This window comes from Sphingomonas aurantiaca (assembly GCF_003050705.1).
GTDB lineage: Bacteria > Pseudomonadota > Alphaproteobacteria > Sphingomonadales > Sphingomonadaceae > Sphingomonas > Sphingomonas aurantiaca.
The window spans coordinates 472362-698365 of record NZ_QAOG01000001.1; the positions used below are offsets into that span (position 1 = coordinate 472362).

Annotated in this window: 210 protein-coding genes and 1 tRNA gene (2 of these 211 cut by a window edge); 124 read left to right on the plus strand and 87 right to left on the minus strand. The window is 66.7% G+C overall.

Annotation, left to right across the window (positions count from 1 at the left end; all coding sequences use genetic code 11):
- The 9 genes from C8J26_RS02270 to coxB all read right to left on the minus strand — a co-directional run.
- Positions 1 to 228, minus strand: the beginning of a protein-coding gene (locus C8J26_RS02270) for an SURF1 family cytochrome oxidase biogenesis protein (RefSeq protein ID WP_341871488.1). The gene continues 408 nt to the left of window position 1, outside the view; the window shows 228 of its 636 coding nt (coding positions 1-228); its start codon is at positions 226 to 228; its stop codon lies beyond the left edge, outside the window.
- Entirely contained in the window at positions 225 to 608 is a 384-nt protein-coding gene (locus tag C8J26_RS02275) for a DUF983 domain-containing protein (protein WP_107956543.1), read from the minus strand. The genes C8J26_RS02270 and C8J26_RS02275 overlap by 4 nt, the downstream gene beginning before the upstream one ends.
- Positions 609 to 867: 259 nt before the next feature.
- Positions 868 to 1794, minus strand: a complete 927-nt coding sequence (locus C8J26_RS02280) for a cytochrome c oxidase subunit 3 (protein WP_107956544.1) — start codon at positions 1792 to 1794, stop codon at positions 868 to 870.
- Positions 1795 to 1823: 29 nt separating this feature from the next.
- Positions 1824 to 2375: a cytochrome c oxidase assembly protein gene (locus C8J26_RS02285; RefSeq protein ID WP_056412810.1), complete on the minus strand. Its 552-nt coding sequence runs from the start codon at positions 2373 to 2375 to the stop codon at positions 1824 to 1826.
- The gene (locus C8J26_RS20355; RefSeq protein ID WP_165391695.1) at positions 2375 to 2521 is read right to left on the minus strand and encodes a hypothetical protein; all 147 of its coding nucleotides are present in this window, start codon (positions 2519 to 2521) and stop codon (positions 2375 to 2377) included. Before C8J26_RS20355 ends, C8J26_RS02285 begins: the two co-directional genes overlap by 1 nt.
- Positions 2518 to 3417 carry a heme o synthase gene (locus C8J26_RS02290; RefSeq protein ID WP_107956545.1) on the minus strand — a complete coding sequence of 300 codons (900 nt, stop codon included), beginning with the start codon at positions 3415 to 3417 and terminating at the stop codon, positions 2518 to 2520. The genes C8J26_RS20355 and C8J26_RS02290 overlap by 4 nt, the downstream gene beginning before the upstream one ends.
- A 60-nt stretch (positions 3418 to 3477) precedes the next feature.
- The gene (locus C8J26_RS02295) at positions 3478 to 4884 is read right to left on the minus strand and encodes a hypothetical protein (protein ID WP_107956546.1); all 1407 of its coding nucleotides are present in this window, start codon (positions 4882 to 4884) and stop codon (positions 3478 to 3480) included.
- A 381-nt stretch (positions 4885 to 5265) separates the two neighbouring features.
- A complete protein-coding gene (ctaD, locus tag C8J26_RS02300) occupies positions 5266 to 6930 on the minus strand; it encodes a cytochrome c oxidase subunit I (RefSeq protein ID WP_107956547.1) in 1665 nt (554 codons plus the stop codon).
- A 1-nt stretch (position 6931) separates the two neighbouring features.
- Positions 6932 to 8083 carry a cytochrome c oxidase subunit II gene (gene coxB, locus C8J26_RS02305; protein ID WP_235516758.1) on the minus strand — a complete coding sequence of 384 codons (1152 nt, stop codon included), beginning with the start codon at positions 8081 to 8083 and terminating at the stop codon, positions 6932 to 6934.
- A 231-nt stretch (positions 8084 to 8314) separates the two neighbouring features.
- On the opposite strand from coxB, the gene pyrE reads away from it, so the two are divergent.
- The 5 genes from pyrE to C8J26_RS02330 all read left to right on the plus strand — a co-directional run bounded on the left by pyrE (position 8315) and on the right by C8J26_RS02330 (position 12240).
- Positions 8315 to 8899 carry an orotate phosphoribosyltransferase gene (pyrE, locus tag C8J26_RS02310; protein WP_107956548.1) on the plus strand — a complete coding sequence of 195 codons (585 nt, stop codon included), beginning with the start codon at positions 8315 to 8317 and terminating at the stop codon, positions 8897 to 8899.
- Positions 8896 to 9636, plus strand: coding sequence for a pyridoxine 5'-phosphate synthase (locus C8J26_RS02315; protein WP_107956549.1), 741 nt, complete (start codon positions 8896 to 8898; stop codon positions 9634 to 9636). Before pyrE ends, C8J26_RS02315 begins: the two co-directional genes overlap by 4 nt.
- A 135-nt stretch (positions 9637 to 9771) precedes the next feature.
- Positions 9772 to 10197, plus strand: a complete 426-nt coding sequence (gene acpS, locus C8J26_RS02320) for a holo-ACP synthase (protein ID WP_107956550.1) — start codon at positions 9772 to 9774, stop codon at positions 10195 to 10197.
- The gene (gene lepB / locus C8J26_RS02325; RefSeq protein WP_107956551.1) at positions 10194 to 11177 is read left to right on the plus strand and encodes a signal peptidase I; all 984 of its coding nucleotides are present in this window, start codon (positions 10194 to 10196) and stop codon (positions 11175 to 11177) included. The genes acpS and lepB overlap by 4 nt, the downstream gene beginning before the upstream one ends.
- 1 nt (position 11178) lies before the next feature.
- Positions 11179 to 12240 carry an AI-2E family transporter gene (locus C8J26_RS02330; protein ID WP_107956552.1) on the plus strand — a complete coding sequence of 354 codons (1062 nt, stop codon included), beginning with the start codon at positions 11179 to 11181 and terminating at the stop codon, positions 12238 to 12240.
- Here C8J26_RS02330 and C8J26_RS02335 read toward each other — a convergent pair.
- The gene (locus C8J26_RS02335; RefSeq protein WP_107956553.1) at positions 12230 to 13294 is read right to left on the minus strand and encodes a glycosyltransferase; all 1065 of its coding nucleotides are present in this window, start codon (positions 13292 to 13294) and stop codon (positions 12230 to 12232) included. The genes C8J26_RS02330 and C8J26_RS02335 overlap by 11 nt on opposite strands.
- Before the next feature lie 159 nt (positions 13295 to 13453).
- On the opposite strand from C8J26_RS02335, the gene C8J26_RS02340 reads away from it, so the two are divergent.
- The 3 genes from C8J26_RS02340 to C8J26_RS02350 are packed head-to-tail and all read left to right on the plus strand — an operon-like array spanning position 13454 to position 16088.
- Entirely contained in the window at positions 13454 to 14377 is a 924-nt protein-coding gene (locus tag C8J26_RS02340; protein WP_107956554.1) for a hypothetical protein, read from the plus strand.
- Positions 14374 to 14904, plus strand: a complete 531-nt coding sequence (locus C8J26_RS02345) for a DUF2141 domain-containing protein (protein WP_107956555.1) — start codon at positions 14374 to 14376, stop codon at positions 14902 to 14904. Before C8J26_RS02340 ends, C8J26_RS02345 begins: the two co-directional genes overlap by 4 nt.
- Complete coding sequence (locus tag C8J26_RS02350) at positions 14904 to 16088, plus strand: glycosyltransferase (protein ID WP_056412771.1); 1185 nt, start codon at positions 14904 to 14906, stop codon at positions 16086 to 16088. The genes C8J26_RS02345 and C8J26_RS02350 overlap by 1 nt, the downstream gene beginning before the upstream one ends.
- Here the strand turns inward: C8J26_RS02350 and C8J26_RS02355 are convergent.
- Both C8J26_RS02355 and ubiG read right to left on the minus strand, forming a co-directional pair.
- Positions 16030 to 17463 (minus strand): glycosyltransferase family 39 protein, encoded by a 1434-nt coding sequence (locus C8J26_RS02355; RefSeq protein WP_107956556.1) that lies wholly within the window; start codon positions 17461 to 17463, stop codon positions 16030 to 16032. The two genes, C8J26_RS02350 and C8J26_RS02355, sit on opposite strands and share 59 nt — an antisense overlap.
- Positions 17464 to 17690: 227 nt before the next feature.
- Positions 17691 to 18431 (minus strand): bifunctional 2-polyprenyl-6-hydroxyphenol methylase/3-demethylubiquinol 3-O-methyltransferase UbiG, encoded by a 741-nt coding sequence (gene ubiG / locus C8J26_RS02360; RefSeq protein WP_107956557.1) that lies wholly within the window; start codon positions 18429 to 18431, stop codon positions 17691 to 17693.
- A gap of 52 nt (positions 18432 to 18483) precedes the next feature.
- On the opposite strand from ubiG, the gene C8J26_RS02365 reads away from it, so the two are divergent.
- The 9 genes from C8J26_RS02365 to pal all read left to right on the plus strand — a co-directional run bounded on the left by C8J26_RS02365 (position 18484) and on the right by pal (position 26995).
- Positions 18484 to 19737, plus strand: coding sequence for an aspartate kinase (locus C8J26_RS02365; protein ID WP_107957024.1), 1254 nt, complete (start codon positions 18484 to 18486; stop codon positions 19735 to 19737).
- 136 nt (positions 19738 to 19873) lie between these two features.
- Positions 19874 to 20860: an NAD(P)H-dependent flavin oxidoreductase gene (locus tag C8J26_RS02370; RefSeq protein WP_107956558.1), complete on the plus strand. Its 987-nt coding sequence runs from the start codon at positions 19874 to 19876 to the stop codon at positions 20858 to 20860.
- Between the two features lie 288 nt (positions 20861 to 21148).
- Positions 21149 to 21907: a hypothetical protein gene (locus C8J26_RS02375; RefSeq protein ID WP_107956559.1), complete on the plus strand. Its 759-nt coding sequence runs from the start codon at positions 21149 to 21151 to the stop codon at positions 21905 to 21907.
- A gap of 111 nt (positions 21908 to 22018) precedes the next feature.
- Positions 22019 to 22477, plus strand: a complete 459-nt coding sequence (locus C8J26_RS02380) for a YbgC/FadM family acyl-CoA thioesterase (protein ID WP_107956560.1) — start codon at positions 22019 to 22021, stop codon at positions 22475 to 22477.
- On the plus strand, positions 22474 to 23166 hold the full coding sequence (gene tolQ / locus C8J26_RS02385; protein WP_056412755.1) for a protein TolQ: 693 nt from the start codon (positions 22474 to 22476) through the stop codon (positions 23164 to 23166). Before C8J26_RS02380 ends, tolQ begins: the two co-directional genes overlap by 4 nt.
- A 126-nt stretch (positions 23167 to 23292) precedes the next feature.
- Positions 23293 to 23730, plus strand: coding sequence for a protein TolR (gene tolR, locus C8J26_RS02390; protein WP_107956561.1), 438 nt, complete (start codon positions 23293 to 23295; stop codon positions 23728 to 23730).
- Between the two features lie 13 nt (positions 23731 to 23743).
- Positions 23744 to 24817, plus strand: a complete 1074-nt coding sequence (locus C8J26_RS02395) for a cell envelope biogenesis protein TolA (RefSeq protein WP_107956562.1) — start codon at positions 23744 to 23746, stop codon at positions 24815 to 24817.
- Between the two features lie 224 nt (positions 24818 to 25041).
- Complete coding sequence (gene tolB, locus C8J26_RS02400) at positions 25042 to 26415, plus strand: Tol-Pal system beta propeller repeat protein TolB (protein WP_416354504.1); 1374 nt, start codon at positions 25042 to 25044, stop codon at positions 26413 to 26415.
- Between the two features lie 52 nt (positions 26416 to 26467).
- On the plus strand, positions 26468 to 26995 hold the full coding sequence (gene pal, locus C8J26_RS02405) for a peptidoglycan-associated lipoprotein Pal (RefSeq protein ID WP_056412750.1): 528 nt from the start codon (positions 26468 to 26470) through the stop codon (positions 26993 to 26995).
- A 158-nt stretch (positions 26996 to 27153) separates the two neighbouring features.
- On the opposite strand, the gene C8J26_RS02410 is transcribed toward pal, so the two are convergent.
- From C8J26_RS02410 to C8J26_RS02425, 4 genes are all read right to left on the minus strand, one after another.
- Entirely contained in the window at positions 27154 to 28017 is an 864-nt protein-coding gene (locus tag C8J26_RS02410) for a S1/P1 nuclease (RefSeq protein ID WP_107956563.1), read from the minus strand.
- Positions 28014 to 28934: an isoaspartyl peptidase/L-asparaginase family protein gene (locus C8J26_RS02415; protein WP_107956564.1), complete on the minus strand. Its 921-nt coding sequence runs from the start codon at positions 28932 to 28934 to the stop codon at positions 28014 to 28016. Before C8J26_RS02415 ends, C8J26_RS02410 begins: the two co-directional genes overlap by 4 nt.
- Positions 28931 to 30070 carry an acyltransferase family protein gene (locus C8J26_RS02420; protein ID WP_107956565.1) on the minus strand — a complete coding sequence of 380 codons (1140 nt, stop codon included), beginning with the start codon at positions 30068 to 30070 and terminating at the stop codon, positions 28931 to 28933. Before C8J26_RS02420 ends, C8J26_RS02415 begins: the two co-directional genes overlap by 4 nt.
- Before the next feature lie 211 nt (positions 30071 to 30281).
- The gene (locus tag C8J26_RS02425; RefSeq protein ID WP_056412735.1) at positions 30282 to 30803 is read right to left on the minus strand and encodes a DUF1993 domain-containing protein; all 522 of its coding nucleotides are present in this window, start codon (positions 30801 to 30803) and stop codon (positions 30282 to 30284) included.
- Positions 30804 to 30932: 129 nt separating this feature from the next.
- Between C8J26_RS02425 and ispG the strand changes: the two genes are divergently transcribed.
- The 5 genes from ispG to C8J26_RS02450 are packed head-to-tail and all read left to right on the plus strand — an operon-like array spanning position 30933 to position 34139.
- A complete protein-coding gene (gene ispG / locus C8J26_RS02430; RefSeq protein WP_056412731.1) occupies positions 30933 to 32069 on the plus strand; it encodes a flavodoxin-dependent (E)-4-hydroxy-3-methylbut-2-enyl-diphosphate synthase in 1137 nt (378 codons plus the stop codon).
- Positions 32070 to 32105: 36 nt separating this feature from the next.
- On the plus strand, positions 32106 to 32393 hold the full coding sequence (locus C8J26_RS02435; RefSeq protein ID WP_056412728.1) for an AbrB/MazE/SpoVT family DNA-binding domain-containing protein: 288 nt from the start codon (positions 32106 to 32108) through the stop codon (positions 32391 to 32393).
- On the plus strand, positions 32390 to 32770 hold the full coding sequence (locus tag C8J26_RS02440) for a type II toxin-antitoxin system VapC family toxin (RefSeq protein WP_107956566.1): 381 nt from the start codon (positions 32390 to 32392) through the stop codon (positions 32768 to 32770). Before C8J26_RS02435 ends, C8J26_RS02440 begins: the two co-directional genes overlap by 4 nt.
- Positions 32767 to 33666, plus strand: a complete 900-nt coding sequence (locus C8J26_RS02445; protein ID WP_107956567.1) for a DMT family transporter — start codon at positions 32767 to 32769, stop codon at positions 33664 to 33666. Before C8J26_RS02440 ends, C8J26_RS02445 begins: the two co-directional genes overlap by 4 nt.
- Entirely contained in the window at positions 33663 to 34139 is a 477-nt protein-coding gene (locus tag C8J26_RS02450) for a GNAT family N-acetyltransferase (protein ID WP_056412720.1), read from the plus strand. Before C8J26_RS02445 ends, C8J26_RS02450 begins: the two co-directional genes overlap by 4 nt.
- Positions 34140 to 34233: 94 nt before the next feature.
- On the opposite strand, the gene ppa is transcribed toward C8J26_RS02450, so the two are convergent.
- From ppa to C8J26_RS02465, 3 genes are all read right to left on the minus strand, one after another.
- Positions 34234 to 34812, minus strand: coding sequence for an inorganic diphosphatase (gene ppa, locus C8J26_RS02455; RefSeq protein ID WP_055875064.1), 579 nt, complete (start codon positions 34810 to 34812; stop codon positions 34234 to 34236).
- Between the two features lie 75 nt (positions 34813 to 34887).
- Positions 34888 to 36801 carry a M61 family metallopeptidase gene (locus C8J26_RS02460; RefSeq protein WP_107956568.1) on the minus strand — a complete coding sequence of 638 codons (1914 nt, stop codon included), beginning with the start codon at positions 36799 to 36801 and terminating at the stop codon, positions 34888 to 34890.
- Between the two features lie 121 nt (positions 36802 to 36922).
- On the minus strand, positions 36923 to 37858 hold the full coding sequence (locus C8J26_RS02465) for a DUF808 domain-containing protein (RefSeq protein WP_107956569.1): 936 nt from the start codon (positions 37856 to 37858) through the stop codon (positions 36923 to 36925).
- A gap of 133 nt (positions 37859 to 37991) precedes the next feature.
- Between C8J26_RS02465 and C8J26_RS02470 the strand changes: the two genes are divergently transcribed.
- The 5 genes from C8J26_RS02470 to C8J26_RS02490 all read left to right on the plus strand — a co-directional run bounded on the left by C8J26_RS02470 (position 37992) and on the right by C8J26_RS02490 (position 44744).
- On the plus strand, positions 37992 to 39017 hold the full coding sequence (locus tag C8J26_RS02470) for an adenosine deaminase (RefSeq protein WP_244185121.1): 1026 nt from the start codon (positions 37992 to 37994) through the stop codon (positions 39015 to 39017).
- Positions 39014 to 39994, plus strand: coding sequence for a bile acid:sodium symporter family protein (locus C8J26_RS02475; RefSeq protein ID WP_107956571.1), 981 nt, complete (start codon positions 39014 to 39016; stop codon positions 39992 to 39994). Before C8J26_RS02470 ends, C8J26_RS02475 begins: the two co-directional genes overlap by 4 nt.
- 46 nt (positions 39995 to 40040) lie before the next feature.
- Positions 40041 to 42230, plus strand: coding sequence for a histidine kinase dimerization/phosphoacceptor domain -containing protein (locus C8J26_RS02480; protein ID WP_244185122.1), 2190 nt, complete (start codon positions 40041 to 40043; stop codon positions 42228 to 42230).
- Positions 42231 to 42345: 115 nt separating this feature from the next.
- The gene (locus C8J26_RS02485; protein WP_244185123.1) at positions 42346 to 43461 is read left to right on the plus strand and encodes an alpha/beta hydrolase; all 1116 of its coding nucleotides are present in this window, start codon (positions 42346 to 42348) and stop codon (positions 43459 to 43461) included.
- Between the two features lie 104 nt (positions 43462 to 43565).
- On the plus strand, positions 43566 to 44744 hold the full coding sequence (locus C8J26_RS02490; protein ID WP_107956572.1) for an MFS transporter: 1179 nt from the start codon (positions 43566 to 43568) through the stop codon (positions 44742 to 44744).
- A gap of 206 nt (positions 44745 to 44950) precedes the next feature.
- Here the strand turns inward: C8J26_RS02490 and C8J26_RS02495 are convergent, their stop codons facing one another.
- Positions 44951 to 46282: an MFS transporter gene (locus C8J26_RS02495; protein ID WP_056412707.1), complete on the minus strand. Its 1332-nt coding sequence runs from the start codon at positions 46280 to 46282 to the stop codon at positions 44951 to 44953.
- Between the two features lie 174 nt (positions 46283 to 46456).
- Here C8J26_RS02495 and C8J26_RS02500 point away from each other — a divergent pair, with 174 nt between their 5' ends.
- From C8J26_RS02500 to C8J26_RS02550, 11 genes are all read left to right on the plus strand, one after another.
- Positions 46457 to 47698, plus strand: a complete 1242-nt coding sequence (locus tag C8J26_RS02500; protein WP_107956573.1) for a ubiquinol oxidase subunit II — start codon at positions 46457 to 46459, stop codon at positions 47696 to 47698.
- 9 nt (positions 47699 to 47707) lie between these two features.
- A complete protein-coding gene (cyoB, locus tag C8J26_RS02505; protein WP_107956574.1) occupies positions 47708 to 49708 on the plus strand; it encodes a cytochrome o ubiquinol oxidase subunit I in 2001 nt (666 codons plus the stop codon).
- A gap of 4 nt (positions 49709 to 49712) precedes the next feature.
- Positions 49713 to 50351 (plus strand): cytochrome o ubiquinol oxidase subunit III, encoded by a 639-nt coding sequence (cyoC, locus tag C8J26_RS02510; protein WP_244185124.1) that lies wholly within the window; start codon positions 49713 to 49715, stop codon positions 50349 to 50351.
- The gene (gene cyoD, locus C8J26_RS02515; protein ID WP_107956576.1) at positions 50348 to 50740 is read left to right on the plus strand and encodes a cytochrome o ubiquinol oxidase subunit IV; all 393 of its coding nucleotides are present in this window, start codon (positions 50348 to 50350) and stop codon (positions 50738 to 50740) included. Before cyoC ends, cyoD begins: the two co-directional genes overlap by 4 nt.
- A complete protein-coding gene (locus C8J26_RS02520) occupies positions 50740 to 51462 on the plus strand; it encodes an SURF1 family protein (protein WP_107956577.1) in 723 nt (240 codons plus the stop codon). The genes cyoD and C8J26_RS02520 overlap by 1 nt, the downstream gene beginning before the upstream one ends.
- A complete protein-coding gene (locus C8J26_RS02525; protein WP_107956578.1) occupies positions 51459 to 52772 on the plus strand; it encodes an ATP-binding protein in 1314 nt (437 codons plus the stop codon). The genes C8J26_RS02520 and C8J26_RS02525 overlap by 4 nt, the downstream gene beginning before the upstream one ends.
- Positions 52769 to 53302: a response regulator transcription factor gene (locus tag C8J26_RS02530; protein WP_107956579.1), complete on the plus strand. Its 534-nt coding sequence runs from the start codon at positions 52769 to 52771 to the stop codon at positions 53300 to 53302. The genes C8J26_RS02525 and C8J26_RS02530 overlap by 4 nt, the downstream gene beginning before the upstream one ends.
- Before the next feature lie 36 nt (positions 53303 to 53338).
- Positions 53339 to 54397: a spore photoproduct lyase family protein gene (locus C8J26_RS02535; protein ID WP_107956580.1), complete on the plus strand. Its 1059-nt coding sequence runs from the start codon at positions 53339 to 53341 to the stop codon at positions 54395 to 54397.
- A 76-nt stretch (positions 54398 to 54473) separates the two neighbouring features.
- Positions 54474 to 55268, plus strand: a complete 795-nt coding sequence (locus tag C8J26_RS02540; protein WP_107956581.1) for a DODA-type extradiol aromatic ring-opening family dioxygenase — start codon at positions 54474 to 54476, stop codon at positions 55266 to 55268.
- Positions 55269 to 55277: 9 nt separating this feature from the next.
- A complete protein-coding gene (locus C8J26_RS02545) occupies positions 55278 to 55850 on the plus strand; it encodes an NADPH-dependent FMN reductase (RefSeq protein WP_107956582.1) in 573 nt (190 codons plus the stop codon).
- Between the two features lies 1 nt (position 55851).
- Positions 55852 to 56706, plus strand: coding sequence for a pirin family protein (locus C8J26_RS02550; RefSeq protein ID WP_107956583.1), 855 nt, complete (start codon positions 55852 to 55854; stop codon positions 56704 to 56706).
- Here C8J26_RS02550 and C8J26_RS02555 read toward each other — a convergent pair.
- Positions 56703 to 57569, minus strand: coding sequence for a peptidylprolyl isomerase (locus C8J26_RS02555; protein ID WP_107956584.1), 867 nt, complete (start codon positions 57567 to 57569; stop codon positions 56703 to 56705). The two genes, C8J26_RS02550 and C8J26_RS02555, sit on opposite strands and share 4 nt — an antisense overlap.
- A gap of 88 nt (positions 57570 to 57657) precedes the next feature.
- Here C8J26_RS02555 and C8J26_RS02560 point away from each other — a divergent pair.
- From C8J26_RS02560 to C8J26_RS20010, 4 genes are all read left to right on the plus strand, one after another.
- Positions 57658 to 57748 (plus strand) — tRNA-Ser (locus tag C8J26_RS02560).
- Between the two features lie 131 nt (positions 57749 to 57879).
- The gene (locus C8J26_RS21150; RefSeq protein WP_425275388.1) at positions 57880 to 58974 is read left to right on the plus strand and encodes a tyrosine-type recombinase/integrase; all 1095 of its coding nucleotides are present in this window, start codon (positions 57880 to 57882) and stop codon (positions 58972 to 58974) included.
- Between the two features lie 486 nt (positions 58975 to 59460).
- A complete protein-coding gene (locus C8J26_RS02570; RefSeq protein ID WP_244185125.1) occupies positions 59461 to 59721 on the plus strand; it encodes a hypothetical protein in 261 nt (86 codons plus the stop codon).
- A gap of 50 nt (positions 59722 to 59771) precedes the next feature.
- Positions 59772 to 60041, plus strand: coding sequence for a hypothetical protein (locus C8J26_RS20010; RefSeq protein ID WP_146168758.1), 270 nt, complete (start codon positions 59772 to 59774; stop codon positions 60039 to 60041).
- A 158-nt stretch (positions 60042 to 60199) separates the two neighbouring features.
- Here the strand turns inward: C8J26_RS20010 and C8J26_RS02575 are convergent, their stop codons facing one another.
- The 6 genes from C8J26_RS02575 to C8J26_RS02600 form a co-directional block, all read right to left on the minus strand.
- Positions 60200 to 60379 (minus strand): hypothetical protein, encoded by a 180-nt coding sequence (locus C8J26_RS02575; RefSeq protein WP_107956585.1) that lies wholly within the window; start codon positions 60377 to 60379, stop codon positions 60200 to 60202.
- A 99-nt stretch (positions 60380 to 60478) separates the two neighbouring features.
- A complete protein-coding gene (locus C8J26_RS20015; protein WP_146168759.1) occupies positions 60479 to 60925 on the minus strand; it encodes a hypothetical protein in 447 nt (148 codons plus the stop codon).
- A 19-nt stretch (positions 60926 to 60944) separates the two neighbouring features.
- Positions 60945 to 62065, minus strand: a protein-coding gene (locus tag C8J26_RS02585) for an IS3 family transposase (RefSeq protein WP_107956587.1) whose coding sequence is annotated in 2 segments (ribosomal slippage) — positions 60945 to 61816 and positions 61816 to 62065 — 1122 coding nt in all. Because the reading frame shifts where the segments join, the coding sequence is not laid out codon by codon here.
- Positions 62066 to 63035: 970 nt separating this feature from the next.
- A complete protein-coding gene (rtcA, locus tag C8J26_RS02590; protein ID WP_107956588.1) occupies positions 63036 to 64049 on the minus strand; it encodes an RNA 3'-terminal phosphate cyclase in 1014 nt (337 codons plus the stop codon).
- Positions 64050 to 64082: 33 nt separating this feature from the next.
- Positions 64083 to 65309, minus strand: a complete 1227-nt coding sequence (locus C8J26_RS02595) for an RtcB family protein (protein ID WP_107956589.1) — start codon at positions 65307 to 65309, stop codon at positions 64083 to 64085.
- Between the two features lie 441 nt (positions 65310 to 65750).
- On the minus strand, positions 65751 to 67295 hold the full coding sequence (locus tag C8J26_RS02600) for a vWA domain-containing protein (protein ID WP_107956590.1): 1545 nt from the start codon (positions 67293 to 67295) through the stop codon (positions 65751 to 65753).
- A gap of 215 nt (positions 67296 to 67510) precedes the next feature.
- Between C8J26_RS02600 and rtcR the strand changes: the two genes are divergently transcribed.
- Positions 67511 to 69145 carry an RNA repair transcriptional activator RtcR gene (gene rtcR / locus C8J26_RS02605; RefSeq protein WP_279628929.1) on the plus strand — a complete coding sequence of 545 codons (1635 nt, stop codon included), beginning with the start codon at positions 67511 to 67513 and terminating at the stop codon, positions 69143 to 69145.
- A 143-nt stretch (positions 69146 to 69288) separates the two neighbouring features.
- Here rtcR and C8J26_RS02610 read toward each other — a convergent pair whose 3' ends face one another.
- Positions 69289 to 70638 (minus strand): sigma-54-dependent transcriptional regulator, encoded by a 1350-nt coding sequence (locus tag C8J26_RS02610; RefSeq protein WP_107956592.1) that lies wholly within the window; start codon positions 70636 to 70638, stop codon positions 69289 to 69291.
- Positions 70638 to 72383: a sensor histidine kinase gene (locus C8J26_RS02615; protein ID WP_244185126.1), complete on the minus strand. Its 1746-nt coding sequence runs from the start codon at positions 72381 to 72383 to the stop codon at positions 70638 to 70640. The genes C8J26_RS02610 and C8J26_RS02615 overlap by 1 nt, the downstream gene beginning before the upstream one ends.
- A gap of 162 nt (positions 72384 to 72545) precedes the next feature.
- Here C8J26_RS02615 and C8J26_RS02620 point away from each other — a divergent pair, with 162 nt between their 5' ends.
- The 5 genes from C8J26_RS02620 to C8J26_RS02640 are packed head-to-tail and all read left to right on the plus strand — an operon-like array spanning position 72546 to position 75541.
- The gene (locus C8J26_RS02620; protein ID WP_056413453.1) at positions 72546 to 72869 is read left to right on the plus strand and encodes a hypothetical protein; all 324 of its coding nucleotides are present in this window, start codon (positions 72546 to 72548) and stop codon (positions 72867 to 72869) included.
- A complete protein-coding gene (locus C8J26_RS02625; protein ID WP_244185127.1) occupies positions 72856 to 74157 on the plus strand; it encodes an SDR family oxidoreductase in 1302 nt (433 codons plus the stop codon). Before C8J26_RS02620 ends, C8J26_RS02625 begins: the two co-directional genes overlap by 14 nt.
- Positions 74150 to 74623 carry a DUF2269 family protein gene (locus C8J26_RS02630; protein ID WP_107956594.1) on the plus strand — a complete coding sequence of 158 codons (474 nt, stop codon included), beginning with the start codon at positions 74150 to 74152 and terminating at the stop codon, positions 74621 to 74623. Before C8J26_RS02625 ends, C8J26_RS02630 begins: the two co-directional genes overlap by 8 nt.
- Positions 74620 to 75150 (plus strand): DUF4166 domain-containing protein, encoded by a 531-nt coding sequence (locus tag C8J26_RS02635; protein ID WP_244185128.1) that lies wholly within the window; start codon positions 74620 to 74622, stop codon positions 75148 to 75150. The genes C8J26_RS02630 and C8J26_RS02635 overlap by 4 nt, the downstream gene beginning before the upstream one ends.
- A complete protein-coding gene (locus tag C8J26_RS02640; RefSeq protein ID WP_107956596.1) occupies positions 75143 to 75541 on the plus strand; it encodes a thiol-disulfide oxidoreductase DCC family protein in 399 nt (132 codons plus the stop codon). Before C8J26_RS02635 ends, C8J26_RS02640 begins: the two co-directional genes overlap by 8 nt.
- A 151-nt stretch (positions 75542 to 75692) precedes the next feature.
- On the opposite strand, the gene C8J26_RS02645 is transcribed toward C8J26_RS02640, so the two are convergent.
- A complete protein-coding gene (locus C8J26_RS02645; protein WP_107956597.1) occupies positions 75693 to 76505 on the minus strand; it encodes a hypothetical protein in 813 nt (270 codons plus the stop codon).
- 70 nt (positions 76506 to 76575) lie between these two features.
- Between C8J26_RS02645 and C8J26_RS02650 the strand changes: the two genes are divergently transcribed.
- The 6 genes from C8J26_RS02650 to C8J26_RS02675 are packed head-to-tail and all read left to right on the plus strand — an operon-like array spanning position 76576 to position 82698.
- Positions 76576 to 77364: a DUF4129 domain-containing protein gene (locus C8J26_RS02650; protein ID WP_244185129.1), complete on the plus strand. Its 789-nt coding sequence runs from the start codon at positions 76576 to 76578 to the stop codon at positions 77362 to 77364.
- Positions 77361 to 78575, plus strand: a complete 1215-nt coding sequence (locus C8J26_RS02655; RefSeq protein WP_208631307.1) for a hypothetical protein — start codon at positions 77361 to 77363, stop codon at positions 78573 to 78575. The genes C8J26_RS02650 and C8J26_RS02655 overlap by 4 nt, the downstream gene beginning before the upstream one ends.
- The gene (locus C8J26_RS02660; protein WP_107956598.1) at positions 78572 to 79528 is read left to right on the plus strand and encodes an AAA family ATPase; all 957 of its coding nucleotides are present in this window, start codon (positions 78572 to 78574) and stop codon (positions 79526 to 79528) included. Before C8J26_RS02655 ends, C8J26_RS02660 begins: the two co-directional genes overlap by 4 nt.
- A complete protein-coding gene (locus tag C8J26_RS02665) occupies positions 79525 to 80835 on the plus strand; it encodes a DUF58 domain-containing protein (RefSeq protein ID WP_107956599.1) in 1311 nt (436 codons plus the stop codon). The genes C8J26_RS02660 and C8J26_RS02665 overlap by 4 nt, the downstream gene beginning before the upstream one ends.
- On the plus strand, positions 80832 to 81854 hold the full coding sequence (locus tag C8J26_RS02670; protein ID WP_107956600.1) for a stage II sporulation protein M: 1023 nt from the start codon (positions 80832 to 80834) through the stop codon (positions 81852 to 81854). Before C8J26_RS02665 ends, C8J26_RS02670 begins: the two co-directional genes overlap by 4 nt.
- Positions 81832 to 82698: an RDD family protein gene (locus C8J26_RS02675; RefSeq protein ID WP_107956601.1), complete on the plus strand. Its 867-nt coding sequence runs from the start codon at positions 81832 to 81834 to the stop codon at positions 82696 to 82698. The genes C8J26_RS02670 and C8J26_RS02675 overlap by 23 nt, the downstream gene beginning before the upstream one ends.
- Positions 82699 to 82754: 56 nt before the next feature.
- Here C8J26_RS02675 and C8J26_RS02680 read toward each other — a convergent pair whose 3' ends face one another.
- Positions 82755 to 83192 carry a DUF3291 domain-containing protein gene (locus C8J26_RS02680; protein ID WP_107956602.1) on the minus strand — a complete coding sequence of 146 codons (438 nt, stop codon included), beginning with the start codon at positions 83190 to 83192 and terminating at the stop codon, positions 82755 to 82757.
- A gap of 1030 nt (positions 83193 to 84222) precedes the next feature.
- Here C8J26_RS02680 and C8J26_RS02685 point away from each other — a divergent pair.
- Complete coding sequence (locus C8J26_RS02685; protein ID WP_107956603.1) at positions 84223 to 85053, plus strand: 23S rRNA (adenine(2030)-N(6))-methyltransferase RlmJ; 831 nt, start codon at positions 84223 to 84225, stop codon at positions 85051 to 85053.
- A gap of 1188 nt (positions 85054 to 86241) precedes the next feature.
- On the opposite strand, the gene katG is transcribed toward C8J26_RS02685, so the two are convergent.
- The 10 genes from katG to C8J26_RS02735 form a co-directional block, all read right to left on the minus strand.
- A complete protein-coding gene (gene katG, locus C8J26_RS02690) occupies positions 86242 to 88467 on the minus strand; it encodes a catalase/peroxidase HPI (RefSeq protein WP_107956604.1) in 2226 nt (741 codons plus the stop codon).
- A 246-nt stretch (positions 88468 to 88713) separates the two neighbouring features.
- Positions 88714 to 88992 (minus strand): hypothetical protein, encoded by a 279-nt coding sequence (locus C8J26_RS02695; RefSeq protein WP_107956605.1) that lies wholly within the window; start codon positions 88990 to 88992, stop codon positions 88714 to 88716.
- A gap of 70 nt (positions 88993 to 89062) precedes the next feature.
- Positions 89063 to 89566, minus strand: coding sequence for a ferritin-like domain-containing protein (locus C8J26_RS02700; protein WP_107956606.1), 504 nt, complete (start codon positions 89564 to 89566; stop codon positions 89063 to 89065).
- 84 nt (positions 89567 to 89650) lie between these two features.
- The gene (locus tag C8J26_RS02705; RefSeq protein WP_146168760.1) at positions 89651 to 90115 is read right to left on the minus strand and encodes a hypothetical protein; all 465 of its coding nucleotides are present in this window, start codon (positions 90113 to 90115) and stop codon (positions 89651 to 89653) included.
- An 81-nt stretch (positions 90116 to 90196) separates the two neighbouring features.
- Positions 90197 to 91369 carry a zinc-dependent alcohol dehydrogenase gene (locus C8J26_RS02710; protein WP_056412523.1) on the minus strand — a complete coding sequence of 391 codons (1173 nt, stop codon included), beginning with the start codon at positions 91367 to 91369 and terminating at the stop codon, positions 90197 to 90199.
- Between the two features lie 546 nt (positions 91370 to 91915).
- Positions 91916 to 92146 carry a DUF3253 domain-containing protein gene (locus tag C8J26_RS02715; RefSeq protein ID WP_107956608.1) on the minus strand — a complete coding sequence of 77 codons (231 nt, stop codon included), beginning with the start codon at positions 92144 to 92146 and terminating at the stop codon, positions 91916 to 91918.
- Positions 92147 to 92215: 69 nt separating this feature from the next.
- On the minus strand, positions 92216 to 93205 hold the full coding sequence (locus tag C8J26_RS02720) for a phospholipase C/P1 nuclease family protein (protein WP_107956609.1): 990 nt from the start codon (positions 93203 to 93205) through the stop codon (positions 92216 to 92218).
- A 17-nt stretch (positions 93206 to 93222) separates the two neighbouring features.
- Entirely contained in the window at positions 93223 to 94404 is a 1182-nt protein-coding gene (locus C8J26_RS02725; RefSeq protein ID WP_107956610.1) for a YdcF family protein, read from the minus strand.
- Positions 94401 to 96920, minus strand: a complete 2520-nt coding sequence (locus tag C8J26_RS02730) for a TonB-dependent receptor (RefSeq protein ID WP_107956611.1) — start codon at positions 96918 to 96920, stop codon at positions 94401 to 94403. Before C8J26_RS02730 ends, C8J26_RS02725 begins: the two co-directional genes overlap by 4 nt.
- A gap of 152 nt (positions 96921 to 97072) precedes the next feature.
- A complete protein-coding gene (locus tag C8J26_RS02735) occupies positions 97073 to 98068 on the minus strand; it encodes a glycosylasparaginase (RefSeq protein WP_208631308.1) in 996 nt (331 codons plus the stop codon).
- A 217-nt stretch (positions 98069 to 98285) separates the two neighbouring features.
- On the opposite strand from C8J26_RS02735, the gene C8J26_RS02740 reads away from it, so the two are divergent.
- Together C8J26_RS02740 and C8J26_RS02745 are read left to right on the plus strand one after the other, a co-directional pair.
- On the plus strand, positions 98286 to 101375 hold the full coding sequence (locus C8J26_RS02740) for a TonB-dependent receptor plug domain-containing protein (protein WP_107956613.1): 3090 nt from the start codon (positions 98286 to 98288) through the stop codon (positions 101373 to 101375).
- A 137-nt stretch (positions 101376 to 101512) separates the two neighbouring features.
- Positions 101513 to 101722, plus strand: a complete 210-nt coding sequence (locus C8J26_RS02745; protein ID WP_107956614.1) for a hypothetical protein — start codon at positions 101513 to 101515, stop codon at positions 101720 to 101722.
- 120 nt (positions 101723 to 101842) lie between these two features.
- Here C8J26_RS02745 and C8J26_RS02750 read toward each other — a convergent pair whose 3' ends face one another.
- Positions 101843 to 102112, minus strand: a complete 270-nt coding sequence (locus C8J26_RS02750) for a hypothetical protein (protein ID WP_056412501.1) — start codon at positions 102110 to 102112, stop codon at positions 101843 to 101845.
- 193 nt (positions 102113 to 102305) lie between these two features.
- Here C8J26_RS02750 and C8J26_RS02755 point away from each other — a divergent pair, with 193 nt between their 5' ends.
- The 3 genes from C8J26_RS02755 (at position 102306) to C8J26_RS02760 (ending at position 105277) form a co-directional block, all read left to right on the plus strand.
- Positions 102306 to 103538 carry a hypothetical protein gene (locus tag C8J26_RS02755; protein WP_146168761.1) on the plus strand — a complete coding sequence of 411 codons (1233 nt, stop codon included), beginning with the start codon at positions 102306 to 102308 and terminating at the stop codon, positions 103536 to 103538.
- A 216-nt stretch (positions 103539 to 103754) separates the two neighbouring features.
- Positions 103755 to 104111, plus strand: a complete 357-nt coding sequence (locus C8J26_RS20020; RefSeq protein WP_146168762.1) for a hypothetical protein — start codon at positions 103755 to 103757, stop codon at positions 104109 to 104111.
- A gap of 308 nt (positions 104112 to 104419) precedes the next feature.
- Positions 104420 to 105277 carry a serine hydrolase gene (locus C8J26_RS02760; protein ID WP_082445063.1) on the plus strand — a complete coding sequence of 286 codons (858 nt, stop codon included), beginning with the start codon at positions 104420 to 104422 and terminating at the stop codon, positions 105275 to 105277.
- 146 nt (positions 105278 to 105423) lie between these two features.
- Here the strand turns inward: C8J26_RS02760 and C8J26_RS02765 are convergent, their stop codons facing one another.
- From C8J26_RS02765 to C8J26_RS02785, 5 genes are all read right to left on the minus strand, one after another.
- A complete protein-coding gene (locus C8J26_RS02765) occupies positions 105424 to 106917 on the minus strand; it encodes a tryptophan halogenase family protein (RefSeq protein WP_107956616.1) in 1494 nt (497 codons plus the stop codon).
- 9 nt (positions 106918 to 106926) lie between these two features.
- A complete protein-coding gene (locus C8J26_RS02770) occupies positions 106927 to 107958 on the minus strand; it encodes a cupin-like domain-containing protein (RefSeq protein WP_107957031.1) in 1032 nt (343 codons plus the stop codon).
- Between the two features lie 5 nt (positions 107959 to 107963).
- Positions 107964 to 108683, minus strand: a complete 720-nt coding sequence (locus tag C8J26_RS02775) for a SapC family protein (protein ID WP_107956617.1) — start codon at positions 108681 to 108683, stop codon at positions 107964 to 107966.
- A 130-nt stretch (positions 108684 to 108813) separates the two neighbouring features.
- Complete coding sequence (locus C8J26_RS02780) at positions 108814 to 112008, minus strand: TonB-dependent receptor (RefSeq protein WP_107956618.1); 3195 nt, start codon at positions 112006 to 112008, stop codon at positions 108814 to 108816.
- Between the two features lie 548 nt (positions 112009 to 112556).
- Positions 112557 to 113981, minus strand: coding sequence for a coniferyl aldehyde dehydrogenase (locus C8J26_RS02785; RefSeq protein WP_107956619.1), 1425 nt, complete (start codon positions 113979 to 113981; stop codon positions 112557 to 112559).
- Between the two features lie 170 nt (positions 113982 to 114151).
- On the opposite strand from C8J26_RS02785, the gene C8J26_RS02790 reads away from it, so the two are divergent.
- The 8 genes from C8J26_RS02790 (at position 114152) to C8J26_RS02825 (ending at position 122616) form a co-directional block, all read left to right on the plus strand.
- A complete protein-coding gene (locus C8J26_RS02790) occupies positions 114152 to 115387 on the plus strand; it encodes an amino acid deaminase/aldolase (RefSeq protein ID WP_107957032.1) in 1236 nt (411 codons plus the stop codon).
- 66 nt (positions 115388 to 115453) lie between these two features.
- Complete coding sequence (locus tag C8J26_RS02795; protein WP_107956620.1) at positions 115454 to 117709, plus strand: TonB-dependent receptor; 2256 nt, start codon at positions 115454 to 115456, stop codon at positions 117707 to 117709.
- Entirely contained in the window at positions 117706 to 118872 is a 1167-nt protein-coding gene (locus C8J26_RS02800) for an MFS transporter (RefSeq protein WP_107956621.1), read from the plus strand. Before C8J26_RS02795 ends, C8J26_RS02800 begins: the two co-directional genes overlap by 4 nt.
- Entirely contained in the window at positions 118869 to 120140 is a 1272-nt protein-coding gene (locus tag C8J26_RS02805; protein ID WP_107956622.1) for a D-arabinono-1,4-lactone oxidase, read from the plus strand. The genes C8J26_RS02800 and C8J26_RS02805 overlap by 4 nt, the downstream gene beginning before the upstream one ends.
- A gap of 101 nt (positions 120141 to 120241) precedes the next feature.
- Positions 120242 to 120829 carry a TetR/AcrR family transcriptional regulator gene (locus tag C8J26_RS02810; protein ID WP_162236992.1) on the plus strand — a complete coding sequence of 196 codons (588 nt, stop codon included), beginning with the start codon at positions 120242 to 120244 and terminating at the stop codon, positions 120827 to 120829.
- Positions 120830 to 120991: 162 nt separating this feature from the next.
- Positions 120992 to 121327 carry a hypothetical protein gene (locus tag C8J26_RS02815; protein ID WP_107956624.1) on the plus strand — a complete coding sequence of 112 codons (336 nt, stop codon included), beginning with the start codon at positions 120992 to 120994 and terminating at the stop codon, positions 121325 to 121327.
- A gap of 3 nt (positions 121328 to 121330) precedes the next feature.
- Positions 121331 to 121987 (plus strand): SOS response-associated peptidase, encoded by a 657-nt coding sequence (locus C8J26_RS02820; RefSeq protein ID WP_107956625.1) that lies wholly within the window; start codon positions 121331 to 121333, stop codon positions 121985 to 121987.
- Positions 121988 to 122094: 107 nt separating this feature from the next.
- A complete protein-coding gene (locus C8J26_RS02825; RefSeq protein ID WP_107956626.1) occupies positions 122095 to 122616 on the plus strand; it encodes a hypothetical protein in 522 nt (173 codons plus the stop codon).
- 102 nt (positions 122617 to 122718) lie between these two features.
- Here C8J26_RS02825 and C8J26_RS02830 read toward each other — a convergent pair whose 3' ends face one another.
- From C8J26_RS02830 to C8J26_RS02855, 6 genes are all read right to left on the minus strand, one after another.
- Complete coding sequence (locus tag C8J26_RS02830; RefSeq protein ID WP_107956627.1) at positions 122719 to 124902, minus strand: penicillin acylase family protein; 2184 nt, start codon at positions 124900 to 124902, stop codon at positions 122719 to 122721.
- Between the two features lie 60 nt (positions 124903 to 124962).
- The gene (locus tag C8J26_RS02835; protein ID WP_107956628.1) at positions 124963 to 126351 is read right to left on the minus strand and encodes an HWE histidine kinase domain-containing protein; all 1389 of its coding nucleotides are present in this window, start codon (positions 126349 to 126351) and stop codon (positions 124963 to 124965) included.
- Between the two features lie 126 nt (positions 126352 to 126477).
- Positions 126478 to 127182: a dihydrofolate reductase family protein gene (locus tag C8J26_RS02840; protein WP_107956629.1), complete on the minus strand. Its 705-nt coding sequence runs from the start codon at positions 127180 to 127182 to the stop codon at positions 126478 to 126480.
- 177 nt (positions 127183 to 127359) lie between these two features.
- Entirely contained in the window at positions 127360 to 127698 is a 339-nt protein-coding gene (locus C8J26_RS02845) for a hypothetical protein (protein ID WP_107956630.1), read from the minus strand.
- Between the two features lie 80 nt (positions 127699 to 127778).
- A complete protein-coding gene (gene glpK / locus C8J26_RS02850) occupies positions 127779 to 129266 on the minus strand; it encodes a glycerol kinase GlpK (RefSeq protein WP_107956631.1) in 1488 nt (495 codons plus the stop codon).
- 15 nt (positions 129267 to 129281) lie between these two features.
- Positions 129282 to 130148 carry an MIP/aquaporin family protein gene (locus C8J26_RS02855; RefSeq protein ID WP_235516746.1) on the minus strand — a complete coding sequence of 289 codons (867 nt, stop codon included), beginning with the start codon at positions 130146 to 130148 and terminating at the stop codon, positions 129282 to 129284.
- Between the two features lie 172 nt (positions 130149 to 130320).
- Here C8J26_RS02855 and C8J26_RS02860 point away from each other — a divergent pair, with 172 nt between their 5' ends.
- From C8J26_RS02860 to C8J26_RS02880, 5 genes are all read left to right on the plus strand, one after another.
- Positions 130321 to 131373, plus strand: a complete 1053-nt coding sequence (locus tag C8J26_RS02860) for an AraC family transcriptional regulator (protein WP_208631309.1) — start codon at positions 130321 to 130323, stop codon at positions 131371 to 131373.
- 112 nt (positions 131374 to 131485) lie between these two features.
- Positions 131486 to 132577 (plus strand): efflux RND transporter periplasmic adaptor subunit, encoded by a 1092-nt coding sequence (locus tag C8J26_RS02865; RefSeq protein WP_107956633.1) that lies wholly within the window; start codon positions 131486 to 131488, stop codon positions 132575 to 132577.
- 3 nt (positions 132578 to 132580) lie between these two features.
- Complete coding sequence (locus tag C8J26_RS02870; RefSeq protein ID WP_107956634.1) at positions 132581 to 135631, plus strand: efflux RND transporter permease subunit; 3051 nt, start codon at positions 132581 to 132583, stop codon at positions 135629 to 135631.
- Positions 135624 to 137045, plus strand: coding sequence for an efflux transporter outer membrane subunit (locus C8J26_RS02875; RefSeq protein ID WP_107956635.1), 1422 nt, complete (start codon positions 135624 to 135626; stop codon positions 137043 to 137045). The genes C8J26_RS02870 and C8J26_RS02875 overlap by 8 nt, the downstream gene beginning before the upstream one ends.
- A 43-nt stretch (positions 137046 to 137088) precedes the next feature.
- Positions 137089 to 137940, plus strand: coding sequence for a MipA/OmpV family protein (locus C8J26_RS02880; protein ID WP_107956636.1), 852 nt, complete (start codon positions 137089 to 137091; stop codon positions 137938 to 137940).
- A gap of 73 nt (positions 137941 to 138013) precedes the next feature.
- Here C8J26_RS02880 and C8J26_RS02885 read toward each other — a convergent pair whose 3' ends face one another.
- On the minus strand, positions 138014 to 138970 hold the full coding sequence (locus C8J26_RS02885; protein ID WP_107956637.1) for a bifunctional methionine sulfoxide reductase B/A protein: 957 nt from the start codon (positions 138968 to 138970) through the stop codon (positions 138014 to 138016).
- Here C8J26_RS02885 and C8J26_RS20360 point away from each other — a divergent pair.
- From C8J26_RS20360 to C8J26_RS02895, 3 genes are all read left to right on the plus strand, one after another.
- Entirely contained in the window at positions 138969 to 139127 is a 159-nt protein-coding gene (locus tag C8J26_RS20360) for a hypothetical protein (protein WP_167398762.1), read from the plus strand. The genes C8J26_RS02885 and C8J26_RS20360 overlap by 2 nt on opposite strands.
- The gene (locus tag C8J26_RS02890; protein ID WP_244185130.1) at positions 139118 to 140296 is read left to right on the plus strand and encodes an aspartyl/asparaginyl beta-hydroxylase domain-containing protein; all 1179 of its coding nucleotides are present in this window, start codon (positions 139118 to 139120) and stop codon (positions 140294 to 140296) included. The genes C8J26_RS20360 and C8J26_RS02890 overlap by 10 nt, the downstream gene beginning before the upstream one ends.
- Before the next feature lie 196 nt (positions 140297 to 140492).
- Complete coding sequence (locus tag C8J26_RS02895) at positions 140493 to 140834, plus strand: hypothetical protein (protein WP_056412430.1); 342 nt, start codon at positions 140493 to 140495, stop codon at positions 140832 to 140834.
- A gap of 95 nt (positions 140835 to 140929) precedes the next feature.
- Here C8J26_RS02895 and C8J26_RS02900 read toward each other — a convergent pair whose 3' ends face one another.
- Positions 140930 to 142222: an aspartyl/asparaginyl beta-hydroxylase domain-containing protein gene (locus C8J26_RS02900; protein ID WP_107956639.1), complete on the minus strand. Its 1293-nt coding sequence runs from the start codon at positions 142220 to 142222 to the stop codon at positions 140930 to 140932.
- Between the two features lie 9 nt (positions 142223 to 142231).
- Here C8J26_RS02900 and C8J26_RS02910 point away from each other — a divergent pair, with 9 nt between their 5' ends.
- Positions 142232 to 143689 (plus strand): hypothetical protein, encoded by a 1458-nt coding sequence (locus C8J26_RS02910; protein WP_341871489.1) that lies wholly within the window; start codon positions 142232 to 142234, stop codon positions 143687 to 143689.
- A 359-nt stretch (positions 143690 to 144048) separates the two neighbouring features.
- On the opposite strand, the gene C8J26_RS02915 is transcribed toward C8J26_RS02910, so the two are convergent.
- The gene (locus C8J26_RS02915; protein ID WP_107956641.1) at positions 144049 to 147132 is read right to left on the minus strand and encodes a TonB-dependent receptor domain-containing protein; all 3084 of its coding nucleotides are present in this window, start codon (positions 147130 to 147132) and stop codon (positions 144049 to 144051) included.
- A gap of 330 nt (positions 147133 to 147462) precedes the next feature.
- Here C8J26_RS02915 and C8J26_RS02920 point away from each other — a divergent pair, with 330 nt between their 5' ends.
- From C8J26_RS02920 to C8J26_RS02935, 4 genes are all read left to right on the plus strand, one after another.
- Positions 147463 to 147894 (plus strand): hypothetical protein, encoded by a 432-nt coding sequence (locus C8J26_RS02920; RefSeq protein WP_146168763.1) that lies wholly within the window; start codon positions 147463 to 147465, stop codon positions 147892 to 147894.
- Positions 147895 to 148026: 132 nt separating this feature from the next.
- Positions 148027 to 148701 (plus strand): cell wall hydrolase, encoded by a 675-nt coding sequence (locus C8J26_RS02925; protein ID WP_107956643.1) that lies wholly within the window; start codon positions 148027 to 148029, stop codon positions 148699 to 148701.
- Between the two features lie 49 nt (positions 148702 to 148750).
- On the plus strand, positions 148751 to 149314 hold the full coding sequence (locus tag C8J26_RS02930; protein ID WP_107956644.1) for a septal ring lytic transglycosylase RlpA family protein: 564 nt from the start codon (positions 148751 to 148753) through the stop codon (positions 149312 to 149314).
- A gap of 356 nt (positions 149315 to 149670) precedes the next feature.
- Positions 149671 to 150657, plus strand: coding sequence for an AraC family transcriptional regulator (locus tag C8J26_RS02935; protein ID WP_130323079.1), 987 nt, complete (start codon positions 149671 to 149673; stop codon positions 150655 to 150657).
- A gap of 27 nt (positions 150658 to 150684) precedes the next feature.
- Here the strand turns inward: C8J26_RS02935 and C8J26_RS02940 are convergent, their stop codons facing one another.
- The 8 genes from C8J26_RS02940 to C8J26_RS02975 all read right to left on the minus strand — a co-directional run bounded on the left by C8J26_RS02940 (position 150685) and on the right by C8J26_RS02975 (position 156918).
- On the minus strand, positions 150685 to 151434 hold the full coding sequence (locus tag C8J26_RS02940; protein WP_107956646.1) for a FliA/WhiG family RNA polymerase sigma factor: 750 nt from the start codon (positions 151432 to 151434) through the stop codon (positions 150685 to 150687).
- Positions 151431 to 153491 (minus strand): flagellar biosynthesis protein FlhA, encoded by a 2061-nt coding sequence (gene flhA / locus C8J26_RS02945; protein WP_107956647.1) that lies wholly within the window; start codon positions 153489 to 153491, stop codon positions 151431 to 151433. Before flhA ends, C8J26_RS02940 begins: the two co-directional genes overlap by 4 nt.
- A 3-nt stretch (positions 153492 to 153494) precedes the next feature.
- A complete protein-coding gene (locus C8J26_RS02950) occupies positions 153495 to 154340 on the minus strand; it encodes a flagellar biosynthesis protein FlgJ (protein WP_107956648.1) in 846 nt (281 codons plus the stop codon).
- A 175-nt stretch (positions 154341 to 154515) separates the two neighbouring features.
- The gene (locus tag C8J26_RS02955; RefSeq protein WP_056412401.1) at positions 154516 to 154833 is read right to left on the minus strand and encodes a hypothetical protein; all 318 of its coding nucleotides are present in this window, start codon (positions 154831 to 154833) and stop codon (positions 154516 to 154518) included.
- Positions 154820 to 155134, minus strand: a complete 315-nt coding sequence (gene flgM, locus C8J26_RS02960) for a flagellar biosynthesis anti-sigma factor FlgM (RefSeq protein WP_107956649.1) — start codon at positions 155132 to 155134, stop codon at positions 154820 to 154822. Before flgM ends, C8J26_RS02955 begins: the two co-directional genes overlap by 14 nt.
- Positions 155135 to 155219: 85 nt before the next feature.
- Positions 155220 to 155714: a flagella basal body P-ring formation protein FlgA gene (locus C8J26_RS02965; protein ID WP_056412395.1), complete on the minus strand. Its 495-nt coding sequence runs from the start codon at positions 155712 to 155714 to the stop codon at positions 155220 to 155222.
- Entirely contained in the window at positions 155711 to 156247 is a 537-nt protein-coding gene (locus tag C8J26_RS02970; RefSeq protein ID WP_107956650.1) for a hypothetical protein, read from the minus strand. The genes C8J26_RS02965 and C8J26_RS02970 overlap by 4 nt, the downstream gene beginning before the upstream one ends.
- The gene (locus tag C8J26_RS02975) at positions 156244 to 156918 is read right to left on the minus strand and encodes a motility protein A (RefSeq protein ID WP_107956651.1); all 675 of its coding nucleotides are present in this window, start codon (positions 156916 to 156918) and stop codon (positions 156244 to 156246) included. Before C8J26_RS02975 ends, C8J26_RS02970 begins: the two co-directional genes overlap by 4 nt.
- Positions 156919 to 157353: 435 nt before the next feature.
- Between C8J26_RS02975 and C8J26_RS02980 the strand changes: the two genes are divergently transcribed.
- The 13 genes from C8J26_RS02980 (at position 157354) to C8J26_RS03040 (ending at position 168047) form a co-directional block, all read left to right on the plus strand.
- Complete coding sequence (locus tag C8J26_RS02980) at positions 157354 to 157692, plus strand: flagellar basal body rod protein FlgB (protein ID WP_107956652.1); 339 nt, start codon at positions 157354 to 157356, stop codon at positions 157690 to 157692.
- A 1-nt stretch (position 157693) separates the two neighbouring features.
- Positions 157694 to 158104, plus strand: coding sequence for a flagellar basal body rod protein FlgC (gene flgC, locus C8J26_RS02985; RefSeq protein ID WP_107956653.1), 411 nt, complete (start codon positions 157694 to 157696; stop codon positions 158102 to 158104).
- A 2-nt stretch (positions 158105 to 158106) separates the two neighbouring features.
- Positions 158107 to 158790, plus strand: a complete 684-nt coding sequence (locus C8J26_RS02990) for a flagellar hook assembly protein FlgD (RefSeq protein WP_107956654.1) — start codon at positions 158107 to 158109, stop codon at positions 158788 to 158790.
- A 31-nt stretch (positions 158791 to 158821) separates the two neighbouring features.
- Positions 158822 to 160114, plus strand: a complete 1293-nt coding sequence (locus C8J26_RS02995; protein WP_056412382.1) for a flagellar hook protein FlgE — start codon at positions 158822 to 158824, stop codon at positions 160112 to 160114.
- A gap of 26 nt (positions 160115 to 160140) precedes the next feature.
- Positions 160141 to 160893: a flagellar basal-body rod protein FlgF gene (flgF, locus tag C8J26_RS03000; protein WP_107956655.1), complete on the plus strand. Its 753-nt coding sequence runs from the start codon at positions 160141 to 160143 to the stop codon at positions 160891 to 160893.
- A gap of 13 nt (positions 160894 to 160906) precedes the next feature.
- Entirely contained in the window at positions 160907 to 161695 is a 789-nt protein-coding gene (gene flgG, locus C8J26_RS03005; RefSeq protein WP_056412379.1) for a flagellar basal-body rod protein FlgG, read from the plus strand.
- An 8-nt stretch (positions 161696 to 161703) separates the two neighbouring features.
- A complete protein-coding gene (locus tag C8J26_RS03010; protein WP_056412376.1) occupies positions 161704 to 162450 on the plus strand; it encodes a flagellar basal body L-ring protein FlgH in 747 nt (248 codons plus the stop codon).
- A 10-nt stretch (positions 162451 to 162460) separates the two neighbouring features.
- A complete protein-coding gene (locus C8J26_RS03015; protein ID WP_056412373.1) occupies positions 162461 to 163552 on the plus strand; it encodes a flagellar basal body P-ring protein FlgI in 1092 nt (363 codons plus the stop codon).
- On the plus strand, positions 163549 to 163872 hold the full coding sequence (locus C8J26_RS20790) for a rod-binding protein (RefSeq protein ID WP_234422803.1): 324 nt from the start codon (positions 163549 to 163551) through the stop codon (positions 163870 to 163872). The genes C8J26_RS03015 and C8J26_RS20790 overlap by 4 nt, the downstream gene beginning before the upstream one ends.
- On the plus strand, positions 163869 to 165215 hold the full coding sequence (gene flgK, locus C8J26_RS03025) for a flagellar hook-associated protein FlgK (protein ID WP_107956657.1): 1347 nt from the start codon (positions 163869 to 163871) through the stop codon (positions 165213 to 165215). The genes C8J26_RS20790 and flgK overlap by 4 nt, the downstream gene beginning before the upstream one ends.
- 5 nt (positions 165216 to 165220) lie before the next feature.
- A complete protein-coding gene (locus tag C8J26_RS03030) occupies positions 165221 to 166141 on the plus strand; it encodes a flagellin N-terminal helical domain-containing protein (protein ID WP_107956658.1) in 921 nt (306 codons plus the stop codon).
- 122 nt (positions 166142 to 166263) lie between these two features.
- Positions 166264 to 167127: a flagellar motor stator protein MotA gene (gene motA, locus C8J26_RS03035; protein ID WP_107956659.1), complete on the plus strand. Its 864-nt coding sequence runs from the start codon at positions 166264 to 166266 to the stop codon at positions 167125 to 167127.
- A 17-nt stretch (positions 167128 to 167144) separates the two neighbouring features.
- Positions 167145 to 168047, plus strand: coding sequence for a flagellar motor protein MotB (locus tag C8J26_RS03040; protein WP_056412358.1), 903 nt, complete (start codon positions 167145 to 167147; stop codon positions 168045 to 168047).
- A 78-nt stretch (positions 168048 to 168125) separates the two neighbouring features.
- On the opposite strand, the gene C8J26_RS03045 is transcribed toward C8J26_RS03040, so the two are convergent.
- Positions 168126 to 168626, minus strand: coding sequence for a Ros/MucR family transcriptional regulator (locus C8J26_RS03045; RefSeq protein WP_056413410.1), 501 nt, complete (start codon positions 168624 to 168626; stop codon positions 168126 to 168128).
- Positions 168627 to 168896: 270 nt separating this feature from the next.
- Between C8J26_RS03045 and C8J26_RS03050 the strand changes: the two genes are divergently transcribed.
- Positions 168897 to 171209, plus strand: coding sequence for a glycoside hydrolase family 3 C-terminal domain-containing protein (locus tag C8J26_RS03050; protein ID WP_107956660.1), 2313 nt, complete (start codon positions 168897 to 168899; stop codon positions 171207 to 171209).
- Between the two features lie 158 nt (positions 171210 to 171367).
- On the opposite strand, the gene C8J26_RS03055 is transcribed toward C8J26_RS03050, so the two are convergent.
- Positions 171368 to 173182: a DUF885 domain-containing protein gene (locus C8J26_RS03055; protein ID WP_107956661.1), complete on the minus strand. Its 1815-nt coding sequence runs from the start codon at positions 173180 to 173182 to the stop codon at positions 171368 to 171370.
- Positions 173183 to 173395: 213 nt separating this feature from the next.
- On the opposite strand from C8J26_RS03055, the gene C8J26_RS20365 reads away from it, so the two are divergent.
- Complete coding sequence (locus C8J26_RS20365; RefSeq protein ID WP_156359509.1) at positions 173396 to 173563, plus strand: hypothetical protein; 168 nt, start codon at positions 173396 to 173398, stop codon at positions 173561 to 173563.
- Positions 173564 to 173604: 41 nt separating this feature from the next.
- Here C8J26_RS20365 and C8J26_RS03060 read toward each other — a convergent pair whose 3' ends face one another.
- On the minus strand, positions 173605 to 174696 hold the full coding sequence (locus C8J26_RS03060) for a mannose-1-phosphate guanylyltransferase/mannose-6-phosphate isomerase (protein ID WP_107956662.1): 1092 nt from the start codon (positions 174694 to 174696) through the stop codon (positions 173605 to 173607).
- 159 nt (positions 174697 to 174855) lie between these two features.
- Here C8J26_RS03060 and C8J26_RS03065 point away from each other — a divergent pair, with 159 nt between their 5' ends.
- Genes C8J26_RS03065 through C8J26_RS03085 form a run of 5 tightly spaced genes read left to right on the plus strand, consistent with a single transcriptional unit; the run spans position 174856 to position 182496 of the window.
- On the plus strand, positions 174856 to 176244 hold the full coding sequence (locus tag C8J26_RS03065) for a TIGR03013 family XrtA/PEP-CTERM system glycosyltransferase (protein ID WP_107956663.1): 1389 nt from the start codon (positions 174856 to 174858) through the stop codon (positions 176242 to 176244).
- A gap of 7 nt (positions 176245 to 176251) precedes the next feature.
- Positions 176252 to 178306: an XrtA/PEP-CTERM system histidine kinase PrsK gene (prsK, locus tag C8J26_RS03070; RefSeq protein ID WP_107956664.1), complete on the plus strand. Its 2055-nt coding sequence runs from the start codon at positions 176252 to 176254 to the stop codon at positions 178304 to 178306.
- Positions 178303 to 179661 carry a PEP-CTERM-box response regulator transcription factor gene (gene prsR, locus C8J26_RS03075; RefSeq protein WP_107956665.1) on the plus strand — a complete coding sequence of 453 codons (1359 nt, stop codon included), beginning with the start codon at positions 178303 to 178305 and terminating at the stop codon, positions 179659 to 179661. The genes prsK and prsR overlap by 4 nt, the downstream gene beginning before the upstream one ends.
- Positions 179654 to 181654: a tetratricopeptide repeat protein gene (locus C8J26_RS03080; protein WP_107956666.1), complete on the plus strand. Its 2001-nt coding sequence runs from the start codon at positions 179654 to 179656 to the stop codon at positions 181652 to 181654. The genes prsR and C8J26_RS03080 overlap by 8 nt, the downstream gene beginning before the upstream one ends.
- A gap of 38 nt (positions 181655 to 181692) precedes the next feature.
- A complete protein-coding gene (locus tag C8J26_RS03085) occupies positions 181693 to 182496 on the plus strand; it encodes an ATP-binding protein (RefSeq protein ID WP_107956667.1) in 804 nt (267 codons plus the stop codon).
- Positions 182497 to 182564: 68 nt separating this feature from the next.
- Here the strand turns inward: C8J26_RS03085 and C8J26_RS03090 are convergent, their stop codons facing one another.
- A complete protein-coding gene (locus C8J26_RS03090) occupies positions 182565 to 182822 on the minus strand; it encodes a hypothetical protein (RefSeq protein WP_056412332.1) in 258 nt (85 codons plus the stop codon).
- Positions 182823 to 182922: 100 nt separating this feature from the next.
- Positions 182923 to 184701, minus strand: a complete 1779-nt coding sequence (locus C8J26_RS03095; RefSeq protein ID WP_107956668.1) for an ABC-F family ATP-binding cassette domain-containing protein — start codon at positions 184699 to 184701, stop codon at positions 182923 to 182925.
- A gap of 127 nt (positions 184702 to 184828) precedes the next feature.
- On the opposite strand from C8J26_RS03095, the gene C8J26_RS03100 reads away from it, so the two are divergent.
- From C8J26_RS03100 to C8J26_RS03110, 3 genes are all read left to right on the plus strand, one after another.
- Positions 184829 to 185137 carry a hypothetical protein gene (locus C8J26_RS03100; RefSeq protein WP_407818095.1) on the plus strand — a complete coding sequence of 103 codons (309 nt, stop codon included), beginning with the start codon at positions 184829 to 184831 and terminating at the stop codon, positions 185135 to 185137.
- A gap of 23 nt (positions 185138 to 185160) precedes the next feature.
- Positions 185161 to 185826 carry a response regulator transcription factor gene (locus tag C8J26_RS03105; RefSeq protein ID WP_055881618.1) on the plus strand — a complete coding sequence of 222 codons (666 nt, stop codon included), beginning with the start codon at positions 185161 to 185163 and terminating at the stop codon, positions 185824 to 185826.
- A gap of 83 nt (positions 185827 to 185909) precedes the next feature.
- Positions 185910 to 187220, plus strand: a complete 1311-nt coding sequence (locus tag C8J26_RS03110) for a sensor histidine kinase (RefSeq protein ID WP_056413403.1) — start codon at positions 185910 to 185912, stop codon at positions 187218 to 187220.
- Between the two features lie 44 nt (positions 187221 to 187264).
- Here the strand turns inward: C8J26_RS03110 and C8J26_RS03115 are convergent, their stop codons facing one another.
- The gene (locus tag C8J26_RS03115; RefSeq protein WP_107956669.1) at positions 187265 to 188167 is read right to left on the minus strand and encodes a prephenate dehydratase; all 903 of its coding nucleotides are present in this window, start codon (positions 188165 to 188167) and stop codon (positions 187265 to 187267) included.
- Positions 188168 to 188283: 116 nt separating this feature from the next.
- On the opposite strand from C8J26_RS03115, the gene C8J26_RS03120 reads away from it, so the two are divergent.
- The gene (locus C8J26_RS03120) at positions 188284 to 188985 is read left to right on the plus strand and encodes a c-type cytochrome (protein ID WP_107957035.1); all 702 of its coding nucleotides are present in this window, start codon (positions 188284 to 188286) and stop codon (positions 188983 to 188985) included.
- Between the two features lie 123 nt (positions 188986 to 189108).
- Here the strand turns inward: C8J26_RS03120 and C8J26_RS03125 are convergent, their stop codons facing one another.
- Both C8J26_RS03125 and C8J26_RS03130 read right to left on the minus strand, forming a co-directional pair.
- Positions 189109 to 189993 carry an LOG family protein gene (locus C8J26_RS03125; protein WP_056412318.1) on the minus strand — a complete coding sequence of 295 codons (885 nt, stop codon included), beginning with the start codon at positions 189991 to 189993 and terminating at the stop codon, positions 189109 to 189111.
- A 46-nt stretch (positions 189994 to 190039) separates the two neighbouring features.
- Positions 190040 to 190711, minus strand: coding sequence for an extensin family protein (locus C8J26_RS03130; protein ID WP_107956670.1), 672 nt, complete (start codon positions 190709 to 190711; stop codon positions 190040 to 190042).
- Between the two features lie 185 nt (positions 190712 to 190896).
- Between C8J26_RS03130 and C8J26_RS03135 the strand changes: the two genes are divergently transcribed.
- From C8J26_RS03135 to C8J26_RS03155, 5 genes are all read left to right on the plus strand, one after another.
- Positions 190897 to 192051 carry a phosphoserine transaminase gene (locus tag C8J26_RS03135; RefSeq protein ID WP_107956671.1) on the plus strand — a complete coding sequence of 385 codons (1155 nt, stop codon included), beginning with the start codon at positions 190897 to 190899 and terminating at the stop codon, positions 192049 to 192051.
- A gap of 126 nt (positions 192052 to 192177) precedes the next feature.
- On the plus strand, positions 192178 to 193755 hold the full coding sequence (gene serA, locus C8J26_RS03140; RefSeq protein ID WP_107956672.1) for a phosphoglycerate dehydrogenase: 1578 nt from the start codon (positions 192178 to 192180) through the stop codon (positions 193753 to 193755).
- Positions 193756 to 193866: 111 nt separating this feature from the next.
- Positions 193867 to 194229, plus strand: coding sequence for an endonuclease domain-containing protein (locus C8J26_RS03145; protein ID WP_425275389.1), 363 nt, complete (start codon positions 193867 to 193869; stop codon positions 194227 to 194229).
- Positions 194226 to 195326, plus strand: a complete 1101-nt coding sequence (locus C8J26_RS03150) for an ATP phosphoribosyltransferase regulatory subunit (protein ID WP_107956674.1) — start codon at positions 194226 to 194228, stop codon at positions 195324 to 195326. Before C8J26_RS03145 ends, C8J26_RS03150 begins: the two co-directional genes overlap by 4 nt.
- A gap of 30 nt (positions 195327 to 195356) precedes the next feature.
- Positions 195357 to 196646 (plus strand): adenylosuccinate synthase, encoded by a 1290-nt coding sequence (locus C8J26_RS03155; RefSeq protein ID WP_107956675.1) that lies wholly within the window; start codon positions 195357 to 195359, stop codon positions 196644 to 196646.
- 58 nt (positions 196647 to 196704) lie between these two features.
- Here C8J26_RS03155 and C8J26_RS03160 read toward each other — a convergent pair whose 3' ends face one another.
- The 6 genes from C8J26_RS03160 to C8J26_RS03185 form a co-directional block, all read right to left on the minus strand.
- On the minus strand, positions 196705 to 197160 hold the full coding sequence (locus C8J26_RS03160; protein ID WP_082445051.1) for a hypothetical protein: 456 nt from the start codon (positions 197158 to 197160) through the stop codon (positions 196705 to 196707).
- A 57-nt stretch (positions 197161 to 197217) separates the two neighbouring features.
- Entirely contained in the window at positions 197218 to 198285 is a 1068-nt protein-coding gene (gene aroC / locus C8J26_RS03165; protein WP_107956676.1) for a chorismate synthase, read from the minus strand.
- The gene (locus C8J26_RS03170; protein WP_107956677.1) at positions 198282 to 198695 is read right to left on the minus strand and encodes an endonuclease domain-containing protein; all 414 of its coding nucleotides are present in this window, start codon (positions 198693 to 198695) and stop codon (positions 198282 to 198284) included. The genes aroC and C8J26_RS03170 overlap by 4 nt, the downstream gene beginning before the upstream one ends.
- A gap of 61 nt (positions 198696 to 198756) precedes the next feature.
- Positions 198757 to 199560 carry an enoyl-ACP reductase FabI gene (gene fabI / locus C8J26_RS03175; RefSeq protein ID WP_107956678.1) on the minus strand — a complete coding sequence of 268 codons (804 nt, stop codon included), beginning with the start codon at positions 199558 to 199560 and terminating at the stop codon, positions 198757 to 198759.
- Positions 199557 to 200447, minus strand: coding sequence for a YihY/virulence factor BrkB family protein (locus C8J26_RS03180; RefSeq protein WP_234422879.1), 891 nt, complete (start codon positions 200445 to 200447; stop codon positions 199557 to 199559). Before C8J26_RS03180 ends, fabI begins: the two co-directional genes overlap by 4 nt.
- Positions 200448 to 200529: 82 nt before the next feature.
- Positions 200530 to 201465, minus strand: a complete 936-nt coding sequence (locus C8J26_RS03185; protein ID WP_082445049.1) for a DnaJ C-terminal domain-containing protein — start codon at positions 201463 to 201465, stop codon at positions 200530 to 200532.
- A 91-nt stretch (positions 201466 to 201556) separates the two neighbouring features.
- On the opposite strand from C8J26_RS03185, the gene C8J26_RS20370 reads away from it, so the two are divergent.
- Positions 201557 to 201703 (plus strand): hypothetical protein, encoded by a 147-nt coding sequence (locus C8J26_RS20370; protein ID WP_167398763.1) that lies wholly within the window; start codon positions 201557 to 201559, stop codon positions 201701 to 201703.
- Positions 201704 to 201833: 130 nt separating this feature from the next.
- Here the strand turns inward: C8J26_RS20370 and C8J26_RS03190 are convergent, their stop codons facing one another.
- From C8J26_RS03190 to ku, 4 genes are all read right to left on the minus strand, one after another.
- Complete coding sequence (locus C8J26_RS03190) at positions 201834 to 202724, minus strand: transglutaminase family protein (RefSeq protein ID WP_107956679.1); 891 nt, start codon at positions 202722 to 202724, stop codon at positions 201834 to 201836.
- 175 nt (positions 202725 to 202899) lie between these two features.
- Positions 202900 to 205407: a circularly permuted type 2 ATP-grasp protein gene (locus tag C8J26_RS03195; RefSeq protein WP_107956680.1), complete on the minus strand. Its 2508-nt coding sequence runs from the start codon at positions 205405 to 205407 to the stop codon at positions 202900 to 202902.
- A gap of 268 nt (positions 205408 to 205675) precedes the next feature.
- On the minus strand, positions 205676 to 208207 hold the full coding sequence (ligD, locus tag C8J26_RS03200) for a DNA ligase D (protein ID WP_107956681.1): 2532 nt from the start codon (positions 208205 to 208207) through the stop codon (positions 205676 to 205678).
- 116 nt (positions 208208 to 208323) lie between these two features.
- Complete coding sequence (gene ku / locus C8J26_RS03205; RefSeq protein ID WP_107956682.1) at positions 208324 to 209211, minus strand: non-homologous end joining protein Ku; 888 nt, start codon at positions 209209 to 209211, stop codon at positions 208324 to 208326.
- A gap of 112 nt (positions 209212 to 209323) precedes the next feature.
- Between ku and pdxH the strand changes: the two genes are divergently transcribed.
- From pdxH to C8J26_RS03220, 3 genes are read left to right on the plus strand one after another with little or no spacing between them, the layout of a single operon-like run.
- On the plus strand, positions 209324 to 209902 hold the full coding sequence (gene pdxH, locus C8J26_RS03210) for a pyridoxamine 5'-phosphate oxidase (protein ID WP_107956683.1): 579 nt from the start codon (positions 209324 to 209326) through the stop codon (positions 209900 to 209902).
- Positions 209899 to 210846, plus strand: a complete 948-nt coding sequence (locus tag C8J26_RS03215) for a cation diffusion facilitator family transporter (RefSeq protein WP_055881558.1) — start codon at positions 209899 to 209901, stop codon at positions 210844 to 210846. Before pdxH ends, C8J26_RS03215 begins: the two co-directional genes overlap by 4 nt.
- A complete protein-coding gene (locus C8J26_RS03220) occupies positions 210843 to 211634 on the plus strand; it encodes a PhzF family phenazine biosynthesis protein (protein WP_107956684.1) in 792 nt (263 codons plus the stop codon). Before C8J26_RS03215 ends, C8J26_RS03220 begins: the two co-directional genes overlap by 4 nt.
- 151 nt (positions 211635 to 211785) lie before the next feature.
- On the opposite strand, the gene C8J26_RS03225 is transcribed toward C8J26_RS03220, so the two are convergent.
- Together C8J26_RS03225 and mnmA are read right to left on the minus strand one after the other, a co-directional pair.
- A complete protein-coding gene (locus tag C8J26_RS03225; RefSeq protein WP_056412271.1) occupies positions 211786 to 212034 on the minus strand; it encodes a UvrB/UvrC motif-containing protein in 249 nt (82 codons plus the stop codon).
- Between the two features lie 14 nt (positions 212035 to 212048).
- Entirely contained in the window at positions 212049 to 213158 is a 1110-nt protein-coding gene (gene mnmA / locus C8J26_RS03230) for a tRNA 2-thiouridine(34) synthase MnmA (RefSeq protein WP_107956685.1), read from the minus strand.
- Positions 213159 to 213353: 195 nt separating this feature from the next.
- Between mnmA and C8J26_RS03235 the strand changes: the two genes are divergently transcribed.
- From C8J26_RS03235 to C8J26_RS03245, 3 genes are all read left to right on the plus strand, one after another.
- Positions 213354 to 213581: a hypothetical protein gene (locus C8J26_RS03235; protein ID WP_056412264.1), complete on the plus strand. Its 228-nt coding sequence runs from the start codon at positions 213354 to 213356 to the stop codon at positions 213579 to 213581.
- Between the two features lie 103 nt (positions 213582 to 213684).
- On the plus strand, positions 213685 to 213984 hold the full coding sequence (sciP, locus tag C8J26_RS03240) for a CtrA inhibitor SciP (RefSeq protein WP_056412261.1): 300 nt from the start codon (positions 213685 to 213687) through the stop codon (positions 213982 to 213984).
- A gap of 93 nt (positions 213985 to 214077) precedes the next feature.
- Complete coding sequence (locus C8J26_RS03245) at positions 214078 to 214335, plus strand: GlsB/YeaQ/YmgE family stress response membrane protein (protein WP_056412258.1); 258 nt, start codon at positions 214078 to 214080, stop codon at positions 214333 to 214335.
- 112 nt (positions 214336 to 214447) lie between these two features.
- Here the strand turns inward: C8J26_RS03245 and C8J26_RS03250 are convergent, their stop codons facing one another.
- Positions 214448 to 215185 (minus strand): SIMPL domain-containing protein, encoded by a 738-nt coding sequence (locus C8J26_RS03250; RefSeq protein ID WP_107956686.1) that lies wholly within the window; start codon positions 215183 to 215185, stop codon positions 214448 to 214450.
- Between the two features lie 229 nt (positions 215186 to 215414).
- On the opposite strand from C8J26_RS03250, the gene C8J26_RS03255 reads away from it, so the two are divergent.
- From C8J26_RS03255 to C8J26_RS03270, 4 genes are all read left to right on the plus strand, one after another.
- A complete protein-coding gene (locus C8J26_RS03255; protein WP_056412252.1) occupies positions 215415 to 216593 on the plus strand; it encodes an efflux RND transporter periplasmic adaptor subunit in 1179 nt (392 codons plus the stop codon).
- A gap of 5 nt (positions 216594 to 216598) precedes the next feature.
- The gene (locus C8J26_RS03260; protein ID WP_107956687.1) at positions 216599 to 219829 is read left to right on the plus strand and encodes an efflux RND transporter permease subunit; all 3231 of its coding nucleotides are present in this window, start codon (positions 216599 to 216601) and stop codon (positions 219827 to 219829) included.
- An 87-nt stretch (positions 219830 to 219916) separates the two neighbouring features.
- A complete protein-coding gene (locus tag C8J26_RS03265; RefSeq protein WP_208631310.1) occupies positions 219917 to 221185 on the plus strand; it encodes a DUF445 domain-containing protein in 1269 nt (422 codons plus the stop codon).
- A gap of 165 nt (positions 221186 to 221350) precedes the next feature.
- Positions 221351 to 221845 (plus strand): SgcJ/EcaC family oxidoreductase, encoded by a 495-nt coding sequence (locus C8J26_RS03270; protein ID WP_107956688.1) that lies wholly within the window; start codon positions 221351 to 221353, stop codon positions 221843 to 221845.
- Between the two features lie 124 nt (positions 221846 to 221969).
- Here the strand turns inward: C8J26_RS03270 and C8J26_RS03275 are convergent, their stop codons facing one another.
- The gene (locus tag C8J26_RS03275; protein WP_244185131.1) at positions 221970 to 222563 is read right to left on the minus strand and encodes a cupin domain-containing protein; all 594 of its coding nucleotides are present in this window, start codon (positions 222561 to 222563) and stop codon (positions 221970 to 221972) included.
- Between the two features lie 218 nt (positions 222564 to 222781).
- A complete protein-coding gene (locus C8J26_RS03280) occupies positions 222782 to 223501 on the minus strand; it encodes an HAD family hydrolase (RefSeq protein WP_244185132.1) in 720 nt (239 codons plus the stop codon).
- Positions 223502 to 223560: 59 nt separating this feature from the next.
- On the opposite strand from C8J26_RS03280, the gene C8J26_RS03285 reads away from it, so the two are divergent.
- The 3 genes in view from C8J26_RS03285 to C8J26_RS03295 are tightly spaced (each overlapping or abutting the next) and all read left to right on the plus strand, a layout consistent with a single transcriptional unit that may run on beyond the window.
- On the plus strand, positions 223561 to 224670 hold the full coding sequence (locus tag C8J26_RS03285) for an ABC transporter permease (protein WP_056412237.1): 1110 nt from the start codon (positions 223561 to 223563) through the stop codon (positions 224668 to 224670).
- Positions 224670 to 225566, plus strand: coding sequence for an ABC transporter ATP-binding protein (locus C8J26_RS03290; protein WP_056412234.1), 897 nt, complete (start codon positions 224670 to 224672; stop codon positions 225564 to 225566). The genes C8J26_RS03285 and C8J26_RS03290 overlap by 1 nt, the downstream gene beginning before the upstream one ends.
- On the plus strand, positions 225566 to 226004 hold the beginning of the coding sequence (locus C8J26_RS03295; RefSeq protein WP_107956689.1) for an MlaD family protein. The gene runs 524 nt beyond the window's last position; 439 of the gene's 963 nt are visible here — the first part of the coding sequence; it begins with the start codon at positions 225566 to 225568; its stop codon lies off the right edge, out of view. The genes C8J26_RS03290 and C8J26_RS03295 overlap by 1 nt, the downstream gene beginning before the upstream one ends.

The window sequence follows — 226004 nt, forward strand, 5'->3', positions numbered from 1 at the left end:
CGGTTGGAGGCAAAGGCCCGAGGCGCGGCGGAACAGGAGCGTCTCGTCGGGGAGGCGCGGGAACGCCATCGGCGGCTTGGCGGGGTTGGCGGCAAGCTGCGCGAGGAACGCCTCCTTTTTCGGGAGCCGGTCGAGGAGTTGCCACAGGCCGAGCCCGATCATCGCCGCGATCGCGAGCGTGACGAGGATCGTCGGGATGACGGGAATGCGCGGCGAGGGACGTGTCACGGTTCGATTTTGCCCTCGCGCGCTGCGTTGCGATATTCGGCGGACATCAGCGCACCCTTCGCGGCGCGCAGCGACAGGACCACGCCGCCCGCGGTGAAGGGGATCCAGATCAGCATGTGCAGCCAGAGCGGGGGGTGAACCTTGAGCTCCAGCGTGATCGCGAGCGCGACGACGACCGCGCCGAGAATCAGCGTCAGGAACGCGGCGGGGCCGTCGCCGACGTTGAACTTGCTAAAGTCCAGGCCGCAGTTCGGGCAGCGGTCGGCGAAGTTGGACCATTTCGCGAAGAGGGTGGGCTTGCCGCAGCGCGGGCACAGCCCTTTGAGTGCGACCTGCGCGATCGTGGGGGCGGTGGCGAGCGGGTAGGGGTCTTGCGTCATGCTGTCAGATCTCCCTTCGCTTGTATCCCCGCGAAGGCGGGGACCCAGACTGGGCTCTCGCCTTCGCGGGAGAACAGGAGGCGGGCGCTACATTTGGCTCGCGGCAGTGGCTTACCAGCAAAGGCCGCCACCCCGGCGAAGGCCGGGGCCCAGTTGGGCGACGTTGCTAACGGAGGACAGCGCTTCGTTACTGCGACCTCGCCAACTGGGCCCCGGCCTGCGCCGGGGTGGTGGCTTGAGATTGTGGAACCGTAAAAGCTCAACCGCCGTGAACAGGGGCGCCCCAGCCGCCCCAGACATAGACGGTGACGAACAGGAACAGCCACACGACGTCGACGAAATGCCAGTACCAAGCCGCCGCCTCGAAGCCGAAATGCTGGCGCGGGGTGAAGTCGCCGCGATAGGCGCGGACGAGGCAGACGATCAGGAAGATCGTGCCGATCAGAACATGGAAGCCGTGGAAGCCGGTCGCCATGAAGAACGCCGCGCCATAGTTGATTCCCTTGAACGGGAACGGCGCGTGGACATACTCATACGCCTGGATCGAGCTGAACAGCACGCCAAGGATTACCGTCAGCCACAGCCCCTTGAGAACGCCATCGCGGTTGCCGACGCCGATCATCCCCCAGAGCCCGGTCTTCTCGCCGCCGCGCTGGTTGTGGATCAGCGCATGGTGCGCCCAGGTCACGGTGGTGCCCGAGGTGAGCAGGATCAGCGTGTTGAGCAGCGGCAGCTCGAACGGGTTGATGACCGTCAGGCCCTTGGGTGGCCACTGCGCGATCATCGCCGCACCGCCTTCGACCGCGCGCGTGACGCTGCCATCGGCATAGGTCATCGCGGTCGGGAACAGCGAGAAGTCGAAGAACGCCCAGAACCAGCCGACGAAGAACATCACCTCGGAGGCGATGAACAGGATCATGCCGTAGCGGAAATGCAGCTGGACAACGGGGGTATGATCGCCCGCATGCGCTTCCTTGATGACCTGCGCCCACCAGCTGTAGAACGTGAACAGCAGCCCGGCGAGGCCGATGAAGAAGATCCAGCCGCCGCCATTGGGCTTGTCGATATGGCCGCCGTGCATCCACATGATGCCGCCGACCGCCATGATCAGCGCGGACATCGATCCGACCAGCGGCCAGACGCTGGGTGGCAGGATGTGATAATCGTGGTTCTTAGCGCCGGCCATGGAACTCCCCTATTCTCTTTGCGCCCGTCCTAGCTTGCGTTTTTCGCGGAATCCACCGGGTAAAACGTATAGCTGAGCGTGATCGTCTGGATGTCTGCCGCGTCCGGATCGCTCAGGATCTTCGGATCGACGAAAAAGATCACCGGCATCCGCGCGGTCTCGCCGGGCTTGAGCGTCTGCTGCGTGAAGCAGAAACACTGGATCTTGGTGAAATACTTGCCCGCCTGCGCAGGCTGGACGTTGAACGTCGCGGTGCCGGTGAGCGGTTTGGTCGAGGTGTTCGTGGCGGTGAAGAACGCCATGTCGCGCGCACCGATCGCGATCGTGTCCGAGCGATTCTCGGGGGTGAACTTCCAAGGCAGCTTGGGGCTGACATTGGTGTCGAAATCTACCCGGATCTGGTGATCGACCGCGCCGGGGGCGACCAGTCCGCGCTGCGTGGTGCCGTTGAGACCGGTGACCGAACAGAACAGGCGGTAGAGCGGCACGCTCGCCCAGGCGAGCCCGGTCATGAAACAGATGAAGAGCACCGCGAGCGCCGCGGTGCGATTGGTGCGCGACATGGCCTTCCAGCCGGCCATCAGTGCGGCATGCCCGCGCGGATCTTGGCGATCGAGACGGCGAAGATCAGGATGACGAACGCGCCGAGCAACAGCGCCATCACGCGCGCACGCCCACGTTGGCGGCTGCGGATCAGGTCGGCCTGGTTGGGCTCCAGGGGCGTCATGCGAACCACCGGTCGACGACCAGAGCGCCGAACATCACGAACAGATACAGGATCGAGTATTTGAACAAGGCCTTCTCCGGTTTCATCGCATCGTCGGCATGCGTGGTACGTTTGGCGACACGGACGGCGAGCAGCGCGAACCAGCCGGTCAGCAGCACCGCTGCGATGCCGTAGATCGGCCCCGTCAGCCCGAGCGGCCAGGGCAGGATCGCGACCGCGGCCATTGGGATCGTGTAAAGCCCGATCTGCGTCCGCGTGGTGCGCTCTCCCGAGACGACCGGGAGCATCGGCACGCCAGCGGCGGCGTAATCGCTCTTCATGAACAGCGCGAGCGCCCAGAAATGCGGGGGCGTCCACAGGAACACGAACAGGAACAGCAGCACGGGTAGCAGCGCGACGTCGCCGGTCGCCGCGGCCCAGCCGATCAGCGGCGGGAACGCGCCCGCGGCACCGCCGATGACGATGTTCTGCGGCGTGCGGCGCTTGAGCCAGACGGTGTACACCAGCACGTAGAACAGGATCGAGACGGTCAGGATCGCGGCCGCGACGAGGTTCACCGCGACGCCCATGAACAGCACCGAGAACGCGCCGAGCCCGACGCCGAAATGGAGTGCAGCCTGGCGGTCCATACGGCCATCGGGAAGCGGACGCTTCGCGGTGCGACGCATCACGGCGTCGATATCCGATTCATACCACTGGTTGAGCGCGCCGGCGGCGCCTGCGCCGAGCGCAATGCACAGGATCGCGGTGAAGCCGATCACCGGATGTACGCCGACAGGCGCGGCGAGCATGCCGCACAGACCGGTGAAGACGACGAGCGTCATCACGCGCGGCTTCGTCAACGCAAGGAAATCGCGCCAATGCGCCGGTGGAAGAAGGGGGGTGGCAGGAGTCATGGTTCGGGTACGCTATACGCGTTTGCGGCGTGGTGCGCAAAGCTTCCGCATGTCCGGCGGTTAGCGCGCCGACTTGACGCGGTGGATCACCGCGACGTTGTCGGCATAGATGCGCTGCCACGCAGGATCGCGGTCGAGCATGCGGACCAGCGGCGAGCGTGGCGGCAGGATCGTCCAGCCGAAATGCCAGCGCGCGTTCGCCGCGCGCCAGCGCGTCGTGTCGCCGCCGGCTATCGCGAAATAGTCGAGCGTGAACGGGTCGCCGTACATGTCCGAGCGGCCGTCGATATAGGGGCGGATGCCGGCGAGGATCAGCGAGCCGCCGAAGCTGTATTCGTTGAACACGCGCTGGCTGCGCAGCGAGGGCGGCAGATGCCGGAGTGCGGTGGCGGGGACGCCGGCGCTGTCGGTGCGGACCACGGGCACGGCGATCCGGTAGCCGGCAAGGCCGACCGCGAGAATCAGGATGAGGATCCCGATTGATCGGCTCGCGGGGCGGGGCGTTGCCGAGGGAGCGGTCTTCGCGGTCCAGGCTTTGCCGAGCGGTTCTGCCAGGACGAGAATGCCGACGACCACGAGGACGATCTCCTGACGGGTATGCTGCAAAGCGAGGTGCAGGACGCCGAGCATCAGGAGCAGGCGGATCGGCGGGATGCGTACCGGTCGCAGGAGCAGGACAGCGAGCGTGGCGAGGAGGATCGCCTCGAACCCGGAGAAGGTCGCGAAGTCGGCGGGTTGCCACTCGTTGAGATGCGCGAGCAGTTTGAGGCGGTCGACGTAGAACGGGAAGGCGAGGCCATCGACGCCGGCAGGGGTGACGGTCGCGGCGACGGCGCAAGCCACGCCGAACGCGCCCCAGCCGAGGACGACGCGGCGACGGTCGGACGGGGCCGCGGCGATGAGCGCTTCGAGCGCGAACACGCCGACGAGCGCGAGGCCGAAAACGAAGCTGCCATGCGCGTTCGCCCAGACCAGCATCAGCAGCGCGAAACCGAACGGCGGTGCTTTGCCGCGCTCGCGGGCGTGCAACAGGACGATCAGCCACGCGGCGAGGATCGGCAGCGCGAGGATGTGCGGGCGGGCCAGCAGCGATGGGAGCAGGCCGGTGACGAGCATCAGCAGCGCGGCGACACTCGCACGCGGGCTTAGCCAGCGGCGGATCTCGTGCGCCACGACCGCGAATAGCGCCGCCATTGCGGTGCCGATGAGGATAATAAGACCGCTCCAGCCGGCGACGCGATAGCTCGCATACATCGCCAGTTCGGAGAGCCATTCGTGCGCGACCCAAGGCCGGCCGGGGGCGGTGAACGAGAAGGGGTCGCTCGTTGGGACGCGCGCGTGTGCGACGATCCACGCGCTGGTCGCCAGGTGCCAGCCGGTGTCGCCGTCGCGAAGCGCAGTGGGCACGATGATCGTGAACGCGAATGCGGCGAAACCGGCGAGGAGCGCGAAGGTCGCGCGCGGCATGCCAGGACGGATTTGGGGTGGCGCGCTCGGCATGAGGCGGGGGTAGCGCGATTGTCCTTTGGAATGGTGAATGGCTGATGGTCTCAGACGTACACCGTCACCCTAGCAAACGCTGGGGTCTCCCGTTTGACGCGCGGCGGGAGTTCCAGGGGGGAGATCCCAGCGTTCGCTGGGATGACGGACTTTGGGGGGGGGGGGGGGGGGGCGCCTGCTTCCATGTTCTCCCGCGAAGGCGGGAGCCCAGTCTGGGTCCCCGCCTTCGCGGGGAAACAGGGGGGGCGGGTGACGGTCGTTCAACGAAAAACGCCCCGGGTTTCCCCGAGGCGTCTTCTCGTTTGGCTGGCCCCCGGGGGGGGGGGGGCTGAAGGCCCTGGTCCGCCTTCAGTCGATCTTCGGCAGCGTCTCGAACTGGTGGTACGGCGGCGGCGAGGAGATCGTCCACTCGAGCGTCGTCGCGCCGTCGCCCCATGGGTTGTCGCCCGCCGGCTTGCCCGCGATCATCGACCAGATCAGGTTGACGAAGAACACCACCATGCCCGCGGCCATGATCATGTAGCCGACCGAGGCGACCGTGTTCCAATGCTCATACTGCGGCGTGTAGTCCGGAATACGGCGCGGCATGCCCTGGAGGCCGAGGAAGTGCATCGGGAAGAACATCACGTTCACGCCGATGAAGAACACCCAGAAGTGCAGCTGGCCGAGGAACTCGTTGTACATCTTGCCCGACATTTTCGGGAACCAGTAATAGAAGCCCGCAAACAGCGAGAAGACTGCGCCCAGCGACAGCACATAGTGGAAATGCGCCACCACGTAGTACGTGTCCTGCATGTAGTCGTCGATGCCGCCATTGGCGAGCACGACGCCGGTCACGCCGCCGACGGTGAACATGAAGATGAAGCCGATCGACCACACCATCGGCGTCTTGAAGGTGAGCGAGCCGCCCCACATCGTCGCGATCCACGAGAAGATCTTGATGCCGGTCGGCACCGCGATGACCATCGTCGCGGCGGTGAAGTACATCTTGGTGTTCACCGACAGGCCGGTGGTGAACATGTGGTGCGCCCACACGACGAACCCGACCACGCCGATCGCGACCATGGCATAGGCCATGCCGAGATAGCCGAAGACGGGCTTGCGGCTGAACGTCGAGATGATCTGGCTGACGATACCGAAGCCCGGCAGGATCATGATGTAGACTTCGGGATGGCCGAAGAACCAGAACAGATGCTGGTAGAGGACGGGGTCGCCGCCGCCGGCCGGATCGAAGAAGGTCGTGCCGAAGTTTCGATCAGTGAGCAGCATCGTGATCGCGGCGGCGAGCACCGGGAGCGCGAGCAGCAGCAGGAACGCGGTGACGAGCATCGACCACACGAACAGCGGCATCTTGTGCAGCGTCATGCCGGGCGCGCGCATGTTGAAGATCGTGGTGATGAAGTTGATCGCGCCGAGGATCGACGAGGCACCCGCGAGATGGAGCGCGAGGATCGCCATGTCGGTCGATGGCCCAGGCTCGCCGTACGTCGAGAGCGGTGCGTAGAGTGTCCAGCCATTGCCGGCGCCACCAAAGAACGGTGAGGCGAGCAGCAGCGTGAAGGCGGGGATCAGCAGCCAGAACGACACGTTGTTCATGCGCGGGAACGCCATGTCGGGCGCACCGATCATGATCGGCACGAACCAGTTGCCGAACCCACCGACCATCGCCGGCATGACCATGAAGAACACCATGATCAGCCCATGCGCGGTGATGAGCACGTTCCAGAGGTGGAGCGACTCATCGAGGCTGGCAGGGCCGCCATGGAGCATCGACGCCCAGCCCTGGAGGTACTGGATGCCGGGATGCGCTAGCTCGGCGCGCATGAGCCCCGAGACCGAGCCGCCGATGATCCCCGCGACGATCGCGAAGATCAGGTAGAGCGTGCCGATGTCCTTGTGGTTGGTCGACATGAACCACCGCGCGAAGAAGCCCGGCTTGTGATCGGTATCGTGATGATGGTCGTGCGCGTCGTGCGAGACGAACGCCGACGGGTTGAGAGCAGTGTCGGTCATCTTACTGTCCCGCGTTGCCGGCGCCGGCCGGGTTTGAGGTGGCGCCCTGCGTCGTCGCGGGGGCTGCGGTGGTGACGTTCTCGACAGGGCCGGTGGCGTTGGCGGTTTCCGCCGCCTCTTCGACCTTGGCCGCGGAGCCGTCTGCGCCGGGCTGCGGGATCACCTTGTCGGAGGCCTTGCCGGGTGTCGGCATCGTGCCGCCCTTGGCGCGGACCCAGGCCGCGTATTCAGCGGGCGGAACGGCCTCGACCGCGATCGGCATATAGCCATGGCGGGCGCCGCACAGTTCCGAACACTGGCCGAAATACAGGCCGGGCTTGTCGATCGTGAAGCTCGTCTCGTTCAGGCGGCCGGGGATCGCGTCGAGCTTGATCCAGAACGCCGGGACCGCCCAGCTGTGGATCACGTCGTTCGACGTCGTGATCAGGCGGATCGGCACGCCGACGGGGAGGACGATGCGGTTGTCGGTGGCGAGCAGCTTGGGGCCGTCGGCATCGGTGCGCGGACGCTCGCCGGCGGCGACGTCAGCCTTTTCCTTCAGCATGTTGGCGGTGATCTCGAACCCGCCATTGTCCGGATACTGGTAGGTCCAATACCATTGGTTGCCGATCGCCTTGAGCGTGACGGCACCCGACGGCGCGGGCTTGAACTGCGCCTGGAGCAGCCCGATCGAGGGGACTGCGATCAGGACGAGGATCACGACCGGCGCGAGCGTCCAGAGAATCTCGATCGCGGTGTTGTGGCTGGTCTTCGACGCGACCGGGTTGCGCGCCTTGCGATAGCGGAACGACACCCAGAACAGCAGTGCGAGGACGAACAGCGAGATGATCGTGATCGTCGGCACCAGGATCGAATTGTGCATCCAATGCGCGAACTGGCCGTTCTTGGTGACCTGAGGCTGGAGCCCGTACAGACCGTTGGTCGGCTGACCGATCATTGGCTTGACCGTCATTGCCGGCGCACCATCCATCGCCAGCTCGGGGCTGGACGGGTTGGCGGTGGGCGTTGCGGCGGCGGTCGTCGGTGCGATGTTCGAGACACCGCCAGGTGCCGCGGCGGCCTGAGGTGCTGGTGTCGCTGTCGGTGTGCTTGCAGGCTGGGCCGCATGCCCGGCGACACCACCGAGACTCGCCAGTGCGAGCCCCGCTGCCATCGCAAATCCTCTCATCCCCATCTTGCGCATCGTTTTTCTTGACCCCGGTTTATAGCGAACCCGATATCCCGGACGCGCGGATGTCTGCTTATCATTTGGGAAGAGCTATACCCAGCGGGGGGGCTTGCCTCAAGCCTTGTCTAAGCGGTTCAATAATGAACGGGTTCTCGTTGCGTGGTCTCGCGCGCGCTCGTATCAGCGCGCGCAGGCCTTTTGGAGCGATGACCCGCGATGACCGAAGACGACGTGCTCGCCGAATTCCGCGCTGCCGAAGCGTTGCTGGAAGGGCATTTCATCCTGTCCTCGGGGCTGCGCAGTTCGCGCTACCTGCAATGCGCGCGGGTATTGATGGACCCCGCGCGGGGCGCGCGGCTGTCCGAGGCACTGGTCGCGTCGATCCCGGACGCGCTGCGATCGCAGATCGGCGCGGTGGTGTCGCCGGCGATGGGCGGCGTGATCGCGGGGCACGAAATGGCGCGTGCGCTGGGCGTCGAGGCGATGTTCCTCGAGCGGCCCGACGGCGTGTTCGAGCTGCGCCGTGGGTTCCGCCTGGCGCCGGGGCAGAAGGTGCTGATGATGGAGGACGTCGTTACCACCGGGCTCTCGTCGCGCGAGGCGATCGCCGCGATCGGACGCGCTTGCGGCGTGACGGTCGCGGCGGCGGCGTTGGTCGATCGCTCGAACGGCACGGCGGATCTGGGCGTGCCGTTCTTCCCGCTGATCCGGCTCGACGTGCCGACCTATCCCGCGGATGCCTTGCCCGCCGAGCTCGCGGCGATCCCGGCGATCAAGCCGGGCAGCAGGGCGGCGGCATGAGCCCCCTCGGCACCGAGCATCTCCGCCTGGGCGTGAACATCGATCACGTCGCGACCGTGCGCAATGCGCGCGGGGCGGGGTATCCCGACCCGGTCCGCGCGGCGCTGGTCGCGGCGGCGGCGGGCGCGGACGGGATTACCGCGCATCTGCGCGAGGATCGCCGGCACATCACCGATGACGACATTGCGCGGTTGTCGGCTGAGCTGGCGATCCCCCTCAACCTCGAGATGGCGGCGACCGACGAGATGCTCGGCATTGCGTTGCGGCACAAGCCGCACGCGGCGTGCATCGTGCCCGAGAAGCGCGAGGAGCTGACGACCGAGGGCGGGCTCGACGTCGCCGGGCATTACGACCGGATGGCGCGGCTAGTCGATGCGCTCGCCGGGGCCGGTATCCGCGTGTCGCTTTTCATCGAGCCCGATGCGCGTCAGATCGAGGCGGCGGTGCGGCTCAAGGTGCCGGTGGTCGAACTGCACACCGGCTTATACGCCGAACTGTCGGGCGAGGCGCGGACGGTGGAGCTGCGGCGGCTGACCGATGCGGCGGCGCTGGCGGCCAAGAACGGCATCGAGGTGCATGCGGGGCACGGGCTCACCTACGACAATGTCGCGCCGATCGCCGCGATCCGGCAGGTTCGGGAGCTGAATATCGGGCATTTCCTGGTGGGCGAGGCGCTGTTCGTCGGGCTTGGCGAGGCGGTTCGGCTGATGCGCGAGGCGATGGATGCGGCGCGCTAATCCTCCCCGGCACGGGGAGGGGGACCATGCGCAGCATGGGGGAGGGGGCCCGCCGCGGGCGTATCGTTCGTGGAGCCCCCCCTCCACCCCGCCGCTTCGCGTCGCGGTCCCCCTCCCCGTACCGGGGAGGATCTCGTGATCATCGGGCTCGGTTCCGACCTGTGTAATATCCAGCGGATCACGGCGTCGCTGGAGCGGTTCGGCGAGCGGTTCGAGGCGCGGGTGTTTACCGATGTCGAGCGCGCCAAGGCGGCGCGGCGGCCGTTCACCAAGGCGGGGACGCTCGCCAAGCGGTTCGCGGCGAAGGAAGCGTTTTCGAAGGCGGTTGGGACGGGGTTTCGCGCGGGCGTGTTCATGCGTGACATCGGCGTCGTCAACGCAGCGAGCGGCGCGCCGACGCTGGCGTTGACCGGGGGCGCCAAAGCGAGGCTTGACGCGCTGACGCCCGAAGGCCACGCCGCACGCGTGCATCTGACGATGACGGATGATGACCCCTGGGCGCAGGCCTTTGTGATCATCGAAGCTATACCTCTGATATCTCAAGTAGATATGAATCGATGAAGGACGCGGCGTTGGACGGCAACGAGTTCCCAGACAAGCCCCTCGCCCAGCAGGCGGCGACGGGCGATACCGTCGCTCCGACGGCCACCGCACCGGACACACCCCGCCGCCGCGGCACCGACTGGTGGGGCGAGGTGAAGGGGATCTTCTGGCTGATCCTGGTCGTGCTCGGCTTCCACAGCTTCATTGCCAAGCCCTTCTATATCCCCAGCGAATCGATGCTGCCGGGGCTTCGGATCGGCGACCGGCTGGTGGTAACCAAGTTCGCCTATGGCTGGTCGTTCGTGTCGCCGACGATCCCCAACCCGGTCGCGATCTTCAAGGGCGTCGTGCTGCGCCAGCAGGAAGACAGCTGGAGCGTGTCGCTGCCGTTCATGCATGGCCGCCTGTTCGGATCGCTGCCGACGCGCGGCGACGTGGTGATCGTGACGCCGCCGGGGACGCATAACGACTATATCAAGCGCGTCATCGGCCTGCCTGGCGACAAGCTCGCGGTGCGTGGCGGGATCGTGTTCCTCAACGGCGTCGCGGTGAAGCGTGGTCCCCTCCACGACACGCTGATCCCGGTCGACACGAACAGCCCGTGCAGCGAGATCGACTATCCCGGTGCGCGCGAGACGCTGCCCGATGGCCGCCAGATGTGCCGCCTGCCGACCTATACCGAGACGCTGCCCAATGGCCGTCGCTACGAGACGATCGATCTCGAATCCGACAGCCAGGGCGACAATTTCGCGGAAGTGACGATCCCTGCCAACCACGTCTTCCTGATGGGCGACAATCGCGATCGCTCGGCCGACAGTCGGTTCGCACTGAGCCAGCTTGGGCTCGGCGGGCCGGTGCCGTACGAGAATCTCGGTGGGCGCGCGGAGTTCATCACCTTCAGCCTCGATGGCGACGCGACCTTCAACCCGCTGACCTGGTGGGGGTCGCTGCGCTCGGACCGCGCCGGCACGTCGCTGCATCCCGCTAAGGCGAACTGAGATGGCCGATACCAAGACCGTCGATGAACTCAGCCCGGTCGAGATGCGCGATCCGTTCCTGCGCAAGGAACTGAAGCGCGCGATGATCTGGCTCGGGCTCGCCTGCGGAATCGCGCTGCTGATCGTGCTGGTCCAGCCGTTGCTGATCATCTTTGCGGGCGTCGTGTTCGCGGCCCTGCTCGATGGCGGTGTGCGGCTGCTCGGGCGGGTGCTGCCGATCGGACGCGGGTGGCGGTTGCTGATCGTCGTGGTGCTGACGTTCGCGTTCCTGGTGGGCACGTTCATCCTGACCGGCGTGCAGGTGACCGAACAGGTGACGCAGCTGCGCTCGACGCTGGAGATGCAGGCGAACCGCTTCACGGGCTATCTGACGTCGCAGGGGCTGATGCCGGGCGCGTCGGACGTCAACGGGATCGTCAAGGAGGCGCTGGGCTCGGTCGGGCGCGTGACGTCATGGGTCGGCACCGCGATCGGCGCGATCACGAGCATGTTCATGATCCTCATCCTCGGGCTGTTCATCGCGATGGATCCGGGCACCTATTCGCGCGGGCTGCAGTGGATGGTGCCGGTCGACCTGCGCGCCGAATTCGCCAGGACGCTGGTCAAGATGGGCGAGACGTTGCGGCGTCTGCTCGCCGGACGTCTGCTCGGCATGGCGGTCGAGGGTGTCGCGAGCGGGATCGCGCTCGCAATCGGCGGCGTGCCGATGGCGATGCTGCTCGGCATCATTGCCGGTATCCTGGCGTTCATTCCTAATGTCGGCGCGATCGTGACGGGCGTGCTGATGGTCGCGGTTGGGTTCAGCGCGGGCGTCGATACGGGATACTGGGCGATCGGCACGTATCTGATCGTCCAGACGATCGACGGCTATGTGATCGTGCCGATGGTGGCCAAGCGCACCGTCGATTTGCCGCCGGCCCTGACGCTGGGCGCGCAAATCCTGGCGAGCGCACTGTTCGGGATATTGGGGCTGGCGCTGGCCGACCCAATGACCGCGATGATCAAGACTGCGCTCGAGCGCCGATCGGAGCGGGAGGAAGAGAAGGCCGAGGCTACCGCCTGACGAGCTGATCGAACAGCGCGAGGTAGCGATCTGCGGAATCCGCACCCGGTTGCTGGACCGGGGCTGGTCGCTGTGCGGTAGGGCCGAGCCAGGCATCCAATGCCGCGACCAGCGCGGCCGCATCGTCCCGCGCGACGATCATGCCGTGATCGGGGCGGTCGATGATTTCCGCCACCGCGGTGCTGGAGTCGGTCGAGACGACGGGCGTTCCGACCGACAGCGCCTCGCGCAGCACCCCGGGCACACCTTCATACTCCGACGTCAGCGCCAGCACGTGCGCGCGCGCCATGACGGGCAGCGGATCGCCGCTGTGACCGAGCAGCAGGACGCGGTCGGCCAGACCGAGCGTGCGGATCTGCGCCTCGATTGCGCCGCGCATCCCCCCTTCGCCGAGGATGACGAGCGGCACAGTCGGGTCCGCCAGCAGCGGCAGCGCGGCGATCAGCCGATCCCAGCGCTTCTGCGGTTCGAGCCGGCCGACGCCGAGAATATAGCGCGGCGGGAGATCGGGCAGCGCGGCGGGGACCGGCACCGCCGGCGGGTTCGGGATGACGCTGGTCCGCCCGACCATGTGCGTCGCGCGCGCGGCCTCGTCCGCCGTGGCCGGGGTCATCGCGACGAGGTGATCGAGAAAGCGCCCGTGACCCGCGAGCCAGAGCTGGTGCGCGGCGTGCATCGCGCGGCTGTGATCGGCGCGGGCGGGCGCGTTGGACATCTTGGCGACGATCGGCGGGCAATGCCGGCCGAGCCGCAGCCGGGTCCATGCGGCGATCCCGGTATAGAAATTGCCGGGGCAGAAGATGATGTCGGGCGCGAGACGCCGCACGACACCGGGAAGCGCAAGCAACCGCGAGGGCGCGACGATCTCAAGCCCGTCGGGGAGTTCGGCCGCCAGGGGCCCGTCGATCGTCTCGATCGCCAGCGTCACGCGACGCCCCGCCGCCAGCCAGCCGCGCGCGAGGCGCAGTTGCGCGCGTTCGACGCCGCCACCGCGCAGATCCTCCGCATAGGTCATGATGTGCCGTGCGGTCGGCGATCCGATCAGGGCTGACATATCGCGGTCATCATAATGCGCGATGGATAAAGCGGAGATCGCGACCGATTGAAACCGACTTTGCGTGCACCTGTGTTGCCGGGCGGCTATTATGTCCGACCGCCAGCGTCGAAACGGCTTTAAGGGCAATGGCTTGAGGAACGACGAGTGAGTTCGCGCATGGCGAAGACAAGCGAGCCCGAGGGCTATGCGGAGATCGCGCGCGTCGGGCTCGAGCCGCTCAAGACGCTGGGCAGCCGCTGGCCCGCGATCATCGGTGCGGTGCTGACGGTGGCGATGATCGTCGGGCTGGGCCGCGAACTGCTCGGCCATGGCCTGGCCGGTCTGTCGCGCTCGGTCCCGCAGGATCCGCGTTTCTATCTGTGCTTCGGGTTGCTCTACATGTCGCCGCCGACCGGCGACTATGTGATCTTTCGCCGGTTGTGGGGCATCCCGCTTGGCGGCCTGGTCGCGCTGATCAAGAAGCGGATCGCGAACGAAGTCGTGTTCGGCTATTCGGGTGACGCGTATTTCTATGCCTGGGCGCGGGCCAAGGCGCGGATGGTGGCATCGCCGTTCGGCGCGGTGAAGGACGTCACGATCCTGTCGGCGATCGCCGGAAACGCGATCACGCTGCTGCTGGTGGCGATCGCGCTGCCGCTCGGCCGGCATCTGCTGACGCACGACCAGTTCCGGACGGTGCTCGGATCGGCGGCAGTGACGCTGGCGATCTCGCTGCCGTTCCTGATCTTCTCGCGCCGCGTGTTCTCACTGCCGCGCGCCAAGCTGTGGTGGGTGTTCGGGATCCACTGCATCCGGCTGTTGTGCGGATCGGTGCTGATCGCGTTCGCATGGCACTTTGCGCTGCCGGGCGTGCCGGTGGGGATGTGGCTGTTCCTCGCTGCCGGGCGGTTGCTCGTGTCGCGGCTGCCGCTGGTGCCGAACAAGGACCTGCTGTTCGCCAACGCTGCGATCCTGCTGATCGGGCAGGATCAGGCGTTGTCGGAGCTGATCGCGTTCACCGCCGCGCTAACGTTGGTGGTGCACGTCGCGCTGATCATCCTGTTCGGCATCCATGCCGCGCTGACGCGGTTGCGCGCATGATCCGCGGGTGTGTTGCGCTGGCCGCGATCGTCGGGCTGGCGGGATCGGTTGGGGCGCAGGTGCTCGGCAGCGATGCGGCCGCGTGCCGGCCCGGCGCCGCCATGGACGGGGGGCCGGCGATCGCGGTCGAGATTACCGGGCTGAAGGACCGCACCGGCGAACTGAAGCTCGAGCTCTATCCCGGCACCGAAGCGGATTTCCTGAAGGGCGACCGCGTGCTGCTCGCGGCGGGCAAGACGTTTCGCCGGGTGGTCGTGCCGACGCCAGCGACAGGGCCGATGACGATGTGCATCAGGGCACCGCGGCCGGGCCGCTATGCGCTGTTGCTGACGCATAATCGCGACGGGAAGAACAAGTTCAGTTTCTGGACCGACGGCGTCGGGTTTGCGAGCAACGTGAAGCTCGGCCGGTCGCGGCCCAAGGTGGAGCAGGCGCTGGTCGAGGTCGGCACGGGGGTGACGACGGTGCGGATCACTGCGCAGTATCTGCGCGGGCTAGGCGGCTTCGGACCGATCGGACCGCACTGATGCGGATCGTCGACGTCAACGAGTTCTACTCGCCGACCGGGGGCGGCGTGCGGACCTATGTCGACCGGAAGATGGGGATCATGGCGGACATGGGCCATGAACTGATCGTCGTCGCGCCGGGCAGGGAAGACCGCGTCGAGGAGCGGCCGGGCGGCGGGCGGATCCTGTATCTGAAATCGCCGGGAATGCCGTTCGATCGCAATTACGGTCTGTTCTGGGACGAGCGCGCGATCCACCGCGTGCTCGACGATCTCGATCCCGACGTGGTCGAGTGCTGCTCGCCGTGGCGGCCGGCGTGGTTCGTCGGCGACTGGCAGGGGCGCGCGGTAAAGTCCTTCTTCATGCACAACGACAATATCGCGGCCTATGCGCAGCGCTGGTTCGCGGGTGTGGCGAGCCACGACCAGATCGAGCGCGGGTTCGGCTGGTACAGCCGGTACATGAGCCGCTTCCTCGAGAAATATGATGTCGTCGTGACCAACGGCCCGGCGCTCGAGAAGCGATTGCGCGCGCGCGGCGTCCGGATCGACGCGGCGATGCCGCTGGGGATCGAGCGCGGGCATTTCTCGCCCGAGCTGCGCGATCCGCGGTTGCGCGCGGCATTGCTGCGGCAATGCGGCTTGCCCGAGGAGGGGATGCTGTTGCTTGGGCTCGGGCGGCATCACGGCGAGAAGCGCTGGCCGCTGGTTGTCGATGCGGTGGCGCGGGCGGGGGCGACCCTGCCGGTCGGGCTGGTGCTGATCGGGACCGGCGCGCAGAGCAAGGCGATCGCGCGGCGGATCGGCGGATCGCCGCATATCCGGATGTTCGCGCCGGTCTATGATCGCGAGCGGCTCGCACGGATCATGGCGAGTTGCGATGCGCTGATCCATGGATCGGAGGCCGAGCCGTTCGGACTGGTCGCGTCAGAGGCGATGGCGTCGGGGTTGCCGCTGATCGTGCCCGATACGGGCGGGTGCGCGGAGGTGGCGGACCGTCATGCCAGCGAGCTGTACGCGGCGCGCGATGCGGAGAGCGCGGCGGCGGCGATCGGCCGTTTGTTCGCGCGCGACCGCATTTTGCTGCAGCGCGCGGCGGCGGTGGCGGCGCGACATGTCCGCAGCGACCGCGAGCATGCGGTCGAGCTCATGGACTATTATGCGGGACTGGTCGCGGCGAAGCAGGGCGTGCGACGTACAGCGTGAAGCGGGTGCCGGGTACCGGTAGCGCTTGGTATCCGCGGCGGATGGCATAGGCGGCGAGCAACGCGTCGATCCGGTCGTCGCCGCTGCTCCACGCGCCTTCGCCGCCGGTCAGGATCGCGCGCGGATCGCCGAGAAGACCGATTCGCGCGTGCGAGACGAGGTGGAGTTGGCGTTCCTGCCGGGCATCGAGCAGCGCCGTACTGCGAAAATAAAAGGGGCCGGGGGCAAAGCGCGGGTCGATCGCCGTGCCGGGGAGGAATTGCGGGGAGAGCGTCGCGACCGGGCCGGTGACGTGCGCGCGGTCCAGCGTCTCCCGCACCGCGGTGGCGGTCCGCAGCGCGTCGCGCATCGGGATGCCGCCGTTCGCCACGGCCTCGACGGTCGGCGCAAGACCGGCGCAGGCAAAGACGACAGCGGCGATCCGCATCGCCTTGCCGGGCGGGTGCGCGTGCCAGACCAGCGCCAGGCGCACGAACAAGGCGGGCAACATCGGGAGCAGATATTGGCGCCATGTCGGCACCGGTGCGAGCGCTGCGATCAGACCGGCGAGGATCAGCAGGTCGAGGATCAGGTGCCAGCGGTGGCGCCTGCCCGTGGTGGCGACGATCGCCAGCAGCGCCGGGCCGAGCGCGAGGAACTTGAGCGTGTCGACGAGCTTCGCCGCGGTCGACAGTTTCCAGGGGCGCGCCTGATACCATTCGGTCGGCGCCTGGCCCGGAAAGCCGAGCACGCCGAACAGGAAGGCTTCGGGGGCCTGGAGGAACAATGCACCTATGAGTGTCGCGAAGGGGAGCGCGCCGAGCAGCGTCCACCAGGGGCGGCGGTCGGCGCGGAACAGAGCCCAGAGGCCGTAGGCGAGCGCGGGCAGCGCATAGGAGATCTTGGCGGCGGCGGCGGCAGCGAGCAGTGCGCCGATCCGCAGCGCGTCACGGCGGCTGGCTTGCTCGCGTGCGGTTCTGACGATGGCGGGGAGCGCGAGCGCGAGGCAGGCGGCGGGGAGCGCGTCGTTGCGCGCGGTGCCGATGCTGAAGAGCAGGATGTCGCAGGTGGCGAACAGCGCGGCGGCGATGGCGGCGGCGCGGGGGCCGGCGCCCCCGATTCGCGCGGCGCGGTGGACCGCGGCGATCGTGGCGAGCCCCAGCAGCGCGTTGGCGATGCGGAGCACCGGCCAGGTCCACGCGCCGGCGAGCAGCGCGAGCGGGGCGAAGAGGTAAGGCTGGAGCGGCGTCTGGAGGTAGGCGAAGTCGCGATAGGGGATGAAGCCGTGCGCGGTCAGCAGCGTGGCGGCGACATATTGGCTCTCGTCGTGATCGACGGGGCGGAGGAGCGCGAGGGCGACGAACAGGATCGCCAGCGCTGCGAGCGCCAGAACCATGTTCACACGCGAAGGCGGGTGCCCAGTCTGGGCACCCGCCTTCGCGTGTGAACATGGTTGGGGAGGGGGGCGCTGCATCACTCAGCCCCACCCCGGCGGAGGCCGGGGCCCAGTTGGGGGACGATCATGGTCAGGGATCTCGCTCCGTTACCACGGCCTTCCCAATTGGGCCCCTGCCTCCGCCGGGGTGGTGGCGAAAGTCGGGGTGGCGGCGTGTGGGGCACGAGTCAGGCTTTTAACGCGGTCAGGAAGTAATCGAGGCTGGTCGAATCGCTCAGCGTGAAGCCGGTCGCCGGCGAGAAGCTCAGCCCCCGCGTGTCCGTCACGCGGAGCCCGGCGTCCTTCAGCAACGCGGTCAGTTCCTCGGGCGTGAGGAACTTGTTCCAGTCGTGCGTGCCCTTGGGGATCGTGCCGGTGCCCTCCGCCAGCGTGATCATCGCGAGCCGCGACAACGGCGTGCGGTTGGGCGTCGACAGGATCAACAACCCGCCGTCCGCCAGCACCCGGGCGAGGCCGCGAACGTAGCCCGCAGGATCGCTGACATGCTCGATCACCTCGAGGCTGGTGACGAGATCAAACTGGCCGACGAGCCCCTCGACGCCGCCCGCACGGTAATCGATCGCCAGACCGCTCTGCGCCGCGTGGATTTCCGCCACCGCGATATTCTCGGGCGCGGCGTCGATCCCCGTCACCGCCGCGCCGAGCCGGGCGAGCGGTTCGCACAGCAACCCCGCGCCGCAGCCGACGTCGAGCGCGGTCTTGCCCGCCAGCGGCGTAAAGGTCGCACCGTCGCCACCCCAATGCGCGTCGACCTGCTCGCGGATATAGCGCAGCCGCGGCGGGTTGAGCTTGTGGAGCGGCGCGGACGAGCCCTTGGGGTCCCACCAGTCCTTTGCCATCGTGCCGAAATGCGCGGCCTCGCGCGGATCGATTGTTGCGCCTTTTACGGTGTCACTTGCCAGTATCATGCGCGCTACCTATCAGGGCCGCCGCTTCGACCCAAAGGGATTTGCGCAGTTCATGGCCCGTATCGTGATGAAATTCGGCGGCACGTCGATGGCCGGGATCGAGCGGATCCGCAACGTCGCCGCGCGCGTGAAGCGCGAAGTCGATGCGGGCAACCAGGTCGCGGTCGTCGTCTCGGCGATGGCGGGCGAGACCGACCGGCTGGTCGGCTTCTGCCGCGAGGCGTCGTCGCTGTACGATGCGAAGGAATATGACGTCGTCGTCTCGGCCGGCGAGCAGATCACGAGCGGGCTGCTCGCGATCGCTTTGCAGGCCGCGGGTTGCAAGGCGCGATCGTGGCTCGGCTGGCAGCTGCCGATCAACACGTCCGACGCGCATGGCTCGGCGCGGATCGGCGAGATCGATACGGCGGCGCTCGACGCGAGCCTTGCCGATGGTGTCGTCGCGGTCATTCCGGGGTTCCAGGGCGTGGCGGACGGCCAGCGTGTCACCACGCTCGGGCGTGGCGGGTCGGATACGTCCGCGGTCGCGATGGCGGCTGCGATGAAGGCCGATCGCTGCGACATCTATACCGATGTCGACGGCGTCTACACGACGGATCCGCGGATCGTCCCTCGCGCGCGCAAACTCGGCAAGGTGACGTATGAGGAGATGCTGGAACTCGCCAGCGTCGGTGCCAAGGTGCTGCAGACCCGGTCTGTCGGCCTGGCGATGAAAGAGAATGTGCGCGTGCGCGTGCTGTCTTCCTTCGAAGACGGCGACACCAATGACGGTCACCGCGGCACGTTGATCGTGGGCGAAGAGGAAATCGACGATATGGAACGCCAGCTCATCACCGGGATCGCGCACGACAAGAACGAGGCGAAGATCACGTTGACGCAGGTCAGCGATCGCCCCGGCTCGGTCGCGGCGATCTTCGCGCCGCTCGCGGACGGCGGGATCAACGTCGACATGATCGTGCAGAACGTCGCGCATTCGACCGGGTCGACCGACGTCACCTTCACCGTGCCCGCCGCGGACCTCGCGCGCTCGCTCGATATCCTCGACAAGGCGAAGGACGCGATCGGCTATGCGACGATCGTCCACGACACGCGCGTCGCCAAGGTTTCGGTGGTCGGCGTCGGCATGCGCAGCCATGCGGGCGTCGCCTCGACGATGTTCACGACGCTCGGCGAACGCGGGATCAACATCCAGGCGATCGCGACGTCGGAGATCAAGGTCAGCGTGCTGATCGAGGAGGATTACACCGAACTGGCGGTGCGCGTGCTGCACACCGCGTACGGTCTCGATGCGGAGGACGCGGCGTAAATCTCTCCCCTCCCGCTTGCGGGAGGGGTCGGGGGAGGGCTAGGCGGGTCGGATGACCGATATGTCCGTGCTTCAGGCCACCCCCTCCCCCGACCCCTCCCGCACGGCGGGAGGGGAGCAGCGGCTCGCACGCCGCATGGCGCGCGGCGCGGAGTTCCTCGGATCGCAGGTCGCCATCCTCGGCGGCGCGATGTCGTGGGTGTCCGAGCGGCATCTCGTCTCGGCCATCTCGAACGCCGGCGGGTTCGGCGTGATCGCGTGCGGCGCGATGACGCCCGCGCTGCTCGATACCGAGATCGCCGCGACCAAGGCGCTGACCGACAAGCCGTTCGGCGTGAACCTGATCACGATGCACCCCGATCTGTTCGAGCTGATCGCGGTGTGCGCCAAGCACAAGGTGGGGCATGTCGTGCTCGCGGGTGGCCTGCCGCCCAAGGGCAGCATCGAGGCGATCAAGGAGACGGGCGCGAAACTGATCGCGTTCTCGCCCGCGCTGGCGCTCGCCAAGAAGCTGATCCGCAGCGGCGTCGACGCGCTGGTGATCGAGGGCATGGAAGCCGGCGGCCATATCGGCCCGGTCTCGACCAGCGTGCTCGCGCAGGAAATGCTGCCCGAGATCGCCGAGCAGGTGCCGGTGTTCGTCGCAGGCGGAATCGGCCGCGGCGAGGCGATCGCGGGCTATCTCGACATGGGCGCGGCGGGTGTCCAGCTCGGCACGCTGTTCGTGTGCGCGACCGAATCGATCGCGCATGCCAATTTCAAGAAGGCGTTCATCCGCGCCTCGGCACGCGATGCGATCGCCAGCGTGCAGATCGATGCGCGGCTTCCGGTGATCCCGGTCCGCGCGCTGAAGAACGCGTCGAGCGAGCTGTTCACCGCCAAGCAGCGCGAGGTTGCCGGGCATCTCGACGAGGGCCGCGTGGAAATGGCCGAGGCGCAGTTGCAGATCGAGCATTACTGGGCGGGCGCGCTGCGCCGCGCGGTGATCGACGGCGATGTCGAGCATGGCTCGGTGATGGCGGGCCAGTCGGTCGGCATGGTCAAGCGCGAGGAGCCGGTCGCCAACATCATCGCCGGGCTGATGGCGCAAGCCTCGGCGGCGCTGGAGGCGCGCGCGGCCTGACAACTCATCCTCCCCCGGCGGGGAGAATCGAGGAATGCGTTCGTTAAGCGGTCACTACCACCCCGGCGAAGGCCGGGGCCAAGTTGGGGCGCGTCGCTGACTGAGGTTGCGAGCCGTTACTGCGACCTTGCCAGCTGGGCCCCGGCCTCCGCCGGGGTAGGGCTGGTTGAGTGGCGCATCTCCGACCCCGCCCGCTCTCCACTCGCCGCAAACCGCGTACGGCTTACGCCTCGTTAACCTTATGCGTGGCAAAGAGTGTCCGGTCGGTGGACGTTACGAGGTGTTGCGATGAGTCGTCGGTTTGCGTTGCTGTCCGTTACCGCGCTTGGCCTGCTGGCCGGTTGCGCCCAGAAGCCTCGGACCGTGGCGGCGGTCGCGCCGCCCGTCATCATGGTGCCCGTGCCCGCGCCGGTGATGCCCAAGGGCGCGTCGCCCACCATCGTCATTCCGGTCGCGCTCGCCGACGGCACCTATCCGACGCCGAATCGCAACCTGACGACCGCCGCCAAGGTCTGGCATCTGCGCGCGGCGCTCAACGTCGCCGCGCTCGCGTGTCGCGGGCCGCAGGAAGTGGTGATCGTCGCCGGCTATAACGCGCTGCTGTCGGCGCAGAAGCCGGTGCTCGCCAAGGCCGAGGCGACCTATGCCAGCGAATATAAGTCGGGCGGCGGCGACTGGCAGGATCGCTACGACGATTCGATGACGCGGCTGTACAACTTCTTCTCGCAATCGCCCGCGCGCGACGATTTCTGCACGGCGGCGAACACGGTTCTCGCGCAGAGCGCAGGCGTTTCGGCCGAGGCGCTGCCCGCCTTCGCCGCGCAGAACCTGCCCGTCCTCGAGCGGCCGTTCACCGATTTCTACCGTGCGGTCGATGCGTGGCGCGGTCGCGCTGTGCCGCGGCCGGTCCAGCCCGTGATGGCCTCGCGCCAATATGCGTCGAACACGCCGGTCCAGACGATCACGCAGGCGCGCCTCCAACCGGTCTCGCAGCCGGTGCCGCCCGCGCAGCCCCGGCTGAAGCTCGACGCCAGCGTCTTCCAGTAAGTCGTCGGAAATCCTCCCCCCGCTTTCCGGGGAGGATAGTATCGCCCCGTATCGCGACCATGTGCAGCAAAGCTTGGCTTCCCTGCAAAGACTGGGTTAACAGCCGCGGGAATGGCTGAGGTTTCAGATCGTCCGGCGGAAGGCCGCTTCGAAGGGCGCGAGCACCGGTTTCCGGTGCGCGTCTATTTCGAGGATACCGATCTGTCGGGCGCGGTCTATCACGCCAATTACCTGCGCTACATGGAGCGTGCGCGCTCGGACATGCTGCGGCTCGGCGGGATCGACCAGCGCGCGGCGTTCGAGGCGGGCGAAGGATCCTATGCGATCGCGAATCTGGCGATCCGCTATGCCGCGCCGGCCCGGCTCGACGACGCGTTGATCGTCGTCTCGCGGATGACGCAGGTGCGTGCAGCCGGTGTCGCCATTCATCAAAGAGTCATGCGCGACGGGCTTGTCTTGGCCGAGGCGGACGTTGTGGCGGCATTGGTCGCCCCCAATGGCCGCCCGCGCCGCCAGCCGCGCGCCTGGATCGATATCTACGAACGCCTTGTCTGGCAGGGGGAAGCATGAATCCGGTGTTGACTATGGATAGCGCGACGCTGTCGCCGATCCACTTGTTCCTCCAGGCCGACTGGGTGGTAAAGGGCGTGATGATCGGGCTGCTGCTCGCCAGCATCTGGACCTGGGCGCTGATCGTCGCGTTCTGGCGGCGGATCGGCAAGACGCGCAAAGGCATGACCCGGTTCGAGCGCGATTTCTGGAAGGCCGAGGATATCGACGTCTTCTACAAGGCCGAGGGCGAGAGCGAGCTGCCGTCCGCGCGCGTGTTCGCGGCGGGCGTGACCGAATGGCGGCGCTCGACCGCGGGCGGCACGATCGACAAGAGCGGCACGCGCGAGCGGCTGGCGACCACGATGGGCGCCGCGGTCGCAGGCGAGATCGACAAGCTGTCGGACCGGCTGAACGTGCTCGCGACGGTCGGCTCGGTCGCGCCGTTCGTCGGGTTGTTCGGCACGGTATGGGGCATCATGCGCAGCTTCACCAGCATCGCCGCGGCGCAGAACACGTCGCTGGCGGTGGTGGCGCCGGGCATCGCGGAGGCGCTGTTCGCGACCGCGATCGGGCTGTTCGCGGCGATCCCCGCGGTGATCGCGTACAACCGGTTCAGCCACGGCATCAACCGGATCGAGGCCAGTCTCAACCGGTTCGCCGACGGCTTCCACACGACGCTGAGCCGCCAGCTGGACGGGTCGCGATGAGCGCCCGTCTTATTCCCCTTCCGCTTGCGGGAGGGGCTAGGGGAGGGGCTTCTGCTTCTTCCTCAGCGCGTGGCAATTGCGGCACTGCCCTCCCCCGACCCCTCCCGCGAGCGGGAGGGGAGTAGGATGGCGATGAACCTTCCTTCGTCGCGCGGGCATGGGCGGCGCGCGCCGATGGCGGATATCAACGTCACGCCGCTGGTCGACGTGATGCTGGTGCTGCTGATCATCTTCATGGTGACCGCGCCGCTGATGACCGCGGGCGTGCCGGTGAACCTGCCCGACGCGCGCGCCAAGGCGCTCGACCAGGAGCAGAAGCCCGTCGAGATCTCGATGGACGAGACCGGCGCGCTGTTCATCGACAAGGACCAGGTGACCGACGACGCGCTGCCGATCCGGCTCGCATCGATCGCCGCCAGCCGCGCGGTCGGTGACGAGCCGCAGGTGCTGCTGCGCGCGGATCGGAAGCTCGATTACGGCCGCGTGATGCGCGTGATGGGTGAACTCAACCGCGCCGGGCTGAACCGGGTCGCGCTGGTGACCGTCGAGGGTAATCAGAACTGATGGCGCTCGGCTGATGGATCGCTCGGAGAAGATCGGCCTGGGCGTCGCGCTGGTGGGGCATGTCGTGCTGTTCGGCCTGTTGTCGGTCGGGTTTCTCGATGCGCCCGAACCGCCGAAGATCCAGCAGCAGCCGATCGACGTGAGTCTCGTCCCCGACGTCGCGCTCGAGGCGACCGCGCCGCAATCGACCGAAGCGCCCGCGCAGTCGATCGCGCCGGACGAGGGGGCGCCCGAGGATGCTGCGCCGCCGGCGCCGCAGGAGGCCGAGCCCGAGCCGAAACCCGATCCTGTGCCACCTGCGCCGCAGCCGAAGCCCGCGCCACCCAAGCCTGCACCCAAGCCGCAGCCGGCCCCGGAACCCGCGCCGAAACCGCAGCCCAAACCCAAGCCTGCGCCACCGAAGCCCGCTGCGAAGCCGGCGCCGGTCGCCAAGCCTGTCGTGAAGCCGCAGCCCAAGCCTACGAAAGCGCCGCCCACCAAGTCCGCGCCTGCAAAGGCTGCACCGGCGAAGGCTGCGCCGACCAAGTCCGCGGCCAAGCCGAGTGCCGCGCCGGCCAAGACGTCCGCCACGTCGGGCAAGACGGCGTCCGCATCGTCGGCCAAGCCCGCCAAGCCGTCCGCGACCAAGGGCAGCGGCTCGACCGCGGAGGCCAAGACGTCGCGGCCGCGCGGCTCGCGGCTCGGCGACAATTTCCTGAAGGGGCTGTCCGCCGATCCGTCGCCGAGCAAGTCGGAGGCGCCCAAGGCCGCCAAGCTCGGCGCGCAGGCGGCGGCCAATATCGGCTCGGCGATCCTGCGCCAGGTGCAGCCGTGCGCCAACCGCCAGGTCACGCCGGGGCCGGGCGCCGAGCGGATCCGCGTCACGATCAACCTGAAGCTCAACCGCGACGGCACGCTCAAGTCGCGGCCGACGATCAGCGGCCATGCCGGCGTCGACGACGACAACCGACGCTATGTCGACCGCGTCGACGATCTGGCGATCGCGACCTTTGTCGGGTGCTCGCCGCTGCGCGGTTTGCCCGACGACCTGTATGACGTGCAGAATGGCTGGAGCAATTTCAGCCTGCGCTACAAACTTCCCGGCTGAGGATGTCCGTTATGACTCGATTCGATCTGGGTTTTCGCCCTTCACGCACGGCGCTTCCCGTTGAGAAACCCCACCCCGGCGAAGGCCGGGGCCCAAACGGGAAGGCCGATGTAATGATGCGCAACGCGCCCTCAGCGGCGTCCCCCAATTGGGCCCCGGCCTTCGCCGGGGTGGGGGCTGTATTGGGCAGACGTAAGGCTCGATCGATCCTCGCCTCGGTCGGCTTGCTCGCGTTCGTGTCCGGCAGCGCCGCCTCCGCACAGGACGCACCCGCGCCGGCACCCCAGCAAGCCCCCGCTGACCCAGCCGCACCAGCCCCAGCCGGCGACCAGTCCGGCGGCCTCGTGGTCGACGTCACCGGCGGCATCTCCGCGCCGATGCCGATCGCGATTCCCGTGATGCCGACCGCCGCGGTCGTCTCGACGCCGGCGGGATCGACCGACGTGCTCGGCCGACAGCTCGCCGATATCGTCACCAACGATCTGCGCAATTCTGGCCTGTTCACACCGTTGTCGCCCGGCCAGCTGCGCCCGATCACCTTCCCCGAAGTGACCGCGCCGGGGTTCGACTATTGGGGCAGCACGGGTGCGCAGGCGCTGGTGCAGGGCTTCATCCGCGCGAACGGCGACGGCAATCTGACGGTCGGCTGCTATCTGTACGACGTGTCGTCCAAGGCGGAGCTGACGCGCACCGGGTTCGTCGTGCCGCCGTCGGACTGGCGGCGCGCAGGCCATAAATGCGCCGACATGGTCTATACCCGCCTCACGGGCGAGGGCGCGTATTTCGACAGCCGCGTCGTCTATGTGTCCGAGACGGGCCCCAAGGGACGCCGGATCAAGCGGCTCGCGATCATGGATCAGGACGGCGCCAACCACCGCTTCCTGACCAACGGCCAGTCGATCGTGCTGACGCCGCGGTTCGCGCCGAACCAGCAGTCGATCGTCTATATGAGCTATCTCAACAATCGCCCGGCGATCTATGTCTACGATATCGGCTCGGGCAAGCAGCGGCTGGTCGTCGCGAACGCCAACCTCACCTTCGCGCCGCGCTTCTCGCCCGACGGCCGCAACATCCTGTTCTCGATGGCGCAGGGCGGCAACACCGACGTGTACCGCGTGTCGTCGCAAGGGGGCACGCCGCAGCGGCTGACGAATTCGCCGGGGATCGATACCGGGGGCAGCTATTCGCCCGACGGCTCGAAAATCGTGTTCGAGAGCGATCGCTCGGGCGGGCAGCAGATCTACGTGATGAACGCCGACGGGTCGAACCAGCAGCGGATCAGCTTTGGCGGCGGGCGTTACGCAACGCCGGTGTGGAGCCCGCGCGGCGACCTCATCGCCTTCACCAAGCTCGGCGGCGGGTTCCGGATCGGGATCATGAGCCCCAGCGGCGGCGGCGAGAAGCTGCTGACCAACGACTGGCAGGACGAGGGGCCGAGCTGGTCTCCGAACGGGCGCGTGATCAACTTCTATCGCTCGGGGCGCGGCAGCGGCGGCAAGGCGGATCTCTGGTCGGTCGACCTGACGGGCGTCAACGAGCGCAAGATCCCGACGCCGCTCGACGGCTCGGATCCGGCTTGGGGCCCGCTGCGGCCCTAAACCTGCTATGGGGGCATAACGGGGAAACGTGATTTTCTACGGGAGACTATCTATGTCGAAGCTTTCCAACATCTTGCTCGCGTGCACCGCGCTGATCGCCGTGTCCGGCTGTGCCAAGAAGCGCCCCGCGGTGCTGCCGCCCGCACCGGTCGACAATAGCGGCTCGGTCGATCCCAATGCGGGGATGAACAATGGCAATGTCGGCGGTGCGATCGTGCCGGGGTCGGATGCCGACTTCCAGCGCTCGGTCAGCTCGAACACGGTGAACTTCGCGCTCGACATGTACGACATCGATCCGACCGCGCGCGCGATCCTCGACAGCCAGGCGCAGTGGCTGGCCAAGTTCCCGAACCAGCGCATCACGATCGAAGGCCATGCCGACGAACGCGGCACGCGCGAATACAACCTCGCGCTCGGCGATCGTCGTGCGAACGCGACGAAGAACTATCTCGCGGCGCGCGGCGTGTCGTCGTCGCGGATGACGACGATCAGCTACGGCAAGGAACGCCCGGTGGCGATGGGCTCGGACGACCAGAGCTGGGCGGCGAACCGTCGCGCGGTTACGGTGGTGTTGAACTGACGTTGCGTGTCCCTCTCCCCTCCGGGGAGAGGGAAGGAGGCGCCGAAGGCGACGGGAGGGTGAGGGGAGTTGGGACTCGCGCCCCGAGCCTCACGCCCCTCACCCTCCCACGTGCAAGTGCACGCGGGCCCCTCCCTCTCCCCGGCGGGGAGAGGGGTTTAGCCGAGCGCCTTGTCGAGCAGTTTCGCTAGGCGGATCCCCCCGCGGCGGATCTCCTCGCGCGAGACGGGCACCATCTTCGCGATCGTCGCGTCATCCATTTCTACGCGCGCCGGCACCGTACCGCACGCGTCCCCGCCGAGCGCCGCCGCATAGGCGGTATGCGAGGCCGCCCAGCTCTCCCGGCTCCAGTCGACCACCGTCCCCGCGCCGATCTTCGCGCGCTCGGCCGCCGGATAGCGCCGCACCAGCGACGGCGGCGTCGAGATCGCGCGCTCGGCCAGCGGGCCGTCCCAGACCGAATGCAGGTTGAACCGCGCCGGGCCATAGATGCCGTAGTCCGCCTTCACGTCGTTCCCGCCCTTGTCGTGGCGGTCGCCCGCGTGGAGCGGCTGGTGGAGATCGCCGACGAAGTGGATCAGGAACGCGAGCGCCTGGACGCGGTCCTTCGGCGCAGTGGCGCGATCGTGCAGCAGCGTCACGTCGCGGTCGATCTGCGCCGAGACGCAGTCGCCGTCCTTGCACGCGGGCGTGAGGTCGAACGGCGCACAGACGTCGGCGTTCTGGTAGTGCCAGCTATAGGCGAACCCGAAGCGCGACTTGCCGTCGGCGGTCTTGAGCGGCTTGATGCAGTCCGCCCAGACGCTCGCCTGCTCGATCGTGCCCGCGGGGCATTCGGGCGTGTCGAGCAACGCCTGTTGCGCGAGCAGCCGGCGGATCGCGGCCTTGGTCTTCGGCGTGACGTTGGCATAGGCGATCTGCGCGACGGTCTGGTGGCCGTACTCCCAGAACGCGGTGGCGGGGGAGGCGAGGCCGATAACGGCCAGCGCGGACGATGCCGCGGCGAGGATAAAGCGCTTCATGCCGGCTCGTTAGCGTAGATCGCGACGATCCGGCTACCCGCGGACGATGCCGTGCCGCGATACATGCCGACGGTGTTGAAGCCCCATGCCATGGCGCCGTCCGGCCCCGCGACGATCACCCCGCCGGTGCCGCCGAGCGCCTTCACTTCGGCCAGCACGGCGTCGGCGGCGACCTGCAGTGATTCGCCCGACAGGCGGACGCGTGCGGCGATCTCATGCCCGACGCCGATGCGGAGGAAGAACTCGCCCGAGCCGGTGCACGATACTGCGCAGGCGCGATCGTCGGCGAAGGTGCCCGCGCCAATGACGGGCGAATCGCCGATCCGGCCCCAGCGCTTGCCGGTGACGCCGCCGGTCGAGGTGGCGGCGGCGACATGGCCGTGCGCGTCGCATGCGACCGCGCCGACGGTGCCGTATTTCATGTCGACGTCGAACCCGCCGCCATCGGACTGGAACTCGGCAAACTGGCGGCGGCGTTCGTCGGTGGCGAACCAGTCGGCGTCTGCCTGGGGCAAGTCACGATCACGCGAAAACACATCCGCGCCCTTGCCGGCGAGGAAGACGTGGCGGCCGTCGTCGAGGATCGCACGGGCGAGGCCAACCGGATTGCGCGTGGCGGTCGCCGCCGCGACGGCCCCGGCGGCACGCGTGCGCCCGTCCATGATCGCGGCGTCGAGCTCGAGCGTGCCGTCATGCGTGAACACCGCGCCGCGCCCCGAGTTGAAGTGCGGATCGTCCTCCAGCACGCGGACCGCGGCCTCGACCGCGTCGAGCGCGCTGCCGCCGTCCGCCAGCACCGCCGACCCCGCGTCGAGCGCGTTCGACAGGCCCGCGCGCGCGCCCGCATCCTGGTCGGGTGAGACCATCTCGCTGTCGAGTTTGCCGGCGCCGCCGTGAATGACGAGAGTCCAGGTCATGCTGAGTCTTTCGAGGGGAGGGCGCGCAGGCCGATGAGCGGACGGAGCGGCGCGATGCCGCGGCCGATCCGGTAGAAGGCAATGCAGCCGACGATCGTCGCGGCGAGCAGGCAGGCGAACTCCGCCCAGCCGGGCAATCCGGCGGGGAGCAGCGCGTACATGACGAGCACGATGATCGTCTGGTGGATCAGGTAGAACGGGAATACCGCCTCGGTCAGCACCGGGCGCCAGCGATGGTCGCGGTTCCAGTGGCGTTCGGCGATCCCGATCAGCGCGATGATCGCGCCCCATTGCTCGAGCGCGTGCGCGATGCCGTAGGGCGTGTAGACCCAGCGCGGCGTGACGACATCCGCCGGCCAGCGGAGCTCGACGCCGATGACGCAGAGATAGCCGATCACCGCGGCGATCGCGCCCGTCTTCCACCAGCGCCCGATCGCCGCCATCGCTGGCTCGGACCGCGCGAGGCCGAACCCGAACAGGAAGGCGGGGAAATAGGTGACATGCGCGATCCAGTCGCCCCACAGCGCCTGCGTCTCGCCGACCATGCGCAACCACCAGGCATGGACGAACACGAGCCAGGCGATCGGCACGACGAGCACCGCCCAGCCGCCGAAGATCCGGTCGAACGCGCGTTGCAGCGCATCGCCCCGCACGACCAGCACTGCGACCGTCAGCAGCGTCGTGTAGACCCAGAGATAGACGACGAACCACAGATGGTTCCAGGTCGGCAGCGACAGCCCGGCGAGCTTGCCGAAGCGGAAATAGTCGTGGGCCCAGAACGTCCAGTAACTGCCGGCATAGCCATGCTTGGTGACGAGCTCGACCCAGGGTTGCGGCGGCACGATCACCGCGATGCCGAACAGCAAGGGCACGAGCAGCCGGTAGCAGCGATTGGCGAAGAACGCGCCCGCGCCACGCGACCGGTTCAGCAACGCGCGGCTGGCATAGCCCGAGACGACGAACAGCAGCATAAGCCGCCAGGCGTTGCTCGCCAGCATCGGCAGCCGCACCCAGTCCTCGACATGGAGCGACTTCACATGGAAGTTCCACGGCACGAAGACCATGCCGATATGGTAGAGGATCAACAGCGCGAACGCGCCGATCCGCAGCCAGTCCATGCCGTAGTGCCGGGTCATCGCAGCGCCCTAGGGGGCGGGGGACAGTGTCGCAAGCGTGGGGACGGGTGAGGGGGTCTTTCTCCAATCCTCCCCTGCCAGGGGGAGGTGGCACCGAAGGTGACGGAGGGGGAGGACACGGAACATCCGTCATCGCTTACCTCCCCCTCCGTCTGGCAAGTGCCAGCCACCTCCCCCTGGCGGGGGAGGATCGTTTACGGGATTCGGCCGCTCACCCCTTCATGCGCGGCATGCCCATGAAGTCGCGCTTGCCGAGCGGTACGCCCTGCGCGCGCAGGATCGCGTACGCCGTCGTGGCGTGGAAATAGAAATTGGGCTGCGAGAACGACAGCAGGAAGTTCGCGCCGGTGAACGGCATCACGAAGGTGCCGAATTCGAACTTCGTGTCGTTCTCCGCGAGCACGTCGAACGTCTCGCGGTCGATCGCCTCCAGCGTCGTGATCGCACCGCGCAGGAGCGTGTGGAGCCCGGCGAAATCGGTCGGCCAGGGGGACGTATCGGGCGAGAAGGTCCCGCAGCGGACGCCCTCGATCCCGCCGACCGAGTGGACCGCGCACGATTTCACCTGATAGCCGAACGGCAGCATGTCGTCGGCAAGCTTGGCGTTGATCAGCGCGTCGGGGGCGATGCCGCGCTCGGCGGCGAACGCCTCGGCCTTGTCGAGCAGCGCGTCGACCGCGCGAAGGATCTGCAGGTTCGACGGGATCGTCGCATCGTAGAGGGACAGTGTCATCGACGGAACTCCTGGCAGGACAAGGGTGGGCGTGCGCAACTTATGGCTTACGTTCGCGATCGCCGCCAGCGATGTTCCGTTCCGCGGCGCGGGACGCTATATACCGATGCGAACCCACGAGGAATCTTCATGTCCCTTCGTCCCTGGCGCGATATCACCCGCCGCACGAGCCGCCAGATCATGGTCGGCAACGTCCCCGTCGGCGGCGACGCGCCCGTCACCGTGCAGACGATGACCAACACGCCGACCGACGACGTCAAGGCGACCGTCGACCAGATCCGCCGCTGCGAAGAGGCGGGCGTCGACATCATCCGCGTCAGCTGCCCCGACGTCGAATCGACCACCGCGCTGAAGCAGATCGTCCGCGCGAGCCGCGTGCCGATCGTCGCGGACATCCATTTCCACTACAAGCGCGCGCTGGAAGCGGCGGACGCGGGCGCGGCGTGCCTGCGGATCAACCCGGGCAACATCGGCTCGGCAAGCCGCGTGAAGGAAGTCGTCGACGCGGCCAAGTCGAATGGCTGCGCGATCCGCATCGGCGTCAACGGCGGCAGCCTCGAGCGCCATCTGCTCGAGAAATATGGCGAGCCGTGCCCCGATGCGCTCGTCGAGTCGGCTATGGATCACATCAAGCTGCTCCAGGACCATGATTTTCACGAGTTCAAGGTCGCGGTGAAGGCGTCCGACCTGTTTCTCGCAGTGGCGGCGTATCAGCAGCTTGCCGAACAGGTCGATTGCCCGCTGCATCTCGGCATCACCGAGGCGGGCGGGTTCGTCGGCGGCACGGTGAAGTCGGCGATCGGGATGGGCAGCCTGCTCTGGTACGGCATCGGCGACACGATCCGCGTCTCGCTCTCCGCCGAGCCCGAGGAGGAAGTGCGCGTCGGGTTCGAGATCCTCAAGGCGCTCGGCATCCGCAACCGCGGCGTCCGCGTCGTCTCGTGCCCAAGCTGCGCGCGGCAGGGCTTCGACGTGATCCGCACCGTCCAGGCGCTCGAGGAGCGGTTGCAGCATATCCGCACGCCGATGTCGCTGTCGGTGCTCGGCTGCGTCGTCAACGGTCCGGGCGAAGCGCGCGAGACCGATATCGGCATCACCGGCGGCGGCAACGGCAAGCACATGGTGTATCTGTCGGGCGTCACCGACCACCATGTCCAGGACGCCGACATGGTCGATCACATCGTCAAGCTGGTCGAGGCCAAGGCGGCGGAGATCGAGGCGGCGGACGAGGCGATGGCAGCATTGGTGCCGGTGGCGGCGGAATAGGCGGCGTGGTAGGGTGCCCCCTCGCTGGAGGTGATCATGACCTATCACGCTAAAGTCGTCAGTGGGCAGATCGTCCTGCCCCTCGAACTGCGCCGCGACGCGGGGATCGAAGATGGCGATTCGCTGGTTATCGAGATTAATCCGGATGGCGGACTGTCGATGAAGACCTACGCGCAGGTCGTACGCGAGGTGCAGTCCGAGTTCAGATCGATGGCAAAGCCAGCCGATCGTAATCTGGTCGATGAACTGTTGGCGGAACGTCGCGCCGCAGCGGCCCGCGAGAACACCGAGATCGAGGACTGGCGGACGCGGCACACCGCGTGACCGTCGTTTTCGACGCGTCGACTATATTGGCGATCCTGAAGAACGAGACCGGCGCGGACGTCGTGATCGAGCATGCGCGAGGCGCGATGCTGTCCAGCGTCAATCTGGTCGAGGTCCGCAGCAAGCTGTTCGAGATTGTGTCGGACGTCGATGCGGTGATCGCGAACCTCGACCGACTCGAGATCGTCATCATGCCCTTCACCGCGAGCCAGGCCAAGATCGCGGCAGACCTTTGGCCTGTCGTCAAAGGCAAGAACGTGTCGATCGCCGACCGGGTCTGCCTGGCGCTGGCAATAGATCAGGCGGCGACCTTATGGACCGGTGACACGGATTGGGTGACGCTCGGGCTTGATCTGGATATCCGCCTTTTCCGATGACCTCTCGCACTGTTTCCCCCGCCTTGGCCTTCGCCGTGGCCGCGCTCGGCATCGGGCTGTTCTCGATGATGGACGCGGTGATGAAGTCGCTCGTGCTCGCGATCGGGGTCTATAATGCGCTGCTGTGGCGGCAGATGGTGAGCGTCGGGCTGGGGGCGGTGGCTTGGAGGCTGGGGAAGAGCGGGCGGCCGTCGGCGCGGGCGCTAAAGCTGCACTGCGCGCGCGGGCTGGTGACGACGGCGATGGCGGTGCTGTTCTTCTGGGGGCTCGCGCGCGTGCCGATGGCGCAAGCGATATCGTTGACCTACATCGCGCCGATCCTCGCGCTGCTGCTCGCGGCGGTGACGCTGGGCGAGCGGGTCGGGTGGAAGACGGTCGTCGCGTCGATCGTCGCGCTGGGCGGCGTAGTGGTCGTGATGATCGGGCAGGGACGCGAGGTGCCCGGGCCCGAGACGTTGCTCGGCACGCTCTCGATCCTCGGCTCGGCGGTGCTGTATGCGGTGAACCTGGTGATCGCGCGGTTGCAGAGCCAGGCGGCACGGCCGGGCGAAATCGCGTTCTTCCAAGCGCTCGTCATCGCCGCGACGCTCGCGCTGGCGGCATCATGGCTCGCGGTGGTGCCCGAGGCTGCGTCATGGCCCAAGCTGGTGCTCGCCGCGGGGCTGGCGACCGCGTCGTTGTGGCTGCTCGGCTGGGCCTATGCGCACGGTGACACGGGGTTTCTGGCGACCACCGAATACACCTCGTTCGTCTATGCCGCGGGCCTGGGTTTCCTGGTGTTCGGCGAGCGGGTATCGGCCTTTACGCTGGCGGGCGCGGCGGTCATCGTCGTCGCGTGCCTGTACGCGGCGCGGCGGCGTGACATCGCGCAAACATCGATCGAGGCTACCGTATGACGCTTATCCGTTCCGCCACCCGCGCCGATGTCGGCACGATCCTGCGTTTCGTGCGCGAACTCGCCGCGTTCGAGCGCGAGCCGGATGCGGTCGAGGCGACCGAGCCGATGCTGGCGGAGGCGCTGTTCGGCGAGCGGCCGGCGGCGGAGGCGCTGATCGCGGAGAGCGCGGACGGCCCGCTCGGGTTCGCGTTGTTCTTCCACAATTTCTCGACCTGGACGGGCAAGCGCGGGCTGTATCTCGAGGATCTGTACGTGACGCCCGATGCGCGCGGGCAGGGGGTCGGGGGTGCGCTACTGGCGCATCTTGCCGGCATCGCGCTCGATCGCGGCTGCGCGCGGTTCGAATGGTCGGTGCTCGACTGGAATGCCGACGCCATCGCCTTTTATCGCAAGGTCGGCGCGGTCGGGATGGAGGACTGGACGATCCAGCGGATGTCCGGGGAGGCTCTGGTACGGCTGGCGGGGCGGTAGGTGCGGGCACGCGACGTCACCGTGCCCTCACCCTTCCCACGGCAAGTGCCGCGGGCTGCTTCCCTCTCCCCTTCAGGGAGAGGGAGACAGGCGATCAGCGCCCTGCGGTTTCGTCCGCGTCCATCGGCTCTTCGCCCTTGGCCTTTTCCGCTTCGTAGCGCTCGATCGCCTCGATCGTGACGCGCTTGGCCTCGTCGGCGTCGCCCCACTTGCCGACCCGGACCCACTTCTTCTTCTCGAGGTCCTTATAGTGAGTGAAGAAATGCTCGATCTGCTCGAACACGATCTCGGGCATGTCGGCACGCTCGCCGATATTGGCGTAATAGGGGAACACCGAATCGACGGGGACGCAGACGAGCTTTTCGTCGCCGCCGGCCTCGTCCTCGAGGTTGAGCACCGCGATCGGGCGCGCGCGGACGACGCAGCCCGGGATGAACGGCGAGCGCGCGATCACGAGCGCGTCGAGCGGATCGCCATCGGGGCTCAGCGTGTGCGGCACGAAGCCATAGTTCGCGGGATAGCGCATCGGCGTGTGCAGGATGCGGTCGACGAACAGCGCGCCCGAAGCCTTGTCGAACTCGTACTTCACGGGCTCGCCGCCGGTCGGCACTTCGATGATGACGTTCAGGTCTTCGGGCGGGTTCTTGCCGGTCGGGATGAGATCGATACGCATGGCGGTCCTTTCGATATGACGATGCCGGCGCTCCACGATGTGGGGAGCGACCGGCACCGGTAAACTTGTTGCTGGTCAGCGCGGCATCAGCAGCCTGTCCAGCCCGCCGTCACCATTACCCACCTTCTGCAGGCGCGGATAGCGCGGGCCGTCATGGTAATCGAGCGTGATATCGCGAAAACGGTCGTTGTTCTTCACAGTAAGCCGGATCGGCTCCCTGGTGCCCTTGGCCGCCAGGATCGCCGCCTTGATGCGGTCGGACGAATAGGCCTCGGCGTTGACCGCCTCGATCTCGGTACCGACGTCGAGGCCGGCCTTGAACGCGGGGCTGTCCCAGATCGACGACGTCACGACACCGTCCTTGTTGATCACCATGCCCAGCGAATAGCTGACATCGGTGCCGCGCGTCTTTTCCGCCTGCTTGAGATACGGGCTCTGCTCGGGGCCGTAGACCAGCTTGTAGCCGTTCATCGCAAAGCCGTTGATCGGCGCGGGCTTGCCCGTCTCGGTCAGGCGCGTGTTGAGGAACGTCGCCCAGTCATACGGCACGATGCCGTCGAGCGTCTTGGCGACGTCGGCGAAGGTGTAGGTGAGCTCGCCATAATCGCCGTCGCGAACGCCGAAGAAGGCTCGCGCGAAATCGTCGATCGACTTGGTCCCGCCCGACTTCTGGCGGAGCATCGCGTCGACCTCCATCCAGACCATCAGCCCCTCGTTGTAGTAATCCTCCGAGCGCTGCCAGCTAGTCCAGCCCTTGGGCTTGCGCGCCGAGATCACCGGATCGTTGGTCGTGTCGATCAGCGGGCGCCATTCGCGACCCTTCGCGCTGTCATAGATGCCGAGGATCGAGGCATAGCCGTCGAGCGTGTCCTGCTTGCTGACCAGCCCCGAGCGCGCCTGGAGGACATAGCCCCAGAACTGCGTCTGCCCCTCATACACCCACAAGAGCGAATCGCGCATCGGCGTGCGGAAATCGGGGGTCCACAGGTCCGCGCCGCGGCGGAACTTGCCGTCCCAGCTATGAGTGTATTCGTGCGGCAGCAGGTTGCGCGCGGCCGACGTCGTATCCCAGTCGGTGAAATAGCCGGGGCGGACGCCGTTCTCCGAGCTGCGATGATGCTCGAGGCCGATGCCGCCGAGCTGATCGGTGATCGACAGCAGGAACTCGTAGCGATCATAATGCTGCGCGCCGAACGTCTTGACCGCCTGATCGACGAGCCGCTTGTGCGCGTCGATCTGCTCGGGCTTGGCGGCGAGCTGGTCGGGGCTGTCGGCGAAGACGTTGAGATCGACGCGGGGGCTGAGCGGCCAGACCTTGCCATATTTGCCCGCGAGCGTCGGCGAATCGACCAGGATCTCATAGTTGGTCGTGTCGTAGCTGTAGGTCGAGCCCGATACCTTGGCGGGCACCGCGCCCGCGGCGGTCCAGCCCGCCGGATAGGTCGCGGTCATCTTGATCGGGATCTGGCGCGTGTAATAGCCGGCCGGATACAGGCTGACGAGGTTCGGTTCGAGGCTGACCATCGTCGGCGTCATCACGATGCGGCCCTGGTCGCCCTTGGTCGCGGAGATGAACTGGAATTCGGCGACCAGCGTCCTGGCGCCCGCGGGGACATCGATGTGGAACGCGAAGACGTCGACCGGATCGCGCGTCCAGGGGAGGATCTTGCCGTTCGCGCGGATCACGAGGCCGGCGAGCTTCTCGATCTCGCCGCGGGGGCTGTGCGCGCCGGGGAGCCATTTCGGATAGAGCAACGCCATCGGCCCGGACTTGGCGACCGGGATCGTCTCCTTCACGCGGAAGATGCCGCGCTCGGTATCGGTCGCATCGACGTCGAGCAGCAGCGTGCCGGGATAGGGGGTGTCGACCGCGTCGGGGATCGTGTCGACGAACGGGATCGGCTGCGGTGCGGTATTGCCGGCGGGGACCTGCGCCACCGCAGGAAGTGCAGACGCGAGCAGGGATGCGACGAGAAGCTTGCGGATCAAGGAAGGGCCTTCCGGCTGAGAGACGATGTCACAAGGTGTAATCGTCAGAAAGGCCAGCCGTCCAGTCCTTTACCGGGGTCGTGCGGCTAGGCCCGACCCGCGGTCTTCACGGTCCTGCATTTCAGTGCGCCTTGGGCTTTTTCACCGCATGCAGGCCCAGCGCGATCGCGCCGCCGAGAATCAGCCCGACGATGCCGGAGAAGAACGCGTTCAACGCCCAGTTCACGGCGCCCTGCGCGAACGGCACCGCGTGCGAAGCGGCCTGCGCGGTATCGTGGATCCAGTGCGGAATCGTCGTGAAGCCGAACTCCTCGATTCCGTGCACAATGATCTGCCCGCCGACCCAGACCATCGCGGCGGTGCCGATCACCGACAGCGCGGACATGACGAGCGGCATGCCCTTCACGAGACCACGCCCGAGCGCCTGCACCGGCGCGCTGCTGCGCTGTGCGAGGTGGAGCCCGATATCATCCATCTTTACGATCAGCGCGACCACGCCATACACCGCGATCGTGATGACGATGCCGACGAGCGCGAGCACGATCGCCTGCTCCCAGATCGGCTTGGTCGCGACGTCCGACAGCGCGATCACCATGATCTCGGCCGACAGGATGAAATCGGTGCGGATCGCGCCCGAGACCTTCTGGTCCTCCAGCGCCTTTGCGTCGGTCGGGACGTCAACCTCTTCCTCGGCATGACCGCCACCGACGGCCTCTAGGATCTTCTCGGCGCCCTCGAAGCAGAGGTAGGTGCCGCCGAGCATCAGCAACGGCGTCAGCAACCACGGCGCGAACGCGCTCAGCGCAAGTGCCGCGGGGAGGATGAAGACCAGCTTGTTGCGGAACGAGCCCAGCGCGATCTTCCAGATCATCGGCAGTTCGCGCTTGGGTTCGAAACCGACCATGTAGCGCGGGGTCACCGCCGCATCGTCGACCACCACGCCGATCGCCTTGCTGCCCGCCTTGCCGGTGGCCGCTGCGACATCGTCGAGGCTCGCGGCGGCGAGCTTCGTGATCCCGGCAATGTCGTCGAGCAGTGCGACCAGTCCTGTGGGCATCGAGGGTGTCCTTAGCGTGGGGTTGCGCGCTCGGTAACGTGACAGGATTGTCATGCAACGGCTTTCGCACTTGCGGTAGTGCATGGCACGCGGAATGGTTGCAGCCGACGCGACCCAAGCGACAGGACGGATCATGACCCCACCCTTTATGAACGGCGACTTCATCACGAACCTGCCCAAGGCCGAACTCCACCTTCATATCGAGGGCAGCCTCGAGCCCGAACTGATGTTCGCGCTGGCCGAGCGCAACAAGGTGGCGATCCCGTTCAAGAGCGTCGAGGATGTCCGCGCGGCGTACAGCTTCACCAATCTTCAGACTTTTCTCGACATCTATTATGCCGGCGCCGCGGTGCTGCAGACCGAGGAGGATTTCCGCGATCTCGCGGTCGCCTATTTCGACCGGGTCGCAGAGGATGGTGTCGTCCATGCCGAGATCTTCTTCGATCCGCAGACTCACACGCATCGCGGCATTCCGTTCGACGTGGTCGCGCGCGGGCTGTTCGCAGGCATCGACGAGGCGCAGGCCAAGCACGGCATGAGCGTCGGGCTGATCATGAGCTTCCTGCGGCATCTCGATGAGGAGGATGCATTCAAGACGTTCGCGCAGGCCGAGCCGTGGCTCGACCAGTTCATCGGCGTCGGGCTCGATTCGTCCGAGGTCGGGCATCCGCCGTCGAAGTTCGCCCGCGTGTTCGCGGCGGCTGGCGATGCCGGGCTGATGCTGTGCGCGCATGCCGGCGAGGAGGGGCCGCCCGCCTATATCCACGAGGCGCTCGACATCCTGCAGGTGGACCGGATCGACCATGGCAATCGCGCGCTGGAGGATCCGACGCTGGTCGCCCGGCTGGCGCGCGACGCGATGACTTTGACGGTGTGCCCGTTGTCCAACGTCGCGCTGCGCAACGTCGACCGGCTGGAGAACCATCCGATCGACCGGATGCTCGATCTCGGCCTGCGCGCGACGATCCATTCGGACGATCCGGCCTATTTCGGCGGCTATATCGGCGAGAATTTCCGGCAGACCGCGCGCGCCCGCAATCTCTCGCGCGACCAGGTCGTCATGCTTGCGCGGAACAGTTTTCTCGGCAGCTTTCTCGACGACGATTCGCTCAGCGGCCATCTCGCGACATTGGATGCGTACGTCAAAGCGCACGCATGATCGCCCGCTTCCTGGCGGTCTTCGAGCCGTTCATCCTGATGCTGCTCGGTACCGTGGTGCTGGCGAGCCTGGTGCCTGCGCGCGGCGAGATGGCGATGATCGTCGGCTATGCGGCGGATGTCGGCATCGTCCTGCTGTTCTTCCTGCACGGCGCCAAATTGTCGCGCGATGCGATCCTGTCGGGCTTGCGCAACTGGAAGCTGCATCTGGCGGTGCTGGCGGTGACGTTCGTCGCGTTTCCGCTGTTCGGGCTCGGGCTCTCCGCGCTGCCGTTCGTCACCGGGCCGCTCGCGGCGGGGCTGTTGTTCCTGACCCTGCTGCCGTCGACCGTGCAGTCGTCGATCGCGTTCACTGCGATCGCGCGCGGCAACGTCGCGGCGGCGGTGTGCAGCGCGTCCTTCTCCAACCTGCTCGGCATCCTGGTCACGCCTGCGCTGGTCGCGTTGCTGATGCGCACCGCTGGCAGCGCCGGGATCTCGGTCGAGGGCGTCGAGAAAATCGTCGTGCAACTGCTCGTACCGTTCGTCGCCGGGCACCTGCTGCGGCCGTGGATCGGCGCTTGGGTCACGCGGCGCAAGGCGATGCTCACCATCGTCGATCGCGGATCGATCCTGCTGGTGGTCTACAGCGCGTTCGGTGCCGCGGTGGTCGAGGGGCTGTGGAGCAGATTGTCGCTCGGCGACCTGATCCTGATCGGGCTACTGTGCGTCGCGCTGCTCGCCTTCGTGCTGGCGCTGACCTTCGCGGTGGCCCGCCTGATGAAGCTGCCGCGCGAGGATGCGATCGTGCTGCAATTCTGCGGGTCGAAGAAGAGCCTGGCGTCGGGCGTGCCGATGGCCGGCGTGCTGTTCCCGCCCGCGCAGGTCGGCGTGATCCTGCTCCCGCTGATGCTGTTCCACCAACTGCAATTGGTCGCCTGCGCGGTGATCGCACGCCGCTATGCCGAGTCCGCCCCAAGCGATCTTGCCGCAGATTAATGCCGTAAGCGGTTGCAGGTATTTGCTTTGTTCCGCCGGGGGCGGCATGGTCGGCGCTCTTGAGGAGAGTTTCACCTACATGAGCGCGTCGAGCGATACTGCCAGTTCTGCCGGGGACGTGGGGCTGGACCTGACCGCGTGCGACCGCGAGCCGATCCATATTCCCGGTGCGATCCAGCCGCACGGCCTGTTGCTCGTCGCCGACGCCGCGACTCTCGCGATCGTCGCGGGCGCGGGCGATCTCGAAACGCGGCTGGCCCCCGACTGGCTGGGCCGCGATCTGTCGGCGCTGCTGGCGCAGGACGTCGCCGCGACTTTGTCGGCCGATGAACCGATCGCCGGTGTCGCGATCGCCGGGGTGCCGGTGGTGGGGCGGACCGAGCGGTTCGACGTCACGATCCACCGCGGCGCGGTGCATGTGATCGTCGAGCTCGAACCCGTCGAGGCCGAGCCGATGACCGCGGCCGGCATGCTCGGCCGGCTCAACGCGATGGCGATGACGTTCGAGCGCGCGAGCAACCTGCAAACGCTGTGCGAGCGTGCGGCGACCGCGTTCCGGCAACTGACCGGCTTCGACCGGGTGATGGTCTATCGCTTCCTCGACGACGAGGCGGGCCGCGTGATGGCGGAGGACAAGGTCGCGGGCCTCGGCACGTTCCTCAACCATCATTTCCCCGCGTCGGACATCCCCCGGCAGGCACGGGCGCTGTACGTGCGCAATCGGACACGGACGATCCCGACGATCGCCTATGCGCCCGCGGTGCTGCGGCCGGCCGGGTTCGAGACGCTCGATCTGAGCGACGTGGCGCTGCGCAGCGTCTCGCCGATCCATCTGCGCTATCTCGCCAACATGGGGGTCGCGGCGTCGGCGTCGATCTCGATCGTCAAGGACGGGCTGCTCTGGGGCATGATCGCGTGCCACCACGGCACGCCGCGCGCGCTGACCCCCGATATCCGCGCGGCATCCGCGACACTGGCCGGCGGTCTCGCGCGGCAGATCCGTGCGAAGGAAGAGGCCGAGACGTATCGCGAGCGGTTGCGGCTGCGTGCGGCGGAGGATGCGATCCTGCCCAAGCTGGCGACCGACCCGGCACCGCGGACGATCGTCACGACTCTGCGCGACGAGCTGCGCATGCTGATGGACGGTGATGGCTTTGCCTTCGTCCAGGGCCATTTTGTCGATACCGACGGCGCCTGCCCCCCTGACGACGATATTCGTGATCTTGCGGAATGGGCACGGACGCGCGGCGGGATCGAGCCGTTCGCGACGCATGAACTCGAATCGCTCTATCCGCGTGCCCGTGCCTATCGCGCGTGCGCGAGTGGCGTGCTCGCGCTGGCGCTGGTCGACGAGGGCGCGATGCTGTTGTGGTTTCGCGCCGAGCAGATCGAGGAGGTCGAATGGGCCGGCAACCCGCACAAGGCGGTGTCGGTCGATCCGAACGCAGTGCTGACGCCCCGGACCTCGTTCGAATCCTGGACTCAGGCAGTCAGCGGGCGTTCGCGCCGCTGGACCCGCGAGGAGATCGAGGCCGCGCACCGGTTGCGCCGCGGATTCCACGATGCGCATATCAACCAGCGGTTGCGGCTGCTCAATGCCGACCTGCAACGCACGCTCGCCGACAAGGACGCGTTGATCGCGCAGAAGGACGTCCTGATGAAGGAGGTCAATCACCGCGTACAGAACAGCCTCCAGCTGGTCGCCGCCTTCCTGTCGCTCCAGGCCAAGTCATCCGACGATGCCAAGGTTAGGGAGCATCTCGCCGAGGCACAGGCCAGGCTGTCGGCGGTCGCGCTGGTACATCGTCGTCTGTACCGCGACGACCAGGTCGAGTCGGTCGATCTGTCGCGCTATGTCGAGGAGCTGGCGGGCGACATGAAGACGTCGCTCGGCGAGGAATGGGCGGCGCAGATGACGCTCGATCTCGCCCCGGTGCTCGTCGCCACCGATCTGGCGGTCAATATCGGGCTGGTGCTGACCGAGCTCGTCATCAACGCGAGCAAATATGCCTATGCCGGCCGCCCCGGCCCGATCGACATCATGCTCGAGCAGCATCGCAATCGCCTGCGCCTCGTCGTGGCCGATTCGGGTCGCGGCAAATCGGGGAGCCGGGTCGGGTTCGGCAGCCGGATGATGACCGCGATCGTCGCGGGGCTGTCGGGGACGATCGAGCATGATGACAACATGCCCGGCCTCCGCGTCATCCTGACCGTGCCGATCGACGAGCGAGTCTGACCTAGCTCTGGGAAAAACCGTTGCATGTCGGTCGGTTACGGCCGCGGTTTGGAACGGATGACGCGGCATGGGGTTGATGCGGCGAGTGGGGCACTCGCAACAGGAAATCTACCGCATGATCCGTTTTTCACCGCGCGCATCGCTGATCGCGATCGCAGCCATGAGCGTTGCCGTATCGAGCAGCGCACTCGCTCAGTCCGCCCGGTCGGCCGATGCCGCGCCGCCACCGCCGCCGCCGGCGATGGCGATGCAGCCCGCTAAGGCTGCGCCCGACATGCAGACCGTGCTCGACCAGCTCGCCGCACTCGGCGGCAAGCCGATCGAGACGCTGACTCCAGCGGTTGCGCGGACGCAGCCTTCGGCCGCCGATGCCACCAAGCAGGTGATGATCAAGCATGGCCTGGCGGCGAGCCCCGACGCGACCGTGACGACTCGCGACATCCCCTATGGCAGCGATGCGCAGCAGTTCGCGCGCGTCTACAAGCCGGCGGCGCTGGCCAACGCCAAGAACCTGCCGGTGATCGTCTATTATCACGGCGGCGGCTGGGTGATCGCGACGGTCGATACCTATGACGCGGCACCGCGCCTGCTCGCCAAGCAGCTCGGCGCGATCGTCGTCTCGGTGGAATACCGCCATGCGCCCGAGTTCAAGTTCCCCGCGCAGCATGACGATGCGGCCGCCGCCTATCGCTGGACGCTGCAGAATGCCGCATCCTGGGGTGGCGATCCGCGCAAGATCGCCGTCGCCGGTGAGAGCGCAGGCGGCAACCTCGCGGTCGCGACCGCGATCTACGCGCGCGACAATCGCCTGACCACGCCGCTGCACATCGTGTCGGTCTATCCGATCGCCAACAGCAGCATGACGCTGCCCTCGCGGATGGATTCGGCGAACGCGAAGCCGCTGAACGGGGCGATGCTCAAATGGTTCGGCTATTATTACCAGACGACGCCTGCCGATGCGCAGGACCCGCGGCTGAACCTGGTCAAGGCGAACCTGCGCGGCCTGCCGCCGACGACGATCATCAACGCGCAGATCGATCCGCTGCGCTCTGATGGCGAGACTCTCGCCGCGGCGATGCGCAAGGCTGGTGATCGTGTCGAACAGCGTACCTTCCCCGGCGTGACCCACGAGTTTTTCGGCATGGGGATGGTCGTGCGGGGCGCGCAGGACGCCAACACGTTGGCGATTGCACGGCTGAAGGCAGCGTTCGCTGCTGCACCGCGGCGTTAAACGATCGATAAATGGGGGGCGGGGGCGTTCAGGCGACCCCGCTCCCTTCTATTAAACGCGCGCCTGACCTTGAAGCATCATGCTGCACTTGCGAAGTGTGCGGTATGATAGACAGTTACGGACTGACAACGGTCAATCCCCGCCTGGCGCTGCTCGCGCTGGCGGTCGGTGGTTTCGCGATCGGCACCACGGAATTCGCGGCGATGAGCCTGTTGCCGCAATTCGCCCGCGGGCTCGGCATCGACGAGCCGACTGCCGGGCACGTGATCAGCGCCTATGCGCTGGGCGTGGTGGTCGGCGCCCCAACCATCGCGGTGCTCGCCGCGAAGATCGAGCGGCGCGTGCTGCTGATCGGCTTGATGACGTTTCTCGGGATCGCCAATGGTCTGTCCGCGCTCGCGCCGACCTATCACCTGATGTTATTGGCGAGGTTCCTGAGCGGGTTGCCGCATGGCGCCTATTTCGGCGTCGGGTCGCTGGTCGCGGCGTCGATGGTGCCGCGTGAGAAGCGGTCGCGTGCAGTGTCGCGGATGATGCTCGGGCTGACGATCGCGACGATCGCGGGGGTGCCGCTCGCCAATGGGATCGGGCAGTGGTTCGGCTGGCGCTGGGGGTTCGGGATCGTCGCGATCATCGCCGCCGCGACAGTGGCGATGCTGGTCCGGTTCGCGCCGATCCTGCGACCTGCCAAGGATGCGAGCCCGCTCGGCGAGCTGGCGGCGCTGCGCAACGGGCAGGTGTGGCTGACGCTGGCGATCGGCGCGGTCGGCTTTGGCGGCATCTTCTGCGTCTATACCTATCTCGCCTCGACGTTGACCGAGGTGACGGGCGTATCGTCCGCCTTTACCCCTGTCGCGTTCGCGCTGTTCGGCGTCGGGATGACGATCGGCACGCTCGTCTGCGCGAAGGCGGCGGACGTCGCGCTGATGCCCGCGGCGGGGATCACCTTGCTGTTCGGGGCGGGCGCGCTCGCGCTCTATGCACCCGCGGCGCCGCATCTCTGGGCGATCCTGCCGGTCGTGGTGCTGATCGGGTGCGGGGGAGGGTTGTCGACGATCCTCCAGACCCGGCTGATGGATGTCGCCGAGGAGGCGCAGACGTTGGCGGCGGCGCTGAACCACTCGGCGTTCAATACCGCGAATGCGATCGGGCCCTGGCTTGGCGGGTTGGCGATTGCGGGTGGGTTTGGGTTGCCCTCGACCGGCTGGGTCGGGACTGCGCTGGCGCTGGGTGGGTTTGCGATCTGGGCGCTGTCGTGGGCGCTGGATCGCCGGCGGGCCTGAGCGCGTCTACGGTTACTCGAGCATTCGCCGGCTGACGGTTCTCCTGCCGCCATCCCAGCGAACGCTGAGATCTCCCCGTTCCGTGTCGCGGCGTCCGTCAACAGGAATACCCCAGCTTTCGCTGGGGCGACGTGTCGGTAACTCAAGGCATTCCAGAAGCACCACCCCGACCCTCGCCGGGGTGGTGCTTCTGGGGAGGTCTGGCCTCAGCGCGCGATGTCGCGCTTGGCGAGCTGCTTGTTCAGGCCCAGTGCGACCAGCGTGAACACCGCGCCCGAGAACAGATAGGCGCCGCTCGCCGCGAGACCCAGCTTGCTCGTCAGCAGCAGTGCCGCCAGCGGGGCGAAGCCCGCGCCGAACAGCCATGCCAGATCGGTCGTCAGCGCCGACCCCGTATAGCGATGCTGCGGGCTGAGCGTCGAGGCGATCGCGCCCGAGGACTGGCCGAACGACAGGCCGAACAGCACGAAGCCGATCCCCATGAACAGACGCTCGCCGACATCGCCGCCACCCAGCAACGACGGGGCCGCAATCGCGAACAGTGCGATCAGGACCGCGATCGTGCCCAGCATCGTGCGACGGCCGAACCGGTCTGCGAGCAGGCCGGACACGAGCATCGCGCCGATCCCGATCACCGCGCCGATGACCTCGACCACGAGGAAGCGCGCAGGCGCCTCACGCGTGAACAGCACGACCCATGACAGCGGGAACACCGTCACCATGTGGAACAGCGCGAAGCTGGCAAGCGGCACGAACGAGCCGAGCCAGATTGCCTTCCACTGCGACTGCACGGTCTCGACGACCGGCGCGGGCTCGAGCTCGCGCTTGGCGTACATCTCTTCGAATTCGGGAGTCACCACCAGGCGGAGGCGGGCGAACAGCGCAACGACGTTGATCGCGAACGCCACGAAGAACGGATAGCGCCAGCCCCAGGCGAAGAAGTCCTCGTTGGGCAGCGCCGCGACGAAGAACGCGAACAGGCCGCTGGCGACCAGCAGGCCGATCGGCGCACCCAGCTGCGGCAGCATCGCATACCAGCCGCGATGCTTCTCGGGCGAGTTGAGCGAGAGGAGCGACGCGAGGCCATCCCATGCGCCGCCCAGCGCGATGCCCTGGCCGATGCGCAGCAGGGCGAGGATCGCGACCGACCAGTTGCCCGCCGACTCGTAGCTGGGGATGAACCCCATCGCGACGGTCGAGGTGCCGAGCAGGAAGATCGAGATCGTCAGCTTGACGCTGCGGCCATAGGCGCGATCGACCGCGATGAAGATGATCGTGCCGATCGGGCGGGCGAAGAACGCCAGCGCGAACACTGCGAACGAATAGAGCGTGCCCTGCAACCGATCGACATACGGGAAGACCAAGGTCGGGAACACGAGCACCGAGGCGATCGCGAACACGAAGAAATCGAAGAATTCCGAGGTGCGGCCGATCACCACGCCGATCGCGATCACGCCTGGTGTGACGTGTTCGCCGTCGCTGTGGATACTGCGAGCATCGGCTTCGAAGCTCGTCTCGGGGACTGTGTTTGCACTCATTCTTCAACTCGCTCTTCAGGGCGCGAACCCGATCATACGCCGTTCCGGCGGATGCGGGCAGGGGTAATCTATGCTATCCCTCGTGATGATAGATCCATGCCGATGTTGCAGTGCAGCGCCCATTGGACAAATTGTCCACTGTAGTGCAGCGCAACCCAGGCGTAGGGGAACCGGATGACCGTCGTGACACAGCTTTCCCGCTCCAAAATTTCGGCCCGAAAATGGTTGGCGGCCCTGCCGTTGGCGCTGCTTACCAGCGGTTGCGACTGGGTGGTGATGTCGCCGTCCGGCGATATCGCAGTGCAACAGCGCGATCTCGTCCTGATCGCGACCGGACTGATGCTGCTGATCATCGTTCCGGTGATCGCGATGACGCTGTTCTTCGCGTTCCGCTATCGCCAGTCGAACAAGGCCGCCAAGTACGAGCCCAACTGGGATCACTCGGTCGGCCTCGAGCTGCTGATCTGGGGCGTTCCGCTGCTGATCATCATCGCGCTCGGCGCGCTGACCTGGACCAGCACGCATCTGCTCGATCCGTATCGTCCGCTTGGCCGCATCAAGCCCGACACGCCGACGCTCGCGAACAACGTGCCGGTCGGCAACCTCGTCGACAAGCAGCAGGCGGGCAACGGGCCAAACGGCGCGGGCAAGCCGCTCGAGGTGCAGGTCGTCGCGCTCGATTGGAAGTGGCTGTTCATCTATCCCGAATACGGCATCGCCACGGTCAACGAACTGGCTGCGCCGGTCGATCGTCCGATCCGCTTCCAGATGACGTCGTCGTCGGTGATGAACGCGTTCTACATCCCGGCGCTCGCGGGCATGATCTACACGATGCCCGGCATGCAGACGACGCTGAACGCGGTCATCAACAAGCCCGGCAATTACGAGGGCTTCTCGTCCAACTATAGCGGCGCGGGCTTCTCCGGCATGCGCTTCCGCTTCCACGGCGTAAGCGATGCGGGCTTCGCGGCCTGGGTCAACCAGGTCAAGCAGCGCGGGGGCGGCCTGAACCGTGCAAGCTATCTCCAGCTGGAGAAGCCGAGCGAGAAGGTGCCGGTGCGCTATTACAACGCGGTCGAGCCGAAGATCTTCACGGCGATCGTCGAACAATGCGTCCAGCCAGGCAAGGTCTGCATGTCGCAGATGATGCATGGCGGAAAAAGCGGGGGGGACTCGCATGCCGGCATGGCAATGCCGGGCGTCAATGGCGGCAAGGGCCCACAAGAGGCATCCGAGCGCGTCAAGGGCGCGCTGATGAAGGACGCCGACGAGAAGGGTAGCGGCAATCACTGGACCGCGCCCGCCGACATAAAACGGGACGGCGCCAACAGCGCGCCGGGCTCGCAGTCCAACCGCAATCATACGATGTTGTCCCCCTCCACCATGCCGGGCACGCGCCCCGTCGCGAACGGCTAGAGAACCATCATGAACGACACTCTGTTGAAGACAATCTTCGGCCGCCTGACCCTGGAGTCGCTGCCGCTGCACGAACCGATCGTCGTCGCCACCTTTGCGATGGTGGCGATCGGCGGGCTCGGGCTGGTCGCCGCGCTGACCTATTTCAAGGTCTGGGGCTATCTGTGGAACCAGTGGTTCACCAGCGTCGATCACAAGAAGATCGGCATCATGTACATCATCCTGGCGATCGTCATGCTGTTGCGCGGGTTCTCCGACGCGATCATGATGCGCGCGCAGCAGGCGATGGCGTTCAATGGCTCCGAGGGCTATCTGACCGCGCATCACTATGACCAGGTCTTCACCGCGCACGGCGTGATCATGATCTTCTTCGTGGCGATGCCGCTGGTCACGGGCCTGATGAACTATGTCGTCCCGCTCCAGATCGGTGCGCGCGACGTGTCGTTCCCGTTCCTCAACAATTTCAGCTTCTGGATGACCGCGGCGGGTGCCGTGATCGTCATGATGTCGCTGTTCATCGGTGAGTTCGCGCGGACCGGCTGGCTCGCGATGCCGCCCCTCTCTGGACTGGCCTATTCGCCGGACGTCGGTGTCGATTACTATATCTGGGCACTGCAGATCGCGGGCATCGGGACACTCTTGTCCGGCGTCAATCTGGTCGCGACCATCGTCAAGATGCGCGCGCCCGGCATGACCATGATGAAGATGCCGATCTTCACCTGGACGTCGCTGTGCACCAACATCCTGATCGTCGCCGCCTTCCCGGTGCTGACCGCGGTGCTCGCGATGCTGTCGCTCGACCGTTACATCGGCACGGCGTTCTTCACGAACGACTCGGGCGGCAACCCGATGATGTACGTCAATCTGATCTGGATCTGGGGTCACCCGGAGGTGTACATCCTCGTCCTGCCGGCGTTCGGCATCTTCTCGGAAGTCACCTCGACCTTCTCGGGCAAGCGCCTCTTCGGCTACAGCTCGATGGTCTATGCGACGCTCGTCATCACGATCCTCGCCTATCTCGTCTGGCTGCACCACTTCTTCACGATGGGGTCGGGCGCGAGCGTGAACTCGTTCTTCGGCATCACCACGATGATCATCTCGATCCCGACAGGGGCCAAGATCTTCAACTGGCTGTTCACGATGTACAAGGGCCGGATCCGGTTCGAACTGCCGATGATGTGGACGATCGCCTTTATGGTGACCTTCACGATCGGCGGCATGACCGGCGTCCTGCTCGCGGTGCCGCCTGCCGACTTCGTGCTGCACAACTCGCTGTTCCTGGTCGCGCATTTCCATAACGTGATCATCGGCGGCACGCTGTTCGGCATGTTCGCGGGGATCAACTACTGGTTCCCGAAGGCGTTCGGCTTCAAGCTCGACCAGACCTGGGGCAAGATCTCGTTCTGGTGCTGGGTGGTCGGCTTCTACTTCGCATTCATGCCGCTCTACGTGCTCGGCCTGATGGGCGTGACCCGCCGCATGCGCTACTTCGACGATCCGAACCTGCAGATCTGGTTCGTCATCGCCGCCTTCGGTGCAGCGCTGATCGCCGCCGGTATCGGTGCCTTCCTGATGCAGATCTTCGTCAGCATCCGGAACCGCGAGAAGCTCGCAGACCTGACGGGCGATCCGTGGAACGGCCGTACGCTGGAGTGGGCGACCTCATCGCCGCCGCCGGAGTATAACTTCGCGTTCACGCCGGTCGTCCACGACCTGGATGCCTGGTACGACATGAAGGACCGCAAGCACGTGCGCCCGCTGACCGGGTTCAAGGCGATCCACATGCCAAGCGGCACCGGCACGGGCGTCGTGCTCGCCGGCCTCAGCGTGGCGTTCGGGTTCGCGATGATCTGGTACATCTGGTGGCTCGCAGGGCTGGCGCTCGCCGGCATCTTCGGCACGACGATCTTCCACACCTTCAACTACAAGCGCGACTATCACATCCCGGTCGAGGACGTGATCGCCAGCGAGGACGCGCGCACCCGCCAGCTCGCGACCCAGGGAGCCTGACGCGATGTCCGCAATACCGATGAAAGACGGTCTGAACGAGACCAAGCCAGTCTCGTTCTACGACCTTGACGAGCATGAGCATCCCGAAGGCGGCAGCACGATGCTGGGCTTCTGGATGTACCTGATGAGCGATTGTCTCATCTTCGCGGTGCTGTTTGCGGCCTATGCCGTGCTCGGCAACAGCTATGCCGGCGGTCCCAGCCCGAAGGAGATCTTCGAGCTGCCGCTGGTGGCGGTGAATACCGCGATGCTGCTGTTCTCGTCGATCACCTACGGCTTCGCGATGCTGTCGATGGAGGAAGGTCGCCAGCGCGTCATGCAGATGTGGCTGGTATTCACGGGGCTGTTCGGCCTCGCGTTCCTGTCGATCGAAATGTACGAGTTCGCCAATCTCATCCATGAGGGCGCAGGGCCGACGCGCAGCGCCTTCCTGTCGTCGTTCTTCACGCTGGTCGGCACGCACGGCCTGCACGTCACGATGGGCCTGATCTGGCTCGTCACGCTGATGGTGCAGGTGCAGAAGCACGGCTTGATCGCCGCGAACAAGCGTCGCCTGATGTGCCTCAGCATGTTCTGGCATTTCCTCGACGTCATCTGGATCGGCGTCTTCACCTTCGTCTATCTGATGGGCACCCTACGATGAGCGACCCTCACGCACACACGCATGACGCGCATGCGGATCACGGCCACGGCGATCACGGCGACCATGCGTCGCACGGCACGCGCGGCAGCTACCTCAAGGGGTTCTTCCTCTCGGTCATCCTGACCGCGATCCCCTTCTGGGCGGTGATGACCGGCGCGTTCAAGGATCCGTCGACCGCCGCGCTCGTCGTGATGGTGTTCGCGGTCGCGCAGATCATCGTCCACATGATCTACTTCCTGCACATGAGCGGCAAGTCGGAGGGTGGCTGGACGATGATGGCGCTGATCTTCACGATCATCCTCGTTGTCATCACGCTCAGCGGATCGATCTGGGTGATGTACCACATGAACACGAACATGATGCCGATGCAGGCCGCGGCAGACATGTGATGACCACGCGACCGGGCCCTGCCGTCTATGTCGCAGGCCTGGTCGCGCTGCTGCTGTTCGCCGGGTTCATGGCGCTCGGCATCTGGCAGATCGAGCGCCGCGCCTGGAAGCTCGACCTGATCAAACAGGTCGCGGCGCGCGCTCATGCCGCGCCCGCCGCCCCACCGGGCCCCGCATCATGGGGCGCGATCACCGCCCCCAGCGATGCCTATCGCCGCATCCGACTCGACGGCACGCTCGACAACACGCGCGAGACGCTGGTCCGCGCCGCCACCGCGCTCGGCAGCGGCTACTGGGTCGTCACGCCCCTGCGCACCGCGCAGGGCTTCACCGTCCTCGTCAACCGCGGCTATGTCTCGCCCCAGCAGCGCGCGACTCATGCCAAGCCCAGCGGTCCGGTCACGATCACCGGCTATCTGCGCATCACCGAGCCCAAGGGCGGCTTTCTCCGCAGCAACGACCCCGCCACCGGCAAATGGTATTCGCGCGACGTGGCGGCGATCGCCACTGCGCGCGGGCTGAAGAACGTCGCGCCCTATTTCGTTGACGCGGATAAGTCGGGCACCGCCGCGCCGGTGGGGGGGCTGACGATCATCGCCTTCCCGAACAACCACCTCGTCTACATGCTCACCTGGTTCGCGCTCGCCGTGATGACGATCGTCGCGTTCGTCGTGTTCGTCCGCCAGGATGCGCGCAAGCGGCGCGGGGCGGCCGACTCATGACCTCGGCGGGCGCACGCCAGGGCTGGCAACGCTGGCTGGCGATCGCCACCGCGAGCACCGATGCGACCGGCAACGCGAATATGCGGCAGCTCGTCACGCTGCGCTGGATCGCGGTCGCCGGCCAGTTCGTCACGATCCTGTTCGCGCGCTTCGGGCTCGGCTTCGATCTCCCGCTGGTGCCGATGATGGCCGCGCTCGCCGCCGCCGTCGGCCTCAACCTCGCCAGCATGCCGCTCTACGGATGGCGCAAGGGGGCCAACATCCAGCTGCTGCTGGCGCTGCTGTTCGATGTCGGCCTGTTGTCGACGCAGCTCTATCTCGCCGGTGGCGCGACCAATCCGTTCATCTCGCTCTATCTGCTCCATGTCGTGCTCGGCGCGGTCCTGCTCGATCGCTGGTCGAGCTGGGCGATCGTCGCGGTTACCGCGGTCTGTTTCGGGGTCCTCACGCTCTATTACCACCCGCTGATCCTGCCGCCCAACTATAGCGGCGAGTATTTCATCCTCTACACGATCGGCTCGCTGCTCTGCTTCATGCTGATCGCGACGCTGCTGATGCTGTTCATGACCCGCATCACGGGCAACCTGCGCGCGCGCGATACGCGGCTTGCCGATCTGCGCCAGCAGGCCGCGGAGGAGGATCACATCGTCCGCATGGGCCTGCTCGCGTCGGGGGCCGCGCACGAGCTCGGCACGCCGCTCGCCTCGATCGCGGTCATCCTTGCTGACTGGCGGCGCATGCCGACGCTCGCGCAGGACGCCGACCTTCAGGCCGAGATCGTCGAGATGCAGTCCGAGGTGCAGCGCTGCAAGGCGATCGTCACCGGCATCCTGCTGTCCGCGGGTGAGGCGCGCGGCGAGGCGCCCGAGATCATGCCGCTGCACCAGTTCCTCGACGCGATCGTCGACGAGTGGCGCGCGGTGCATCCTTCGGTCGATTTCGACTATACCACGCGCGTCGGCGACGATCCGCAGGTCGTCTCCGACCCCGCACTCAAACAGGTGATCGCCAACGTGCTCGACAATGCCGCCGAAGCCTCGCCGCACTGGGTCGCGTTCCGCGGCGAACGCAGCGACGGGACCCTCGCGCTGATCGTCCGCGACCGCGGTCCCGGTTTCAGCCGGGAGCGGCTCGCAAGCTTCGGCAAGCCCTATCAATCGAGCAAGCGCGAACCCGGCCACGGCCTCGGCCTGTTCCTGGCAGTCAACGTCATGCGCAAGCTGGGCGGCGGCGTGTCCGTCGTGAATTGCGACGGCGGTGGTGCAGAGGTGACGATCAGCATGCCTCTATCCGCGATTGCGCTGTCGTGACGGACGCCAAACTACTCGCGATCGTCGAGGATGACGAGACGTTCGCCCGCACGCTCCGCCGCTCGTTCGAACGCCGCGGCTACGAGGTGATGCAGGCGGCCAGCCATGAGGAACTCGTCGAGCAGCTGGCCGACCGCACGCCGCGCTACGCGGTGGTCGACCTGAAGCTCGGCGGCGCGTCGGGCCTCGTCTGCGTCCAGACTCTCCACGCGCACGACCCGGAGATCCTCGTCGTCGTCCTCACCGGCTTTGCGAGCATCGCCACCGCGGTCGAGGCGATCAAGCTCGGCGCGTCGCACTATCTCGTCAAACCCTCGAACACCGACGATATCGAGGCCGCGTTCGATCGCACCGAGGGCAGCGTCGATACCGAACTGTCCGAGCGCCCGACCTCGATCAAGACGCTCGAATGGGAGCGGATCCACACCACGCTCGCCGAGACCGACTTCAACATCTCGGAAACCGCGCGCCGCCTCGGCATGCACCGCCGCACGCTCGCGCGGAAGCTCGAGAAGCGCCCCGTCAAATAGCGGCAACGCATCGGCGCTGGCCGGCGTTGTCCCCCGATGCGTTCCCCCAAACTCTGGCAACCCCGCCGCCTGCTGGCGACTCCGTCCGCGCTGACCTGGGATCACGGCGCCGCGATCGTCGCCCGCGCCGCCGCGCTGGGCGTACCCGTCACGACGCTGGCGAGCGACCGCCTCAAGCTCGACCTCCCCGACGACTCGCGCCGCGCCTATGCCGAAGCCAAGGCCACGCTCGCGCTGGTCGTCGCGCCGCCCTCCAAACGCAGGCTTCAGCCGATCGCGCCCAGCGCAGACTGGCGGATCGACCTTGCCGAGGGTTGCCCGGCGCATTGCGGCTATTGCTACCTCGCGGGCTCGTTGAAGGGGCCGCCGATCACGCGCGTCTACGCGAACCTGCCCGAGATACTCGCCGAACTCCCGGCGCATCTTGGGCAGGGCACCGTCACCTCGCGCTCGACCGCGCGGGCACACGAGGGGACGACGTTCGAGGCCTCCTGCTACACCGACCCGCTCGGCATCGAGCATGTCACCGGATCGCTGTCCGCGCTGATCGCGCATTTCGGCGCGTGGGAGGCCGACGTCCAGCTCCGCTTCACCACCAAGTTCGATGCGGTCGAACCGTTGCTGGATCTCGACCACCGCGGCCGCACCCGGATGCGCGCGTCGATCAACCCCGCTGCCTATGCACGCTTCGAAGGCGGCACGAGCCCCGTCGCCGCGCGGTTGGTGGCGCTGCGCCGAATGGCGGATGCCGGCTACCGGATCGGCCTGACGGTCGCGCCGATCATCGCCGCGGAGGGGTGGCGCGCGGCGTATGGCGGGTTGCTGGCGGAGGCGGGCAGGGTGCTCGCCGACATCCCCGACGTGACGATCGAGCTGATCACGCACCGCTATACGCCCGGATCGAAGGCGGTGCTCGAAACCTGGTATCCCGGCTCGTCGCTTGATCTCAGCATGGCCAACCGCACCGAAAAGCGCACCAAGTTCGGCTCGGTCAAATATGTCTACGACGCGGACACGATGCGCGCGCTCCGCAGCTTTTTCCAGGACGAGCTCGCGGCGAAGCTTCCGCAGGCGCGCATCCTCTACTGGACCTGATGCGCACGCCAACCGGCAACGCAGCGTTGCCATTCGCGGCCTTCCGATCGCCGCCGCCGCCGCCTACCTCAAGCCCATGACAAATACCCGCCAGCCAACCCTGTTCATCCCGCACGGTGGCGGGCCTTGCTTCTTCATGGACGACCCTGCGGGCAACTGGACCGGCATGGCCGCGTATCTCCGCTCGATCGCCGCGTCGCTGCCGGAAAGGCCCAAGGCGATCCTGGTCGTTTCCGGCCACTGGGAAACGCGCGGTTTCGCCTTTACCGGCGCCGCCACCCCGCCGCTGGTCTACGATTATGGCGGCTTCCCCGCGCATACCTATGAGATCCGCTACGACTCGCCAGGCGACCCCGCTTTGGCCACCCGCGCAGCCGACCTGTTGCGCAGCGCCGGCCTGACCGCCAGCGTCGACCCGACGCGCGGGCTGGATCACGGCGTCTTCATCCCGATGAAGGTCGCGTTCCCCGATGCCGACATCCCGGTCGTCGAAATGTCAGTCGATCGCGATCTCGACCCTGCGCTCCACGCCGCCGCCGGCCGCGCGCTTGCCCCCTTGCGCGACGAGGGCGTCCTGATCGTCGGCTCGGGCATGAGCTTCCACAACATGCGCGGCTATGGCGACCCGCGCTTCACCGCGCCGTCCGAAGCCTTCGACCAATGGCTCACCGCCGCGGTCGAGGCCGACCCGACCGCCCGCGCCGCCGCGCTTGGCCATTGGGCCGAAGCCCCCGCCGGCCGCCTCTCGCACCCCCGCGAGGAGCACCTCCTGCCGCTGATGGTCGCCGCCGCCGCGTCCGACCAGCCCGGCACGCAGGTCTATGGCGAACGCGTCCTGCAAACCGCCATCTCCGGCTATCGCTTCAACTAAGGAAATTCGATGTCCTCTCCCGTGTTACTTGCTTTGTCCGGCAGCCTGCGTCGCGGCTCCTACAACGGCGCGATCCTTGCCACGCTTGGCGAGGCGGTCGCCGACAAGGCCGCGCTCACGATCTTCCCGCTCACCGACGTCCCGCTTTACGACCAGGACGCCGATACCGACACGCCCCCCGAAGCGGTTGCGGCCTTGCGGGCGGCGATCGGCGCGGCCGACGGGATCGTCATCGCCTCCCCCGAATATAACCACGGCATGTCCGGCGTCCTGAAGAACGCGCTGGACTGGGCCTCGCGCCCGCACGGCAAGGCAACGCTGACGGGCAAGCCGGTCTTCACGCTCACCTCTTCGCCAGGCGCAGTCGGCGGCGCGCGCGCGCACGCCCAGCTGAACGAGACGCTGGCCTCGATCGGCGCGCGGGTCGTCCTGCGTCCCCAGGCCGTCGTCGGCGCGGTGCATGAGAAGATCGTCGACGGTCGCCTGACCGACCAGCGCACGCTCGACTTCCTCGTCGCCGGTATAGACGACCTGCTCGCCGACATCGTGCGCCCCACGGCCGCCGACCGCGAGGCCTCCTGAGATGCGCCAGCTCCTCCGCCAATACCCCGCTCAGCGCGATGACATCGCCGATCTCGTCACCCGGCGCCCGCTGCCGGGGCCGGGCCTGCCGCAGGTCGACCCGTTCCTGTTCCTCAACCATCACGGGCCCCAGACCTATCGCCCCGGTAACTCTGGTCTCCCCTTCGGCCCGCACCCGCACCGCGGGTTCGAGACGGTGAGCTTCATCCTCGAGGGCGAGATGGCGCATCTCGACAGCGGCGGCCACGAAAGCGTCATCCGCGCGGGCGGCATCCAGTGGATGACGGCGGGCTCGGGCCTGATCCACGCCGAGATATCGCCCGCGTCGTTCAAGCGCGCCGGCGGCCCGCTGGAAATCCTGCAGCTTTGGGTAAACCTCCCCGGCCGGCTCAAGATGACCAAGCCCGCTTATACCGGCCTCCAGCGCGAGGACATTCCCGCCATCCCCGTCGAAGGGGGCGTCGTGAACCTGATTTCGGGCGCGTTCGGCGAGACGCAGGGCCCGTTCGAGTCGCTGACCGGTGTCGCGATGATGACGGTCGCGCTGGAGGCGGGAGGCCATGTCGACCTGCCCGCACCAGCCGGACGCTCCGTCTTCTTCTACGTCGTTGCCGGCTCACCCTCCGCCAACGGCACGCCGGTCAAGCCGCACCACCTCGCCACGTTCGCGATGGACGGCGACACGATCGCGGTCACGGCGCAAGCGCCCGCGACGATACTCTACGGCCATGCCGACCCGATCGGCGAACCCGTCGTGTCGCACGGCCCCTTCGTCATGAACACGCGCGAGGAGATCGTGCGAGCGATCGACGACTATAATGCGGGCCTGTTCGGCAAGCCGCCCGTCATCCGCTAGGGCGCCTTGCGCACCGGGGGCAGCGCGGCACAGATGTCCGCGCCGCCCGCCGGCACCGTGAAGAACGGCCCCGACCGGTTCTCGCGCGAGGCGATCCATGCGATGAACCGCGGATTGTCCGCGCGGCGATATTCGAAATGCGGCCGCGCGGCGGCCGGGAGGGCGCTGGCGAGCCGCGCGGACACGATCGGGCTGCGCTCGCCCGCTGTCGTGTAGAAGCCCAGATCGCCGGTCCCGCGGGGCAGCGACGACAGCCACTCGATCCCGTCGATCACGCGCCCGACGACCGCGATGTTGCGGTCCAGTGCGCGCGGCGAATGACCGATCACGGTATACAGCTCCGCGCCGCTGCCCGTGCTCGGTGCCAGATCGCGCGCGACGCCGACCATCCCGTAGCAATGCGGCAGCCACTCGGTCGCGCCGTTGCCGGCAAGCGGCCATCCGTCGCGACTATACCCCGCCCATTCGGAATAGGGATCGCGTTGCGCCAGCCGCGCCACCGTCGTCGGCCCGGCATGCGAATATTCCGCCGGCGGGGTCTCGACGACGCCCGCGGCCAGCGGCTTCTTCTCGGTCGCATCGCCCCATTGCGCGACATAATTGTCCTGCAATCGGTACACGCTGGTCCCCGCATCCCACCACTGCGCGGCGGCTAGCTTGCGAATATTGGCCACATGGACCGGCGCGTACCGGCTCGCGAGTCGAACAGTGAAGCTGTGTCCATTGGCCAGCGTGAACACGAGCAACTCGTCGTCCGGCACCGCGACCCAGTCGGCCGGCAACGGATCCGAGGGGAGCGCCGCGGCGGCGGGTGGGGCCGCAACGGCTTGCGCAAGCGCGGCGGCGAGGAGGAAATTCAACATGCCCACAGACTGCCCGAGCGCGTCTGCACACGCAATCGCTTGCGCGCGCGTGAAACCCGCACTAGCAGACCCACTTCCAGAGCAATGCGGAGCGGTGGCCGAGTGGTCGAAGGCGCTCGCCTGGAAAGTGAGTATACGTCAAAAGCGTATCGAGGGTTCGAATCCCTCCCGCTCCGCCACCACCCTTGTTTTCCCCGGTGTTTCCCGGCCGCCGGGCCTGATTTCGTGCGGTTATTTGCGCGTTTGAGCGGCACGGGCTGTGCGCGCCTGTGCGCTAGCGTTTATGCACTGTCATGGCACATCACATGGTATGAACTTCAAAACGTATGGTATGGGGCGAGACCATGCTGAACGATGCCAAGGTCTAGGCTGCGAAGGCCAAGGAGAAAGCCTACAAGCTGGGCGATTCTGGACATCTCTATCTTTATGTCACGCCTGCCGGCGGCCGCCATTGGCGGATGAATTATGCGTATGGCGAGCCGACGAAGCCCGGCGGCCGGATGCCTCAGAAGACATTGTCGCTCGGATCGTACCCGGCGCTGACGCTGCGCGATGCGCGATGCGCGATGTGCGCCGTAAGCGGGGCGAGGCCAAGATTACGCTCGCCGAAGGTCTCGACCCGCCGGTCGAGCGCAAGATGACCGCGAAGGCTCGCGCGATCGCCGACGGCAACACATTCGAGTTTGTCGCCCGACGCTGGCACACGCTGCGGAAGCCGAACGGGTCAACCGTCCACGGGGCGGACGTGATCGAAAGCCTCGAGAACGACATCTTTCCCCTGATCGGTGACCTGCCGATCCGGCTCGTCGTCGCGCCGAAGCTGCTCGACGTGCTCAACAAGGTCGAGGAACGCGGCGCGATCGAGACCGCTCACCGGCTGCGCCAGCGCGTATCATCGATCTTCGTCTATGGGATCGCCGCGGGCCTCTGCGACACGGATCGGGCAGCGAGCCTTGGCAAAGCCTTGAGGAAGAAACCCCGCGCTACGAAGCAGCCGTCGATCATTGACGGGATCGAGGATCAGGACGAGCGGATCGCCCAGGTCCGTGCCGTGCTCGGTAACTGCGACAACGAGCGCTGCCGGGCGCTGACGAAGTTCGCTCTCCGGTTGATCGCGTTGACGGCGGTGCGCCCGAACGAGGTCCATGGTGCGCGCTGGGACGAGATCGAGGGGATCGACAGGGGCAAACCCGACGCGCCCTCGCCGGCGGCGCTATGGCGGATCGGCGCGGCGCGCATGAAGGGCGAGGAGGCTCGCAAGGCGGACAAGGCTGGTGATCACCTTGTCCCGCTCGCCCCCGAGGCAGTCGACCTGCTCCGCGTGGTTCGGCGGCTATCCGGCGACCTGCCGATCGTGTTCCCTGGCGAACGTCACGCGCATCGACGATGTCAGAGAGCGCCCTGAACGCTCTTCTCAAGCGGGCGGGGTTATCACCCGCGCCACGTCCCGCACGGCTTCCGCGCCGCGTTCTCGACCGTCATGAATGAGCGCGCCGATCGCCAATGGCGCGAGGCCGGGCACAAGGGGGCGTCGCCTGATCGGGCGATTATCGATCTCATGCTCGCGCACGTCCCGAAGGATAAGGTCGAGGGTGCCTATAACCGCGCGGCGTACATGCCCGGCGGCGAGGGCTCGCATGCAAGTGGGCGGAGATCATCGCGGCGAGCCTCACCACGGCCGAGGCCCATCTGGGCCAGTCTATCCGCTGGGCTGATACCTCGCCTAAGGGGCGGCGTCGTCAGGTCTGAAGCGTTCTATCATGACGATGGAGGCCACGAGTTTGGCGGTCCCCGCTGGTCGCATTTGGGCGGAAAATAGCGTCAGCCATCATGACACTCTTGCGCACCGAATAATTTCGCATACCCTTCGGCAAAGATTGGGAGGCGTACTTTGAAGTTCTTGGTCGCAATTGCTCTGATGCTGAGTCCCGTTGCCGTGGGCGCGCAAACCCCTGACCCCAGTGCGAAGCCTGCAGAAAAGCCGGTGAAAGAGAAGAAAATCTGCCGGTCACTGACGCCGACAGGTTCCATCATGGCCACGCGGGTATGCAATACCGCAGCGGCCTGGCAAAAATTCGATGGCATCACCGCCGAAGGGGCACAACAAACCCGAGATGTGTATCGGATGACGACAACCGGCGTGCCTCACTGAAAATATCCGGACGAGCGTCGCCCCTAGTTGGACCAGCATGGAGACGCACGATGAAGTTCTTGATCGCTGTTGCATTAATTACCAGCCCAGTCGCGGTGGGAGCTCAAAACCCGAACCAACCCGCTAAAAGCTCTGAGGAGCCTGAGAAAGAGAAAAAGATTTGCCGGTCGATGAACGCGACAGGCTCCTTCATGGCCACGCGGGTATGCAATACCGCTGCAGCTTGGCGCAAGTTCGACGGGATCACGGCAGACGGTGCTCAACAGACCCGCGATGCGTACCGGATGACGAGCGCTGGAACGCTGAACACCAAGCGGTAGGCTCCTGATCGGCAGTGAGTTACCAACCCTGCTCGACCCAGTGCCCGATGTTCCGGAGCCTCAGTTTCCCCGTCAAATGCGACTGGCTCAGCGATTAGTCTACGATCCCCACGCGTTCTATCCTGAAAAGGAAGCGCCGGAGTTCGGGGCGTAAACCGTCAGCGCTGCGCTGCGTTCAACTGATCGGTCACTGCCCGCAGCTCGCCCTCGACCCCAATGGAATGCGCTTCCGAAAAGCGGATGAGAACGGTATTCCCATCTTGGCTCACCGACTTAACGTGAGCAGGGTTGATGCCAACCGTGCCGCCGTTGCTGGTGCGGCTAAAAGTCGTGTTCATAAGATGCCCTTGTTGTGGCGTCGTCGCTTGTGACCGATTGCCGCTCTACTCGTTGATGATAATTTGTTATTCGGTGACTTAGATTTCAGCGCTATCATATTAGACGTTCCGCACGCGCCACTTCGCATTCTGCCGCCTAAGCTCAGTGTTTATAAAGGCGGCAGGCGGAAGCTCGAGGCCGGCCATCATTCGTGATGAAATGCCGTCGTTGTTCAGGATATAAAGTCGTGTAATCTGTTTAAGAGCTTCGACCTTTTCAACCTCAGTCGGCATCGTTGATTTGGCTTGGGCTGCAAGGGCGACTTGTGCATGCTCTTTCGCAGAGTCCAAGGCTTGATCGACACGCTTTTCTATCACCGAGCTGTCAGGGCGCGTATCATTTCCTCGTGCTCCTGTGACCACGTAAGCGTGCGCTTCGGGCTCGCCTTCGCCAACGCGATCAGCAGCACTCAGTCTATCGATCTTTTGTTCGATGCGGCTAAGGTCGGTTCGGTCTTCCCGGCGATCTCTCTCGGAATCCGCAGCGCTTCGCGCGCCCGCATACATAGTGACCTGCTCCCCGTTTTCAGGCCGCTGATAACTTAGCTTCGGTATCCATATGCCCTTGGCGGGGGCGGTTCGTAAAGTCGGCGGGTGCCAACCCGCCAAGGCTGCTGTGCGGACGCACGGTGTTGTAGTCCGTCCGCCATGCCTCGATGATCCGTCTCGCCGCAGCCAGCGTCGGGAACAGGTGCTCGTTCAGGCACTCGTCCCGCAAGCGACCATTAAAGCTTTCGACGAAGCCGTTCTGCTGCGGCTTACCGGGCGCGATGTAATGCCACTCGACCCCGGTGTCCTGGCACCAGGCAAGGACGGCGTGACTGGTCAACTCGGTGCCATTGTCGCTGACCACCATGCACGGTAGCCCGCGGCGTTCGGCAACAGCGCCCAACTCGCGGACGACACGCCGGCCTGAAAGCGAGGTATCGACGATGCACACTAGGCATTCCCGGCTGTAGTCGTCGATGACGTTGAGCATACGGAACCGCCGGCCGCAGGCCAGTGAGTCCGACACAAAGTCGAGAGACCAGCGCTGATTGAGTTCCTGTGGGATCGCCATCGGCGCCCGCGTCCCAAGCGCGCGCTTGCGGCCATCACGTTTGCGCACCGTCAGCCGCTCCTCGCGGTACAGCCGGTAGACCTTCTTCAGGTTCATGCCCTTGCCCTCTCGCTTCAGCATGATCGCTAGCCGCCGGTAGCCGAACCGGCGACGTTCGTTGGCGATCTCTCGCATCCGCTCGCGCGCGGCGTCGTCGTGCCCGCGCAGCGGCTCATATTGCCATGCCGACCGATTGACCCCGATCAGCCTGCAGGCACGACGCTCGGAAAAGCCGTGGTCGGCTATCAGCTTCTCCACCGCAGCGTAGCGCTCCGCAGACCGGGTCAGTTTTTTCCCAACAGATCCTTCAGCGCCGACACGTCGAGCATCGACTCCGCCAGCAGCTTCTTCAGCCGTCGGTTCTCGTCCTCCAGCGTGCGCAACCGTGCCGCCTCCGACACCGTCATCCCGCCGTACTTCGACTTCCAGTTGTAGAATGTCGCATCGCTGATCCCGTGCTTGCGGCACAGGTCGGCCGTCTTCACGTCAGCCTCATGCTCGCGCAACACCCCAATGATCTGATCCTCGGTAAATCGGCCTCGCCGCATCACTCGTCTCCATCTGACGAGCTAACTTACCAATGGCATGATTTCTGGGGAGCACGTCAATAGCAATCGCTGCCGACACGACTATCAGCCCAAGGACGCTCCAGCATCCCCAATTCGGCCATTTGTCGGGAAGCCCGACCATGGTGGATAGGCCGCCCAGTCCAGCCGCAACCATGATTGCGAGATTCGCCCAAGTCAGCCAATGATGGAAAGACGGTATACGCCTAGCTTTCCATGAGCTTGAAGAGGTCTCTCATTTTTGCCCGTTTGGTGGTGTGAGACGTCTGGCATCTGCGGCTGGCTCGAGCAAACCTAATCTGATCTAGGTGCGCCAGCGCTTCCGGTCGCTCACGGAGGGGCCTCGATACTATCGATGGACTTTGCCGCTTCGTGTGCCTTGGCGTCGGCGTCGGCGTCGGCGTCATCCGCACACTCTTATAGCTATGTCCGCGGACTTACTTAACATGCGAAACGTTGGAAGCACGCAGTCGCGCGTCTTCGGCCTATATCGGTGCACTGTTTTCAGCCGTGGGCGTTTTCGAGATCAAAGATGTCGATGATCCGGCAATGACCCTGAGTACCGATGGCGAGGATACGAATCGGCTGCCTTTTATCCCACATGCTCCTTCCTGCGCAGATGCATTGGCCCTTCGTTGTCCATCAAACCTGTATCCGTCGGGTGGACATTCACGCTCCGTTTGGCGGGTATTGTCGAGGTAGCGGCGATCCTTGAACACCTCCCAAGGGTCGCGACCCTCCACGAGCCGAATGAGCTCGGGTATCGCCGCCGTTACGCGTTCGCGAAGCTCCGCAAGCCACGCCCGCCACCCGGGGTTGCCGCGATAATTTTCGATCAGTGTGCCGGCGGGCGCCCGATAGTCTGGCGCCGCGTCGGCGTTGATCGTCCAGTTCAGCCTTCGGCCGCTCGCCAGGCCCGTCACACATGGAGATATTATAGACTTATCTGAGTTTAGCGGATCTCTACGGAATGTGAGCCGGTCGGCAGCTGCAGGAAGGTGCAGCGCCGACCGAGAAACGCTTCGATGATCACCCTGGCGGTCAGGCTATGCTGGCTCGGCTTGACCGTGGTGAAGCTGCCACCGCCCGCGAGCGCGAACGGCAACAGCAACTGGTCGGCGAGATACGGTCCCGCAAAGGCATCCGACGCGAGATATCCAGCCATGCGCGCCGCAGCGGTCTTTGCGACATGTTCGGCGGAAACGCCGAGCTTGCCAAAGCCGCTCACCACTTCGGTGACATTCTCGAAAACTGCCTCGAGCAGCACGATGTTGCCGGGGCCCTGCTCTTCGGGGAGCTCACGGATCGAGAAGGCATCCTCCGGCCAGTCCAACAATCCGCGCGCCGTCTTCATCTCGCGTTTGGCCACGTCGGGCGGCAGGCCGGCAAAAAGCGCGGTGGCCGAGCGGCCGATCAATGCGCCGCGATCGACACAGCTGATCGCGGTCAGCGGAGCGGGCTCGATATCGATCTCGATCCGGCCACCGCCGCGCGGATAGAAGCCGTGCCGTATCAGCCGCGCAGTGACGTTCGGCCCCATCCGGTTGATGACCGGCAGAAAACTTTTTGCGATAAAGTCGAAGGGCGGCGCGAGCATGTTGTGCGTGCCGCCTTCGAGTACGAGCCGTGAGGGCGCGCCGGCGAGGACGAGCGGCATCAACACGGTCTGTAAGACTAGACCGGTCGATCCGGCCGTGCCGACCGCGAAGCGGTACTCTCCCGGTGTCACCTGGCCAGGGCGAAAGGTCAGATCGGACGACCCGACGCTCAACCCTTCGCACGTGGCGCCGCCTACCACGCAAGCGGCTTCGACCGCCGTGACGTGCTGACGCATCAGCCCCGGCTTTTCGCGCTTGCCGCGGGCATTGGTGATGCGGAACGGCTGGCCGGTGACGAGCGACAGCGCGCACGCGTTGCGCACGACCTGTCCGCCGCCTTCGCCTTCGGATCCGTCGATGATGATCATGGTCTTCTTTCTCGGGAATGGCGGCGTGAAGGGCTACCCCTTCACGCACACCACCTGCTTCAACGTATGGACGATCTCGACGAGATCGGCCTGTGCCGCCATCACGGCTTCGATCGGCTTGTACGCGCGCGGACTTTCGTCGATCACGCCTTCGTCCTTGCGGCAGGCGACGCCCTCGGTCGCGGCGACATGTTCCGCCACCGTGACCTCGCGCTTCGCCTCGGTCCGCGACATCACGCGCCCGGCACCATGGCTGCAGCTATCGAACGACTCCGCGTTGCCGAGGCCCCGCACGAGATACGACTTCGCCCCCATCGAGCCGGGGATGATCCCCATCACACCCTTCGCCGCGCGCACGGCGCCCTTGCGGGTGACGAGCACGTTCTGGCCGAAATGGTTCTCGCGCGTGACGTAGTTGTGATGGCAGTTGATGGCCTCCAGCTCCGCGTCGAACGGTTTGGTGATCACGCGGCGCATCGCGGCGATGACGTTGGTCATCATCATCCGCCGGTTGAGCGCCGCATAATCCTGCGCCCAGCCGACCGCTTCGACATAATCGTCGAAATGCTCGGTCCCTTCCGGGAAATAGGCGAGGTCCTCATCGGGCAGATTGACGAACCACTTGCGCATGTCCTGCTTGGCCAGTTCGATGAAGAACGTACCGATCGCGTTGCCCACGCCGCGCGAGCCCGAATGCAGCATTACCCACACCCGCTGCTCCGTATCGAGGCACACTTCTATGAAGTGGTTGCCCGTGCCGAGCGTGCCCAGGTGAACCAAGTTGTTCGACTTGGCGAGCTTGGGATATTTCGCGACGATCTGTCCGAAGCGCGTTGCCAGCGTCGCCCATGCGTCGACGATCGCCGCCGGCGGATCACCCCAGGAGCCGGTGTCGCGGTTGCCGCGACCGACCGAACGCCCGACCGGCACCGCGCGCTCGATCGCAGCGCGGACGCCTTCCAGATTGTCGGGAAGATCGCTTGCGGTGAGCGAGGTGCGCGCCGCCATCATGCCGCAGCCGATGTCGACGCCGACCGCTGCCGGAATCACCGCGCCCTTGGTCGGAATGACCGAGCCGATCGTCGCGCCGATGCCGACATGGACGTCAGGCATAACCGCGACGTGCTTGAACACGAACGGCATCTGCGCCGCGCGCACTAGCTGAGCACGCGCTTTGTCGTCCACGGCGACGCCGCGGGTCCACATCTTGATCGGTACGCCGCCGTCGACGGCCTGAAATTCAAAATTGGCTTCGGTCATCCTGACCTTCTGTTGAACTGTCGCACGCCGGTGGCGGCGACGCGGTATTGGTGCTGGCAACGAGGGGTGACGAGACGTTTCCGGATCGCTCCGGGGAGGATTCGAACCTCCTGTACCGTGTAGTCCCGTCGGCATTTGCCAGCTTCGTTTGTGGTCACGGCGACGAAAGATGGCGGACGGTTGTGCTCTACCAGGCTGAGCTACCCGCTTGCGCGGGGCGGGATTCGAACCCGCGACACCATGTAGTCCATGCCGGCATTCGCCGTGATGATATCTGGCCGTGGCGACGAGTGGTGGCGAGACGCGGTCCTTAAGCTACGTTCCAGCGGCGGGATTCGAACCCACATCGCCTTTCGCACCATCGCTGGTGCTTGGGCGCTTTACTCGTCGGACCTCAGGCAGGAGGATGTAGTCCCACCGGCATTCGCCACGGCCAATTCTTTATAGCTCCGTTTGGTCGATGATGCCGACCCAGTCGCGCGTTTCGCCGCGGGCGAACTTTGCGATCGTGTCGAACACCGCGTCGGAAAAACCTCCGACATTGAGGATCTCGGGCCGGCCCGACGCTTGCGTCGTGCCGTGCGGCTGGATGTCGATGCAGACCAGCTTCGCCGCCGGGTTGCGCCGGACGATCTTGTCCCACTCGCGCATCGTCTGCGTCGCGCCGCCCTTCACCGCATCCACCCAGGACTGATTGTCCGAGACAATCACGACCAAATCGACCGCGGCGCGTTCCGCATTCAGCCTGGCCAGCGGTGCCGAGACGTTGGTCCCGCCACCACAGACCGCCGCCAGCTTTGCGGTGTTCACCGCGAGCCGGGCATACGGATCGAGCGTGATGCCCACGACCTTCTCCTCGAACGGCAGGACGCGTACCTGGCGGTTGGTCCGCAGCATCGCCGCCGCGACCAGCGCCGCAACATCGTTGCAACTGACCTTCGACGTGGCGCCCTTGCGGAACCCCGTCGCCGGCGAGCGCATCGATCCCGACACGTCGGGGCAGACGACCACCCGGCCCGCCACGCTCGGCACGGTCGCGACCGATGCCTCGAGCGCAGTCTCGAGCGCCGCCTGTACCTTGAGGGGCACGCCGTCTTCGGCCGAACCCAGCGCAACCATAACCTGGTAGGGCAGCACGCGCGCCTTGCCGAGCGCCGAATCCGACAGCCGTCCAGCGACCGCATCGGTGATCCCCGCAACCCCGAACGCGCCGTTGCGCGCCAGCGTGTTGAGGTTCATCCGCAGCGCCTGCCAGCCCATGTTGCGCGCCAGCTCGCCCCATTGTTCTGCGCTCAGCGGAAAGGCGGTGAGCCATTCGAACGGCACCGGCGGTAACGCTCCCGATGGGTCTCGCTTCCACGCCTCGAAGGCCGCGATCTCAATCGGAAGCGCCGCGACATCGTACGGTTTGCCGATCAGCCATCCGTAGAAAGCGCGCCGCTCGTCCGTCGCAGGCTTCGGGCGCACCATCCGCACGATGTCGGCGAGCGACGGGTCGTTCCCCGTTGCGGCCGCCATCAGGTCGCGCATCGACGCGGTCTCCAGCCAGGTCTGCACCAGCCGCTTCGGTCGCGTGCCGAGCGACGTGCGCCCGACCTGACCCGATCGCATGATCTGCACGAACGTGCGCAGCATGCGTCCGGTATCGATCACGCGTCCGAAGACCACGACCGCGAGATCGGGATCGGCCAGTGTCAGATAGGCACAGAGCAAGGCGGGCATATCCTTCATCGTTCCGGCCTTGCGGGCATAGATCGCCGCCTTGGCGACGAAGAGCGGATCGACCGCCTTAGCCGCTTCGATCGTCTCGGCCAGATGCGTTTCGGCCGATGCGTAGACGCTGTCCGACAGCGTTCCCGTCGCCGCCAGCTGCGCAAGCCTGGCCTGCGGGCCATATGCATAGGCCGGCGCGAATTCGCGGTTCACGCTGTCGGTTGCCGGCAGCAGCTTGGCGATCGCCGATGCGAAGAGGCTCTTGTTTGCCATCTCAAATCCTTTGCGGTTCCGGGGTGACCGGCCCATTCCGATCACCCTTGCCGCGCCGTCCCGCTGGCCATGTTCGAGCACCAGCAAGACACCTCATGCCCAGCAATCCGCGTGCCAGTTCGACAACAGCCGCCTCATAATAATTATATCTATCTGTAAATGCTGGACTTTAATTGATTGTCGGCCTGTGGCGACATCGAGCCTGCTTGCGCGCCATGCGGAAGAACTATATCATGCAGGATAGGAATTTATCCCATGGGATCACCATGAAGCCACTGGTCACTATTGGATTTCTTGGATCTACGCTGGACTCTGGGAAATTCGGTCCCTCGCGTTGGAATAAATGGCGGCCGTCAGTCGGTCTGTGCATGCATGAAGACCTGCGGATCGACCGGTTCGTGCTGCTGCATGGTACGTCGCACGGCCGGCTCGCCGAATATATCGCCGACGACATCACATCGATCTCGCCGGAGACGCAGGTCGACCGGCGCGTGATCGATTTTGCCAACGCCTGGGACTTTGAGGAGGTTTACGGAAAGCTGCTCGACTTCGCGCGCGCCTATCCGTTCGATCCCGATGCCGAGGATTACCTCGTGCACATCACAACCGGCACGCACGTCGCGCAGATCTGCCTCTTCCTGCTGACCGAGGCGCACTACCTCCCGGGCCGATTGATCCAGACCCAGCCGCAGCGCGGCACTCCGTCGAGTGCGCCCGGCAGCTGGGACATCATCGACCTCGATCTGTCGCGCTACGACAGCATCGCGACGCGCTTCGCCGCGGTCGCTGCCGAGAGCACCTCGTTTCTCAAATCCGGGATCGATACGCGCAACCTGGCCTTCAACCGGATGATCGACGATATCGAGCAGGTTGCGGTGCGCTCCAAGGCACCGGTGTTGCTGATGGGGCCGACCGGCGCGGGCAAGAGTCAGCTGGCGCGAAGGATCTATGAACTCAAGCGGCTCAAGCATCAGGTGCGCGGACCGTTCGTCGAAGTGAATTGCGCGACGCTCAAGGGCGATGGCGCGATGTCCGCCTTGTTCGGGCATAAAAAGGGGGCATTCACCGGCGCGGCGGCCGACCGGCCGGGCCTGTTGCGCACCGCCGATACCGGCACGCTCTTCCTTGACGAGATCGGCGAACTCGGGCTCGACGAGCAGGCGATGATCCTGCGCGCGATCGAGGACAAGCGCTTCCTCCCCGTCGGCGCCGACAAGGAGGCGGCGAGCGATTTTCAGCTGATTGCCGGCACCAACCGCGATCTTGGACAGTGCGTTCGGCAAGGCACGTTTCGCGATGATCTCTACGCCCGGCTCAATCTGTGGACCTTCACCCTTCCGGGCCTGCGCGACCGTCGCGAGGATATCGCGCCCAATCTCGACTATGAACTCGACCGCTTCGCCGAACGCGAAGGCACGCGCGTGACCTTTAACAAGGAAGCGCGTGACCGCTTCCTTGCCTTCGCCTGCGCGCCGGACGCCGAATGGCACGGCAACTTCCGTGACCTTGCGTCGAGCGTGACGCGGATGGCGACGTTCAGCCCCAAAGGAAGGATCGATCTCGACGGCGTCGAAGCGGAGATTACGCGGCTGAAGCGCGCATGGTCTAGCGGCGACGATACAGGCGATCAGCTTTCGGCCGTCCTTTCCCCGGAACAGCTAGACGCACTTGATCCGTTCGACCGCGTGCAGCTCGCCCATGTTCTCGACACCTGTCGGAAGAGTCGCTCGCTTTCCGAAGCGGGACGCATATTGTTCGCCTCGTCCCGCATGCGCCGGACATCCTCCAATGATGCGGATCGGCTGCGGAAATATCTGGCACGGTTTGATCTGTCCTGGTCCGATTTATGATAGCGTGACGCACGCGGTGCCTGCCGCATCTTGTGCCCAGCAGAACCCTGTAGATGCCACTGCGGACTGGGACATGCCGGATTTCATTCATCCGGACTGGGATCTATGGGCCCGACAGGACATTCATCCTGCCGATAACGACTTTAGCGCAGTCCCATTCGGTCCAGCTTTTTGAGCAGGCCGACCCGCGACAGGCCGAGGTGGCGCGCGGTGTGCGTGTGATTATGGCCGGTTCGCGCCAACGTCTCGGTGATACGGCGATACTCAAGCGCTGCTATCTCTTCCTCGAGCGTTTGTGGCGTGCCGATGGTCGGCAGGTCGGCGACCGGGTCGCCTACGGCGAAGGCGAGATCGGTTGCGCCAACGTCGACACCGGTTGCCGATTGCGGGGCCAGGGCGGCGGCGCATTCGACGGCCGCGCGGAGTTCGCGGACATTGCCGGGCCAGCGCCGCGTTGTCAGCCAGCCCAGTGCGTCGGGGGTGAACTGGCCCATACCATTGCTGGCACGGCGCAGGAAGACCGAGGCGAGCAGGGGCACGTCGCCCGGGCGTTCGTCGAGCGACGGCGTGCGCAGGACGACGCCTTTCAGTCGGTAATACAGGTCTTCGCGAAAGCTGCCGTCGGCAACGCAGGCGGCGAGGTCGCGATGGGTCGCGGCAACGATGCGGACGTCGGCGGCGCGCGGCGCGCGCGCGCCGACTGGCTGAAAGCTGCCGTCGGCCAGGAAGCGGAGCAGCTTGACCTGCATAACCGCGGGCATCTCGCCGATTTCGTCGAGAAAAAGCGTACCGCCGGCGGCGGTCTCGACGAGCCCTGGACGGTCGCTGGTGGCTCCGGTGAAACTGCCCTTGAGATGGCCGAACAGCTCGCTTTCGAGCAGCTCGGGCGGAATCGCACCGCAATGGACCGGCACGAGCTTCCGGTCGGCGCGCGGGGAGGCATAGTGGAGCGCACGCGCGACCAGTTCCTTGCCGGTACCGCTTGGACCGAGCACCAGAACGGGCAGACGGGTCGGTGCGACCCGACGGATCAGGTCGCGCAATGCGGCCATCACCGGTGTAGTGCCGATGAGTCCCATATCCTCGGCACCGGTGTCGCGCGCCTTCAGCGCGGCGAGTTCGCGCGCGAGGCCCGCGCGTTCCATAGCGCGCGCGACGACGATGCGCAGGATGTCGGGGTCGACGGGCTTGGCAAGGAAATCCCATGCGCCGGCATCGATCGCCTTCAGCGCAAGCGCGTGGTCGGCGTGCCCGGTCATGACGATGACGGGCGCAGGCGCGAAGCTGGCGATCAGCGCAAGGCCGGCTTCTGGGTCATGGTGTGGCGGCATCGCGAGATCGAGCAGGACGAGGTCGGCGGGTGCCTCGGCGAAGGCCGCACGCGCAGCGTCGCCGTCACCGACCACGCGGACGTCATGGCCCAGACCGCGCAGCCACGCGCCGGTGAGGCGCTGAAAGGCGGGTTCGTCGTCGGCCAGCAGGATGCCGCTCATCACAGATCTCCGAAGGTAAGACGGAAGCAGGTCGACCAGCCCGGCCGCTGGACGAGTGTGACGGTTCCGCCATGCGCCTCCATGATGCGGCGGACGATGGCGAGGCCCAGGCCGGTGCCGCCGGGGCGGCGCGAGACGAACGGGCGGAAGAGGTTGTCGACGATCTCGGGAGCGATGCCGGGGCCGTCGTCGCACACGTCGATGGCCGCAGGCGGGCCCGCTGTGGCGATGATGGTGACGTTCGTGCCAAGCGCGCGCGCGTTGTCGACGAGGTTGGCGAGCACGCGAACGAGCGCGCGGCGGTCGGCCATGACGATAAGGTCTTCGGGCACGTCGAGTTTGACGCCCATCTGGGCGACGAGCTCGATCAGGCGGATGGGCTGCGGCACGACCGTCCAGGCACGCGAATAATCCAGGATGTCGCTGACGAGGTGATTCATCCGCGCTACCTGTTCGCCAATCTCGGCCCGTACGTCGGCGGGCGCACCGGTTGCGGCCATCGTCACGATGCCCAGCGGGTTGCGCAGATCGTGCGCGACGGTTGCGGCCAGTTCTCCGAGCTCGCTCATTCGGGCTTGGCGCTCGGCATCGATCAGCCGGTGCGAGGCGGCAAGGCGGCGCGCAGTTTCGCCGACAAGCCCCGCGAACCGGTCGACAACGTGGCGCGTCGCCGGCGGCGCGTCGCTCCAACCGCACAGGGTCACGGTTTCGCCGCCGACTACCAATGACGGGCCGTCGTCGACGACGGGTAAGTTCAGGCGCAGCGCGAGCAACGCGTTGGCGATTGTCGCGAGTTCGACCGCGTCGGTCGCCCCGGCCAGCTGGTCGCGCCAGTCCGCGACGTCGGCGTCGCTGACCCGGCCGCCGGGAAACACCACCGCGTCGACCAGCCGCTTGAGCGGGGCGAGCACGAGGATGCCGAGCGCGAGCGTCGCGGCGAGCGCTGCCCAAGTCGCTAACAGGCCGGCCGGCCGACCGACCAGCACAAGCGGCACCGTGGCTATGCCTGCGCTGACCGCCCCCGCCAGCGCCACCAGCAGAATCCAGACGAGGCCGCGCCGCGCCCAAAGATCCGTCGCCATGAAGCGATACCGCAAGATGCCGTAGACCAAGGCGACCGAGTAAAGCGGCAGCAGCAGGACCGGCCAGGGATAGGCGTCGATCCCGAGCGCGGGGAAGGTGAAGCCGGTGAGTGCGACGAGACCGATCAGGCTGGAAGCGAACACCGCGCCGGCCTGGCGGCGATGCTGCCCTTGCTGCTGCACCCAGGTCTGCGCGAGCCGGAGATGGCCGATCACCGACAACAGGCCGGCGAGCCCCAGCACGCCCCAGCCGACGATCGACGGCACGAACATGCCAGGGAAGCCGTGCCACGGCACGACCGCACCCACCCCGAATATCAGGCCTACGAGCGTGGCGAACCCGGCGATCGCGTAGCTCGCGATCGCGACGGGCCGCAGCGTGCCGCACAGCGCGAATGCGAAAACCAGATGGACAAACGCAGCGGCCGGCAGGGGAGACAGCGCGATCAGCGTCGCGGTGAATGGTGTCGCGGCCGGCCCGACGATCGCGGGGATCGCCTGCGCGATGCTCCAGCTTGCGACGCCGACCAGGAACAGCGCGAGCAACGCCGAACCCGGCAGCGCGCGGGCACGCGTCACGACGAACAGCGCGAGCATGAGGCTCGCTACCGCGGTCAGACCTAGCGCGCCGACATAGGCGACGATGCCGATTGCCGTATCCATCGTTGACACCATAGCAGGCAGTTCCGTTCACGCCGTTAACATCTGCGAGCCTACGAGCCAGAGTAAACCACGCATTCTCGTCAGTTTCCGCAATTGGCATGCCATTCGCAAGGCGTCGGACAGCCGGCCGATATCCGGACGGCGTCGAAGGAGATTTTCGTCATGCTGCTGCCCATAGCCGCCTTGCTGCTGACTTATGCGCTGACCGCGGTGATCGCGATCTTGGCCGCCGTTGCGCTGTGGCGACCGCTGTCGATCCTGCTCGCCGAACTCTGTGGGACCGAAGAGCGGTCGCGCTTCTGGACGGTGTGGTCGATGGTGATGATGATCGCCACGCCAATGCTGCTCGTGTCGATGCGCTACGTCGCGACCGATCCGACCGCACTGGTGCAAGGCACCGTCACGAGCGCGCTGTTCGGCGTGTTGCTGGCGCTGGTCGGCATGGGGTTCGCGGTGTGGAGCCGCAGCCCCCGTGGCGAAGCGTAAGGGCGCGACGATGCATGTTCTCGTCATTGGTGCCGGCGGGTTCGTCGGGCGCCATCTGGTAGGGCGGTTGGTGGCGGAGGGCGTGCGCGTCACGGCCGCCGGGCGCGATCCGGCACGGCTTGCGCAAGCGGTATGCGGCGTCTCGACCATCCGCTGCGACCTGACGCAGGATGTAGCCGACGACTGGCTGCTGCGGCTGTGCGGCGTGGATGCGGTCGTCAACTGCGCCGGACTTATTCGCGATGGTGGACGCTATGCGACGGTCCACGACAAGGGCGCGCGGGCGCTGTTCGATGCATGCCTTGCTGGCGGCGTCGGCCGCGTGGTTCAGGTTTCCGCGCTCGGCGCGGATGCCGGTGCAGTGACGCGCTACCATCTCAGCAAGCGCACCGCGGACGATCATCTCGCCGGTCTTGATCCCGCCGGTGCGCGGATGGATTGGGTCGTGTTGCGGCCGTCGTTCGTTATCGGTCGCGGCGGGCAGAGCAGCGCCTTGTTCGGCGCGCTCGCGGCCCTTCCGCTTACCCCGCGGCTGGGGCAAGGGAGGTGGCGCGTGCAGCCGATCCATGTCGACGACCTGGTCGCGGGGATCTTGCGGCTGCTGCACCGGGACAGGCCAATCGCTGCACGGATCGATGTCGTCGGTCCCGAACCGATGACCACGGACGCGCTGACCGCCAGCATGCGGCGCTGGCTGGGGCTGGCCCCCGTGCTCGGTGTGCGGTTGCCTCGCTGGCTGCTCGCGGCCGTGACGCGGCTCGGGATCGGGCCGGTGACCCACGAAAGCCTGACCATGCTTGAGGCCGACAACACCGGCGAGGCCGAGCCGCTCATCGCCGCGACCGGGCTGGTTCCGGCGACGCTGGACGTCGCGCTGGCGCGGACGCCGGCGACGGACGCCGACCGGCTGGCTGCACGGTTGATGCCGCTGGCGCCGGTGCTGCGCTGGTTGCTAGCGCTGGTCTGGCTGGCCGGTGGCATCGTGCCGCTCGCATTCACGCCTGCGGGCACAAACTTCGCGCTGTTGGCGCGTGCCGGGCTGAACGGTACGGCCGCAATCACCGCGCTCGTAGCAGGTGCCGTACTCGATCTCGCAATCGGGCTTGCGCTGCTGGCGCGCCTGCGCCGAGCCGCGCTGGCGGGAATCGGTGTGATGCTGGGTTATACTGCGGTCATCGCCGCAACGATGCCCGCGCTCTGGGCCGATCCGTTCGGCGCGCTCGTCAAGAACGCCGCTATCCTCGGCCTCGCGCTCGCCGTGCACGTCTTGGAGACCGACCGTGGATGAGTATCTGCTGCTCAAGACCGTTCACATCCTGTCTTCTACCCTGCTGTTCGGGACCGGTCTCGGCACCGCGTTCCACGGCTTCATGGCCAACCGCTCCGGCGACCTGGCGGCACGACGGATCGTCAACCGCAACGTGGTGATCGCCGACTGGCTGTTCACCACGCCCGCGGTGATCGTGCAGCCGGTGACCGGCGTGTGGCTCGCGCGGATCGCCGGCTATCCGCTGACGACCGACTGGTTGGCGGCCGCGATCGTGCTGTACCTGTTCGTCGGCGCCTGCTGGCTACCGGTCGTCGGCATTCAGATCGAGATGCGACGGATCGTCGACCGTCTCGCCGACGGCGAGGGACTGCCAGCGCGCTATTTCACGCTATCGCGAACCTGGTTTTTGCTCGGCTGGCCCGCCTTTGCCGGCGTGCTCGCAATCTTCTGGCTGATGGTGGCCAAGCCGGATTTCGCTTGGTGAGCGCGCTGTTCCGGCGGTTGCTCGGTCCGGCGATCGTTGGTCTCGCGCCCAGCTTGCGCACGTTGCATGACGAAGATGGTGACCAGGTCTGGACGGGCCTTGCCGAGATACGGACGAGCGACAATCCGTTTACGCGGCTGCTGTGCCGGATGATGCGGCTGCCGGCGCGAGGATCGGGCGTGCCGGTCACCGTGCGGTTCGAACGGCGCGGCGCCACAGAGCACTGGCATCGCAGGTTCGGGGACCGGCAGTATCGCAGCACTCTGCGAATTCGGCATGGCCGTTTGATCGAACGGATGGGGCCGGCAGCCAGCTCCTTCGACGTTTCGGCCGTCGACGGGGCGCTGCATATGGACTTGGTGGGCTTCCGGTTCCTCGGCATACCTCTTCCGCGATGGGCGCGGCCCGCATGCCATGCGGTCGAGCAGGAGCAAGGCGCCGCATTCATGTTCGACATTCCCGTCGACCTTCCGCTGTTCGGCCGGGTCATTCATTATCGAGGCCGATTGGAGAGAATCGATGACTGAGCATCCGATCATCCTCTTCGACGCCGAATGTGTGCTGTGCTCAGCGAACGCGCAGTTCGTCCTGACGCACGACCGCGCGCGCCGCTTCCGGCTCGCGGCGATGCAGGGAGATGTCGGTGCTGGACTGTGTCGCCGGTTCGGAATCGATCCGGCGGATCCCGATACCATCATCGTCGTCCACGGCGACCGCGCGCTGCGCGACAGCGACGCGGTGCTGGCAATCTATGCCGGGCTCGGCTGGCCGTGGCGAATCGCCGGTGCGGCCCGGGTGGTGCCTCGCGGTTTGCGCGATCCGCTGTACCGCTGGGTCGCACGCAACCGTTACCGCCTGTTCGGGAGGCGGGCGAGCTGCTGGCTGCCGCGCCCGGAGGACGCCGATCGCGTCCTGTAAGCCAAGGCGACATAGATTTCCGCTTGAACAGGTCGCATGGACGCCAGTTCAAACCCTGATGAACAAACGTCTGACGTTGGGACGCCGCAAACGAGCGGCGACCGTCCGCAACTGGGTCGATCGTTCGCTAACGGTCACCCCAACGCTAGCATCAGGCGAAGATGTCGGCGAGCCGGTCGGCGTCGGGGCCGTCCTTCCAGTCGCGCAATTCGATGAAAAGCGAGGCGCCGACCGTGGTGAACCAGGTCAGCACGACGGTCGTGACGATCGATTGCAGCAGCTGGACGACGAACGATGGTTGCGTCGGTAACGGCATCCGGACCTGGCCCCCGCCGGTGAGAACGCCCAGCGAGCCATAGCCTGCCACGCTGCCGACCCCGATCGCGATCGAGGCGAGCAGGTAGATGACGAAGGCAAGCAGCAAGATACCGAACACGTGCCACCGCGCGCCCTTGGTCAGGGCACGGCTGCGGCCGAAGGCGCCGAACACGCCCGAACGCTCCGCAACGATCGCGGGCAGGGCTACCGACCACATGACGGCGAGCATGATACCCGGCACGACGAGAAATATCGTGCCGACCCATATGCCGAGCAGCATCAGCACATAGACCGCGAACAGCGGCAGGCACCGCAACACGCCGACCCGCAGCATCTCGCGCGGGTTCGCCGCTCGTCCCTCGTCATGCGCAACGGTTGCCTGGACCAGCGCCCCGCTGGCGATCAGCCACAGCAAGCCGACGATGATTCCGTAAACTCCGGCCAGCGCATATTGCCCCAGCTGGACATTCTGGAACACCGCCGCGCCGAGGCCGATCTGGCCGAGCAGGAGCGACGGCAGCGCGATCAAGGCAAAGCTGGTACCGAGCGTCGCGAGCGGATTGTCCTTGATGACGTTCGCGCTGCGCCCGAACACGCTGCCTACCGAGATTCCGCGGCTCCGCTCGCCGATAATGTGGCTGGCCATTGTAGTTCCCCCAAATCCCCGTCGACGATGGTGGCGAGCGAACCTCGCGCTGTCCAGTTCGATCATGGGGATGAAAGCGAATGGCGAATGGCGGATTGCACCGGTGGCCGATCCGGGTAAGTCAGGTCTGGGGGCAGCGTTGCGTCGCTGGGAGGGTATCATCGCGGCTTCAGGACTTGACCCGGCGGCGGGGGGCGATCGACTGGCGGCGGCCCATGCCGCGTTACGCGCCGACCCTTCGATCCAGTTCAGTCTGACCCGCCCGCCGGCGCCGCCCGAGCCGCCGGCATGGCTGAAGACGCTGGGACGCTGGCTCGTCGACCTGTTCAGGCCGATCGGGCGGCTGTTGCGCTGGCTGACGGACCTCATGCCCGACGCACCCTATGCCCGCATCCTGCTATGGACGCTGCTCGCCGGAGTTGCGGTGGCGGTGATCTGGATGGTCGTCGAACGGATCCGGTCCGGCGAATGGCGTCTGCCCGCGCGGCGGCGCGTGCATCCGATGCCGGATGCCGATCACGACGATTGGGTGCCCGACGCGGCGCCGGCGCGGGCGTGGCTACGCGAGGCGGACCGGCTTGCCGCGGACGGCCGCCATGCCGAGGCGATCCACTATCTGTTGTTTCATTCGATCGACGACATCGCCCGGCGCCGCCCGGCGCTGCGGCGACCGTCGCTGACCAGCCGCGAACTCGCGTCCGCGCCGCTGTTGCCGGCTGCGGTCCGGCCGCTGTTCGCGAGCATCGCCGGGCTGGTCGAGCGCAGCCTGTTCGGTGGGCGCCTCGTCACGGACTCGGATTGGCAGACGGCTCGCACGGCCTATGCCGAACTGGCAATACCGGGACGGTGGCACGCGTGAGCGACGTGGGACACTACCGCGCGAGCGGCGCGGACAGGGTATTCTCACCGCTGACGGTGGCGCTGCTGCTGATCATCGGCTTGATCGGGTTCGCGGGATCGTTGCTCTTGGGGGCGTATGCGCCAGATCTTAACTCGGGGCGCAATGCGGGTGCGCATGCCCTGTCAAACGCTGCGACCGGATATGCCGGCATCGTCGAGCTGGCGCGTGCGACAGGCCGCCATCCCCGCGTGGTGCGCGAGGCCGCCGGCTGGAAGACCGAGGATCTGGTCATTGCGACGCCGGATCACGGCGCGACCGACATGACCAAGTTCATGGCGGCGCGGCGCGGCCGGGCGACGCTGATCGTGCTACCGAAATGGGCGACCATCGCCGATGACAAGACGAGCGGCTGGGTGGATGTCGGCGGGCTGCTGCCGGCCTTTGACCCCGCCAGAATTCTCGCGCCGGCGGCGGTGATGACGGTAACGCGGCGCCCGAGCGGCGCGCGCGTGTTGCAGGGCGTCCGCGGGGCGCCACGCTCGCTCGCGGTGGCGGCACCGCAGCCCTTGCAGACGGTTGGCTCTGCGGCGCTACGACCGCTGATCACCGACGACGCGGGGCGGATCGTGCTGGGGCAGTTCTATCGCACCAACACGTACATTCTGGCGGACCCCGATCTGCTGAACAATCACGGCATCCGTCGGCTGGACCATGCCCGAGTGGCGCTCGACCTTCTGGATTTCGTCAATGCCACGGGCGCACGCGGCATCGCGTTCGACGTGACGCTGAACGGCCTGGGTCTGGGACGCAGCCCGCTGAAGCTCGCCTTCGAACCGCCCTTCCTCGCAATGACTCTGGCGATCGTCGCGGCGTTGGCGCTGGTAGGATGGCAGGCGCTGGTCCGCTTCGGCGCACCCCGGCCGCCGACGCGGGCGATCGCGTTCGGCAAGACTGCGCTGATCGACAACAGCGCGATGATCGTCCGCAAGGCAGGGCGCGAAGGGATGCTGGGCGGGCGTTATGCCGCGCTGATCCGTGAGCGGGCGCGGACGATCTTGGGCGTTCCCGCGCGACTGACGGACGACGAAGCCGACAGCTATCTCGACAAGCTCAGGGGAACGACGCGGTTCAGCGCGCTGGTCGCCGATGCGGCTCGGGCCGAACATCGCACCGACATGCTCGCAGCGGCGCAGGCGCTGTACCAATGGCAACAGGAGAAGACACAGTGACGGTAGAAGAGGTTCAGGCCCTCGGGCAGGCGATCCGTGCCGAGATCGGCAAGGCCGTGATCGGGCACGACGCCACCGTCGACCTGCTGCTCGTCGCGCTGTTCGCCGGGGGGCACATCCTGCTTGAAGGGCCGCCGGGTACCGCCAAGACGTTGCTCGCGCATGCGTTCGCCAAGACGGTCGGGCTGGAGTTCGGTCGTATCCAGTTCACCCCCGATCTGATGCCGGGCGATATCATCGGTGCGAACCTCTTCAACTTCCAGACGTCGACCTTCACGCTGACGCGAGGGCCGATCTTCACAGAATTGCTGCTCGCGGACGAGATCAACCGCACCTCGCCGAAGACGCAGGCGGCGCTGCTCGAGGCGATGCAGGAGCGCACGGTCACGATCGATGGCGAGAGCCTCGCGCTGAGCAATCGCTTCACCGTCGTCGCGACGCAGAACCCGATCGAGCAGCAAGGCGTCTACCCGTTGCCCGAGGCGCAACTCGACCGGTTCCTGTTCAAGCAAACGGTCTCCTATCCGACCGCGGAGGAGGAGCGGCGGATCGTCGCGGATCATGGCGCGCGGTCGACGGCGATGTCGCCTGCGGACTGGGGGGTCGAGGCGCGCGCCGACGCGGCGACGATCGATGCGGCGGTCAAGACGGTCGCGAAGGTGCGGCTGGTGGACGAGGTCATCGACTATATCGTCGCGCTGGTCCGCGAGACGCGCGATGTCGCCGACCTGGAAAGCGGCGCCTCGCCGCGGGCGGGCGCGATGCTGGCGGGGGCCGCGCGCGCGCGCGCCGCGCTGGACGGCCGCGACTTCGTCATTCCGGACGACGTGAAGACACTGGCGCCCGCGTTGCTTCGCCACCGGCTGATCCTGTCGCCCGCCGCGGAAATAAGCGGGCGCGCGATCGAGGATGTCGTGGCACAGATCATCGAGACAATCGAGGCGCCGCGTTGATCTATCCGACCCGCATGGCGGTGCTGGCGGCGGCGATCGGAGTGCCGGTCACGCTGCTGGTCGCGATGCTGTTTCCGGCGACCTGGTATGCGGGACTGGGCTGGCCGCTCGCCGTCCTGACGCTCGTGTTCGCTGATGCGGTGCTCGGTCATGCGAGGGCGCGTGTCGTGCTGGCGCTGCCGCGATCGGCGGCGGTCGGGGTTTCCCTGAGCGTACCGATCGAGATCTGGATCGACGCGCGTCGGCCTGCCAGCGCGGCGCAGGTCGCACTGGCGCCCGATCCGTTGTTGTCGTTCGTCGACGCCGCGCCGCTGGACGTTGCGCTGATCGCGGGCCGGGGAACCGCGACCGTCGCGCTGACGCCACTGCGGCGCGGCACTGCTCGGTTGGGCACGATCTGGGTGCGCTGGGCAGGGCCACTGGGGCTGGCGTGGCGTCAGGCGAGGATCGACGGGGATCGGACGTTACCGATCCTTCCAGATATCGAGGCGGTGCGTCGACAGGGCGCGCAGGTGTTTCAGCGTCACGCGGTGCAGGGCCTGCTGGCGCAAAGCGATCGCGGGGATGGCACCGATTTCGACGCACTCGTCGAGTTCCGGTCGGGTGTCGATCGACGCGCGATCGACTGGAAACAGTCCGCGCGGCACCGGAAACTCTATGCCAAGGAATACCGGACCGAACGCAACAGCCAGATCGTCTTCGCGATCGATTCCGGTCGACAGATGTCGGAGCCGGTCGATGGCATCCCCCGCGTCGATCGCGCGGTATCGGCGGTACTGCTGGCCGGGTGGCTTGCCCTGAAGCTGGGCGATCGCGTGGCGCTCCACGCGTTCGATTCACGACCGCGGATGGCCAGCGGCTTCATCAGCGGGGCCGGGGCGTTCGCCGAACTTCAGCACCTTGCCGCCGGGATCGACTATAGCGGCGACGAGAGCAACTACACTTTCGCCCTGACCACCCTGGCGGCGCGGCTGAAGCGGCGGTCGATGATCGTGCTGTTCACAGAATTCACCGATCCGATCTCCGCCGACTTCATGGTGCGGGCGGTCGCGCGATTGCTCAAGACGCATCTCGTGCTGATCGTCGTCCTGCGTGACGACGAACTCGAGACGATCGTCGATCGTGCGCCCGAACAGGCCGCCGACGTGACCCGGGCAGTGACCGCCGCGGCCCTGCTCCGCGATCGGCGGCTGGTGCTGCTGCGTCTGCGCCATTTGGGCGTCCATGTCATCGAGAGTCCGTACGACCAGGTCGCCGAGCGGCTGGTCGAAGGCTATGTCGACCTCAAGCGTAGGAGTCTGTTGTGAGCGCGTTCGTCGATTCCGCACCGCCCCTGCTCAACGCCAGCCGCTTCCGCGCCGCGCATGAGGTGGACTGGACGCGGCTGGAGCGACTGCTCACCCGGATCGAGAAGCGGTCCGTCCGCGTATTGTCCGACGACGATTTGTTGGCGCTGCCGTTGCTGTACCGTTCCACGCTGTCGTCGTTGTCAATCGCGCGCGAGACGTCGCTCGACCGCGCGCTGATCGCGTATCTTGAGCAATTGTGCGCGCGCGCGTATTTTCAGCTCTATGGTGTCTCGGATTCAGCGTGGAGGGATCTCGGGCACTTCTTCACCAGAGGGTGGCCGGGCGCGGTCGCCTCACTGTGGCGCGAGACGCTGGTCATGGCGTTCCTGACGATCGCGGGCACGGTCGCGGCCTATATGCTCGTGCGGGCTGATCCGTCCTGGTATGGCGGAATCGTACCCCAGGGGCTGGCGAGCGGACGCGATCCGGGTGCTTCGGCGGAGGCGCTGCGGGCGACGCTGTATCATAGCCGGGAAGACGGGCTGGGCGTCTTCGCAAGCTTCCTGTTCGGCCATAACGCACAGATCGCGATCTTCGCTTTTGCGCTCGGCTTCGCCTTCGTCGTGCCGACCGCGCTGCTGATCTTCTATAACGGGCTGATGCTGGGCGCGATGATCGCGGTATTCGCCGGCAAGGGACTTGGGCTGAACTTCCTGGCCTGGCTGGCGATCCACGGCACGACCGAATTGTTCGCGGTCATCATCGCCGGGGCGGCCGGGATGCGGATCGGCACCGCCATCGCCTTTCCCGGCCGGCAGGCGCGGATGGAGGCGGTGGTCGCCGCGGGCCGCACGGCCGCGGTCGCCACGGCGGGCGTCGTGCTGATGCTCGCGGTCGCAGCCATTCTGGAGGGAGTCGGTCGTCAGGTGGTCACCAGCGACGGCACCCGCGCGGTGATCGGTGCGGCGATGCTCGCAGCGTGGCTGGTCTATTATTACGGCATCGGGAGGCGTCATGCGCAACGCTCGCCGGACTAAAGCGCCTGTCGCGCGGCGCCGCAGCTTCGTCACGCCCGAGGGAGTCGATTTGCAGCTCGAGCTGGGTGGCGCGGGGACGCGCGCTGCGGCGTTCCTGATCGACGTCACGCTGATGCTGATCGTGATGATCGCCGTAACGCTCGCCCTGTTCGCGCTCGACAAGGCGACGCAGGCCGATATCGCCAAGATCCTTTGGCTGATCGGCGCATTCGTGTTGCGCAACGGCTGGTTCGTCCTGTTCGAGATGGGCGGCCGCGGTGCGACGCCGGGCAAGCGGCTGATGCGACTGCGCGTGGTTGCGCGCGATGGCGCGCGGCTGACCGCGGGCGCTGTACTCGCGCGCAACGCGATGCGCGAGATCGAGGTGTTCCTGCCGCTTTCGTTCCTGGGTGCGCAGGCGGCGGCGGGAACCGCGGATGCGTTCCTGACCATCTTTGCCATGCTGTGGACCGGCATCTTCCTGTTCTTCCCGCTATTCAACCGCGACCGCCTCCGCATCGGCGATCTGGTTGCCGGAACCTGGGTCGTCCAGACTGCAATAAGCACCCTCGCCGCCGATCTCGCGCCGGCCAACGATTTGCCGCGACGCATATTCCCGGAAACGGCGCTCGCACTTTACGGCAACTACGAATTGCAGGCCTTGGAAGACGTCATTCGTGGCGGCGACGATCTCGCCCGGATCACCGTTGCCGCCGCGATCCGGCGCAAGGCGGGGCTCCCTGACGATGGCGACGATGACGGCTTCCTCGCGGATTATTACGCCGCGCTCTGCGCCAGGTTGGAGGGCGGGCTACTCGTAGGTCGACGCCGCCTCGACAAGCTCAGCGCCGTAAACCAACGGTAGTTTGGACCGCGCGATGCTGGGAAGCTCTATAGCGGCTGCGAACGTTCGTGTGTGAGTCAGGCCTGTTCAGTCGGCTTGATTGGAACGGCCCCAGTTGTTCGAGGAGCATCGTAGAGAAGATCGCGATGGTTCGGGCTTGGATTGAGAACCTTGGAAGGCCGCCCTTCCATTCTCATTCTACGGTCCGCTTCCAGCCAATCAGGCGTGACCGCGCTATCCTGAGTCCAGTGGACGACGCTGGCTTCATCGCACCAGTCCAGCAGCTTTGGCATGGCCTTTAAATGCGCCCCGCTGGTCATGTAGCCGCGCATGGCGGCTTGATCCCGCCAGAGGGTGGCGGTCCAAAATACGCGTTTCCGGTCGGCAAGCAGGGAGCCGTCGATAAAACCGTCCGCCCGTTTGGTCTGCCTTCCGGTCCATATCGTATGGACCAGGAACTGCGGCATAAACCGAAGCGAGCGGATGCGCAGCCGGGTGATGCTGACAAAAGTCATTGGTCTGGCATCGGCTGAAACAGCGCTTTACTCAAGTCTAAGTTCAACAAGCGGTCTCGCTCTGAAAGCGGCTGAACAGGGATCGACGTCTGTGCTCGGGTCATCTCGGCTGTCGGTCCTCTCAAAATATCCTCGAGACGTACCGGGATTATATCGATCAAAGTCGCAGAACCCCTCAGGGGAGGGGAGGGTGGTGCCCATGGCGAGAGGCCAGATCACCACTCCGTCCGCATTGAACAGGAATATCTCGCCTACGCTGATTTCTTCGTCCACGGTGCTGGGCGAAGCATAGTATTCGAGGACGATCAGCTCCCTGGCTCCCTTGACCGGGAATGCCAGATTTGCCGTATAGAATTTCCGATCAACACGCTTGGCCGCTACTATTTACCGTCTTCTAATTTGGCCGCCCCCGGATTTAGATCCTTATTGGGAAAGCGGCAGTGCTGCGCAACGTCGGCCATTACCATCCGCCCGAACAGCCGGGTCGGATTGCTCTCCAATCACGACGTTTATGGCTGAATATCAGACGTCGAAAGCGGTGAGCGCGGAGCTAAGGGAACGTCAGAGCTTCCGAATGTCTGGGTTTGGGTCTTGGGAACCTGACGCCCCCGGGCAGTTTCGCCCGGTGCTTAAACCCATTTGGTTTTTCACGATCCTAATGGCGACGATGCTCGCCGCGCCACCGAACAGTTTTTCCCGCACTGGTGATCTGGGTAATGCGTGCTGGAGCGGGGTATGCGCACGCGGGATCGACGGTCAAGGGCTCGACCGGCGGTCGTATGGGGGTGACGTTCGGCTGGTGAAGCTGGCTGGCGAGCGGTGGCGAACCACCGCTTGCCAAAGGCGCAGTCCTCGCGTCTTTGCCGCTGGTGACGATCGCTGGCGCAGGCTCGACGCCTCGCACAGAAGTGCGTTGAAGATTTCTGCCCGAGTTTATACTGGCACCGGATCGGTTACTTCGGTCGCCTCGCGCTCGGCAACCGCGCCCAGCCGCACGCATGAAGGTAGATCGTCAGGATTTCGGGTCGCAATGAATTATCGCCATTCCTTTCATGCCGGCAATAGTGCCGATGTCGTCAAGCACAGCCTATTGATCGCCCTCGTGCGGGCCTTGCAGCAAAAACCGGGTGCGCTGACGCTGATCGACACGCATGCGGGCTGCGGGCTGTACGATCTTGATGGCGACGACTCCCAACGCACCGGCGAGTCCACACAGGGCGTGCTGCGGGCCTTTGCGGACCCGAACCCGTTGCTGGACGACTATCGCGCCGCTGTGCAGGCCGTGAATATCGGGGCCGAGCCGCGCTTATACCCTGGCTCGCCGCGGTTTCTGGCGCAGCTTTTGCGCCCGCAGGATCTCCTGATCCTCAACGAAAAACACCCCCGGGACGCCTATACCCTGCGCGGCGTGATGCGCGACACAGCCGCTGCCGTGCATGAGCGCGACGCCTACGAGCTTTGGCTGGCGATGCTGCCGACCCGAACCGCGCGCGGCGTGGTGGTGGTCGACCCGCCGTACGAGCAGACGGACGAACGCGCGCGTATCACCGCGACCCTCGCTGCCGCCCACCGCAAATGGGCGCATGGCGTGACGGTGATCTGGTATCCGCTGAAAGACCGCGCCACGCATACGCGGTGGAAGGAGCAGTTACGCAAGCTGCGCATCCCGAAAGTGATGGGGGTGGAGCACTGGCTGTACGACGATGACCAGCCCGGCATCTATAATGGCGCAGGCCTTTTCATCGTCAACCCGCCCTACGCCTTCACGCAGGCGCTGCCGCCCCTGCTGGAAGCCCTGCGCGCCGTGCTGGCGCCGGAGGAGCATAGGGGCGAGATCACAACCGAGTGGCTGGGCGATTAGGCTCAACCTGCACTGCCACCTTCTTCCGAAGGAGGCCTTCGCGTGCTTCAGGTTTGGAACTCGTCATCTCGCGAAATTGACGCTGCCCGCACCGAGTGCGGGTTCCGCGTCGTGGCGGGAGTCGAACGATTATCTCTCAACTATGACGACCGCTCCGACCGACCTCGATGTGCTGCTGACCCTGTTCAGCGACGCCGCTACACGAATGACCTTTCGCGCCGCTGCAGTCGATACCTCGCGGGGGAGGTCATGCGGGGAATGGCGGACAAGAAACGCGGCAACGCGATCTACGCCAACGACATCGCTGCAATCGCGCCTGTGTCGCTGAACGACAGGATCGATGCGCAGAACGCCAACGATGTGCCGATCGCGAGCAACGATGCCATTCGCGGCTTGTACCGTCCCGTAACCATGCTGGTCATAGTCGTGGGCAACGAAAAGGCCGATTCAACACGGGCCCTGATCGATAAGTGGTTCGGGGGCTGGAGGCGTACGCAGCTTACATTTTGCCGAGCGCGATCGCCTCCATTGTGTCGGCGTGATCACATTCGTCCGGTCAGCTTCTCGGCGCTTGCCAAGGGCGTCAGACGGCATTGGCGACAGTGGTCATGCCGATGCCGGTCCCATGGACCTTGCAAATTACGTTTGTCATGCGCTTGCCGATGGGCGCTACCTGATCCCGCCTGAGGCGATGCTTCGCTACGCTGGCATAACGTTTTCCCAAATCAGCGCACAGGCCGTAAGCAGATGGTGGCGCGCGCAATGCGGTGGCTGCGATCGGGGTGGCAGCGGGAGGATCAACGGGAACCTCTACCTGTAAATGACTTTGACAGGTCTGTGTTTGCTCGAGAGGGCGAGCGCTTTCGCTCGGTCCAGCCGTCAACTGTGTGCCAACGCTCTTCAGGGATAGCGTGAGACGTGCCTTTCCCCACCATCACGATCCGTCAGCTCAGCTGTTTCGTCGCTGGCTGAAGCGAGCAGTCTTACGCCGGCCGCCGAGTATAAGCGGGTTCCCCGGCCATGACCCTCGCAAGAGATCCGCACGCTGCAAACCATTCTTAGTGCAGCCCTCTTTTCGAGGCCGAGTATCTCCGTCGCGCAGGCGCCGATGCGCCTGGGTTGCGGCTACGCCGTGCCCGTCCGGACCCATGCCCGGACCAACACGGCGTATCCGCGTTTAGCCTAGCCTCAGGTCGCCTGGTTGGACGACACAGGCTTGGCCGTAACGTCGAAACGGTCGGCGTTCATGACCTTGACCCACGCACGGATGAAGTCGCGAACGAACTTCTGCTCGTGGCCGTTCTCGGCATAGACTTCGGCCGTCGCGCGCAGCTGCGAGTTGGAGCCGAAGATCAGGTCGGTACGGGTCGCCTGCCACTTCTTCTCGCGACCACCACGATCGTAGCCGATGAACTTCTCGTCGCTCGACGTGTCGACCAGATCCCAGAACGTGTCGTTGTCGAGCAGGTTGACGAAGAAGTCGTTGGTCAGCTGCCCCGGACGCTCGGTGAGTACGCCGTCGGGCGCGTCGCCGAAGTTTGCGCCGAGTACGCGCAGGCCACCGACCAGCACGGTCATCTCCGGCGCGGACAGCCCGAGCAGCGAAGCCTTGTCGAGCAGCAGCTCCTCGGTCTTCACCGGGTGACGCGTCTTCAGGTAATTGCGGAACCCGTCGGCCTGCGGCTCCATCCACACGAAGCTTTCGACATCGGTCCAGTCCTGCGTTGCGTCACCGCGTCCGCCGAGGAACGGTACCGATACGTCGTGGCCGGCGTCGCGTGCCGCCTTCTCGACCGCCGCCGAACCCGCCAGCACGATCGCGTCGGCCAACGACATATCGCCGCGCAGTTCGTTCAGCTTGGCCAGTACGAGGCTGAGCTGCTCGGGCTCGTTGACCGGCCAGTCCTTCTGCGGGGCGAGCGCGATACGCGCACCGTTCGCACCACCGCGGTGGTCCGATCGGCGATAACTCGACGCCGACGCCCAGGCGGTCTTGACCAGCTGGCCGATCGTCAGCCCGCTCGACAGCACGGCGTCCTTGAACGCAGCGACGGCGGCGTCCGACGGCGCCGTGCCTTCGGGAACCGGATCCTGCCAGATCAGCGTCTCTTCCGGAACCTCAGGCCCGAGGTAACGAACCCGGGGGCCCATGTCGCGGTGCGTCAGCTTGAACCAGGCGCGCGCGAACGCGTCGTCGAGTGCCGACTGATCGTCGCGGAAGCGGAGTGCGATCTCGCGGAACTCGGGGTCCACCTTCAACGCCATGTCGGCCGTCGTCATCATCGTCGGCACGCGCTTGCTGGGGTCACGCGCGTCGGGTGCCATGTCCTCCGGCTCCGGGTTGACCGGCTGCCACTGCTTCGCGCCGGCCGGGCTTTCGGTCAGCTCATACTCATATTTGAACAGCAGCCGCAGATAGTCGCCGGTCCACTTGGTCGGGTTGTTCGACCACGCACCCTCGATGCCCGAGGTCGTGATATGGCCCTGGCCAATCTCTTCGCTGTCGGTCAGCCAGCCAAGGCCCTGCATGTGAACCGATTCCGAGGACGGGCTCTTGAAGTGCGGCGCGGCCTTCGCGCCATGCGCCTTGCCGAAGGCATGGCCGCCCGCGGTCAGCGCGACGGTCTCCTCGGAGTTCATCGCCATCCGCTGGAAGGTCGCCTTCATGTCGCGTGCGGACTTCAGCGCGTCGGGCTCACCGCCCGGACCCTCGGGATTGACGTAGATGAGACCCATCTGGATCGCCGCCAGCGGGCCTTCGAGCTCGGGCATGTCCTCGCTGATGCGAGTCTGCGCGCCCTCGTTGACCCAGAGTTCCTCTGCGCCCCAGAACGTGTCGCCCTCGGACGCGAACACGTCCTTGCGGCCGCCGGCGAAGCCGAACACCGGTCCACCCATGCTCTCGATCGCGACGTTGCCGGCGAGGATGAACAGATCGGCCCAGCTGATGTTCTTGCCGTACTTCTGCTTGAGCGGCCACAACAGGCGACGCGCCTTGTCGAGGTTGCCGTTGTCCGGCCACGAGTTGAGCGGCTCGAACCGCTGCTGACCCGACGACGACCCGCCACGGCCATCGGTGACCCGGTAGGTGCCGGCGGCGTGCCACGCCATGCGGATCATGAAGGGGCCATAGTGACCGTAATCGGCAGGCCACCAGGCCTTGCTGTCGGTCATCAGCGCCGTCAGGTCTGCCTTGAGCGCGGCATAGTCGAGCTGCTGGAACGCCTCGGCATAGTCATATTCGTCGCCCATCGGGTCGGGGGAGACGCCGTGCTGGTGCAGCATGTCGATCGGCAGCGCATCGGGCCACCAATCCTTGTTCGTACGACCCAGCAACGAGCGGGCCTTCACCTCGCCGCCACCCTGCGGACCCATGGGGCAACCGCTGCTCTTGGGCTGTTCGTAATCGGCCATCTTGGCGTCCTCTCTCAATGAGTCTTACCGTTATGTCCTACGATGCCGGATGTGCGTGACATTTGTCCAATCGATTATCCGGGGTGGATCGATCATGTCACTCGATCACAAGGCGGCAGCGCCAACGGCCGTTTCTCAACTGAAAAGACTGGGCCGGGCAATCGCCGGGCGACTAGCCGGCTCTGCGATGCACCCCTTGTCCTGGGCCGTCACCGACAGCGGCACCGCATCGCTCCGCACCGATATCTACAGTTCCGCGGTTTTGACCTCGGCGATTTCGGTGTTGGAAAGACCCGGCGTTTCCTCGCGCAAGAAGCGTAGAAGGTCGCTGATCTCCTTTGGGCCGAACCTCAGGTCGATAGCATCCATCTGGATGGACACGGATCGTTGCCGGTCTGCCGAAAACTCGGCGACGATATCGATGCACTCTTCCAGCGTGCCCTGTCCTACCACGCCCGTTGCCGTGTCATCGGACGGTTCCGCGTTATGGATCGTAGCTGGCTCGCTCAGCGGATAAGTCGTCATTATGGGGCGCTTCCGTCGTCTAGCTGGATCGATATCGCTCGCCGACGTGACGCCGGCGAGCGATGCATCGTTATGCGTCCTCGGCGTCGATGTTGACGCTCGTCTCGGCAAGCTTCGTCATATATTCGTCGCCGCCATAGATGTCCTTGGTCGCCGCACTCAGCGTCTTGTGGTCATCCTTGAGACCCAGCGCCTTGGCATAGGCAGCCGCCGTGCCGAAGCCGGCGATCCCGTAATGAGTCATCCGCTGATACTGCGCGATGATCATGACATCGAGCAGCGGACCCTTTTCCGGTCCCTCCTCGAGGACATGCTTGGTGGCTTCGGCGACGAGGCCTTCCATGCCCTTGCAATGCTCCTTCGAGACCTTCGCGTCGTTTGATGCGATCAGGTCTTTCAGCAGATCGGTATGCTTTTCGATATCCGCCTGCGACTTGGTCAGCATGTCCTTCAGCGACGCGTCGCTCGCCTTCGACGTGATCTTCTTCAGAACCTTCTTCATCTGGTCGTTGGCGGACCACAGATCCTTCAGCTCGTCGGTGTAGATGTCCTGGAGATCTTCGGGTGCAGACATGGGATCGTCCTTATGCGGTCACCAGGCAGAATGCGCAGTGACTGGAGGTGGGGTATGACGGTGCAGTAGCGCGGTCCGTCGCCGTCAGCCGGCACCGGGCTGCTTCTGCTCGTCCTCGTATCGCGCGTCGGTGCCGATCTTGCCGTTGGCCTCGGCCTCGGCGATCCCCGACGTCTCGACGACCTCGATCGTGCGGCCTTCGCCGGTGATCGCATGGGGTTCGCGGTCGGCATCCGGGTCGTCGGCGATCGTCGTGCGGTCACCGCCGCCCGAACCGGCGACGCCGTTGCCGGTGCTGCCACCGTCTTCGCCGGCCTGGCCGCCACCGTGATAGGCGATGTCGGTCTGACCGCCATGCGCCATGAAGCCGGTGTTGGTCTCGGTCTTGCCCGCATGGGGGTTGGGATAGGCGCCGCCGCCGCTCTCGCCCCGGTCGCTGCGGCCATGAACGTCGGCGCCGTCATTGCCGCGGGGCCCGCCCAAAACTCCATCCGGTGCACCCTTGCTCGCTGGGTTGCCGGGAACCGGGGTATGAACCGTGTCACGCATCGGTACGTCCTTTTGACTGTAGTGGATCAAGAGGATGCCGCCCCGGTCCGCTCGGCAGGAGCGGACCGGGGCGGGCAGGGGTTACGGCCGCAGCACGACCTTGATGACGCCGTCCTGCTTGTCGCGGAACTTCTGGTACATCTCGGGCGCGTCCTCGAGGCTGGCCGGGTGAGTCACCACGAAGCTCGGATCGATGTCGCCGGCCTCGATCCGCGCAAGCAGCGGCTTGGTATAGGCCTGGACGTGCGTCTGCCCGGTCTTGATCGTCAGGCCCTTGTTCATCATCGCGCCGATCGGGATCTTGTCGCCCATCCCGACATAGACGCCGGGGATCGACACCGTGCCGCCCATCCGGCAGCTCATGATCGCCTCGCGCAGCACGTGCACGCGGTCGGTCGCGAGGAACGTCGCCGCCTTCACCTTGTCGATCACCGCATCGACGGCGCCGTGCCCGGACGCCTCGGCACCCACCGCGTCGATGCAGCTGTCGGGGCCGCGACCCTTGGTGCGGAACTGGAGCTCGTCATAGACGCTGTCGACCTCGGCGAAGTTGATCGTCTCCGCACCGCCGGCCTCGGCCATCGCCAGACGCTCGGGCACTTCGTCGATCGCGATCACGCGGCCCGCGCCGAGCATCAGCGCCGAGCGGATCGCGAACTGGCCGACCGGGCCGCAGCCCCAGATCGCCACGGTGTCGCCCTCCTCGATGTTCGCATTCTCGGCAGCCATATAGCCGGTCGGGAAGATGTCGGAGAGGAACAGCGCCTGATCGTCGGTGACGTTGTCGGGCACCTTGATCGGGCCGATATCGGCCATCGGCACGCGCAGATACTCGGCCTGGCCACCGCAATAGCCGCCCAGCATGTGGCTGAACCCGAACAGCCCGGCGGGCGAATGGCCCATCGCCTTGATCGCGAGTTCGGCATTCGGATTGGTCCGCTCGCACGCAGAGAACAGTCCCTTGCGACAGAAGAAGCAATCGCCACAGCTGATCGTGAACGGAACGACGACTCGGTCGCCGATCTTCAGATTGGTGACTTCCGACCCGAGTGCGACGACGACGCCCATATTCTCGTGCCCGAGGATGTCGCCCGGCTTCATCGTCGGCTGGTAGCCGTCAAGCAAATGAAGGTCGGACCCGCAGATCGCGCAGGCCGAAACCTTGATGATCGCGTCGCGCGGATGCTGGATCTCGGGATCCGCGACAGTGTCGACCCGAACATCGCCTTTTCCATGCCAAACCAGTGCACGCATCAGAAGTCTCCGTCTTAGAAATTACAGTAATTGGCGCAAGCGCGGCAAATCTTTTGCCACAGGCAAGATTAGAAAACCCCGAAAACGTCGGGCAGTCCTCGATACTCTTGTGCAGCGTCGCCGTCATCTTCCAGCCGACACATCTTCGTGCTGTGACGGTCGGTGTGGGCGTTTCCTGGGGAGTATAGCGATTCTAACGCCAAAAACGTTCCTATCGAACGCCGTTATCCATCGCTTTATATTTCGGATTGATGCGGATCAGTGCTGATCGATGTGAGCAAAAAATCCGAAACGAATGAATAAAAATCATAGATCGTAGTGACTTGTTGATCTCAACTGCGCTGAATATCGTTGCTGCTCTATCTACGATGTTATCGAAATCAGGGCCATTATCGTCGAGATCGGCGACAGGCACGCCTCCCTGTCTCGACGGCGTTCGCTCTGTTTCGGTAGATTGATTCGCGTCGGCACCAAGACGGCACGTGCCCGCGGTCAGCGCCCGCCTCGAGCGTCGCGGCGTCGATGCGTCAGGAGCAGGGCCTGGCCTCAGTCGTTACAGCGGATCCTGTACGGTCCTGATCGCGCTCCAAGCGGCTGCCCCTTCCAGCTGAGCCGTACGAGTCCGTCGCCGACCAGCTCGTCTATCGCGGCGTGGACCGCGGGCATCGCGCCGCGCCAATCCTCCGCGATCGCGCGAGCCACCTCGCTCGGGCATATCGTCGCGCCCGGTGCGCGGCGTTCCAGTAGCGACAGCGTCACGGCCTTGGCATCGATCATTCAGGCTGCGTCGGCTCCGCACGCCAATCGGTCAAGCGATTGGCTGACGGATTTGCGGGCTCAGGATGATCAGTCCGCCGCCGACCCCGTTTCGGCGTTGAACCGCGGGTTCGCGAAATCGATCGGGGAGGGGCGTATCTCGGCGGGCGTGGTCGCGCTCTCGGTCCAGGCGCGGCAGAGCATGTCGCGGAGCATCGCCGCACCGGCGGTCGTCTGCGTGTAGACCAGCGCGCGCACGTCCTTGTCGGTGAAATCGGCGAACCCGTTCCGCTTCTCGAGGGCGTAGACGCGTTCCATCTTGTCGCCGGCGTTGTCGAGAAAGGCGAGGATCGCGTCGAACATGTCGCCGTCGCGGTGCCCCGGCGCGCCGATCCGCGGCGTGATATCGGCGGCGGTCAGTTTCATCCCGTCGACGAAACGGCTCTCGAACCGGCCGTGGATCGACTTGTCGGTGGTGTAGCCCTTCGGATTGGGCCCACGCCAGCCATCGCTGTTGACAGAGTCGTGCAGAGGCTGCGCGCCGTCGCCGATATAATGGCCAAGGCGGATGACGTCGAAGCCGCAGTGCTGTTCGGCGAACGCGCTGTCGCGGCCAGCCTGCTTTGCAGCGCGTACGTCGCGCATGCAGACCACGATCCGCTCATACGCCTCGATCGCAGCATAAGGCAGCGTCCCGGTCCAGCGCACGTTGGTGCGCGCCGCGGTGGCGGGGTCGGTGCGCTTGATCTTCTCATGCTGTTTGAAGACCGCGATGACGAATTCATAGCGGGAGCGGGGGATCGGTTTCAGGAAGGTGAACTGCTCGCGGAACCAGCCATGGTTCGGATCCTCCTCGATCTTCGAGAAATTCTCGGACGCGTTACGCCACGCGTCGGGCAGCGACGCCGACCCGGCGATATAGTCGACCTGGCGACGCAGGAAGACCGGGCCGTCGTCAGGGATGGACTCGATCGCGGCGCGGTCGATCACGGCATGCGCGGTGCCACCCCAGGCCTGCGCCGAGGTGGGGATCAGGGTCATGGCAAGACCGGCGATCGTGGCGAGCAGGGCAGGGCGCATCACAGGCTCCAGACGGATCAGGGATCGAGGGGGTCGCGCGGATCGACGCGCAGGGACAGTGGCGAAGGGCGGAACTCGAGCTCGGTCGGCGACACCCGCCGGCCGACTTGCCCGGGAGCATAGCCCAGTTCGGCCACATTGCGTTGCGCGAACGCGGCGCTGGCGATCGTCTCGCTCTGGCCCGGATTGCAGACGATCACCGCATCCTTGTCGAGCGGCGCGCCCAGCGCGACGAGCAGGCGCGTGGCGTTGCGCAAATTGGTCGTGGTGTGGCGGGCATAGGGTTCGACGACGATCGCGTCCGCCGGCACGCCGTAGCGGTCGATCAACGCGGACCGCATCTGCTCGGCTTCGGTAAAGCGGGTCGCGCGGGGATGCGCGCGTCCGCCGGTGACGATGATGACCGCGATATCGCCGCGCGCATAGCGCTCCGCGGCGAGGCGGATATGGTATTTCCCGAGCGGGCTGAGCGCGGCGTCGGGTGTCTCCGGCCCGACGCCGGTGACGATCATCGCGCTGTAGCGCCACCGCGTCCAATCGAGTGACCGCGCGCGCTTCACGGGCGCGGCATTCAGTCCAGCCATCAGCGGATCGAACCCGATCGCATCGGTGCGGTCGCTGACGTCGAGCAGTGCCAGCGCGAAGTCCATGCTGGTATCGAGCGCCTGTATCGATCGTGCGCGCGGCGTGCGCGACAGCCAGTCGGCGGCCTGCAGTCGCGTACGGACCTCCATCGGGTCGATCGGGCCTGCCCCATCGATCTGGGGGTATCGCGGCAGCTGGCCAAGGCCATAGGTGCGCAGCACGGTGTTGATCCCCTCGATCTCCCGCCTGGCCTGTGCCGCGCTGCCGTCGTCGGCGGACGACGTACCTTCCGGTACTGCCGCGGCGAGGACCGCGGTCTCGGACTGGGTCCAGACCAGGGCCTGCGCGATGCAGCCCAAATCGTCGGTGCACGCGGCCCGCCGCTCGGCCCGCGTCGCCAGCATCGCCGCGACACCCGGTTTCGCCTTTAGCTGTGCCACCCCGCCCGGATCCGTGCCGATCGCGTCGAGCAGCGGGAACAGCCGGTGCGACAAGGCGCCGATGACCCGGTCGCTGACCGGGCCCGCTTGCGCCCGAGCGACGACCGGCGCGGCACTGGCCGGCGTGCCCGCTAAGAAGACGATCGCGGCGGCAAGCGCAAACCCGGACCTCACCAGGATTTGCCCACGACGAGACGGACATTCCGGCCGAAGATCGGACGGCCGTAGATCGCTTCGGAACTGCCCTGACCACTCAACTGATCGGTCCGCGTATTGCCCTCGGTCAGGCCATGCGCGTTGAACAGATTGTCGCCGACCACCTGCACCTGCCACGTGCCATGGCGCACCGTCACGCCGGCGCCCGTCGTGCCATAGGCCGGCAGCGCGGTATTGTTGTACAGGTCGACGAAGCGCTTCCCCATATAGGTATAGCGGCCATAGACCGACACCGCGTTGTCGCCGAGATCAAAGTCGAAGCTCGGGCGGATGTTGCCGTAGATCTTGGGCTGCCGAACGATCTGCTTGCCCTCCGCCTGGACGGGATCGGCGCCGGTCGAGCTCTGGAAGTTCTTGTACTTGGGATCGCTGATCGTCAGCGCGCCGTTGAGCGAGAACCATGAGGTCAGCGCGAGCGATCCGTCGAATTCGACACCCTTGACCTGCGCTTCGCCGATAAAGGGGATGTTGACGTCGTTGCGCCCGGTCGACGGGTCGAACGCGAGGAACGAGGCGTTGAGCGGATCGAAATTGGTGTAGAAACCGGTGACGTACAGATAGGACCGGCCCGCCGCCAGCTTCAGCCCGGCCTCATATTGATCGGCGATCGTGGTCAGGATCGTCGGGTTGATGCTCATCACGGTCTGCACGCTCGGCGGCGTCTCGAGATGCGAGGCGCGACCATAGACGCCGATGTGCCGGTTGAAGTCGTAATTGGCGCCCGCGGTCCAGTTCGTGACGTGCGGCTTGCCCGTCTGGTTGATGATGTTGCCCGTAAACGCGCGCGTCGTGTCGTCGGCCAGCGTCGCGCCGTTGCCGAGATCGGCCTGCCCGGTCAGCGCGGCATAGCCCGTGTAGCTGTAGCGCTCATGGCGGATGCCCGCGTCGAACCGCAGCCCGGGGAGGAGTTCCCAGGTGTCGTTGGCGAACAGCGCGATCATCTTCGCATCGGAATTGCCGCGCGTCAGCGTCGCGGCATAGTTGAGCACGCCATTATCGGTGACGGACCCGATGCGCGTCCCGGCGGCGTTATAGGCGACCAGGTCGAGCGTCCGCGGCTTGCCCGCCACCTCGATCAGGTAATTCTGGTAGATCGTCCGGCTGTCCTCGCCGTAAAGGCTGCCATATACGCCGAGCTTGAGATCGTGGCTGCCGAAGCCGGTTTCGAATTTCTTGGCGACCGACAGGTTGACCTGGTTCGAATAGAATTTCGAGTGGATGTCGCGGTACTGCCCCTGCAGGACGAGTCCGGAGGCGGCATAGGGGTCGTAGACCGTGTCGGTGCCCGCGAGCACATAGCCGAGCGACGCGACGGGTCCGAACGCGGACGTCGCGCGCGCCCGATAGCCACTGGCGAAGCTGTTCGCATCGACCGGGTTGGTGGTCGAGTAGAAGGCGTTGAAATCCAGCTTGCCCATGGTGAACCCGGCCTTTGCCGACACCAGCCAGCCATCGAACTCCGCGTCATATTGCGTGCCGATGTTGATCATCCGCATGTGGCGGCCATCGGCAAGGTCGCTCGCCTGGTTCTGGACCACGCCCGCGCCATCGCGGTAGCGCAGGTTGACGTTGCGCAGCGCCGGCGAGTTCATCGTGCCCGAGAAATAGTCGATGTAGCGATCGAGCGAGACCGCCGGATTGCGCGGGTCGGCGGTCGGGATCGGCAGGTAGAACACGTTGTGATCGTTGACGTAGTTGACGCTGAGCCGGAGCGAGCCGTTGTCGAGATCGTGCTTGATATTGGCGCGGAACTGGCCGCCCTTGTCGTTGGGAAAGCCGTTGTCGCGATAGCCGTCGTGATAGCGCACAAAGCCTCCGACCGCGTAATAGGTCTTGCCGCCGAGGGGCCCGGACTGGACGATGTCGGCGCGGTAGAGACCGGTGTCGCCGATCGTCACCTGCGCCTTGCCGCGCACCTCGTCGCGCCCCGTCACCTCGATCGCGTTGACGATCGCGCCCGAATAGCTGGCATAGACAGGGGCGGGGCCGCCGCGGACGACCTCGACCCGCTCGGTCATCAGATCGGGCTTCAGGATCGCATCGCCGCGGAAGAACACGCCGTCATTCTCGTGGAACAGCGGCAGGCCGTCCTGCTGGAAACTGACGAAGCCGCCATCGTTCGGCAGGCCGCGGATTCGGTAGATGTTCTGCACTTCGCCGCCGGTGATCTCGGTCTGGAAGCCGGGCAGCTGGCCGATCAGGTCGGCGAAGTTGACCGGGGCGATCTTCTCGATGTCGGCCTGCGAGACGACGTTGATCGCATAGGACGCATCGAAGCGGCGTTGCGCGCGAGTCGAGCCGGTGACGATGACGTCCCCCTTGCTCTCCTCCGGCGCTGCGGACTGGCCGCTTGCCGGAGCGGGATCGGCCGCCGTCGCCGAAGCCCCATCGGTCGCCTGCGCTCGAGCCGGCATGGCGAAGGCGGCGGACATTGCGAGAAACGCGGTGCCGGTCGCGAGAACGGATTTGAGCATGGGCCCCCCAGAAGCGCTACGCCGCCGAAGCGGCCATCACGGTCCCGTTGGTGTCCAAATGTTACAGCTTGAATTATCGGACCAAAAAAATACCAATTTCGCCAGGGCGCCAATTCCGAAGACGCGGCCGAGACCGGCCTTGCGCGCCAATATTACGCCTGAAAGAGCGAGCGTGCCTTGCGTATCGATGTCGTTCCGCTCGCATCGGTCACGGCATAGGTAAAACCGGGCAGCAGGCAGTAGGCGCCGACATTGCCGTGCGGGTCGAGCGCGAGGAAGCCGACCTGGACGCCCCGGATCGCGTCGCCGCGCAATTTGGCGATGTGGCGGACGACGTCTTCGCACGCCTTTTGCGGGGTGGCTCCGGCGCGCATCGACGCGACGACGCGCGCCGATCCGGCAACGCGGGTCACTTCCTCGCCAAGCCCGGTCGATGTCGCGCCGCCGACGCCGGCCTTGACGTACAGACCCGAGCCGACCTGCGGCGAATCGCCGACGCGGCCGCGCATCTTGAACGCCATGCCGGACGTCGTGCACGCCCCCGCCATGCGGCCGTCGAGCGTGCGCGCGAGCAAGCCGATCGTGTCGTGATCGAGCGCACCGCCGGGCGTACGGGTGATACGGTTCTCGCTATTGGCCTCGGGCTGGTACTTCGAGGTCTTGAGCCAGTCGCGCCACGCCTTTTCCGCTTCGGGGGTGAGCAGCTTTTCCTGCGGAAACCCCTGCTCGCGCGCGAACGTCGTCGCGCCTTCGCCGACCAGCATCGTGTGCGGCGTCCGCTCCATCACCCGCCGCGCGACCGAGATCGCGTGCGTCGTATTCTCCAGCGCCGCGACCGCGCCGACGCCGCCGGCATCGTCCATGATGACCGCGTCGAGCGTGACGTGCCCGTCGCGGTCGGGATAGCCCGAATAGCCGACGCTGTGGTTGTTCGGATCGGCCTCCGGCACCATGCCGCCTGCCTCTACCGCGTCGATCAGCGATCCGCCTGCGCGCATCCTGGCAAAGGCGGCGGCGTTCGCGGCGGCACCGAAATCCCAGGTGGACAGGATGATCGCGCCGGCGGCCGCCGGGGTGGAACGCTGCGCGGCGCGCGCGAGGCCCGCGGCAAAGGGCAGTGCGCCAAGGCCGCTCAGCGCCGCCAGCATGGACCGTCTCGTCGTCACAGTTTGATTCCCCGTCCGAATGTCCACCGACGCTATCGCAGCGATCGCCAGGGCACCAGTTATAACGCGATCCCGTAACATCTCATCGCGAATGTATTAGATAGGTATTGTTCGGGTATTGACTAATATGACAAATCAACGAAACCTGCCGTCCGAACCGGTCAAGGCGTCAGGGCGCAGCCGGGTAAGGGATAATCATATGATCTTCGACCAGACTGTGTCGCGTATCGCTCTTGCGGGATCGCTGCTGTTTTGTGCGGTCCCCGCGATGGCGCAGGATGGCGCGGCTGATCCGGCGCAGGCTCCGGGGCAGGCACCGGCCCAGGCTCCGGCACAAACACCGGCGCAGGCCAAGGTCGAGGCGGACGCCGCGACCGCGCTTGCCGGACCCGATCGTGCGCCCGCGTCGGACGACACGGTCGTCGTGACCGGATCGCGCATCCAGCGCCCGAACATGACGTCGGCCGCGCCGATCACGTCGGTGACTTCGCAGGACATTCGCGCGCAGGCGGCGGTCAATGTCGAGGACGTGCTCAACCGCCTCCCGCAGGTCGCGCCCGACAGCCAGCAGACCTATGCCGATTCCGACGGTCGCCAGCGCATCAAGCTGCGCAGCCTCGGGTTCGAGCGGACTTTGGTGCTGATCGACGGCAAGCGCATCGGCACGCAGAACGGCCAGGACGTCGGCATCATCCCGCCCTCGCTGCTCGAGCGGGTCGACGTGCTGACCGGCGGCGCCTCGTCGGTCTACGGATCGGACGCGGTCGCGGGCGTCGTCAACTTCGTCCTCAAGAAGGATTTCGAAGGCCTTCAGATCGACGGCAACTATAATTTCTACAACCACAACAACAAGGACACGGTCGTGTCGTCGCTGGCGCGCGCGAACGGGTTCAACAGCGCGCGGGGGCTGTCGAACGACGGCGGCCGCGCCGACATCACCGTCACCGCTGGCAAGAAGCTGTTCGACGGCGCGCTGCGCATCAACGGCTTCGTCAATTACAAGCACACCGATGAAGTGCTGCTGTCGGACCGGTCGAACTCGGGCTGCTACCTCACCCAGACGAGCCTCAACGCGCCCATCTCGTGCGGCCTGACGCCGAGCAGCTCGACCAGCGGCCTGATTTCGCCGCTCGACAGCAAGGGCGTCGCGACCGGGCAATATGTCAACAACCCCAACGGGACGCGCACCTTCGTGCCGTACGGTCCGGGCGCCGGCAACGCGTCGAACTATTTCAGCAACTATGCCTATCAGCGGCCGTCGGAGCGGGTCAACGCGGGCGGCTTCGTCAGCCTCGACATCGCGCCGGACGCGGAGCTCTACGCCTCGGGCATCTGGTTCCGCGACAAGTCGTCCAACCGCTATCCCGGGATTGCCGGCGGTCAGGTGGACGTCAACTGCAACAATCCGTTCCTCTCGGCATCGCAGGCGGGCACGATCTGCGGCGCGGCGGCCGGCACCGCCGCGACCGCGCCGATCGACATTCGCTACCGCCTCGGCGAGAACAACGATCAGGCCGATCAGTATCTGAACAAAGGCCTGCGCCTCACCGGCGGCTTGCGCGGCAAGGCCGGCGATGCGTGGACCTACGATGTCGGCGGCGTCTATGCGCGCAACAGCCAGGACTACACGCCGACCTTCGTCAACCAGGCCAACCTGCAGAATGCGATCAACGTCGGCGGCACGCGCGCCGCGCCGACCTGCGCCACCACCACCGATGCCGCGTGCGTGCCGTTCGATGCGTTCAGCGCGGGCAACACCAATCCGGCGCTGATCGACTATCTGTTCGACCGCGGTACGTCGAAGACCGTCGGCACGCTGTACGACGTGCAGGCCAACGTCACCGGCGACCTCGGCAAATACGGCATCAAGTCGCCGTTCGCCGAGCAGGGCGTCGCGATCGCGCTCGGCACCGAATATCGCAAGGACACGCTGAAATCGACCGCCGACGCGGCCTATCGTGCCGGGCTGGGCGGCACCGACACCTATCTCAAGCAGGACGTCTGGGAAGCCAATATCGAGGTGCAGGCGCCGCTCGTCGAGCATAAGCGCTTCGTCGACCTGCTGCAGGCGAACGGCGGCTACCGCGTGTCAAAGTACAGCAGCAATCCGAGCACCTTCAACACCTGGAAGATCGAAGGGCTCTACGCACCGGTCAGCGACCTGACGTTCCGCGCGTCGTTCAACAAGGCGCAGCGCGCGCCGACGGTGACGGAGATCCGGCAGGCGACCAACGTCGAATTCGCGCGCGGCGGTTCGGGCACGATCAACGATTTCTGCGCGCCGACCGTCACCACCGACGCGAACGGCGGCATCACCTATGGCGCGCCGGTCGCCTCGCGCGACGTGTGCCGCGCGACCGGCCTGTCCGACGCGCTGTACGGCAGCCCGACGCTGATCTGTCCGGGCGATGCCTCGACCGGCGCGACCGGGTGCACCGTGCGGTCGGGTGGCTTCACCGCCGAGCCCGAGACCGCCTATACGCAGACCTACGGCCTGATCGTGAAGCCGCATTTCATTCGCGGGCTGGTCTTCTCGGTCGATCGTTACCGGATCAAGATCAACGATTCGCTCGGCTATAACGATTACAGCTATTATACCGATGGCTGCCAGCGTTCGAACGGCGATGCGTTCTTCTGCCAGGGCATCGTCCGCAACCCGGGCACCGGCACGCTCTACTCGCCGGCATCGGGCAACCCGACCACGGGCTATATTCGCCAGGGTACGACCAATTATTACACCTCGATCGCGCAGGGCTGGGATTTCCAGGCCCAATATGCGCTCGACCTCGCGGCAGCGGGCAAGATCGACTGGAGCTTCAACGGCTCGCTGACGACCTTTGCCGGCGGTCAGGATTCGCCGGTCCAGCCCGAGCGCAACTGCGTGGGCTATTACGGCAATGGCTGCGGGCAGCTGATCCCGAAATGGTCGCACGGCCTGCGCACGACCTATACGACGATGGACAAGGTGTTCAGCGCGTCGTTCAACTGGCGCTATGTCGGCTCGCTCACCAATGCCGACAATTCGGGCGATCCGGCGATCGGCGGTACGCCCGAGCGCGAACGCACGAGCTATTACCACATCGCACCGCAGAGCTATTTCGACCTCGCGCTCAACTTCGCGATCGACAAGGCGTTCTCGCTGCGGCTGATCGCGAACAACCTGCTCGACAAGAGCCCGCCGATCGTGCCGGACTCGTACAATGTGGCGCTCGCGCGCACCAACACGATCCCCTCGCGCTACGACTCGCTTGGCCGCAACATCGCAATCGGCGCCACCGTCCGCTTCTGACGCGTACTGCAAGACTTGGAGGGCTCGCCGGCGACGGCGGGCCCTTTTTCGTGTCGGCGTGTCGCGCGCAGCACGGATTCGCTTTTTGATGCCGTGCCACATTGACCCGAAGGAGCATCGAAGGCCATCAGCGGGTCATGACCAAGAGCAAGGGACGTACCGGCGCGCATGCACGTGCCAATATCCAGCCGCCGCCGACACCCGTCGAAGTGGACGCGGCCAAGCGCGAGGTGGCGCAGATCGAGGGGCGTCTTGCCGGCCTGGCGTCCGGGCATCCGTCGGTGAAAATCTGGAAGTCCCGCCTACGGCTGGCCCAGGCCGTGCTCGCGCGGGCGCCGTCCAGCTGAGACGTCGGCCGCGCTCCGCGTGCGCGCCGGACGCAAAAAGGGCATCCGAGTCGCCCCGGATGCCCCAATTATACAGGCCGCTCGGAAGCCGCCTGACTGAACGTCTAAGACCGCAGGGTCTTAGATGCCGTTCGACAGATTGGTATCCGCGTCGTTGGTGCGCATGTCGTCAGCCTGGTTCTGACCGGTCGCGCGCACGGCGTCGGCCTTGTTCTCGAGCGTTGCTTCTGCTGCTTCGTTGCCCGTGGCGTCGGCAGCGTCTTCGAGGTTGTCGGCGACGGCTTCGGTGTTCGACTCGATCTTGTCAGCAGCCTGCTCGCGCGGGCTGGTGTTGCAGGCTGCGAGCGAGAGCAGACCGGTAGCGACGGCGACGGCGAAAATTTTCTTCATGATCAACCCTTTTCGTGGTGGCGTACGGATACACGAGCACGGTTCGAATTCAACGCCTATCCGACGGATGGGGTATGGCTGGTGAGCGGAGCGCCGAGTCTTGGGCCGGTGTACTTCGTTCGTTTCGGTTGCGACTCCAGCGCGCACGCGGCGTGGCCTGCGCTATCATCTCCCCCATAGCGGGAGGACAGCGATGAGTCGGAGCACACAGCCCAATGATGGCTTGACGGGATTGCGGCCGGTCGTGACGCCGCCCCCATTTGGCGTCATGCCCAATGCGGCGCATCAGGATGCGCTCGGCTTCATGAAAGCGGACACGTTCGCGCTCGCGGTCGTCGAGTTTGACGACCAGGGCCGCTGCTACGATCGCGCGCAGCTCGACAAGGTGTCGGACCGAGTCGAAACCATGCGGACCGGGCGCGAGGACGTCATCCTGCTGTTGTTCGTTCACGGCTGGAAGCATGACGCGCGCAGCGACGACCCGAACCTGTCGTCATTTCGCGTGGTGCTGGCGCAGACCGCGGCCTATGAACGATCATCGGCCGCCGCCGCCGGCGGTGCGCCGCGCCCGGTGATGGGGATCTTCGTCGGCTGGCGCGGCCTGACGGCCTATGGCCCCGGCGACATCGTCGCCGATACGGCCTTCTGGGGACGCCAGGCCGCCGGGCACCGGGTCGCGGTTGGCTCGGTGCGCGAATTATTCGGTCGCCTGCGCCATTATCGCAACTCGCGCCTCAAGAATGGCGGTGCGCCGCTGCTGGTCATCGCCGGGCACAGTTTCGGCGGCATGATCGTCTATTCGGCGCTCGCCCAGTCGCTGATCGAATCCGCGTCAGCACCGGTCGAGACGGTCATCGCTGCTTTTGCCGACCTGGTCGTGCTCGCAAATCCGGCCATCGAGGGGGCGCGCTACCTGCCGATTTACGACCTGGTCTCCAGCTCGGCGTTCAAGGGGCGCACGAACGTGCAATTGCCGGTCTTCGTCTGTGTTCAGGCGACCAACGACCAGCCGGTCGGGACGTTCTTTCCGATCGGCAACTTCGCGAACCGGCTTGAGGAAGCAACGATCGGCGGGCTCGAGGAGCGCTGCGTGACTCACGCGATCGGTTTCATCGACGAATTCCGCACGCACAAGATCGCCGGACCTGATGGCAACGCCCCGTTCGTGCTCACGCCCCCGCAAATCGAGCAGGCCGATCCGTTCTGGGTCGTCGCTGCGGCAAAGGCGGTGATCGACGGGCACAGCGGCATCTGGCAGGCGCCGTTCCTGTCATTCCTCAAGGCGCTGGTCTTCCAACAGGTCGCCCGCTCGCAAGCGACGACCATCGCTGCAGCCTCTTTGAACGACGCCATCGTCGCCAGGAGTGAGAAGGAGCCGGGCACCGGCGGCAATCTCGCCGATTTCGCGAAGGAAATCGGGCTCTGAGGCTTACGCTGGACTTGGTTGCGCCGGCTTTCTGCTCCCCCTCGGGGGCGAGGCCGGCAGTCTGGCCCGATGTGTCACGTCGCTGCATCTGCGGCCGGTGCTCGTGAGCAGGTCTTCGCCAAATTGGGTCGGAACCGCGCTGGCCGCCAGCAGGAGTAGTGTTTAGCTATTGTATGCGAAGGTGTATGTCTCGCCGGCCTGTATTGGAGAACGGATGTGAAGATCATTCTCACCGCATTGATTGCGATGTGTGCAACATCGCCGTCCTATGCCCAGACCTCACCTTACCAGGGCTCGCCCACGCCCACGCTAAGCCCGTCGTTGATCCCTTCGCCAGAAGCGGGAACACGCGCCGTTGATCACCTGTCGGGTCGAAGCTCGCTCGAGACGCCGACGATGCGCGGGCAGAAGCGTGACCAGGCACTGGCGTTGCGGGAAGAGGCGTTGAAACTGCAAGCGCAGGACGGCGGGACGCTGTCCGAAGACCATAAGCGCTACATTCAGCGCAAGTCTGCCGCAATACTGTCCTCTACCAATACCCGGGTACCCGGGGTGTTTCAGTCCGTACGGTAGACCGCAAGGGAACGCTTTTCCACGACGTCGCTATGCAACCTCCAATCCGATCCACTGCTGCCCAAGATGCGGATGGGCTGAAGGCGAGCAAGCCAATGCAATCGGGTGTCTTCCAACCGCCCGGCGGTCAAGGACCGGAACGAGCCGCATGGCTGGCTCGGGCGTCTTGCTCGCGAACTTGCCGCGCGGTACCTACAGCCGTCCTGGCGAGCCGCGGCCGTTTGGACTTTATCGGCATGTGACACGAAGTGTTCAGGCTTGCGCACTATGATAAGCGTGTCCCTGAAGGACACACCCAAGGACGATCGATGCGCGTGCCCCTGCTTACCCGTCTGCTTCTGTCCAGTATCGCCGCGAGCCTCCTCGTCCCGGCACCCGCGGCCGCCAGCTCGCCCGAGCTGATCGGGCTCGAGCGCGAGCTGAGCAAGCTGATCGCGGCGCGCTCTGGTGACTATGGCATCGCGGCGCTCGACCTGCGCGACGGCTCGACGGTCTCCATCAACGGCGACACCCCGTTCCCGATGGCGAGCACGGTCAAGATCGCCATCGCCGCCGCCTATCTCGCCGAGGTCGATCAAGCCCGACGCAGCCTCGGCGACATGATTGCCGGCCGGCCCGCGGCGAAAGTCATGGAGCTGATGATCATCCGCAGCGACAACCAGGCAACCGACCAGTTGCTCGCCGCGCTTGGCGGCCCCGTCGCGATCCAGCGGTGGCTGTCGTCGCAGAATATACCGGGCATCCGGATGGACCGGAGCATCGCCCAGTTGCTTCGGGAGCGCGGCCACCTTGCCGACATCAAGGATGTTGCCACGCCGATTGCCATGGTCACGCTGTTGAACAAGCTCGATAACGGTACCGTTCTCACCCCGCAGAGCCGCGCCTTCCTGCTCGGACTGATGGGCCGATGCGCGACGGGAACCCGCCGGATCCGCGCGCTGCTTCCCGCAGGCACCCGGGTCGAGGACAAGACGGGCACGCTGGACGGTATCACGAATGATGTGGGGTTTATCACCATGCCCGATGGCCGCCGCGTGGCGATCGCGGTGTTCGCGCGCGGTGGACGCGATCGGCAGCCCGTCATCGCCGAAGTCGCGCGCGTGATCTACAACCGCTTTGCGGACGGCGTTCGCAACGCGCTCGCAATCTTCATGCAGATGCGCTGATCTGGGTTTAGCGGAGCGTCGCGCCGGCAATCCGGAGCGCGGGTGGACCATGCGCGGCTCCTGACTCTCAGGGGCCGCCGCGTAGCGAAGTCGGACGCCCCGACTGATCCGTGCCCGCTCACGGCATTCGGGCCGATCGATCGGATCTACGCGGCGCGCGGCGGTCTCAGAAGGTGGCGATCAAGAAACTTCTGGTGCGTCGGCATGGCTGCAACGACGTCGCTGATGTCTCCGCGCATCTTGGCGAGCACGCCGGCGAGTTGCGGCCCACCCATGATCGTGCCCAGGCGGTGGTGATCGCGTGGCATCAGCCGCTGGCCGAGCATCACTTGCACCCAGCTGGCGACGCGGAACAGGTCCTCACCGCCCTGATAGGCCTGCGCGGCTTCGGCGAACAGCGCGATGCGTTCGACCAGCGTGTCGGGGATCGGCATGTCCCGGCGCGCCGCCCAGAAGGGCTCGGGCCGTTCGTTCAGGTGATAATGCAGGATGATGAAGTCGCGCACGCGCTCCAGCTCGGCCTGCGCCTGCTCGTTGAAGCGAGTCACCGCCGCGGGTGCGACGCCGCCGAATGGAAACGCCTGCATCAGCCGCGTCACGCCGGTCATGACCAAGTGGATGCTGGTCGATTCGAGCGGCTCGACGAACCCGCTGGCCAGGCTGAGCGCGACGCAGTTCCCCATCCACACCTGCCGCCGCCGACCGGTGCGGAAGCGGATCAGTCGCGGTTCGGTCAGCGGCGCACCGTCGATCGTGCCGAGCAGCCGGGCATGCGCTTCGTCGTCGGATAGATGCTCGCTGGCATAGACCAGCCCATTGCCCACGCGGTGCTGCAACGGAATCCGCCAGCGCCAGCCTGCGTCGTGCGCGATCGCGCGCGTGTAGGGATGCGCCGGGCCGGTCGCCGCGCTCTGCACCGCCAGCGCGCTGTTGGTGGGCAGCCAGTGTGACCAGTCCTCATACCCGGCGGCATAGGTGCTCTCGATCAGCAGCCCGCGAAACCCGGTGCAGTCGATGAACAGGTCACCCTCGACGCGCTCGCCCGAGTCGAGGACGAGCGCGCGGATGAACCCGGTCTCGCCGTCGCGATCGACGCTGGCGATGCGTCCCTCGATCCGTTTCAGCCCGTTCGCCTCGCTGCGCGCGCGCAGGAAGCGGGCGTAAAGGCCGGCATCGAGGTGATAGGCGTAGTTGATCTCGCCTTCGCTGGGGAGCGCGAACCGCTCCGCCTTGGCCGCCTGAAGCTCGAGGCAATAGTCGCCGATCTCACTCGCATCGCCCGCGGCTTTGGCGGCAAGCCAGAAATGGTGGAAGTCGCCCATCCAGGTCGATTTGCCGAGGTCGCCGAACGAATGGATGTAGCGATCGCCGTCGCGCGCCCAATTCTCGAACGAAATGCCTAGCTTGAACGTGGCTTGCGTCGCGCGCATGAATTCGCGCTCGTCCAGGCCCAGGATCGCGTGGAAGGAACGCATCGTCGGGATCGTCGCTTCGCCGACGCCGATTGTGCCGATCTCCTCGGATTCGACCAATGTGATGTCGAGCAACTGCCCCAATTGCCGCGACAGCGCGGCGGCGGCGAGCCAGCCTGCGGTGCCGCCGCCGGCGATGACCACTTTCTTGACGCGCTGCTCGGTCATGATCGGCTCCTATCGATTGATGCGCTGGAGAATTTTGGCGCGCAACCGCCGCGCCGACATCGCATCGAGCGGCGCGAGCTCGCCTTGTGCAGGCTCGGGCAGGTGCGCCCGGGCCTGGTCCGCGGGACCGAAGACATAATGGTCGAACATCGCGCGCCATGCCTGCTTCTCGTGATCGGGCCGGTCGCGCAGCGACAACAGGCCGTGGAGCAGCGTGTTCATCGGCGTATCCATGAACCGCGGCACCGCGTTCCACCAATAGTTGATCATCACGTTGAACGCGTCCAGCGCCTCGACATTGTGCCACCAGAGTGCCGGGTAGAGCAGCACGTCGCCGGGCTCGAGTTCGGCGACTTCCGCGTGCGCCAGCGCCTCGACGAAGCGCGGGTAGCGGTCGAGATCGGGGGCGCGGAGGTCGACCATGCTGACGACCTGTCCGCCCGGCGTCGGCTCGAGCGGTCCGGGATAGAGATTGGCGACCTGCTCCGGCGGGAACAGTGTGAAGCGCCGCCGGCCGACGAGGCAGCACGCCAGGTTGTTCGACATGTCGTAATGCGTCGAGGCGATCGTACGATTGCCGATCCAGATGCTGACCAGCGGGGGGTGCTCGGCGAGCTGCGGGTCGCCGAACGGCAACGCCGCCTGCGCGCGCAGGCCTGGCAGATACAGATCGATGTCGGTCGAGCCGATATAGATGGTGGGCGCATCCGGATCGTCGAGGGTGGCGAGGAGCTGATCGAGATAGCCGGACAGCAACCCGCTCTCCCGCCTGAAGTTCAGCGCCGTGCAATCGTCGGCATAGCCGAAGCGGCCGCCGATCGCCGGATCGCCCCGATACGCGGTGACCGGACGTCCCCCGTCGAACTGCTTGAGCCACGTCATTGCGGGCGCGGCGCCTTCCAGCCCGACCGCCACCAGCGGCAGGTCGCGCGCGATCCCGCGCAGGATCACCGGGCGGCCGTCGGCGACCAGATCGGCGACAGGCACGCTGGCCGCGTCCGCGCCTTCGATCACACGCGTGCGGCGCGTGATACCCGCCATCATGCTCAACCGATCTCGCTCAGCAGCGGCTGCTTGCGGGCAATCAACTGCTGGATATTGCCGAGCGATGCCGCGGCGAGGATGGCGAGACGCAGCACGCCCGAGGCATGCAGCCGCTCGAGCGGTTCGCCCGTCAGCGCGGCCATCTGCTCCATGTCGACGACCAGCACGTCGGGAATCGTATAGCGACGCTCTTCGCTGACATCGACGGTGAGCGTTACCGGCGTCAGGAGCCCGGCCTCGTCGAGCGCGGCATAGGCGGCCGGCGCGGTGTCCATCCCCTCGTACAGCAGGCGCAACACGCCGGTGACATGATCGAGGTACGGCGTGTTGCCGCCATGTTCGAGGAAGAGCGGCAGGCCGGCATCACCGCCGACGCGCATGTCGTCGAGATCGACCTGCAGCATCGGCTCGGCGACCGCGTCGCCGGGTGCGCGCACCATCCCGATCGAGAAGGGGCCGCGCTGGTGACTGGCGGGTACATAGCGGCTCGTCCAATGGTCGTCGGAGAGGTAGAGATTTTCGTCGCGGTCGAGGCCCAGCAGCGCATAGGCCTGCACGCCCTCGTCGCGACGGCGGAAGATAATGCCGAATTCGCGCTGCACCTGCTCGAACTCGGCGGGGAAGATCAGCGCCTGGTTGGCGGCGTCGCCAAAGTCGGCGCCCGCGCGCGGGGTGATGCGCAGATCGGCATGGTCGATATTGTTGATCTGTACGAGGTTCATCCGCTCCGGTCCCGCTTTTCTACAAACTCTATCAGCGCGGTGGCGACCGACAAAGAAAAAGGCCGCTGCAGCACGTCGCGGCGGCCTTTCTCGCGTGTCGGACGTGGACCGAGATCCACGCCCGCAGTCGTCAGAAGCGGTAGCGCGCGCCGAGATAGAAGCGCGGCTTGAGCTCCTGCACATAGACCAGGTTGGTCTCGGTGCGGGCATATTGGCGGAACGGCTCGCTCGTCAGATTGACCGCTTCGAGCGAGACCGAGAAGTCCTTCGTGACGTCGTAGCTCAGGCTTGCATCCAGGGTCCCGAACGCAGCCGTGAAGAGCGGGTTGCGGTTGGCGCCCTGGTTGGTCGCGGCGAGATATTTGTCGCGCCAGTTATACGACACGCGCGCCGAGATACCGTTCTTGTCGTAGATGGCGGTCAGGTTCGCGCTGTCGCCAAGGCCCGTGAGCGCGAAGATGTTGACGTTCGGATCCGCATAGGGGTCCACGTTCACGTCGCCGCTGACCTTGGTGTACGAGGCGGCGAACCCGAAGCCGGTCTGGCCGAAGAAGTTGGTCCAGGCGATTTCGAAGCCGTGAATATTGGCCTCGCGGTTGTTGATCGGCTCGCTGATCGCAAAGTTGACGAGCGGATCGTTGGAGTCGCCGACCAGGTTCACGTCGAGCGCGAGCTTGTTGTAGAACGCCCCGTTGAGCTTACCCGTGGCCGGGTCGAGCGCGCCCTGGAAGGCTGCCGTCGCCGCTGCCCTGTTGCCCGCATTCTGCTGGAGCAGCGCGGTGTAGGCGAACAGGTTTTCGTCGGTCTGGGCGATGCCGTTGGAGCGGAGATAGTCCAGCGCCGTACCCGACCGCGACCCTGCCGCGCCCGACCCCGGATCGCGCAGCCCGAACAGATTGCCGCTCGTCACCTGGTTGCCGACGAAGTTGCGCACGTTCTTGTTGAAGAAGCCGACCGACACGAAGCTGGTTGGCTTATAGTACCATTCGACCGACACGTCGAAATTGTCCGACACAAGCGGCAACAGCCCCGGATTCTGTCGCGATGCAGGCGCTGCGCCCGCACCGAGCGCCGTCGGGCGGTTCGGTGCGTTTGCGGAGACCGAAGCGAACAGATTGCCGTAGTCGGCCCGCGCGAGCGTTCGGCTGAACGAGGTGCGCGCGACCACATTGTCGAGCACCTCGATGTTGAAGTCGAGCGAGGGCAGCAGGTTGTCGTAACTCGCCTTGACGTTCACCGCGCCGCCGGCGGCGCCGCCAAGGACCGCGAAGTCGTTGTCCGACTGCCATTCCAGCGCGGTCGGGATTGACTGAAGCGCCAGCGAATTGACCCTGGTCTGCTCGTAGCGCGCGCCGATCAGCGCGTTCGCACGGCGCCCGCCAATGTCGCCGGTCCAGTTCAGCTGGCCATAGACCGCCCAGGTCTTCTCGCCGACCGTATCGTCCGATGAACCCTGCAAGACCCGGCCACGCCCGGGGACGTTCGCGTAATAGGGCCCGAAAACGTTGAGCAGGTCGACCGCGTCCCCACGGAACGCGACCAGTGCCGAACCGGTCGACGCCGGATCGAACTTGTCGAATTTGCAGGTCAGGCAATAGGTGCTGACGAGGTCGCCCGCGAGCTGGCTGACGAGCCCGGTGTCGGTGATGCCCCAGTCGCCCAGCAGCTGCTGCGTGTTGGAACTGGCCGAGCGGGTCTTAGCATCGACATAGTTGCCGCCGAACACGAAGCGGCTCTCATTGCCCAGATCCCAGCCCAGTTCCGCGTTGAACTGGTTGACCCGCGATTCCTGCTCCGAGAAGATTTCGCGAGCGATCTGCGTACCCATATCGCCGATGTCGAGGATGTTGTTGCAATTGCCACCACGGCCGCCGTTGGTGGCGTTGCAGTCGTTCAGCGTTTCCGACTGTTGCGGGAAGCCGCTGGTGAAGTCGACCTTGTGGGTCGCGCGGACCGGGGCGCCGATCGAGATCGTCGTTGCCGACGTGCCGTTCGCATTGTCCGGATCGGTGGTCGATTTCGAATGGTTTGCGTCGAGCTTCAGCGACAGGACGTCGGTGAAGTTCCACTTCAGATTGCCGCCGAACGAGTACAACTCGGTCTTCGTGGCGAAGCGCTGCTGCTCGTATCCCTTGTCCGCCTGCTTCGACTCCGCCAGGATCACGGCGGACTGCATCTGCTTGTTGTCGTCGAACGTGATTTCGGTGAAGGGCCGCTGGAACCAGTTGGTCTGTTCGCTGCGCTCGTCGCTCAGCTTGTTCCGGGCGTACAGGCCGTCGATCGTGATCTCGAGACGGTCGGTCGGCTTGAACTGGATGTTCGCCTGGCCATTGAGCCGCTCGCGACGGTTCTCGGAGAACTGGTACCGGCTGTCGTTCGGGATCTGCACATAGGGCGTGGTCGGCGAGTTCGTGATCTTGGTCGCCGCATCCGTGTACACGCCGTTGCGTGCCAAGACATCGGCCACCGGCACGATGTTCCAATAGTTCGGATTGGACTGGACCGACGTCGATTCGCGCAGCTGGTAGCTGCCGAAGACGTTGACGCCGAAGGTCTCGCTCGGATTCTTCCAGTTGATCAGACCTGACAGTTCGGGCGTGACCTTTTTGAGGTTGGCCTCGGCATTCTCCACCGAGCGGTCATACAGTGCCTTGGCGCCGATCGAACCCGACAGGCCGTCCTCGCGCGCGTCGAGCGGGCGGCGGGTCACGACGTTGATCGCCGCGCCGATGCCGCCCGACGGGATGTTCGCCCGGCCGGTCTTGTAGACCTCGAGCGTGGCGACGCCTTCGGATGCGAGGTTCTGGAAGTCGAATGAGCGGCCGGTACCGACGGCGAAGGCGTTGCCGGTGCTGGTATCGATGCTTGTCGACGCGAGCTGGCGACCGTTCAGCGTCACGAGGTTGAAGCCGCCGCTGAACCCGCGGACCGCGACCTGAGAACCTTCGCCATTGGCGCGCGTGATCGACACGCCGGTGATCCGCTGCAGCGATTCCGCCAGGTTGGTGTCGGGAAACTTGCCGATATCCTCGGCCGAGATCGCGTCGACGACGCCTGCGGAATTGCGCTTGATGTCGATGGCGCGATTGAGACTGGCCCGGATGCCGGTGACGACGATATCCTCGGTCGTGCCGGCCGTGCTGTCACCGGGTGTCCCGGAGGGGGCCGCCGTCGACTGGCCGGTCTGCTGCACGGCAATGGATTGATCGACCTGGCCGGTTGGCGCGGTACCCGTCTGCGCGATGGCGGCGCTCGATGCCGCGAGGCCTGCCATGACCGCGATGGTCGATACCGAATGCGCGAGCGCGCGCGGAACTGTGATCATAAATCCTCCCCCGATACCCGGCCGCCCTAATCAGACCGGAATGCACACGGTCGTTGCCGCGCATGATAAGGCTACCATTGGGTGGGGCAGTGTCAACATCGGAAACATGGGGGGCGACCTGCGCTTTAACCGAAAGTTATTTGGGTTAATCGTCGGAACGAGAAAAGCGTGTTTGATTCCATAATTTTAGGCGTGGTCGTGCTGCTCGGCTTCTACGCAGGAGCAGCGAGACCCTTCGCGATTTCCTACGAACATTTGCAACGTGTGACATCGTGGGCACTATTACGGCCCGACCGTGATTGATCCACGTAAAGAGCGTCATCTAGTCTGAGTCGGTAGGCCGCAGACGCTATTTATTCATCTTGTCGTTCGATACTGCGCTTCTTCGTCGGAAAGGTGGTAGCGGTACAGGGCGGGTCCGTCATGGGAGCGCCGCGATCGCGTACGTCGTCCCCGCCGCTCTATGGCGCTGCGTCGGGAGCTAGGGATCACCCCATGTCGGTGGCGCAACAGCGTTCCAACGAACCGCACAGCCTCGCCCGCGACTTTTACCGGGTGGCGCCGATCGGCTTCAGCCCTGCGAGCACGCGCATCGTCAGTCGCGCGGTCGCCCCCCATGGCGGCCCGAGACGTTCAAACATAGTGATCGGCCCCGCCTTGTGCACGGCGCGCGCGTGACTGAACCGGAGGAAGCCGTCATGGCCGTGATACGCGCCCATGCCGCTGGCGCCGATCCCGCCAAAGGGCAGGCTGTGCTGGGCGACGTGGAGCAACGTGCTGTTGATCGTGACGCCGCCCGACGTCGCGCTGTCGAGGATCCTGCGCTGCATCGCGGCGCCATCGGCGAAGCAATACAGCGCGAGCGGGCGCGGCCGCGCACGTACGAAGGCCATTGCCGAGTCGAGCGTAGCATAGGGCTTTACCGGCAGGACCGGGCCGAAGATCTCCTCGCGCATCAGCGTGCAGTCGTCGGGCGCGCCGAGCACGACCGTCGGGGCGATACGGCGCCCGGTGGGTGGCGGCGACGGATGCGTGAGGATCTCGGCGCCGCCGCGCCGCGCCTCCTCGATCGCGTCGACCAGCCGCCGATGGTGCCGCGCGTCGATGATGTTGCTGTAGTCGCCATTGCCCTCGATCGTCCGATAGCGCTGGAACGCCGCGGACAGCACGGAGTCGGCAAAGTGTCGTGCCGAGGCTGCCGGGACCAGCGCGTAATCGGGCGCGACGCAGGTCTGGCCGGCGTTGAGATAGCGACCAAAGGCGATCGACCTGGCGGCGCGGTCGATCGCAAAATCGGGGGCGACGATCGCGGGCGACTTGCCGCCGAGTTCGAGCGTCACGGGCGTCAGATGGTCGGCGGCGGCGCGCAGGATATGGCGACCGACATTGGTCGATCCGGTGAAGACGAGATGATCGAGCGGCAGTCCCGACAGTGCCTGCGACACCGCGACGTCGCCCGGCACGACGGTCAGGCGGTCCGCGTCGAACCGCTCGGCCACCAGACGCGCGAGTAACGCGGCAAAGGCGGGGGATGCTTCGGACGGCTTGATCAGCACCCGGTTGCCCGCGGCCAGCGCGTCGATCGTGGGCCCCAGCGTCAGGAACAGCGGGTAGTTCCACGGCGCGATCACGCCGACGACGCCGAGCGGTTCGTGGCGGACCCAGGCGCGGCCCGGTTGCAGGCTGAGGTCGACGCGACGTGGCGCGTCGCGCATCCACCGCGTCAGACGCGATCGCGTGTGGCCGATCGCCGTCACCAGCGGCACGATCTCGAGGATATCCGTTTCGGCCTGCGACCGCCCGCCGAAATCGTCGGAGATCGCGCGCACCAACGCGGCGCGCCCGTCGATCAACAAGCCGCGCAGCGAGTCGAGCAGCGCCTGGCGGACCGGCGCACTCGCCGCCGCCTGGTCCCGCGAGGCGCGGTGTTGACGATCGAAAGCGGTGTGCAACGCCTGCAGGTCGGGGGTCATGGCAATCCTCTCGAACGTGGCCGCTTCGGCGGCGTCCCGAGATTCTATTGCGCGTCAAATCGCATAACAAGAGCAATGCTCATATTTAGGTGTAGCAAGGTTCTAAAACGCTGATAGGATGATCGCATCGACTCGCCAAAGAGGTCGGTGGAACGATGGGGAGCAGCACGATGGTCAACCGCGACACGGTGCCGACAGCAAGCGCTGTAGCGTCGACTCTCGATCCTTATCGGCGCTTCGCGACCGCGCTGTCGGGACTGCGGCTTCCTGCCGCGTTCGTCGATCTCGACGCGATCGACCGCAACGGCGAACGGCTGGGCGCGCGGGCGCAGGGTGTGCCCGTCCGCCTCGTCACCAAGTCGATCCGCTCGGTCGCGATGCTCCGGTATTTGCTCGACCGTTTCCCTTATCTGCAGGGCTTGCTGTGCTTCTCGCCGGCCGAGGCGGCATGGCTCGCGTCGCAGGGGTTCGACGATCTCGTTATCGCCTATCCGACGGTCGAGCCCAGCGAGATCGCGCTCGTTGCGGCGGCGGTGCGCGGCGGTGCGTCGATCACGCTGATGGTCGATCATGCCGATCAGCTCGACGTCATCGATCGCTGTGCGGCGGCGGCGGGGACGACGCTGCCCGTGGCGATCGACATGGATGCCTCGACCAGCTTTCCGGGCCTGCACTTCGGAGTCTATCGGTCGCCGGTGGCGACGGCCGAGGCGGCGCTCGCGCTGGCCGCGGCGATCGCACGACGGCCGCATCTCCGGCTCGACGGCGTGATGGGCTATGAGGGGCAGATCGCCGGGCTCAACGACGCGGTTCCCGGCCAGGCGGTGCGCAACCGCATCATCCGGACGCTCAAGGCGCGATCGATCCGTGACGTCCATCGGCGGCGCGGCGCGATCGTCGCGGCGCTCACCGCCGCGGGGCATCGGCTGCGCTTCGTCAACGGCGGCGGCACCGGCAGCTTCGAGAGCACCGCGCGCGATCCGAGCGTCACCGAGCTGGCGGCGGGATCGGGCTTCTACCTGCCGGGGTTGTTCGACCATTATGCCGTCGATCTCGGCGAGCCCGCGGCGGGGTTTGCGCTGCCGGTGACGCGTCGCCCGGCGCCGGGGATCGTCACCTGTGCGGGCGGCGGCTATCCCGCGTCCGGCCCGATCGGTCCGGATCGCCTGCCCAAGCCGTGGTTGCCGGCGGGCACCACGCTGATCGAGAACGAGGGCGGCGGCGAGGTGCAGACGCCCGTCCGGCTCGACACCGCCGATGCGCTGCCGCTCGGAGCACCCGTCTTCTTTCGTCATGCCAAGGCCGGCGAGCTCTGCGAGCGGTTCGACACGCTGCTGCTCGTTCGCGGCGATGCCATCGTCGACCGCGTCGCGACCTATCGCGGCGACGGACGCTGCTTCTTCTGACCTTCAAACACAGGCGGGCCGTCGACCGGACCCGCGAGGACTGACGCCAACGCAAAGGGGATGACGATGATGAAACGGTCTGTCTTGCACCATAGTGTAGTCCTCGCCGCGCTCGCCATGTCGGCCGAGGCGCACGCGCAGCAGGCCGCGGACCAGCCCCCCGCGCCGGCGGATGGCGATATCGTCGTCACCGCGCAGCGCCGGTCCGAACGCCTGCAGGACGTCCCGATCGCCGTCACCGCGATCACCGGCGACGATCTGCGCGAACGCCGCATCGCCGACGTGCTCGATCTGTCGGGCCGTGTTCCCGGGCTCCAGATCCGCTCGGCGGACAATGGCGCCAACCCGCGCATCTTCATCCGCGGCGTCGGCCTCAACGACTTCAACCCGGCGACGGCGAGCGCGGTCGGGATCTACGTCAACGGCGTCTATGTCGCCTCGACACTCGCCCAGCGCGACGCGTTCTTCGATCTGGGACAGGTCGAGGTGCTGCGCGGACCGCAGGGCACGCTGTACGGCCGCAACACGACGGGTGGCGCGATCAACGTCACGACGCGCCAGCCGGGCAACACGCCCGAAGCCGATCTGTCGCTCGATTATGGCCGGTTCAACGCGGTGACGCTGCAGGGCGGGATCAGCGCGCCGGTCGCGACCGACCTGCTGGCAGTGCGCATCGCCGGCCTCTATCAGCGCGACGACGGCTATATGCGCGACACGCTGACCGGCAACCGCGGCAACAATGTCGACCGCTGGGCGCTGCGGAGCAGCGCGCATTTCACGCCGTCGAGCACGATCACCGACGACCTCACCGTCAATGCGAGCCGTTCGACCGGCGGATCGCTCCAGGCCAATGTGCGCACGCTGATCCCGCAGACCGCGGCGGCGACCGGCGCCGACGGGCTGTGCACACCCGCCTTCTACACCTCGGGCCAGTGCACCAACATCTTGGGCTACGCCAACACCAGCCGCAATCTGTACGAAGGCGCGTATAGTTTCGAGGGGCAGGACCGGGTCAGCCTGGTCGGCACGGGCAACACGCTGTCGGTCGATCTCGGCCCGGTCAGCCTGATCGCGGTGACCGGGTTCCAGCATGCCAGCCGCAACGACCAGGAGGATACCGACGCCAGCCCGGTGCCGGTCATCGCCGCCTCCTATATCACCCGGCAGAACACGTTCAGCCAGGAGCTGCGCCTCCAGTCGAACGGTCACGACCGGCTGCGCTATGTCGCCGGCGTCTATTATGCACACGATCTGATCCGCAACGACTCGTCGCTCGACGTGCTGCCGGTCCTGCGCGCTCCCACGGCCGACAATCCGAGCGGGGTCGATCTTGCCGCGGGGATCGGTGACTTTGCGTGGCCGTCGCGGCAGGTGACGAACAGCTATGCCGGTTTCGGCCAGGTGGATTTCGACCTGACGCCGCGGCTGACGCTGACCGGCGGGCTGCGCTATTCCGCCGACCGCAAGCGCTTCGACTATCGTGCGGAGGCGGCTGCGGGAACGATCGCGCTGTTCACCTTCGCCGACACGAAGACGTTCGGCTCATGGTCGGGGCGCGCCGGGCTGCAATATCGCTTCACGGATTCCGCCAACGTCTATGCGAGCTATAATCGCGGGACCAAGAGCGGCGGCTTCTTCAGCGGCTTCGCGCAGGATCCATCGCTGATCGGCCCCTACAAGGACGAGACGGTCGACGCGTACGAAGTCGGTGCCAAGACGCAGTGGCTCGATCGCCGCCTCGGTCTCAACCTGTCGGCCTTCTATTACGATTACAGCGATCTGCAGGTCTATACGTCGGTGGTGCAGGGGCTGATCACCACGCAGCTGTTCACCAACGCGTCGGCGGCGCGGATCTACGGTGCCGAACTCGAACTGACCGCGCGGCCGGTCGACGGGCTCAACCTCAGCGCCTCGACCTCGCTGCTCAGCGCGACCTATCGCGACTTCATCTCGCAGGGCGCCGATTATTCGGGCAATCGCCTGCCCTCGGCGCCGAAAGTCAGCGTGCAGGGGAGCGCGGAGTATCGCAGGCCGATCGGCACAGGCGCGGTGATCGCCCGCGCCGACGTCTCCTATCGCAGCAAGGTCTTCTTCGACACGACCAACGACGCCCGGCTGGGCGACCGTGCGCGTGCGTTCGTCGATGGGCGGGTCGGGTGGCAGTTCGCCAAGGATCGCTACGAGATCGCGCTGTGGGTCCGCAACATCTTCGACGTGCCGGTCATATCCGACATCACGCCGCTGCCCGCGCTCGGCTTCGACGCCGTCGTCGTCGGGCGGCCGCGGACCTGGGGCCTGTCGCTGCGGGCGAACTATCGATGACCGCGAGCGGCACGACCCGCTCGGCCTATGTCGCCGCGTTCGTCGTCGGGGTGTACGGCATCCTGATGGCGGGCCTTGCGCCGCTGTTGCTCGGTACCCTCGTCGCGGAGGGGCATCTGACCGCGGCGCAGCTCGGGCTCGCCGCCACAGCCGAGCTGGTGACGATGGGGCTCTCCGCGGGCGGGGCCGGGTTCCTGGTCGAGCGCCTGTCGCCGCGTCTGCTTGCTTTGGGCAGCGTCGCGGCGATCATGATCCTCGACGTCGCGACCACCCGCGCGACCGGCGGGACCGTCATCCTGCTGCGCGCGCTCGCCGGCGCGCCGAGCGGCGTGCTTATCGGGCTGGTGACCGCGATGATCGTCCGGTCGGCACAGCCCGCGCGGCAGGCGGGCTTCTATCTCACGATCCAGACCGTGGCGCAGCTCGCCTGCGCGGCGCTAATCGGCGGGCTGGTCGCGCAGAAGCACGGCGCGGCGGCGGGATTTCTCGCGATTTCCGCGCTCGGCGTGCCGGTCGCGATCGCCGCGCTGTGGACACCGACGCGACTGGCGCGCTTCGTCGGGGAACAGGGCATGGGGCTTCCCGATGTCTATGGCTGGCTGGCGCTTGCGGCCGCGTTCTGCTTCTTCGCGGGCATCCTCGGCATCTGGATCTATCTCGAACCGCTCGCCCGCCAGGCCGGGCTGTCCGCCGATACCGGCGGGCTGGCGATCGTGCTCGCGCTGGCGGGACAGGTCGTGGGCGGCGTACTCGGCGCGGCGACGGTACAGCGCTGGCCATGCCGCGTCGTCCTGCCCGGATCGATCGCGGTGCTGGTCGTGGCGTCGGCGATCTTCGCGACACTGCCCGGGCCGAGCGTCTTTCTGGCGACCGCGATCGGCTTCGGCATGCTGTGGGCGTTCGCAAGCCCGTATTTCACCCGGCTGCTGATCGATGTCGATCCGACGCACCGTGCCGCGATGCTCGGTTCGGCCGCCTTGCTACTCGGCTGCGCCACCGGGCCGACGGTGGCGGCGCTGACCGTCAGCGATGCCGATGTCCGCGGCTGCCTCACGCTCGGCACGGGGCTGCTTCTCGTCACCGGCGGCATCGTGCTGCTGCTTCCCGTTCTCCGGCGCGTGGGCCGCCCCGCGTTCGCCGCGCACTCGAAAGACCGATCATGACGAAATGGACCAACTGGTCGGGCAGCGTCGTCGCGCATCCCGCCACGCTCGCCAAACCCCGCGGGCTCGACGAACTGGCCAAGGTCGTCACGACCGCGCGGCAGGTGCGGATGGTCGGGGCAGGGCATTCCTTCATGCCGCTGTGCCAGACCGAGGGGACGCTGGTGTCGCTCGCCGATCTCGAAGGCGAAATCGAGGTCGCCGCGGATCGCCGCTCGGTCTGGGCTCCGGCAGGCTGGAGTCTCGCGCGACTGACCGACGCGCTCTGGGCCGAGGGGCTGTCGCTCTACAACCAGGGTGACGTCAATCCACAGTCGCTCGCGGGGGCCGCCGGCACCGGTACGCACGGCACCGGCGAGACGCTCGGCAGCATCTCGACGCAGGTGACCGGCGTCCGCCTGATGCGCGCCGACGGCACGCTCGTCACGTGCGACGCGCAGACCGAGCCGGAACTCTTCCAGGCGCAGCGCCTCGGTTTGGGGCTGCTCGGCATCGTGGCGGCGATGCGGATTGCGGTGTTGCCCGCCTATCATCTTGAGGAACGCGTCGAACGCTGGCCGCTCGACATGGTGCTCGACCGGTTCGACGACCTGACCGCGGAGTCGCGGCATATGGAATTCTGGGTCTTCCCCTATGCCGATCACGTCATTCTCAAGCGCCTCCACCCGGTCGAACCCGAAGGCCCGTATCGCCACGCCAACGACGTCAATGAGGGCGCGTTTCGCGTCGCCTGCAACATCTCCCGCCGCGCGCCCGCGCTGATCCCGACCCTCCAGCGCGGCATGATGCGCGCGATCGGCGGTCCCAAGCGGCGCGTCGGCCCGGCCTATCGCATCTTCGCGCAGGATCGGACCGTGCGCTTCGAGGAGATGGAATATGAGGTGCCGCGCGCCGACGGGCTGGCGACTTTGCGCGAGGCGCTCCGCTACGTCCGGCAGGCGCGGCTGCCGCTCGCCTTTCCGTTCGAAGTCCGCACCGTCGCCGCCGACGATATCTGGCTGAGCCCGTTCCATGCGGGGCCGTGCTTGTCGATCTCGGTCCACCAATATGCCGGCATGCCGTGGCAGGAGGAATTCGCGGCGGTCGAGGCGATCCTGCGCGGTGCCGGCGGCCGCCCGCACTGGGCCAAGCGGCACAGCCTGGATTTCGAGGGGGCGACCCGCCTCTATCCCCGCCTGTCCGACTTCCTCCGGGTCCGGCGCGGCGTCGACCCGGAAGGCAAGTTCGTGAATTGCTTCTTCGATCAGCTGTTTGCCATCGGTGCGTGATCGCGCCGATCGGCAAGCGCAGGTTTGCCTTTGCCGATAGGGTAAGCCAGAGCGCAGCCACCATGGTCGAACCCCGTCGCCTACCCATGCAGGAGCGCAGCATGCGCCGTCGCGAGGCCATCCTCGTCGCGGCGCAGGACCTGCTCGTCACCGAGAACCCCGAAGACCTCGCGATGCGCGAGGTGGCGCGCCGCGCGGACATCTCGATCGGTTCGCTCTATCAGTATTTCCCGTCGAAGCCCGCGATCCTGCGCGCTCTGGTGATGCGCAATCTCGACAAGGTCGGCGCGTTGCTGCGGGGCGAAGTCAACGCGCTGCTCGAGGATCATGCCGGCCGCCCGACGATCGCGCAGGCGGTCGACCGGATCATCGACGCGTATGTCAGCCATTATCGCAGCCATCCCGAGGCGATCGCGGTGTGGGCGGGGGCGCAGGCCGATCTCGAACTGCGCCGGCTCGACGTGATCGATACGCGCGCGACCGCCGACTTCATGGTCGCGCCGATGATGATCCTGCTGTCGTCGTCCGATCGCGACGCGATCCTGTCGGTGGCGTTGCTCATCACCGAACTCGCGGGCCATGCGGTACGGCTGGCGCTCGCCCTGGAAGCGCCGCTGACCGACCGCATCGTCGCGCAGTTCAAGACGATGGTCACCGCGGTCCTGGAGGCCAATCGCGAGCCGAATTAGGTGGTTGCGGTCCGCCGTTCGCGCCGACGCCGCGGATCCGGAGGGCGGCGCCTTGGGTCATGCCGCATCCCGGGGTCGGTAGCGCCGGCAACCGCAGGCTCCCGTCCGTCCGGCCGCCACGCGATATTGCATCGGCCGATGAACCGGGCTTAGGCTGCGGGGATGGAAAACACCGCATCGCCGCTCGACCTGTTCACCCTCCTCGAAATCGCGCTGGAGGAGCGCAACGAAGCCGCCGACGCCTTCGACCTGTTCAAGCAGGATGCGGTCATGGCGCATGCCCCCGCGCCGGGCGACGAGCCTCTGGTCACCAGCGAGGATGCCGCAGAGGCAGCGGCAGAAGAAGTCGACGAGTTCAGCGCAGAAGTGCGAGAGCTGTTAACCAACGCGTCCGATACCGATCTGACCGACGCCTATCGGCAGTCCGGCGGCGAGGTCGGCCATCCGGTGGCCGAAGCGCTTCTCGGCGAGATCAAGCGCCGCGGCCTCAGGGTCTGATCGATGTGTAATCGCGCCCGGTTCAGCGGCGAACCCGAGACGATCATCGAGCATTTCGGCGCGGACTGGTTGGCGGACAAGCCGATGGACAACCGGTTCGATCCGCAGGAACTGCGGCCCTTCGGCCGGGCCTATGTCGTGCGCAACGACGCGGGGCGCCGGGGCCTGGACGTGATGGAATGGGACGTTCTTGCAGGCCAGGCCAAACAGGCCGGTCGCAAGGTCGCGCAGACCAACGTTCGTACGCTCCATCTTCCGCAGTGGCGCTCGCTGGTGAGCGATCCGGCGAACCGTTGCCTGATCCCGCTGACCGAGTTTTGCGAATGGGCGCGCCAACCGACCGACCTTGGCGACGGCAAGAAGCCGATCAAGGGCGAGATGTGGTTTGCGGTGACCGACCAGCCGGTGTTCGCGATCGCGGGCTTCTGGCGACAGGTCGACGACCAGCGCTATTTCGCGATGGTGACGTGCGACGCGAACGCGCTGGTGTCGCCGATCCATCCAAAGGCGATGATCACGATCCTGCGCCCGGACGACCACGAGCGCTGGCTCACCGGCAGCTATGACGACGTCCTGGCGCTCCAGCGTCCCTATCGTGCCGAGGCCATGACCGTGCGTGGGCCGGTGTTCCCGACCCGCCAAGCCGCTCCGCTCGCCTGAGTCTCTCATTCGAGGTTACCGCGGCGCTAACCCTCATTTTGGGGAACGATCGTCCTGCGACACGGCTTTAAGAGGTATCTGCAACCCGGTCGTCGACAGGAATTACCATGAGCACGAACCTCGTATCCGCTGTTTTCGACACCCATGCCGACGCAGAACGCGCGCTGGCCGAACTGCGCAACGCAGGAGTGAGCGACAGCGCGATCTCCGTCGTCGCCCAGCATGATGGCAAGACCGCGACGACCGACGGCAGCGGCAACGACACGCAGGAATTCGTCGGCAAGGTCGCGGCGGGCGCCGGTATCGGGACGTTGCTCGGCATCGCTGCGCTCGCGATCCCGGGCGTCGGACCGCTGGTCGCGGCAGGCGCGATCGCATCGGCGGCGATTCCGGGTGCGGCGATCACCGGCGCGGCGCTGGGCGGCGCGGTCGGCGGGCTTGAAAAGGTCATGACCGATCACGGCGTCAGCCGGGTCGATGCCAGCTATTACGAGGGCCGCATCAACGAGGGCGGTGTCTTCGTCTCGGTCGATACCAGCGCAGCGAACGTCACGCCCGAAGCCGCCGCGGACATGCTCGCGCGCGCTGGCGGACACAGCGCGACGCGGACGAAGGTGGCGGTCGCATAACCCCCAGCCATCTGGTCGAGATAATAGAGGGCGCTCCCGGTGGGGGCGCCCTTTTTCATGCCGCCGACCCGGCGCCGATGCGGGGCTCGCCGCGCGTCGCGTCTAGCGTCCGGGACGATAGCTTCGTTCGATATGCCCCTTCAGGTCCTCGGGATAGAAATAGACCGGGCGCAGCTGTCCTGTCGCGTAGCGCGCGGCCTGGTCGGCGAAGTGGCGCGACGTGGTGTCGCCGCTCTGGCCGCCCGCCATCACCGCCATCGCCTTCACGCGCGGGCCGAATTCGACGATCGCGACGAAGCTGTTGCCGCTGGTGCCGTAGTAGCGCGTCGTGCCCGGCCACGTCTTTGCGCCGAACGAGGCCAGGCTGCCCCATTGCGCCGAGGTGAAGGGCACGGGGATGGACGGTTTCGCGTCGTCGAAATGCGGCGCGATCGCATCGTCGAGCCGCTGGAACCGGTTGATCTCGCCCCACGGCACCTGCCAGTCGCCAAAGTCCCTCGTCAGCCGGTCGACCGCGGCCGACAACGCGGCGAGCTTGGCGTCTGCGCCGACTCGCGTGGCGATATAGTCGGGCACGTTCATCCGCTCCGCCTGCGCGAAACTGCCGACCTCGCGCCACAGATGGTCGCCCCAGACCACCGCGAGGCTGGTCGCGGCGGAGTCCTGCCCCCAGCGGCGATCCCACTGCTTCAACAGCGCGATCGGGGCCGCGAGCTTCGTCCTGCGCGGATCGCGGGCGGGCAGGGAGTCCCACGCTGCGACGAGACCGGGCAGCAGCTGCGCAAAGGCGGGCAGGTAGGAATCGAACGCCGCGTCCCGCAGCGTGTCGGGCGTCCAGCCGCTCTTGCCCGTCAGCAGCAAGTCGGCATGCACGCCGCGCGCATTGCCGCCGACCTGGTCCATGTAGCGTGGATAGTCCGTGGCCCTGGGGCTGTCCGGTCCGGCCGCGCTCCAGGGCCAGTCGTTGGTGTTGTGGACCCAGCCGGTGCGCGGGGCCGCGACGCTCGGCAGGCTGGCAAGGCTGTGCAGGCCGTGCCAGTCGGTCGCCGGATCACTGCCGTCGACGGGCCGGGTATAGTCGAACCGGTCGCTGCGGATCGGCATGAATTGCGGCATCAGGAACGCGATCTCGCCCTTGCTGTCGGCGAACACCGTGTCGTTGGACGAGTTCGCCTTGCGCTCGGCGACCGCCAGATAGCTGGCCAGGTCGGTCGCCTTGGTCCGCAGATAGCTTTGCTCGAGCGCGGGGACCGGCTTCCACATCAGCGCGGTGGCGATCCAGCGCCCCGCCTTCATCGCGACGATCGGGCCGTGATGCGTGCGATAGGTGGTGAAGCGCCGCGCCCCCGATGTCCCGTCGGCCTTACGAAAGCGCAATGTCACGGATCGTGTCCCGACCAGCCGCTGCTCTGCGCCATAGCGATAGGCATAACCCGTGCCACGCCGCACGATCCGCTCGGCGAACTCGTCGATATTGTCGACGGTCGAGGACGTATGCATCCAGCCCGCCCTGGCATTGAATCCCTGGTAGATGAAGAACTGGCCCCAGGTGCTCGCGCCATAGGCGTCGAGGCCTTCGGCGCTGGTCATCTGCGCTTCGGAGCGAAAGTAGAAGCTGGTGTGCGGGTTGATGAGCAGCAGCGCGCGGCGGTTCGCGGTCAGCTGCGGGGCGATCGCGATGCCGTTCGATCCCGACGGCTCGCGCGGCACCATGCCCAGCTCCTCCGGCGTCGGCGAGGTGGGCGTGCCGTAGAAGGTCTTCAGGTCGCTGAGCGAGATCCGCTCGATATCGCCGCCGATGCTGCCTTCGGTGAAGCTGAGCGCCATCCACGGCTCGAAGCGCGTCAGGACCCGGGGCCTGGTCTGCGGGTGCGTCGCCAGATAATAGTTCAGCCCGTCCGCCCAGGCCTGCATCAGCGTGCGCAACCAGGCCGGACTGGCCGCGTACTGCACTTTCAGATCCACAGGGTCGACGAACAGCTGCTGGCGCAGGTCGGCCCAGATCGCCTCCTCGCCCTCGGCTTCCGCGGTGCGGCCGAGCGCGGTCAGGTAATTGGCCTCGATCCGGGGAAAATCGTCCTCGGCCTGCGCGTAGATCAGGCCGAACACGGCGTCGGCATCCGACGTTCCGCGGATATGCGGGATACCCCATTCGTCGCGCGTGATGGTAACGCGCGCGGCCTGCGCCTCCCACCGCGCCGGCTCGGTCGGCGGCGAGCTGGGCGCCGTCGTCAGCAGCGCCAGCATAATGAACGGAGTGCGCGCGCGCCGGAGAAGCTGATCCATGCGCACAGCCTAAGACGCGCGCGGCGCAAACACCATGCGTCGGCGAACGACCGGTGGCCCCTACGCCCCTACGACCGCGCCGATCTTCGGTAGCGGCGCGTCGATCCGGAACACGACGCCGGCCGGATGGAATTCCAGCGACGTTTCGCCGTGGAAATAGGACCGAAGCGAGCGCTCGATCATCCTCGAGCCGAAACCCTGGCGAGTCGGCGGAAACACCAACGGGCCACCCTGTTCCTGCCACAGGAACGTGAAGCGGCGCTCGTCCGCGTCGGGGTCCTGCTCGCAGGCCCACGCGATCGTCACTATCCCGGTCTCGTTCGACAGCGCGCCATATTTGCACGCATTGGTCGTCAACTCGTGCAGCGCCAGCGTCAGCGCGAGCGCGAGTTGCGGCCCCAGCTCGATATCCGGCCCATCGAGCGTGACACGATCCTGGAGGCCGTCGATCGAGGTGAGACCCGCCGTGGCCACATCGCGCAACGTCGCCTTCTGCCATGCGGTCGCGGTCAGGATGTCGGTTGCCTTGCCCAGCGCGACGAGGCGTTCGGAGAAGATGGCGGTGGCGAGTTCTACGCTGTCCGCCTTGCGGAACGTCTGGTTGGCAATCGACTGGACCAGCGCGAGCACGTTCTTGAGCCGGTGGCCGAGCTCGCCGTTGAGCAGGCGCTGCTGCTCCTGCGCGACCATCAGTTCGGTCGTGTCGCGGGACACGGCCAGGATTCGGTCGGGTGCGCCGTCAAGGCCCAGGATCGGCGATACCGACACATCCCACCATTTGGGCGTGCCCGCGAACGTGTCGGCCTTGCCGACGAAATGGCTGGGCCGTCCCGCGCGCGCTGCCGCCAACGCGGCGACCGCGTCGGCATTGCCGTCGCCCTGCCAGAAATCGGGCCAGGGGCAGCCCTGCACGGCGTTGAAGTCGCCGATCTCCATGACCTTCATGCCGCCCTCGCTCATGAAGGTCAGGTTGCCGCCAAGGTCGAGGACCTTGATGCAGTCGGTCGAGCTGGCCAGCACACCCGACAGGAACGCGGCGCGTTCCGCCAGGTCGGTGGCGAGCTGCCGCGTCCGCCGCACCCCGGCGCGCAGTTCGCCCGCCAGCAGCGACACACCGACCGCGACCAGCAGGAACATGAACGACCCCGCCCATTGCGGCCCCGTCAGCCAGAGCTCCACCGACGGGCTTCCGATCGACCAGGCCGCGAGCGCCATCGCCAGCACGCTGGCATAGAGCGCGGGCGCTTCGGCGAGTGTCAGCCCGATCAGCAGGATCGCCGGGATGAACAGCAGCCACGGTACGAGCGACGTTACGAACAGGCTGCGCAGGAGCGCAACCGTCACGATCAGCAGCGTGCAGGCCAGATAGCGGGTGAGCCGCGGCAGCGGATGATCGATCGACCAGGCGACGATGCCGTCGAAAAAGGGCAGGCCTTCGGTTCGTGTCATCCGCGCGCGTCCGTTACGGACAGCCCTTTTTGGCGATCCCTGCGCGCTGCATAGCGCAATGCCGCCCGCCCCGTCACCGGCGATTGTTACGGTGCCGCGTCACGGCCTTTCGCTGGCGCCAAACGGTCAGTCGGGCGCGCTTACCGCATAGCGCAGGTGCACCGCGCCGCCATCCAGCGGTTCGCAGCCGAGCAGCGACAGCGTCACCTTGCCCTTCAGCCCGTCGCCGGCTGCAACGATCCGCTGCGCGTCATCGCCGCCGTCCAGCGCCGGCGCGACGACGATGCTGAGTTCGTCGACCAGCCCTGCGGCCAGGAAGGCGCCGTTAAGGCCGGCCCCGCCTTCGAGCAGCAACGTCTCGATCTCCAGCTCGCGACGCAGCGTTGCGAGCGCATCGGCAAGATCGATTTCTGTGGTGGAGGAGACGAGGTAGGAAACGCCGTTCGCGGCGAGTTCGGCGAGGTGCGCGTCGTCGACGTCGCCGCCCAGCAGCACGACCACATGATCGCCGCCGATATCGGGCTTGGAAAAGTGCAGCTTGCCCGACCGGTCGGGCGCAATCGCAAAGGACGCGGCATCGCGGGCCTGGAACAGGAACGGCCGTTCGACGCCGCTCGCATCGCGCGGCGGCTGCGGCTCTCCCTTCGCCATCTCCGCCATGGTGACCCGCCCGACGATCCAGCCGTCCGCACCGAGGCGATCGTGGAGCGATTCATAGGCACGCGTCCAGTCCTTCACCGTCCCGTCGGGGCTATCGGTATAGCGGCTGGGATGCAGCCCGCCGTCGATGGACGAGGTCATGTGGCAGATGATGCGCGGACGATCGGTCATTGGTGAAACTCGCTGGGAAAGACCGTTCCTCAACGCAGTGGAGCAAGGCAGGTTCAACCGTCCCGAGGTCGTCATCCGCTTGGCGTGTGCGCTTCGTCATCGCGACGGTTCAGGCGCCAGGCCAAGCGGAACCCGGCGGAGTCCCGAAATAGCCGATGCCGTGCGTCGCGACGATCGTCAGCGCTGTTTCTTGGTCGTCGTCGCCGTGAAATCCGGGTCCTTGTTCGCCACCCAGTCGACGAACTTGCGCACCGCGGGGTTGGCCAGCAGGCTTTCCACATCCATCGCGTGACGCTGCAGCTCGGAATTGGTGAAATTGGCGGTCAGCGTCTGCTGGCAGATCGGGTGCATGGGGACGACATCGCGACCGCCCCGGCTCTTGGGAACGGGATGGTGCCAGACGATGGTCTTGCCGGTCGGCCGGCCGCACAGCCAGCACGCGACCACGGCCACCGGTTCCTCCGCGGTGCTCTCCGGATCCTCGTACGGGCCGTGTTTCGAATGCTTGCGGGCCATGTGTTCAACCGAATGCTTGATCCTGCGGCCGTCCTTAGCGGGCGCGCCGCGCGTTTCACAGCGCTACCGGACCGGCAGCGTCAGGGCTTTTTCCGCGAACTCGTCCGGTCGACGGCATCCTGCCACCCCTCCATCAGGCTAGAGCGTGCATCGCGGGTCATCGCCGGCGTGAAGATGCGGTCTTCCTTCCAGGTGGCGGCGATATCGTCGGGACCGTTCCAGATCCCCACCGCCATGCCGGCCAGGAATGCAGCGCCCGCCGCGGTCGTCTCGATATTGGCGGGGCGCACCACGTCGGTGTCGAGCATGTCGGCGAGGAACTGGCAGAACCAGTCGTTCGCCGCCATCCCGCCATCGACGCGGATCTGGCGGGCATCGCGCGCGCCGTCGGCGACCATCGCGTTCATCAGGTCGGCGGTCTGGTACGCGACCGATTCGAGCGCGGCGCGCGCGATGTGCGATCCGGTCGCGGCGAAGGTGAGGCCGGTGATGCTCGCGCGCGCATCGGGGTCCCAGTGCGGCGCGCCCAGCCCGACAAACGCCGGTACCATGTAGACGCCGCCATTGCCGTCCAGCTTGGTCGACATGTCGTGCGTGTCGGCCGCACGGTTGATCAGCCCCAGCCCGTCGCGCAGCCACTTCACCGCCGCACCCGCGACGAAGATCGAGCCCTCCAGCGCATAGGTGATCTTGCCGTCGAGCTGATAGGCGATCGTGGTGAGCATCCCGTTCTTGCTCGTCACCGCCTCCTCGCCGGTGTTGAGCAGCACGAAGCAGCCGGTGCCGTAGGTCGATTTCGCATCGCCGCGCTGGAAACAGGCCTGGCCGACGACGGCGGCCTGCTGGTCGCCCGCCATGCCGCCGATCGGGACGGGCTTGCCGAGCAGGTCCGCAGTGGTCTCGCCGAAGTTCGTGCTGTTGTCCTTCACCTCGGGCAGCAGGCTTTCGGGGATGTCGAGCATCCGCAGCATGTCCTGGTCCCAGGCGCCCTTGTGGATGTCGAACAGCAGGGTGCGCGAGGCGTTGGACGCGTCGGTCGCATGGACCTTGCCGCCGGTCAGCCGCCACAGCAGGAAGCTGTCGATCGTCCCGAAGGCGAGCTCGCCGCGCTCGGCGCGCGCGCGCACGCCCTCGACCTCGTCGAGGATCCATTTGAGCTTGGTGCCCGAGAAATAGGGGTCGAGGATCAACCCGGTCCGCTCGCGTACCAGCGGTTCGTTGCCGTCCGCCTTCAGTTGCGCGCACAGCTTGGCGGTGCGGCGATCCTGCCAGACGATCGCGTTGTGGACGGGCTTGCCGGTCTTGCGGTCCCACACCACCACCGTCTCGCGCTGGTTGGTGATGCCGATCGCCGCGACCGTGCCGCCGTCCGCCTCGGCCGCCTCTTTCAGCGTCGCGACGGTATCGCGCCAGATGTCCTCGGGATCATGCTCGACCCAGCCCGACTGCGGATAATGCTGCGCGAATTCGCGGCGTACGGTCTGGCGGGGCACGCCGTCGGTGCCGAACGTCATGCTGCGGGTCGACGTCGTCCCTTGGTCGATCGCCAGGATGATGGTCTCGTTCACGGGGTCAGTCCTCGATTATTGTGGGCCGGCGACAGGCGTGTCGCGCGGCAGGAAAGGCCGGATCAGCAGGTGTTGCACGCCGCCGCCGATGATCGCGCCGATCAGCGGGCCGGCGATCGGCGCCCACCAGTAATTGCCGACGCCGGGAAACGCGGACGTGTCCCAACCCATCAGCCAGGCGAAGGTGCGGGGGCCGAGATCTCGCGCGGGGTTGATCGCCCACGCCTCCAGATACCCCATCGACGCGCCGATGACCGCGACCAGCAGGCCGATCACGATCGCGCCGAAATTGGCCTGCGGTGCCATCGTGTTGAACTCGTCGGTGATCGCAAAGATGCCGAAGACCAGGATCGCGGTCAGGATGATCTCGTCGATGAAGCCCTTCATCGTCGTCACCGCGAGACCCGGCGCGGTGAAGAACACGCCGGCTGCGCCGCCGCCCGCCCGCGTGAGATTCTGCGTCGCGTTGAAGTGATCGATCACGTTGTAATACAGCGCATAGACGATCGCCGCGCCGAGGAACGCGCCGACGAGCTGCGCGCACCAATAGGGCAGGACCTTCTTCCACGGAAAACCGCGATACAGCGCGAGCGCCAGCGTGACGCCCGGATTGGCATGCGTCCCCGAGACGGCGCCGGTGACGTAGATCGAGATCGACACCGCCATTCCCCAGGTCATGCAGACCCCCCAATAGGCGGTCTTGTACGGGCTTGGATCATAGAGCGTGTACATCGCGGCGACCGACAGGCCGAAGGTCATCACGATGCAGATCGCGACCGCCTCCGAGATCAGCTCGCCGACAAAGGCCTTGCGCGGCGTCATCGACGCGGCCGGATCGGTCGTTGCCGGCGATATGGCCTGCGCCGCCTGCTCGATTGGCATCCTGTGCTCCTCCTTGAACGCCGTCGACCACCTTGCAGGCGGCCGTGTTCGCCAACGCCCTTGTACCGGCACGAAGACCATTGTCGACCGGTGCGGATGCGGTCCGGCTGGACATACCCACGGCATCATGGTTTTCGCCAGCGATGATCGATCCCACGTCCCGTCGTCAGCCGTGATCGCGCAGGTCGACCTCCTGTTGCGCGGCGGGGCGATCGGCTTGCTGATGCTGGCGGCGGTGGTGTTCGCGCGCGCGCCGGCGTCCCTGCCGAGCCGGTTCGGGCTGGCGCTGACGCTGTGCACGGTGGTGGGCACGTTGGCAGGCTTGCCGCATGCGCCGACCGCAATCGATCCGCTGCTGGACCTGAGCGCGAGCGCCGCCATCCCGTTGTTCTGGCTGTTCGCGCGCGCCTGGTTCGACGATGCGTTTCGCCCCAAGCCGGTCGACATGGCGCTGGCGGCGGCGTTTCTGGGCTGCACGCTGTACGCCGGATTGCAGGGGCGCGGGCTTGCAGCGCCGATCCGCGGGCTGGATATCGCGGTCTATCTGGCCGGGATGGCGTTTGCGATCCATGCGCAGTGGCTGGCATGGCGCAATCGCCAAGGCGACCTGGTCGAGCCTCGCCGGCAGGCGCGAACGGTCTTCGTGGTATCGGTCGGGCTGATCATCCTGTGGCTGCTGGGCAGCGAGATCGTCGGCCGCGCGACCGACGAACTGGCGCTGTCGGGCATGGCGTCCGCGGCCGGACTGTTCATGGGCGCGTTCGTCATCACCGCGCTGCTCTTCGGATTGCGGCATCCGGAGGCGTTTCCGACCGCGCTTCCCCGGGCGACCGGGGACGATACCGTTCCAGAGGCGGTCGCGTCGCCCGAACCGCTTGACGCAACGCTCGGCCAGAGCCTTGCCCGGATGATGACGCAGGACCGCGCCTATCGCGATCCCGAGCTGACGATCGGCACGATTGCCGCCCGCGTGGAGACGCCCGAATATCGCGTGCGCCGCCACATCAATGGCGGCCTCGGCTACCGCAACGTCAGCGATTACCTCAACGAGCACCGGATCGCCGAAGTCCGCAGCGCGCTGGCCGACCCGGCGCAGGCCGACGTGCCGATCCTGACGATCGCGATGGATGCGGGGTTCGGCAGCCTGGTGATGTTCAACCGCGTGTTCAAGGAACGGCTCGGCGAGACCCCGAGCGCGTTCCGACGGCGGCATCTCGACGGCTAGCCACGTCTGAACCCCGGTCGTTTTCGAAAACGACCGGTCGATTTCGAGGACTGGCAGGCCGGGGCGGCCTCGAATCGGCAGGGCGATCCGCGTTCACCAACGGGACGCGACGATGCCGAAGATTCTCCACTCGACGACCGGGCTGATTGCCGCCGGTTTGACCCTGTTATCCTGCGCCGGCTGCTCGTCAGAGCCCGTCGCATCGCCCCGGTCCGACGCCACGCTGGTCGATGTCGTCACGATCCACCATGCGGGCGGACAGACCTCCACGTTCGACGGCATTTTGCGCCCGCGCCGCGATATCGCGCTCGGCTTCAGGACGGGCGGCCGCGTGCTCGCTTTGACCGTGCAGGTCGGCGATCACGTCCGCGCCGGGCAGGTTCTCGCCCGGCTCTCGCGTACCGAAGCGGTCGCCGATAGCGGGCAGGCACGCGCCGAACTCGCGGCCGCGACCGCCGAAGCGACGCGGGCAAGCGAGGCCGCCAGGCGCGCGACCGGGCTGGACGGGATCGGCGCGCTGTCCGCGGCGGATGTCCGCGACCGCGCGCTGACCGCGACCGCCGCCGCGGCCAAGCGCGACGCAGCGCATGCCGCATTCGACCGCAGCCGCGCGACGCTCGCGGACTCGGTACTGGTCGCGCCCGAGGACGGCGTCGTGACCGAACGCGCGGCCGACTCCGGCACCGTCGTCGGTGCGGGCACCACCATCGTCCGCCTCGCCGCGGGCGGCCCCGAAATCGAGGTGCAGCTGCCGGAACGCGTGCGGGTGACGCGCGGGACGATGGCGGATGCGAGCTTCTGGTCCGCACCGGGCCTGATCGCGGAGGCACGGCTGCGGCTGGTGGGGCCCGCGGTGGATGGCGCGCTGCGGCTGCGGACCGCGCGGTTCACGGTGCTCGGCGACGTCTCGCAGATCCCGTTCAACGGGTCGGCGACCGTCACGCTGCGGATGGCCGATCCCAAGGCGACGATCCGCGTGCCGCTGACCGCGCTTGGCGCGGAAGGGCCCCAGCCACACGTCTGGTCGCTGTCGACGAGCGGCGACCGGGTGCATCGCCAGCCCGTCCACCTCGTCGATCTGCGTGGCGACGATGCGATCGTCTCCGGCCTGCCCGATGGCCAGCGGATCGTCGCGAGCGGTGGCGACACGCTGTCCGAAGGGCAGCACGTCGTCATGGCCGGCCTCGTTACAGGCGGCAACTGAGCGATGGACCGCTTCAATGTGTCGCGCTGGGCGATCCGTCACCCCGCGCTCGTCGGGTTCCTGATCGCGCTGCTGTTCGCCGCGGGCGCCGCGCAGTTCTTCACGCTCGGGCGCGATGAAGATCCCACCTTCACGCTGAAGGAGATGATCGTCGCCGCGTCCTGGCCGGGTGCGAGCCCTGCGCAGATGCGCGCGCAGGTCGCCGATCCGATCGAACGCCGGCTGCGGGCGACCGAAAACCTCGATTTCCTCCAGACCTATTGCGGCGACGGCCGCTGCGCGATCCGCGTGTCGCTGACGGATGGCGCGCCGAAGGACCGCGTCCCGCTGATCTGGCAACGGGTGCGTAAGCAGCTGAAGGATATCGAGCCTGCTTTGCCCGCGGGCGCGTCGGTCGCTGCCGACGACGATTATGCGGACGTGTACGGCTATGTCTTCACGCTGACCGGCGCGGACAATGCGCGGCTCGTGGCGCTGGCCGAGCAGGCGCGCGACGCGATGCTGCGCGTCCCCGGCGCGGGCAAGGTGCAGATCACCGGCGAAGTGCCGCGCCGGCTGTTCGTCGATCTCGACTCACGCAGGCTCGCCGCGATGGGGCTGTCGCCCGACACCGTCGTGCAGGCACTCGCCAGACGGAGCAGCGTCGCGCCGGCAGGCGTGGTCGAGCGGTCTATGCGCGTCCCCGTTCGCATCGGCCGCGCCGTCGACGGCATCGATGCGGTCGAGAATACCGCGGTATCGACCGCCGAGGGCACCGCGAAGGTCGGTGACCTCGGCACGGTCAGCAACGGCTATGCCGATCCGCCGGACGGGCTGGTCCGCCATGCCGCCAAGCCTGCCGTGGTGCTGGCGATCGCGATGACGCCGGGGGCGGACGGCCTCGGATTCGGCAAGCAATTGTCGCAGGTCGCCACCGCGTTCGGCCGGACGTTGCCCGCCGGGGTCACGATGACCCAGGTCGAGGACCAGAGCCAGAATATCCGCGAGGCGGTCGACGCGTTCCTCATCAAGTTCTTCTGCGCCTTGTCGGTGGTGCTGCTCGTCGCGTTCGTGACGCTCGGGTGGCGGACCGGCGTCGTCGTCGCCCTGTCGGTGCCGCTGACGCTGGCGATCGTCGCGCTGTTCATGGGCGCGACCGGGATCGGGCTCGAGCGTATCTCGCTCGGCGCGTTGATCCTGTCGCTCGGCCTGCTCGTCGACGATGCGATCATCAGCGTCGAGGCGATGGTCGTGCAGCGCGAGCGCGGCGCGACGCGGGCCGATGCCGCCGCCTATGCCTGGACGCACACCGCGTTCCCGATGCTGACGGGCACGCTGCTGACGATCGTCGGCTTCCTGCCGGTCGGTTTCGCCCAGTCGACCACCAGCGAATATGCCGGCGGCATCTTCTGGGTGACCGGCTCGGCGCTGCTGGTGAGCTGGGTCGTCGCGGTGGTGTTCACGCCGTATCTGGGCGTGCGGCTGCTGCCCGAGGCGCGCGCACGGCACGATGCCGCGACGATGTACGACACGCCGGTCTATCGCCGGCTGCGCAATGTGGTCGATGCGTGCATGGCGCGGCGCAAGACGGTGGTGGCCGTGACCGCGGCGCTGCTGGTCGTGAGTCTCGCGGGCGCGATGCTGGTCCGGCAGCAATTCTTTCCGATTTCCGACCGTCCCGAGATCATCGTCGACGTCAGCCTGAGGCCGGGCGCCTCGCTGTCCGCGACCTCCGCCGCGGTGAAACGGCTCGAAGCAAGCGTGGCCAAGGACCGCGATGTCGCGCAGCTCGACAGCTATATCGGCCAGGGCGCGCCGCGCTTCTACCTGCCCTACGGCCCGACGCTGCCCGATCCCGCGACCGCGACGATGGTGCTGGTCGCACGCGATCTCGGCGCGCGCGAACGCGTCATCACGCGGCTGCTCGCGAACCATGCGTCGCCCGAGGCGAAGCTCCACATCCGTCGCCTGTCGCTCGGGCCGAGTGCGGGCTTCCCCGTGCAATATCGCGTCATCGGCCCCGATCCGGCGGTGTTGCGGACGGTGTCCGCGCGGATCGAGGCGGTGTTGCGGGCAACGCCGGGAACGACCGCGGTCCAGGCGGACTGGGGGACGCCCTCGGTCGCGATGCGGCTCGATCCCGACGACGAGCGCGCAGCGCGGCTCGGGCTCGATCGCGCGACGCTGGCGGGGAATGTCGCGACGATGCTGTCGGGCCAGCCCGCGGGCGACGTGCTGCGCGGTACCAAGCGGATCGGCATCGTCGTGCGCGGCACGGCGGCGGATCGCAGCGATCCCGGGCGGCTCGCGGACATGGTGGTGACGACGCCGCATGGTCCGGTGCCGCTCGGCCAGGTCGCGCGGATCGGCGTGACCACCGAACAGCCGATCGTCTGGACGCGCGACGGTGCGCTCTGCATCACCGTGCAGGCGGACATGACCGGCGACGTCCAGGCCGCGGACGTGGTCGCGGCGGCGGAGTCGCGCGTCGCGGCGATCGCGAAGGCGCTGCCCGCCGGCTACCGGATCGAGGACGGCGGCGATGGCGAGCTTGCCGGCAAGGCCAATGACGCGATCTACCGGCTGCTGCCGATCACGCTCGGGCTGATGCTCCTGCTGCTGATGATCCAGTTGCAGAGCATCGGCCGCACGCTGCTGGTGCTGGCCACCGCCCCCCTCGGCGTGATCGGCGCGGTGGTGGCGCTGGTCGTGACCGGCGCGCCGTTCGGGTTCGTCGCGTTGCTCGGGCTGATCGCGCTCGCCGGCATGATCATGCGCAATTCGATCATCCTGGTCGATCAGGTGCAGCACAACCAGGCCGAGGGGATGGACCTGCACGCGGCGATTCGAGCCGCCACGATCGGCCGCTCGCGCCCGGTCGTGCTGACGGCGCTGGCGGCGGTGCTGGCGTTCATTCCGCTGTGTTTCAACATCTTCTGGGGGCCGATGGCGATCGTGATGATCGGTGGCCTGATCGGCGCGACGATCCTCACGCTGTTCGCTTTGCCCGCACTCTACGTGCTCGCCTTCGATCGCCCCGCCCGCCGCACCCATCAGGACGACCGACATGCATGATCCGAAGTTTTCGCGGGTAGTGCCGCTGATGCTCGCCGCCGCGCTGGCCGGCTGCACGGTCGGGCCCAACTTCACGCGGCCGGCCGCGATCCTGCCGCCGGTCTGGCGGGCCGCGGCCGCCGCCCAGCCACCGAGCGACACACGCTGGTGGCGCAGCTTCGGCGATCCGGTGCTCGACTCGCTTGAGGCACGCGCGGCATCGGCGAATCCCGACATCGCTGCGGCGATCGAGCGGCTCACCGCCGCGCGGATCGAGCGCGGGCAGGCACGGGCCGCGGGTGCGCCGCAGGTCGAGGGTCAGGCCGGCTACAGCCGCGAGCGCGTTGGGACGGCGGGCATCGCGTCGGTCACGCAGACGCTGCTCGGCGTCACCCCGACGACCACGCCGCCAAAGGGCGTCGACTTCGATCTTTACAGCGTCGGCATCGGCGCAAGCTGGGAGCTCGATCTGTGGGGTGGCCATCGTCGCCAGGCGGAGGCGGCCGCGGCCTCGGTCGACGCGAGCGACGCCGCCGCGCGCGGTGTGCGGTTGTCCGTCGAGGCCGAGGTGGCGCGCACCTATTTCCAGTTGCGCGGCCTGTGGGACGAGCGCCGCATCGCGCAGACGGGCGCCACGATCGCCGAACAAAACGCCGCGATCGCGCGCGCGCTGCTGGCCCGCGGGCTCGCCACGCCGATCGATCTTGCCGCAACCGAGGAAACGGTGCGAAGCTTGCGCGGCGATGCCGTCGACCTCGACCAGCAGGCGGCAAGCGCGACGCGCGCGCTGGCGGTGCTGGTCGGCGAGACGCCCGACACCGCCCCGTTCGATCGCAGCACGCTGCCGCCGCCGGGCCCCCTCCCGGCCAGCGCGGTGCGCATACCCTCCGAGGTGGCGCGAACCCGCCCCGACATCGTCGAGGCCGAGGCGCGGCTGCATGCGGCGACCGCGCAGATCGGCGTCGCCACCGCCGATTTCTATCCGAAGATCAGCCTGACCGGGCTGTTCAACATCGACGTGCTGAACCTTGCCGATTTCGGCTGGGATGCGCGCAGCACGAGCATCGGCCCGGGCCTGTCGCTGCCGATCTTCTCGGGCGGGCGGTTGCAGCGGCAACTCGATCTGCGCCGCTCGGAGGAGCGCTCCGCCGCGCTCGCCTATCGCCAGACCGTCATCACCGCGTGGCGCGAAGTCGACGATGCGCTGTCCGCGACGCGCGCCGCGGCCGAGCGGACCAGCCTGTCGAGCCGCGACCTGCAGGCGCGGCAGCAGACGGTCGCGATGGTGCAGGCCCGCTATGCGCGCGGCGATATCGGCGCGTTGCCGGTGCTCGACGCACGCCGGGCCGCACTGTCGGCGGAGCGCGCCGCGGTGCGCCAGCGCGTCGCCGCGCTGCTCGCGCACATCCAGCTCCAGCGTGCGCTCGGCGGCTAGCCGCGCGCTGCGCGCCTCATTTTTTCAAAGAAGGACCTAATCGATGCTCCCTATCCGTACCCGGGCCCTCCTGCTCGGCAGCACCTTGACCGCCTTTAGCGCGATCCCCGTCCGCGCGCAGGACGGCCCCGCCGATCCGTACCGCAATACCGTGACGGTCGGCGTCGGCGTCGCCGCATTGCCCGATTACGAGGGCTCGAACGACTATCGGATCACGCCCGCCCCGGCGGCGATCGGGACGATCAAGGGCTATGGCTTCGTGCTGGCCGGCAACCAGCTGAGCGTCGATCTCGTCAAGAACACGCCGGGGCCGGTCTGGGATGTCCAGGCCGGACCGATCGCGCAGCTCAATTTCACGCGGAGTTCGACGGGCAGCATCGACGATCTGCGCGTCCGCGCGCTCGGCAAGCGCGGCATGGCGGTCGAGCTCGGCGGCTATGTCGGCCTTGGCAAGACCGGCGTCCTGACCAGCGCGTACGACACGCTGTCGGTCACGCTCGGCTATCGCCATGACGTCAGCGGTGTTCATGACAGCGGGATCTGGAGCCCGGGCATCACCTATGTCACGCCGCTGTCGCGCAAGGCCGCGATCGGCGTGTTCGCGTCCGCCGACATCGTCGAGCGCGGCTATGCGCGGACCTATTACAGCGTGTCGGCGGCGCAGAGCGCAGCCAGCGGACTGCCGGTATATGCCGCGCACGGTGGCCTCAAGAACTGGACGCTCGGCGCGATCGCCAGCTATTCGCTGACCGGCGACCTGCTGCACGGCATCAAGATCGTCGGCGGTGGCACCTATGGGCGCATCGAGGGCGATATCGCGCGCAGTCCGCTCGTCGCCATCGCCGGCGCGCGCGACCAATGGCTGGGCACGCTCGGGCTCGCCTATACCTTCTGACGACGTCGGCGCATGTCCCGCCACGGCGGCAGCGGGGCGGGGCGGGGTGGCCCGAACCGCCCCCGATCCGCGCTCACGCCGCTTCGGCGCGGCGCGGCAGTTTCCAGTTCGGGCGGACGAAATGGCAGGTATAGCCGTTCGGCTTGCGCTCGAGATAATCCTGATGCTCGGGCTCGGCCTCCCAGAAATCGCCGACCGGGGAGAGTTCGGTGACGACCTTGCCCGGCCACAACCCCGACGCCTCGACATCGGCGATCGTGTCCTGCGCCACCGCCTTTTGCTCGGCGTCGGTGTAGAAGATCGCGGACCGATAGCTGGCGCCGCGATCATTGCCCTGGCGGTTGACCGTGGTCGGATCATGGATCTGGAAGAAGAATTCGAGCAGCGTCCGGAAATCGGTCCGCGTGGAATCGAAGACGATCTCGATCGCCTCGGCATGGTTGCCGTGATGGCGGTACGTCGCGTTGGCGACCTCGCCGCCCGAATAGCCGACGCGTGTCGACACGATTCCGGGCAGCGCGCGGATCAGGTCCTGCATCCCCCAGAAGCACCCGCCGGCCAGGACCGCGCGCTCGGTCCGGCTCGGCGCGTCCTCGACCTGGTCGAGATAGGCGCCATAGCCTTGCGCGGCCATCTCGGCGCGCGGCACGAAGCGCAACGCCGCCGAATTGATGCAATAACGCAGCCCGCCGCGGCTGCGCGGACCATCCTTGAAGACATGCCCCAGATGGCTGTCGCCCTGCGCCGAGCGAATTTCGGTACGCGGAATCAACATCGACCAGTCGCGCTTCGACGTGACGGTGTCCGGCGCGATCGGCCGCGTAAAGCTGGGCCAGCCACAGCCCGATTCATATTTGTCGGTACTCGCGAACAGCGGCTCGCCCGAGACGATGTCGACATAGATCCCCGGCTCTTTGGTATGGAGCAGCGCACCGGTGCCAGGGCGTTCGGTCGCATTCTCCTGCGTCACCCGATATTGTTCGGGGGTCAGCGCGGCGATGGCGTCTTGGGTCTTCGAATAGGTGGGCATGAAGGCACTCCTCGATCGCCATGTGGTGAGCCCACGGGATGCTGTCGAGGTGCGGCCGATGAGCGCGGTCGCCTCGCCGCCGCGGATCGCGATGGTCCCTGTCCGGCCGAACCGCTACGGTGCCGCCGATACGCAGTGTGAGACGCCATGCCCCTGACCAGATCCCAAGCCGAACTGCTCGCCCGCGAGGGTATGGCCGCGCTGCGCAACGGCAATGCGGCGACGGCATATGACAAGCTGCTGCTGTTGCAGGACGGCGCGTCCGGTATCCCCGCGCCGTGGTTCCTGATCGCCCAGGCCGCCCAGGCGCTCGGACGCGACGAGGAGGCGGATGCCGCGCTCGTGAAGTTCCTCGCGGTCGAGCCGCGTCATCTCGCCGCGCTGCTGACAATGGCGGCGCTCAAGGTCCGGCGTGGTGACGATCGCGCCGCGCAATCCTTCTACCGCACCGCGCTTAATGTCGCAGCGCAACCGGGGGCGACCGTCCCGCCCATGCTCGTTCCGATGCTCCGCGCCGGCGAGACGTTTCTGGCGGAGGTTGCAAGGCGCTTCACCGAGCATCTCGACCAGATCCTGGTCGGGACGCGTGTTGCGACGGGCAAGCACAGCGCGCGAACGCAGCAGGCGCTTGATCTGATGGCGGGGCGGACCGAGCTTTATCTGCAACAGCCGTCGATGTTCTATTTCCCCGGGCTCGCGCAGCGCGCCTTTTTCGAGCGCGACGAGTTCGCCTGGGTCGCGTCGATGGAGGCTGCGACCACCGCGATATGCGCGGAACTCGACCGGGTGCTCGCGACCGACGACGGATTTGCGCCCTATGTCCAGTCCATGCCCGATCGTCCGGCGCCCGCGAACCCGTTGCTCGACGATCCGAGCTGGAGCGCGTTCCAGTTGTGGCAGGGCGGTGCGCCGGTCGAACCCAATGCGTCGCTATGTCCGCAGACCATGGCGGCTCTGGCGTCCGCGCCGATCCCGGTCATCGCCGGGCGTTCGCCGATGGCGATCTTCTCGCGGCTCAAGCCCGGCACGCATATCCGCCCGCATCACGGCATGCTCAACACGCGCCTCATCTGTCACCTCCCGCTGATCGCGCCCGACGGCTGCGGGCTGCGCGTTGGCGCGGAGACCCGCCACTGGAAGACAGGCGAAATGCTGATCTTCGACGACTCGTTCGAGCATGAGGCGTGGAATCGCGGTCGGGAAACCCGGGTCGTCCTGCTGTTCGAGATTTGGCGCCCCGAACTGACGCCCGACGAACGCGCCGCGCTGACCGACATCTTCGAGGCGATCGACACGTATCAGGGGGCCGCCGTCGATACCGGCTGAAGCGGGTGGATCGATCGGATATAGTCCTTGGTCGGCGCTTGAACGATCGTCGTCAGAGCTGTTGTCATCAATTGCGCGTTGTGGCTCGGGCCGATTGATGGTTTTGTGCCACGTCTGAAAAAACACATCTTGCCAATCTGCTGGCGCCCGGAAACCTATCCTTGGCCCGTCGGTTGGTGGATTGAGGAGAACGGCCATGAAACGCATCATGATTCTCGGACTGCTTGCCTGCGGGAGCGCATCGTCTGCGCAATTCATCGTATCCGGCCCCTACATCGCCCCGGGATCTACGTCTTCCCAGTTCGCTGCCTATCAAGGGATTTCCCCTCAGGCTTTGGGCTTTGCGGCGGCAAGCGACGGCATCACGCCGACGATGCGCAGACAGCGCGAGGAACGCGCACGGCAAGTCTACGCCATGTTCCCCGAACTGCGGGACGAGATGGCACGGGCGTCGCCAGACCGCGCTCGGTACATGTACGCCAAGGCCGAGCACAAAGCGATTTGGGCCAACGTTCAAGCCAAGCGCATGGTCGACTGAGCCTCGACCGACCTTGGCTAAGGTTTAGCGGGAATAACCCTTGGCTTTCGCCCGGTCGGGCCAGCGTCACGAGCGCTGACGCCGTACCGACCTGATCAGTCGACAATCTGCCCGTTGTCCCCCAGCCGCGTCCCGAGGGCGCCGAACAGATGGCGCAGCATCGTTCGTTCGACCTCACTGAGATACGGGTTCCACACGTCGATGATCAGGACGGCGCGGATCGAGTCGCTGTTGTTCCACGCCTCATGCTCGATCGTGTCGTCGAACACGAAGGCCTCGCCCACGCGCCATTCGCGCGTCTCACCGCCGACGCGGAACGCGCAACGATCGGGGACGATCAACGGCAGATGGACGATCGACCGGATGTTGCTGACCCCGGTATGCGGCGGCAGGTGCGTCCCCGGTTTCAGGATCGAGAAGAACGCGGTCGGGGCCCGTCCGGGGATATCGGCGAGCGGCAGGCTATCGAGGACCGCCGCGGTTTGCGGGCACCGGGCACATAGCTGGTCGTTGCGCACGCCGTAGCGCCAGAGATACTGGACGCTCCAATCCGCCGAGTGATCGAGCGCACTCCACAAATTGGGCGGCGTCCCCGGCATCATCGTGACATAGGGGGTGAAGTCCGGCGCAGTGTCCGCCAGCAGCGTTTGCAGTTCCGCCAGGATCGCAGGCGTCGCGGCTTCGAGTTGTGCGAGCCAGTCGAAATGGTCGCGCGCGAAGAATTCGTCGGCGGGCAGGAATGGAAAGTGCAGCCCGTGCGGCGCGGGGGCATAGATCCTCCGGCGACCCAGCATGGCATCGATACACGCATCGAACCGAGCTTGCTGCCCCGCCGCCGCGGCGGTGCGCAGCGGCTGCATCGCCGTATCGACATCGTCGGACAGCGCTTGGCTCAGCACCGCGATCCGGTCCGTCGCGCGCGCCAGCAACTGGTCGAGCGCGGGCGGGCGGTCGGGCATCGCCTGGATGACCGTTGCGACGCCACCCCAGCGAAATGCGGCGGCCGACATGTCCGCGGTCCGCTCGAACAGCTCCGCGATCCGGACGTTCGCCATCAGGTTGCGCTGGTCCAGCGCCAGTGCTCGCTCCAGCGCGGCGCGTTCCGCATCGGCATCGCCAAGGCCACGATGCGCGCTCGCCAGGTTCATCCACAGCGGCGCGGCGGTCGGATCGGCGGCGGCCGCGCGCGTGAAATAGGTCGCGGCACGCCGGTCGTCGCGCCCCAGCGCCGCCATCCCAACCGCGTTCAACGCTACGGGATGATCGGGCTTGCGCGACAGGATCGCCTCGAACGCCGCGGTCGCGCTCGCTCGGTCCCCGGCGCGTTGCGCCCGATCGGCGTCGCGCAGCAGCATGTCCACGGACCGCTCTGCGGTGCTGTTCGTCATCGACTGCGCGTGCGGTTACGGCTGCGTGCCGGCGGAGGCGCGGCTCACCATGTCCTGCCCCGTGGCGCGCGCATTCTGCGCGATCTGATCCCATTCCTGCCGCGTATGGCACTCGCGCCGCGTTTCGATCAGCGAGCCGGAGGGTGCGGACCGCTTGCAGATCTTGCGTTCGGCGGCAGGCGTGGCGCCGCCCTGCGGCGTGGGGGCGGATTGTTGCGGCGCCTGCGCGCCGGCCATGACCAAAAGCGCCAAACCGATGACGAAATGTCCCATCAATGTCTCACCTTAACGCCTGATTCGAACCCGTATCATGATCGATTCGCGGCCGCGTACAATCGTAAACTGGCCGATTTTGCGACAGTCTTTCGCATGGCGATACTCCCACCAATATGCGATCCCCACGCGATGAGCATTCCGCCGCGTTTTCCCCAGCCCGTCGACCGGGCCGCAGCAACAGACGCGGCGAAAACCGCCGATCCCCGGTGGTTGGCGCATCGCTATGATCCCGATCACGACGCGGTCCACCTGATCGACGCGGACCGCGCGGCGCGTGCCGCGGCGACCTTCCTGACCGACGAGCATCTGCCGTCCGCAACGCAACCGGTGATCGTTTCGCGCAAGATGGCGCGTGATGCCGTCCAGCGGCGCGATCCGGTGCATTTCGTCTTTCACTCGGCCTATTGTTGCTCGACGTTGCTTGCGCAAGCGCTCGACCATGTCGGGGTGGCCTCGACGCTGAAAGAGCCCGTCATCCTCAACGATCTGGTCGGATGGCGGCACCGCGGTGGCGATCCTGCGTACATCGGCGACGTGCTGGACAGCGCGCTGACGCTGCTGGCGCGCGCGTATGTGCCGGGGGAGGCGGTGGTGATAAAACCGTCCAACGTCGTCAATGCACTGGCGCCCGCCATGCTGTCGATGCGTCCCAATGCGCGGGCGATCCTCCTCTACGCCCCGTTGCCTGTCTATCTAACGTCGATCGCGCGTAAAGGCATGTGGGGGCGGCTGTGGGTGCGCGAGTTGCTCGCCAAGCAGCTCGCCGACGGGATCGTTGACCTGGGTTTTGCACCGGACGACTATTTGCGTCTGACCGATCTTCAGGTGGCGGCGGTAGGCTGGATCGTCCAGGCGGATCTGTTTGCCGGGCTGGCAACGCGGTTTCCCGGGCGGGTCCGGTCGCTGCAAAGCGAGACGCTGCTCGCGGCACCGCGACAAGCGCTTGCGGCGATCTGCGCCCTGTTCGGACTGTCGGCGGACGCCGCGACGATCGACGCGCTCGCGCAGAGCAAAGCGTTCGGCCGCAACGCCAAGGACGGCACCGCATATCAGGCAGCAGATCGCGATCGCGACCGCAGCGACGGCGCGGTCCTTCACGCCGAAGAGCTAGACAAGGTGCTGGCCTGGGCACACGCTGTCGCGCGCAATGCGGGCGTCGCGATGGATCCGCCGGCGCCACTGCTGGGCTGATCGGCCGACGCTGGTCGCCGGGTCGGTACGTTTTAGGCATCGAGGTCCGCTAGGGGGTATGACGAGACTGCGTTCGCGACATCTCCAGTCGTACAGCGCAGCGCTGCCTGACAAATAACCGACCAACACCGTATCCTACGAAATTCGCATTACCGTATGCGCGACGCGGCCGTTTCGTGCCGCGGTCGATCGGGCGCGGCTTGTCTGCGCCATGCGCTGCTTCGTAGCGTCTGCGGGGCGTATCGGACATTGCACCGGCGCGCCGAGATCGTCCGCACAAAACCGATCTGAGAGCCTGACCGATGCCAAAAAAAAGGGCGACTCCGAAGAGCCGCCCCCCAAATGGATCAGGAAAGATCCTAGAAGTGCAACCGCGCACCAACCGCGAAGCGACGGCCCAGCGCGTCGTAGGTCGACGGATAGGTGTTGCCGCTGTTGTACGAGGTCGAACCGACGGTCGAACCCACGATCGGCGGGTCCTTGTCGAGCAGGTTCTGAACGGTAAACGTCAGATCGAAGTTCTCGGCAACACCGATGCGCGTCGTGAAGTCGAAGTAATCGCGCGCCTTGATCCGCCCGAAGTTCACGGTGTTACCGTTGAACGTCCCAGCGAACGCCGGACCATTGCCATTTTCGCTCGTGACGTCGTCCGGCTCCTGTTTCACGCCGTCGATATGCCGCCAGAGAACCGACACGTCGATATTGTCCGCGAACGTCAGGGTCGCGCGGGTATTCCACGAGAACTCCGGCTGGATCGACGGGCAGTTCACCGAGTAATAGCCGACGCAGTCGCGGTTGAGCGACGTCGGGGTAGCCTGGAACTTCGAAGAGTTGGTCCAGTTACCCGTGAAGCTAAGCGCCAGTTTCGCAAAGTTCAGATCGGTACGGTAGTTGACGCCGAGATCGATGCCGTCGGTCTTGAGCGTGCCCAGGTTCGACAGCGACAGGAGCAACCCGCTGGTCGTCGACGGATCGCCGAACAGGTTCCCGGTTGCTGGATCGCGGCCGATCGAGGTGCATGCCGCGCTGGTTGCGCTGGCTGCCGTGATGTTGCCGAAGCATGCCGCGATCGCATCGCCCGGCGTCGGCGTCGTGATCGCCCCCTTTACCTTGATGTTGTAGTAATCGACCGTGACCGAGAAGCCCGACAGGAGCTGCTGCGGCTGGAGGACCAGACCCAGCGTGTAGCTGTCCGACTTTTCAGGACGCAGCGCCAGGTTACCGCCGCTGGTTGCGGCAGGCTGGCCGGCAGGATCGGCGATGATGCTGCCGATGCTGCTGGCAGGCGCACCCTGTGCGCGGCAGACCGCGGCAAGGTTTGCGTTCGTCACCGGCGCGCTTCCGGCGCACGGATCGGTGCCCAGGTTGGTGAGCCCCGTCGACAGCGGCGAGAACAGCTCGCTGATGTTCGGTGCGCGCACGGCGCGCTGGTACATGCCGCGAACCTTCAGGCCGGTTGCGGGCTCCCAGCTGCCGCCAGCCTTGTAGGTGGTGGTGTTGAAGCTTGGCGAGGTCGGCGCGAACACCTTGTAGTGCGAATAGCGAAGACCGGCTTCGAGCGTCAGGCTCTGGAAGAACGGACGATCCTGGACCAGCGGTGCGATCAACTCGCCAAAACCTTCGATGACTTCGAAGCCACCGTCGATGTTGGGAGCAGCACCGCCTGCGCCGCCGAGCTCGCCTGCAGTCTGCGCCAGCGTGTCCGAACGCTGCGATGCGCGATATTTGCGATACTCGCTGCCGGCAGCGAAGCCGACCGAATCCGTCGCGAAGGGCGATGCGAACCCGAAATCGCCGTTCAGCACGGCGCGTGCCTGGGCAAGCGACGTCCGGATCGTGGTCGTGCTTTCGCCGGTAATGTACGGGATTTGGTCGGCGGAGATCGAGCCGTCGGGACCGAACACGTTGAGCGGAATGCAACCCGACCCTGCGGTCAGCGACGCACCGTTGGGCGCACCGCCGAGGCAGGTAGTGGTGTTGGTCGCATACACCGCCGAGCGAACCCGCGACGTCAGGACATAGCCCTGCAACGTCTGGGTGTTCTCCGACTCGCCGTAACCACCCGACACGTCCAGCTTGATTCCGTCGGTGATGCCGACCTTCATGCCTGCACGGTAGTCGAAGATCGTGGTCTGGTAGTTCGAGATACGCGGACCGACTTCGGTCGTGCGACGCGCCAGATTGGTCGTGATCGTACGGAAGTTCGGGTCGGTCGGGTTCACGGCCGTTGCGGCAGCGTTGCACTGCGCCACGGTGATCGGCTGGACGCCGGTCAGCGTTGGGTTGGTATCGGTTGCCGCGCAGAACTGCGCGCGGGCAGCCGCTGGGAGATACGGGTTCGACAACGGAATGACGACCGACGAGTTGAACACGCCCGATGGCGCGATAATCGTCTGGACGGTGTTCTTCGAGAACAGGCCGCGCGTATAGACCTCGACGGTATCCGACACGTCGTAATGACCCGCGCCGTACATGTTGAAGCGCTCAAATGGCGTTTGGAAGATGTTGTACGGGTTGAAGTTGAACGGCGCATACGGTGCGACGAGCGCGCCGGTGGTCGGATTGATCTGACGCGTACCGCCCAGCGAGAAGCGCGACGGGGTTGCGGTGCTCGAACCGCTGGTCAGGCCGCTGAACGAATCGACGTTGTTGACCGCATAGTCGCGCTCGCCCTGATAAACCGGGTCGGACTGCTGGTAACCGATCGAGAACACCGCGTTGCCGCGGCCGTCATCGAAGTTCGCGCCGATGGTGATGTCCGCACGGACATAGTTGCCATCGCCACGCTCGGTGATCTGGTTGGAGACTGAGGCATCGACGCCTGAAAAGTCCGAACGCGTGACGAAGTTGACAACGCCGGAGACGGCGTCGGCGCCATAGGTCGTCGCTGCACCGCCGGTCAGCGCGTCGACGCGCTCGACCAACGCGAGTGGGATGTTGTTGAGATCGACGCGGCCGAGCAGACCCGAGGGTGCGATGCGGTTGCCGTCGATCAGGACGACGTTACGGAACGAGCCAAGGCCGCGAAGATCGACATAGGACGCGCCGCCATTGCCGTTGTTCACGGCCGAACCGATGCTCGGCACTGCGCCGGGCAGCGTGCGCAGGATGTCTTCTGCGGTGTTCGACTGGCGGAGCTGGATTTCCTCCTGACCGATGACCTGGACCGGCGACGAAGCGATCAGCGCCGGGTTCTTGATCAGCGAGCCGGTGACGACGATGTCGCCCTGGCTGTTCTCGGTGGTCGGTGCAGCTTCCGACGTCGTCATGCCGACTTCGCCCTGCGCGTTGGCGCCCGGGGTGGTGGCTGGAGTCGCAGTCGCGCCGCCGGCGCGAATGCCCGAATTGTCACCCTGGACCTGCGCGAACGCCGGTGTGGCGAGCGATGCCGCTCCCATGAGCAGCGTGGTCGCAAGCAGGTGAGTGCGCGCAGCAGATTTCATATTGGCCCCTTAATGTGCCGGCGTTTGACCGTGCATCAACACCGGAGAATTTCCGGTCATGCCGAGAATTATCGACCGATCGTGGCGCTCTGCAACGCATATAATCGATTCGGCCCTTTCGCTGTTTCGTTTGCGTCGCTAGCGTGACATTACCGCAACATAATATCGCTGAGGACACCGGGGGGACACAAACGCCCGGCGCGCGGCTACAGGGGTTGTCACATGCGTCTTTTGAAGCTCATCCGGTTCTCCGTGCCCGTGCTTTTGGGGACGGGGCTCGTCTTTGGCGGGGCGGCGAACGGCCAATCGGGGGCAGATTCGTCCAAGACGTTGGACACGCTCGCGAATTGTCAGGGCATTGTCGCGGATGCCGCCAGGCTGGCCTGCTTCGATGCCGCTGCGACGCAAATCGCGAGTGCGCGTAAATCAGGCAGCCTGCTGGCGCTCGATCGCGGCAAGGTGATCGAGCACAGGCGGCAGCGGTTCGGACTTGCGGACGCCGCGCAGAGTCCCCTGGACGGCGGCGAGGCGGACCGGCTGACCAAGGTCACCGAGGTCCGGACGACCATCACGAGCGCGAAGCCGTCGAGCTATGCGCGGTTCTCGCTGCAACTGGCGAACAACACCGTCTGGGAAACGATCGAGCCGCTCAAGGTCCAACCGCGTCCCGGCACCGCCATCATTGTCAAGCAGTCGGGCTTTGGCGGCTTCAAGGCGACGATCAGCGGCGAACGCCCCATCCTCGTTAAGCGCCAACGCTGACCGCGAAGCTGGCGGCGATGCGCTTCGCCTTGCAGAGAACGCGGCAACGATCCCAATGACGCGCGCGTCGAGGCCAGCCGCCCCGTCCGAACGCTCTTCCCCAATGCCCCTTTTCCCCGATACGGGGGCGGCATGACGAAGCGACGCGCTCAATCCTCGGTATCGCGCGTACGGGGCCGGGGAGCGCCGCGGCGTCCGTCGTCGGAACATTGGCTGCTGCTGCTCGGTGTCGCGGTCGTGGTCGCGGCGATCTTCGGGTCGCTGACCGACCTGCCATGGCCTGCCGCGACGCTCGATCCGCGACGCCCGCAGCGCCTGACGATGGCAGAGGCGCGCGCGTCCAACGCACGGGTGCCGGTCGTGACCGCGAAACGCCGGGCGGCGGCGCGGTTCCGGTTCAAGGGCGGCCCCGCGGCGCGCGAACAGGCGACCGAATGCCTCGCGACGGTGGCGCTCTACGAAGCCGGCGAGGATCGCGACGGGCAGCGCGCGGTGATCCAGGTCGTTCTCAACCGCGTCGGTGCGGCGGGATTTCCCAAGACCGTGTGCGGCGTCGTGTATCAGGGCGCGACGCGCAAGACCGGGTGCCAGTTCTCGTTTTCATGCGACGGCTCCGTGACGCGCAGGCCCGAACATGAGGGGTGGGAGCAGGCCAGACGCGCCGCGCGTCGCGCGCTCGCCGGCTATGTCTATGTGCCGGTGGGCCGCGCCACCCATTATCACACCGACTGGATGGTGCCCTATTGGCGCGCCTCGCTCGTCAAGGTCGCGACGGTGGATTCGCATATCTTCTATCAACGGCGATGACGCGTATGCCGCGCGCTTCACGTCAGCCAGCGTGCCGACAGGATCCGACATGATGGTTTCAAGACCCGCTCTCCTGGTCGCAGGACTGGCAGTCGCGCTGACGGGATGCGCCGGTGGCGCGTTCCGGCCGGTGAGCGACGCGCCCGTTGCACTGGGCGCCGCGTATCGCGTCAAGGGCACGACCTATGTGCCGTTCGCCGACCCGGGCTATGACGTGCTTGGCTATGCCAACTGGTACGGATCGGAATCGGGGAACCGCACCGCCAGCGGCGAACGCTTCCGCCCGGACTGGATGACCGCCGCACATACCACACTGCCTCTGCCGACCTATGTCGAGGTCACCGCGCTCGATACCGGACAGCGTATCCTCGTACGGATCAACGATCGCGGCCCTTTTTCGGGACGTGCGCGGATCATCGACCTGTCGCGAGCGGCCGCGGCAGGGCTCGGCGTCGCCGCCACCGGTTCTGTCGCGGTGCGCGTGCGCCGCGTCGAACCGGCGGAGTCCGACCGCGCGCGGCTGCGCAAGGGCAAGCCCGCGCATGCCCTCCCGCCGATTTCCGAACGCGAACGGCTAAACCTGCGACGGCAGCTTGCCGCCGCGGGCTTCTGATACCCCTCCGCCACACTAGGCAACATGCGGGCGCGTGCCGCTCAAACAGCTGGTCTTGCGACGATGCCGCAAAATCTTGCTATGTAAAGTCAAGCGGTTGGCTACTGGGGCCGTGGAAATATACGCGACGCAACGATAGCGTAGCTAATCTTTCGCATCTGCGGCATAAGCCGAACGAGGGGGCTCAAGATGATGACGATTGCAATCCCATGGCGATAAGGCCGGCTATCAGCGATAGCCCTATCCTAACCAAGCCTTGCCGGCAGGGGCCTGACCCGCATGCCATATTGGCAGTCGCGGGGCCCCGTGCGAACCGTGCATTATAAGGCACTATACCCTATGTTAAGGTCTGGAGAATGAAGGCAGAACAATTTGGCGGTGCAACGCAGTCACGCGGTGCCGCCGCGTCAGTGATCGAAATGCCGGCCGGGCTTCACGTCCGCTACGAAGCCCCCGACCGAACGCTCGCCGAATGCATTACCGGCTATGCAATCTATGCGGCAGAAGACCGTGCCGCGATGGTCAACTGGTATCTGCCGTCGCCGCCGATGATATCGATCGTGCTCGATGCCGGCCCGATCACCGTATCGCTCGGCAATCATCGGTTCGGGCCGCTCGATGCGGTCAGCCTCTACGGGCCGACCAGCCGTGCGTTCCGAACGGTGACGCATGGCGGGATCGCGGTGGGGATCGGGATCAGCGCGCTGGGCTGGGCGCGCATGACGCAGCGCCATGCCGGCGATTTCTACAATCGCGTCGTGCCGCTGAGCACGATCCTTGGTGCGGACTTTGCCGAGCGGCTGCGCGAGGGGCTCGACGTCCTCGACGATCCGGCGTCGATCAAGCCGTTGCTCGACGACATGCTCGCACCGCTGTTCGCGACCCCGCATCCGCGCGAGCCACTGATCCGGGCCTTCACCGCGCTGACGATCACCGATGGCGTGATCGAGATGAAGGACGTCGCCGACCGCCTGGGGGTGCCGACGCACGACCTGCGGCGCGTGGCGACCCGGTATTTCGGCATGCCGCCCAAGATGCTGCTGCGCCGCGCGCGGTTCCTGCGATCGTTCATCGGCTTGATCCGCGACGAGGGGCTCGGCGATTATTCGAAGATCGACAGCAGCTATTTCGACGCGTCGCATTTCCTGCGCGATGCCGGGACGTTCCTCGGTACGACGCCGCGGCGATTCCTCGCGGCGGAGACGATCTTCCTGCGTGCGAGCCTTCGCGCGCGGCTGATGGTGCTGGGGGCGCCCACTGCGACTCTCCACGACGGCGTCCCGCGCACGCGCGTTGTGCAGCCCCACCGCGACGACGACATGCGGATCCAACCCGAGATCTGATCCAGCCAGACATCGCCGGCGCCGCAGTCACACCGCGCGCGCCAGCGCCTTTTTGAGCTTCGCGTGCGCGGACGCCTTGATCTGGCAGACGCGGGCCGAGCCGACGCCGAAGACCTCCCCGATCTCTTCGAGGTTGAGTTCCTCGACGTAATAGAGCTGGATCACCTGCGCTTCGCGTTCGGGCAGCGCGGTGATCGCGGCGATCAGCGCGTCGCGCATGTCGCTGTCGGCGAGTTGCTCGAACGCGTCCGGGGTGTCGTCGGCGAACCAGGGCAGGTCGTCAGCGTACATCTCGTCGATCGAGTCGAAGCGGATCGAGTCGGCGGTGACATAATCGGTCCGCAGTTTCTCGATCGTGACGCCGATATGCTGCGCGATCATGTCTTCTCCCGGGGCTTTCCCCGTGCGGGCGGTGAGCGTCGAGATCGCCTCGGCATATTGGCGGCGGCGACGCATCGCGCCGCGCGTCGACGTTGCCTGACGGCGGAGTTCGTCGATCATGCTGCCGCGCAGGCGCGTGATCAGATAGGTCTTGAACGGCATGCCGCGCTCGTCGAAGTTCGCGGCGGCCTCGACCAAGGCGACCAGCCCGACCTGGATCAGGTCCTCGACCTCAACGCTGCTGCTCATGCTGCCATGCACATGCCACGCGATCCGGCGGACAAGCGGAAGGTGCTGCTTCACCAGCTGGTTCGCGTCGCCGCCGGGGCGTTGATGCGGGCGATAGGTCAGGGGTTGGGCGTCCGCGAAGGCGTCGCGCATCGGAAGCGCGCTCACGCGGCGAGCGCCTGCTGGGAGGCGCCGATGACCGCGACGACCTCGACCGCCTTTTCTTCGGGCACTTCGAAGAACGACAGGACCGGCGTGTCGGGCAGGCAGGTCTTGACCAGCTTGCGGATCGCGATCCGGATCGACGGCTGGACGACCAGCGCGAACGGTTTCGCCTCGGCGATCAGCGGCCCTGCGGCGCGTTGCAGCGCCTCGACGATGCGGCGGCCGAGATCGGGTTCGATGACGTGGCGGCGCGATTGATCGGCGCGCATCGCCTGGCCGAGCAGACCTTCCAATTGACCCTCCAACGTCATGACGCGCAGCGGTTCGCGCACGCCGCACAGTTTCTGGATGATGAGCGCGCCGAGCTCGGGACGGATCGTCTCGATAAGCTCCTCGGCGTCCTGCGTGCGCTGCGCGGCCACCGCGATGGCGCCGGCGATGCGGCGGAATTCCTTGAGCGGCACATTCTCCGCGAGCAGGCCCTTGAGCACCTGCGTCAGCGTCGTGATCGGCAGCGGTGCGAGTGCTGCCACCAGCTGTGCGGCGCGTTCCTTCAGGCCGTCGAGCAGCGCCTGCACCTCGTCCTGGCCGAGCAGGTCGGCGGCGTTCTGGCCGAGTAGGTGGTTCAGATGCGTCGCCATCACGGTGCCGGGGTCGACCACGAGATAGCCGGCACCCGTCGCGGCATCCGCGTCGCTCGCATCGACCCAGGTCGCGTCGAGCCCGAAGGTCGGATCCTTCACCTTCTTGCCGAACAGGTCGCCATATGCCTGGCCGGTGTTAAGCGCGAGCATCTCGTCGGGCGACACCGTGTCCTCGCCGACGACGACGCCGTTGACGAGGATGCGGTAGACATAGGGCGCGAGGTTGATGTCGTCGCGGACTCGGACCTGCGGCACGACGAAGCCCAGTTCCTTCGACAATTGCCGGCGGACGCCGGTGATCCGGCCCATCAGCGGCGAGCCGCGACGCTCGTCGGCGAGCGGCACCAGGCCGTAGCCGATGTCGAGATTGACCTGCATGCCGTCGGTGACTTCCTCCCAGCCGATCTTCGACTGGTCGATCGTCTCGACGGGCACGATCACGACCGGGGCAGGGCGGCGCTCGATCTGGCGTAGCTTCCACGCGGCGAACCCGGCGATTCCGGCAGCGGGCAGGATCACCATGTGCGGCATGCCGGGCAGGATGCCGAGCAGCGCGAGGATGACCGCGACGGGCGTCCAGGTGCGGGGGCTGCCGAACTGGCCGCCGATCTGCCCGGCGAGATCTTTGTCCGAGGTGACGCGCGTGACGATCGAGGCGGCGGCAATCGACAGCATCAGCGACGGCAGCTGCGCGACTAGCGCGTCACCGATCGCGAGCAGGATGTAATTGTGCGCGGCGTCGGCGATCGACATGCCGTGGCTTACGGGCCCGAGGATCAGCCCGCCGATGATGTTGGCGGCAAGGATCAGCATCGCGGCGACCGCGTCGCCCTTCACGAACTTCGACGAGCCGTCCATCGAGCCGTAGAAATCGGCTTCGGTCGAGACTTCGACGCGGCGCGCCTTGGCCTCGTCGGGGGTAATGAGCCCCGCGTTGAGATCAGCGTCGATCGCCATCTGCTTGCCCGGCAGCGCATCGAGCGTGAAGCGTGCGCTGACCTCGGAGACGCGGCCTGCGCCCTTGGTGACGACGATCATGTTGATGATCATCAGGATCGCGAAGACGAAGATGCCGACGACGTAATCGCCACCGATCAGGAACGTGCCGAACGCCTCGATGACGTGCCCCGCCGCGCTTTCGCCCTCATGGCCGTGGACCAGCACGATGCGCGTCGACGCGACGTTGAGGCCGAGGCGGAACAGTGTGGCGAACAGCAGCACGGTCGGGAAGGCGGAGAAGTCGAGCGGCTTCTGCGCGTTAAGCGCGACCATCAGCACGGCGAGGCTGATCGCGATATTCGCGACAAAGAAGATGTCGAGCATGAACGCCGGGATCGGCACGACCATGACGAGCACGAGCATCAGGATCGCGAGCGGCAGGACGGACGCGCGCGCGTTGGAGAGCAGGCGGTTCATCGCTTAGCCGCCCAACCGTGCGAGCATCATATAGGCGAGGCGCGCGGTGTCGGGCGTCGGCCGCAGGATGCTGGCGGCGGCCTGCGTCGTCTTGCCGGTGAACTTGTTCATTGCGGTGGTGGCCCAGGCGAGCGCGTCGTCGGCGCTTTCGTTGCTGCCGGTGACGACCGTGGTGCCGTCCATGTCGAGCGCCTGCGACGCGTAGTTGGTGGGCGTTGCAGTCGCACTCGCGCCCGCCGCCGCGGCGCCGAGCTTGTCGGCAAACCGGTCGTAGATCGCCGACAGCGTGCGCGGCTGGTTGTTCGAGTCGTAGAAGACGTTGTGGTTGGCGCGCGCGGCGGCGGGGAACAGCGCGGCGCCGCTCGCCTGCGGGTTGGCCTGCATCGTCTTGAGGAACTTGGTCGCGCCGCCCAGGCCCATGAAGTGCGCCATGTAGAGGTCGGTGCCCGACGCCGGACGGTTCAGCGAGCCTTCGAGCGACGCCTTGTTGTCCGACGCATATTCGGCCGCCATCAGCGAGGCAGCGCCCGGATCGTTGCGCAGCGCGAGGATCGCCGCCTTGGTGCCGGCGTCACCGACTGACAGCCGGCCGCTGGAGGAGGTGCCGATGCTGTTCGCGGCCCAGCCCAGCCCGTGCTCCGTGCCGTGCTTCTTGACGACCGAGAGCCAGCTCTGCTCGATGAACTGATAGAGGCCCGACGCGCTCGACGTGCCCGCCTTGGCGTTTGCGTTGAGCCCGCTTTCGAGCTTCGCCTGGCCCAGCAGATAGTCGAAATCCACGCCCGTCTTGCTGCTCGCAAGCGCGATCGCGGACTGGATCCGGCCGGTAGTGATAGAATTGACGGTCATGCCCGTGTGCGGTGCCCCTGATTCAGGGGGTACTCAGCAAGGGGCGTGCCAGTTTCTCTGCTCAATCCGTCATCCTGACGAAAGTCAGGATCCAGAGCCACGAAGGTCATCCCCGGTTACTCTGGATCCTGACTTTCGTCAGGATGACGGAGGCTCAAGGGTGCACGCACGTGCCTCAGGCGTAGGCCGCGCGCAGCCCAGGGCGATAACCGGCAACGGCACCGTCGCCGGTCAGCGTTTGCAGGCGGCGGCGAACATTTGCCGCCATCAGGTTGGTATAGATCCGGCACGTCTCGTTGAGCCGGTTCGCCTCGTCCGCGAGCTCGCGGATGTCGGGACCTGCGGGGCCGGTGCCCAGCAACGCGACCTGTTCGATCCCGGCGAGCTTGTCGGCGGTCGCGCGCTCGAGGCTGGCGACGTCGTTCGATTTCAGCGCGGCGATCTCGGCATGGAGCGCGTCGATCACGCGGATCAGGGCATCACGCCGTTTCATTGGATTTCCACGAGAGCTTGAGCGCCATCAGCCGGTCGGCGATGGTCGCGGGAAGGATCGGAAAGGTGTTGCTGGCGATCGCCTTCTTGATCTCGGCGACGCGCGATTCGTTCACCGGCGGCGCCGATGCCATCGTCTTTGCCAGCGCCAGCGAGTCCGACAGGACCGAAGGCTGGCTCGACGCGGGCGCCGCTTGCGGCTGTACGGGCGTCTGCACGGCCGTCGTCGGCGTCGCGGCGGCGATACGCGCGACGGAGCGATCTCCTGCTACTGACGGCTTCGCACCGATTGAGTCCACCATGTCCGCATCCTCTGGTTTGCGCTGACATCAGGAGAAACGGCCGCATCGCGAAAAGCTTTAGCAAAATTAATCTGTTTGGCAGATTTTAGTTGGACCAGCCGGGCAGGGTCGCGCGACCCGCCTCCACGGCGATCGCCTGGACAGGTGTCCGCGTGTCGTCGACCTTGACCATGAACCGGCCGCCGGGCGCGGCGTCGCCCATCGCGACGCCCTCGCGGCTGATCGAAAAGCCCTCGGTTCCCGCCTCGATCACGATCGGATCGCCGCGCTTGATGACCGGCGCCACCTTGGCGACGGGGGCGAACGCGGGTGCGATCGCCGCGGGGGCGTTGGCCGGCCGGATCACGGGCACGAAGATCCGCCACGCCGGCCCCGCGCACGAAACGACGACCGCGTCATGCTGTTCGGTGCGCCACGACAGCGACACCGTCGAACACGTCGCGAGCCGCAACCGCGCGTCGACCGGCGTCCGCGCACCGCCTTCGGCACCCGTCGGGCGACCGGTAAAGGCGGCGACCGAACGGTCGAGCGCGGCGGTATCCTGGAAGCTGGCGGCGATGAGCAGGAACGGGATGATCATTGCGGGATCCTCTGGATCTGGCCCTTTTGGGGTTCGCCGACAAAGGCGACGGAGACGATCGCGGCACGGCGGCCGGGTTTGGTGGCGGTGACGATCACGACGCGCGACGGCGCGACCGCGGCGAGCGCAGCGGCGACGGTGCGCGCGCGGTCCGCGGCCAGGATCGCTGCGCTGCCGGTGGCGCGGTCGATATCGACGGGGGTTCCGTCGGTTGATCCGGTGACGGTCAGCATCACGCGCGGATCGCGCGCGGCCTCGCGCGCCCAGGCGACCAGCGCACCGGGCGTGGTCGGCAGGATCGCCGAGCCGGGCGCGAAATCCAGGATCCCGGCGGCGGCGACGGGCATCGGCGCAGGCTCGGCATCGTTCGCGCCAAAGCCCTGGCGGATACCCTTGGCGAGATCCTTGCCGCCGATATGCTGGCTCGCCTGGAGCAGCACGAGGAAGCCGACCAGCAGCAAGGCGAGGTCGGCAAGCGTGATCAGCCAGAGCGGCTTGCCGGTCGGCGTGTCGGGATAGTCGCTGGCGGTCATGCGACCGTTGCCAGGGTCGGGGCCAGCGTAGGGGCGACATAGCCGCGCGGCGTCTCACGTTCGGCGAGTGCCACGAGCGGGGCTTCGATCCGCGCGCGTTCGAACGCCTCATTGCGGCCTTGCGCGCGCAGGCGGTTGGCGATCGGCATGAAGAGCAGGTTCGCGAACAGCGCGCCGTACAGCGTGGCGAGCAACGCCACCGCCATCGCGCCGCCGATCGCGCCGGGATCGCTCATCGTCGCGAACATCTGCGCGAGACCCACGAGCGTGCCGACCATGCCCATCGCCGGCGCGACCTCGGCCGCCCCCGCCCACACGTCGGCGGCGGCGACGTGGCGCTCGATCCGCGCGCGACGCCGGTGCTGGACGAGCGTCGCGACATCGGTTGCCGAGGCGCCATCGACGATCGCCGCGATTCCCGCGGCGACGTCGGCATCGGCGATGACCGAGCGATCGAGCGCCATCACGCCGTGCCGCTTGGCGATGCGCGCCAGCGCGGTGATCTGCTGGAGCAGCGGGTCCGCGTCGAACCGGCCGCGGCCGAGTGTGGTCACCGCGGCGAGCGCGTGGCCGAGATCGCGAAACGGGGTGCGCAGGACGATGGCGAGCGCGGTACCGCCGCCGACGATGGCGAGCGCTGCGGGGTCGAGCAGTTGGGCGAGCGTGATCATGTGCGTGGGGTGATGCAAGGGATGGGCCAGATCGTGCGGCGCCAGCCGCTGAAGGCACTAGCCTGTCTTATCAGCACCACCCCGGCGAAGGCCGGGGCCCAATTGGGAAGGTCGCAGTAACGAAGCGCATCCTCCGTCAGCAACGTTCCCCAATTGGACCCCGGCCTTCGCCGGGGTGGTGGACGTAACCAGCGGTCCCCGCCTTCTCGGGGAAACATCGTGGTGGCGAGGGCCCGCAGTTCCGTCTGCGACCCTGAACCCACCAAGCGGCAACCCCCTTGCCGCCCACCCCTGCCGCACCGGCAATCCGTTGCCGCCCGGCTTGCCGCCCACCTGCCGCCGCCCGGCAAATCGCCATCCTGCGCCCTCGCCGGGGAAACTGGCACGCCCATTGCTTATGATCGGTTGCGCAATGGTGCGCCAGGAGACGGGCTTGTGTCAGGCGACACGCTTTTCGGAGTTCATGGGGCAGCACTCGAGGTGCGCTCGCAGCGCATGGGTGTGCTGGCGTCGAACATCGCCAACGCGTCGACGCCCGGCTTCAAGGCCCGCGACATCGATTTCCAGTCGGCGCTCGCATCGGTCGAGCATGACGGCGGCACCGGCGCCGCCACCAAATACCGCGTGCCGACTCAGACCTCGATGGATGGCAATACCGTCGAGCTGAGCCAGGAGCAGACTGCGTTTGCCGAGAACGCCGTCCAGTATCAGACGACCTTGTCGTTCCTGAACGGGCGGATCGGCCAGATCACGCGCGCGCTGAAGGGGGAATAAGATGTCCAATCAGCCCATGACGATCTTCCAGGTGGCAGGGCGCGCGATGTCCGCGCAGCTCGTCCGGATGAACACCACCGCGTCGAACCTTGCCAATGCCGGCGGGACCACCGGCTCGGCGGAGACCGCGTACAAGACGATGAAGCCGGTGTTCCGCACCAGCTTCGACGCGGCCAGCGGCATGTCGACGGTCGATGTCGAGCGGGTCGTCACCGCGGGCGATACGCCGACCAAGCGCTACGATCCCGACAATCCGATGGCCGACAAGGATGGCAACATCTTCGAGGCGGCGGTCGATGAAACCCGCGAGATGGTCGACATGATGGAGACCGCGCGCAGCTACCAGAACAACATCGAAGTGATGAACACCGCGAAGTCGCTCATCATCGATACCCTCAAGCTAGGCCGCTGATCATGGCAACCTCCTTCGATTCCACGCTGAACAGTCTCGGCATCAAGCGTACCACGACGTCGGCGGCTACCACGACCACCACGTCGAATTCGTCGTCGCTGAACCAGAATGATTTCCTGAAGCTGATGACTGCGCAGATGCAGAACCAGGACCCGTTCAACCCGGTCGACAACACGCAGATGGTTGCGCAGATGGCGCAGTTCTCCAGCCTCGCCGGCATCTCCGAGATGAACACGACGATGAAGGCGATATCCGACAAGCTGGGCGCGACCAGCGCGAGCGACGCGATGGCCTATGTCGGCAAGACCGTCCTGACCGAAGGATCGACCGCGTATGGCCGCAACACCGGCGGGATCGCGGGATCGGTCGAACTCGGCGACGCGGCGACCAGCGTCAACGTCACGATCAGCGATGCGAACGGCGTGGCGATCAAGACGATGCAGCTCGGCGCACACGCCAAGGGGACCGTCGGTTACGATTGGGACGGCAAGGACAGCACCGGGGCCGACGCCGGCGCCGGCCCGTTCAAGGTCAGCATCGACGCGCAGAATGGCGGCGCTTCGGTCGCCGCCGCCAGCCTGGTCTGGGCGCCCGTCCAGTCGGTCTCGACCACCACCGGGTCCGCCATCCTCACCCTTCCCGGGATCGGCGAAGTGCCGGTCAGCGCAGTCCGCCAGATCGGCTGATCGCACCCCTCGATTTCAAGGAGTTTAACCCATGTCCTTCTACACTTCGCTTTCCGGTCTCCAGGCATCGCAGTCCGAAATGGCGACGATCTCGCACAATCTAGCGAACGTCTCGACCAACGGTTTCAAGAAGAGCCGCACCGATTTCGCCGACGTGATCGCGTCGAGCGTCACGGTCGCCCCGTCGCAGCAGATCGGGTCGGGCGTCATGGTCAAGGGCAATCGCCAGCAGTTCGGCCAGGGCAACCTGCTCCAGTCGGCGAACGCGCTCGATCTAGCAGTGTCGGGTGACGGCTTCTTCGCGGTCAAGCCCGATCCCAGCTCGGCGACGGTCAACTACACGCGCAACGGCTCGTTCCTGGTCGACGCGAACAACAACGTGACCGATGCGAACGGCAACTTCCTCCAGGTCTATCCGGTCGACGGCTCGGGCAACCTCGTCCAGGCGAGCATGGGCTCGCTGAAGAACCTCACGCTCCCCGCGACCAGCGGCACCGTCAAGGCGACACAGGACGTCACGCTCGGCGTCAACCTGAACGCGCAGACCGCGGTGCCGGCCAAGACGCCGTTCGATCGCTTCGACGTGTCGTCCTACAATCAGGCGACGACCACGTCCGTCTTCGATGCCGAGGGCAACCCGATGACGATGACGAGCTATTATGTGCGCGACACCGCGCCGACCCCGACCACCGCGGGCGCCGCCGCCGATCTGACCGCCACCTGGTCGGTCTACAGCTATGTCGGCGAGCAGAAGATGACCGTGGGTGCCGGTGCGGGTGGCAGCGACAATGTGAAGCTGCAGTTCGACAGCAAAGGTGCGCTGACCGGCCCGACGACCAAGACCACGTTCGACTCGATCACCACGGCGGGCGGGTCCGCGCAGGCGATCAGCCTTGATCTGACCGCGAGCACGCAGACCTCCGCGCCGTTCAAGGTCGCCAAGCAGACGCAGGACGGCCTTGCGGTCGGCCAGTTGCAGGGCGTGACCGTCGACGATGCGGGCGTCGTCAAGGCGAGCTTCTCGAACGGCGACGTCCGGGCGCTGGGCCAGGTGGCGCTCGTCAACTTCTCGAACCCGTCGGGTCTGCGCCAGATCGGCGACAGCGGCTGGGCGTCGACCGGCGTCTCGGGCGTCCCGGTCGCGGGATCCGCGGGGCAGAAGGGCCTCGGCAACCTCACATCGGGGATGATCGAGCGGTCCAACGTCGACATCACCGAGGAGCTGGTCAGCCTGATCGCGGCACAGCGCAACTTCCAGGCGAACTCGAAGGCGCTCGATACCGCGAGCCAGATTTCGCAGACCATCTTCAACATCCGCAGCTGATCGACAGCAAGGCGGGGGGAACCTGAATGGACAAGCTGGTCTACACCGCGGCGACGGGCCTGCGCGCGCACATGGCGGCGCAGGCGGCGATCGCCAACAACATGGCGAACGCGTCGACGACCGGGTTCCGCGCCGATCGCGTGGTGTTCGACCGGCTGAACCTGAAGGGCGACGGCGCCACGATCGAGGCGCGCGCGCCGACCGGCGAAGAGGTGACGGATGCCGATCGCGCACCCGGCGCGATCCAGCTGACCGGGCGTCCGCTCGACGTCGCGATCACCGGCACGACCGCGTGGCTCGCGGTGCAGGCGTCGGACGGGTCGGAGGCCTATACCCGCCGCGGCGACCTGGAGGTCGCACCGTCGGGCGTGCTCCAGACCGGCGACGGGCATCCGGTGATCGGCTCGGGGGGGCCGATCACCTTGCCGCCCTACCAGTCGCTGACGATCGCCGGCGACGGGACGATCTCGATCATCCCGCAGGGCGGCGACGCGCAGAACCCGCAGGTGATCGACAAGCTGAAGCTGGCCGACACCAAGGGATCGGACACGGTCAAGGGGCTCGACAACCTGCTCCGCGTCCGCGGTGGGGGGACTCTGCCCGAGGATCTCGACGCCAAGGTGCAGGGCGGCGCGATCGAGGGATCGAACGTCAACATGACCCAGGCGCTGGTCGACATGATCGAGAACCAGCGCAGCTACGAAGTCCAGGCGAACATGATGAAATCCGCCAAGGACATGGATGAAAGCGGTGCATCGCTGATGCGCCTGCCGAGCTAGAAGGAACGGAACGATGTCATCCGCCGCCATGCATATCGCGCGCACCGGGCTCGACGCCCAGGACATGCGCATGCGAGTCATCTCGAACAACCTCGCCAACGTGAACACCACGGGCTTCAAGAAGGACCGTGCGGCGTTCGAGACGCTGGCCTACCAGACCGTCACGACGCCGGGCGCGCAGAGCACGTCCGAGACCAAATACGCGACCGGGCTCAACCTCGGCACCGGCGTGAAGATCCAGGGCACCGCGCGGATCGATACGCAGGGCGCGATGCAGACGACGGGCAACAGCCTCGATCTCGCGCTCGACGGCGACGGCTATTTCCAGGTGCAGATGCCCGGCGGCACGCTCGGCTATACGCGTGCGGGTAATTTCTCGCGCTCGGCCGAAGGCCTGTTGGTCACCAGCGAAGGCTATCAAGTACAGCCCGGCATCACCGTGCCCGAGGGCACGACCGCGATCACGATCGGCTCCGACGGTACCGTGTCCGCGACTATCCCCGGCCAGACCGAGGCGTCGCAGATCGGCCAGATCCAGGTCGCGAACTTCCCTAACGGCGCAGGGCTCCAGGCGACCGGCGACAATTACCTCGTCGAGACCGCGGCGAGCGGCGCGGCTAATGTCGGCGTCGCAGGCCAGGACGGCCGCGGCAACATCAAGCAGGGCATGCTCGAGGCGTCGAACGTCAACGTCGTCGAGGAACTCGTCGACATGATCGAGACGCAGCGCGCCTATGAGGTCAATTCGAAGATGATCTCGGCGACTGACGACATGCTCAAATACATCAACCAGAACGTCTGATCTGCACCATGGCATCTGAGGCATCCACTTCCTTGCGCGTCGGCCTGTCGCGGATCGGCGATCACTGGATCGAGATCGCGCTGGCCACCGTCGCCGGTGCGCTCGTCGCCGCCGGGCTCACCCCGTCGCCGGCCGACGCGAGCATCTTCGGCAAGAAGACACCGGCCGAGGATTTCTCGGTGGCGCGGCCCTTGCCGATCCAGCCGGTGCCAGTCGTCGCAACGGGCTCGATCTTCCAGGCGCAGGACGGCTATGCAGCGCTCTATGAAGGCTGGCGCGCGCGCAAAGTCGGCGATCCGCTGACGATCGTGCTGGTCGAGCGGACCGCCGCGTCGAAATCGTCGGGCTCGAAGCTCGACAGCAATGGCTCGGGCAGCATCACGCCGCCGACCACCGGCGCGCTCAACCTGTTCAGCAAGACCGACGCGACGCTCAGCGGCGGCCGCACCTTCAACGGTACCGGCGCCGCCGACCAGGCGAACTCGCTGTCGGGCGAAGTCAGCGTGACGGTCGCCGCGGTCTATCCCAACGGCACGATGCTCGTGCAGGGGCAGAAGCGCGTGACGCTCAACCGGGGCGACGAGTTCCTGAAGATCAAGGGGCTGGTCCGCACTGCCGATGTCGACCGCGACAACCGCGTGCTGTCGACCCGCGTCGCCGATGCGCAGATCTCGTACACCGGCAAGGGCGACGTCGCCCGCGCCGGCCGCCAGGGGTGGCTCAGCCGCTTCTTCTCCGTCGTCAGCCCGTTCTAAGGCCGTGACCATGCGCTTCCTGCTCGCCCTTCTCGCATCGCTGCTGATCGCCGCGCCGGCGTCTGCCGACCGGATCAAGGATCTGGGCGGGTTCCAGGGGATCCGGTCAAACCAGCTGACCGGCTACGGCATCGTCGTCGGCCTGCCCGGCACCGGTGACGACAATCTCGAATATACCGTCCAGTCGCTCAAAGCGGTCGCGTCGCGCTTCGGCCTGCAGCTGCCCGCGGCCGCGAACCCCGGCATGAAGAACGCGGCGGTCGTGATGATCACCGCCGAACTGCCGCCCTTCGCCAAGCCCGGCCAGCGGCTCGACATCACCGTCGCGTCGATGGGCAAGGCCAAGTCGCTGCGCGGCGGCAGCCTGATCATGACTCCGCTGCTGGGGGCCGACAACCAGATCTACGCGATGGCGCAGGGCAACCTCGCGGTCGGCGGGCTGGGTGCCGAAGGCGCGGACGGCTCCAAGATCGTCGTCAACGTCCCCTCGACCGGCCGCATCCCCGAAGGCGCCACCGTCGAGCGCGCGGTCGCCACCGGGTTCGACAGCGCCCCGACGCTCACCTTCAACCTCGCGCGCGCCGACTTCACGACCGCGCAGAACGTCGCGGGTGCGATCAATTCGAAGCTTGGTTTCGGCAGCGCGCAGGCGATCGACGCAGTCTCCGTCGCGGTGCGCGCACCGATCGGTGCCGACGTCCGCGCGACGCTGATGTCGACGATCGAGAATCTCGACGTCGTCTCCGCCGAGCCCTCCGCCAAGGTCATCGTCAACGCGCGCACCGGCACGGTCGTCATCAACTCGGCGGTCCGCGTCGGCCCCGCGGCGATCACGCACGGCAAGATGACGGTGCGGATCGACGAGAAGCCGCAGGTCAGCCAGCCGGCTCCGTTCAGCGGCGGCCAGACCGTCGTCACGCCCAACAGCGCGGTCGCGGTCGAGGAGGAGCGTCGCCCGATGTTCCTGCTCGCGCCCGGCCCCAAGCTCGCCGACATCGTCAAGGCGGTCAACGCGATCGGCGCCTCGCCCGCCGACCTGGTCGCGATCCTCGAGGCGCTGAAGGAAGCCGGCGCGCTCAAGGCCGAGTTGATCGTCCTGTGAGCTCGATCTCGGCACCCGCAGCCACGACGGGAATCTCGACCGATACGAGCCGCCTCAAGTCGAAGGACAATCTCGACAAAGCGGGCAAGCAGTTCGAGGCGGTCTTCACCGGCATGATGCTGAAAAGCATGCGCCAGGCCAAACTCGCCGACCCGCTGTTCGATTCGAAGGCGATCGACACCTTCACCGATATGCAGGACGGGCTGGTCGCTAAGGCGATGGCCGAGCACACGCCGCTCGGCATCGGCAAGGCGATGACCGATTTTCTCAGCAAATCTCAATCGGATATTAACCCGGCGGCGACAGACCCGTCGCCATGAGCGATCTCCTCTCGATCGGCGCGTCGGGCGTCCGCGCGTACCAGACCGCGTTGTCCACGGTGTCGGAGAACATCGCGAACACCGGTACCGCGGGCTATACCCGGCGGACGACCACGCTTGGCGAGGTCGGTTCGATCAGTGGCGGGGTCAGCGCGCGCGCCGTATCGACCGGCAGCGGCGTCGCGGTCAGTGGGATTGCACGGAGCGCCGACGCCTATCGCGCGCAGGCGGTGCGCAGCGCCGGCACCGATCTGGCAAAGACCGAGACCAGCGTGACCTGGATGAGCCGGATCGAATCATCGCTCGGCGACAACAAGCTGGGCGATCGGCTGACCAGTTTCTTCGGCGCGGCGCAGGCGCTGTCCGCCGACCCGACCTCCGTCCCGGCGCGCGCCGCCATGCTCGAAACCGCGAGCACCGCCGCGGCGGCTTTCACCGCGACGGGCAAGGCGCTCGATGCCGCCGCAAGCGAGCTTGATGCGTCGGCGTCGCAAGGTGCCCAGTCGCTCAACGCGCTCGGCACCACGCTTGCCAAGATCAACGACGGCCTCGCGCGCGCGCAGCCGGGTTCGTCGAGCGCGGCGCAGCTGGCAGACCAGCGCGACCAGGTGCTCGAACAGATGAGCACGCTCACCGACGTCAATACCGCGTTCGATGATCTCGGGCGCGCGACCGTGCGTCTTGGTGGCGCGTCGGGGGCGGTGTTCGTCGTCGGCACGGACAGCGGGCAGGTCTCGTTCGCGCGCAACGACGACGGCGCGGTGCAGTTTGCGGTGACGCGCGGCGGCGAGGCATCAGTGCTCTCGCCATCGGGTGGCACGCTCGCGGGGTTCGCCGACGGTGCGCAGCGCATCGCGTCGGCGCGCGCAGGGCTGAACACGATCGCCAGCGATTTCACCGCGCAGGTCAACGCGGTACAGATGCAGGGGCGGGATCTCGACGGCAAGGCCGGGACCGCGCTGTTCGCGACCGGGGAAACGGCGACCGACATCTCGGTCGCGCTGACCGATCCGCGCGGCATCGCCGCGGCGGGCGCGACGGGCGGGGTCCGCGATTCGTCGAACCTGTCGGCGTTGCAGGCCGTCCGCGGCAGTGGCGCGTTCGAGACTCGCACGACCAATCTGATCGCCGGGAACGCCGCCGCACTGGAGCAGCGCAAAACCGTCGCCGATGCGCAGAGCGCGATCCGCGACGGTGCTGTCAGTGCGCTGGCGGCCGCGTCGGGTGTCGATCTCGATAGCGAAGCGGTCGATCTGCTGCGGTTCCAGCAGGCCTATCAGGCGTCGAGCCGGGTCATCCAGACCGCACGCGATACGCTCCAGACCATCCTCGATCTACGGTAACGCCCATGCAGATCGCCACCAGCCTCTTCTATGATCGCAGCGCGAGCAAGCTGGCCTCGCTCGGCAGCAAGGCCGAACTGCTCCAGACGCAGATCTCGAGCACCAAGCGGTTTACCGCGCCGTCGGACGACAGTGTGGCGTATCAGCGGTTGCAGGGGCTCGCGCGCGATACCGCGAACGACAAGACGTACACCGCCAATCTCGGCACCGCGGAATCGGTGTTGCAGCAGGGCGATACCAGCCTCACCGCGATGACCGATCAGCTGCAGACCGTGACGACGCTGGTGACGCAGGCCAAGAGCGGCACGCTCAACGCGGCTGACCGCAAGGCGATCGGCGAACAGATTGCGGGGATCGTCTCGTCGTTGACGGCGATCGCCAATGCCAAGGACGCGCGCGGACAGGCGTTGTTCGGTGGCGGCGACGGCGCCGCCGCGGTCGCGACCGACGGCAGCTTCGCGCTGGCCGCCAAGCCGGTCTCGGGAATCCCGATCGGCGATGGCCAGAGCGTCCAGGCGAACGAGACCGCGGCGCGGATCCTGACGGTCGGCGGCAAGACCAAGGCGGATGGCAGCATCGAGGGAGGCACCAACACGCTCGCGATGCTGTCGTCGATCGCGACCGCGTTGCAGTCGGACGATTTCAAGCCGGGGTCGCTCGATACGTCGCTCGCCGACGTGAAGGCGGCATCGGACCAGGTGACGAACGTCCAGGCGTCGCTCGGTGCGCGCGCGGCGCGAGTCGATCTCGAGACGTCGCGGCTTAAGGATGTCGGCATCGACCGCGAGGCGACCCGGTCGGGGCTCGAGGATACCGATATCACGAACACGGTGATCGAGTTGCAGAAGACGATGACGATCCTGTCCGCCACGCAGGCGAGCTTTACGAAGCTGTCTGCCCTGTCGCTGTTCGATTACCTGCGCTGAGGCCCTGATCCGCAGAGTTTTTTTGCCGCGCGCCTCGCCGCGGTAACGGGTTGGCTACGAAATCCGGTTAATTCTCTGGCTACACACCTACCGTCGTCGGCCCAGAGGGATTTTCCAGCACCATGTTTCCGGTCATCGGCATCGTCGTCCTTCTCGTCATGGTGTTCGGTGGGTTCGCGTTCACCGGCGGCGCGCTCGGTCCCGTCCTGGAGGCGATCCCGCACGAGATGCTGATCATCGGCGGCGCCGCTGCGGGCGCACTGATCATCGGCAATTCTGGCAAGGAACTCAAAGGGCTCGGCGCCGGCCTCGGCAAGGTCTTCAAGGGCCCGAAATACAAGAAGCAGGATTATCTCGACGTCATCTTCCTCGTCAGCAAGCTGATGAAGATGCTGCGGACGGACGGTCCGATCGCGCTCGAGCCCCATGTCGAGGATCCGCAATCCTCCGCGGTGTTCGCCGAATATCCGAAGCTGCTCAAGGACAAGGCGCTGGTCAACCTGATCGCCGACACGCTGCGCCTCGTCGTGGTGTCCTCGGGTACGCTCGATGTCCACGCGGTCGAGGAGGTCATGGATCACTCGATCAAGACGCATCATCACGAGGAGGAGGCTGCGCACGGCACGCTCGCCAGCCTCGCCGACGCGCTGCCCGCGCTCGGCATCGTCGCGGCGGTGCTCGGCGTCGTGAAGACGATGGGGTCGATCGACAAGCCGCCCTCGATCCTGGGCGCGATGATCGGCTCGGCGCTGGTCGGCACGTTCATGGGCGTGCTGCTCGCTTACGGCATTGTCGCGCCGCTCGCGAACCGGCTGAAGCAGGTGCTCAATGCCGACGCGTCGATCTACGATGTCGTCAAGCAGATCATCATCGCTTCGCTCCACGGCCACCCGCAGCCACTGGTGATCGAGGCCGCGCGGTCGGGCATCGCGCACAAGAACCAGCCGGGCTTCGCCGAAGTCTTTGACGGGCTGCGTGGCAAGTAGCGCGGGCGGCAGATAGCATGGCGCGCGCACCGCACGGCACCAACCAGCCGCCCAAGATCATCGTCAAGAAGATCTATATCGAGGGGCATGGCGGCCATCATGGCGGCGCCTGGAAGGTCGCCTATGCTGATTTCGTCACCGCGATGATGGCATTCTTCCTGCTGCTCTGGATCGTCGGTGCGACGACCGAGAAGCAGCGCAAGGGCATCGCCGACTATTTCGCGCCGACGATCCTCAACACGCGGTCGCTCGGCATTGGCGGCGGCGGGCTGTTCGGCGGCGAATCGATCCTCGACAAGAGCAGGATCGGGCCGCGCTCGGGGCAGGCGAACCTGCCGCAGATCGCCATCCCCGATGCGGGGCAGGGCGGTCCGGCGACCGGGACCGGCGACAAGGGCTCGCTGCGGAACCGCCAGGCGCTCGCCGAGGAAGATCGCAAGAATTTCGAGGCGATGCGCAAGCGCGTGCTGCGCCAGATTACCGCGTCGGCAAACCTGTCGCGGCTGGCCAGCCATGTCCGTTTCGTGCCCACGCTCGAGGGGATGCGGATCGATCTGGTCGACGATGCGGATTATTCGATGTTCGCGCTCGGCACCACCGCGCTCGACACGCAGGCAGCCGACCTGATCGGCATGATCGCGACGACGATCAAGGGGATGCAGAACCCGATCATGATCCGCGGCCACACCGACAGCGTGCCCTACGGCGATCCGCGCGCGATGAACAACTGGATGCTGTCGTCGGGGCGCGCCGAGGCGACTCGCCGCCGGCTGCTGTCGGGGGGGACGCCCGAAGCGCGCTTCGAACGCATCGAAGGCGTCGCGGACCGCGAGCCGCTGATCGTCAAGAATCCCGAAGATCCGCGAAACCGGCGTGTGGCGATCACCTTGCTCTACCGCCGCGGACTCTTCGGCAAGTAAGCCGCACGCCTGCGACCAGAAAAAAGGGCCCGGCGCGTGGCAGCGCCGGGCCCTTTTTCGTGGTCGATACGCGCGCGCTTATTCGGCGGCGGCGGTATCCGTCTTGCGCTTGCGCGGCGTCGGCGCGGGAGCGGGCGCTGCGTCGGTCGCGCGCGCGCCGGGCTTGCGACCCAGGCCGATCTTCTTGGCCATCGCACGGCGGCTTTCCGAATAATTCTCGGCGACCATCGGGTAGTCGGGCTTCAGGCCATAGCGTTCGCGATACTCGGCGGGCGTCATGCCGTGCGTCGCCAGGTGACGGCGCAAGGTCTTGTACGACTTGCCGTCGATCATCGAGATGATGTGATCCTTCGACGCCAGCGACTTTCGCGCCGAAACGGCAGGCGTGTATTCGGTCGCTGCTTCGACCGGCGGTGCTTCCGTGGTAGCGCCCAACAGCGCGGCGACCGTGTCATGCATCTTGCCCAAAAAGGCAGGAACGTCTTCGGCCGAACTCCGCGTATTGGGATTTCCCAACCAAGCAATCGTCAGCTCGGTCGCAAGTTCGACGGCGCTCAGGTCTGTGGTATCTTCGGCCATGATCAACTCCATTTAATCCGGGCGCCGTAACGATTTGCAGGACTGGGTTCAACCACTGGTTTAGCAATTATGCTGTAAATTTTGTAAAATCGTACATGGATTGTCCCGCGCATTGTCGAAAACAGTCGCGCAATTGCTTTAGATCAAAGAAGATATCCCAAATCGATGACTTTGCAGGCCGTTGTGTCGGTCGCGACAAGACGACAACACTAGGCGACGGGCGCGGCAGACCGTATCCCGCGTACACGTCAGTCCAGAAGAGAGAGTTTCATGATCGCATCTCGCCCCAAGGCCATTCTCGCCCGTCTCCTCGCGGGATCGGTCGCGATGGGTGTCGTGGCCGTATCGCCCGCCGCCGCGCAGACGACCAACAACGCGCCCGGTGCAGCGGCCGCGCGGACCGAGGTGCCGAAGGCGCGGCCGTGGATGAATACTGCACTCAGCGCAGACGCCCGCGTCGAGTTGCTGTTGCAGGCGATGACGCTCGACGAGAAGCTGCAGCTGACCTTCGGTTACTTCGCGACCAACGCCGACTGGCTGAAGACGCCGATCAAGAACTGGGTCTATCCCAAGGACGGGCTGCCCGCCTCCGCGGGGATCGTGCCCGGCATCCCGCGGCTCGGCATCCCCAACCAGTGGCAGACCGATGCCGGCGTCGGCGTCGCCAGCCAGCGCGGACCGACGCCGCGCCTGCGCACCTCGCTGCCGTCGGGCATCGCGACCGCGGCGACCTGGAACCCCGAGCTCGCACAGGCAGGCGGCGCGATGATCGGCCGGGAGGCGTTCCTGTCGGGCTTCAACGTGCAGCTCGCGGGCGGGATGAATCTTACGCGTGAGACACGAAACGGTCGCAATTTCGAATATGGCGGCGAGGATCCTTTGCTGGCCGGAATCATCACCGGGCACGAGATCAAGGGGATCCAGTCGCAGCACGTCGTCTCGACGATGAAGCATTACGCCTTCAACGGGCAGGAGACGAACCGCAACAACATTGATCACAAGATCGGCGAACAGGCCGCGCGCCAGTCCGACCTGCTCGCATTCGAGATCGCCAACGAGGTCGGCCAGCCCGGATCGGTGATGTGTTCGTACAACCGCGTGAACGGCCATTATGCGTGCGAGAATGACTGGCTGCTCAACACAGTCCTCAAGCGCGACTGGGGCTTCAAGGGCTATGTCATGTCCGATTGGGGCGCGACGCATTCGACCAGCGAGGCGGCCAATGCCGGGCTCGACCAGCAATCGGGCTGGGCGTTCGATCGCTCCGCCTACTTCGCGGATGCCCTGCGCGAGGCCGTCAACAACGGCCATGTCAGCGAGGCGCGCGCGACCGACATGGCGCGGCGCGTGCTGTGGGGCATGGTCTCGGTCGGCGCGTTCGACACCGTCGTGACCGGCGACCAGGCGACCAAGATCGACTATAGCGCGCACGCCGCCGTCACGCGCGCCGATGCCGAGGAGGGCATCGTCCTGCTCAAGGCCACCGCCGGACTGTTGCCGATCGCCAGGACCGCGAAGTCGATCCTGCTGATCGGCGCACATGCCGATGTCGGCGTGCTGTCGGGTGGCGGCTCGAGCCAGGTCTATTCGCACAACGCACCGACCAACGGGCTGGTCGTGCCCGACGCCTTCCCGAGCGGTTTCCCCGGCCCCAAGACCTATCACGCCTCCTCGCCGATGAAGGCGTTGCAGGCGCGGACCGGCGCGACCGTGACCTATCTCGACGGCAAGGACGTGAAGGCGGCGGCGGCCGCTGCGCGCAAGGCAGACGTCGTCGTCGTGTTCGGCGAGCAATGGACCGGCGAGTCGATCGACGTGCCCGATCTCAACCTGCCCGATGGCCAGAACGCGCTGATCGATGCGGTCGCGCGCGCGAACAAGAAGACCGTCGTGGTCCTCGAAACCGGCGGCCCGGTGGTCATGCCGTGGCTGGGCAAGGTCGGCGCGGTGCTGGAGGCGTGGTATCCGGGCACGGCAGGCGGCGAGGCGATCGCGCGCGTGCTGACCGGCGAGGTCAATCCGTCGGGTCATCTGCCCGCCACCTTCCCCGCATCGCTTGCGCAGACGCCGCGGCCGGTGCTGGAGGGCGATCCCAAGCTCGATCGCGATTCGCACCCGATGGGCAATTACGACATCGAGGGTGCGGCGGTCGGCTATAAATGGTTCGACAAGACCGGCGCCAAGCCGCTGTTCCCGTTCGGCTACGGGCTTTCCTACACCAGTTTCGCGATGAGCGGGCTGACCGCCGCGGCGGAGGGGAAGGGGATCAAGGCCGCGTTCACGGTGAAGAACACCGGCGCGCTGCAAGGCAAGGCGGTCGCGCAGGTCTATGTATCGGGCGCGGGTTGGGAAGCGCCGAAGCGACTGGGCGCGTTCCGCAAGGTCGATCTCGCACCGGGCACGGAGCAGACGCTATCGGTCACGATCGACCCACGCCTGCTCGCGACGTTCGACGTGGCGAGCGGCGGATGGCGTATCGCAGGCGGCGAGTACAGCGTGATGCTGGCGACGTCGGCGGCGGATGTCGTGCAGACCGTAAAGGTGCAGGTCGCGCCCCAGACGCTGGATCGCACGGGCAAGTAACCCACGCATCCGCCCCCGCCAGGGGGAGGTGGTTGGCGCTTGCCAGACGGGGGGAGAGGAAAGGGCGACGGGCGTTCCGTGTCCTCCCCCTCCGTCACCTTCGGTGCCACCTCCCCCTGGCGGGGGAGGATTGGCGTGCCCGATTTATCCCCGCGGGTTCACCCGCGAGTCTTGATCGCGGCGATCCGCTCGTCGACGCGGCGTTCCAGGATCGTGAGCGGCATCGCGCCTTCCTTGAGGATGTCGTGGAACTGCTTGAGGTCGAACCGGTCGCCGAGTGCGGCCTTCGCCTTCACCCGTGCGCGCGTCCACGCCATGTGGCCGACCTTGTAGCTGCAGGCCTGCCCGGCCTGCGTGCAATAGCGCTCCACCTCACGCTGCGTCCGCGGCCGTGCGAAGCCGGTCGTCGCGACCATATAGTCGGTCGCCTTCTCGCGGCTCCACCGCTTGGCATGGATGCCGGTGTCGACCACCAGCCGGGTCGCGCGGAACAGGAAGGACTGGAGATAGCCTGCGCGTTCGAGCGGCGACGCATAGGCGCCCAGTTCGTCGGCGAGCTGCTCCGCATACAGCGCCCAGCCTTCGGAATAGGCCGAGAAGAAGCCGATCTTGCGCAGCGTCGGAATGTCCTTCGATTCCTGTGCCAGGCTGATCTGCAGGTGATGCCCGGGCACGCCCTCGTGATAGGTCAGCGACGGCAGCGTGTATTTCGGCCAGTCGCCGACGTCCTTCAGATTGACGAAGTAGATCGCCGGGCGGCTGCCATCGAGTGAGGCGCGGTTGTAATAGCCGTTGGCCGCGCCGTCCTCGATCTCGACCGGCACCGCACGAATCTCGAGCGGCTGCGTCGGAACTTGCGAAAACGCCTGGGGCAGCTTGGCGTACATTGCCTTGATGCCGTCGTTCAGCCCGCCGATCAGCTCGGTCCGGCCCGCTGCGGTGTTCGCATAGAGCTGATCGGGCATGACGTTCAGCTTGGCGAGCCGCTCGCCGACGGTGCCGGTCGTATAGCCCTGCGACTTCAGGATCGTGTCGAGCTGCGCGGTGATCTCGGCGACCTGCGCAAGGCCGATGCGATGGACCTGGTCGGGGCTCATCGTCGTGGTCGTCGCCTGGTTCAGCGCCATCGCATAGATCGCGTCGCCGTTCGGCACGCGCCAGATGCCGTCGCCGGGCCTGGTGGTCGGCTTCAGCTGCTCCATCAGCGCGATCTGGCGATCGAGCGCGGGATAGACCTTCTGGTCGACGATCGCCGTCGCGCGCGCCTGCCAGTCGCCGGTGAGGCCCTTGGCGGCGGCACGCTTGACGAGCGACTGGACGATGCTCGACGTCGCCGCCGGCTGGCTGCGCAGCTTGCGCATCTGGCCGAGCGTCAGGTCGAGCGACCAGCCCGGCGCGAGCAGGCCGCGCGCCGCCTCGGCCTGCTGCATCGCGCTTTCCTGGTCGAGCACGGTGCCGAACTGGTCGAGCCGCGCCAGATACGCCTCGGCATCGGGGGTCGCGGCGATCGTGTGCGCGGTGTTGAGAAAGTCGGGGACCTGGAAATAGGCGCCGCCCTGCTGAAAGATCCGATAGGGGCGGATCGGGCTGTCCATGCCGAACTTCTCGGGCGCGGCGATCTGCGTGGTCAGCGAATAGCGCACCACTTCGAGGTTCAGCCTGGCCGCCGGCGACAGGCCGGCGCCGTCGTAGCGGGCGAGCGTCGCCAGCGCCGACTTGGTCTCGGCGACGTCACGTGCGCGCCGGTCGGGCGTGCGCGGCGACAACTGGCTCTTCAGGCGCGCGAGCGGTCCCTTGTCGAGCCCCAGCGAGGTCGCGAGCTCGGGCGACCGTGCCACGCTGGCCTGGAAGATCCGCTCGAAGTCGGCGTTGAGCGCGGTGTCGCCGCTGCCTTGCGCGAACGCGGAAGAGGGGAGGAAACTGGTGGCAAGCGCGGCAACGCCGCCCGATGCGAGGAACTGGCGACGATCCATGACGAAAACTCTCCCGTGAACTTGTCACGCATCTAAGCCTATCGCCGCACGGATCGCCAGAGCCGGGGCGCAGGCTAATTTCGTGCGCTGCATCGTCGGAACCTGCGTTCCTCCGGAACCACAGCGGTTATCATCGGTTAGACATGAGAGCCCGGCGGCGTCCCTACCCCCCCGAGGGACCCGCCGGGTTTCGTATGCGTAGTCGAGGTCGAAGTGCAGAACGAAACAGCAAAACGTGACGCCGGCGCCCGCTTGCAGGATGTCGGCGAAACGTTGCGCTCGTCCTGGCAGACACCGACGGACACGATGATCACCGACGATATCCCGACGCTGCTGACTCACCTGTCGCGCGTGCCAAGGGTTCGCCGCAACGCCAAATAGGCGGTGCCCGGATCGCCTGTGCGTCCGGGCATGTCGCCGCCCTAGCCGGCCTGCGCGTCCTTCTTCGCCGCGTCGTTCTTCATCGCCTCGATCAGCTTCTTGACCTCCTGGCTGCGGCCGCGCGGCATGATCAGCACGTCGTTGCCGCTCGCCACGACGATCAGATCCTCGACCCCGACCAGCGAGACGCGGATTCCGTCGCTCCGGACGAAGCATTGCCGCGTGTCGATCGCGAGCACATTGCCGTCGCCTTCGCTGCGATGCGCGTTGCCGACCTCGTCGCGCGCGCTGATCGCGTGCAGCGCGTCCCAGCTGCCGACGTCGTTCCAGCCCATCGCGACGGGCACGACGGCGACGCGCTCGGCCTTTTCCATGACCGCATAATCGATCGACGCGTCGGGCGACGTGGCGAACGCCGTCGCATCGGGATAAATCCGCGTGCCCTCTGTGCGCGCCTTGTCCATCGCCTCGCGAGTCGCGACCAGGATGCCCGGATCGAACTGCGCGAGCGCCTCCAGATACGCATCCGCCTGGAACAGGAACATGCCGCCGTTCCACGCATGATCCCCACTCGCCAACATCGACTCCGCCTTGTCGAGCGGCGGCTTTTCGACGAACCGCGCGACGCGGTGGACGCCGGGCTGGAGCGCGTCGCCGATCTGGATCCAGCCATAGCCGATCTCGGGCGAATCGGGCGCAATCCCGAACGTGACGAGCCAGCCCTGCGACACCAGCGGCATCGCCGCCTCGATCGCGGCGTGGAAGGCGGGGACGTCATCGATCACATGGTCGGACGGCATCACCAGCAGCGCGTCGCCGCCGCCGCCCGCGGCAATCGCGGCCAGCGCGATCGCGGGCGCGGTGTTGCGGCCCGCCGGCTCGAGGATGAGCGCCTGGGGGATCGCGCCCGCATCGGCGAGCTGTTGCTCGACCAGGTCCGCATGGCGCGCATTCGCCACGACGATCGGCGCGGCAAAGCGTTCGCCCTGCGTGCGGCCCGCGGTCAGTTGCAGCATCGTCTCGTTTGCCGTCAGTGCCAGCATCTGCTTGGGCATCTCTGGCCGCGACATCGGCCACAGGCGCGTGCCGGAACCACCTGAAAGTATAACGGGAACGATCGTACGTGCGGTCATGAAGCCTCCTGCCACGGTCGCGCTATAGTGCCCGAGCCAGGATCGCAATCGTCGAGGGCCCCAACCGGTTGCGCGCTCTTCAGGCTTTTTTGGGGAATTGCTGCCAGACGTTCGTTAGCGTCGGTAGATTTTACAGAGTGGCGTCGGGAAAAGCGGACGATGATACGGCTCTTCAAGCACTATGTGCCTCATGTGGTCCTGATGCTCGGTCTTGTCGATCTGGTGCTGCTCATCACGTCTGCAGAGATTGGCTGGGTCGTCCGCGCGCGCCAGATCGGCATGACCGTCGCGCCGATCCAGACGCGGATCGCGCAGCTGATCACGTTCGCGATCGCCCTGCAGGTGTCGCTGGTTGCGGTCGGCGCGTATGGCGTGGCCTCGTTCCTGTCGCTGCGCTTTGCCGCCGCGCGGCTCGCGGTCGCGCTGTCGATCGGCGTGATGGTGCTCTCGCTGATCTTCTTCCTGGTGCCGCCGCTCGCTCTGTGGCGGTCCAATCTTCTCTACTCGACCGTCATCGCGACCGTGCTGCTGGTGTCGGTCCGCGCGCTGCTCGGCAAGACGCTGGGCGGGGAGACGTTCAAGCGGCGGATCGTCGTGCTGGGCGCGGGCGTGCGCGCGTCGCGGATCCAGGCGCTGTCCGAACAGCCCGGCGTCAACTTCGTCGTCGCCGAATTCGTCCTGATGGGAGAGGCCGAGCCGGTCGTGCAGGGGGCGGTGCCGCGCGGCGCCATTCCCAACCTGGCGGCCTATATCGTCGACCAGAATGCGAGCGAGGTCGTGCTCGCGCTCGACGAACGCCGCAACGCGTTGCCGATGAAGGATCTGCTGCGGGTCCGTACCACCGGCGTCCAGGTGAGCGAGATATCGAGCTTTCTCGAGCGCGAGACGGGGCGGATCGACCTCAAGAGCGTCAACCCGTCCTGGCTGATCTTCTCCGACGGGTTCGCCTCGAGCCGGATGCTGTCGAGCGTGTTCAAGCGCGCGTTCGACATCATCGCCAGCGGGCTGCTGCTGGCGCTCACGCTGCCGATCATCCTGGTCACCGCGATCGCGATCAAGCTCGAGTCGAAGGGGCCGGCCTTCTACCGCCAGCGCCGCGTCGGGCTGTACAGCGAGGGGTTCGACATCCTCAAGCTGCGCTCGATGCGGCAGGACGCCGAGGTGTCGGGCAAGGCGGTGTGGGCCGCGGAGGACGATCCCCGGATCACGCGGATCGGCCGGTTCATCCGCAAAGTCCGGATTGACGAACTGCCGCAGACCTGGACCGTGCTGAAGGGCGAGATGAGCTTTGTCGGCCCGCGTCCCGAACGGCCGCAATTCGTCGAGCAGCTCGAGGAGCATCTGCCCTTCTATGCCGAGCGGCACATGGTGAAGCCCGGCATCACCGGCTGGGCGCAGATCAACTATCCGTACGGCGCCTCGATCGAGGATGCGCGGCACAAGCTCGAATACGACCTGTATTACGCGAAGAACTACTCGCCGTTCCTCGACCTGCTGATCCTGTTGCAGACGTTGCGCGTCGTGCTCTGGCCGACCGGCGCGCGATGAGCGGCGTATGATCACCACGCTGGTGCTCTGGAGCTATGCGCTGGCGGCGCTGCTGTTCGGCGCGCTCGCCTTGACGCAGATGCGGCGGCCGAGCGTGCCATGGCCGCACGCGCCGTTCGTCCTCGCGCTCGCCATCACCAGCCTGTGGGCGCTTGCGGTCGCGGGGATCGACTCGCGCGACGTCGCGACGCGGATCGTCGCGAGCGTGCGCGACATCGCGTGGCTCGGCTTCATGCTCGCGCTCGTCCGGCGCGATCGCGCGGGCAATTATGCGCTGGGGGCCGTGTATTTCGTCGTGATGGCGCTTGCCGGGACCGCCGCGCTGCTCGCGGTCGCAGGCCGGATGGGGCTCGACGCCGATGCGCTGGCCGCGGTCGAATCGGCGCGCACCGTCTTCCTGATGATGAGCGCGGTCAGCGGCCTTGTGCTCGTCCATCACCTGTACCAGGCGGCGCCCCCGTCGCGCGGCGGCGTCCGGCTGGTCGTGGTCGCACTCGCGGCGATGTGGAGCATCGACCTGATCGTCGCGGCCGGCATCTATTTCGAGATGCGCTGGATTGGCGTGTCGATCGTCGTGCGCGGCGTGATCATGACCGGGGTCGCGGCGCTGCTGGTGGTCGCCGTGCACCGCAGCGGCGACTGGACGATCGCGCTGTCGCGGCCGATCGCGGTCCGCGCGCTCTCCGCGGTGGCGTTGATCCTGTACGCCGGACTGACCGCGCTCGCGACGAGCATCGCCGCCGCCTATGCCGGTCCCTATGTCCGCGTCGCGCAGACCGCTATCGTGTTCGGCGCGACCGCGGGCGTGCTGACGCTGCTGTCGACCCCGTGGCTGCGCGCCTGGGCCAAGGTGAAGGTCGCCAAGCATCTTTTCCGCCACCGCTATGATTATCGCGCGGAATGGCAGCGTTTCACCGACACGCTGGGCAAGCCGGGTGCCGGCGCCGATTCGCTCCAGGCGCGCGTCGTGAAGTCGATCGCGGACCTGACCGATTCGCCGGGCGGCCTGTTGCTGGTGCCCGACGGTGCATCGCTCGGACCGGGGGCGACCTGGAACTGGGATTGCGCCGACGCCTCCGGGCCGCAGGACGAGCGGCTGGCCAGCTTTCTCGCCAGCGACGCCCGCATCGTCGAGCTCGACCGGGTCCGCGCCGGCACCGCGCCGGCCGAGGACATGGCGAGCGTTCCCGACTGGCTGCGCGCCTGCACGGACGCGTGGGCGATCGTCCCGCTGGTCCATGGTGGCGCGATGGGCGGCGCGCTGGTCGGCGCGATCGTGCTGTCGCGACCGCCGGTCGACCGCGCGCTCGACTGGGAGGATTTCGATCTGCTCCGCGTCGCCGGGCGGCAGGCGGCGAGCTATCTCGCCGAGGATCGCGCGCACGCCGCACTCGCCGATGCCGCGCGCTTCGACGAGTTCAACCGGCGCTTCGCGTTCATCCTGCACGACATCAAGAACCTCGTCAGCCAGCTGACCTTGGTCGCGCGCAATGCCGAGCGCCACGCCGACAACCCCGATTTCCGCGTCGACATGGTCGCCACGCTCAAGGATTCGTCCGATCGCATGAATGCGCTGCTCGCCCGCCTCTCGCAACACGGCCCCGTCCGCGGCGAGCCGCTCCAGCCGGTCGACGTCGCCGCGGTCGTCGCGCGCGTCGCCACCGCCCGCCGGGCGCAGCATCCGATCGTCACGCAAGGGGCGGCGGCCTGCGCGCTCGGCCACGCCGCGCGACTCGAACAGGTGCTCGGCCTGCTCGTCCAGAACGCGGTCGAAGCGAGCCGCGCGGAGGACCCGATCCTGCTGTCGATCGAGACCGTGGGCGACCGCGTGTCGATCGACGTCATCGATCATGGCTGCGGGATGAGCCCCGGTTTCGTACGCGACCAGCTGTTCCGCCCATTCGTGTCGTCCAAGCCCGCGGGCTTCGGCATCGGCGCGTTCGAGGCGCGGCAGCTGGTCCATGCGATGGGCGGCGCGCTCGACGTCGTCAGCCGCGAAGGCGAGGGCACGCGCTTTCGCATCCTGCTGCCCGCCGTCGCATCGCTGGAGGTGGCCGCATGAGCGACAAGCTTCGCCCCGTCCTGCTGATCGTCGAGGATGATCTCGGGCTCCAGCGCCAGCTGCGCTGGGCGTATGAAGGCTATGAGATCGTCGTCGCGAGCGATCGGACGCAGGCGCTCGACGCGATCCGCGCGCACGAGCCGGCGGTCGTTACGCTCGATCTTGGCCTGCCGCCCGATCCCGACGGCGTCACCGAGGGCTTCGCCACGCTGCGCGACATCCTGGCGATGAAGCCCGATACCAAGGTGATCGTGGCCTCGGGGCACGGCGCGCGCGAAAGTGCGCTGCAGGCGATCGCCGACGGGGCCTGGGATTTCTACGCCAAGCCGATCGATATCGATGCGTTGGGGCTGATCGTCAGCCGCGCGTTTCACGTCCACGCGCTGGAGGCGGAGAATCGTCGTCTTGCCGCGCGGATCGACGCGGGCGGGTTCGGCGGTCTGATCAGCGCGTCGCCCGAGATGGCCGTGGTGACGCGCACGCTGGAACGCGTCGCGCCTGCCAACGTATCGGTGATGCTGCTGGGCGCGAGCGGTACCGGCAAGGAACTGCTCGCGCGCGGGCTGCACCAGGCCTCGCCGCGTGCGCGCGGCAATTTCGTCGCGATCAACTGCGCGGCGATTCCCGAGACCCTGCTCGAGAGCGAATTGTTCGGGCACGAAAAGGGGGCGTTCACCGGCGCGGTGAAGACCACCGAGGGCAAGATCGAACAGGCCGCGGGCGGCACGCTGTTCCTCGACGAGATCGGCGACGTACCGCTCGCGCTGCAGGTCAAGCTGTTGCGGTTCCTCCAGGAGCGCGTGATCGAGCGGGTCGGCGGGCGCAAGGCGATCCCGGTCGATACGCGAATCGTCTGTGCGACGCACCAGAATGTCGACGCGATGGTCGCCGACGGGCGGTTCCGCGAGGACCTGTATTATCGCCTGGCCGAGATCGTCGTGCGGATCCCGGCGCTCGCCGACCGGACCGGCGATGCGGTATTGCTCGCACGCCATTTCGTCACGCGCTACGCTGCGTCGATGAACCCCGCCGTGACCGGTCTTGCTCCCGATGCGCGCGCGGCGATCGACGGCTGGGGCTGGCCCGGCAACGTCCGCGAACTGGAAAACCGGATCAAGCGCGCGGTCATCATGGCCGATGGCAAGCTGGTCACCGCGATCGATCTCGATCTCGACGGCAAGGCCGAGGATGCGGCCGCGCTGAACCTGCGCGCGGCGCGCGAACTCGCCGATCGCAAGGCGATCCGCCAGGCGCTCGTGCGCGCCGACGGCAATATCTCGGGCGCGTCGCGGTTGCTCGGGATCAGCCGGCCGACGCTGTACGATCTGCTGAAAAGCTACGACCTGCATGGCTGACGCGCGCTATCCGATGCTGCGCCGGCGCAAGCGGCGGCGGCGGCTGACGATGCCCGCGGCGCTTTCGGGCGCGCGCGTGCGCCTGCTGGCGATCGGTCTGCTGTGCCTGATCGTCGTCGGGGTCGGCGTCGCGCTTGCGCTGCGACCGCCGAAGCCGGATGCGCGCCGCTTGCTCGCCGATAGCCTGGCGACGCTGGACGCTGGCAATTACAGCGCGGCGCGTACCAATGCGCAGGCGGCGGTCGCCGCGCGACCCGATTGGGGACTCGCGCATGCGGTGCTCGCGCGTGCCTATCTCGAACTCGGTGACGGGCTGGCCGCCGACGCCGAACTCTCGCGCGCGCAAGATGCGGGATTGCCCGCCGACCGGCTCCACCAACTCCAGGCGCATGCCGATCTGCTGCAGGGCGATCCCGACGGTGCGCTCGATGAAGCGGCGCAGGCCTCGCCGCGTTACGCGGGCTATGCCGCGCGGATTTCCGCACGCGCGCTGGCGGCGCAGGGCAACGTCGTCGATGCACGCGCGCGGCTCGAGGCGCTGATCGGCGGTGCACCTAGCGATGCGGCGGCGTGGACCGATCTCGGCCGCCTCCGCCTGACGACCGGCGATGTCGGTGGCGCCGCGGTTGCGGCCGCGCGCGCGGTCGCGCTCGCGCCGCGCGACCCTGCGATCCTGACGTTGCAGGGCGAAGTGATCCGCAGCCGCTATGGCCTGATCGCCGCGCTCCCCTGGTTCGACGCGGCTTTGGCGCGCGATGCCTATTATCACCCTGCGCTGATCGAATATGCCGCCACGCTGGGCGATGCCGGGCGGAGCGCCGACATGCTCGCGGTCACGCGTCGCGCGCTGCTGGCGCGTCCCGGCAGCCCGCAGGCGCTGTACCTCCAGGCCACGCTCGCCGCGCGTGCAGGCCGGATCGATCTCGCGCGGTCGCTGCTGCGTAGCGCAGGGGGGACGATCAACGGGTTGCCGGGTGCACTGTTGCTGTCCGGCAGCCTCGATTATGCGCAAGGCAAGTTCGAACAGGCGGCGGCGTCGTGGCGGCAGCTCGTCGGCCAGCAACCGCTCAGCATCGTCGCGCGCCAGCTGCTTGGCGCGGCGCTGCTCCGGTCTGGCGACCCACGTGGTGCGCTCGACACGCTCCGGCCGATCGGTCTGCGTCCTGACGCGGATGTCTATTCGCTGACGCTGATCGCGCGTGCGTTCGACGCGGTTGGCGACGCGGGCTCGGCTGCGTCGTTCCGCGATCGCGCCGCAGCGGGCCCCGTGGCGCCGGCATCGGTCTTTGCGACCGACACCGCGATCGGTGCGCTCATGGCGGACGCCGCGACCGCGCCGGGCGATCCGACCTATATGCTCGGGGTGATCCGCGGCCAGATCGCCGCGGGCGATACGGCAGGCGCGATTGCACGCGCGCGGTCGCTTGCGGGCGTCGCCCCCGGTGCGCCGGCGGCGCAGCTTGCGCTGGGCGATGCGCTGGTCGCGGCGGGGCGCTATGCCGAGGCGGCGGGCGTCTTCGCGCAGGCCGCGGACCTCTCGTTCGACGAGCCGACAATGCTCCGGCTGGTCGACGCGCGCAGCCGCGCCGGGCGCGCGGAGGGCGCGGCGGCCGCGCTGGCGCTCTATCTGTCGCAGAACCCGCAAAGCCTCGCGGGCCAGCGCGTGCTCGGCCATTGGCAGGTCGCATCGGGCGACTGGGACAGCGCGATCGAGACGCTCGAGGGGATCCGCCGCCGGGTCGGCAACCAGGACGGTGCGGTCCTCGCCGATCTCGCGCTCGCCTATGCGGGCAGCGACGATGGCGCGATCGCGGTCCGCTATGGCCGCGCGGCCTATGGCCTGTCGCCGATGCGCGCGGCCGCGGCCGATGCTTACGGCGTCGCGCTGGCCGCGAATGGCGAAGAGGAGGGCGCCCGGCAGCTGCTCGTCAAGGCCACTCGTCTCGCACCCGGCGATGCGGCGATCGCGGGGCATCTGCGCCAACTGCGCTGACTCTTGTCACGACCGGGGCGCACGGCCAAGAGCACGCGATGACCGACCCGCTGGACCGTATCGCCGCCGCGCTCGAACGCATGTCCCCGCCACCGCCGCCCGCAGCCGACCTGCGCGCGCACCCGGCCTATGTCTGGCGTGCGGGCGGGCTGGTCGCGGCGCGGGCGTTTGCGCCGCTACCGCTGGCGATGCTGATCGGGCTCGACCGGCAAAAGGCGTCGCTGCTGGCGAATCTCTACCGGCTGGCGCGCGGCTACGCGGCGCAGGACGTGCTGCTGTGGGGCGCGCGCGGCACGGGCAAGTCCGCGCTGGTGAAAAGCGCGGTCGCTGCGATTCAGGCGGATGGCGGCGATCTCGCGTTGATCGAGGTGTCGGATCTCGACAGCCTGCCGACGTTGTTCGCGATGCTGGCAGGGCAGGAGCGCGCCTTCGCGCTGTTCGTCGACGATCTGGGGTTCGAGGTGCCGGCGGAGGCGCGGACGTTGCGCTCGGTGCTGGAAGGGGGCGCGGAACCACGGCCTGCCAATGTCCGCCTGCTCGTCACCGCGAATCGCCGCCATCTCGCGCCGCGCGATATCGCCGAGCAGGAGCGCGCGATCAACCCGCGCGATTCGGCCGACGACCATCTGGCGCTGGCGGATCGATTTGGTCTCAGTCTGGGGTTCCACGCGCTCGATCAGGAGACGTATCTTGCGATCGTCACGGCGTATGCGGAGCGGTATGATCTGGCGTTCGAGCCGGGCGAGGCCGTCGGCTGGGCGACGCGTCGTGGCAGCCGCTCGGGGCGCATCGCGTGGCAATATGTCGTCGATCTGGCGGGTCGCATGGGCAGGGCGCTTTAGGCCGGCTGCGGCTCAGGATCGGTAGTCTGAAACGAACGGGCCGGCGCCGAGGCGCCGGCCCACAACTCTTAGTTGCTGTCCGAATCGTTGTTGTCGTCCTTGACGATCGCAACGATGCCGATTGCAGCAACGCCAGCTGCGATCAGGATTGCGAAGATGCCGCCGCCGCCTGCGAGCTTGCTCTCGCCGGTGGTTGCCGAACCGACGCGTGCGTTCGACAGCGACAGGCTGCTGGCAGCGTTCGCAACGGGGGCAGCCGATGCTGCAACCGAGGTGGTCATCATGGCAACAGCGAGTGCGCTGCCGGTAAGGGCCTTGAGCTTCATGGTATTCTCCAAAATTATCGCTTGGCCCATGCATTGCACCGCAACATAAGTCAACGAATTGCGACCTTAACTCAGTTTAGTTTTCGACTTTTGCTGTCGATTAGCGTGCGCCCTCGACCATCTCGGCCAGTTCGAGCCAGCGCAACTCGGCGGCGTCCTTCTCTGCCCTTGCCTGTTCGATCGCGTTGGTCAGCTTCGCGAACGTCGCATTGTCGCGCATGTAGAGGTCGGGCTTGGCGAGCTTGATCGCATCCGCCGCCATCTGCGCGTCGAGTTCCTCGATTCGCTTGGGCAGCAGCTCATAGTCGCGCTGATCCTTGTAGGTCAGTTTCGCGCGCGGCGCCGCCACCGGCGCGGTCGCGGCGACCTTCTTCGACGCGCGCTTGCCGGTGGTCGTCGAGGCGCGGCGCTTCTCCCAGTCCTCATAGCCACCTGCGACCACGTCGACCGTGCCCGAGCCGTCGAGCCCGAGCGTGATCGTCACGGTCCGGTCGAGAAAGTCGCGGTCATGGCTGACGATCAGGACGGTGCCGTCATAATCGCCGATCACCTCCTGCAACAGGTCGAGCGTCTCGAGATCGAGGTCGTTGGTCGGCTCGTCGAGCACGAGCAGGTTCGACGGCTTGGCGAATTCGCGCGCCAGCAACAGGCGTGACCGCTCGCCACCCGACAATGACCCGATTTTCGCGTCGACCATGTTCGGGTCGAACAGGAAGTCCTTCAGATAGCCGTGGATGTGCTTGCGCACGCCGAGCACGTCGATCCACTCGCCGCCGTCGACGACGACCTCGCGCACCGTCTTCTCGGGCGCCATCAGGCTGCGCTGCTGGTCGATCACCACCGCGTCCAAGGTCTGGGCGAGCTTGATCGAGCCGCTGTCGGGCTGGATCTCGCCGGTCAGCAGTTTGAGCAGCGTCGACTTGCCCGCGCCGTTGCGGCCGACGATGCCGATCCGGTCGCCGCGCGTGACGCGCAACGTCAGGTCGCCGATGATCGTGCGGTCGCCATACGCCTTGGTGACGTTCTTCGCGTCGATCACGACCTTCGACTTGCTGTCGTCGCTGGCGGTGGTCAGGTTCGCCGACCCCTGCGGCCCGATCATCGAGGCGCGTTCGGCGCGCATCTCGTGCAGCTTGGTCAGGCGGCCCTGGTTGCGCTTGCGCCGCCCGGTGACGCCGCGCAGCAGCCAATGCTCCTCCAGCTTGAGCCGTGCGTCGAGCTTCTCGGCCTGGCGCTGTTCCTCGGCATAGACCTGCTCGGTCCACGCCTCGAACCCGCCGAAACCGATCTCCGCGCGCCGGATCGCGCCGCGATCGAGCCACAGAGTCTGTTTGGTGAGCCGGGTCAGGAAGGTGCGGTCATGGCTGATGACGACGAACGCGCCGCGGAAGCGCTTGAGCCAATCCTCGATCCATTCGATCGCGCCGATGTCGAGATGGTTGGTCGGCTCGTCGAGCAGCAGCACGTCGGGATCCTGCGCGAGCGCGCGGACGATCGCCGCGCGGCGTCGCTCGCCACCCGAGGCAGAGCCCGCCTCGCGCGACAGGTCGATGCCGAGCTGGTCGGCGATCGAGTCGGCCTCGTAGCTGACCGGCGCATCGTCGCCGCCCATCACGTAATCGCGCAGGGTTGCGAAACCGCGCAGATCGGGCTCCTGCTCGAGAATGACGACGCGCGTGCCGGGGACGATCACCCTCCGGCCCTCGTCGGCGATGACGCTGCCGCCGAGCAGTTTGAGCAAGGTCGTCTTGCCCGCACCGTTGCGGCCGATCAGCGCGAGCCGATCGCGCGGTCCGATATGGATGTCGAGGTTGCGAAAGAGCCATCCCGAGCCCTGGACGAGTCCGAGGCCTTCGAATGCTAAGATTGGTGCTGCCATGTCCGCGCCACGTAGGGGGGCGAGGTGATGCAGGCAAGTTACACCTCGCCGGCTTCGTGCTGTCCACGGCCTGTCACGATCATTCACAGGCTGTTCAATGCCGGGGCCCTATGTCACGGCGATGAAGATGTTGCTTTTTCTTGCGACCCTGGCCGCAGCGCCGTTCCTGATCGGGGCCGCGCCGTTGGTGGCGGGCGAGCCCCTCCAGCGTCGCAGCGACCAGATGTCGGCGTTGCAGGCGCGCAAGACGGGTGCCCCGTCGCTGCGCGAAATCGAGTCGCGCGTGATCCCGACGATGCGGGGCGCGCAGTATCTCGGCTCCGACTATGATTCGGGCAGCGCCATTTACACGCTGAAATTCCTGCGCGATGGAACCGTCATCTGGGTCGACGTCGATGGCCGCACCGGCCAGATCGTCGGCCGCACGGGTCGCTGAAAACCGTAATCGAGAGGAGTATCATGCGCGTTCTGATCGTCGAGGACGAGCCGAATCTCGGCCAGCAATTGAAGAATACCCTCGAGGGGGCCGGCTATGCGATCGATCTCGCGGTCGATGGCGAGGAAGGCCATTTCCTTGGCTCGACCGAGAATTACGACGCGGTCGTGCTCGATCTCGGCCTGCCCGAGATTGACGGGCTGACCGTGCTCGACCGCTGGCGCAAAGAGGGCAAGGTGATGCCCGTGCTCGTGCTGACCGCGCGCGACAGCTGGTCGGACAAGGTTGCCGGGCTCGATGCGGGCGCGGACGACTACGTCGCCAAGCCGTTCCAGAGCGAGGAACTGATCGCGCGTCTTCGCGCGCTGATCCGTCGTGCTAGCGGCAACGCCTCGTCCGAGCTGACCGCAGGCGACATCCGCCTCGACACGCGCAGCGGCAAGGTCACGCGCGCCGGCGAGCCGGTGAAGCTGACCGCGCAGGAATATAAGCTGCTGAGCTATCTGCTCCATCACAAGGGCAAGGTCGTCAGCCGTACCGAGCTGATCGAGCATATCTACGACCAGGATTTCGATCGCGATTCGAACACGATCGAGGTGTTCGTCACGCGAATCCGCAAGAAGCTCGGCCAGGACGTGATCACGACGATCCGCGGCCTCGGCTACAGCCTCGAAGATCCGGACGCCTGATCGGTCCGGCCATGGACACCGCGCCGCTGACAGAGGGACCGATCCGCGTGCCGGCGGCCGTGAAGGGATCGCTGTCGCGACGGATGATCCTGATCGCGGCGGTCTGGATCGTCGTGCTGCTCAGCGGCGGCGGGTTCGCGCTCGATCGCGTGCTGACGCAGGCGGTGACCCGCAATTTCGACGACCAGCTCGAATATGTCCTGCGGTCGCTGCTCAACTCTTCAGAGATCGGGCCCGAGGGGGAAGTGATCTTCTCGCGCGACGCGGCCGCCGACCAGCGCTTCGTCGAGCCTTATTCCGGGCTCTACTGGCAGGTCTCGGGCAAGGGGCGCGAGGATTTCCCGTCGCGTTCGCTCTGGGATCGCAAGCTCGCGTTCGGCGGCCCGCACGACGATCGCAACGCGCATTTCTACGACAGCACGCAATTCCCCGACGAGAAGCTGCGGATCGTCGAGCGCGACGCGGTCATCCCCGGCTCCAAGGTCCATTGGCGGTTCCAGGTTGCGCAGAGCCGCGACGGGCTCGACGCGCAGATCACGACGCTGCGCCGCACGCTCGTCCGCAGCTTCGCGCTGCTCGCGCTCGGGTTGATCGTGATGGCGGCGCTCCAGACCTTTTACGGGCTGTGGCCGCTGCGCCGCGTGCGCGAGGAGATCGCGCGGATGCGCGCGGGCCAGTCGAACCGCGTGTCGAGCGCGATGCCGGTCGAAGTCGCGCCGATGGTCGAGGAACTCAACGCGCTGATCGAGCATAACGAACGCCAGGCGGAGGAGGCGCGACGCCACGCCGGCAACCTCGCGCATGCGCTCAAGACGCCGCTGACGGTGATCATGAACGCCGCCACCGCGCAGTCGGACGACCTTGCCGACACGGTGATCCGCGAGGCCCGGACGATGCGCCGCCAGGTCGACCACCATCTCGCCCGAGCCCGCGCCGTGGGCCGGCGCGGGTCTGCGCACAGCCGCGCCGATGTGTGGCCGAGCCTCGAATCGGTCGAGCGCGCGGTCGGGCGGCTGTATCGCCATGTCCGGATCGACGTGACCGGGCCGCGCGGGCTGCAGGTTCATGTCGAGCGGCAGGATCTCGACGAGATGCTCGGGAATCTGATCGAGAACGCGGCGAAATATGGCGGGGGCAGCGTGTTCGTCACGGTCGGCGCGCAATCGGGGTTCGTCGAATTCCTCGTCGAGGACGATGGCGTCGGCATCCCCGAGGAAGAACGCGTCCGCATCTTCGATCGCGGCGTGCGGCTTGATACGGGCAAGCCCGGGACTGGCCTGGGGCTGGCGATCGTGCGCGACGTGGCGGAAATCTACGAGGGAACGGTCGCGCTCGAGGAGAGCGAGGATCTCGGCGGGTTGCTGGTCCGGCTGCGGTTGCCGGCCGCGAACTAGCGCATCGTCATCCTGACTTTCGTCAGGATGACGGACTGAGTTGATTATCCTCGCGACCGCGCCTGCCGATACGTCCCCAGCACGCGCAGCCATTTCGAATGGAACCCCAGTTCCTCCAGCGCATGATCGAGGTTCGCGTCACCCGGCTTGCCGACCACGTCCGCGTAGAATTCGGTCGCCGAGAAACTCCCGTTGCGCTGGTAGCTTTCGAGCTTGGTGATGTTGACGGCGTTGGTCGCGAAGCCGCCCATCGCCTTGTAGAGCGCGGCGGGGACGTTCCTCACCTCGAAGATCAGCGTCGTCATCCACGCGCCGCCGAGAGGCTCCTGCGCCGCGGGCGGCTTGCCGCCGCGCGCCAGCACCACGAACCGGGTCGTGTTGTGATCCGCATCGGCGATGTCGGTCGCGAGCAGTTCCAGTCCGTACAGCCCGGCCGCCGCCGGCGGCGCGAGCGCGGCGATCGCCGGATCGCCGAGCTCGGCAACGACCGCCGCCGCGCCCGCGGTGTCGGGATAGCTCACCGGCTCGATCCCGTGCGCCTTAAGCCAGTGGCGGCATTGGCCGAGCGCCTGCGGGTGGCTCATCGCCTGGCGGATCCCGTCGCGAGGTCCGCAGCCCATCAACGCATGGCGGATCGGCAGAAAATGCTCGCCGGTGATGACCAGCCCCGATTCGGGCAGCAGGAAATGAATGTCGGCGACGCGGCCGTGCAGCGAATTCTCAATCGGGATGATCGCGCAGTCGGCACGGCCGTCCTTCACCGCGTCGATCGCGTCGGAGAAATCGAAACAGGGGAGGGGGAGGCCATCCGGGAACGCCTCGACCGCCGCAACATGGCTGTTGGCGCCCGGCGCACCCTGGAATGCGACCGCGCGCGTGGGGTCTGCGGCGGCGGCTTCTGTCATCCGCGCGACGATGGGGCGGGCGGGTGCGGCGAAGTTTTCCATGCGCCGGGCGCGTACTGGCACGCGTGCGCATGTTCAAGAGTGGGTGCAGCCGCGGGTTGCGGTGCGCGTCCGCCTTTTCTATGGCTATCCCAAACAGAACAGGGCGGATGCACAAGATGGACAATCGGACCAATACGATCGCCGGCTGGGTGCTCGCAGGCTGTGGTGCGGCACTCGGACTGTCGATCGTCGGTGGGATGATGTTCCACGGCGAGCGCCCCGAGAAGATGGGCTACGCGATCGAGGGCGTCGTCGAGGAAGGCGCAGGCGGTGCCGCTGCCGAGGTACCGATCGCCTCGCTGCTGCCGACCGCCGACGCCGCCAAGGGCGCCGAGGTGTTCAAGAAGTGCGCCGCCTGCCACACGATCAACCAGGGTGGCGCGAACGGCGTCGGCCCGAACCTGTACGGCACGGTCGGCGAGGAAATTGCCAAGGGCAAGGGCGGGTACGCCTTCTCCGCAGCGCTGGCGGGTGTCGGCGGCAAGTGGGATTTCGACAAGCTCAACGCCTGGCTGACCAGCCCGCGCAAGTTCGCCAACGGCACCAAGATGACGTTCGCCGGCCTCGGCAACGCGCAGGACCGCGCGAACGTGATCCTGTATCTCAACCAGCAGGGCTCGAACCTGCCGCTCCCCGCGGCGCCTGCGGCTGGCGCCGCGCCGGCGGCGAAGGATCAGCCCGCGACCGCGAACGCGGCGGAAGCCGCGGCCACCGAGGGCGCACCGACCGCGGACATCGCCAACACCGGCACCCCCGCCTCCGGCGCGCCCTCGGTCGATCCCGAAGCCGCGCGCAAGGGCGCCCGCTCGGAGAAATAATGCTTTTCTGCTCCCTCTCCCCTCCGGGGAGAGGGCTGGGGTGAGGGGTCGCCCAGCAGCGCGTCACCTGGCACAGCCCCTCACCCCGACCCTCTCCCCGGAAGGGGGAGAGGGAGCAGAGCGTCAGGCGTCCGCCGCGTCCTCCGCGGCCCGCTCGCGATAGAAGGACTGCACCGCGTCCCACGCCTCGTCCGCGGTCTCGACATAGCGGAAGATTCCGAGATCCTTCTCGCTGACGACGCCTTCCTCGACCAGCGCATCGAAATTCACGACCCGCTCCCAGAAGGCGCGGCCGAACAGCAGCACCGGGATCGGCTGGATCTTGCCCGTCTGGATCAGCGTCAGCAGCTCGAACAGCTCGTCGAACGTCCCGAACCCGCCCGGGAATGCCGCCAGCGCGCGCGCGTGGAGCAGGAAGTGCATCTTGCGCAGCGCGAAATAATGGAACTGCACCGACAGCGACGGCGTCACATAGGGGTTGGGCGCCTGCTCATGCGGCAGGACGATGTTGAGCCCGATCGATTCGGCGCCGACATCGGTCGCACCACGGTTTGCGGCCTCCATGATCGACGGACCGCCGCCCGAACACACCACGAACTGCCGCCAGCCGCGCTCGTCCCGCGGCAGCACGCTGACCTTCGCGGCGAGCTCGCGCGCGACGTCGTAATATTTCGACTTCTCGACGAGCCGCTCGGCGATCTTCTTCGACTTTTCGTCGGTGGCGAGTTCGAGCAGTGCCTTGGCCTTCGAAGGCTCGGGGATCCGCGCCGAGCCGTAAAACACGAAGGTCGAGGCGATCTTCGCCTCCTCGAGGACGAGTTCGGTCTTGAGCAGCTCAAGCTGGAACCGCACCGGGCGCAGGTCTTCGCGGAGCAGGAAGTCCATGTCCTGGAAGGCGAGGCGGTAATGCGCATGCTGGGTTTGCGGGGTGGAAACGATCTCGCGAGCGGACTCGGCGTCCTGGCTGGCATTCGCGAAAACGCGCGACGGTATGCGTGTATCTGTCATTCAGGCGGGATTAGAGGAAACGGGCGCACGCCGCTAGACCAGTGTACTAACGGCAGAAATTCGCGCGATCGTCTTCGAGATGCAGGTGGTTGCGGTGCGCGGCGTTGTAGTCGGGGCTGAGCACCGTCCCGAATCGCTTGCACGCCGACGCGCGGATCGTCTGGAGGAATTGCCGCACCTGCGGATCGGGCGAGTTCCAGTCGTTCAACACGGTAATCCGCCGCCCGTCCTTCAGCACGAATCCGCCCACATCGACCGCGTTGGCGATCGCATGGCCTGAGCGGCGCGTAGCGTTCCGCGCCGAGCCGACGACGTTGCGGCACGCATAGCTGCCCATGCTGTCGATCCGCGCGAGCTCGCTGCCGAGCATCTGGTAGGCGGCGGGCGCGACCGCGTTGCGGGTCCAGCCGATAAATGCCCGCGCCGCGCCGCAGCGCACCGCGGTGAGATTGGCGACCGGCACGCCGATGTCGACCAGCTTCACGGTGCCCGACAGGCCGCAGCCGGGCCCGGTCTCGCGGTCGGGCAGCACCTGGAACGAGACGTGAAGCTCGCGCAGGTCGGCAAGACACTGCGCGGTCTCGCGATTGCTCGGAACCGACAGGTTGGGGCGCGTCTGTTGCGGGGCTGCAGGGCGATCGGCGCGACCGCAGCCGGCGAGCGCCAATGCCAGCATCGCCATCGCCGTGACGCTGCGCGCATTTCCGTGTTCGCCCATCGTCTTACCCCGCATGATGGACGACGTGCTGCACCACCGGCCTCGGAACAAGCCCGGGGTGACGGGGCGAGGGTGCGGCGCGGGGGAGCGAGTCCGGAGCGGTTGACTCCCCGCGCCACGTGTTTAGGGCCGGCAACGGGCCACGCGGTCCCAACGCCGCGCGTGCTCTCTGTGAGGAGAGATACATGACTGATACGACCTACGCCCCCGCCACGGGTGCGCCTACGCTGCCGACAACTAAGCCGGCACGCCCCTTTTTCTCCAGCGGTCCCTGCGCGAAGCCTCCGGGCTGGTCCGCGGACAAGCTCGCCACCGCTTCGCTCGGTCGCTCGCATCGCTCGAAGATCGGCAAGACCCGCCTCCAGTACAGCATCGATCTGATGCGCGAACTGCTCAAGCTCCCCGATACGCACCGCATCGGCATCGTCCCCGGCTCCGACACCGGCGCGTACGAGATGGCGATGTGGACGATGCTGGGCGCTAAGCCCGTCACCGCGCTCGCATGGGAAAGCTTCGGCGAGGGCTGGGTGACCGATGCGGTCAAGCAGCTCAAGATCGACCCCACCGTGGTGCGCGCCGATTACGGCCAGCTGCCCGATCTGGGTGCGGTCGACTGGTCGAACGACGTGCTGTTCACCTGGAACGGCACCACCAGCGGCGTGCGCGTGCCCAACGCGGACTGGATCCCCGACGACCGCGAAGGCCTGTCGTTCGCCGATGCGACGTCGGGCGTGTTCGCCTATGACATCGACTGGACCAAGATCGATGTCGCGACCTTCTCGTGGCAGAAGGTGCTCGGCGGCGAGGGCGCGCACGGCGTGCTGATCCTCGGCCCGCGCGCGGTCGAGCGGCTCGAGAGCTACACCCCCGCCTGGCCGTTGCCCAAGGTGTTCCGCCTCGTCTCGAAGGGCAAGCTCGCCGAGGGCGTGTTCAAGGGCGAGACGATCAACACGCCGTCGATGCTGGCGGTCGAGGACGCGATCTTCAGCCTCGAATGGGCGAAGTCGCTCGGCGAGGACGGCCTGATCGCGCGCTCCGACGCCAATGCCGCGGCCTTGGACAAGATCGTGGCGGACCGCGACTGGCTCGGCCATCTCGCTGCCGATCCGGCGACGCGCTCGCGTACCAGCGTCTGCCTGACGGTCGAGGGTGCGGACGAGGCGATGATCAAGGCGATGGCCGCCGCGCTCGAAAAGGCCGGCGCTGCGTATGACGTCGCGGGCTACCGCGACGCGCCCCCGGGCCTGCGCATCTGGTGCGGCGCGACCGTCGACACCGCCGACATCGAGGCGCTCGGGCCGTGGCTCGACTGGGCCTACGCCACCGCCAAGGCCGCTTAATATTATCGCTCCCTCTCCCCTCCGGGGAGAGGGCTGGGGTGAGGGGCTGCCACGCACGCCACCTCCCCGTACCACCCCTCACCCCGACCCTCTCCCCGGAGGGGAGAGGGAGAAGAAGGAAATCCCATGCCAAAAGTCCTCATTTCCGACAAAATGGATCCCCGCGCCGCGCAGATCTTCCGCGAGCGCGGTGTCGAGGTCGACGAGATCACCGGCAAGACGCCGCAAGAACTGATGGCGATGATCGGCGCGTATGACGGTCTCGCGATCCGCAGCTCGACCAAGGTCACCAAGGAAATCCTCGAGCACGCAACCAACCTGAAGGTCGTCGGCCGCGCCGGCATCGGCGTCGACAACGTCGACATCCCCGCCGCCTCCGCGAAGGGCGTGGTCGTGATGAACACGCCGTTCGGCAACTCGATCACCACCGCCGAGCACGCGATCGCGCTGATGTTCGCGCTCGCGCGCCAGCTGCCCGAGGCCGACGCCTCGACGCAGGCCGGCAAGTGGGAAAAGAACCGCTTCATGGGTGTCGAGCTGACGTCGAAGACGCTCGGCCTGATCGGCGCGGGCAATATCGGTTCGATCGTCGCCGACCGCGCGCGCGGGCTCAAGATGAAGGTCGTCGCGTTCGATCCGTTCCTGACGCCCGAGCGCGCGATCGAGATGGGTGTCGAGAAGGTCACGCTCGACGAGCTGCTCGCGCGCGCCGACTTCATCACGCTGCACACGCCGCTGACCGACCAGACGCGCAACATCCTCTCGGCCGAGGCGCTCGCCAAGACCAAGAAGGGCGTGCGGATCATCAACTGCGCACGCGGCGGGCTGATCGACGAGGTCGCGCTCAAGGCGGCGCTCGATTCGGGCCAGGTCGGCGGCGCCGCGCTCGACGTGTTCGTCGACGAGCCCGCTAAGGCTTCGCCGCTGTTCGGCACGCCCAACTTCGTCAGCACGCCGCATCTCGGCGCGTCGACCAGCGAGGCGCAGGTCAATGTCGCGATCCAGGTCGCCGAGCAGATGGCCGATTTCCTGATGTCGGGCGGCGTCACCAACGCGCTCAACATGCCGTCGCTGTCGGCCGAGGAAGCGCCGCGGTTGAAGCCCTATATGGCACTCGCCGAAAAGCTCGGCTCGATGGTCGGGCAGCTCGCGCACGGCTCGATCGACCGGATCTCGGTGCATAGCGAGGGTGCCGCCGCCGAGCTCAACCCCAAGCCGATCACCAGCGCGGTGCTCGCCGGGTTCCTCAAGACGCAGACCGCGACCGTCAACATGGTCAACGCGCCATTGATCGCGCGCGACCGCGGCGTCGAGGTCCGCGAGGTCCGTACCGAGCGCGAGGGCGATTACCACACGCTGCTGCGCGTCGCGGTCCGCACCGAGGATGGCGAGCGGTCGGTCGCGGGCACGCTGTTCGGCGACCAGGCCCCGCGCCTGGTCGAGCTGTTCGGGGTGAAGATCGAGGCCGATCTGGCGGGACCGATGCTCTATGTCGTCAACGTCGACGCGCCGGGCTTCATCGGCCGCCTCGGCACTGCGCTGGGCGAGGCGGGTGTCAACATCGGCACCTTCCACCTCGGCCGCCGCTCGGCGGGCGGCGAGGCGGTGCTGCTGCTGTCGGTCGACGAGGCGGTGACGCCGGACCTGCTGACCAAGGTCCGCGCGCTCCCGGGCGTGAAGACCGCAATGGGCCTGAACTTCTGATAAGACTCCCTCTCCCCTTCGGGGAGAGGGTAGGGGAGAGGGGCAGTACCGCGAGATGGCTTTTGGGGCGGCCCCTCTCCCCGGCCCTCTCCCCAAAGGGGAGAGGGAGCAGTGCCGAAGACTGACGACATCATGCTGGGCCGAGCAAAGGCGATGCGGTCAGTGCAGACCGGACCGGAAATGCGGTTCTGGTATCAGGTTCGCGCCAAACGCTTCCAGAACGTGAAGTTCGCGCGCCAAGTCGTGATTGGACCGTTTATCGCCGACTTCGTCGCGCGTTCGCACATGCTGGTCGTCGAGCTTGACGGCGATACGCACACCGATCAAGCACGCGACGCCCGCAGGACGGCGTGGCTGGAAGAGCAGGGATATCGGGTGATCCGTTTCGCCAATACCGATGTGATGACAAATCTCGAAGGCGTCTTGCAGGTGCTCGGCGATGCACTTGTGACACGCGTGGACCTGATACGATGACCGCACTTCTCCCCGAAGGTTTCCGAGACCGCCTGCCGCCCTTCGCCGATTCGGCGGCGGCATTGGAAGCCCGCGTGCTGGAAGCCGCGCGGCTGTACGGCTACGAACGCGTCGATCCGCCGCTCGCCGAATTCGCCGATGGGCTCGAGATGCGGTTGAAGGCCGGCGGGCTGCATGACGCGGTGCGATTCGTCGATCCGGTGTCGCAGCGTACGCTCGCGATCCGCCCCGATATCACCGCGCAGGTCGCGCGGATCGCCGCGACGCGGATGGGGCATCACCCCCGGCCGGTGCGGCTCAGCTATGCCGGATCGGTTCTCAAACTGCGCGCATCGCAGCTCGCGCCCGCGCGTGAGACGCGGCAGATCGGCTGCGAGCTGATCGGGCTCGACTCGGTTGCCGCCGCGCAGGAGCTCGTCGCGGTCGCGGTCGACATGATCACCGCCGCCGATGTCACCGGCGCCTCGATCGACTTCACGCTCCCCGACCTCGTGCCGACGCTCGCCGCCGGCCCGCTCCCCGTCGCGCCCGAGCACGTCGCGACGCTGCGCGACCGCCTCGATGCGAAGGATGCCGGCGCGGTCGCCGCGCTGGCGCCCGCCTACCTCCCGTTGATCGAGGCGGCCGGGCCGTTCGCGCAGGCGATGGAGCGGTTGCGCGCGTTCGACACGAGCGGCGCGCTCGCCACGCGGCTCGACGCGCTCGCACGCATCGCCGACGCGATCGACGGTCGCGTCGCGCTGACGCTCGATCCGACCGAGCGGCACGGGTTCGAATATCAGAGCTGGCTCGGCTTCTCGCTGTTCGCCGATGGCAGCGCGCGCGAGGTCGGCCGCGGCGGCACCTACACGATCGTCCATGAGACGGGCGCGGAGGAGGCCGCGACCGGTTTCTCGCTGTTCGCCGATGCGCTGGTCGGGCGCACCGCGAGCGTCGATCGCCGCCGCCTGTTCCTGCCGTTCGGCACGCCGGCCAGCGAAGGCGCGGCGATGCGCGCGCAGGGCTGGGTTACCGTCGCCGCGCTCGAGGCGGGCGATACCCCCGAAGCACAGGTCTGCACGCATCTTTGGGTAGCGGGCGGCCCCCGCGCGCTGTAGGCGCTGCGGGTAATCCTCAGGAGATAGAGTTTGGCCAACGTAGCAGTCATCGGCGCGCAATGGGGCGACGAAGGCAAGGGCAAGATCGTCGACTGGCTCGCCGAGCGGGCCGACATGGTCGTACGGTTCCAGGGCGGCCACAATGCCGGCCACACTTTGGTCGTCGGCGAGAACGTGTACAAGCTGTCGCTGCTGCCCTCGGGCATCGTGCGCGGCACGCCGTCGTTCATCGGCAACGGCGTGGTGCTCGATCCCTGGGCGCTCAAGGACGAGATCGCCCGGCTCGGCGCGCAGGGCGTCGTCGCGACGCCCGAGACGCTGCGCATCGCGGATACCTGCGCGCTGATCCTGCCGTTCCACCGCGACCTCGACGGTTTGCGCGAGGATGCAAGCGGCGCGGGCAAGATCGGCACGACGCGGCGCGGCATCGGCCCGGCCTATGAGGACAAGGTCGGCCGCCGCGCGATCCGCGTGTGCGATCTGGCGCATCTCGACGACCTGGGCCCGCAGCTCGATCGCCTGACCGCGCATCACGACGCCCTCCGCGCAGGCTTCGGCGAGCCGCCGATCGATCGCGTGCGGCTGATCGCCGAGCTGCGCGAGATCGCCGGCTTCGTGCTGCCGTTCGCCAAGCCCGTGTGGCGTGACCTCAACGCCGCGCGCGCGGCGGGCAAGCGGATCCTGTTCGAGGGCGCGCAGGGCGTGCTGCTCGACGTCGATCACGGCACCTATCCGTTCGTAACCTCGTCGAACACGATCTCGGGTGCCGCTGCTGGCGGGTCGGGCCTTGGACCAGCAGCGGTCGGCTTCGTGCTCGGCATCGCCAAGGCCTATACCACGCGTGTCGGCTCGGGGCCGTTCCCGACGGAGCTCGAGAACGAGACTGGCGAGCGCCTCGGCGTGCGTGGCCACGAGTTCGGCACCGTTACCGGGCGCAAGCGCCGCTGCGGCTGGTTCGACGCGGTGCTGGTGCGCCAGGCAGCGGCGGTCGGTGGCATCACCGGCATCGCGCTGACCAAGATCGACGTGCTTGACGGGTTCGACACTGTGTCGATCTGCACCGGCTATAAGCTGCGTGGCGAGACGCTCGATTATTTCCCGGCGCATGCAGCCGACCAGGCGCTTGTGGAGCCGATCTACGAGACAATGGAAGGCTGGCAGGAGACCACGGCCGGTGCGCGCAGCTGGGCCGACCTGCCTGCGCAGGCGATCAAGTATATCCGCCGCATCGAGGAGCTGATCCGCTGCCCGGTGACGCTGGTGTCGACCAGCCCGCAGCGTGCCGACACGATCCTCGTCCGCGACCCGTTCTCGGACTGACATGAAAAAGGCCGGGCGATCGATCGCCCGGCCTCTTATTCGTCAGCCGTGGCTGTGATCAGCGCGGCGTGCCGGTGGTCCCGGTGGTCGAGCCCATGGCGCCGCCAGTCGTACCGCCCATCGTGCCCGTGGTGCCGCCCATCGTGCCGCCCATCGTGCCGGTCGTGCCGCCCATCGTGTCGGCACCCATCGTGCTGCCGGTCGTACCCGACATCGTGCTGCCGGTCGTGCCGGTGCCCATCGTGCCCGAGGCGGTGCCGGACGTCGTGCCACGCGTGCGGCTACGTGCCTTCGTGCCACGCTGGGTGCGCGTCGTTGCGGTTGAGCCGGTGGTCGTGGACTTGGTCTGGCCCATGGTGCTGCCCGACATGCCGCCGTTCATGCTGCCCGACGCGGTACCGCCCATCGTGCCGCCACCCATCGTGCCGCCCATCGCGCCGCCAGTGCTCGTCTGGGCCATCGCCACGCCCGGAATGATCAGGGCTGCTGCGGCGATCGAAGTCAAAATGCGCATTGTCACTCTCCTAAGTTATTGAAGAGCAAGCGCTTCAGCGTCGTGTATGTTCCCTGGTCAGCCACACTGCCCGCGATGGAGCAGTGCCTGGTCCGCCAGCACTAGCGCGACCATCGCTTCGACGACGGGGACTCCGCGGATACCGACGCACGGATCATGGCGCCCCTTGGTGGCGATCGTCGCCGCCTCGCCGGTCGGGCTGATCGTCTCGACGGGGGTGAGGATCGAGCTGGTCGGCTTGAACGCGACTCGCAGACGGATCGGCTGGCCGGTGGCGATCCCGCCCGCGATCCCGCCGGCATGGTTGGCGAGGAATTCGGGGCCATCCGCGCCCGGGCGCATCGGATCCGCATTGGCTTCGCCCGAGAGCGCGGCGGCGGCGAACCCGTCGCCGATCTCGATCCCCTTGACCGCGTTGATGCTCATGCACGCCGAGGCGAGTTCGGAATCGAGCTTGGCATAAAGCGGAGCGCCCCAACCCGCTGGCACGCCGGTCGCCTCGCACGCGATCACCGCGCCGAGTGACGACCCCGATTTCCGCGCGGCGTCGACCAAAGCCTCCCAGCGCAATGCAGCCTCGGCATCGGGGCAGAAGAACGGGTTCTGGTCGATCTGTGCGTCGTCGAAGTTGGCAGGGTCGATCGCATCCCCGCCGATGGTCTCGACCCAGGCGCGGACGCGGACCTGCGGCACGACGAGCCGCGCGACCGCACCGGCGGCGACGCGCGCCGCGGTCTCGCGCGCCGACGAGCGGCCGCCGCCGCGATAATCGCGAAAGCCGTATTTGGCGTCATAGGCGTAGTCGGCGTGACCGGGGCGATAGGCCTTGGCGACGTCCGAATAGTCTTTCGACCGCTGGTCGACATTCTCGATCATCAGGCTGATCGGCGTGCCCGTGGTGCGGCCGTCGAACACGCCCGAGAGGATGCGGACGGTATCCGGCTCGCGCCGCTGCGTGGTGAAGCGCGAGGTGCCGGGGCGGCGCTTGTCGAGCCAGGGCTGGATATCGGCCTCGGTCAGCGCAATCCCCGGCGGGCACCCGTCGACCACCGCGCCGAGCGCCGGGCCGTGCGACTCGCCCCAGGTGGTGAAGCGGAACATCCGCCCGAAAGTATTGACGCTCACTTCGCCCTCTCCTCGACGGGGAGAGGGAGGGGCCCATGCGAAGCATGGGAGGGTGAGGGCACGCTGCTAAGTGCAGACAGGATCGCGGCAAGCACCCCGTCCATCCGCTGCATCACGTCGTTGTTCCAGACACGGATCACACGATATCCCTTGTTCGCGAGGTAGGCGGTTCTGTCGGCGTCATAGGCCACGTCACCGATATGCTGGCTGCCGTCTACCTCGACGACGAGCATGGCGTCCATGCAGAGGAAATCGGCGATGAACGGGCCGATCCAGACCTGACGGCGGAACTTGAAGTCGGCGAGGCGGCGGCTGCGGAGGTTCTGCCATAGCCGGATTTCCGCCTCCGTCGCTTCGCGGCGCAACTGACGTGCTCGGTCCAGTGCTTCGGTGCCGTCGTGTTGCCTCACCTTGCCCTCACCCTCCCATGCTGCGCATGGGCCCCTCCCTCTCCCCGGAGGGGGAGAGGGGTTATGCCAGTGCGATGTCGGGGGCGTCTTCGGCCTTCATGCCGATCACGTTGTAGCCGGCGTCGACATGGTGGGTCTCGCCCGTCACACCCGAAGCCAGGTCGCTGAGCAGGTACAGCCCCGCGCCGCCGACGTCGTCGATCGTCACGTTGCGCTTAAGCGGCGAGTTCAGCTCGTTCCACTTCAGGATCAGGCGGAAGTCGCCGATGCCGCTGGCGGCCAGCGTTTTGATCGGACCCGCCGAGATCGCGTTGACGCGTATGTTGTCGCGGCCAAGATCGACCGCGAGATACTGCACGCTCGTCTCGAGCGCGGCCTTCGCCACGCCCATTACGTTGTAATGCGGAATGACCTTCTCGGCGCCGTAATAGCTGAGCGTCAGCATCGCGCCGCCCTCGGTCATCATCTTGGCGGCGCGCTGCGCGACCGCGACAAACGAGTACACCGAGATGTTCATCGTCATCAGGAAGTTATCGAGGCTGGTATCGACGAACCGCCCGCGCAGCTCGTTCTTGTCCGAAAAGCCGATCGCGTGGACGACGAAGTCGATCGTCGGCCACTCTTCCGCCAGCTTGTCGAACGTCGCGTCGAGCGCGGCCATGTCCGACACGTCGCAATCGAATAGCCGCGCGACGCCAAGCTGCTCGGCGAGCGGGCGAACGCGCTTCTCCATCGTCTCGCCCTGATAGCTGAACGCAAGCTCAGCGCCCGCCTCGGACAGCTTCTTGGCGATCCCCCAGGCCAGCGACTTGTCGTTCGCCAGACCCATGATCAACCCACGCTTGCCCGCCATCAAACCGTTCACGCCGTTCCCGCCTGTACCTGCATATCCGTAGCGGGTTGCTCTAGCGTGGTTTCAAGGGGTTCCGCCAGTGCTGCGTTCAAATGCGCGCCGAATACCAGGCCGAGCCCGATGACATAGAAAAATAACAGCATGATGACGACGCCGGCGAGACTACCATAGGTTAAGTCGTACCCGCCGAGCCGCGACAGGATCACCGGCAGCAGCGCGGTTGCGCTGACCCACCAGGCGGTGGTGAACAGCGCACCCGGCCATTTGCGGCACTTCGAATAGCGATAGCGTGACGGCGTCACCGAGTAGAAAAGCAGGTAGAGCGCGCCGAACATCAGCAGGCCCGGGATCAGCCGCGACAGCCCGACCCAGCCCGCGGCGTCCTGCGCGAACGGGACCAGCCGGTAGATGAACTGCTCGGCCGCAGTCAGGATGCCCTGCACCAGGAACGACAGCAGCGCGATCACCACCGACAGGATGATGACGGCGGACGAGCCGAGCCGCGATTTCCAGAACGGCGCGGTCGCCTTGATCCCGTAGGCGCGGTGGAAGATGTCGCGGATCGTCTCGACGAAGCTGCCGACCGTCCACAGCCCGACGAGCGCGCCCAGCCACAGCAGCGAACCCGTTCGTGCGGCGAGCACGTCGGCGATCGGCTTGCGCAGCAGGTCGCCGACATTGGGCGGCAACACGTTCAGGAACGATTCGACCGCGCGCACGGTCTCGACGCTCTGCCCGAATAGCGACAGGATGGCTGCGGCGACGATGAAGAACGGAAACACCGTCATCAGTGCGAGATAGGCAAGGTTCCCCGCATGGATGAACCCGTCGTTGAACACGCCGATCGCCGCGCGCTTGAACACCTCGAACGCACGGCTGCCCGGCTTGACCTTCGCCATGCCGCGATTGAGACGGGTGCGCGCGCCACCATGCTGGTGCGCGCGCGCTTCGGGCGTAAGGGGACTGTCGTTCACAACGCGTTCAGACGCCCATGGACCCCCGCGGGTTCCCCGCCTCGCGCCCGGTCCAGCCTTCGACGAACGCGGTGAGCGCCGCATCGCTCGCCGGAATGTCGATCATCAGCGTCACCAGCTGGTCGCCCCGCGTGCCGCCTTTCTTGTGGAATCCCTTGCCCTTGAGGCGGAGCGTCTTGCCCGACGTCGTGCCCTTGGGGATCGTCAGCATCACCGGCTTGTCGACCGTCGGCGCCTTGACCGAACCGCCCAGGACCGCCTCGGCCAGCGTGATCGGCAGCTCCAGCCGGACGTCGTCGCCGTCGCGCGTGAAGAATTTGTGCGGCTGGACCTCGATCGTCAGGATCGCATCGCCCGCGCCGCCGGGACCCTGCTCGCCCTTGCCGGCAAGCTTCATCTGCGTGCCCGTCTCGACGCCGGCGGGGAGTTTCAGGTCGAGCGTCTTGCCGTCCGACAGCGTCACGCGCTGCGGCTCCAGCGCCGCCGCCTCGACGAACGGCACTTGCAGGCGATAGGCGACATTCTCGCCCTTGGGTTGCGCGCGGCGGCCGAACCCGCTCGAAAAGCCGCCGGGGCCGCCCCGCTGTCCGCCCCCGAACAGCCCTTCGAAGATATCGCTCATGTCGGGGCCACCGGCACCACCCTCATAGCCTTCGCTGCGAAAGCCGCCGGGCTGCGGGCGCCCGCCGCCACCGCCGCCAAACCCGAACGGCGACGCCGGGTTGCCGTCGCCGTCGATCTCGCCACGGTCGAACCGCGCGCGCTTGTCCTTGTCGTTCAGCAGGTCGTACGCGTTGGTCACCTGGCTGAACTTTTCCGACGCCTTCGGATTGTCCTTGTTGCGATCGGGATGAAGCTCCTTGGCGAGCTTGCGATACGCCTTCTTGATGTCGGCTTCGGTCGCGTCGCGCGCTACACCCAGAGTCTTGTACGGATCGGCCACTTACGTCCCCATTCTAACTTGCGCATCTATGTGGGGCGATGGCGTCCGCAACGCAATTGCGCGCGGGGTGTTTGATGCTTGGAGAGGAACGATGATGACCGACAAGCAACCGATGCAGGGCGTGCCGAAGAACGACGACGGCGCCAAGGAGAAGGACGGCGTCAACGACGCGCCGGCCAAGGAGCAGGGCGGCGAGAGCGGCGGCGGCGCCTATCCGAACCCGCACGAAAACAAGTAACACTCTTTTTCGTCATTCCCGCGCAGGCGGGGATCCATATTGGCAAGCCTGCGAGCGTATCGCAGCCGCTTGAGCATATGGGGCCCCGCCTCCGCGGGGATGACGAGGGTAGTGCGGGTTACCCGGTGACCTAGGTCAGCGCCTCGTCCAGCGGAGCGACATCGACGCTGACGTCCATGTTCTGCGCGCCCGACCCGAGCACCACCCCGTCGACCGGCGCGATCTCCGCATAGTCGCGCCCGATCGCCATAACGATATGGTCGCTCGCCATCCAGATCCCGTTGGTCGGATCGACCCCGACCCAGCCACGCACCGGCCCGCACCACAGCAGCACCCAGGCGTGCGTCGCATCCGCCCCGACGAGGCGCGGCTGGCCTTCGGGCGGGATCGTCCGGATATAGCCCGACGCATAGGCCGCAGGCAGCCCCGCCGCGCGCAGGCCCGTGATCATGATCTGTGCGAAATCCTGGCACACGCCCTTGCGTTGCAGGAACGCCTCGTGCGGCGGCGTGTCGACCAGCGTCGCATCCGCATCGAACTCGAACTCCTGCTGGATCCGCCGCGCGAGCGCGATCCCCGCCTCCAGCGCGCCGCGCGACGGATCGAGATCGATCGCGCAATAGTCCGCGATCGCCTGGTCGAGCGGGATCAGCGGCGAGGGGTAGATGTAGTTCGCCGGGCTCGCCGCGGACAGATCGGTGCTGGCCCGCGCCATCGCCGCGATTTCGCCGAGCGTCGGGTCGCTCGCGTCGGGGATGGGCACGAGCCGGTCGACCGTCATCCGCGACCGGCTCTCGATCGTCAGGTGCCGGACCGGGCTGTCGACCACCAGCCGCGTGACGTTGGCGAGCCCCGCCTCGGCGCGCGCGGTACTGGTCCGGCCGGCGGGGTGGACCGACAGCGCATAGGAATCGAGGTGCTGCCCCGGCCAGTCGATCGGTTTCAGGCGCAGATTGCACCGCGCGAACTTGACGCTCGCGCCATAATCGAACGTCGTGACGTGGCGGATATCGTAGATCATGACCGCAACCCGCTGCCCATCGGTGAGAGGGCTGCCTCCTTCTTGCTCCCTCTCCCCTGCGGGGAGAGGGCTGTGGTGAGGGGCTGTTCCGGGCGGAGCATGGCTTGGCTGCCCCTCACCCCGACCCTCTCCCCGGAGGGGAGAGGGAGTAGTACGCCGCCGCTCACGTCCCCCCTCACGCCAACGTCAGCCCACTGGTCCGCAACGGCTCGGCGCCCTGCAGGAAATAGCGTCGCGCGAGCGCGTCCGACACCGCGCCCAGCCGCCGCTCGATATCGCCCAGCGTCTCGGCATCCAGCGCCGCCGCGGTCGCGGTCATCACGATCGCCTGCAACCCGGTCGCCTGCGCCTGTTGCGGTTCCGCCATCTCGTCGTCGCTCAGCACCGGCAGTTCCGCCAGCCGCGCGGCGATCCGCTCCGCCGAGAAGGCCAGCGACCGCGGATTGCCCGGATCGAGCGCGACCAGATCGATCACCGGCACGCGCGCGATCCCGGTCGGATAGCGCTGGCGATAGCTGATCTGGCTGTCGGCAAGGTCGAGCAGCACCGACAGGTCGTCGGGCGAGGCCCCCGGCATCCCGAACAACCGGATCGCGCGCGCCATCGCCATCGCCCGCTCGACGCGCCTCCCGAGATCGTGGAACCGCCACGCCGCGGTCCGCCCCATATGCTCGGCCGACAGCCCCGCGATCGCGGCGTAGCGGCGTTGCAGCGACCCTGCGCGCTCGAGCATCCCGCGATGCGTGGGGAAGGGCGCCTCGAGCAGCCGCACCATGTCCGCCGACAACCGGTCGCGCGAGCCCTCGCCGATCTCGCGCGCGTGGCGGTTGAGCGTCAGGATCGACTGCCACGCCTCGTCCTCCATCGCGGTCCGCGCGAGCGCGGTCAGGTCGGCGCGGCGCAAGCTCGGCGGATGCGGCGCGCTGCCTGCGCCGACGATCAGCCCGACGAGCTTGCCCACCGTGGTCGGCGACAGCCCCGCGCCGCCATCGACGTCGATCGAATTGCCCAGCATCACCCGGATCGCACCGAGCAACGCCTCGCCGCGCTCCAGATAGCGGCCGAGCCAGTAGAAATTGTCCGCCACCCGGCTCGGCAACGTCCCCGGATTGCGCCGCACCTGGAGCGAATCCGCGGCGGTCAGCAGCGACACCGGCGCGACCGGCTCCGCGCCATAGACGCAGACGTCGGCGGACCAGATGCCTTCGCCCATCACCGCGGCGCGCGCGTCCGGATGCTCGCCGATCCGCGCGAAGCCGCCGGGCAGCACGGTCCATTCGCCGTCGCCACCGCGTGCCGCGAACACGCGCAGCGTGAAGGGGCGGGGCACGAGTTCGTCACCGACGACGACGGGCATCGTCGAGAGCCGGACGAGTTCCTGCCCGACATAATCCTGCGGCCGGTTCGCCATGTCGGCCAGAAGCGCCGTGCGCGCGGCGCCGGTGATGTCGGCGCCCGCGGTCGGCCCGCCGGTCATGCCGAGCGGGCGCGCATGGAAGGCCGGACCGATCAGCAGGCGGTCGAAATTGGCCTCCACGCTCTCCTTCGCCGCGGTCTGCCCGCACCACCATGTCGCGATGTTGGGCAGCAACAAATCTTCGCCGAGCAGCGACTTCGCGAGATTGGGCAGGAAGGCGGAGAAGGCGGGCGCTTCCAGCACCGCGGAGCCAGGCGCGTTCGACAGCACGACATTGCCCGCGGCATAGGCGTCGATCAGGCCGGGCACGCCGATCTGCGAATGCGTGTCGAACGCCAGCGGATCGAGCAGCCGCGGATCGAGACGCCGCCACAGTGCATCGATCCGCTTGAGCCCGCCGATCGTGCGGACATAGACCTTGTCCTCGAGCGCGGCGAGATCGGCGCCCTCGACCAGCAACAGCCCCAGATAGCGCGCGAGATGCGCCTGTTCGGGATAGCTCGGGTTGAACCGGCCGGGCGTCAGCAGCCCGATCCGCGGGTCGGTCCGCTTGCACATCGCTGCGATCCCGGCGCGGAACGCGGCGAAGAACGGCGCGTGCCGCTGGACGTTGAGCCGATCCTGCAACCCGCCGAGCGTGCGGCCGACCGCGATCCGGTTCTCCAGCGCATAGCCGGCACCTGCGGGCGCGCGGAGGTGATCGGCGAGCACGCGCCATTCGCCCGTGGGGCCACGGCCCAGATCGATCGCGATGAAATCGAGATGGCGGCCACCGGGCGGATCGAGCCCGACCATCGGCCGCAGGAAGAACGGGCTGCCGGTGACGAGCGCGGCGGGAATATGGCCGTCCGCGACAAGCTTTCCCTCGCCGTACAGATCGGCGATCACCGTCTCCATCAACGTCGCGCGCTGGATTACGCCGCGCTCGATACCCGCCCATTCGCCGGCCTCGATCAGCAGCGGGACGGGAGAGACGGGCCAGGGCCGCTCATCGGGTTCGTCGGCGATGCGAAAGCCCGTGCCGATGTCGACCGCGTGCCGCTGGACGCGTTCGCGGATATGGCCGAGATCGTCCGAGGCGACCATCGCCAGCTCGGCGAACATCGCCGGCCACGCCGGATCGACGCTGCCATCGGCGGCCGGGCACAGCACGTCGGCGCTGGTGCTACGCGCGCAATAGTCGGCGATCCAGCGGTCGGCGTGGACCGCCGCGTCGAACGCGGTCGCCGGCGCCGTAGCTAGCGGGGGCGCGGAGTGCGTCGCCATGTCCAATGCCTCAAGCCCCTGAATACAGCGGGCGGTGTTTCACCTTTCGACGCGGCGGCGCAACATAAAATGTCATGTGGGCACCGCCACCCTGTCCCCTTGAAACAGTATAGCGTGGCGAAGTACCGCTCCCAAACAAGGCCACCACCCCGGCGAAGGCCGGGGCCCAAATGGGGCAGCGATGCTAATGAAGGATGGCGCTCCGTTACGACCGCCTTTCCAGTTGGACCCCGGCCTCCGCCGGGGTGGTGGATGGGGGAGGGGCCTCTCACAAATCCGGCAGAACCTGATCCGCCACACCCCAACCCTCCAGACCCCGTGACCCCGACCGCTCGATCAGTTCCGCCCCATCGCGGACGCCCCAGCGCGCCGCCGTCTCGATATCGCGCAATTCGCTCCACGAGACCGGCGCCGCCACCGGCGCCCCCGCTCTAGCCCGCGCCGAATACGGCATTACCGCCGTCGCGCCGCGCTGATTGCGCAGCCAGTCGATGAAGATCCGCCCCTTCCGCTTTGCCTTCGCCATCGTCGCGACGAAGCGCTCCGGCTCCGCCCCCGCCAGCGCGCGCGCGAACCGGTCGGCGAAATCCTTCACCGCCGGCCATTCCGCCTGCGGGGTCAGCGGCACGACGACGTGCACGCCCTTGCCCCCCGACAGCATTGGAAAGCTGACCAGCCCCAGTTCCGCCAGCTGGTTCTTCAGATGCTCGGCGGCCGTCTTCGTGTCGCCAAAGTCGAGCCCCTCGTCGGGATCGAGATCGAACACGAGCCGATCGGGTTTCTCCAGCGTGGCGTTCGACGAGCCCCAGCCATGGAACTCGATCGTCCCCATCTGCACGCATGCGACCAGCCCATCCGCATCGTCGACATACAGATAATCCTCGGTCGATCCGTCCTTCTCGCGGATCGGCACCTTGTGGACCGCATCGCCGAAGCTGCCCGCATCGTGTTTCTGGAAGAAGCACGCGCGCGACCGGCCCTGCGGGCAGCGGACGAGGCTGATCGGCCGATTGCCCGCGAACGGCAGCATGATCCCCGACACTGCGGCATAATAGTCCGCGAGATCGCCCTTGGTGACGTCCGAGTCTTCGAAGATCAGCCGGTCGCGGCTGCTGACCGTAACGGTCGTTACCGGCGCTGCGCTCTCTTCCGCAGCGGGTAGCGGAGCAGGGGTCTCGGCGACGACGTCCTTCGCCGCCTTGTCCTCACGCAGCCCGATGAAGCTCGAATGGCGCAGCACGCCATCGGGCGTAACCTCGGCGAACGCGATTTCGGCGACCAGTTTCGGCGTCACCCATTTCGCGCCGCGCACCGCGGCCTTGGGTGCATCGACCGTCGGCGTCTTGCGGTCGAGTGCGTCGAGCCTGTCGCGGAGGTCGTCCATCACCGCTTGGTCGAACCCCGTCCCGACCTTGCCCGCATAGCGATAGCCCTTGCCCTCGCGGACGCCGAGCAGCAGCGACTTGAACCCGCGTTTCTTATCCGAGGGCAGCCAGCCGACGATCACGAACTCTTGCCGATGCGTGCACTTGACCTTGAGCCACGCCTTGGTGCGCTTGCCGAGATACGGCGCGTCGGCGCGTTTCGAGACGATGCCTTCCAGCCCCTCGCGGCACATCGTCTCGAACAATTGCTCGCCCGCGCCGAAGACGTGGTCGGAATAGCGCAGCCGGTCTTCGTCCGCCGGGATCAGCGGTTCGAGCCGCGCCTTGCGGTCGAGGTTGGAGAGGGCGGTCAGGTCTTCGCCGTCAAGCGCGAGCAGATCGAACGCGAAGAACGTCATGTCGCCGCCGCTCGAGATCGCGTCCTTCAGCGTCGAGAAATCGGGGTGCCCGTTTTTGAACGCAACGATCTCGCCGTCGATCAGCGCGGATTTGACGGGGAGCTTGGCGGCGGCCTCGGCGATGGCGGCGAACTTGTCGGTCCAGTCGAGCCCGCTTCGGGTGAACACCTTGGCCTTGCCGTTCGCGAGGGAGACAAGCGCGCGGTAGCCGTCATACTTGACCTCGTGCAGCCACGCGGAGCCGGACGGGACGGCGTCGACAAGGGTGCAAAGCTGCAGCTCCTGAAACTCCTCCCCGGCACGGGGAGGGGGACCGCGGCGACGTTTCGCGGGGGTGGAGGGGGGGCTGCCCCCAGCGTCACCTTTACGGCGGGTGGTACGTTTGCGGCCCGCCCCCTCCACCAGCTTCGCTGGTCCCCCTCCCCGTGCCGGGGAGGATTTCCCCTCCGCGATCTCCACCATCGTCCGCCCGGTCGAAACGCTCGTCAGCGCCTCCTCGACGAGCACGTCCGTCCCGCCTGCCGCCGCATCGTCGATCTTGCGCAGCAGCCAGTTCTCGCGCTTCTCTTTTGCGCGCGGCTTCAGGCGTATCAGCAGCCATTCCCCCTTCATCCGCTCGCCCTCGAGCACGAAGTGGAGATGGCCCTTGTCGAGATCCTTGGCCGACTTGCCCTTGATCGGCGACCACGTCCCCCGGTCCCACAGCATCACCGTGCCACCACCATATTCACCCGCCGGGATCGAGCCCTCGAACGTGGCGTAGCTTAACGGGTGGTCCTCGGTACGGACCGCGAGCCGCTTCTCCCCCGGGTCGAGGCTCGGCCCGCGCGTGACCGCCCAGCTCTTGAGCACGCCGTCGATCTCGAGGCGAAAGTCCCAGTGCAGCCGGGTGGCGTCGTGCTTCTGCACCATGAAGCTGTTGCCGTTGCCGGGCGCCAGCGTGCCCGCGGGTTCCGCGGTCTTCGCAAAGTTCCGCTTAGCATTGTAGAGGGCGAGGGGGTCGGGAGCGTCAGCCACGGCCTGCCCCCAGTGCCCTCATCCCAGCGAACGCTGGGATCTCGTGTGGCAGGGGGGTGGCGGGTAACGGGGAGATCCCAGCGTTCGCTGGGATGACGGGGGTCGGAGCGAGGGGGCTACGCACGTTTCTTGGCCGGGGTTTTCGCCGGGGCCTTGGCCGCGGTTTTCGCCGGGGCCTTCTTGGCAGGCGACTTCTTCTCAGGCGCCGCACTCCCCCCGCTTTTCTCCATCGACTTCTTCAATGCCGCCATCAGGTCGACCACGTTCGAGCCGGTCTTCGCGCCGGTATCCTTGTCGTCGATGATCGTCTTGCCCTTCGCCTTGCGCTTGCGTTCGATCAGGTCCTTCAGCGCATCGACATAGCGATCGTGGAAGTCCTGCGGATGGAAATCCCCGCTGCGCTTCGTGATCAGCGCCTCGGCGAGTTCGAGCAGCTCCTCGGACGGCTTGTCGTCGGGAATGTCGCGGAAATAGCCCTGCGCCTTGTGGACCTCATCGGCGTAGCGCAGCGTCTCCAGCACCATGCCCCGGCCGCATGGCTTCAGGCTCACGACATATTCGCGTCCGCGCATCGCCAGCTGGCCTAGCCCGACCTTCTTCGTCCGCCGCAGCGCCTCGCGCAGCACGATGAACGCCTCCTCTGCAAGGTCGTCGGCGGGCACCACGAAATACGGCTTCTCGTAATAGAGCACGTCGATCTCGCTCGCATCGACGAACTGCGTCAGCTCGAGCGTCTTCTTCGATTCGAGCTTCACCGCGTCGATCTCGTCCTGCTCGAGCAGGACATATTCGCCCTTCGAGACCTCATAGCCCTTCATGATCTCGTCGGTGTCGACGGGGCCCACGCCGGTGACGACCTTGTCGTAATGGATCGGCTGGCCCGATGGCTCGTGGATCTGCTTGAACGACACCGCCGCGCCGGATTTCGTCGCGGAGTAGATCTCGACCGGGATCGAGACGAGGGCGAGCCGGATCTGCCCCTGCCAATATGCGCGCGCTGCCACCCTGGGTGTTCCTTCGTTGCGGAAACGATTCGATTTACCGTCAATCGTCGGCGGGTCGGAGTCGTTCCCTCACGCGGTTTCGCTCGCGTCGAAGTTTCGCTATGGCGCAGCCATGTCCGAAGATCCGATCGCGCTGTTCGACGCCTGGTACGCCGAGGCGCGGGAAACAGAAATCAACGATTCCAACGCGGTGGCGCTCGCTACCGCGGATGCCGATGGGCGCCCGTCGGTGCGGATGGTGCTGCTCAAGGGGCACGGTCCCGATGGTTTCGTAATCTATACCAACCGTGAAAGCCGCAAGGCGGGCGACCTCGCGGTCAACCGCCACGCCGCCTTGCTCTTCCACTGGAAGTCGCTGCGCCGGCAGGTCCGGATCGAGGGCAGCGTCAGCATGGTGAGCGATGCCGAATCGGACGCCTATTTCGCCTCGCGCGGGCGTGATTCGCAGCTCGGTGCCTGGGCCTCCGACCAATCGCGTCCGCTCGACAGCCGCGAGACGTTCGAAAACCGCTTTGCCGAAATGCAGGCGCGGTTCGAGGGCGGCGACGTGCCGCGCCCGCCGCATTGGGGCGGGTACCGGATCGCACCCGATCGCATCGAGCTCTGGCAGGATCGCGCGCACCGCCTACATGAGCGGCGCCTGTTCACCCGCGAAACCGGCACTTGGACCGAAGGACTGTTGTTCCCATGACCCAGGACGAACGGCGCCGGATCATTCCGCTCGCAACCCGCGCGGCGCTCGCCAGCGTCGCGATGGCGTGTTTCCTGCTGCTGCTGAAAAGCTTTGCAGCATGGACCACCGGGTCGGTCGCGATGCTCGGCTCGCTCGCCGATACCGCGCTTGACCTGCTCGCATCGCTCGTAACGCTGTACGGCGTGCGGCTCGCCGCGACGCCTGCGGATCACGATCACCGCTTCGGCCACGGCAAGGCGGAAGCGCTTGCGGCGCTGTTCCAGGTCATGCTGATCACCGCCTCGGCCGCGGGCATCGCATGGCGCGCGATCCTCGCGTTCAACGATCCGCAGCCGACCACCGGCGCCGATTTCGGCATTGGCGTGTCGGTCATCGCGATCGTCGCTACCGTGTTCCTGCTCGCCTATCAGCGGCGCATTATCCGCCAGACCGGCTCGGTCGCGATCCTGGCGGACAACGTCCATTACCAGTCCGACGTGCTGCTCAACGGCTCGGTGATCGTCGCGCTGGTGCTCGACCAGTATCTCGGCTGGAGCGGCGCGGATCCGATCTTCGGCATCGTCATCGCTTTGTGGCTCGCCTGGGGGGCGTTCTCGGCGTCGTCGAACGCGATCGACCAGCTGATGGACAAGGAATGGCCCGAGGATCTGCGCGCGCAATTCCTCGACGTCGCCGCGCGCCAGCCGGGCATCCGCGGCATCCACGATTTCCGCACGCGTCGCTCCGGCAGCCACGAGTTCGCGCAGTTCCACATGGAGGTCGCGCGCGACCTGACCGTCGGCGCGGCGCACGACATCGTCGAGGCAGTCGAGCGCAACCTGCGCACCGCCTTCCCCAAGGTAGAGGTGTTGATCCACCTCGATCCCGAAGGCCATGTCGACACCGACAATCCGCTGGTCGAGGCGGACGTGACGCCGCACTGGTTTGGGAAACGTCTATGAGAATACCGTTCGCGCAGATCGATGCGTTCGCCGACACGCCGTTCGGCGGCAACCAGGCCGCGGTCATGCCGCTCGCGGCGTGGCTCGACGACGCGGTGCTGCTGAACATCGCGCAGGAGAACAACCTGAGCGAGACGGCGTTCATCGTCGCGTCAGACGAGGAGGGCGTCGATTTCGACCTGCGCTGGTTCACGCCCGGTGCCGAGGTCGCGTTGTGCGGCCATGCGACGCTGGCGAGCGGCCATTTCGTGCTGTCGTCGGATACCGCGCTCAACCGGGTCCGGTTCCGGACGCGACAGGCGGGGATGCTCGAGGTCGCGCGTGCTGGCAGCGGCTACACGCTCGAGCTGCCGGCATGGGGGCCAAGTCCGAAGGCGATCCCGGAAATCGTCGCGGCGCTCAACATCGAGTCGCCCGTCGAGACCTTGTGGCACGACAAGGGCTATGCGCTCGTGATCGTCGAGAACGAGGGCGTGGTCCGCGACCTGAAGCCCGACTTTGCCGCGCTGGCGGCGTTCCCGATCGTCGCGATCGTCGCGGCGCGGGGGCAGGCGACCGACATCGTCAGCCGCGTCTTCACGCCCTATTATGCGATCAACGAGGATCCGGTGACGGGCGCGGCGCACGCGGTGATGGTGCCCTATTGGGCGAAGACGTTCGGCAACAGCTTCACCGCCTATCAGGCGAGCGCGCGTGGCGGGAAGCTGACCTGCCGCCTCGACGGCGACCGGGTGGTGCTCGGCGGCTCGTGCGTGACGACGATCGAGGGCACGTTCCTGCTGCCGTGAAGCGGAAAGGGGGGGGACCCCAAAACAAACCGTCACCCCAGCGAAAGCTGGGGTTTCATGCGGGGCAGATGACGGTAGCCTCACGATGATATCCCAGCTTTTGCTGGGATGACGATGTGGTGAGGGTGGGGACGTCGACCCCTTCCGGTTCTTACCGCTTCCGCCCCTTGGTCATCGGATCGGGTTTCTTCGGCTTCACCCAACCCGGCGGCGGCGTCATGCGCTGCTGGCTCGTCCCGAGCCCCATCGCCCCCGGCTGCTGACGGGTCAGCCCGGCGGTGTCGGCGACATCGCCACCACCGCGCAACACGCTGATCTGGTCGCGCAGCCGGCTGGCGGTTTCGAAGTCCATCGCAGCGGCGGCGGCTTCCATCTGGCGGCGAAGGTCTTCGATATCCATGCCGCCCCAACGCGTCAGGCGGCGGCGAGTGCCGCCTCGGTCTCCGCGATCCAGCCGCCACCCAGCACGCGCTCGCCCGCATAGAGCACCGCGGCCTGGCCCGGCGCGACGCCATATTCGGGCGCATCGAACACTACCCGGTCGCCGACGAGGTGCGCGGGCACGGGCTTCGCCATCGACCGCACCTTGGCGGTCAGCGGCCCGGTGAAGTCGCCGCCGAGCCAGTTGATATCGGTCATCCGCGCCGCCTCGACCGCCAGCGCGCGCCGCGGTCCCACGACGACCCGCTTCGTCTCGGGCTCGACGCGCACGACGTAAAGCGGCTCGGGGCTGCCGCCGATCTCCAGCCCGCGTCGCTGGCCGACGGTGAAGTGGATCAGCCCGCGATGCTCGCCCAGCTTCGCGCCACGCAGATCGACGATATCGCCCGCAGTCTCCGCCGCCTCGGGCCGCAGCTTCTTCACCAGCCCGGCATAATCGCCATCGGGCACGAAGCAGATATCCTGGCTGTCGGGCTTGGCCGCGACGCCGAGCCCCAGTTCGGCGGCGATCTCGCGCACGCGCGCCTTGGGCAGGCCACCCAGCGGAAAACGCAGATAATCGAGCTGCGTCTGCGTCGTCGCGAACAGGAAATAGCTCTGGTCGCGCGCCGGATCGGCACCGCGGTGCAGTTCGGCGCCGTTCGCCCCCTCGACCCGCCGGACATAATGCCCCGTCGCCAGGCAATCCGCGCCCAGATCGCGCGCCAGCTTCAGCAGGTCGGTGAACTTCGGCCCCATGTTGCACTGGACGCACGGGATCGGCGTGCGCCCGGCGAGATATTCGTCGGCGAACTTGTCGACGACCTGCTCGCGGAAGCTCGTCTCATGGTCGAACACGTAATGCGCGATCCCGAGCCGGTCGCACACCGCGCGCGCATCGCGGATATCGCGCCCCGCGCAGCACGAGCCCGCACGCCCGATCGCCTCGCCATGATCGTAGAGCTGCAACGTCACGCCGATCGTCTCGGCGCCGGTGGCATACGCGAGCGCGGCGACGACCGAGCTGTCGACGCCACCGGACATCGCCACGACGATGCGCTTTGCGGCCATCTCTGGCCCGAGCTGAAAATCGGTCTGATCCATGCGCGCTACATAAGCGCGACGGCGAGCCGTTGCAAAAAGATGCGACCGTTAACGTCGATCAAGGTGAATGGAGCGAAAAACGCGACCAGACATTGGAATAAAGCGACAAGTTCACGAACTCTTTCGCCGAGTTTTACGGTCCCTTCACCCCCTCGCGTTATACCGGGCTTCCCAAGACTAAGCGCGAGTATCCCGTTGGACCTGAGTTTTCCCCGTTTCGATCGCGACGCAGAGGTCACCGTCCTTCCGGGTGATCTCGCGGTCCTGATCGTCGGTATCGCCGCCCGCCAGGCAGCGAGCCCGACCGCGGTGGTGCAGGCCAGCTTCGCGCGGGCGACGATCGATCCGAAACTGTTCGCGCCGCTTCACGGTGCGTTCAACGGGCCGATGGCAACGGCATTAACCCGGTGGAAGGACGAGTGAAGATGCGGTTTACCGCGGCGTTTCAGCCGATCTTCAAATCCCGCGACTATATGTCGCGTTCGCGTATCGAGAGGGGGCCCCCCGCCCCGATCAGAGGTTACAAATGATCGAGAACCAGAAAATCCGTCCCGGCAAAGTCATCGGTCCGCTCGGAGAACAGCTGACGCTGGATACGCTGCCCCCGCCCAGCACCACGCGCTGGGTGGTTCGTCGCAAGGCCGAGGTGGTCGCTGCGGTCAATGGCGGGTTGCTCAGCGTCGACGACGTCTGCGCGCGCTATGGCCTGACCGTCGAGGAATTTGCCAGCTGGCAGCGCGCGATCGACCGATCGGGCATGCCCGGGCTCCGCGTCACGCGGATCCAGCACTATAAGTCGTTGTACGAGCGCCAGCAAAAGTACTGAGATCCAAAACTCAAAACGCGGGCGGAACAAAAATAACTGCTCGCACGTCTTTCCGCCATCGCCCGGATACGGGTTCAACGGAGGGAAAATATCATGGGTCTCATTCTTTGGCTGATCATCGGCGGCGTCATCGGCTGGATTGCCAGCATGATCATGCGCACTGATGCGCAGCAGGGTATCCTTCTGAACATCGTCGTCGGCATCGTCGGCGCATTCATCGGTGGTCTGATCCTGTCGGGTGGCTCGATCAACAACGCGCCGCTGACGCTGACCTCGTTCATCGTGTCGCTGCTGGGTGCGATCATCCTGCTCGCGATCGTGAACCTCGTGCGTCGCGGTAGCGTCCGCTAAGCTTCGCATCGTCACGCGAAACGGAAAAGGCCGCCCGGGCAACCGGGCGGCCTTTTTCGTGCGTAAAGCGTGCAGCGATCCTCCCCCTTGGCGGGGGAGGATCATGGAAGGGTCAGTTCAGCAGGAACCGCACCGACACGGTGACCGTCACGTCCTTCTCGCCCGGCGCGATCTGCGTGCTGTCCTTGGCCATCGATGCGCGCGCCAGGAACATCGGCTGCGGCGAGCCGCCGGTGTCCTGCCCCGATTCGGCGATCGACACGATCCGCGACACGCGAAGCCCCGCAGCCTTGGCGTAAAGGTCCGCCCGACGCTTGGCCTGCGCGATCGCGTCGTTCCGGGCTTCATCGAGCGCGGCCTCAGGCTTGTCGATCGACAGATTGGGTCCATCGATCTGGTTCGCGCCCTCTGCGACCAGTGCATCGAGGATCGCGCCCGATTTCGCCACGTCGCGGAAGCGGATCGAGACGGTGTTGGTCGCCTGGTATCCGGTGATCACCGGCGGCTGGTTCTCGGCATAGCGATATTGTGGCGCGAGCTGGACCGACGACGTCGCAACGTCGCGCGGCGCTACGCCTGCACGCTTCAATGCCGCGAGGACCTTCGCCATCCGCTGCGCATTGTCGGTCAGCGCTGCCGCGGCGGTCGTCGACTGCGAGACGACGCCCGCGCGGATCGTCGCGAGGTCGGGCACGCGCGTCGTCCGCCCCTCCGCCGTCACGTCGAGCACGGTACCCGCTGCCGGGATCATCGGCTCGACCGTGGTCGGCGCGGTCTGCGCGACGGCAGCCGCCCCCGGCAGCACGACCGCGACGCCCGCAAGCGCAGTAAGGAACGATGCGATCTTCATGACTATGTCTCCCGTGTAACAGTGTTTCGGCGTGTGGCGCCGCGCAGGTCAACACAAGCTGAACGTCCCGGACCTTGTCGAACTGCATTGCGGATAGATCGGATTCGAAGCATGTCTTCGTTCCGCGCTCGTCGAGGGGCTTGAGCACGGTGACTTATTCAGATAACACAGCGTGTGAACGGCGAAGCGGGTCGAGACAAGGCCGGTCGGAAGTGGGATTGTGGCGCGCATGAATTACGAGACGAAGATGGTCGGCAGCGATAGCGACGAGCAACTGGCGTTGCCGGACTATAGTGCGCCGTCGCACCGCCGCCGCAACATCATCATCGCGGTGATCCTCGTGCTCGCGATCGTCGCCGCGGTCTATGCGTTCAAGTCCGGCAAGAAGGACGCCGCGGCCGCATCGCCCAATGCACAATTGCCGAGCGTCACGGTCGTGGTGCCGGGGCGTCAGATGGTCGATCGGACGATCTCCGCGACGGGAACGCTGGCCGCACGCCGCGAGATGCCGGTCGGCGTCGCGGGCGAGGGCGGGATGATCACGCGTGTGCTGGTCGAGCCCGGCACCTGGGTCGCGGCGGGGCAGGTGCTCGCCACGGTCGATCGGTCGGTCCAGACCGAGACCGCAGCGTCGCTCGCCGCATCGGTCACCGTCGCGCGTTCCGACGAGACGATCGCGCAGGCCGAGCTCGATCGCGCGAAGCAGCTGGTCGATCGCGGCTTCATCTCGAAGGCCGATCTCCAGCGCAAGGCGGCGACTCGCGATGCCGCCGCCGCGCGCGTGAAGGTCGCGCAGGCCACGCTCGGCGAGGCGCGTGCCCGCAACGGCCGGCTCGATATCCGCGCGCCCGCCGCCGGGCTCGTGCTGACCCGCGGCGTCGAGCCCGGCCAGATCGTCGGGCCATCGGCCGGCGTGCTGTTCCGCATGGCGATGGGCGGCCAGATGGAGATGCGCGCGCAGTTGAGCGAGGCCGATCTCGCCGGGCTGCGTGCGGGTGCCCGTGCGACGGTCGTGCCGGTCGGCACGACGCAGGGCTATCCCGGCGAAGTCTGGCAGGTCTCGCCCGTGATCGATCCGCAGACCCGCCAGGGGATCGCGCGCATCGCGGTGAAATATGACCCTGCGCTGCGTCCCGGCGGGTTCGCCGCGGCGACGATCGTCGGCGGCGTGACTCAGGCGCCGCTGCTCCCCGATTCGGCGCTGCAGAGCGACGAGAAGGGCAATTACGTCTATATCGTCGGACCGGGCGACAAGATCGCGCGGCGCAACGTCACGATCGGCCAGGTGTCCGATGCCGGCGTGACGATCGCGGGCGGACTCGACGGGTCGGAGCGCGTGGTCCAGTCCGCAGGCGGCTTCCTGGCGCCCGGTCAGACGGTCAAGCCGATCACCAAGAAGGCGAGCTGACAGCCATGAACTTCCGCAACATCTCGGCCTGGTCGATCCGCAACCCGGTTCCGCCGATCGTGCTGTTCCTGGCCCTGATGCTTGCGGGCGTCGTCAGTTTCATGCGGATGGACGTCAACCGCGATCCCGACATCGACTTCCCGATCGCGATCGTCGTCGTCAGCCAGCCGGGTGCCGCGCCGACCGAGATGGAGACGCAGGTCACGCAGCGCGTCGAGGCCGCCGTCCGCTCGCTGCAGGGCATCGACGAGATCAACTCGACCGTCACCGAAGGCAATTCGGAAACGGTGATCCAGCTCACCATCGGCACGCCGATCGACCGCGCGGTCAATGACGTGCGCGACGCGATCGCGCAGATCCGCAGCGATCTTCCCGAGGGCATCCTCGAACCGCAGGTCTACCGCGCGAACACCAGCGGCAACGACGTCGCGAGCTTCGCGGCGATCACCACCGACATGACCGTCGAACAGCTGTCCTGGTACATCGACGACACCGTCACCAAGGAACTGCTGTCGATTCCCGGCATGGCGACGATCAGCCGCAACGGTGGCGTCAGCCGCGAGATCCGCGTGATCCTCGATCCGCTGAAGCTCCAGAGCCAGGGGCTGACCGCAAGCCAGGTCAACGCGCAGCTGCGACAGGTCAATCTCAACGCGGCGGGCGGGCGTGCCGAGATCGCCGGCTCCGAACAGTCGATCCGCGTGCTCGGCAATGCGCGCGACGCGAGCGATCTGGGCCAGACGCAGATCAACGTCGGCAATGGCCGCACCGTCCGCCTCGCCGACATCGCGCAGGTCCGCGACCTCTATGCCGAGCAGCGCAGCCGCGCGACCGTCGACGGGCGCCAGGCGATCACGTTCGATTTCCAGCGTGCCAAGGGGGCGTCCGACGTCACCGTCTATCACGCCGCGGTCGACAAGCTGCGTGCGCTCGAAAAGCGCAATCCGTCGGTCAAGTTCGTCCAGCGCTACACCAGCACCGACTATACCGAATCGCAGTATGAAAGCGCGATCCACGCGATGATCGAGGGCGCGATCCTCGCGGTCATCGTCGTCTTCATCTTCCTGCGCGATTGGCGCGCGACCGCGATTTCCGCGCTGGCGATCCCGCTGTCGGCGATCCCCGCCTTCTGGTTCATGGATCTGCTCGGCTTCGACCTCAACGGGATGACGCTGCTCGCGCTCAGTCTCGTCGCCGGCGTGCTGGTCGATGACGCGATCGTCGAGATCGAGAATATCGTCCGGCACATGCGGATGGGCAAGTCCGCCTATCAGGCCTCGATCGATGCCGCCGACGAGATCGGCCTCGCGGTGCTGGCGACGACGATGGCGATCGTCGCGGTGTTCCTGCCGGTCGCGCTGATGCCGGGTATCGCGGGGCAGTTCTTCAAGAATTTCGGCCTGACCGTGGTCGCCGCGGTGCTGATGAGCCTCGCGGTCGCGCGTCTCGTCACGCCGATGATCGCGGCCTATTTCCTCAAGTCGTTTGGCCATGCCAGCCACGGCGAGGGCAAGCTGATGGACTGGTATGTCCGCACGCTCCACTGGACGCTCGACAGTCGCAAGGCGGCGGCGTGGCGTGCGCGCGGCGGCATCCGCAAGATGTTCAACCGCGTCATGGATCACCGGATGTGGGCGATCGGCGCGGGCGTCGTGGCGTTCGCGATCACGCTGTTCATGTTCACCGTCATCCCCTCGCAGTTCCAGCCGACCCGCGACGAGGACGATTCGACCGCGCAGATCGAGATGGTGCCCGGCACCACGCTCGCGCAGACCGACGCGGTCGTCGCGCGCGTCGGCGAGATCCTTCGCCAGCAGCCGCAGGTCGCCACCGTCTATGCGCGCACGCGCGTCGGCAGCGGGACGGTGACCGCCAACCTGCGCGCCGACCGCAAGGAAAAATCGGTCGATTTCGAACGCCGGCTCGCACCGCAAATGACCGCGATCCCCGATGCGCGCGTCTCGTTCCGGTCGCAGTCGGGCTGGGGCAGCAGCGGGCGCGACGTGACCGTCGTGCTTGGCGGCAGCGATCCCGCCAAGCTGCAAAAGGCCGCGGACAAGATCGTCGCCGACATGGGCTCGCTCAAGTCGCTGACCGCACCGCGCGTGTCGGGCGGGATGCAGCGCCCCGAAATCGTCATCCGCCCCCGCTTCGATCTCGCCGCCAATCTCGGCGTCACGACGCAGGCGCTGTCGTCGGCGATCCGGATCGCGACACTCGGCGATATCGACCAGAACTCGGCGCGCTTCTCGCTTTCGGATCGCCAGATCCCGATCCGGGTCGCGCTCGACCAGTCGGCGCGGACCAGCCTGTCGACGATCCAGAACCTGCCGGTCGCGACCGCGTCGGGGGGCTCGGTGCCGCTCAACCTCGTCGCGGATATTGGCCTCGGCTCGGGCCCGACGAAGATCGACCGGGTCAACCAGCAGCGCCAGATCACGCTTGGCGCCGATCTCGCGCCCGGCGTCGTGATCTCGGACGCGATGAAGCAGGTCCATGCGCTGCCGTCGATGAAGGCGCTGCCCGTCGGCGTCAGCGAACTCACGCTCGGCCAGAGCAAGTGGCAGGCCGAGATGATCACCAATTTCATCACCGCGGTGATCTCGGGCACGTTCCTCGTGTTCGCGGTGCTGGTGCTGCTGTACCGCCGCGTGCTGCCGCCGTTCGTCAACATGGGGTCGCTGCTGCTCGCACCGCTCGGCGGGTTGCTCGCTCTGTGGGCGACCGGACAGCCGCTATCGCTGCCGGTCTATATCGGGCTGCTGATGCTGCTCGGGATCGTCGCCAAGAACTCGATCCTGCTGATCGACTTCGCGCTCGACGAGATGAGCAAGGGCGTCGATGCGTTCACCGCGATCATCGATGCCGGGCACAAGCGCGCGCAGCCGATCGTGATGACGACGGTCGCGATGGTCGCGGGCATGGTGCCGACCGCGATGTCGATCAGCGGCGATTCGTCGTCGCGCGCGCCGATGGGCACGGTCGTGATCGGCGGCCTTGCGTTGTCGACGCTGCTTACGCTGCTGATCATTCCCGCCGCGTTCAGCCTTGCCGTCGGGATCGAGCGCAGTGTCGGGCCACGTCTCGGTCGTCGCCTGCTTACCTATCGTCCGGGCGACAATGGCGATGACGTGATCGGGATTGCCGGCCCCAATCCAGGTCCGCTGCTGGGCCCGGCAACCGGCAAGCTGGGTCATGGCCGGGATCAGGGTGACGGCACGCAACCCGCAGAATGAGGTCCCTTCGGCCCGCCTCGCTGCACCTGGATGGTCGAACCGCCGCGCCGGCATGAACCTTCGGCGCGCTGGGGGATTGTTTCGGGTATGACGCTTTTATCCCGCACGCGCCCGGTCGGCGAAGCAGCCCCGGCGGCGCTCGTCCGCATGCGGATCGTTGCCACCGGCCTGCTCGTGTTCATGGCGGCGACGTTTTTCGTCAGCCGTACGCTGGTCCCCGTCCACCCGGCGTTCGCGTTCGTGCGCGCCTTTGCGGAGGCGGCGATGGTCGGCGGGCTGGCCGACTGGTTCGCGGTTACCGCGCTGTTCCGCCATCCGCTGGGGCTGCCGATCCCGCATACCGCGATCGTGCCGCGCAACAAGGATCGGATCGGCGACACGCTCGCGCAGTTCCTCCGCGCGAACTTCCTGATCCCCGTCGTCATCGCGCGGCGCACGCGCCGGCTCGACGTCGCCGGCGCGATCTCGCGCTGGCTGACCGATCCGCCCGAAGGCGCAGGCGGACGTTTCCGGCAGGGCGCGTCCAAACTGGTCGCACAGATCCTCGAGGGGCTCGATCCCGCGCGGCTCGGCGGCATGGTCAAGGCAGGGATTGCCACCCGCCTGCGCGCGACCGAAGTCTCGCCGATCCTTGGCCAGCTGCTCAAGGCGGCGATCGCCGAACGCCGGCACGCGCCCTTGCTCGAAAGCGCGATCCGCTGGTCCGCCAAGACGCTGGCGGCGAACGATCACCTTGTCCGCGCGATGGTCCACGACAAGGCCGGCTCGATCTTGCGCTGGACCGGGCTCGACACGACCGTCGCGGACAAGCTCATCAGCGGCTTCGACCGCCTTCTTGCCGAAATGGCAGAGGATCCCGAGCATCCGCTCCGGTTGAAGGCGGAGGAGGGGCTCGACCGGCTCGCCTGGGACCTGCAATATGATCGCCGGATGCGCGAACGCGTCGAGGCGATGAAGAACGACCTGCTCGACAACCCGGCGATGCAGCGCTGGCTCGACGGGCTGTGGGAACAGGCGCGCGGTGCGCTGCTGGCGATCGCGCGCGATCCCGAACGTGCGATGGCGGGCAAGCTCGGCGACGTGCTGCGCCAGTTCGGCGAGACGCTGCATCACGACCCGCGGATGTCGCGCACGATCAACCGGTTCGTGCGCCGCGCCGCGGTCGGCGCGGCGGCGGATTATGGCGATGGCATCGTCAAGCTCGTATCCGACACCGTGCGCAGCTGGGATGCGGACACGATCACCAGCCGTCTGGAGAATGCCGTCGGGCGCGACCTGCAATATATCCGCGTCAACGGGACGATCGTCGGCGGCCTGGTGGGGCTGGTGATCCACAGCGTCGACGTGCTGTTGTAACGGGTAGCTGCATTTGACCGGCTTGCGGTCATCCACGGGACGGCGGCAGGCAAGACGAGGCCACGCCCGACAAGGGCCGGTAGCCTGCGGCCGATCCGTCTACCGGGGCCCGCGCATCGATCCGGCGAAACTGGCAGGAAACGACGCTGCGGTCCGGGCCGCCGCATGGTAGACCCTGCCTCGGACATCGGGCTGGGGGCATGCGAGATGGTCAGGCACATGATCTGCGGCGTGGTGGCGCTATCGAGCGCGGCGATCGCCGCACCACAGTCCCCGGACATCCTGCCCGATCGCTTCGTCGCCGCCTGGAATAGCCATGATCCAAAGGCGTTCGAGTCGCTCTATACGGCGGACGCCGTCTGGGTCCCGGTCGCAGAGGAGCGGACCGAGGGACGTGCGGCGATCACCGCTGCATTTGCGGGCATCCATACGGGCCAAGGCTGGGCGAGGAACACGACCATCGCCAGACGCGATCGGCCCGAGGTTCATGTCCTTACCCCCGACGTGGCGACGATCTTCTTCCACATGGATTTCCTGAAGGACGGCAAACCCATCGCCGGGCTCGAGCGGGCGATGATCCTGGTCGCGGTACGCAGCCGTGGCGGATGGAGGGTCGCCGCAGGACAGTTGACCAAAGAGACGCTTGCCACGGAAGGGTGAGCAGGGAACCGCGTGTCTGCATCGGACCGCGCCATGGCGCGCGAGATCCCCCCGGGCATGGTTCATCCGAGATCGGCGCCAGCCGCGCGCCGGCGATACCTCGTCACCATTTGGCCGGCACGAATCAGAACTTGAGCGGGGGGCCGAGGCGTTCCATGCCGTAGGACCGCATCAAGCCATCGTCCTTTTCCGTGAAATAGCCGCCTGGACCAAAGCCGTTCTGCTCCCACGCGTTGAAGAATGCTTCCATCTTGCCGGCAGGGGCAAAGCTCAGGAGCAGGCGGCCAGCCGTGGGCCCGACAAAGGCCCAGGCATGCGGAACGCCACGCGGGCCAAGGATACAGTCCCCCGTTTTCAACGCATAGCGCGTCTCGCCCACCTGCACCGCATATTCGCCGTCGAGGACGTAGAAGAGTTCGTCCTCGCCATGGTGGACATGCAGCGGCGGGCCGCCCCGGCGCTGATTGGCCTGCTCGATGACGAACAGGTCGCCCTTCGCATCGCTCGTGACGACCTTGTAGCTTGTCGCGCTGACGCCGATCTGGCGTTTCTGTCCGGTCCGGTCGCTGCCGGCCCGCACCACCGCGACCGGCAACGCACTGGCCGGACCCGGATCGGGTGTCGTGCCAACTGGATCGGAGCGCTGCGGTGCAATCGTGTCCTCCGACGCGGCGTGCAACGCGGTACCTCCGACCAGCATCGCCAGCGGAAGGGACAAGATCGATCGGCGTTCCATACGTCCTCCTGAAGGTGACGTGCAGCACGCGTTCGTGACGGACCGACGGTAGCTGCGAACGAAAAGAACTCTATCGAAAATTCGGATGAAAGACCAGTTCGGCCCCGTTGCAGCGACCGCATTCAAGATCGGTTTCCGACCATGTTGCGCCGGTCCCGCGGTATCCATGGCCCAGGTGACGATCCACCGGCACCCGGCTGTCAGCGCTCCCAGTCGGGCATCGGCCAGCCCTTGGCCTTCGCCAGCAACCGCAGCGGCCCATGCGCATTCACCGCGAACGGCTCGTCCGCCCAGTCGAAGGTCGGCGCGTCGGACACATGGTCCGAATAGAACCGCACATGCGCGTCCTGGCGGGCGATGCCTTCGCGGGCCATCCAGGCCTCGATCATCCGCAATTTCGCCGGGCCGTAGCAGTTCTCGCCGTCGATCCCGGCCAGCAGATGGCCGTCGGCATCGCGCAGGCTCTCCGTCCCGATCACCGCGTCGAAGCCCAGCCGCTCGGCGATCGCCTCGACATAGAAACGGTACGATGCGGTCGCCATGACCAGCCGGTAGCCCGCCGCGCGGTCCGCCTCGATCCGCGCGCGCGCGCCGGCGAACACGCCGTCGCGCACCACCCGGTCGGCAAACGCCTCCGCGCTGCGGCGTTCCTGCGCGGGGGACAGGCGCTTGCCGAGCATCATCCGCTGCATGACGTACTTCAACCGACCCCGGCTGATCAGCCGTCCGACATAGCCGAGCGCGGCCACGCCGGCGAACGGCACCAGCGCCAGCCGCCACGGGGCACCGCTGGTCCGCGCGGTGTGGAGCAGGAACGGCGTCCAGGTCGGCATATGCGTGATCGTCTTGTCCATATCGTAGATAGCGAGGCGGACGGACGGCGCGCCGGACGGGCGGGCAGGATAGATTTCGGTCATCATCGCGACTTACGCCGCATTCACCTTGCCGATCCAGTCGGTTTGCCGCAAAGGTGCGGCCGATGAGCGCGATGGCCGATTTCCAACAGGACGGTGCCGATACCGGCACGCTTCGGTTTACCGGCGATCTGTCGCTGGCCAAGATCGGCAATCTGCCCGACCGGCTCGAGTCGGTCGATGCGTCGTCGGTCAAGCATGTCGATCTCAGCGGGGTCGACCGGATCGACACGATCGGCGCCTGGATCGTCCACCGCTTCGCCGCGCGCAACGATGCGACGATCGATGGGCTCGATGCCAATGATCAGGCGCTGTTCGACCAGGTCGTCGCCTCCGATCAGCCGATGGCCGCCAGGCCTGCCAAGGTCAGCGCCGTCAGCCGCGTGCTCGGCGAGATCGGCGATGCGGTCGTGCTGTCGGGCAAGACGATGCTCGGACTGCTCGGCTTTCTCGGCGCCACCACGGTCGCATTCGGCAGCGTCATCCGTCATCCGCAGCGGTTCCGGTTCAACGCCGTCGTCCAGCGCTTCGAGGTTGTCGGCGTCGCCGCACTCGGCATCGTCGGACTGATGAGCTTCCTGATCGGCATGGTCATCGCGCAGCAGGGCGCGGTCCAGCTGCGCCAGTTCGGCGCCGAAGTCTTCACGATCAACCTCGTCGGTCGCCTGACGATCCGCGAGCTCGGCCTGCTGATGACCGCGATCATGGTCGCGGGCCGGTCGGGCTCGGCGTTCGCGGCACAGCTTGGCACGATGAAGCTGACCGAGGAGATCGACGCGATGCGGACGATCGGCGTGTCGCCGATGGAAGCGCTGGTACTGCCGCGCGTCCTGGCGGCGATCGTGATGATGCCGCTGCTCGGCTTCTACGCATCGGTCATCGCGATCATCGGCGGCGGGCTGCTATGCTGGGTGCAGCTGGGCATCCCGCCGGTCACCTTCATCGCGCGCATCCGCGAGGTCGTGCCGATCACCGATCTGTACATCTCGCTGATCAAGGCGCCAGTGTTCGGCGCGATCATTGCGATCGCGGGCTGCTTCCAGGGGATGCAGGTCGAATCCGACGCGGAACAGGTGGGCCTGCGCACCACCTCCGCGGTCGTCCAGGGCATTTTCCTGGTGATCGTCCTCGACGCGTTCTTCGCGGTGTTCTTCACCTGGTTGGGTTGGGACTGATGCCCCGCAAGACAGACGATATCGTCATCTCCGTGAAGGGGCTGAAGAACGCATTCGGCGAGTCGGTGGTGCATGAAGGGCTAGACCTCGACGTGCGGCGCGGCGAGATCCTGGGCGTGGTCGGCGGATCGGGTACCGGCAAGTCGGTGCTGATGCGTTCGATCATCGGGCTGCAGACTCCCGAGTCGGGCGAGATCACGGTCTTTGGCGAGCCCAATATCGGCCGCGAAGAGACCGAGGCGACCGAGATCCGCAAGCGCTGGGGCGTGTTGTTCCAGGGCGGTGCGCTGTTCTCGACGTTGACGGTCGCCGAGAATGTCGAAGTGCCGTTGCGCGAATTCTACCCGGACCTGACAGGCGCGCTGCTCTCGGAGATCGCGTCGTACAAGGTCGTGATGACCGGCCTGCCTGCCGACGCGGCGAACAAGTTTCCATCCGAACTGTCGGGCGGCATGAAGAAGCGCGCAGGGCTGGCGCGGGCGCTGGCGCTCGATCCGGAGCTGCTGTTTCTCGACGAGCCGACCGCAGGGCTCGATCCGATCGGGGCCGCGGCGTTCGACGGGTTGATCCAGTCGTTGCAGAAGACGCTGGGGCTGACGGTGTTCCTGATCACGCACGACCTCGACACGCTCTATGCGATCTGCGACCGGGTCGCGGTGCTCGCCGACAAGAAGGTGATTGCCGTCGGCACGATCGATGAGCTGATTGCGCTCGATCACCCGTGGATCGAGGAATATTTCAAGGGGCCGCGCGGTCGTGCCGCGGTCGCGACGCAGGAGGCGCACGAGCGTGCCGACCAGGTCGCGGATGCCCACCCCACGGAAGTCCAGTCCAAGCAGTCCGCGCCGGACGACGCCGACGCGACATACGCCGAGAAAGAAGCAAGGACGCGCTGATGGAAACCCGTTCGAACCACGTCCTAGTCGGCGCCGTCGTGCTGATCCTGCTGGCCCTGCTGGCGCTGTTCACCGTGTGGATCGCGCGACTGGGCGGTAAGGAAGAGAAGGAATACGACATCTTCTTCCGCCAGTCGGTCGACGGGCTCGCGCGCGGGTCCGCGGTGGTGTTCTCGGGCGTGCCGTCGGGCCAGGTGAAGACGATTTCGCTGTGGAAGAACGATCCGCAGTTCGTCCGGGTCCGGATCAGCGTCAACGACGAGACTCCGGTGCTGCAGGGCACGACCGCGTCGATCTCCGGCGTCGGCTTCACCGGCGTCAGCCAGGTGTCGCTCGATGGCGCGCGTAAGGGCGCTCCTGCGGTCGCATGCCCCGACGTCAATGGCCAGCCTTGCCCGTATGGCGTACCGGTCATTCCGACCAAGCAGGGTGGCCTCG

Bases quoted from the DNA above. Each gene is read 5' to 3' on its own strand.
- C8J26_RS02545 (WP_107956582.1), top strand. From the start codon at position 55,278: ATGTCCTCTCCCGTGTTACTTGCTTTGTCCGGCAGCCTGCGTCGCGGC.
- C8J26_RS02840 (WP_107956629.1), bottom strand. From the start codon at position 127,182: ATGACCGATCGTCCGCGCATCATCTGCCACATGACCTCGTCCATCGAC.
- C8J26_RS02900 (WP_107956639.1), bottom strand. From the start codon at position 142,222: ATGACGAACAGCACCGCAGAGCGGTCCGTGGACATGCTGCTGCGCGAC.
- C8J26_RS02885 (WP_107956637.1), bottom strand. From the start codon at position 138,970: ATGCCCACCTATTCGAAGACCCAAGACGCCATCGCCGCGCTGACCCCC.
- C8J26_RS02680 (WP_107956602.1), bottom strand. From the start codon at position 83,192: ATGACTTTTGTCAGCATCACCCGGCTGCGCATCCGCTCGCTTCGGTTT.
- C8J26_RS02595 (WP_107956589.1), bottom strand. From the start codon at position 65,309: ATGACCGAAGCCAATTTTGAATTTCAGGCCGTCGACGGCGGCGTACCG.
- C8J26_RS20010 (WP_146168758.1), top strand. From the start codon at position 59,772: ATGAAGTTCTTGATCGCTGTTGCATTAATTACCAGCCCAGTCGCGGTG.
- cyoD (WP_107956576.1), top strand. From the start codon at position 50,348: ATGAGCGACCCTCACGCACACACGCATGACGCGCATGCGGATCACGGC.
- C8J26_RS03065 (WP_107956663.1), top strand. From the start codon at position 174,856: ATGATACGGCTCTTCAAGCACTATGTGCCTCATGTGGTCCTGATGCTC.
- C8J26_RS02520 (WP_107956577.1), top strand. From the start codon at position 50,740: ATGACCACGCGACCGGGCCCTGCCGTCTATGTCGCAGGCCTGGTCGCG.
- C8J26_RS02880 (WP_107956636.1), top strand. From the start codon at position 137,089: ATGCTCCCTATCCGTACCCGGGCCCTCCTGCTCGGCAGCACCTTGACC.
- C8J26_RS02760 (WP_082445063.1), top strand. From the start codon at position 104,420: ATGCGCGTGCCCCTGCTTACCCGTCTGCTTCTGTCCAGTATCGCCGCG.
- cyoC (WP_244185124.1), top strand. From the start codon at position 49,713: ATGTCCGCAATACCGATGAAAGACGGTCTGAACGAGACCAAGCCAGTC.
- C8J26_RS02765 (WP_107956616.1), bottom strand. From the start codon at position 106,917: ATGACCGAGCAGCGCGTCAAGAAAGTGGTCATCGCCGGCGGCGGCACC.
- flgK (WP_107956657.1), top strand. From the start codon at position 163,869: ATGAGCGATCTCCTCTCGATCGGCGCGTCGGGCGTCCGCGCGTACCAG.
- C8J26_RS03245 (WP_056412258.1), top strand. From the start codon at position 214,078: ATGGGTCTCATTCTTTGGCTGATCATCGGCGGCGTCATCGGCTGGATT.
- C8J26_RS03260 (WP_107956687.1), top strand. From the start codon at position 216,599: ATGAACTTCCGCAACATCTCGGCCTGGTCGATCCGCAACCCGGTTCCG.
- C8J26_RS02550 (WP_107956583.1), top strand. From the start codon at position 55,852: ATGCGCCAGCTCCTCCGCCAATACCCCGCTCAGCGCGATGACATCGCC.
- C8J26_RS02280 (WP_107956544.1), bottom strand. From the start codon at position 1,794: ATGGCCGGCGCTAAGAACCACGATTATCACATCCTGCCACCCAGCGTC.
- C8J26_RS02975 (WP_107956651.1), bottom strand. From the start codon at position 156,918: ATGATCACGCTCGCCCAACTGCTCGACCCCGCAGCGCTCGCCATCGTC.
- C8J26_RS02955 (WP_056412401.1), bottom strand. From the start codon at position 154,833: ATGAAACGGCGTGATGCCCTGATCCGCGTGATCGACGCGCTCCATGCC.
- C8J26_RS02475 (WP_107956571.1), top strand. From the start codon at position 39,014: ATGATCGCCCGCTTCCTGGCGGTCTTCGAGCCGTTCATCCTGATGCTG.
- C8J26_RS02350 (WP_056412771.1), top strand. From the start codon at position 14,904: ATGCGGATCGTCGACGTCAACGAGTTCTACTCGCCGACCGGGGGCGGC.
- C8J26_RS03255 (WP_056412252.1), top strand. From the start codon at position 215,415: ATGAATTACGAGACGAAGATGGTCGGCAGCGATAGCGACGAGCAACTG.
- flgC (WP_107956653.1), top strand. From the start codon at position 157,694: ATGTCCAATCAGCCCATGACGATCTTCCAGGTGGCAGGGCGCGCGATG.
- motA (WP_107956659.1), top strand. From the start codon at position 166,264: ATGTTTCCGGTCATCGGCATCGTCGTCCTTCTCGTCATGGTGTTCGGT.
- flgF (WP_107956655.1), top strand. From the start codon at position 160,141: ATGGACAAGCTGGTCTACACCGCGGCGACGGGCCTGCGCGCGCACATG.
- C8J26_RS02890 (WP_244185130.1), top strand. From the start codon at position 139,118: ATGCCCCTGACCAGATCCCAAGCCGAACTGCTCGCCCGCGAGGGTATG.
- C8J26_RS03100 (WP_407818095.1), top strand. From the start codon at position 184,829: ATGTTGCTTTTTCTTGCGACCCTGGCCGCAGCGCCGTTCCTGATCGGG.
- C8J26_RS02285 (WP_056412810.1), bottom strand. From the start codon at position 2,375: ATGGCCGGCTGGAAGGCCATGTCGCGCACCAATCGCACCGCGGCGCTC.
- C8J26_RS03105 (WP_055881618.1), top strand. From the start codon at position 185,161: ATGCGCGTTCTGATCGTCGAGGACGAGCCGAATCTCGGCCAGCAATTG.
- C8J26_RS02600 (WP_107956590.1), bottom strand. From the start codon at position 67,295: ATGGCAAACAAGAGCCTCTTCGCATCGGCGATCGCCAAGCTGCTGCCG.
- C8J26_RS03085 (WP_107956667.1), top strand. From the start codon at position 181,693: ATGACCGACCCGCTGGACCGTATCGCCGCCGCGCTCGAACGCATGTCC.
- C8J26_RS03060 (WP_107956662.1), bottom strand. From the start codon at position 174,696: ATGACCGCACGTACGATCGTTCCCGTTATACTTTCAGGTGGTTCCGGC.
- C8J26_RS02730 (WP_107956611.1), bottom strand. From the start codon at position 96,920: ATGCTCAAATCCGTTCTCGCGACCGGCACCGCGTTTCTCGCAATGTCC.
- C8J26_RS02970 (WP_107956650.1), bottom strand. From the start codon at position 156,247: ATGACCGCCAGCGACTATCCCGACACGCCGACCGGCAAGCCGCTCTGG.
- C8J26_RS02415 (WP_107956564.1), bottom strand. From the start codon at position 28,934: ATGACCTGGACTCTCGTCATTCACGGCGGCGCCGGCAAACTCGACAGC.
- C8J26_RS02735 (WP_208631308.1), bottom strand. From the start codon at position 98,068: ATGCTGGCGGCGCTGAGCGGCCTTGGCGCACTGCCCTTTGCCGCGGGC.
- C8J26_RS03150 (WP_107956674.1), top strand. From the start codon at position 194,226: ATGACCGCACTTCTCCCCGAAGGTTTCCGAGACCGCCTGCCGCCCTTC.
- C8J26_RS02875 (WP_107956635.1), top strand. From the start codon at position 135,624: ATGCATGATCCGAAGTTTTCGCGGGTAGTGCCGCTGATGCTCGCCGCC.
- C8J26_RS02800 (WP_107956621.1), top strand. From the start codon at position 117,706: ATGACCGCGAGCGGCACGACCCGCTCGGCCTATGTCGCCGCGTTCGTC.
- C8J26_RS02615 (WP_244185126.1), bottom strand. From the start codon at position 72,383: ATGGATACGGCAATCGGCATCGTCGCCTATGTCGGCGCGCTAGGTCTG.
- C8J26_RS21150 (WP_425275388.1), top strand. From the start codon at position 57,880: ATGAACTTCAAAACGTATGGTATGGGGCGAGACCATGCTGAACGATGC.
- C8J26_RS03120 (WP_107957035.1), top strand. From the start codon at position 188,284: ATGGACAATCGGACCAATACGATCGCCGGCTGGGTGCTCGCAGGCTGT.
- C8J26_RS02295 (WP_107956546.1), bottom strand. From the start codon at position 4,884: ATGCCGCGCGCGACCTTCGCGCTCCTCGCCGGTTTCGCCGCATTCGCG.
- katG (WP_107956604.1), bottom strand. From the start codon at position 88,467: ATGGCCGATTACGAACAGCCCAAGAGCAGCGGTTGCCCCATGGGTCCG.
- C8J26_RS02915 (WP_107956641.1), bottom strand. From the start codon at position 147,132: ATGAAATCTGCTGCGCGCACTCACCTGCTTGCGACCACGCTGCTCATG.
- C8J26_RS02375 (WP_107956559.1), top strand. From the start codon at position 21,149: ATGAGTCGTCGGTTTGCGTTGCTGTCCGTTACCGCGCTTGGCCTGCTG.
- C8J26_RS02705 (WP_146168760.1), bottom strand. From the start codon at position 90,115: ATGCGTGACACGGTTCATACCCCGGTTCCCGGCAACCCAGCGAGCAAG.
- C8J26_RS02865 (WP_107956633.1), top strand. From the start codon at position 131,486: ATGCCGAAGATTCTCCACTCGACGACCGGGCTGATTGCCGCCGGTTTG.
- C8J26_RS03090 (WP_056412332.1), bottom strand. From the start codon at position 182,822: ATGAAGCTCAAGGCCCTTACCGGCAGCGCACTCGCTGTTGCCATGATG.
- C8J26_RS02330 (WP_107956552.1), top strand. From the start codon at position 11,179: ATGGCCGATACCAAGACCGTCGATGAACTCAGCCCGGTCGAGATGCGC.
- C8J26_RS02845 (WP_107956630.1), bottom strand. From the start codon at position 127,698: ATGGCCCGCAAGCATTCGAAACACGGCCCGTACGAGGATCCGGAGAGC.
- C8J26_RS02335 (WP_107956553.1), bottom strand. From the start codon at position 13,294: ATGTCAGCCCTGATCGGATCGCCGACCGCACGGCACATCATGACCTAT.
- C8J26_RS02815 (WP_107956624.1), top strand. From the start codon at position 120,992: ATGGAAAACACCGCATCGCCGCTCGACCTGTTCACCCTCCTCGAAATC.
- C8J26_RS02555 (WP_107956584.1), bottom strand. From the start codon at position 57,569: ATGTTGAATTTCCTCCTCGCCGCCGCGCTTGCGCAAGCCGTTGCGGCC.
- C8J26_RS02715 (WP_107956608.1), bottom strand. From the start codon at position 92,146: ATGATCGATGCCAAGGCCGTGACGCTGTCGCTACTGGAACGCCGCGCA.
- pdxH (WP_107956683.1), top strand. From the start codon at position 209,324: ATGTCCGAAGATCCGATCGCGCTGTTCGACGCCTGGTACGCCGAGGCG.
- C8J26_RS03135 (WP_107956671.1), top strand. From the start codon at position 190,897: ATGACTGATACGACCTACGCCCCCGCCACGGGTGCGCCTACGCTGCCG.
- C8J26_RS02380 (WP_107956560.1), top strand. From the start codon at position 22,019: ATGGCTGAGGTTTCAGATCGTCCGGCGGAAGGCCGCTTCGAAGGGCGC.
- serA (WP_107956672.1), top strand. From the start codon at position 192,178: ATGCCAAAAGTCCTCATTTCCGACAAAATGGATCCCCGCGCCGCGCAG.
- C8J26_RS03220 (WP_107956684.1), top strand. From the start codon at position 210,843: ATGAGAATACCGTTCGCGCAGATCGATGCGTTCGCCGACACGCCGTTC.
- C8J26_RS20370 (WP_167398763.1), top strand. From the start codon at position 201,557: ATGATGACCGACAAGCAACCGATGCAGGGCGTGCCGAAGAACGACGAC.
- cyoB (WP_107956574.1), top strand. From the start codon at position 47,708: ATGAACGACACTCTGTTGAAGACAATCTTCGGCCGCCTGACCCTGGAG.
- C8J26_RS02535 (WP_107956580.1), top strand. From the start codon at position 53,339: ATGCGTTCCCCCAAACTCTGGCAACCCCGCCGCCTGCTGGCGACTCCG.
- C8J26_RS02480 (WP_244185122.1), top strand. From the start codon at position 40,041: ATGGTCGGCGCTCTTGAGGAGAGTTTCACCTACATGAGCGCGTCGAGC.
- C8J26_RS02790 (WP_107957032.1), top strand. From the start codon at position 114,152: ATGGTCAACCGCGACACGGTGCCGACAGCAAGCGCTGTAGCGTCGACT.
- C8J26_RS02995 (WP_056412382.1), top strand. From the start codon at position 158,822: ATGTCCTTCTACACTTCGCTTTCCGGTCTCCAGGCATCGCAGTCCGAA.
- ctaD (WP_107956547.1), bottom strand. From the start codon at position 6,930: ATGACCGACACTGCTCTCAACCCGTCGGCGTTCGTCTCGCACGACGCG.
- C8J26_RS03055 (WP_107956661.1), bottom strand. From the start codon at position 173,182: ATGGATCGTCGCCAGTTCCTCGCATCGGGCGGCGTTGCCGCGCTTGCC.
- C8J26_RS02640 (WP_107956596.1), top strand. From the start codon at position 75,143: ATGACTGAGCATCCGATCATCCTCTTCGACGCCGAATGTGTGCTGTGC.
- C8J26_RS02340 (WP_107956554.1), top strand. From the start codon at position 13,454: ATGGCGAAGACAAGCGAGCCCGAGGGCTATGCGGAGATCGCGCGCGTC.
- ubiG (WP_107956557.1), bottom strand. From the start codon at position 18,431: ATGATACTGGCAAGTGACACCGTAAAAGGCGCAACAATCGATCCGCGC.
- sciP (WP_056412261.1), top strand. From the start codon at position 213,685: ATGATCGAGAACCAGAAAATCCGTCCCGGCAAAGTCATCGGTCCGCTC.
- C8J26_RS02675 (WP_107956601.1), top strand. From the start codon at position 81,832: ATGCGCAACGCTCGCCGGACTAAAGCGCCTGTCGCGCGGCGCCGCAGC.
- C8J26_RS03285 (WP_056412237.1), top strand. From the start codon at position 223,561: ATGAGCGCGATGGCCGATTTCCAACAGGACGGTGCCGATACCGGCACG.
- C8J26_RS03095 (WP_107956668.1), bottom strand. From the start codon at position 184,701: ATGGCAGCACCAATCTTAGCATTCGAAGGCCTCGGACTCGTCCAGGGC.
- pal (WP_056412750.1), top strand. From the start codon at position 26,468: ATGTCGAAGCTTTCCAACATCTTGCTCGCGTGCACCGCGCTGATCGCC.
- C8J26_RS02540 (WP_107956581.1), top strand. From the start codon at position 54,474: ATGACAAATACCCGCCAGCCAACCCTGTTCATCCCGCACGGTGGCGGG.
- flhA (WP_107956647.1), bottom strand. From the start codon at position 153,491: ATGAACCGCCTGCTCTCCAACGCGCGCGCGTCCGTCCTGCCGCTCGCG.
- C8J26_RS02710 (WP_056412523.1), bottom strand. From the start codon at position 91,369: ATGCGTGCACTGGTTTGGCATGGAAAAGGCGATGTTCGGGTCGACACT.
- C8J26_RS02775 (WP_107956617.1), bottom strand. From the start codon at position 108,683: ATGAACCTCGTACAGATCAACAATATCGACCATGCCGATCTGCGCATC.
- C8J26_RS03125 (WP_056412318.1), bottom strand. From the start codon at position 189,993: ATGACAGATACACGCATACCGTCGCGCGTTTTCGCGAATGCCAGCCAG.
- tolQ (WP_056412755.1), top strand. From the start codon at position 22,474: ATGAATCCGGTGTTGACTATGGATAGCGCGACGCTGTCGCCGATCCAC.
- C8J26_RS03160 (WP_082445051.1), bottom strand. From the start codon at position 197,160: ATGCGCATTTTGACTTCGATCGCCGCAGCAGCCCTGATCATTCCGGGC.
- C8J26_RS02490 (WP_107956572.1), top strand. From the start codon at position 43,566: ATGATAGACAGTTACGGACTGACAACGGTCAATCCCCGCCTGGCGCTG.
- C8J26_RS02770 (WP_107957031.1), bottom strand. From the start codon at position 107,958: ATGGCGGGTATCACGCGCCGCACGCGTGTGATCGAAGGCGCGGACGCG.
- ispG (WP_056412731.1), top strand. From the start codon at position 30,933: ATGTCCCTTCGTCCCTGGCGCGATATCACCCGCCGCACGAGCCGCCAG.
- C8J26_RS03225 (WP_056412271.1), bottom strand. From the start codon at position 212,034: ATGGATATCGAAGACCTTCGCCGCCAGATGGAAGCCGCCGCCGCTGCG.
- C8J26_RS03250 (WP_107956686.1), bottom strand. From the start codon at position 215,185: ATGAAGATCGCATCGTTCCTTACTGCGCTTGCGGGCGTCGCGGTCGTG.
- C8J26_RS02450 (WP_056412720.1), top strand. From the start codon at position 33,663: ATGACGCTTATCCGTTCCGCCACCCGCGCCGATGTCGGCACGATCCTG.
- C8J26_RS20355 (WP_165391695.1), bottom strand. From the start codon at position 2,521: ATGACGCCCCTGGAGCCCAACCAGGCCGACCTGATCCGCAGCCGCCAA.
- pyrE (WP_107956548.1), top strand. From the start codon at position 8,315: ATGACCGAAGACGACGTGCTCGCCGAATTCCGCGCTGCCGAAGCGTTG.
- C8J26_RS02755 (WP_146168761.1), top strand. From the start codon at position 102,306: ATGAGTCGGAGCACACAGCCCAATGATGGCTTGACGGGATTGCGGCCG.
- mnmA (WP_107956685.1), bottom strand. From the start codon at position 213,158: ATGGATCAGACCGATTTTCAGCTCGGGCCAGAGATGGCCGCAAAGCGC.
- C8J26_RS02500 (WP_107956573.1), top strand. From the start codon at position 46,457: ATGACCGTCGTGACACAGCTTTCCCGCTCCAAAATTTCGGCCCGAAAA.
- C8J26_RS02485 (WP_244185123.1), top strand. From the start codon at position 42,346: ATGATCCGTTTTTCACCGCGCGCATCGCTGATCGCGATCGCAGCCATG.
- C8J26_RS20360 (WP_167398762.1), top strand. From the start codon at position 138,969: ATGAAGGCACTCCTCGATCGCCATGTGGTGAGCCCACGGGATGCTGTC.
- flgM (WP_107956649.1), bottom strand. From the start codon at position 155,134: ATGGTGGACTCAATCGGTGCGAAGCCGTCAGTAGCAGGAGATCGCTCC.
- C8J26_RS02780 (WP_107956618.1), bottom strand. From the start codon at position 112,008: ATGATCACAGTTCCGCGCGCGCTCGCGCATTCGGTATCGACCATCGCG.
- C8J26_RS02315 (WP_107956549.1), top strand. From the start codon at position 8,896: ATGAGCCCCCTCGGCACCGAGCATCTCCGCCTGGGCGTGAACATCGAT.
- C8J26_RS03040 (WP_056412358.1), top strand. From the start codon at position 167,145: ATGGCGCGCGCACCGCACGGCACCAACCAGCCGCCCAAGATCATCGTC.
- C8J26_RS02525 (WP_107956578.1), top strand. From the start codon at position 51,459: ATGACCTCGGCGGGCGCACGCCAGGGCTGGCAACGCTGGCTGGCGATC.
- C8J26_RS02370 (WP_107956558.1), top strand. From the start codon at position 19,874: ATGGCGCGCGGCGCGGAGTTCCTCGGATCGCAGGTCGCCATCCTCGGC.
- C8J26_RS02425 (WP_056412735.1), bottom strand. From the start codon at position 30,803: ATGACACTGTCCCTCTACGATGCGACGATCCCGTCGAACCTGCAGATC.
- C8J26_RS20015 (WP_146168759.1), bottom strand. From the start codon at position 60,925: ATGTATGCGGGCGCGCGAAGCGCTGCGGATTCCGAGAGAGATCGCCGG.
- C8J26_RS02720 (WP_107956609.1), bottom strand. From the start codon at position 93,205: ATGCGCCCTGCCCTGCTCGCCACGATCGCCGGTCTTGCCATGACCCTG.
- tolR (WP_107956561.1), top strand. From the start codon at position 23,293: ATGGCGATGAACCTTCCTTCGTCGCGCGGGCATGGGCGGCGCGCGCCG.
- C8J26_RS02410 (WP_107956563.1), bottom strand. From the start codon at position 28,017: ATGAAGCGCTTTATCCTCGCCGCGGCATCGTCCGCGCTGGCCGTTATC.
- C8J26_RS02610 (WP_107956592.1), bottom strand. From the start codon at position 70,638: ATGAGCGGCATCCTGCTGGCCGACGACGAACCCGCCTTTCAGCGCCTC.
- C8J26_RS03110 (WP_056413403.1), top strand. From the start codon at position 185,910: ATGATCCTGATCGCGGCGGTCTGGATCGTCGTGCTGCTCAGCGGCGGC.
- C8J26_RS03130 (WP_107956670.1), bottom strand. From the start codon at position 190,711: ATGGGCGAACACGGAAATGCGCGCAGCGTCACGGCGATGGCGATGCTG.
- C8J26_RS03180 (WP_234422879.1), bottom strand. From the start codon at position 200,447: ATGGCGAAGGTCAAGCCGGGCAGCCGTGCGTTCGAGGTGTTCAAGCGC.
- C8J26_RS03195 (WP_107956680.1), bottom strand. From the start codon at position 205,407: ATGGCGACGCACTCCGCGCCCCCGCTAGCTACGGCGCCGGCGACCGCG.
- C8J26_RS02470 (WP_244185121.1), top strand. From the start codon at position 37,992: ATGACCCCACCCTTTATGAACGGCGACTTCATCACGAACCTGCCCAAG.
- prsR (WP_107956665.1), top strand. From the start codon at position 178,303: ATGAGCGACAAGCTTCGCCCCGTCCTGCTGATCGTCGAGGATGATCTC.
- C8J26_RS02495 (WP_056412707.1), bottom strand. From the start codon at position 46,282: ATGAGTGCAAACACAGTCCCCGAGACGAGCTTCGAAGCCGATGCTCGC.
- C8J26_RS02745 (WP_107956614.1), top strand. From the start codon at position 101,513: ATGACCAAGAGCAAGGGACGTACCGGCGCGCATGCACGTGCCAATATC.
- C8J26_RS02965 (WP_056412395.1), bottom strand. From the start codon at position 155,714: ATGATCATCCCGTTCCTGCTCATCGCCGCCAGCTTCCAGGATACCGCC.
- prsK (WP_107956664.1), top strand. From the start codon at position 176,252: ATGATCACCACGCTGGTGCTCTGGAGCTATGCGCTGGCGGCGCTGCTG.
- C8J26_RS02855 (WP_235516746.1), bottom strand. From the start codon at position 130,148: ATGCCAATCGAGCAGGCGGCGCAGGCCATATCGCCGGCAACGACCGAT.
- C8J26_RS02435 (WP_056412728.1), top strand. From the start codon at position 32,106: ATGACCTATCACGCTAAAGTCGTCAGTGGGCAGATCGTCCTGCCCCTC.
- coxB (WP_235516758.1), bottom strand. From the start codon at position 8,083: ATGGCAGCGGGGCTCGCACTGGCGAGTCTCGGTGGTGTCGCCGGGCAT.
- C8J26_RS03015 (WP_056412373.1), top strand. From the start codon at position 162,461: ATGCGCTTCCTGCTCGCCCTTCTCGCATCGCTGCTGATCGCCGCGCCG.
- C8J26_RS03270 (WP_107956688.1), top strand. From the start codon at position 221,351: ATGGTAGACCCTGCCTCGGACATCGGGCTGGGGGCATGCGAGATGGTC.
- C8J26_RS02870 (WP_107956634.1), top strand. From the start codon at position 132,581: ATGGACCGCTTCAATGTGTCGCGCTGGGCGATCCGTCACCCCGCGCTC.
- rtcA (WP_107956588.1), bottom strand. From the start codon at position 64,049: ATGATCATCATCGACGGATCCGAAGGCGAAGGCGGCGGACAGGTCGTG.
- C8J26_RS02825 (WP_107956626.1), top strand. From the start codon at position 122,095: ATGAGCACGAACCTCGTATCCGCTGTTTTCGACACCCATGCCGACGCA.
- C8J26_RS02575 (WP_107956585.1), bottom strand. From the start codon at position 60,379: ATGAACACGACTTTTAGCCGCACCAGCAACGGCGGCACGGTTGGCATC.
- C8J26_RS02395 (WP_107956562.1), top strand. From the start codon at position 23,744: ATGGATCGCTCGGAGAAGATCGGCCTGGGCGTCGCGCTGGTGGGGCAT.
- C8J26_RS02345 (WP_107956555.1), top strand. From the start codon at position 14,374: ATGATCCGCGGGTGTGTTGCGCTGGCCGCGATCGTCGGGCTGGCGGGA.
- C8J26_RS02740 (WP_107956613.1), top strand. From the start codon at position 98,286: ATGATCTTCGACCAGACTGTGTCGCGTATCGCTCTTGCGGGATCGCTG.
- C8J26_RS03280 (WP_244185132.1), bottom strand. From the start codon at position 223,501: ATGATGACCGAAATCTATCCTGCCCGCCCGTCCGGCGCGCCGTCCGTC.
- C8J26_RS02275 (WP_107956543.1), bottom strand. From the start codon at position 608: ATGACGCAAGACCCCTACCCGCTCGCCACCGCCCCCACGATCGCGCAG.
- C8J26_RS02685 (WP_107956603.1), top strand. From the start codon at position 84,223: ATGAATTATCGCCATTCCTTTCATGCCGGCAATAGTGCCGATGTCGTC.
- C8J26_RS03190 (WP_107956679.1), bottom strand. From the start codon at position 202,724: ATGATCTACGATATCCGCCACGTCACGACGTTCGATTATGGCGCGAGC.
- C8J26_RS03030 (WP_107956658.1), top strand. From the start codon at position 165,221: ATGCAGATCGCCACCAGCCTCTTCTATGATCGCAGCGCGAGCAAGCTG.
- C8J26_RS02365 (WP_107957024.1), top strand. From the start codon at position 18,484: ATGGCCCGTATCGTGATGAAATTCGGCGGCACGTCGATGGCCGGGATC.
- C8J26_RS03290 (WP_056412234.1), top strand. From the start codon at position 224,670: ATGCCCCGCAAGACAGACGATATCGTCATCTCCGTGAAGGGGCTGAAG.
- C8J26_RS02420 (WP_107956565.1), bottom strand. From the start codon at position 30,070: ATGACCCGGCACTACGGCATGGACTGGCTGCGGATCGGCGCGTTCGCG.
- C8J26_RS02990 (WP_107956654.1), top strand. From the start codon at position 158,107: ATGGCAACCTCCTTCGATTCCACGCTGAACAGTCTCGGCATCAAGCGT.
- C8J26_RS03265 (WP_208631310.1), top strand. From the start codon at position 219,917: ATGACGCTTTTATCCCGCACGCGCCCGGTCGGCGAAGCAGCCCCGGCG.
- rtcR (WP_279628929.1), top strand. From the start codon at position 67,511: ATGCGGAAGAACTATATCATGCAGGATAGGAATTTATCCCATGGGATC.
- C8J26_RS02700 (WP_107956606.1), bottom strand. From the start codon at position 89,566: ATGTCTGCACCCGAAGATCTCCAGGACATCTACACCGACGAGCTGAAG.
- C8J26_RS02820 (WP_107956625.1), top strand. From the start codon at position 121,331: ATGTGTAATCGCGCCCGGTTCAGCGGCGAACCCGAGACGATCATCGAG.
- C8J26_RS02830 (WP_107956627.1), bottom strand. From the start codon at position 124,902: ATGGATCAGCTTCTCCGGCGCGCGCGCACTCCGTTCATTATGCTGGCG.
- C8J26_RS02835 (WP_107956628.1), bottom strand. From the start codon at position 126,351: ATGACACGAACCGAAGGCCTGCCCTTTTTCGACGGCATCGTCGCCTGG.
- C8J26_RS03050 (WP_107956660.1), top strand. From the start codon at position 168,897: ATGATCGCATCTCGCCCCAAGGCCATTCTCGCCCGTCTCCTCGCGGGA.
- C8J26_RS02795 (WP_107956620.1), top strand. From the start codon at position 115,454: ATGATGAAACGGTCTGTCTTGCACCATAGTGTAGTCCTCGCCGCGCTC.
- C8J26_RS02695 (WP_107956605.1), bottom strand. From the start codon at position 88,992: ATGACGACTTATCCGCTGAGCGAGCCAGCTACGATCCATAACGCGGAA.
- C8J26_RS02810 (WP_162236992.1), top strand. From the start codon at position 120,242: ATGCGCCGTCGCGAGGCCATCCTCGTCGCGGCGCAGGACCTGCTCGTC.
- ppa (WP_055875064.1), bottom strand. From the start codon at position 34,812: ATGCGTATCGATCTCATCCCGACCGGCAAGAACCCGCCCGAAGACCTG.
- C8J26_RS03080 (WP_107956666.1), top strand. From the start codon at position 179,654: ATGGCTGACGCGCGCTATCCGATGCTGCGCCGGCGCAAGCGGCGGCGG.
- C8J26_RS02290 (WP_107956545.1), bottom strand. From the start codon at position 3,417: ATGACTCCTGCCACCCCCCTTCTTCCACCGGCGCATTGGCGCGATTTC.
- C8J26_RS02895 (WP_056412430.1), top strand. From the start codon at position 140,493: ATGAAACGCATCATGATTCTCGGACTGCTTGCCTGCGGGAGCGCATCG.
- C8J26_RS02935 (WP_130323079.1), top strand. From the start codon at position 149,671: ATGAAGGCAGAACAATTTGGCGGTGCAACGCAGTCACGCGGTGCCGCC.
- C8J26_RS02950 (WP_107956648.1), bottom strand. From the start codon at position 154,340: ATGACCGTCAATTCTATCACTACCGGCCGGATCCAGTCCGCGATCGCG.
- C8J26_RS02925 (WP_107956643.1), top strand. From the start codon at position 148,027: ATGACGAAGCGACGCGCTCAATCCTCGGTATCGCGCGTACGGGGCCGG.
- C8J26_RS03115 (WP_107956669.1), bottom strand. From the start codon at position 188,167: ATGGAAAACTTCGCCGCACCCGCCCGCCCCATCGTCGCGCGGATGACA.
- C8J26_RS02465 (WP_107956569.1), bottom strand. From the start codon at position 37,858: ATGCCCACAGGACTGGTCGCACTGCTCGACGACATTGCCGGGATCACG.
- C8J26_RS03215 (WP_055881558.1), top strand. From the start codon at position 209,899: ATGACCCAGGACGAACGGCGCCGGATCATTCCGCTCGCAACCCGCGCG.
- C8J26_RS02445 (WP_107956567.1), top strand. From the start codon at position 32,767: ATGACCTCTCGCACTGTTTCCCCCGCCTTGGCCTTCGCCGTGGCCGCG.
- C8J26_RS02805 (WP_107956622.1), top strand. From the start codon at position 118,869: ATGACGAAATGGACCAACTGGTCGGGCAGCGTCGTCGCGCATCCCGCC.
- C8J26_RS02650 (WP_244185129.1), top strand. From the start codon at position 76,576: ATGAAAGCGAATGGCGAATGGCGGATTGCACCGGTGGCCGATCCGGGT.
- C8J26_RS02645 (WP_107956597.1), bottom strand. From the start codon at position 76,505: ATGGCCAGCCACATTATCGGCGAGCGGAGCCGCGGAATCTCGGTAGGC.
- C8J26_RS02785 (WP_107956619.1), bottom strand. From the start codon at position 113,981: ATGACCCCCGACCTGCAGGCGTTGCACACCGCTTTCGATCGTCAACAC.
- C8J26_RS02355 (WP_107956556.1), bottom strand. From the start codon at position 17,463: ATGGTTCTGGCGCTCGCAGCGCTGGCGATCCTGTTCGTCGCCCTCGCG.
- C8J26_RS03045 (WP_056413410.1), bottom strand. From the start codon at position 168,626: ATGGCCGAAGATACCACAGACCTGAGCGCCGTCGAACTTGCGACCGAG.
- C8J26_RS02750 (WP_056412501.1), bottom strand. From the start codon at position 102,112: ATGAAGAAAATTTTCGCCGTCGCCGTCGCTACCGGTCTGCTCTCGCTC.
- C8J26_RS02930 (WP_107956644.1), top strand. From the start codon at position 148,751: ATGATGGTTTCAAGACCCGCTCTCCTGGTCGCAGGACTGGCAGTCGCG.
- flgG (WP_056412379.1), top strand. From the start codon at position 160,907: ATGTCATCCGCCGCCATGCATATCGCGCGCACCGGGCTCGACGCCCAG.
- C8J26_RS02620 (WP_056413453.1), top strand. From the start codon at position 72,546: ATGCTGCTGCCCATAGCCGCCTTGCTGCTGACTTATGCGCTGACCGCG.
- lepB (WP_107956551.1), top strand. From the start codon at position 10,194: ATGAAGGACGCGGCGTTGGACGGCAACGAGTTCCCAGACAAGCCCCTC.
- C8J26_RS03010 (WP_056412376.1), top strand. From the start codon at position 161,704: ATGGCATCTGAGGCATCCACTTCCTTGCGCGTCGGCCTGTCGCGGATC.